Consider the following 221313-nt stretch of genomic DNA (forward strand, 5'->3'; position numbering starts at 1 on the left):
CTGCGCGCCATCGCTGGCCTGGAGGCCTTCAAGGGCCTGCTCGCGCTCGGACTGCTGACGGCGCTGGTTCGCCTGCCGGCCGCAGAACTGGGCCGGGGCATGGTGCAGATCACCGGCCTGCTGGGCCTGCATCCGGTCGACCCGACCCTGACGCCCGTCCCCTTCGTGTCGACCACGTCGCTGACGCTGCTGGTGGCTGCCTACGCCAGCATCCGCCTGCTGGAGGCCTGGGGCCTGTGGCGCGAACGACGCTGGGGCGTCTGGCTGGGCGCCACCTCCGGCGCGATCTACCTGCCGGTCGAGCTCGGCCACATCCTGCGCGGGCCGGGCTGGCTGAACGTGTCGGTGCTGACCTTCAACGTCGCGCTGGTCGGCTACCTCATGTGGCGGTTGTGGCGACAGGAACGCGCCACGCCATCGCTGCTACGAGCCGCCTGAGTAATCCCAGCCCCCGCCGTGGAGCCGGCTTCGCCGGTCCACCAGCGGGCGGCCCCCACGGGGGGTAGCGAGCGCCAGCGAGCTTGGGGGCTCACGATCACCCGCAGGCGCCGACGTAGCCGCAGCTGGTGCAGAAGTCGCAGCCGTCCTTGTGGATCATCGTGGCGTTGCCGCACTCGGGGCAGGGCTTGCCGGCGATGACCTTGCGGGCGGTCGAGCCGGTCGGCGCGGTGTCGGCATCGGCCTCGCTGGCCTGGACGGCGGCAACCGGGGCGGCCAGGACGCCCATCGCGCTGACGGGCTCGCCTTCCTCGGTCAGCACGCCCAGCATTGCGTAGCGGTGGATGACCAGGCGGGCGACGTAGGCGACCGTGCTGGGCCAGACCTGCTGGCGCTTCTGGCCGGGCACCGGGGCCATGAAGTGGCCGAGCGGCTCGCCGACGTTGAGCAGCTTGCGCAGCTTCATGCCGACCCAGGCCGGGTCGATCACGCGCATGTCCAGCGACAGCAGGCGCGCCAGGCCGTCGAGCGCGCGCGGGTAGTTGCCAGCGAAGCCGATCGCGCAGGGGCGGGTGACGTGGCTGCCGTCCGGGCCGGGCAGGGTGACTTCCTTGAGCGTGAGGGTGAACTCCTCGCCGGTGGCCGGGTTGTGGATGTCGACCGCCCAGGCCAGCGTGCCTTGCGTGCCGGTGCGCGGTTCCTCGCGGCTGAACATGGCCGCCAGGACCGGCGACGGGCCGCCTTCCTGCAGTGCGCCGAGCTGCTCGCAGCGCCAGCGGATGACGGCGGCGGTGGCGGCGACAACGCCGGGGAAGAGCTTCTTCTCGCCGGTCGGCGGGAAGGGCATCTCGAAGGCACGTTCCTCGGCGACGGTGGCCAGCGCGTCAAGCTTGAGCTTGAGCCAGCTGGCGTCATTGGCCCGCATGTCCAGCGACAAGGTCTTGGCCAGCGCGGCCAGGCCACGCGGCTGCTCGGCGCCGTTGACCCAGACCTCGAAGGGCACGTTGCGCTCGAACAGGCCGGCGTCCGGTCCGGCGGCGGCCGGGAGTTCGCCGACGAACAGCGCGAAGTCGCCGTGCGGGTGCTGGATCATGAAGCTCCAGGCCGGGTTGCCGCCGCTCATCTCGGGCCGGCTGGGCCAGCGCAGGCTGGCCATCACCGGCTGCGGCAGGCGGTCCAGGCGCAGGCGCTGGTTGGCGCCGGACGGCGTGGTCTCGGCGACGGTCAGCGGCGCCGGTGCGGCCTCGGCGGCAGGCGTGGCCGGCGCAGCGGCCGGCGTCGGCTCGACGCTCAGGACGGCACCCAGCACGCTGTTCGGGCGATAGGTCGCCAGGCCCTTCAGGCCCGACTTCCAGGCCGCCATGTAGAGGCCCTGGAAGTCCTCGTAGGGGTAGTCGGCCGGGACGTTGACGGTCTTGCTGATGGAGGTGTCGACGCAGGGGGCGACCGCCGCAACCATCATCTCGTGGGCCTCGGCGCTCATCTCCAGCGCGGTCACGAAGGCCGGGCCCATCGGCGCGTCGACGCCCTTGAGGTGGCGGTGCAGGCGCCAGGCGTGGTCCTCGACGCTGTATTCCTTGAAGCTGCCGTCGGCCTCGCGCTTGCGGCGGGTGTAGGTCCAGCTGAAGGGCGGCTCGATGCCGTTGGACGCGTTGTCGGCGAAGGCCAGGCTGATGGTGCCGGTCGGCGCGATCGACAGCAGGTGCGAGTTGCGCAGGCCGTGCGCGCGGATGCGGTCCTTGACGGCGGCCGGCAGGCGCGAGGCGAAGCTGCCGCGGCTCAGGTACAGGTCGGCGTTGAACAGCGGGAAGGCACCGCGTTCGACGGCCAGGTCGACCGAGGCGTTGTAGGCCGCGTCGCGCATGACCTCGCTGATGTGGCGCGCCATGTCGCGCGCGGCCGGCGTGTCGTAGCGCAGGCCCAGCATGATCAGCGTGTCGCCCAGGCCGGTGAAGCCCAGACCGACGCGGCGCTTGTTGGCCGCTTCCTGCTGCTGCGCCGGCAGCGGCCAGACGGTGGCGTCCAGCACGTTGTCGAGCATGCGGGTGGCGACGGCGCAGACCTCGCTGAAGCCGGCCTCGTCGAAGCCGGCGTCGGCCTCGAACGGGCGGGTCACGAAGTGGGTCAGGTCGACCGAGCCCAGGCAGCAGCAGCCATAGGACGGCAGCGGCTGTTCGGCGCAGGGGTTGGTGGCGGCGATGGTCTCGCAGTAGCCGAGGTTGTTGTCCTGGTTGATGCGGTCCAGGAACAGCACGCCCGGCTCGGCATGGTCGTAGGTCGACCGCATGATCTGGTCCCACAGGTCACGCGCGGGGACCTCGCGGTAGACCCACAGGCCGTCGGTGCGCTGGCGGGCGCCGGCCGCCTTCTGCTTCGGGCCGGGCTCGGCCTTGTGGACCAGCTCGATCGGGCCGTCGGACTCGACCGCCTGCATGAACGCATCGGTCACGCCGACCGAGATGTTGAAGTTGCGCAGGTCGCCCTGGTCCTTGGCGTGGATGAAGGTCTCGATGTCCGGGTGGTCGCAGCGCAGCACGCCCATCTGGGCGCCGCGACGGCTGCCGGCCGATTCGACCGTCTCGCAGCTGCGGTCGAACACGCGCATGTAGCTGACCGGGCCGGAGGCATGGCTCTCGGTCGAGCCGACCCAGGCACCTTGCGGGCGGATGCGCGAGAAGTCGTAGCCGACGCCGCCACCGCGCCGCATCGTCTCGGCGGCTTCGGTCAGGGCGGTGTAGATGCCCGGGAAGCCGTCCTCGGGTTCGGCGATCGAGTCGCCGACGGGCTGGACGAAGCAGTTGATCAGCGTCGCGCTGAGCGTCGTGCCGGCGGCCGAGGCGATCCGGCCGGCGGGGACGAAACCGCGTTCCTGGGCGGCCAGGAACTTCGCGGCCCAGGCCTCGCGCTGCTCGGGCGCCTCGACGGCGGCCAGCGCGGCGGCGACGCGACGGCGCACGTCGGCGATGGTCTTCTCGTCGCCCTTGGCGTACTTTTCCTGCAGCACCTCGGTGCTGATGGCCTGGGCCGGCAGGTTGGCGCGGCTGGGGGCCTCGGCGGTGCTGGCGGCGGCCCGGCGGGGGCTCGCGGCGCGGCTCGGGGAGGTCGTGGCGTCGCTGTCGAACAGCGACAGGTCCTGGCGATTCGGGTCGGACATGGAGGGGTCTCCGTGGATCAGGGGCGGAGGATAGTGCGGACGCCCGGGCTCGCCCAGACCCGGGCGAGCCGATGCGCGCTGGATCAGATCGGGCGCATTCCGGTCCCTTGACAGACGCCGCACGACCACCCCGGTTGACCCGCCTCAAGCCCCTCGGACGCGGCCGTCCGATAGTCGACCGGACCTTGATTCCTGCAGGGCAGGAGGCCCGTCATGTCGCTGTCCACCCTCGATCCCTACCCGCCGATGAGCTGCCCCTGGAGCCGCTCGACCGACGCCGCGCGCAGCCCCGACCTGCCCGCCGACGCCGACCTGCGCCTGGCCGGGCCGACGGGGCCGCTGCTGCGCGCGCTGGACGCGCTGCGCGGCGTGCGCGACCCGTTGCTCGACGCCGACATCGTCGCGCTGGGGCTGGTCGAGTCGCTGCGGATCGAGGACGGCGAGGTGCGCCTGTGCCTGGTCGGCGTCGGCCCCGACTGCCCCTTGAGCGACTTCGCCGCCGACCGGGCCCTGCGAGCGCTGCAGGCGGCGTTGCCCGACACCGACATCTACATCCAGCACGACCCCTGGCTCGAGTGGACGCCGGCGCGCGCCAGCCGATCGCTCGACGGCGCGTTGGCCGTGTGGCAACGCGGCTGAATCGGTCGACAGTCACGCCTGGACGTGCCAAGCTTGACATCACTCAAATCGGTAGGCCCCGAACGGGCGCAGCATCTCACCCATGGACACACGCGGCGGTACGACGATCTGGATCCAGGCGGTGCGCGCCCCGAATGCCGAGCTGCGGCTGGCAGGCCCGCAGGACCAGCTCGATGCGGTGCTGGCCGCCCTGCGCGAGGTGCGTGAACTGCGCGAGCCGCTCGACATCGTCAGCAGCGGCCGGGTCCAGGCGATCGAGATTGCCGACGGCGAGGCGACGCTGACGCTGCGCATGGGCCAGGGCCTGTGTGACGACGCCCACGCGCTGGCCGAACAGGCCTTCGACGCCTTGCGCGGCGCACTCCCCGACACCGACCTCTACCTGTGCCACGACCGCCCGATGGGCTGTGCCGGACGGGCATCGAGCGGCGGCTGACCCCCTGCCGGCAGCGCCTTTGGAGCAAGGTGGCGCCGATACACTGCGGCCCGTTTGTCCACCACCGGTGCCCGCCGTGTCCGATCGCCTCGCCGTCCTGCCGCAGTACCTCCTGCCGAAACAAGCCCTCACGGCACTCGCCGGACGCTTCGCCTCGGCCCGCGCCGGCGGCCTGACCACCTGGGTGATCCGGCGATTCGTGGCGCGCTACGGCGTCAACATGGCCGAGGCGGCCGACCCCGAAATCGGTCACTACGCGACCTTCAACGACTTCTTCACCCGCGCGCTGAAGCCCGGTGCGCGGCCGCTGGCCGAGGCCGACCTGATCTGCCCGGTCGACGGCGCCATCAGCCAGTTCGGCCGCCTGACGGGCGATGCCGGCGACCAGGTCTTCCAGGCCAAGGGTCACCAGTACAGCACCACCGCGCTGCTCGGCGGCGACCCGTTCCAGGCCCTGCCGTTCGCCGGCGGCCACTTCGCCACGCTCTACCTGAGCCCGCGCGACTACCACCGCATCCACATGCCCTGCGACGGTCGGCTGACGCGCATGACGCACGTGCCCGGCGCGCTGTTCTCGGTCAACCCGACGACCGCGCGCGGCGTGCCCGGCCTGTTCGCGCGCAACGAGCGCGTGGTCTGCTTCTTCGAGGGCCCGCACGGTCCGTTCGTGCTGGTGCTGGTCGGCGCGACCATCGTCGGCAGCATGGCCACGGTCTGGCACGGCATGGTCAACCCGCCGCGCCCGGGGCACATCCGCAGCTGGACCTATGGCGAGCAGCCCGGCCAGGTGGTGGTGCTGAAGAAGGGCGAGGAGATGGGCCGCTTCCTGCTCGGCTCGACCGTCGTGATGCTGTTCCCGGCCGGCCCGCTGCGCTTCAACCCCGAGTGGGCGCCGGCCCGCGCGATCCGCCTCGGCGAGGCGATGGCCAGCGTCTGAGCGTCAGGGTGTGACACGCATGGACCGACACCTTCCAGCCAGCCTTGAAGGCCCGGCCGACGACCCTCGCCCGGTCGAGCCCGAACCCCTGCCCGAAGGCGTCTGCTGCGACAGCGGCTGCGACCCTTGCGTGCAGGACACCTGGCGGGCCGACTGGCTGGCCTGGAAGGCGGCGCTGAAGGCCTGGGAAGGCCGTCAGGCGGCGCGTGTCATCCCGATCCGGCCGGACTGAGCCGGCGCCGCGTCAACGTCAGAGCGGCTTGCTGACCAGCTTGAACTCCGGATCCTCCGGGAACGGCGCGACGCTGAAGCCCAGGCCGCGCATCAGCCGCAGCATGTTGGGGTTGTTGGCCAGCACCAGGCCGTCGATCTCCGACAGCCCGCGGCTGCGCGCCACCTCGATGATGCTGAGCATCAGACGCGACCCCAGGCCCTGGCCCTTGTAGGCGTCCGACACCACCAGCGAGAACTCGCAGCTGGTCTGGTCCGGGTTGGTGATGTAGCGCGACACGCCGATGATCTGGCGCACCTCGCGCACGCCGCCCTCGACGCCGTCGTCGGGGATCTTGTCGACGTGCACCGCCACCAGCGCCATCTCGCGGTCGTAGTCGATCAGCGTGTAGCGCGCCAGCATGCGCGCCGGCAGCTCGTGCATCGCGCTGGCGAAGCGGAAGTAGCGGCTCTCCTCCGACAGGTTGCGGGTGAAGTCCTGCAGCATGTCGGCGTCGTCGGGCCGGATCGGCCGGATCGTGTAGAGGTCGCCGCCCTTCATCGGCCACTCGCGTTCCTGGCTGGCCGGGTAGGGCAGGATGGCCAGGTGGTCGTAGCCGTGCATCGCGCTGGCGGTGTGCTCGATGACGATGCGCGCGTCGACCGCGACCACGCCGTCCTCGTCGACGATCAGCGGGTTGATGTCCATCTCGCGCAGCTGCGGCAGTGCGCAGACCATCTCCGAGACCCGCAGCAGCACCTGCTCGATCGCCTCCAGCTGGACCGCCGGCAGGCCGCGCCAGGCGCCCAGCATCTCGGCGATGCGCGAGCGCTCGATCAGCCGGTGGGCCAGGAACTGGTTCAGGGGCGGCAGCTCCATCGCACGGTCGGCGATCAGCTCGATCATGGTGCCGCCGGCACCGAAGGTGATGACCGGGCCGAACGGGTCGTCGGTGGTCATGCCGATGTAGACCTCGCGGCCGTGGCGCTTGCCGCTCATCGGCTGCACCGTGACACCGTGGATGCGCGCCTGCGGCATCGCCCGGGCGACGGCCGACAGCATGTCCTGGCAGGCATCGCGCACGGCGGTGGCGCTGCGCAGGTTCAGCATCACGCCGTTGACGTCCGACTTGTGGCTGATGTCGGGCGAGTCGATCTTCAGCGCCACCGGGTAACCCAGCTGGCTGGCGATCAGCATCGCCTCGCTGGCATCGCGGGCCCGCATCGTGCGCGTCACGGGGATGTGGAAGGCCGCCAGCAGCGCCTTTGATTCCATCTCCGTCAAGACCTTGCGGCGCTCGGCCAGCACGCCCTCGATCAGCAGCCGCGCGCCTTCCGCATCGGGCACCGCCAGGTTCGACAGCGGCGGCGGCGTCTGCTGCAGCAGCTGCTGGTTCTGATAGAAGCTGGCGATGTTGTGGAAGGCGTCGACGGCCGATTCCGGCGTGCGGAAGGTCGGGATCGAGCGGGCGTTCAGCAGCAGGCGCGCGTCGCGCACGCTTTCCTCGCCCATCCAGCTCGTCAGCACCGGCTTGGCCACGCGCGAGAGCGTCTCGCAGACCACCTGCGCGATCGCGTCCGGATCGCCTTCGGGCTTGGGTGCGTAGAGCACCAGCACGCCGTTGACCGACGGTTCGCGTGCGCAGGCCAGCAGCGCGGCGCGGTAGTGCTCGGGGCCGGCGTCCTCGCTGAGGTCGATCACGCCGTCGAGCGTCGCGCCGGCCGGCAGGCCGGGTTGCAGTTCCTGGCGCAGCGGCTGGCCCAGGCTGACGACGTTCAGGCCCATCTCGTTGGCATGGTCGGCCGCCAGCACGGCCGGACCGCCGCCGTTGGTGACGATGGCCAGCCCCCGGCCGGTCGGCCGGTAGCGCGAGGCCAGGCACTTGGCGGCCGAGAACATCTGCGTGAAGGTGCGCACCCGCACGACACCGGCGCGGCGCAGCGCGGCCTCGAAGACATCGTCCGAACCGACGATGGCCGCCGAGTGCGTCAGCGCGACCTGGCTGCCGGCCGGCTTGCGGCCCGCCTTCATCACCACCACCGGCTTGGCGTAGGCCGCCGCGCGCAGCGTGCTCATGAAGCGGCGCGCGTTCTGGATGCCTTCCAGATAGACCAGGATGCTCTGGGTGGCCGCGTCATGGGCCAGGAAGTCCAGCACCTGCGGCAGGTCGACGGCGGTGTTGGCGCCCAGCGAGATCACGTTGGAGAAGCCCACGCCGTTGCGCGCGGCCCAGTCCAGCATCGACGCGGTCAGCGCGCCCGACTGCGACACCAGCGCCAGCGGCCCGGGCGCCGCCAGCCGGCCGGCCAGGCTGGCATTGAGCTTCTCGTGCGGGCGCTGGAAGCCCAGGCTGTTGGGCCCCAGCAGGTGGATGTCGTGACGCCGCGCGATCGCGTGCAGTTCCTGGCAGCCGGCCAGCGGCAGGTTGCTCGACAGCACCAGCGCGGCGCGGCAGCGGATCCGCCCGGCGATCTCCAGCGCGGCAGCGATGCGCTCGTGTGGCAGTGCGATCACCGCCAGGTCGGCGCGGGTCTCCGCCAGGTCACCGAGCGTGCCGGTCATCTCGGTGTCGAGGTGGGTCACGCGGCCTTCGAAGGCCTGCGCCTTCAGCGCCCTCAGCAGCACCCGGGCGGGGCCGTGCGCGAGCGTGTCGGGGTCTTCTCCGCCGGTGAAGACGATCAGGCTGGAGGGTTGGAACAGGGCATGCAGGAAATGACGGTCCACGGGCGAGGTCCGGACAGCAGGATGGTTTCAGGATAGGTGAGCCGCACGCTCGCCGCGAGGCGTCGGGCCATGCCGATCACGCTTTCTTGTCGCATCGCAACCTTCGCCGGAAAGCCCGCCGCAGGCGTGCCCGAAGGGCCGGAAGTTGTTCCCTGTATTCATCGGGATTTTTGAAAATTTTCAGGGTAGTAGTCGTAATAGGGGCCGACCTGTTCTGTGGACAAGCTCGAAATCCCCTTGTCGATCAACGACTTGCAGAACGTCCAAGTCTGTGGGCCGAGGCCCTGGAAGCACAGGGGCAAGGTGACAACAACTTGGCCGACCGGCGCTGGCCTGTGGATTCGTCCCGTCCTGTGCCGGACTTGCCCACAGGCTTGTGCGTGGCTGTGCGCAGGCTGTGGCCAGCGTGTGGGCAAGTGGCCTCAGGGCTTCGATGGGGCAGGGGGCGCGTCACGCAGTTCGCGCCGCAGGATCTTCCCGACGTTGGTCTTGGGCAGCGTGGTGTGGAACTCGATCACCTTGGGTCGCTTGTAGGCGGTCAGCTGCTGGCGGCACCAGGCGGCGACGTCCTCGTCGCTCAGCTTCGGGTCGCGCCGGACGATGCACAGCCGGACCGCCTCGCCGGTGCGCTCGTCGGGCATGCCGACGGCGGCGCACTCGGCCACGCCGGGCATCAGGCTGACGACCTGCTCGATCTCGGTCGGGTACACGTTGAAGCCGGACACCAGGATCATGTCCTTCTTGCGGTCGACGATGCGGACCTGGCCGGTCGGGTCCATCGTGCCGATGTCGCCGCTGCGGAACCAGCCGTCGGCGTCCAGCACCTGGGCGGTCTCGTCCGGGCGCTGCCAGTAGCCGGCCATCACCTGCGGGCCGCGGATGCAGATCTCGCCGGCGGTCCCGGACGGCAGGTCGCGGCCGTCGTCGTCGCGGATCGCGATCTCGGTCGACGGCATCGGATAGCCGATCGAGCCGGTGAACTCGTGCACGTCGACCCGGTTGGCGCAGGCCACCGGCGAGGTCTCCGACAGGCCGTAGCCCTCGACGATCGGACAGCCCGTCAGCGCCAGCCAGCGCTGCGCGGTCGCCTGCTGCACGGCCATGCCGCCGCCCATCGACAGCGCCAGCGCCGAGAAGTCGACGGTCTTGATGTCGGGGTGGTCCATCAGCGCGTTGTAGAGCGTGTTGACGGCCGGGAAGAGGTGGAAGCGCACGCTGGCCAGCGTCTTGATCGTGCCGGCGATGTCGCGCGCGTTGGGCACCAGCACCATGCGCTGGCCGAGCCGCGCGCCCAGCATGAAGCAGATCGTCAGCGCGAAGATGTGATAGAGCGGCAGGGCGCAGACGCCGGTCATCTGCTCGGTGTGCTGGCGCGTGATCGGGCTGAACCAGCTCTCGCACTGGGCGATGTTGGCGATGACGTGGCGGTGCTGCAGCATCGCGCCCTTGCTCACGCCGGTCGTGCCGCCGGTGTACTGCAGGAAGGCGAGGTCGTCCGGCCGTGGCGAGACCCGCTTGAGCGTCATCCCGGCGCCGGCCTTCAAGGCCTGCGGCCAGCGCCGCAGCGTGTGGCCGCTCCGCTCGGGCAGCGTCCACGGCGGGATCAGCTTCTTGACGTGCCGCACCACCGTGTTGACCAGCAACCGCTTGAGCGGCGGCAGCGCATCGCCGAGCTGCGTCAGCAGCACGTGGCGCACGCGGGTCTGCGCGATCACCGGGGCCAGCGTGGCGGCGAAGTTCTCCAGGATCACGATCGCCTCGGCGCCCGAATCGACCAGCTGGTGCGCCAGCTCGCGCGGCGTGTAGAGCGGGTTGACGTTGACGACCACGTAACCCGCCCGCAGCACGGCCGCCAGCGAGATCACCATCTGCGGCACGTTGGGCATCATCAGCGCCACGCGCGCGCCGGGTTCCAGCCCGAGCGACTGCAGCCACGCGCCAATCGCGCGCGACTGCGCGTCGACTTCGGCGAAGCTCAGGCCATGACCCATGAAGAGCAGATGCTCGCGGTCGGCGTAACGCCTGAAGCTGTCGTCGAGCAGGTCGACCAGGCTGGTCGCGGGCGGCGTGCCGATGTCGGGTTCGACGCCGTCCGGGTACTGGTCCAGCCAGGGGCGAGGGCGGTTCATTTCCATTGGAAATCCTTCAGGATCGTGTCACGTCGAGCATGCCAGCCCGGGCATCGCCGGCCCACCGGGATAGCCACCATGTCGGCAGGTTGAGGATGGACAGGAAGACGCACGAACACGCCGGAACGGCACCCTTCATCGAGCCCGTTACCGCGCCGTCGCCGTGGCCCCTGCGGCTGGCCTGGCTGGCCGGCGGGGCCGCGTTGCTGGCGCTGACGGCGTGGTCGGCCTGGCTGCTGCTGCTGGTGCCGGCGATGACGCTGCTGGCCTTCGGCATCGAGATGCTCGCGGTCGCCACGCAGCACCGCGACGACCCGGCGCCGCGCCCGTCGCCGTCAGCTCTTCTGAAGGCGGCCTGCCGCGAGGTCTGGCTGTCGACGCGGGTGTTCGGCTGGCGCCAGGTCTGGCGCAACCGGGCCTGGGCGGACGAGCCCGGCCAGATCGGCAAGACGGGCGGGACGGGTGTGCTGCTGGTCCACGGCTACCACTGCAACCGCGGCTTCTGGTGGCCCGAATGGCCGACCTGGCTGACCCGCCACGGCATCCCGCACGTGGCCGTCGACCTGCACCCGACATGGACCGGCATCGACACCTACGCGCCCCAGGTCGAGGCCGGCGTCCAGCGCCTGATGGAGGCGACCGGCCGCATGCCGCTGATCGTCGCCCACAGCATGGGCGGCCTGGCCGTGCGCGCCTGGTGGCGCTGGCGCGAGTCGCAACGCGCCGCCGGCATCGACCTGCCCGCCTGGCCGATGCCGCGCGTGCTGACACTCGGCACGCCACACGGCGGCACCTGGCTGACGAACCTGTCGGCCGGCTTCGCCCCACCCAACGCCCGCCAGATGGCACCCGACAGCCCTTGGCTGCAGACCCTCGCCGCCAGCGAATCACCGGCCTGGCGGGCCCGTTTCACCTGCGTCCACAGCCACTGCGACAACGTCGTCTTCCCACCCGCACGCGCCGTGCTGGACGGCGCTGGCGCTGTTCACCACTGGCCCGGACTGGCCCACCTGGAGCTGTCGCGGGATGGGCGGGTGTGGGGGCTGGTGGAAGGGTTGCGGGCCCGCTTGCAGGCCGAGCAGGACGGGGGGCGTTCCTAGCTGTCCAGCTCCCCGAGCAACGTGCGCACCGCCATCGGCGACAGGTTCAGCAGTTGCACGAGTTCCTCGATGTCGTCGGGCAGGGCGGCGTTGTCCCAGCCGGACTGGGTGTGGCGGGCGAGCTGGACCGAGAGCTTGACGAGGCGGCGCTGGGGCTGGACCAGGGCGATGCCTTCGGCGTGGTCGTCGGTCAGGCGCAGCAGGCGTTCGGGCAGGTGCCAGGCGCGCAGCAGCGACTGTTCGAGGTCGATCAGGCTGACGTTCAGCACCTCGCGTTGGGCGGCTTCCGAGCGCAGCGTCGGGTCGGCCTGCAGGCGTGCGGCGACCTCGCCGATCAGGGCCGGTGCGTGGCACCACAGCAGCATCTCGGTGACGTCGTGCAGCAGCGCGGCGACGCGCAGCAGCGTGACGTCGGGCTCCATGCGGTGGATGCCGAAACCGAGCGCGAATCGGGCGGCGCGGTGGGTCCGGCGCAGCACGGCGCGCAGGCCGTCCTGGGCGATGGGCTGGTCGGCCAGCAGGTCCTCGACCACCTGCACGTCGGCGGTCGCGCCGAAGAAGCGGCCGATGCCCAGCATCATCACGGCGGCCGTGACGGTCTCGGCCGGCGTGACCTGGCGGACGTGGCGCTGGCGGGCCGCGAGTTCGAGCACCCACAGCGTGGCCAGCGGGTCGTCGTCGATCGCGACGTCGACGCGGTGGGCGTCGACGTTGCCGCGTGCCTCCTCGGCCTCGGCCAGCACGGCCAGCGACGCGACGCTGCTGGCCAGCAGCGGGATCGGCCGGGCGCGCAGCGCGGCGGTCCAGGCCGCCAGGTCGGGCGGTGCCTTGGTCAGCGCAGGCAGGACTGATGACATGGTGAAGCTCTTTCCGCAGGGTCTTCGGCAGGCCCGCAAGGGCCACGGCCGATGATCGTCTTATCGGCGCACGGAAGCATCGTCTTGAACCCCGTCGCCCGTGCACCGGGCATGACGAAGCGCATGAAACGGCGCCGGACGCTGCACTAGGATCCCTGGATGCACGTCGACGCCATCGCCTTCCGGACCCCCATCCGCACCTTGCGGCCGCTGCAGCCGCTGACCTGGCTGGAACGGGCCTGGCACGACATCCGGCAGGCGCCGGGCATCGCGTTCTCGCATGGCCTGCTGCTGGCGCTGGCGGGCTGGTTCATCCTGGCCGTGGCGCGGCACCAGTTCTGGGTCATGGCCGGTGCGCTGTCGGGCTTCCTGATCGTCGCGCCGGTGGCCGCCACCGGGCTCTATGCGGTCAGCCGTGCGCTCGAACGCGGCGAGCCGGCGAGCTGGTCGACGGTGCTGTCGGTCTGGCTGTCGGTCGACCGCCGGCTGGTGCGCTTCGGCCTGCTGCTCGGTCTGGCCGGCACCGGCTGGGTGCTGACCTCGGCGGCGCTCATCCATGCGCTGTCGCCGGCGCCGATCGTCACGCCGATCGACTTCCTGCGGCTGGTCGTCGCCAACCGGCAGTCGTGGCTGTTCGAGCTCTGGCTGGCGCTGGGCGCGCTGCTGGCCGCGCCGGTCTATGCGTCCAGCGTGCTGGCCATTCCGATGATGCTGGACCGTCCGATCGGCGTGCTGGAGGCCGTGCTGGTGAGCTGGCGCGCGGTGATCGAGAACCCCTTGCCGATGGCGGTCTGGGCGGCCCTGCTGATGGGCTTCACGCTGCTGGGCCTGGGCTCGCTGCTGATGGGCCTGATCGCGGTGGTGCCGATGCTGGGCCATGCCAGCTGGTATGCCTATCGCGATCTGGTTCCGGCTGATCCGGCTGGCTCGGCAGCGGCCTGAAGCGGAGGGACGACACCATGTTCGGCTACTCCGAGGAACAGCTCGCCCACTTCGGCCTGACGGTCGGCGTCTCGGCCTTCATCCTCTACATGCTCTTCATCATCGCGCAGCTGGCGCGCGAGTCGAAGGCCGGCCGGTTCGGCACCTTCGTGCTGTTCCTGGTGCTGTCGTTCGGGATGCTCGGCTTCGTCGCGAAAAACATCATCGCGTGGGTGCTGGACATGTGACGCCCAGGCGCCCCAGGGTCAGAGCACGATCTTGACCATCGGGTGCCCGGACAGCGCGCGGTAGAGCGCATCGAGCTGCTCGCGGCTGGTGGCGCGGATGGTGATCGTCAGGCCGAGGTAGTTGCCACTCTTGCTCGGCCGCTGCTCGACGGTGGCGGCGTCGAAGCCGGGGTCGAACGCGCGGGCCACCGCGACGATGGCCTCCAGGTAGCCCGGGACGTGCGGGCCCATGACCTTGATCGGGAAGTCGCAGGGGTACTCGATCAGCGACTGGTCGGGCGGGATGTCGGGCATGGTGGCGCTTCAGGTCGGAAAAGGATGGGTTCGACGTGGGGCGTCAGATCGATTGTTCAAGCTTGGCCTGCTCATAGGCCTCGTGCAGCCGGGCATAGACCGGACCGGGCTTGCCGCGACCGGCGCCGTGGCCGACCGGCTCGCCGTCCAGGCGGGTCACGGGCAGCAGCTCGCGGCCGGCCGAGCTGATCAGGATCTCGTCGGCCGCGTACAGCTCGGCCTCGCCGATCGGGCGCAGGTGACAGGCGATGCCGACCTCCTCGCACAGCGACTGCAGCAGCTCCACCCGGATCCCCGCCAGCGTGTGGCCCGAAGGCGGCACGCCGATCAGCGCACCTTCCAGCACGATCCAGACGTTGCTCGACGAGCCTTCGCTGACGGTCACGCCGCCGTGCGGCATCTCGCGCAGCAGGATGGTCTCGTCGGCACCCGCGTCCATCGCCATCTGGCGCGCCATCACGTTGCCCAGCAGCGAGGTCGACTTGATGTCGCCGCGCGACCAGCGGAAGTCCGCATGGGTGATGCACGAGGCGCCGCGGTGGCGTTCCTCCGGGCCGGGCGGATGGTGCGGCGTGCTCATCATGAAGACGGTCGGCTGCAGCCCCGCCGGCATGCCGTGCGCACGCGGCGCGACGCCGCGCGTGACCTGCAGGTAGAGCAGCTGCTCGTCGCCGCCGCCGGCATCGGCGACCCGTTCGACCAGCTCGCGCATCAGCGCCAGCCAGGCGTGGCGGTCGTGCGGGTTGGGGATGCGCACGGCGGCCAGCGAGCGTTCCAGCCGGACCATGTGCTCGTCGAAGCGGAACAGGCGCCGGCGGTAGACCGGCACGACCTCGTAGATGCCGTCGCCGAACAGGAAACCGCGGTCGAGGACCGGGACCCTGGCCTCGTCCAGCGCCAGCCAGCGGCCGTCGAGGTGGCAGGGCAGTTCGCGGACGTTGACGTGACGCGCAGCGCTTGAGGGCATGACCAGCCTCCGGTCGGTTCCGGCCGGGCAGGCTGCCTCGGCCGGGTCAGGCCAGATTAGCGCGACTGGACCGGCCGCGCCATGCGCCGGCGCATGGCATCAGGACGACAGGATCAGCGCACCCACAGTCGCAGGCTGTCCCAGGCGCGGCCCAGCAGGCCGGCCAGCGGCACGTCCTGCGTCACGGTGATCGGCGTCTGCGCCAGCACCTTGCCGTTGGAGGTGATCTTCAGCGTGCCGACGTTCTGGCCGACCGTCAGCGGCGCCAGCAGCGGGTCGGTGCGGGTGATCTCGGTCTGCAGCTTGCCCAGCTCGCCGCGCGGCACGGTCACGATCAGCGGTTGCAGCAGGCCGAGCTTGGCGTCCTTGGCGGCGCCCTTCCAGACCGGTGCGGTGGTGATGGTGGCCTTGGCGTCGTAGACCTTCACGGCGTCCCAGGCGCTGTAGCCCCAGTTCAGCAGCTTCTGCGCCTCGTTCGCACGGGTCTCCTTCGAGGCCGACCCCAGCACCACGGCGACCAGGCGGCGCGGGCCGGCCGGCAGGTCGCGCCGGGCGGTGGCGATCAGGCAGTAGCCGGCGGCATCGGTGTAGCCGGTCTTGAGACCGTCGACGGTCGGGTCACGCCACAGCAGCAGGTTGCGGTTGCTCTGCTTGATCTTGTTGTAGGTGAACTCCTTGGTCGTGTAGTACTTCGCCTCGTTGGGGAAGTCCAGCAGCAGCCGCGTGGCGATCACCGACAGCTCGCGTGCGGTGCTGACATGGCCGGGCGCGGGCAGACCCTCGGGGTTGCGGAACTGCGTGACCTTCAGTCCGAAGGCCTGTGCCTGGCGGTTCATCAGCGCGACGAAGTTCTCGACCGAACCGCCGACCGCCTCGGCCAGCTGCACCGTGGCGTCGTTGCCGCTCTGGACGATCATGCCCAGGATCAGGTCCTCGACCCGCACCTGCGTGCCGACCTGGATGTACATGCGCGAGGCGTCGGTCATGCCGGTGCGCCAGGCCCGCTCGGAGACGGTCAGCTGCTGGTCCAGGCTGAGCTTGCCGTCGCGCAGCGCCTGGAAGACCAGGTAGGCGGTCATCAGCTTGGTCAGCGAGGCCGGCTCGACGGTGGCATCGGCCTCGCGTTCGGTCAGCACCTGGTTGGCGCTGGCGTCGAAGAGGATGTAGGCGCGCGCGGCGACCTCGGGCACGGCGACCTGGGCCAGCGCGGGCGTCGGCGCCAGCGACAGGCCGGCGGTCGCACCGATGGCCAGGGCGGCCGCGAAGGTCGTGGCAACGAGGCGACGGCACACGCCGGTCAGGAAGGCGGGAAGCTTGGACTGCATGGTGTGGAAGGAATCCGGTTGAGGGCCGCAGGGGGCCCGGTGCGGCGGGCTCAGTGCCAGCTGCGCACGATCAGTTGGCGCAGCTGGGTCAGCTGGCCGTGGAAGAAATGGCCGACGCCGGGCATGACGATCACCGGCAGCTGCTGCGGCCGGGCCCAGTCGAGCGTGGCCGAGAGCGGCACGACATCGTCCTGCTCGCCGTGGATGACCAGCGTGTCGGCCGGCACCGGCGCGGGCGTGGCGCGTTGTGTCGACGGGCCGACCAGCACCAGCCGCTCGGCCGCGTCGCCACCGGTCAGGCGGGCCGCTGCCAGCGTCGTGACATAGGCGCCGAACGAGAAGCCGCCGAGCACCAGCGGCAGGCCCGGACGGCGCATCGACGCGACCACCGCGAGCATGTCGTCGGACTCGCCGCGGCCCTCGTCGTGCGTGCCGGCGGTGGCGCCGACGCCGCGGAAGTTGAAGCGCACCGTCTCGTAGCCCAGCAGCACCAGCGCGCGGGCCAGGGTCTGGGCGACCTTGTTGTCCATCGTGCCGCCGAACAGCGGGTGCGGGTGCGCGACCACGGCGACGCCGCGTGGCGCTTCACCGTGCGAGGCGTCGTTCGGGCGGTCGATCGCGCATTCGATCGGGCCGACGGGGCCGTCGATCAGGCGTCGTTCGGTCTGGGCGTTCATCGCGGCGTGCTCCGGGGCCGTGCGGCTCAGCGGCCGACGTCCGGCGGCAGCACCAGACGCTCGACGACCTGGCCGTCGCGCAGGTGCGATTCGACGATCTCGTCGATGTCGGCCTGGTCGACGAAGGTGTACCAGGTGGCGTCCGGGTAGACCACCGCCACCGGCCCGCCGGCACAGCGGTCCAGGCAGCCGGCCTTGTTGACGCGGACCTGCCCGGGCCCTGCCAGGCCGAGGCTCTTCACCTTCTGCTTGCAGTGGTCGAAACCCGATTGCGCGGCGTGGTCGGCGCAGGAGCCTTCGCCGTTCGAACGCTGGTTCAGGCAGAAGAAGATGTGACGCTGGTAGTAGCTGCTGCTCATGGCCGGCGATTGTAGAAGTCGCCCTTGGCGGGCCTGTTTCAGCTCGTCAGCCGACGTCGCGGCGGCGGTTCGACTGCGCCACCTCGGCCAGCAGCCAGGCCAGCGCCGCGAAGGGCCAGATCCAGCCGACCCAGCGGGCCACGCCGTGGAAGCGGACGAACCGGCCCTGCTCCCAGCGCGCCAGGCTGGAGGCCAGGTAAGGGTCGGTGCCGGCCTGCGAGGCCAGCGCGATCAGCACCGTCAGCCCGACCAGCCCGAGCGCGGCGACGACCCGCGCCGGCAGCAGCGTCAGCAGCACGCCGGCGATGCCGGCCAGCGCCAGGCCGGGCCAGAAGGCCGGCGTCAGCCAGGTCAGCGCATGTTCGGGGCCGAAGTTCAGCGCCGTCGACAGCGTCGTCGTGGCCACCCCCATCACGGCCGCGCCCAGCAGCAGCACGAGGCGGTGGTGGCGCTGGCGGGCCACGCCGTAGGCGATCCAGCACGGCGCCAGCAGGCCCAGAGCGATGGCGATCATCTCCGGCCCCGGCGGCAGCGGCGGGGGCTCGACCGGGGTGCTGATCCAGCCCTCGAAGGCGCTGTCCTCGAGCGCCTCGTGCAGGGCTTCGGTCAGGCGCGTCAGGCCTTCGCCCAGGCCCAGCGGGACCGGTGGCGGGAACAGCAGGCCGACCGGCCAGGTCAGCAGCAGCGCCAGGCCGACGGCCCCGTGCGGCACGAACCAGCGGTCACGCCAGCGCTGCCAGGCCCGCAGCAGGCCGAGGTCGTGCGCCGTGGCCGCCAGCAGCGCGCCGACCAGCGTGCCGGCGCTGTTGAGGGCCCAGTCGATGCGCGAGGGCACGCGCACCGGCAGCAGGGTCTGGGCCCACTCCATCAGCAGCGACAGCAGCGAGCCGACCAGCAGCGCCTGCAGCACCGAACGCAGCGCCAGCCGGCCACCGCGCAGCCAGCCCATCGCCAGCAGGAAGCCGAGCGGCTGGTAGGCCAGGAAGTTGGACCACAGGTCGAAACGCGACGACGCCGGGCTGGGCAGCCACAGGCGCAGGTACCAGGGCTGGCCGGGCGGCCAGCGCCAGCCCTCGAACGGGTGCAGGCTGGCGTAGACGATCAGCAGGACCCACGCCAGCGCCAGGGGCCAGGCCGACGAGCGGTAGGCGCGCGGCGGCACGGGTCAGAACGGCTTGACGACCACCAGCACCACGACGGCCGCGAAGGCCAGCACGGCGATCTCGTTGTAGACCCGGAACCAGCGGTGGCCGCGGGTGTTGGCGCCGTTCTCGAAGCGGCGCAGGTGCGCGGCGTTGACGTGGTGGTAGCCGATCACCGCGACCACCAGCGCCAGCTTGGCATGCAGCCAGCCGTTGCCGGGACCGCGGCCGATGCCCTCGCCGAGCCAGAGCCACAGGCCGCTGGCCAGCGCGAACAGCATCAGGCCGGTGGCGAAGCGGTGCAGCTTGCGCGCCATCAGCAGCAGCCGTTCGCGTTCGGCGACGCTGTCGGGCGCGACCATCGCCAGGTTGACGAAGATCCGCGGCAGGTAGAACAGGCCGGCGAACCAGCTCGCGACCAGGATGATGTGCAGGGCCTTGACCCAGAGGTAGCTGCTCGACATGCGATCGATCATAGCCACGGGGCGCCGGATGCACCGCTTCGGTTCATGGCCGCCGCCACCATGAACAACGCCCGGGCAAGCCGGGCGTTGAGGGGCGACGTTGGCGTGCGCTTACTTGGCGGCGTCGGCCACGCACTTCTTGACGAAGCTGTTCTTGGCGGCACCCGCCAGCTTCTTCTCGGCGGCCTTGGCGTCGCAGGCGGCGGCGGCGCTGGAGCCGCCCGACTCGCGCTCGCACTTCTTGACGAAGCTGTTCTTGGCGGCACCGGCGAGCTTCTTCTCGGCGGCTTGGGCTTCGCAGTCGGCGGCCTGGGCGGCGCCGCACAGGGTGGCCAGGGTCAGGGCGATCAGGGAGATCCAGGTCTTCATGGCAGTGCTCCAGCACGGTTGCAGGGTTGACCAGCCCGCTTGGGCTAGTGGCCGGCGGGATTGAAACCCGGGCCCGTGCGGCGCACAAGAGGCGCTTGTGCCGGGATGTTGCTCAGAGGATGCGCCGCGGGTGCGCCAGCGCCTCGTGGGCGGCGTGCAGACGGCGCACCAGCACGCGGATGAAGGCCTCGTCGAACAGGTGGCGGCAGGCCGGGCTGAGCTTGCCCAGGCTGTCGGGCGAGAAGCTGATCGTGGTCGCGGTCTCGGTCACGACGATGTCGGTGCTGTGGCGGCGCAGCTCCGGACTCGGCGCCAGGTAGGCCATCTCGCCCACCGAGGTGCCCGCGCCCAGCTCGGCGACCCGCCGGCCGTCGCGGTAGACCTCAACCGCGCCTGAGGCAATGATGTGGAAGTGCCGCCCTTCCTCGCCCTTGGCGTAGAGCGCGTGGCCGACCGGGAAGCGCTGCCACTTGGCGCGGTGCACGACCTCCCAGAGCGCGACGTCGCCGAAGTTGTTGAAGAACTCCAGCGTGCGCAGCAACGTGAAACGTTCCGAGTCCAGCACGCCCTGCAGCGCGCCGCGTGGCACGTGGTGGCGGGCGATCAGCTGCGACAGCGCGTCGCCGACGGCGTCCCAGGACGGATAGCGGTGGTCGCTGCGCTTGGACAGGCAACGCTGCACGACCTGGTCCAGCGCGGGCGTGACGCCGGCGCGCAGCCCCACCAGCGAGGCCGGCTGGGCGTGGCAGATCTGGTGCATCAGGCTGGCCTGGCTGGCCGCCTCGAACGGGGCGTGGCCGGCGATCAGGTGGTAGAGCACCGCGCCGAGCGAGTAGATGTCGGCCCGCGCGTCGAGCTGGCTGCCGTCGAGCTGTTCGGGCGACATGTAGGCCAGCGAACCGACGCGGTGGACCTGGGTCGAGTCCGAGGCCAGGTTCAGCGCGCTGCCGAAGTCGGTGATCTTGACGTCCGAGACGACCCCGTTGGCCTCCAGCGCCAGGATGTTGGCCGGCTTGACGTCGCGGTGGATCAGGCCCTGCCGGTAGCAGTAGCCCAGCGCCATCGCGCACTTGAAGCCGATTTCCACGATCTGTTCGAGCGGCAGCAGGTGGCCGGGCTGGCAGTAGGCCCGCAGCGTCGTGCCGGGCACGTACTCCATCACGACGTAGGGCGCCGACGGGTCGGGCACGGCGTCGTAGATGTCGACCACGTTCGGGTGGTGAAGCAGGCCGGCGAGGGCCGCCTCGGAGGCGAAGAAGCGCGAGAAGACGTGGCCGTCCTGGGCGTCGGTCAGGACGTTCGGCCTGACCCGCTTGACCGCCACCTGACGGTCGTGGAACTCGTCATGGCAGAGGAAGACCTCGCTGGTCGTGCCTTCGCCGAGGCGTCGGATGACGCGGTACTTGCCGATGCGTTCGGGCTGTTCCGCGATGCTGAGGTCGATCATGGTCTGGGGTCGGAAAGGGACGCTTGAGTTTTTCACCCCCGGGCCCGGGCGACAAGCCGATATGAGGGTGAAGTCGGGGGCTTCTGCCACGCATTGCGCAGCGCCGGGGCGATCCGGGCCCCACCCTAGAATGACCGGATGATTCAAGCCAAAGCGGAACTGATGGCAGCGCTGGAACAGGCGCTGGCCGAGGTGGCACCGGGCCACGGCCTGGTCCCCGCCTTCGAGAACCCCAAGCAGGCCGCCCACGGCGACCTCGCGATCACCGCCGCGATGCCGCTGGCCAAGGCGCTGAAGAAGAACCCGCGCGAGCTGGGCCAGGCGCTGGTCGAGGCCCTCGGCCGCCAGCCGGCCGTGCAGCGCTGGGTTGACGCCACCGAGCTGGCCGGCCCCGGCTTCATCAACCTGCGGCTGCGCCCGGGCGCGCGCCAGCAGGTCGTCGCCCAGGTGCTGGCCGATGCCGACCGTTTCGGCGTCCAGCCGGCCAACGGCCGTCGCGTGATGGTCGAGTTCGTCTCGGCCAACCCGACCGGCCCGCTGCACGTCGGCCACGGCCGCCAGGCGGCGCTCGGCGACGCGATCTGCAACCTCTACGCGACGCAGGGCTGGCAGGTCCACCGCGAGTTCTATTACAACGACGCGGGCGTGCAGATCGGCACGCTGGCGACGTCGACCCAGTGCCGCCTGAACGGCCTGAAGCCCGGTGACGCCGGCTGGCCCGAGTCGGCCTACAACGGCGACTACATCGCCGAGATCGCCGCGAGCTTCCTCAAGCGCGAGACCGTCTCGGCCGACGACCGCTCGTTCACCGCCTCGGGCGACGCGGCCGACCTGGACGGCATCCGCCAGTTCGCCGTCGCCTACCTGCGCCACGAGCAGGACCTGGACCTGCAGGCCTTCGGCGTGCGCTTCGACCACTACTACCTCGAGTCCGGCCTGTACACCAGTGGCCGGGTCGAGCAGACCGTCGCCCGCCTGGTCGCCGCCGGCAAGACCTACGAGGACGGCGGCGCGCTGTGGCTGCGCTCGACCGACTACGGTGACGACAAGGACCGCGTGATGCGCAAGTCCGACGGCACCTACACCTACTTCCTGCCCGACGTGGCCTACCACGTGCACAAGTGGGAGCGCGGCTTCGACAAGGTCGTCAACATCCAGGGCAGCGACCACCACGGCACCATCGCCCGCGTGCGCGCCGGCCTGCAGGCGGCCGGCGTGGGCATCCCGCAGGGCTGGCCCGACTACGTGCTGCACAAGATGGTCACGGTCATGAAGGGCGGCGAGGAGGTCAAGATCTCCAAGCGCGCCGGCAGCTACGTCACGCTGCGCGACCTGATCGACTGGACCAGCCGCGACGCGGTGCGTTTCTTCCTGATCAGCCGCAAGGCCGACACCGAGTTCGTCTTCGACGTCGACCTGGCGCTCAAGGCCAACGACGAGAACCCGGTCTACTACGTGCAGTACGCCCACGCGCGGATCTGCTCGGTGCTCGACGCCTACGTGGCCGACCGTGGCGGCGACCTGGCCGCGCTGGCTGGCGTCGACCTGTCCGCGCTGACCGCGCCGACCGAGACGGCGCTGATGAACAAGCTGGCCGACTACCCCGAGATGCTCGGACGCGCCGCCGCCGACCTGGCGCCGCACGACATCGCCTTCTACCTGCGCGATGTCGCGTCCGCCTTCCACAGCTACTACGCCGCCGAGCGTTTCCTGGTCGACGACCTGGCACTGCTGCACGCCCGCATGGCGCTGCTGGCGGCGACCGCCCAGGTGCTGCGCAACGCGCTGGCCCTGCTGGGCGTGTCGGCACCGCGCAAGATGTGACCGCCCCTTTCCACGGATCGAACTGAACCCATGGCATTTCCGCAATCCGGCGCGCGCAAGGGCGCCCTCAGCAGCCAGCGCGGCGGCTTCGCGCTCGGGCTGATCGTCGGCCTGCTGATCGGCGTGGGCCTGTCGCTGGCGGTGGCGCTCTACGTCACCAAGGTGCCGGTGCCCTTCGTCGACAAGGTGCCGCAGCGCACCGCCGAGCAGGACGCCGCCGAGGCCCGCAAGAACGAGAACTGGAACCCGAACGCGCCGCTGGCCGGCAAGTCGGGCGGCTCGGCGGCCACGCCGGCTCCCGCGCCTGCGGCACCGGCCGCCAGCAGCGGCGCGGCGACGCCCGCCCCGGTCGCGCCGCCGGTGGCGGTGATCGGCGCGTCGAAGCCGGCGCCCGCCGCCGCCACGCCGGCCGCGTCGGGCACGTCAGCCCGCAGCGGCGCTGATCCGTTCCAGTACTTCGTGCAGGTCGGTGCCTACACGCGCACCGAGGAAGCCGAGCAGCAGCGCGCCAAGCTGGCCATCAACGGGCTGATCGCCAAGGTGAGCGAGCGGCCGCAGGGCAGCGGCACGATGTACCGGGTCCGGCTGGGTCCTTTCGAGGTCCGCGAGGATGCGGACCGCGCCAAGGAACAGGCCGCCGGAGCGGGCTACAGCGATGCCGCCGTGGTGCGCGTCGCCCGCTGACCGGTCGATGAATCGAAGTTCAGGAAGCAACGAGGTAACTCTGATGATGGATCGCCGTGAATGGATGCAGGGCAGTGCCGCGCTGGCGCTGCTGGGTGGCTGGGCCGGCTCGGCCTCGGCGCAGGAATTCGTCGAGGGCAAGCACTACGTGAAGCTGCAGGCCCAGGTGCCGGTGACGGCCCCGGCCGGCAAGATCGAGGTGGTCGAGTTCTTCTGGTACGGCTGCCCGCACTGCAACGCCTTCGAGCCGGCGCTGGACGCCTGGTCGAAGAAGCTGCCCGCCGACGTCGCCTTCCGCCGCGTCCACGTGGGCTTCCGCCCGAGTTTCGAGCCGCAGCAGCGCCTGTCGGCGACGCTGGAGGCGCTGGGCTGGACCGACAACTTCCAGCGCAAGATCTTCCACGCCATCCACGTGCAGCGTCAGCGTCTGGACAGGCCCGAGGAGATCATCGACTTCATCGAGAAGAACGGCGGCGACAAGGCCAAGTTCGTCGAGATGTTCAATTCCTTCGGCATGCAGGCCAAGGTGCGCCAGGGCAAGCAGCTGGCCGAGGCCTACAAGATCGACGGCGTGCCGGCGATCGGCATCCACGGTCGCTTCTACACCTCGCCGTCGCTGGCCGGCGGCGAGAACACGCCCGAGCTCGAAGGCGGCCAGCGTTGCCTGGCACTGGCCGACCAGCTGATCGCGCGCGTTCGCAAGGGCTGAGGCCCGATCGGAAGGGGTCCAGGCGGACCTCTTCCCGCCAGCCGCAGCGGGTGCGCCGTGAGGTGAACTCCCGCTTCGGTTGATGCATCAAAACCACCCGGCGGCGCAGACGTATGGCTAGAATCGTCTGCAATTTCTGTGCCGCCATGACGCCGTCCCCCACCTTCACCCCCGCCCTGCGCGCCGCCCTGACCGGGCTCGCCCTGCTGATGGCGTGCGCGCTGCCGGTCCGGGCCGAACGCGCCGATCGTGACCTGCCGCTGAGCTTCGACGCCGGCCAGCTGCGCATCGACGGCAAGCGCAAGGTGCAGGTGCTCAGCGGCGGCGTCGAGATCACCCGCGGCACGCTGGTGCTCAAGGCCGCGCTGGTCGAGCTGCGCGAGACGCCGACCGGCCAGGTCGCCGTCGCCACCGGCAGCGCCGAGCAGCCGGCGACCTTCCGGCAGAAGCGCGACGGCGTCGACGAGACGGTCGAGGGCCAGGCCCTGCGGATCGAGTACGACACCGTCACGCAGACGGTGAACTTTCAGAAGCAGGCCCAGGTGCGGCTCTGGCGCGGCGCGGTTCTGGCCGACCAGATCAGCGGCGAGACCATCGTCTATGACCATGGCCGCGACGCCTTCGAGATCCTCGGCGCAGCCCCGGCGCCCGCCGGCACGACCAGCCCCGCCGGCTCCGGCCGGGTGCGCGGCGTCGTGACGCCGCGGCCGGCCCAGCCGGGCGCGTCGGCCCCCGGTGGAGCCGGCCGTTGAGCGCGGCGAACGCCACCAGCCGACTCGAGGCCCAGGGACTGCAGAAGTCCTACGGCGCCCGCAAGGTCGTCAAGGACGTCCACCTGGCCGTCGACAGCGGCGAGGTCGTCGGCCTGCTGGGGCCCAACGGCGCGGGCAAGACCACCAGCTTCTACATGCTGGTCGGCCTGGTCCGGGCCGATGCCGGCGAGATCCGCATCGACGGCCGGCCGGTGCAGGGCCAGCCGATCCACCAGCGCGCCCGGCTCGGGCTGTCCTACCTGCCGCAGGAAGCGTCGATCTTCCGGCGCCTGACGGTCGAGGAGAACATCCGCGCCGTGCTGGAGCTGCAGCAGGACGCCAGCGGCCGGCGCGTCGACGCGGCCCACATCGAGCCGATGCTCGAATCGCTGATGGCCGACCTGTCGATCACCCGGCTGCGCCACAGCCCGGCGCCGGCGTTGTCCGGCGGCGAACGCCGGCGCGTCGAGATCGCCCGGGCGCTGGCGACCCAGCCGCGCTTCATCCTGCTGGACGAGCCGTTCGCGGGCGTCGACCCGATCGCGGTGATCGAGATCCAGCGGATCATCGGATTCCTCAAGGCGCGTGGCATCGGGGTGCTGATCACCGACCACAACGTGCGCGAGACGCTCGGCATCTGCGACCGCGCCTACATCATCAGCGAGGGCCGCGTGCTGGCCGAAGGCACGCCGGCCGAGATCGTCGAGAACCCGGATGTTCGCAAGGTCTACCTTGGCGAGCACTTCCGGATGTGACCCGCGTGTGACCCCTGGCCGACCCCCATGAAACCCTCCCTGCAGGTCCGCCTTTCCCAGCACCTGGCGCTGACGCCCCAGCTGCAGCAATCGATCCGCCTGCTGCAGCTGTCGACGCTCGAACTGCACCAGGAAGTCGAGCAGATGCTCGAACAGAACCCGTTCCTGGAAGCCGACGAGGACGCCGCTGGCGCCGATCGCCCGATGGCGCTGCCCGACGAGGGCGTGCCGGTCGCGCCGGCCGATGACGGCGGCGCTGCCGGCTCGTCCGACTACACCGCCGAGCGGGTCTCCGAAGGGCCCTCCGACAGCCCCGCCGAGTCCGCCAGCAGCGCCGCCGATGGCGACGGCGCCGGCATGGAACAGCTCGACTTCGGCGCCGCCGAGTCCACCCCCGACGACTGGGACAGCGGCCACGACCGCGAGGACTTCAACAGCCTGTCCGACAGCAGCGGCAACCGCAACGGCGCGCTCGAGGACGACGACAGCGACTGGAGCGAACGTTCCACCGCCGTGCCCAGCCTGGCCGAGCACCTGCGCGCCCAGCTGCGCGGCATGCGGCTGGCCGACGAGGACATCATGCTGGTCGAGTCGCTGATCGACTCTCTCAACGAGGACGGCTACCTGGCCGACCGGCTGGAGGAGATCGTCGAGCGGCTGGTCCAGGTCCTGAGCGGCGCGCCGCTGACCGAGGCCACCGAGGCGCAGTCGGCCTCGCTGGTCGACGACACCGTCGACGCGATCGATCCGGCGCTGCTGGCCGAACAGGCGCTGTTGCGCGAGGACCTGCTCGACCGCCTGCGCTGCGCGCTGGGCTGGCTGCAGAGCCTGGAGCCGACGGGCGTGGGCGCGCGCGACCTGGCCGAGTGCCTGGTGCTGCAGCTGCGCGAACGCGACGCGACGCCGGCGCGCGACGCCGCGATCCGCATCTGCCGCGACCACCTCGACCTGCTGGCGCGCCGCGACGTGCGCAAGCTGACCGTCGCGCTGGGCGTCGACGAGGACCTGATCCGCGATGCGCAGAGCCTGATCGTCACGCTCGAACCCAAGCCCGGCCGCCGCTTCGCCCGCGCCGAGGCCAACATCGTCGTGCCCGACGTGATCGTGCAGAAGTCGGGCCGCGGCTGGAAGGTCGTGCTGAATCCGGACGTGATGCCCAAGCTGCGCATCAACGACATGTACGCGCAGGTGCTGCGCCAGCACCGCAGCCAGCGCAACGGCGGCGGCGGCGACAACGGCGCGACGCTGTCGGCGCGGCTCCAGGAGGCGCGCTGGTTCGTCAAGAACATCCTCCAGCGCTTCGACACCATCCAGCGGGTCTCGCAGGCCATCGTCGAACGCCAGAAGGCCTTCTTCACCCACGGCGAGATCGCGATGAAGCCGCTGGTGCTGCGCGAGATCGCCGACGAGCTGGGCCTGCACGAGTCGACCATCTCGCGCGTGACGACGGCCAAGTACATGGCCACGCCGTTCGGCACCTTCGAGCTGAAGTACTTCTTCGGCAGCTCGCTCAACACCGAGGCCGGCGGCAACGCGTCGAGCACGGCGGTGCGGGCGCTGATCAAGCAGTTCGTGGCCGCCGAGGACCCGAAGAAGCCGCTGTCGGACAGCCAGCTCAGCGCGATGCTGGAAGAGCAGGGCATCCAGGTCGCCCGCCGCACGGTCGCCAAATATCGCGAAGCACTGAAGATCGCCCCCGCGAACCTGCGCAAGGACATGTGACATGTCTGGGGCGGCCCGTTGGCACCAGCCCGTCGGACACGGGGTGTCCGACCTACCGAAAGACGTCGGCCGATGGCGACGCGGCCGGGCGTCTTGAACCCGGTCCGGATTCGTTCAAACGGCAGGTCGGACACCCCGTGTCCGACGGGTTTCGTTCAACCGGTAGGTCGGACACCCCGTGTCCGACGGGCTGGTGGCTATTGCTGCTGCGCCAGCTGCTCCGCATAGCGCGTGGCCGGGCGCAGGCTCTGGTGGGCCTGGGCGCGGCTGCGGCGCAGGAAGTCTTCGGCCAGGCCGCTCAGTTCGGGGTTGCCGCTGGCGCGGCACAGGCTCATGACGGCACGGGCGTATTCGGCCGGGCCGAGCATCAGGTTGACGTCGATGTCTTCGCCGGTCTCGTGCAGCAGCAGCGCGTGGATGCGCTGGACGAGCGCGATGCGCGGGTCTTCGGTCGTGACGGTGGCGGCGGCGATGGTGGCAGTGGCGGTGATCGGCATGGTGCGTGGCTCCCTGGCCTGCTCTCCATGCAGATGACGTGCCCGTTTCGCCGGCCCAAACCGCCAAACTGAAACTGCAATCGATGCCGTGCGACAACGCACGATCCAGGTTCAGGGTAAGCACCGACCGTGTGCGCGGGCCGTGCCGCCGTTCACACCCTGGCCAACCCTCGCGGCCCGTGCCTCGGTGGCGGGCCCGACGGGCGTGTGCACCGAACTGCGGCAGCGCGGCGCCGAGCGCACCAAGGTGCGACAGCTCAGCGGTCGCCCGACAGCCAGCGATCGATCTGGTGCTTGCGGTCGTTGCCCCAGAAGGGCTCGCCGTCGACGATGAAGAAGGGCGCGCCAAACACGCCGGCGGCGATGGCGGCGTCGTTCTCGGCGCGCAGCCGATCCTTCCAGGTCGGGTCGGCGCAGACGGCGGCGGTCTGTTCCGGCGCGATGCCGAACTCGGCCGCGAGCCCTTGCAGCGCGGTCATGTCGTTGAGCGCGATGCCGCGGGCGAAGTAGCCGCGCAGGCCGGCGTGGGCCCAGGCCACCGCCCGTTGCGGATCCTGGCTGTCGAGCCACCAGAACAGCCGCGCGGCGTTGTGGCTGGCGATCGGGAAGGGCGAGGGCATGGCCATCGGCACGCCTTCCATGCGGGCCGAGCGGGCGAAGTCGCGCAGCGAGTACTCGCGCTTGATCGGGTAGGACACGGGGCTCTTCAGCTCGGCGGCCTGGAAGGTGACGCCCAGCAGGATGGCGTGCCAGCGCACCGGCCGGCCGTGGCGCGCGGCCAGCGCCGCGATCCATTCGGAGGCGATGTAGGCGTAGGGCGACGAGAAGTCGAAATAGAACTCGATCGGTGCGGGGGCGTTCATGGCGCGGACCATATGGCGCGGATGCGACAGCGTCCATCCGCAGCCGTCCGGGGTCTGCGGCGTCGGCGCGACAGCGGCGCCGACATTGCAGCGTCCTGACCACGGTTCGGGCGATCGGACCCCGCTATCTGGGGGCGCGCCGATTCTTGACCTTCCTCATGCCGGGTCCAGCGTGGCTGCCTAGCATCGGTCCATGCCCGACCTGCTGATCACGCTGGCCTGCACCGCGCTGGCGCTGGCCCTGCGCCCCTGGCGCTCCCTGTCCGGCGAAGGACCGCCGTGGCCCTGGCTGGCCTGGTGGCTGACGCTGCCGCTGTTCTGGGCCAGCGACCGGCTGGCCGGCGCGCTGATCCAGCCGATGTCGGGCGTGCCGCTGCTGGTGCTGATGACCGGTTGGCCGCTGGCCGTGCTGGCGCTGCTGCCGACCGCGCTGCTGACCGCCTGGCTGGGCGGGCTGGATCCCTGGGAGACCCTGCACCGCCTGGTCTGGCTCGGCCTGGTGCCCGCCGGCCTGACCGTGCTGCTCGGCGCGGCCGTGCGGCGCTGGCTGCCGCACCACCTGTTCGTCTACATCCTGGTGCGCGGTTTCGGCATGTCGCTGCTGGCGCTGACGATGGCCGGCCTCGGCGCGCTGGCCGTCGACGGCGTGCCCGAAGGCCTGCAGACCGGCGAGGCCGTCATTGCCCGCTGGCTCTCGGCCTGGGGCGATGCCTTCCTCACCGGCATGCTGGTGGCCATCTTCGTGGCCTTCCGGCCGACCTGGCTGGCGACCTGGTCGGACCGGCTCTACCTGCCACCGCAGCAGCGGCGCTGACCGGCGTCAGCGCCGCCCGAGATCGCTAGCGCCCGTACAGCACCTGCGGCAGCCACAGCCCGATGTCCGGGAACATGTAGAGCAGGAAGATCGCCACGACCTGGATGCCCATGAACGGCAGCATGCCCGCGAAGATCTGGTTGAGCGTCACGTGCGGCGGGCTGACGCCCTTCAGGTAGAAGGCCGCCATCGCCACCGGCGGGCTCAGGAAGGCGGTCTGCAGGTTCAGCGCCACCAGCAGGCCGAAGAACAGCGGGTCGACGCCGAAGTTGTCCAGCAGCGGCACGAAGATGGGCATGAAGATCACGATGATCTCGGTCCATTCCAGCGGCCAGCCCAGGATGAAGATGATCACCTGGCTCAGCAGCAGGAACTCGGTCTTGCTGAGGTTCATGCCCAGCACCCACTTCTCGACCAGCTCCTGCCCGCCCAGCAGCGCGAACGCGGCCGAGAAGATCGCCGAGCCGACGAACAGCCAGCAGACCATCGCGCTGGTCTTGGCGGTCAGGAAGACGCTCTCCTTGACCACGCCGAAGTTCAGCTGCTTGTAGGCCGCCGCCAGCAGCAGGCCGCCGAAGGCGCCGACGGCAGCCGCCTCGGTCGGCGTGGCCAGGCCGAAGACGATCGAGCCCAGCACCGCCAGGATCAGGATCACCAGCGGGAAGAACGAGGCCAGCAGCATCTTGAAGACCTCGAGCCGCTGGAAGCTCAGAACCGCGTAGAACGCGACCAGCGCGACGGCACCCACGCCGAGTCCGATCCAGTAGCTGGTCGGTGCCGGCACGGCTTCAGCCGCCGCCGCCGGTGCCGCTTCGGCGCCCGGTGGTTCGGCCACACCCTGCGCGGCCTTGGCGGTGGCGCCGGCACCGGCCGATGCGGACGGCTCGGCGCCCGGGGGCTCCTGCACGCCCTCGGCGCCGGGCGGTTCCTGCACGCCGCCTTCGGCCGGAGGCTCCTTCAGGCCACCCTCGTCGGACGGCGGTTCGGCCAGCCCGCTGCCGGACGTGGCAGGCTCATCGGCTGAGCCAGGGGGCGCACCGACACCACCGCCGTCCTGCTGGATCTCGACGGCGGCGTCGGCCGGGCGGGTCGCGACATCGTGACCCCACAGCGCGACGATCGCGAAGAGCAGCGCCGGCAGCAGCGTGATGCCGAGCTGGCGCAGCAGGTAGCCCGACGGCACATCAAGGTTGCGCTCGCCCTTCAGGGCCTTCAGCAGGGCCGGCAGGGCCGTGTTGGAGATGCCGGCCGAGACCCGCTGCGTCAGCGGCGGCAGCGGCACGAAGCGCTGTTCGGCCGTCAGCGGCGGGGCCAGGTGCGGCTTGAGCTTCGCCACGATGATCACGTAGACGATGTAGAGCCCCGCCAGCATGATCCCGGGGAAGAAGGCCCCGGCGTAGAGCTGCACCACCGACACGCCGGCGGTCGCGCCGTAGACGATCAGCATGACGCTGGGCGGGATCAGGATGCCCAGGCAGCCGCCGGCCGTGATGGCACCGGCCGACAGCCGCACGTCGTAGCCCGCTCGCAGCATCTGCGGCAGCGCCAGCAGGCCCATCAGCGTGACGACCGCACCGACGATGCCGGTGGCCGTGGCGAACACCGCGCAGGTGAACAGCGTGGCCACCGCCAGCGAGCCGGGCACCCGCGCCAGCGCCAGGTGCAGGCTGCGGAACAGCTTGTCGATCAGGTTGGCGCGTTCGACGAGATAGCCCATGAACACGAACAGCGGGATCGAGATCAGCACGTCGTTGCCCATCACCTTGAAGGCGCTCTGCACCATCAGCGTGAGGGTCTTGTCGGTGTCGCGCTCGTAGGCGATCCACGTGAAGATCATGCCCATGCCCATCAGCGTGAACGCCGTGGGGAAGCCCAGCATGATGGCCACGACCACCAGCGAGAGCATCAGCAAGCCGATGTGGCCGTTGGTGATCTTGTCGGCGCTGACCAGCATGGTCAGCGCGCCCAAGATGATCAGCCCCATCAGGATGAAGCCGAACCACAGTTCCTTGCGGATCTTCATGACGCGTCCTTCGGCGGCTTCACGTACTGGTCGAGGGCGATGATGTCCTCGTCCTTGACCTGCACCATCTGCTTGAGCTTGTCGACGTCGACCTCCTCGACGTCCTGCTCGCGCGAGGGCCACTCGCCGTCACGGATGCAGCGCACGCAGCGCACGATCTCGACGATGCCCTGCAGCAGCAGCATCGCCCCGGCCAGCGGGATGATGAACTTGAAGGGGTAGAGCGGCAGCGGCTCGGCCGAGAAGGTCTGCTCGCGGATCGCCAGCGACTCGTGCGCGAAGTTCCAGCCCGCCCAGGTCAGCGCGAAGATGCCCGGCAGGAAGAACAGGACGTAGAGCACCAGGTCGACCGTGGCCTGCGTGCGCGGCTGGAAGAAGCCGTAGAGCACGTCGCCGCGGACGTGGTTGTTCTTGGCCAGCGTGTAGGCGCCGCCCATCATGAACAGCGTGCCGTACAGCATGATCTGCGCGTCCAGCGCCCACGCGTGCGGGTGGTTGAAGGCGTAGCGGGAGAAGACCTCCCAGGTGATCAGTGCGGTGAGCGCGACGATGGCCCAGGCGAACAGCTGGCCCAGCCAGGTCGACAGCCGGTCGACCAGCAGAAGCAGGTTCTGCATGCGTGACATCCCTCGTTGGTCGGCCCCGTGGTGCGGGGCTCACGTTCAAGCGCCTGCACGGGGCAGGCGCTTGGGTCGGGTCCGGATCCCGGATCCTCGGGCGGACCCGGGCCGCGCCGGTCAGGCCTTCTTGGCGCCGAAGTAGCGGTTCCAGGCCATCTTGAAGTCGACCATGTAGTCGTTCTGCCATTGGCCGGCGCGCTGGGCGAAGGCCTTCTGGCTGTCGAGCACCTTCTGGAACAGCGGGTTCTCGGCGCTCTTCTTCTCGATCACCTTGTCCCAGGCGTCGAGCTGGGCCTTCAGGATCGCGTCGGGTGTCTTGTAGAACTTGATGCCCGACTTCTTCAGCTCCAGGTAGTCCTGCGAGTTGCGCTGGATCGCCTTCCAGCTCATGTCGGCGCTGGAGGCCTGCACGGCGTAGTCGACGATCGCGCGCAGCTCGGCCGGCAGGGCTTCGAGCTTGGCCTTGTTGAACAGGATCTCGAACTGCTCGCCGCTCTGGTGGAAGCTCTGCAGCATGCAGTTCTTGGTCACGTCGGGGAAGCCGAGGATGCGGTCGGACGTGGCGTTGTTGAACTCGGCCGCATCGATCAGGCCGCGGTCCAGCGCCGGCACGATCTCGCCGCCGGGCAGCGGGTTGACGGCGGTGCCCAGCTCGGTGAAGACGTCGACCGCCAGGCCGACGGTGCGGAACTTCAGGCCCTTCATGTCGGCCACCTTGGCCACCGGCTTCTTGAACCAGCCCAGCGGCTGCGTGGGCATCGGGCCGTACAGGTAGGAGACCACGTCCATGTTGATGGACTTGTAGATCTCGTCGAGCAGCGCCTTGCCGCCGCCGTAGTTGTGCCAGGCCAGCACCATGTTCGGGTCCATGCCGAAGGCCGGGCCGGAACCCCACAGCGCCAGCGCCGACTGCTTGCCGTAGTGGTAGGCGACGACGCCGTGGCCGCCGTCGAGCGTGCCCTTGTTGACGGCGTCGAGCAGCTGGAAGGCCGGCACGACCGAGCCCGAAGGCAGCACCTCGATCTTCAGCCGGCCGCCGGCCATGTCGTTCACCTTCTTGGCGAAGTCGTTGGCGTACTCGTGGAAGATGTCCTTGGCCGGCCACGTGCTCTGGAAGCGCAGCGTGGTGGTCTGGGCACGCGAGACCATCGGCGCGGCCAGCGCACCAGCCCCGAGGGCCGTGGCGGAGGCGGTGCGGAGGAAACGGCGGCGAGGTTGGGCGCTCTGGGTCATGGCAAGTCTCCTGGGGGTTCCGTTGAAGGAAAGCCCAGCCCTTGTCCCACTTCCTGTCCACGACAAGGGGCTGGCAAACCGAAGCGCGATGCTAGGTTCGACAGTTCTGAAGAGAAAGTTCAGAAATACCCTTGCGGGATCCCCCGCAGCCGCGTCAGTCTGTCGAGACCGGCTCGCCGTCGACCAGCACCCGCCGGACCGTCAGGTCGCCCGGGTCGAGCACGACCAGGTCGGCACAGGCGCCGATGGTCAGCCGGCCCAGGTCGGGGCGGCCGATCAGGTCGGCCGCATGGGTCGACACGCGCCGCGAGGCCTCTGCCAGCGGCACGCCGATCGAGACCAGGTTGCGCAGGGCCTGATCGAGCGTCAGGGCGCTGCCGGCCAGCGTGCCGTCGGCCAGGCGCACGCCGCCCTCGCACTTGCGCACGGTGTGGCGGCCGAGCCGGTAGTCGCCGTCGGGCATGCCGGTGGCGGCGGTCGCGTCGCTGACGCAGTACAGGCCCGGGATCGCGCGCCGCGCCGCATGGATCGCGCCGGGGTGGACGTGCAGCAGGTCCGGGATGATCTCGGCGTGTTCGGCATGCGCCAGCGCCGCGCCGACCAGGCCGGGCTCGCGGTGGTGCAGCGCGCTCATCGCGTTGAACAGGTGGGTGAAGCTGACCGCGCCGCAGCGCAGCGCCGCCACGCCGTCCTCGTAGCGGCCGTTGCTGTGGCCGAGCTGGACACGGTGGCCGGCCGCGCGCAGCGCCGCGATCAGGTCCAGGTGGCCGTCGACCTCGGGCGCCAGCGTGATCGTCACCAGCGGCGCGATGGCGTGCAGCTCGTGCACCTCGGCCAGCGTCAGCGCGCGGGCGTAGGGCGGTTGCGCACCGAGCCGGCCGGGGTTGATGTAGGGGCCCTCCAGGTGCACGCCCAGCACCCGCGCGCCGCCGGTCGGGCGCTGGCGCACATGCGGCGCCACGGCGCGCAGCGCGGCGCGGATCTCGTCCATCGGCGCGGTCATCGTCGTCGCCAGCAGCGCGGTGGTGCCGTGGCGGGCGTGGCAGCGCGCGACCTCGGCGGCGGCGTCCGGGTCGCGTTCGCCGTCCATCACGTCATGGCCGGCGCCGCCATGCACGTGCAGGTCGACGAAGCCGGGCAACAGCAACGGCGCGTCGCCGCCCGGGGCGTCGACCGGCTGGCCGGTGATGGCCTCGATGCGGCCGTCGCGCCAGCGGATCGTGCCGCGCAGCAGGCCCGCCGGGGTCAGGATGTCGCCGTCGAGCTGGCCGCTCCGGCGCGGGATCGGGTCGGGCGTGGTCATCGCGCGGTCTCCGACAAGGCCGTGCGGATGCGGTGCAGCGCGCCATCGCAGGCGTCGCCGGCCGCATCGACGGGCGTCTGCGGCAGGCCGTCGGCGATGCGGTCGGCCAGCGCGCGGCCCAGGCTGCCGGTGATCGCCAGCGGCAGGCGGCCGGACGGGTCCATCGCCCGCACCATCGCGCGGGCGTCGTCGATGGCCTGGGCGACCAGCGCGGCGGCCGCCGGGTCGTCGCGCTCGTGTGCCAGCACCAGCGGCGCCAGTGCCGCATAGCCGACCTGGCCCGCCGCCGCGCACCAGTCCAGCAGGCGCGCGCGGTCGTCGCCACAACGCTGCCAGACCGCGCGGGCCAGCGCACCGGCCGGCGCGCGGCCGTCCATCGCGCGCTGGGCCAGCCGCACCGCCTGCTGGCCGAACCAGGCGCCGCTGGCCTCGTCGCCGATCTGCCAGCCCCAGCCGCTGACCATGCGCCGCGTGCCGTCGGCCGCGATCGCCACGCCGACGCTGCCGGTGCCGATCGCCAGCAGCACGCCCGGCCGGCCCCCGTGGGCGCCCAGCGCGGCGGCGGCGCCGTCGCTGTCGAGCACGACGCGGCCCCAGCCCGGATCGGCGGCGAGGAACTCGCTCACCCAGCCCGGGTTCTCGGCGCCCGACAGGCCCAGGCCGAGGGCGCAGTCGCCGATCGGCGCCGGCGCCCGCCCGGCCGCCGCGAACGCCGCCGCAATGGCCTCGCCGATGTGGCGCCAGGCCTGCCCGATGCCCTGGCCCAGCGCCGAAGGCCCGGCCGCGCCGTCGCCCAGCACCTGACCGTCGACATCGCACAGGCGTGCCCGGGTGCCGGAGCCGCCGCCGTCCACGCCGATCAGGAAGAAGGAGGTCCGATGTGTCATGGCGCCGATCGTAGGCGGGTGCCCGTTGCGTTGTCGTCAGGGCGCCGCGAGACATCTGCACGACCGCCAAGCGTGGATTTGTGTCGGGTTGCAAACGATTGATCGGCGCGCCGCGCCGCGCGGCGCCGGGCTGACTACAGTGGCTTCCCGTGCGATTTGCCTGAGCCGGATCAGGTGAACCTGATCCGCCCACGCCGTGCCGCCTGTCCTGTCCGTTTCCGTCCCGCCGCGCCCTGCCGACCCGCCCGAACTGCTCGAGCTGGCGAGCTGGCGCGCGATCGTCGAGGACCAGGCCGAGGCGATCTCGCTGGCGCGCCCGGACGACTTCGTGCGCAGCTACGTCAACCCGGCCTACGCGACGCTCTACGGCCTGCCGCGCGAGGCCCTGGTCGGCCACTGCCTGCTGGAACAGGTGCCGCCGCAGGAGCGCGAGGCCGTCGCGCAGTTGCTGACCACGATCCGCGACGAGGGCCGCACCGAACGCAGCGAGAACCGCATCGTCCAGCGCGACGGCAGCGTGCGCTGGGTCTCGTGGACCAACCGGGTGCTGCGCGGCCCGGACGGCCAGGTCGAGTGGCTGCACTCGGTCGGCCGCGACATCACCGACGAAGTGGCCGGGCGCGGCGCGCTGGCGCGGCTGGCGGCGGTGGTGGAGTCCTCGGCCGACGCGATCGTCTCGAAGACGCTGGGCGGCGTCATCACCAGCTGGAACGCGGCGGCCTCCGCGCTGTTCGGCCACAGCGCCGCCGAGGCGGTCGGGCGCTCGATCCTGATGCTCGTGCCGCCCGACCGGGTCGACGAGGAAGCCGCGCTGATGGCGCGGGTGCGTGCCGGCGAGGCGGTGGTCGAGTGGGAGACCGTGCGCCAGCGCGCCGACGGCACGTTGCTGCACGTGGCGCTGACGCTCAGCCCGATCCGCGACCGCGACGGCCGCATCGTCGGTGTCTCCAATGTCGTGCGCGACATCGGCGAGCGGGTGCAGCTGCAGCAGGCGCTGGCCGAACGCGAACGGCGCTTTCGCGCGCTCTACGACCGCACGCCCGCGATGCTGCAGTCGATCGATGCCGAGGGCCGGCTGCTGAGCGTCAGCGACCTGTGGCTGCAGCACCTGGGCTACCGGCGCGAGGAGGTCATCGGCCGGCCATCGGTCGACTTCCTGACGCCGCAGTCGCGCCGCCATGCGCTCGAACACGTCCTGCCGGCCTTCTTCCGCGACGGGCGCAACGAGGGCGTGCCCTACCAGATGGTGCGGCGCGACGGCAGCGTGATCGACGTGCGGCTGTCGAGCGTGCTCGAACGCGACGCCGAGGGCCGGCCGCTGCGCTCGATGGCCGTGATCGAGGACGTGACCGAGCGGCTGCGGCTGGCGCGCGGCCTGGAGGCCGAACACGAGCGCCTGTCGGTGGCCCTGCACGCCATCGCCGATGCCGTCATCACGACCGATGCGCTGGGCCGCATCGACGACCTGAACCCGGTGGCCGAGGCGCTGACCGGCTGGTCGCGCGTCAACGCGCTGGGCCAGCCGGTCGAGCGGGTCTTCCAGCTGATCGACGAGGACAGCCGCGCGCTGATCGACAACCCCGTGCTGCGTTGCCTGGCCGATGGCCGCGCGCTGCCGCTGGTGCCGCATGGCGTGCTGCAGGCGCAGGACGGCCGCGAGTTCGGCATCGAGCACGCGGTCTCGCCGATGCGGGGCGGCGACGGCCGGCTGATCGGCGTCGTGCTGGTCTTCCGCGACGTCACCGCGCAGCGCCGCATGGCCAGCGAGATGAACTACCGCGCCACGCACGACGCGCTGACCGGGCTGGTCAACCGCGCCGAGTTCGAGGAGCGGCTGCAGCGTGCGCTCGACCAGAGCCACGACAGCGGCAGCCAGCACGTGCTGCTGTTCATCGACCTGGACGAGTTCAAGCTCGTCAACGACAGCAGCGGCCACGCTGCCGGCGACCAGCTGCTGCGCCAGGTCGCCGGCCTGCTGCAGCGGGGAGTGCGCGGCCGCGACACGCTGGCCCGGCTGGGTGGCGACGAGTTCGCGGTCATCCTCGAACACTGCCGCGTCGAGCAGGGCCTGCGGCTGGCGCAGCAGTTGTGCGAGCAGATGGACGACTTCCGCTTCATGCATGAAGGGCGGCGCTTCCGCGTCGGCGCCAGCATCGGCCTGGTCGGCATGGACGCCCGCTGGTCCGACACCGCCAGCCTGATGCAGGCGGCCGACAGCGCCTGCATGAGCGCCAAGGCGGCCGGCCGCAACCGGGTCCACGTCGCCGATGACCACGAGCAGCACCTGCAGATGCTGCGCGGCGAGGCCCAGTGGGCCAACCGCATCGACGCCGCGCTGGACGAACACGCGCTGCCCGAACACACGCTGGTGCTGCATGCGCAGTGCATCGTGCCGGTGCAGCGCCCCAGCGCCGAGGACGACGATCCGCCCGCCGGCCGCGAGCCGCTGCACGCCGAGGTGCTGCTGCGCATGGCCGACGGCCGTGGCGGCCTGATCGCGCCGGGCGCCTTCCTGCCGGCGGCCGAACGCTTCCACCGCGCCGGCCGGATCGACCGCTGGGTGCTGCGCAGCGTGCTGGACCTGCTGGCGCGGCTGCAGCCGTGGTTGCAACCGGGCGACCTGCTGGCGGTCAACCTGTCGGGCCAGTCGGTCAGCGACCGGGCCTTCCACCGGCTGGCGCTGGAGCTGATCGACGCCCATGCGGCGCTGGCCGGTCACCTGTGCCTGGAGATCACCGAGACCGCCGCGATCACCCGGCCGCACGATGCGGCGTCATTTGTGACCGAGCTGCGCCAGCGTGGCGTCAAGGTGGCGCTGGACGACTTCGGCGCCGGTGCGTCGTCGTTCGGCTACCTGAAGTCGCTGCCGGTGGACTTCCTGAAGATCGACGGCCAGTTCATCCGCGGCCTGGGCAGCGACCCGCTGGACCTGGCCGCCGTGCGCAGCTTCTGCGACGTGGCCGGCGTGATCGGCGTGCCGACCGTGGCCGAGTACGTCGAACATGCCTCGACGCTGGACGAGCTGCGCCGCCTGGGCGTGTCGCTGGCCCAGGGCCACCTGCTGCACCGGCCCGAGCCGCTGGCCGGGCTGCTGCAACGGTGGCTGGCGGTGCCCGAAGGCGCCGGCACCGACGCGCTGGCGGCCGTGCCGGCGCTGGTCCTGCCGGCGCTCAGGGCCTGACCGGCGGCGCCGTCACGCCCAGGTGATCGCCCCGGCCAGCGCCGGGTCCTGCGGGTCGTCCAGGTGGGCCACGCCGTTGAAGGTCAGCAGCCGGTGGCCGCGCGGGCTGGTCGCCAGTTCGCTGACCGCGCTGTTGCGGATGCGCAGGTTCAGCTCGATCACGCCGGCGGCCGGCACGCCCAGCACCGCGCCGACCGCCGTCGCGATCGGCCCGCCACTGCTGACCAGCAGCACCTCGCCGCCGCTGTGCTGCCGCTGCACATGGTCGAGCGCCGCGACGATGCCGGCGCGCCAGTCGGCATGGCGCGCCAGGCCGGGCGCCGCCAGCTCGCCGTCGAACCAGCGCAGCAGGGCCTCGCGCAGCAGGCGGAAGTGGTCGCGGTAGCCGTCGGGCGTGTCGGTGCGCGGCGGCGTGATCGGCCGGCCCTCGGCCGCGCGGGCGGCACCCAGCGCGGCCAGCAGCGCCTCGCTGTCGTATTCGGCCAGGCCGGGCCAGTCCTGCACCGGCAGGTCGGCCGGCGTCAGGCCCAGGCCTTCGGTGATGGCGGCGAGCGACTCGCGCTGGCGCCGCAGCGGGCCGCACAGCACCGCGTCGAAACGCAGGCCACGCGCGCGCCACCAGGCGCCCAGCCGGCGGCACTGCTGCCAGCCCAGGGGGCTCAGGCGGTCGTAGTCGTCGCTGCCGAAGCTGGCCTGGCCGTGGCGGACGAGGTGCAATCGGCCCATGTCAGCGGGGCGCGCGGGACGCGCGGTTGAGGAAGCGGGCGGTCATGTCCACAGTTTCGCCGCCCGCGTCGACCCGGGCTGTCGCCTGCCGGACGTGCCGTGTCAGACCGCTGCTTCAGACCGCCGTGAAGCCGTTGTCCACGAACAGGTGGGTCCCGTTGACGAAGCTGGCCTCGTCGCTCGCCAGGAACAGCGCGGCGGCGGCCACTTCCTCGGGCTCGCAGATGCGGCCCTGCGCGACGGCCAGCGCCGCGTCCGACACGTCGACGCCAAGCCGCTGCAGCGCCTCGACCTCGCGCAGCCCGTGCGGCGTGCGGATGAAGCCGGGGCAGACCGCGTTGCAGCGGATGCCGCGGTCGCGGTACTCGACCGCGATGGCCCGCGCGAACATGTGGCAGGCGCCCTTGGTGGTGTCGTAGAGCACCTCCATCGGCGTGCCCGCCACCGCCGAGATCGACGAGGTGCAGACGATCGCGCCCTTGCCCTGCGCCAGCATCGACGGCAGCACCGCCCGCGTGACCAGGAACATGCTCTTCACGTTGACCGCCATCAGCCGGTCCCACTCGTCCTCGGTGGTGTCGAGGAAGGGCTTCACGACGATGCTGCCGGCGTGGTTGAACAGCACGTCGATGCGGCCCCAGCGCGCCAGCACCGCGTCGACGGCGGCCTGCACCGGCGCGGCCTGCGAGACATCGGCGATGACCGCGCAGGCCTCGCCGCCGGCCTCGCGGATGGCCTGCACCGTGGCCTCGGCCTGCTCGGCGTTGATGTCCAGCACGGCGACCCGCGCGCCTTCGCGGGCGAACCGCCGCGAGGCCGCGCCGCCCACGCCGGTGGCACCGCCGGAGACCAGCGCCACCTTGTCCTTCAGTCGATCGGCCATGACGGCGTGCGCGGCGTCGGCCGGCTCAGTCGGTGACCTGCAGCGCGCGTTCGGCGGCGGCGATCTCGGCCTGCCGGCGCAGCACCTCCTCGCCGACCGGCGGGCCCTGGAAGCGGCGGCGCTCGAAGCCGAACCACACCACGGCGGTGATGGCCAGGAACACGCCGGTGATCCACAGCGCCGCGTCGTTCGGCGGTTGGACGCCGAGGTAGAAGATCGCCGCGATGGCCACGATGGCCAGCACGCCGACGACGCGGTAGGCACCCGCGCCCATGTTCCACGGGCCCATCGTCGTCCAGGTCTTGCCGATCGCGAACAGGCCGGCGATGACCGGCAGGCCATAGGACAGGAAGATGAAGATCACCGTGACCGACACGATGGTCGCGTAGGCCGGCGTGTACAGCGTGAAGGCGATCGAGATGACCGCAGCGGTCCAGATCGCCGCCACCGGCGTGCGGAAGGTCGGGTGCACCGTCTTGAGCTTCGCCGAGGCCGGCAGGCCGCCGTCACGGGCGAAGGCGTAGATCATGCGCGAGGCCGAGGTCACCGTGGCCAGGCCGCAGATCAGCTGGCAGACCAGGATCAGCAGGTAGAGCAGCTGCTTCAGCGGCCCCGGCAGGATGGCGTTGAGCGTGTCGAAGAAGACGTTCCAGCCGCTGGCCGCCGCCTTGTCCATGTCGGGGATCGCCAGCACGAAGGCGCTCAGCATCAGCCAGCCGAACAGCGACGACCAGATCACCGAGTTGATGATCCCCTTGGGCACGGCGCTCGCGGCGTTCTGCGTCTCCTCGGCGGTGTGGGCCGAGGCGTCGAAGCCGGTGATCGTGTAGATCGGCAGCAGCAGGCCCAGGCCGAACAGCAGCAGCGTGCTGTCGGTGGCCGGCCAGACGTCGCCGCCGGCCGGGCCGCTGTAGTTCTTGAAGGTCACCAGGCGCGAGAAGTCCCAGCTTGGCGCGTAGGCCAGCAGCGCGAGGGTCAGGCCGACGGCGACCGCGAAGATCAGGTAGCCCGACAGGTCGGTCAGCCGGGCCGTGGCGCGGATGCCGACGTGGTTGATCAGCGACTGCAGCACCGTGATGCCGATGACGAAGGCCGCCTGCAGGCCGAAGCTGGTCTCCAGGCCCAGCGTCGGGCCGAAGGCGCCGATGAAGTAGTTGTAGGTGCCGACGTTGATCGCGCCCAGCACCGTCACCAGGCCCAGCAGGTTGAGCCAGGCGGTCAGCCAGCCGTAGCCGCGTCCGCCCAGGATCGAACCCCAGTGGTACAGGCCGCCGGCGGTCGGGTAGGCCGAGCCGATCTGCGCCATGCCGAGCGCGAAGATCAGCGTGACGGCGCAGCCGATGATCCAGCCGATGCCGATGGCGCCGCCGCCCAGGCCGCTGATGCCCTGTCCGAGCGAGTTGATGCCGCCCGACAGGATGCAGATGATCGAGAACGAGATGGCGAAGTTCTGGAAGCCCTTCATGTTGCGCGCCAGCTCCTGGGCGTAGCCCATGCTGTGCAGCACCTTCAGGTCGTCGTCGTGGGTCGTCGATGGACTGTTCACGGGGTTCTCCGTTGCGGGCCCCCTGCCGGCGAGCGAGTACCGGCGGGTATGTGTGGATTGGTTCACGCAGCGGTCAGCCCGAACAATCCCGTTTCGGCAAGCAGGCCGCGAGATCCGTGGCACGGCCGTTGCTCGTTTCCCCGCATGGACCCGAACCTGCCCGTCACGCCCGACACCTCCGTCGCCCGGCCGACCAGCGGCTGGTCCTGCGAGAGCCACGCCGACATCGACGACCAGGCCGCCGCGCTCGACGGCTGGAACCAGCGCTACCTGCAGCTGTCGGCCGGCCGCTTCGTCGGCGAGGTCCAGCGGCTGCGGCTCGACGGCATCGGCCTGTTCATCGAGGACCTGCGCCAGTCGGTGCACCAGTCCGGCTGGGTCCGCCCGGACGTCGTCGCGCTCGGCGTGCCGCTGCAGCTCGACGGCGAGGCCCTGTTCTGCGGCCAGCCCGATGCGGTCGACGCGCTGCACGTCTTCAGCGGTGGCAACGGCTTCGAGTTCCGCTCGCCGCCGCAGCACCTGATGATCGGCATCGAGGTCGACCGGGGCCTGTTCGACACCCATGTGCGCACGCCATCGGACCGCCGCGACGCGACCGGCAACGGCCTGGCCGACAGCGCCCACCTGCGCCGCGTCGACCCGCTGGCGATGGACGCGCTGCGCGGCTTCCTGATCGACCTGTTCGGCTGCGCGGCCCGTTCCGCACGCGCCAGTTCGGGGCCGCTGCACCAGCAGGTGCGCACCCAGCTGCTCGACCGCATCGCGGCGGTGCTGACGCCGGCCCGTTCCGCAGCGGCCGAAGCCGGCGCCCGCCTCGCGCCGACCTCGCACGCGGCGCTGACGGCCCGCGCCACCGCGCTGGTCGCCGACCGGCTCGGCGAGCCGCCGTCGGTGGCCGAGCTGTGCCACGCACTGGGCGTCAGCCGGCGCACGCTGCAGAACGCCTTCCAGGCCACCTGGGGCATGGGCCCGCTGTCCTGGCTGACGACGCTGCGACTCGACGCGGTGCGGCGCGAACTCAAGCACGCCCGCTCGGTCACCGAGGCCGCGACGCAGTACGGCTTCTGGCACTTCGGCCACTTCGCCGAGGACTACCGCCGCCTGTTCGGCGAACTGCCGTCGCAGACGCTGCGCCGGCACGGCCACTGACCCGAACGGCGTTGCCGTCGGCAACGTGTCTTCATTCCCCTCCTCCGGAGGGGTGGCAGGCGCAGCCTGACGGGGTGGTTTGGTGGCAGGAAGCCAGAGCCCGAAAACCACCACCCCCCGCCTACGGCGTACCCCTCCGGAGGAGGGGAATTGGGGCGGTGACGTGCCGGCAGGACAACGGCGTTGCCTCCGGCAACGTGTCTTCATTCCCCTCCTCCGGAGGGGTGGCAGGCGTAGCCTGACGGGGTGGTTGCCGGCAGGGCGCCATTCCCCGTCGCCCTCCAGCGACGCACTTGTCGTGAGTTGACTGGCTCATCGAATGAGCCACCACAAGAACACCGATCAACACGAGGCAAGAGCCCCTCTCCCCTTGCGGGAGAGGGTAGGGTGAGGGGTTCAAGACTCGTCGCCCTCCGGCGACGCACTTGCTGAGCCCGGTCGCCAGCCCGCGCGGGCATGAAAAAAGGCGGTCGGGGAGACTGCCGACCGCCTTGCGGACGCCGCGCGGGGCGGCGTCCTTCCCGGAACCTCACATCAGGGCGCGGTTCAGCGCGCCTTGCCAGCCTTCCACGCGCTGAGCAGCGAGTCGTAGGCGATGGTCTCGCCCTTCGGCTTCTCGTTGGCCAGCTTCTTCCACGGCGCGGCCTTGTCGCTCAGCCACTTGGACGGATCGCTCTTGGGGTTCATCTTGGGCGCGCACTTGGCCATGCCGGCGCGCTCCAGACGGGTCATCACCTGGTCCATCTCGTCGGCCAGCGTGTCCATCGCACCCTGCGGGGTCTTTTCGCCGGTGACCGCCTGCGCCACGTTCTTCCACCACAGCTGCGCCAGCTTCGGGTAGTCGGGCACGTTGGTGCCGGTGGGCGACCAGGCCACGCGGGCCGGGCTGCGGTAGAACTCGACCAGGCCGCCGAGCTTGGGCGCCAGGTCGGTCATGGCCTTGCTCTGGATGTCGGACTCGCGGATCGGCGTCAGGCCGACCGTGGTCTTCTTCAGGCTGGTGGTCTTGGCGGTCACGAACTGGGCGTAGAGCCAGGCGGCGGCCGTCTTGTTGGCATCGTGGTCCTTGAAGAAGGTCCAGCTGCCCACGTCCTGATAGCCGTTCTGCATGCCCTGCTTCCAGTACGGGCCGTTCGGGCCGGGGGCCATGCGCCACTTCGGCGTGCCGTCGGCGTTGACCACCGGCAGGCCCGGCTTGGTCATGTCGGCGGTGAAGGCCGTGTACCAGAAGATCTGCTGCGCGATCTGGCCTTGCGCCGGGACCGGACCGGCCTCGCCGAAGGTCATGCCGGTGGCTTCCTTGGGCGCGTACTTCTTCATCCAGTCGACGTACTTGGTCAGCGCGTAGACGGCGGCCGGCGAGTTGGTCGCGCCGCCACGGGCGACCGATGCGCCCACCGGGGTGCACTTGTCGTCGGCCACGCGGATGCCCCACTCGTCGATCGGCAGGCCGTTGGGCGCGCCGATGTCGGCGGTGCCGGCCATCGACAGCCAGGCGTCGGTGAAGCGCCAGCCCAGCGACGGGTCCTTCTTGCCGTAGTCCATGTGGCCGTAGATGGCCTTGCCGTCGATGGTCTTCACGTCGTTGGTGAAGAACTCGGCGATGTCCTCGTAGGCGCTCCAGTTCAGCGGCACGCCCAGGTCATAGCCGTACTTGGCCTTGAACTTGTCCTTCAGGTCCTTGCGCTCGAACAGGTCGGCACGGAACCAGTACAGGTTGGCGAACTGCTGGTCGGGCAGCTGGTAGAGCTTGCCGTCCGGGGCGGTCGTGAACTTGGTGCCGATGAAGTCATTGATGTCGATGCCCGGGTTGGTGAACTCCTTGCCCGCGCCGGCCATGTAGTCGGTCAGGTTGAGGACCTTGCCGTAGCGGTAGTGCGTGCCGATCAGGTCGGAGTCGCTGATCCAGCCGTCGTAGATCGACTTGCCCGACTGCATCGAGGTCTGCAGCTTCTCGACCACGTCGCCTTCCTGGATCAGGTCGTGCTTGACGGTGATGCCGGTGATCTCGGCAAAGGCCTTGGCCAGCGTCTTGGACTCGTACTCGTGCGTCGTGATGGTCTCGGAGACCACCGAGATCTCCTTGACCCCCTTGGCCTGCAGCTTCTTGGCCGCGTCGATGAACCACTTCATCTCGGCCATCTGCTGGTCCTTGCTCAGCGTCGACGGCTGGAACTCGCTGTCGACCCACTTCTTGGCCTCGGCCTCGCCGGCCCGGGCCACCCCGCTGGCCAGCGCGGCGGCGGCGGCCAGTGCGACGGCGGTGTATCGCGTCTTCATCGTCATGGACATGGACATGGACATGGACTTGTCTCCTCGGAGCGCTTCCCCTTGATGTGATCTGGAACGGCCCCGGGGAAGCGTCGGGCCGGATCCGTCGAGACGGGCGGGTGTCGGCGCGTCAGCCGCGCCGCATGATCAGCACGAGCAGCCCCATCGAGGCGACGAAGCTGACCCAGATGCTGGGTTCCTGATCGAGGCTCAGCCAGCCGGCGACACGCCCGGCCAGGCCGATGAACACGAGGTTGAGATAGGCGGCGCTCAGCAGCCCGATGAACAGCCGGTCGCCGCGTGTCGTGGCGATCGGCAGGAACCCCTTGCGCAGGGTGGTGGGCGAGCGGATCTCCCAGACCGTCATGCCCACCAGCATCAGCGCGATGCAGATGAAGAAGACGGCCACCGGGAGCGTCCATGCCATCCAGTCGAACATGGCGATTCCTTTCAGACCCGGCCCATCGCAAAGCCTTTTGCGATGTAGTGGCGGACGAACCAGATGACGATCGCGCCGGGCACGATCGTGAGGACACCGGCGGCGGCCAGCGTGGCCCAGTCCATGCCGGAGGCGCTGACGGTGCGCGTCATCGTCGCGACGATGGGCTTGGCGTTGACGCTGGTCAGCGTGCGCGCCAGCAGCAGCTCGACCCAGCTGAACATGAAGCAGAAGAAGGCCGCCACGCCGACGCCGGCCTTGATCAGCGGCAGGAAGATGGTCACGAAGAAGCGCGGGAAGGTGTAGCCGTCGATGTAGGCCGTCTCGTCGATCTCGCGCGGGATGCCGCTCATGAAGCCTTCCAGGATCCAGACCGCCAGCGGCACGTTGAAGACCAGGTGCGCCAGCGCCACCGCCAGGTGCGTGTCCATCAGCCCGACGGTCGTGTAGAGCTGGAAGAAGGGCAGCAGGAAGACCGCCGGCGGCGTCATGCGGTTGGTCAGCAGCCAGAAGAAGACGTGCTTGTCGCCCAGGAAGCTGTAGCGGCTGAAGGCATAGGCCGCCGGCAGTGCCACGCCCACCGAGATGACCGTGTTGATCGCGACGTAGATGAGGCTGTTGATGTAGCCCGAGTACCAGGACACGTCGGTGAAGATGGTCCGGTAGTTGGCCCATGTGAAGTGCTGCGGCCAGAGCGAGAAGCTGGAGAGGATCTCCTCGTTGGTCTTGAAGGACATCGTCGTCATCCAGTAGATCGGCAGGATGGCGAAGACGATGTAGACGATCAGGAAGACCGTCCGCTTCTGGAAACGTGCCTCAGTCATGGCCGCCCTCCTTCTCGGCCTGGCCGACCCGCTGCATCCAGTTGTAGAGGATGAAGCACAGCAGCAGGATGATCAGGAAATAGATCAGCGAGAAGGCCGCCGCCGGACCGAGGTCGAACTGGCCGACCGCCTTCTGCGTCAGGTACTGGCTGAGGAAGGTGGTCGCGTTGCCCGGCCCTCCGCCGGTCAGCACGAAGGGTTCGGTGTAGATCATGAAGCTGTCCATGAAACGCAGCAGCACGGCAATCATCAGCACGCCGCGCATCTTGGGCAGCTGGATGAACCGGAACACCGCGAGCTTGCTGGCCCCGTCGATGCGGGCGGCCTGGTAGTAGGCATCGGGGATCGAGCGCAGCCCCGCGTAGCAGAGCAGCGCGACCAGCGGCGTCCAGTGCCAGACGTCCATCACCAGCACGGTGACCCAGGCGTGCGTGGCGTTGCCGGTGTAGCTGTAGTCGAAGCCGAGCGCCTGCAGCGTCGCGCCCAGCAGGCCGATGTCGGCGCGGCCGTAGATCTGCCAGATCGTGCCGACCACGTTCCAGGGGATGAGCAGCGACAGGGCCACCACCACCAGCGTGGCCGAGGCCTTCCAGCCCTGCGCCGGCATCGACAGCGCCAGCGCGATGCCCAGCGGGATCTCCACGGCCAGCACCGACAGCGAGTAGGTCAGCTGGCGCCACAGCGCGGCGTGCAGGTCCTCGTCGCGCATCACGGCGGCGAACCATTCGGTGCCGACGAACACGCGCCGCTCGGGCGAGATGATGTCCTGCACCGAGTAGTTCACGACGGTCATCAGCGGCAGCACCGCCGAGAAGGCGACGCACAGGAAGACCGGCAGGATCAGGAACCAGGCCTTCTGGTTGACGGGCTTGTTCATGCGATGAGCGCCTCGTTGTGGTTGTAGAAGCAGGTGTGCGGGCCCAGCACCTGCAGCCACAGCGAACGGCCGGCGGCCGGCACGTCGGCGTCGGCGTTCAGGCGGACCTTGACCTCGTGGCCGCCGATGCGCGCGCTGACCAGCCACCAGGTGCCGACGTCCTGCACCTTGACGACCTCGGCCGGCACGGCACCGGGCGCATCGGCCGCGCAGGGCGCCAGGTACTCGGGCCGCACGCCCAGCAGCAGCTCGCCTTCGGGCAGGTTGGCGATGCCGTCGGGCAGGCTCAGCGCGTGAGCCTCCAGCCGCAGTGAGCGGCCATCGTGCGCACAGCGGATCGGCAGGAAGTTCATGCCCGGCGAGCCGATGAAGTGGCCGACGAAGCGGTGCGCCGGGCGCTCGAACAGCGCATCGGGCGAGCCCAGCTGGACCACCCGGCCGCGGGTCATCACGACCACCTGCTCGGCGAACGTCAGGGCCTCGACCTGGTCGTGCGTGACGTAGATCAGCGTCAGCTTGAGCTCGCGGTGGATCTGCTTGAGCTTGCGCCGCAGCTGCCACTTCAGGTGGGGGTCGATGACGGTCAGCGGCTCGTCGAACAGCACCGCGCTGACGTCCGAGCGGACCAGGCCCCGGCCCAGCGAGATCTTCTGCTTCTGGTCGGCCGACAGGCCGGCCGCGCGCTGGTCGAGCTGGTGGCTCATCTCCAGCATCTCGGCGATCTGGCCGACACGCTGGCGGATCTGCGCCTCGGGCACGCGCCGGTTGCGCAGCGGGAAGGCCAGGTTCTCGGCCACGGTCATCGTGTCGTAGATGACCGGGAACTGGAACACCTGGGCGATGTTGCGCTGCTGCGGCGTGGCGCGCGTCATGTCGACACCGTCAAAGGTGACCCGGCCCTGCGAGGGCACCAGCAGCCCCGACATGATGTTGAGCATGGTCGTCTTGCCGCAGCCCGAGGGGCCGAGCAGCGCGTAGGCGCCGCCGTCCTCGAAGCTCATCTTCAGCGGCAGCAGCGCGTAGTCGCTGTCCTGCGTCGGGGTGGGGCGGTAGCTGTGCGCCAGGTCGAGGTCGATGCGGGCCATCTCAATGTCCTTGCGCGGTGCGGCGCGGCGGTGCGAGCAGCAGCTCGCCGCGACCGTCGAAGACGTGGACCTGCTGCGGCGCGAGGTGCAGCGTGATCGCGCTGCCCAGCTCGAAGTCGTGCACGCCGGTGAGCTGCGCGACCAGCTCGCCGGCCGGCGTGGCGACGTGCACGAAGGTGTCGGAGCCCGACAGCTCGGCCAGTTCCACCTGACCGGGAATGGCGATGTCGCCGGGCCGTGCCTGCAGGCGCAGCGCGCTGGCGCGCACGCCCACCGTCAGGGCGTTCCCGCCCACGTTCACGGCCGGCAGGGCCAGCGCGAGCACGGCGCCGCCGGCCAGCCGAACGCCGCCGTCGACCGCCTCGGCGGCGATCAGGTTCATCGGCGGGTCGCTGAAGGCGCGCGCCACGCGGATCGACGCGGGGGCGTGGAAGACGTCGGCGGTCGGGCCGTACTGCAGCAGCTCGCCGGCATCCATCACGGCGGTCCAGCCGCCCAGCAGCAGGGCTTCGCCGGGTTCGGTGGTGGCGTAGATGACGGTCGACTCGCCGGCCGCGAACAGCGCGCCGAGTTCCTCGCGCAGCTCCTCGCGCAGCTTGTAGTCGAGGTTGACCAGCGGCTCGTCGAGCAGCATCAGCGGCGCGTTCTTGGCCAGCGCACGGGCCAGCGCGACACGCTGCTGCTGGCCGCCCGACAGCTCGGCCGGCAGGCGCGGCAGGAAGGGTTCGATGTGCAGCCGCGCGGCGATCTCGCGCACCCGGGCGTCGATGCCCTTCTCGCCACGCAGCTTCAGCGGCGAGGCGATGTTGTCGTGGACCGTGAACGACGGGTAGTTGATGAACTGCTGGTAGACCATCGCGACATTGCGCTCGCGCACCGGCACGCCGGTCACGTCCAGGCCGTCGACCGTGACGCGGCCGGTGCTGGGCACGTCCAGCCCGGCCATGATCCGCATCAGGCTGGTCTTGCCGGCCTGGGTCGCGCCCAGCAGCACGGTGACCGCGCCGGGCTGCGGCTGCAGGTCCATCGCGTAGAGCCAATCGGCGGGGCCTACCTTGCGGGTGATGCCCTCCAGCGCCAGTTTCATCAGGCAGCCTTTCTGGATGCGGTGGTGTTCGGGGATTCGTTCAGATCGGCCGGATGCGCCGCCAGCCACTCGGCCACCGCCGCGCGCTGCGGCGCATCGAGGTGCAGGCCGAGCTTGGAGCGGCGCCACAGCACGTCGTCGGCACTGACGGCCCATTCGCTGCGTTGCAGGAAACGCAGCTCGGCCTCGTGCAGGCCGGGGGCGACCTCGGCGCCCAGGTCGGCGAGCGTGGCGGCGTGGCCGATCACCCCGTCGATGCGGCTGCCGTAGGCGCGTGCCAGGCGGTGCGCCAGCGCGGGCGGCAGCCACGGGTGGCGCTGGCGCACCGCCTGGACGAAGCGGGCGAAGTCGGTGTCCGGGCGTTGCGCCGGGCCGATCCAGCCGGACAGGTCGCCGCCGGGCAGCGGGGCGTCGCGGGTCCAGGCCGGGCGGCGTTCGCCGAGCATCCGGCCGATGTCCTCGGCGGCGTCCTCGGCCAGCTTGCGGAAGGTGGTGATCTTGCCGCCCCAGACGCTCAGCAGCGGCGCGGCCTCGTCGTTGGCTTCGAGCAGGTAGTCGCGCGTCACGGCCGAGGCGTTGCCCGATTCGTCGTCCAGCAGCGGGCGCACGCCGCTGTAGTGCCAGACCACGTCGGCCGGCGTGACCGGCTCGCGGAAGTAGTTGGTGGCCTGGGCGCACAGGTAGGCGATCTCGTCGTCGTCGATGCGCGCGCCGGCCGGATCGGTGCCGGGCAGTTCGACGTCGGTGGTGCCGATCAGCGTGTAGTCGCCCTCGTAGGGGATGGCGAAGATGATCCGCTTGTCGGGGTTCTGGAAGATGTAGGCGTGCGGTGCAGCCGGGTCATGGGCGAAGCGGCTGCGCACGATGATGTGGCTGCCCTTGACCAGCCGCAGGTGGCGCGTGGCCAGCGTCTCGCCGCCGGCCGGGCGGGCGACGCCGCGCAGGAAGGCCTCCGCCCACGGGCCGGCCGCGTTGACCAGCGCCCGGGCGCGCAGCGTGCGGCGCGTGCCGTCAGGGCCCTGCAGCGTGACGTTCCAGCCGCTGGCGTCGCGTTCGGCGCCGACGCAGCGGGTGCGGGTGTGGACCTGTGCGCCGTGCGCCTGGGCGTCCAGCGCGTTGAGCACCACCAGCCGGGCATCGTCGACCCAGCCGTCCGAGTAGATGAAGCCGCGCCGGAACTGCGGCTGCAGCGGTTCGCCGGCCAGGTGACGGCGCAGGTCGATGCCCGACGAGCCGGGCAGGACCTCGCGGCGCGCCAGGTGGTCGTACAGGAACAGCCCCAGGCGGATCAGCCAGGCCGGCCGCAGCAGGCTGCCCTCGGGCTGCAGCGGCATCACGAAACGCAGCGGCCACATGATGTGCGGGGCGCTGCGCAGCAGCACCTCGCGTTCCTGCAGCGCCTTGCGCACGAGGTTGAACTCGTAGTACTCCAGGTAGCGCAGGCCGCCGTGGATCAGCTTGGTCGACGACGACGAGGTGTGCGAGGCCAGGTCGTCGGCCTCGACCAGCGTGACGCGCCAGCCGCGCCCGGCCAGGTCGCGGGCGATGCCGCAGCCGTTGATGCCGCCGCCCACCACGAGCACGTCGCAGCCGGCGCGGTCGTCGCTGCGCGGCGTGGAGATCGTGGTGGAGGCGTGTTCGGCGGGGGCGGGCGGGCGGCTCAAGTTCAACAACTCCGTGCGGTTCGTTGGTGATCGTTTCGATTCGCTTTTTTTCTTTGTAGCTGCGCGAAAGCACCGTGTCATCACCGGAATAACCCGCAAGCGGGTTCGTTTCGGCTTGGGCTAGGCTCGCCCCCCATGAATCCGAACCCCCGTCAGGCCGAGCTGCTGGCCGAGGTGCGCGCGCGCGGGTCGGCCACCGTCGAGGCGCTGGCGGAGCGCTTCGGCGTCACGCTGCAGACCGTCCGGCGCGACGTGAAGCTGCTGGCCGAGGCCGGCCTGCTGTCGCGCTTCCACGGCGGCGTGCGCCTGCCCGGGTCGACCACCGAGAACATCGCCTACCGCCAGCGCCAGGCCCTGCACGCCGACGGCAAGCAGCGCATCGCCCGGGCGATCGCGCGCGACGTGCCGGCCGGCAGCTCGCTGTTCATGAACATCGGCACGACGGTCGAGGCGGTCGCGCTGGAACTGCTCCAGCACCGCGGGCTGCGCGTCATCACCAACAACCTGAACGTCGCGGGCATCCTGGCCGACAACCCGGACTGCGAGGTGATCGTCACCGGCGGCCTGCTGCGCCCGCGCGACCGCGGCCTGATCGGCGAGGCCACGGTCGACTTCATCCGCCAGTTCAAGGTCGACATCGCGGTGATCGGCATCTCGGGCATCGAGGCCGACGGCACGCTGCGCGACTTCGACTTCCGCGAGGTCAAGGTCTCGCAGGCCATCGTGGCGCAGTCGCGCGAGGTCTGGCTGGCGGCCGACGCGAGCAAGTTCAACCGGCCGGCGATGGTCGAGCTGGGCCGGCTGGCCGACCTCGACCGCGTCTACACCGACGCGCCGCCGCCCGAGCCCTACGCGCAGCTGCTGGCCGAGGTCGACGTGCCGCTGGTCGTCGCGGCTGGCTGAAGCCGGTCCATTCACCGAGCCCTTTCCGGAGCCTTTCCTCATGGCCTACCTGCTTGCCCTTGACCAGGGCACCTCCAGCTCGCGCAGCATCGTGTTCGACGAACACGGCCACGTCGTCGCGATGGCGCAGCGCGAGTTCCGCCAGATCTACCCGCAGCCCGGCTGGGTCGAGCACGACCCGTTCGAGATCTGGCAGAGCCAGCTCGCCACCGCCCGCGAGGCGCTGGCCAAGGCCGGCCTGGCGGCCAGCGAGATCCGCGCCATCGGCATCACCAACCAGCGCGAGACCACGCTGGTGTGGAACCGCCGCACCGGCCAGCCGGTCCACAACGCCATCGTCTGGCAGGACCGGCGCGGCGAGCCGCTGTGCGCGCAGCTGCGCGAGCAGGGCCTGGCCGACGCCTTCCTGCGCAGCACCGGGCTGAAGATCGACGCCTACTTCTCGGCCACCAAGATCCGCTGGATCCTCGACCACGTGGCCGGCGCGCGCGAGGCCGCCGAGCGCGGCGAGCTGGCTTTCGGCACGGTCGACAGCTGGCTGCTGTGGCAGCTGACCGGCGGGCGGGTCCACGCCACCGACGTCACCAACGCGTCGCGCACGATGCTCTACGACATCGGCGGCCAGCGCTGGGACCCGGCGCTGCTGGCGCACCTGGGCGTGCCCGAGAGCCTGCTGCCGCAGGTCCTGCCGTCCAGCCACGTCTACGCCGAATGTGACGCCGCGCTGCTCGGTGCGGCCCTGCCGATCGCGGGCATCGCCGGTGACCAGCAGAGCGCGCTGTTCGGCCAGGCCTGCTTCAAGGCCGGGCTGGCCAAGAACACCTACGGCACCGGCTGCTTCATGCTGATGCACACCGGCGGGCAGTTCCAGGCGTCCCGCAACGGGCTGCTGACGACCGCTGCGGCGCAGGTGGCAGGCGGGGCGCCGCAGTACGCCTTCGAGGGCAGCGTGTTCATCGGCGGGGCGGTGGTGCAGTGGCTGCGCGACGGCTTGCGCGCGATCCAGGGCAGTGGCGAGGTCCAGGCGCTGGCCGAAAGCGTGCCCGATGCCGGCGGCGTGCTGTTCGTGCCGGCCTTCACCGGCCTGGGTGCGCCCTACTGGGATGCGCAGGCGCGCGGCGCGATCGTCGGCCTGACGCGCGGCAGCACGGTGGCGCACATCGCGCGGGCGGCGCTGGAGTCGATCGCCTTCCAGAGCGCCGCGCTGCTGCAGGCGATGGACCGCGACGCGGTGGCCTCGGGCGGCTCGCCCGTCACCGAGCTGCGGGTCGACGGCGGCGCCTGCGTCAACGACCTGCTGATGCAGTTCCAGGCCGACCTGCTGGGCATCCCGGTGGTGCGGCCGCAGGTCATCGAGACGACCGCGCTGGGCGCGGCCTACCTGGCGGGTCTCGCCACCGGCGTCTGGCGCGACGCCGACGAGCTGGCCGGCCACTGGCGCGTCGAGCGCACCTTCATCCCGACGCTGCCACGCGACCAGGCGGCCGAACGCATGGCGGCCTGGGACCGCGCGGTGCGGCAGGCGACGGCCAGCTGATCGGCGACAGGGGGTCGGGTATCGGCGGTTTTCGTGTCCGGTTGCGCGTCCTGCGACCGGACAAGCGCCCGAACTTCCTGCGTTTTCTCAAGTTCACCGCGCCGCAGACGAGATCCAATGGACGGTCCCCCCATCTGGCTCGCCCTCCTGGCGCGCGGTCGGGGCCAGGTGACGTCCGATGAAGATCCTGATCGTTGAAGATCAAGCCGACCTCCGCAAGCTCATGCAGATGACGCTGGGCCTGGAGGACCATGAACTGCACGAGGCTGCCGATGCGCACGCCGGCTGGGACGCGGCGCTGGCCGTGCTGCCCGACCTGGTGCTGCTCGACATCATGATGCCCGGCACGATGGACGGTCTCGACCTGTGCCGGCGCCTCAAGTCCGACCCGCGGACCGCGCATTGCAAGGTCGTGCTGGTCACCGCCCGCGGGCATCGCAACGACATGCAGATCGGCCACGACGCCGGCGCCGACGACTACCTGCTCAAGCCTTACAGCCCGATGCGGCTGCTGGAGGTGGTGGCGGCGATGGCGAGCCGGCGTCCGGCGTGATCCCTGCACGCTTGGCGTGCCGGCCGGCGCCTGTCGGTCCTTAGACTTCCACCCACCGTTCTCCAGCCTGACCCGGAGCGACCGATGAACCCGATCCTCGCCGCCCTGCGCCGCCTCGGCGGCCGCGTGCTGTCCTCCTGCCTGACCACCTGTCTCGGTGTCCTGGGCCTGCTGGCCACGGCGCCGGCGCAAGCCCAGGAGGGCGATGTCTACCGCTTCTCGCCGGTCAACCAGTACGGCATCGCGGTGACGGCGGCCTACTGGAATCCGATCATGGCCTACGTCTCCGAGAAGAGCGGGGTCAAGCTGCAGCTCAAGATCGGCCGCACCTCGGCGGACACCACGTCCTATGTGCTGGCGCAGGAGGTCGAGTTCATCTTCAGCAACCACCTCTTCAGCCCGGAACGCGAGGCGCTCGGCTGGAAGGTGTTTGGCCGACGCCTGACGCCGCCGGTGCACAGCCAGATCCTGGTGCCGGCCGAGTCGCCGATCACCGAGCTGTCGCAGCTGGCGGGCAAGGAAGTCGCCTTCCCAGGCCCCGAGGCGCTGGTGGCCTACAAGTTCGCCGCTGCCCAGCTGATGAGCCGCAAGATCGAGTTCAAGACCGTCTTCGGCGGCAACATGGATGGCGCCTTCGGCCAGCTGTTCAGCGGCAAGGCCGCCGCCGTCGGCGCCAACTCGCAGCTGGCCGAGGGCTACACCCGCCGCGAGGGCCGCAAGTTCCGCGTGCTGTGGCAGTCGCAGCCGCTGCATGACCTGGCGCTGATGTCGGCCTCCAAGGTGCCGGACAAGGTCCAGAAGGCCGTTGCGGCCGCCTTCCTCGGCATGCATGCCGACCCGAAGGGTCGCGCGGTGCTGACCCAGGCCTCGGCCCAGGTCGGCCTGGGCGAGGAAGCGTATTTCGTCGCCTCCGACGGCAGCGAATACGCCGGCTACCGCGACTTCTACCGGACCGCGCCGCCCAGCCTGCGCTGAGCCTCCGCAGCCTTCCTGCCGCCCTGCTGCACGCTTCCGTGACGCGACTCCCGCCGCTACGCCTGCTCCCGCGCTCGCTGGTCGGGCGGGTGTTCGCGCTCTATTCGGTCACGCTGCTGGCCTTCGTCGCCGTCGGGCTGGCGCTGTTCTACCGCTACCAGCTCAGCGTCGAGCTGGAGGAGGCGCAGCTGCGTGCCGACGCGCTGAGCGCGGTGATCAAGCCGGCCATCACCGACAGCGCGGTGATCGGCGACTACGACACGATCCACCGCACGCTCGAGAGCGCGGTGCACCACCCGTCGTTCGCGCAGGCGACCTTCATCGACCTGGTCGGCGGCATCGTCAAGGCGACCCGCAATGACGCGCCCGAGGTGGCCGCGCCCGGCTGGCTGCTCGAACCGGTGCGCAACCGTCTCTATGACACCAACCTGCCGATCAGCGTGGGCGGGCGCGACTACGGCGTGCTGCGCCTGAGCTTCGCGGCCGAACGCATCGCCGGCGGCCTGTGGCAGCAGACCCGCATCGCGCTGGTGCTCGGCATGCTGGCGCTGGTTGGCGGCCTGCTGCTGATCCGCTGGCCGCTGGTGCGCTGGCTGGGCAAGCTCAGCCGGGTGCACGACTTCGACCAGGCGATGCGCTCCGACGGCGCGCCCTTGCCGATCCCGCTGGCCGAGGACGCGCCGATCGAGTTCCGCGAGACCTTCGAGGTGCTCGGCCGCGCCGCCGCCAGCGTGCGCGGCCAGCGCGAGCAGGCCGCCGTGTCGCTCGAAGCCTTGCGGCGCGTCCTGGAGGATCTGACGCCCGGCATGCCGGCAGCGGCGGCCTCGGCACCCGACGACCTGGCGGCCATCTCGCTGATGATTTCCGAGCTGGTGCGGCGGCTGCGCGAACGCGGCGCGCAGCTCGACGCGATCTTCGCGCTCAGCGCCGACGGCTTCGTCTCGTTCGACGCCTCCGGCCATGTCAACTACGTCAGCCCGGCCTTCACGCTGCTGACCGGCCAGCCCGAGACCGAACTGCTGGGCGCCGACGAGCACACCGTCGAACGCCTGATCAACGGCCTGGTCGACGCCCCGATGCGCTGGCGCGGCTTCGCGGCGATGCGCCAGGCGGGCCTGCCCGGCGCCGCACCGGAAGGGCAGGGCGATCCGGTCTCGGAAGCGCCCGCACGCGATCGCATCGAGACCCGCCGGCCGGCCCGCCGCACCTTGGAGATTGCGCTGCGCCTCGGTGACAGCCAGGTGATCTCGCAGGTGCTGTCGCTGCGCGACGTCACCTACGAGAGCCTGGTCGACCAGATGAAGAGCGAGTTCCTGTCGACCGCCGCTCACGAGCTGCGCACACCGATGGCGAGCATCTACGGCTTCGTCGAACTGCTGATCCGCCGCAAGATGTCGCCCGAGAAGCAGGCCGACGTGCTCGAGACGATCCACCGCCAGAGCTCGCGGATGATCGCCATCATCAACGAGCTGCTCGACCTCGCCCGCATCGAGGCCCGGCGCGGCCAGGACTTCGTGCTCGAGACGCTGGACCTCAACCAGCTGCTGCCCGAGGTCCTGCACGACTTCAAGCCGCCGCAGGAGCGCGAACAGCCCGGCTGCGAGTTGCAGGCCCAGCCGTCGTGGGTCCGCGTCGACCGCAACAAGCTGACGCAGGCGGTCATCAACGTGCTGTCCAACGCCTACAAGTACTCGCCCGACGGCGGTGCCGTGCAGGTGCGCCTGGTGCGCGAGACCGGGGACGGCGTCACGCCGGCCAGCATCGGCATCGAGGTTCGCGACCACGGCATCGGCATGAGCGCCGATCAGCTGGCGCGTGTCAGCGAACGGTTCTATCGCGCCGACGTGTCGGGCAACATCGCCGGCACCGGGCTGGGCATGAGCATCGTCAAGGAGATCATCGAGCTGCTCGGCGGTCGCCTGATGCTGGCCAGCGAGCCGAGCGAAGGCACGACCGTGACGCTGTGGCTGCCGCGCGCCTCCGCACCGCGTGCGCCCGGTCAGCCGGCCAGCGACTTCCTCTCCCTGGGCACCTGAGCGCGTCCTCATTCATTGCCGATCTCGACATGGCCCGCATCCTGGTGATAGAAGACGTCGCCGACATCCGTCGGCTGATCCGCTGGAGCCTCGAACCCGAAGGTCACGTGATCGTCGAGGCCTCCGACGCCCGCCGCGGCCTGATGGCGCTGCGCGACGGCGTGCCCGACGCGATCGTGCTCGACGTCATGCTGCCCGGCGACGTCGACGGCCACGCGCTGTGCCGCACGCTGCGGTCCCAGCCGCAATGGGAGGCCATCCCCGTGCTGATGCTGACCTCCCTGGCCAGCGATCGCGACCGCGCCTCCGGCGAAAAGGCCGGCGCCACCGCCTACCTCACCAAGCCCTTCGTGCCGATGGAGCTGGTCGAGGTGATCGAGGCGCTGCTGCTGCCGGCCTGAGATGTCTGCGTCGCCGGAGGGCGACGGGTATGGACCCCTCACCCTGCCCTCTCCCGCAAGGGGAGAGGGAGTCTTGCCCTGTTGTGACCGGTGTTGTTGACGGTGGCTCATTTGATGAGCCATTCACACCACGACGCCAACGCGACACCCTTGCACCGTAGTCATCCCTCTCCCCCTGCGGGAGAGGGACCGAGGGTGAGGGGTCTCTCGCCAGGCGCGCCAACCCGCCGCCCAGCAAGTGCGTCGCCGGAGGGCGACGGGAATGGACCCCTCACCCTACCCTCTCCCGCAAGGGGAGAGGGAGTCTTGCCTCGTTGTGATCGGTGTTGTTGGCGGTGGCTCAGTCGATGAGCCAGTCACGACACCACGACCCCACTTCAGCGAAACACCCTTGCAAAGCAGTCCTCCCTCTCCCCCTGCGGGAGAGGGACCGAGGGTGAGGGGTCTCTCGCCCGTCGCGCCCCGCCTCGCATCACCCCGATCCGCTCCCTCAGAGCCCGCGCCCGATCAGGATCCGCTGGACGTCGCTCGTGCCCTCGTAGATCTGGCAGACCCGCACGTCGCGGTAGATGCGCTCGACCGGGAAGTCGTTGACGTAGCCGTAGCCGCCGAAGGTCTGGATCGCGGCGGAGCAGACGCGTTCGGCCATCTCGCTGGCGAACAGCTTGGCCATCGCGGCTTCCTTCAGGCAGGGCAGGCCGGCGTCCTTCAGGCTGGCGGCGTGCCAGATCAGCTGGCGTGCGGCCTCGATCTGCGTGGCCATGTCGGCCAGGCGGAACTGGACGGCCTGGTGGTTGAAGATCGCCGTGCCGAAGGCGACGCGGTCGCGGCTGTAGGCCAGCGCGGCCTCGTAGGCGGCGCGCGCCATGCCCACGCTCTGGCTGGCGATGCCGATGCGGCCGCCTTCCAGGCCCGACAGCGCGATCTTCAGGCCCATGCCTTCCTCGCCCAGCCGGTAGGCGGCCGGGATGCGGCAGTTCTCGAACAGGATCTGGGCCGTGTCGCTGCTGTGCTGGCCCATCTTCTCCTCCAGCCGCGCGACCGTGTAGCCGGGCGTCCTGGTGGGCACGAGGAAGGCGCTGATGCCCTTCTTGCCGGCGGCCTTGTCGGTCACGGCCATGACGATCGCGACGTCGCCGTGCTGGCCGCTGGTGATGAACTGCTTGACGCCGTCGAGCACGTACTCGTCGCCCTCGCGCCGCGCGGTGGTCTTCAGGCCGCCGGCCTCGGAGCCGACGTGCGGCTCGGTCAGGCAGAAGGCGCCGAGCATCTCGCCGCGCGCCAGCGGCTTCAGGAACTGCGCCTTCTGGGCGTCGTCGCCGAAGGCCATCAGGATCGAGCAGACGGGGCAGTTGTTGACGCTGATGACGGTCGACGTGCCGCCGTCGCCGGCCGCGATCTCCTCGAGGATCACGGCCAGCGCGAGGTAGTCCAGCCCCGCGCCGTCCCACTCGGTCGGCACCGCGACGCCGTAGCAGCCCAGCCCGGCCAGGCCCTTCAGCGCCTCGGCCGGGAAGGTGTGCTCGCGGTCCCATCGCGCCGCGTGCGGGGCGATCTGGTCCTGCACGTAGGCGCGCACGGCGTCCTGCACGGCACGGTGGTCTTCGCTGAGCAGCATCGGGGTGTCTCCAGGGGGTGGTCTTGTCGGCTCACCAGGGCAGCGGGCTGCCGTCGTGGTTGCGCAGGGTGCCGTTGTCGGCGGGGGTCAGGCCGTCGAGCAGCCGGCGCAGGTCGGCGGCGCTCTCGGCCGGATCGAGCTGGCCGCCGGGGCCGCCCATGTCGGTGCGGACCCAGCCCGGGTGCGCGGCGATGCAGATGGCGCGGCCGGCCAGCGCCAGCGAGACGTCCTTCAGCACCGAGTTCAGCGCCGCCTTGGAGGCGCTGTAGAGCCAGCTGCTGGCGCCTTGCCGGCCGCCGATCGAGCCCAGCACGGAGGTCATCACCAGCAGCCGCGCACCGGGCGCGAGCGCGTCGACCAGCTGCGGGATGACCTGCATCGGGCCCAGCACGTTGACGTGCATGACCGCGTCGAAGTCGGCCACCGACGGGCTGTCGAGCGTGCGCAGGCGCGGGCCGAACACGCCAGCGTTGACGAACACGCGGTCGAAACCGGCGCCGTCGAGCTGCCAGGCCAGCGTCGCGACGCTGGCCGGCTGGGTGACGTCCAGGCGCAGCGCCCGGGCGCCGAGCGCGCCCAGCGTCATCAGCGCCTCGTCGTCGCGGGCGGTGGCGACGACCTGTTCGCCGGCCGCGACGGCCTGCTGCGCCAGCGCCAGGCCGATGCCGCGCGAAGCGCCGATCACCAGCGTGCGCAGGGCGCGGGCACCGCGTGCCGGGGAGGGGGCGGAGGAAGAAGTGGAACTGCTCATGCTCGTCAACCTTGCTGTCCGAGGATGTCGCGCAGCGCCGCGACCAATGCGTCGCACTGGGCGGGCGTGCCGATGGTGATGCGCAGCCGGTCGGCGATGCGCTCGGGCCGGCTGAAGTGCCGCACCAGGATGGCCCGCTCGCGCAATGCGCGCGCCAGCGCGGCGGCGTCGTGCTGCGGGTGGGCCGCGAAGATGAAGTTGGCCTGCGAGGGCAGCACGTCGAAGCCGAGCCCGGCCAGCTCGGCGGCCAGCTTCTCGCGGCTGTCGATGACGGCCCGCGTGGCGCGCGCGAACCAGTCGGCGTCTTCCAGCGCAGCCTGTGCGCCGACCAGCGCGAGGCGGTCCAGCGGGTAGGAGTTGAAGCTGTCCTTGACCCGCACCAGCGCCTCGATCAGCTCGGCGTGGCCGAGTGCGTAGCCCACCCGCAGGCCGGCCAGCGCCCGCGACTTCGACAGCGTGTGGACCACCAGCAGGTTCGGGTGCGTGGCGATCAGCGGCACGGCCGATTCGGCGCCGAAGTCGACATAGGCCTCGTCGACCACGACCACCGTGTCGGGCAGGGCCTTGAGAAGGCGCTCGATCCCGGCGCGCGCCACGCCGCTGCCGGTCGGTGCGTTCGGGTTCGGGAAGATCACGCCGCCCGCGTCGTGCGTACGGGCCGCCGCGATCAGGTCGTCGACCTGCAGCTGCAGGCGGCCGTCCAGCGCGACCGTCTGCGGCGTGATGCCGTAGAGCCGGCAATAGGTCGGGTAGAAGCTGTAGGTGATGTCGGGGTAGAGCAGCGGTCGGGCCGAGCCGTCGGCGCGGCGGTGGTTCAGCAGCGCCTGGAAGGCATGCGCCAGCACCTCGTCCGAGCCGTTGCCGACGAAGACCTGCGCGGCGTCCAGCCCGTGCAGCCGGGCCAGCGTGTCGCGCAGCGCCGAGGCGGTCGGATCGGGGTAGAGGCGCAGGCGCTCGCCGGCCTCGTTGCCAGGGCTGCCCGCCATTTCCGCCGCGATGGCGGCGGCCACCTTCGGGCTCGGCGGCCACGGATGCTCGTTGGTGTTGAGCTTGATCAGCTGCGCGATCTTCGGCTGCTCGCCGGGCACGTAGGGGCTCAGCGCGTGAACCAGCGGACTCCAGAAACGGCTCATCGGGACAGGGTCTCGGTCAGGAAGGACAACAGGAACAGGCCCGTCAGGGCCGCGGCGTCAGCGCCAGCCGTGCGGCCAGGCCGATGAACAGCGCGCCGGTCAGGCCGTCCAGCGCGCGCTGCACCGCGACGCCCGGCCGCCAGCGCCGCAGCGGCGCGACCGCCAGCACCAGCACGGTCAGGAAGACGGCGCTCTGAAGGACAAACCACGCGCCCAGCGCCAGGAAGGCCAGCGTCTTGTGCGGCGCATCGGCGGCGATGAACTGCGGCAGCAACGCCAGGAAGAAGATCGCCACCTTCGGGTTCAGCATGTTGGTCAGCAGGCCCTGCCGGAAGATCGCACCGGCCGTGACCGCCGGGGCGTCCACCGCCGAACCGACGTCGACCTGCGCATCGCCCGGGGCCACGGCGCGTCGCTGCAACGCCGATCGCAGCGCGCCCAGCCCCAGCCACAGCAGATAGGCCGCACCCGCCCAGCGCACCACCTCGAACGCCGCCGCCGACGTCGCCATCAGCGCCGCCAGCCCGAACGCCGCACCGACCGCATGCACCACGCAGCCGGCCGAGATCCCCGCCGCCCCGGCCATGCCGCCCCGCACGCCGTGCTGCAGCGTCCGCGTGATCGTGAAGACGAGGTCGACACCGGGCGTGGCGTTGAGCACCAGCACGGTGAGGCTGAAGAGGGTGAGGTCCTGGAGGCCGAGTGCGCTCATCGGGTCAACCCGCTCACAGCATCTCGATCGCCAGCGCCGTCGCCTCGCCACCGCCGATGCACAGGCTGGCCATGCCGCGCGTCAGGCCGCGCTTCTTCAGCGCGCCCAGCAGCGTGACGACGATGCGTGCGCCGGAGGCGCCGATCGGGTGGCCGAGGGCGCAGGCGCCGCCGTGGACGTTGACGATGTCGTGCGGCAGCTCGAAGTCGGCCATGGCGGCCATCGTGACGGCGGCGAAGGCCTCGTTGACTTCCCAGAGCTGGACGTCGGCGGCGGTCCAGCCGGCCTGGGTGAGCGCCTTGCGGATCGCGCCGGCCGGCGCGGTGCTGAACCAGGCCGGTTCCTGCGCGTGGACCGAGTGGCTCACGATGCGAGCCAGGGGCTGCAGGCCGCGGGACTGGGCGGTCGACGCGCGCATCAGCACCAGCGCGGCGCCGCCGTCGCTGATGCTGCTGGCGTTGGCGGCGGTGATGGTGCCGTCCTTCTTGAAGGCCGGGCGCAGGCTGCCGATCTTGTCGAGCCGGGCCTTGGCGGGCTGCTCGTCGTGGCGGATGACGGTGTCGCCGCTGCGGCCGGTGATCGTGACGGGGGCGATCTCCCAGTCGAAGGTGCCGTCCTCGTTGGCGGTCTTGGCGCGCTGGGTCGAAGCGACGGCGAAGGCGTCCTGCGCCTCGCGGGTGAAGCCGTAGCGTTCGACGCAGGCTTCGGCGAACACGCCCATCGCCTTGCCGCGCTCGTAGGCGTCCTCCAGACCGTCCATCGCCATGTGGTCGAACATCTGAGCGGCGCCGTACTTCACGCCCTTGCGCGCGAACATCAGGTGCGGCGCGTTGGTCATGCTCTCCATGCCGCCGGCGACGACCACGTCGGCGCTGCCGGCGGCGAGCATGTCGTGGCCGAACATCATGGCGCGCATGCCCGAGCCGCACATCTTGCTGAGCGTGACGGCACCGGCCGTCAGAGGCAGACCGGCCTTCAGCGCGGCCTGTCGCGCCGGGGCCTGGCCCTGGCCGGCCATCAGGCAGTTGCCCATCAGGACCTCGTCGACGGCCGCACCGTCGATGCCGGCGCGCTGCACGGCCGCGGCGATTGCCACGCCGCCCAGCTCGGATGCGGTCAGGCCGGCGAAGTCGCCCAGCAGGCCGCCGATGGGCGTGCGGGCGGCGGAGACGATGACGATGGGATCGGCGGTGGACATGTCGGGAACCTCGTGTGGATCGGCCTTTCCGGCCGGATGCCGGTCAGCCGGCGGGCGGCATCAGTCGGACGATCGGCCGGCCTGCGCCAGGCTGTTGGCGTTGCGCGGGGCGGTGCCGTTGCGGTGGTGGATGAAGCGCTTGTCCTGCTCGTACGGGAACACGTCGTGCACGTGGCCGGCCAGGATGCGTTCCTTGTGGCCCTGCCAGAAGGCGGCGTCGAGCAGGTCGCCGTGGTGCCTCATGAAGACGTCGCGGACCGCGTGGTTGCCGAGCAGGAAGGGGCCGAAGGTCTCGGGGAAGACGTCCTTCGGGCCGACGCGATACCAGATCTCGCCGGACATCTCGTCTTCCTCGTTGCGCGGCGCGGGCACGCGGCGGAAGTTGCAGTCGGTGATGTACTCGATCTCGTCGTAGTCGTAGAACACGACCTTGTTCTGCCGCATCACGCCGAAGTTCTTCCACAGCATGTCGCCCGGGAAGATGTTGGCCGCCACCAGGTCCTTGATCGCGTTGCCGTACTCGATCACCGCGTGTTCGAGCTGGGCCGGGTCGGCTTCCTGCAGGTAGATGTTCAGCGGCACCATGCGGCGCTCGATGTAGACGTGCTTGAGGATGACCTCCTCCTCGCCGTCGCCGTCGCGGTCGGAGATCTCCAGCTGGCTCGGCGCGAACTTCAGGATCTCGTCGATCAGCTCCTGCTCGAAGCGCGCGCGCGGGAAGGCGACGTTGCTGAACTCGAGCGTGTCGGCCATGCGCCCGACCCGGTCGTGCTGCTTCACGAGCAGGTACTTGCTCTTGATCAGCTCGCGCGTGGTGTCCTTCTGCGGCGGGTAGTAGTCCTTGATGACCTTGAACACGAACGGGTAGCTCGGCAGGTCGAACACCAGCATGACCATGCCCTTGATGCCGGGCGCGATGCGGAAGCGGTCGCTGCTGTGGCGCAGGTGGAACTGGAAGTCGCGGAAGAACAGCGTCTTGCCCTGCTTCTGCAGGCCCAGCGCGTTGTAGAGCTCGCTGCGCGGCTTGCGCGGCATCATCGAACGCAGGAACTGCACGTAGGCCGAGGGCACCTCCATCTCGACCATGAAGTAGGCCCGCGCGAAGCTGAAGAGCATCTGCAGGTCGTCCTCGCCGAGCAGCATCGCGTCGACATAGAACTCGCCATCGGCGTTGTGCAGCACTGGCAGCGCGAAGGGCGTCTCGCGGTAGCCGTTGAGGATCTTGCCGACGATGTACGCGCCCTTGTTGCGGAAGAACAGCGAGGACAGCACCTGGAACTGGAAGTTGGTGCGCAGGCGCTCGTCGCCGAGTTCCTGGCGCATCACCGCGTCGATGTGGTCGATGTCGCGGTCGAAGTCTTCCCAGCGGCCCTGCAGGTCGAAGTAGCTCACCAGCTGAGCCAGCGTGTCGCGCAGCGTCTCGCGGGTCGGGTACCAGGCCCGGAAGGTCGGCTTGGCGGCGGGCTCGTTGTTCTCGATGTATTCGGTGCTGACGGCCGGCCGCACGAAGATGAAGTCGTTGTGGAAGTAGTCGCGGTGCAGGATCTTGGTCGTGACCGAGTTGAAGAAGGTCTCGGCCAGCTCGGGCTGGTGGTGGTTGGTCAGCAGGCCGATGTAATGCAGCTTGATCTGCTGCCAGACGTCCATCGCCAGCGTGCCGGCCTTGAACTCGGTCTGCAGCCGGTCGGCCGCTTCCTGCACGCGGATGTCGTAGAACTCGATGCGTTCGCGCTGGGCGCGTTGCTGGCCGTGCCAGTCGGCGACCTCGAAGCGGGCCTTGGCCTCGGCGCTGGTCTCGCGGAACAGCCGGTAGTGGCGGTTGAAGCCTTCGAGCAGCGCGGTGGCGATGTCGAAGGCGCGGCTGTCGTTGAGCTGTTGCGGAAACATCAGTCGGCTTTCTGCGCCGCCAGGTCGGCGGCCGGGGCGGCGGTGGCGGGAGGTTCGCTGACGTAGCGGGCGGTCAGCGCGGCGAGGGCCGCAGCGTAGGCGGGCTGGATATCGCCACCCTGACGCACCGTCATGCGCAGGTCCTGCAGCAGGCCGTTGTGCAGGCCGTAGACCCAGCCGTGCACGACGACCTCCTGGCCGCGCGCCCAGGCGTCCTGCACGGCGCTGGTGTGGCAGACGTTGAGCGACTGCTCCAGCACGTTGAGCTCGACCAGCGCGTTCAGGCGCAGTTCCGGGGTGATGCGGTCGAGCAGCTCGCGGTGCAGGAAACGCACGTCCTTGACGTGGCGGATCCAGTTGTCGACGAGGCCCAGGCGCAGGTCGTTGAGCGCGGCCTTGACGCCGCCGCAGTTCGAGTGGCCGACGACGATGATGTGCTGGACCTTCAGCCCGTCGACCGCGAACTGGATCACCGACAGCGCGTTCATGTCCGAGTGGACGACCACGTTGGCGACGTTGCGGTGCACGAACAGCTCGCCGGGCAGCAGCCCGACCAGCTCGTTGGCCGGCACGCGGCTGTCGGCGCAGCCGATCCACAGGTATTGCGGCGTCTGCTGTTCCATCAGCTTCGAGAAGAAGCCGGGCCCGCGTTGTTCGATCGTGCGCGCCCAGTCGCGGTTGCTGTCGAAGAGTTCTTGCAGTTCGGTGCTCATGGGGCGGAATTGTTGCGCAGCGGCTCAGCCGCGGACGTCCTCGCGACCGCTGACGGTCATCACCGTGGCCGTCATCGTGGCGACGATCTGGGTCTGCGACGGATCGCGCGGATGCGGCTGCACGGCCTGGCCGTCGACCACGCTGATGGTCCGGCCGGCCTTGGTGACACGGCCGGTCATGCGGATCACCGGGCCGCGCGCGGGCGCCAGCAGGTTGACCTTGAACTCGATCGTCAGCACGCCCGCATCGGCCGGCATCAGGCTGGACGCCGCATAGCCGCAGGCCGAGTCGAGCGCGGTCGAGACCACGCCGGCATGCACGAAGCCGTGCTGCTGGCAGATGTGGGGGGCGTGTGGCAGCTCGATCTCGACCTCGCCCGGCCGGACGGCCACCAGTCGCGCGCCCAGGGTCGCCATGGCGGTCTGGCGGGCGAAGGATTCGGTGACACGCTCGGCGTAGGCCGGGTCGGCGGGGGTGTGCGTGGTCATGGGCGGCTCCGGTGGCGGGCTCAGTCGATCGAATCGGTCAGCTCGCCGGACTTGCCTTCGAGCATGCGCAGGCAGCGGTCTTCGTGCTGGGCGATCTCGGCCAGCGTGACCTGCAGGTCCTCCAGCTGCTGTTCGAGCTGGCTGCGGTGCTGGCGCAGGATGCCCAGGAAGGCCTGCAACTGCTGGTGCGTGTCGTCCGGCGACTCGTACATGTCGACCAGCTGCTTGATTTCCTGCAGGCTCAGGCCCAGGCGCTTGCCGCGCAGCGTCAGCTTCAGGCGGGTCCGGTCGCGGTGGGTGTAGACGCGGTTGCGGCCGTCGCGGGCCGGTTCGAGCAGGCCGACGTCCTCGTAGAACCGGATCGCGCGCGGCGTGATGTCGAACTCGGCCGACAGCTCGGTGATCGTGAAGGTGCGGCTCGACACCGCAGCGGCCGTGGCGGCAGGGGACTCGGTCATGGCGGTTCCTGACGATCGGAAGGGAACAGGCTGGTTAAACTGCCGTTGACGTAAACGTCAATTGAAGGCGCAAGTCTAACCCTGCGACCCGGCGCGTCGACCCGGTCGCCTGTCCCTGGAACCCCGATGGCCAACCCGCTCGAACACCAGCTCGACTACCCCCTGGGCGATGCCGTGCCCGAACCCGGCGAGGCGATCACGCTGGCGCCGGGCGTGCGCTGGATCCGCATGGGCCTGCCCTTCGCGCTGGACCACATCAACCTGTGGCTGCTGCGCGACCGGCTCGACGGCCGCGAGGGCTGGACGGTGGTCGACTGCGGCATCACCAACGACCCGACCCAGCGCGCCTGGGAACAGGTCTTCGCCGAGCAGATGGACGGCCTGCCGGTGCTGCGCGTGATCGTCACCCACATGCACCCGGACCACATCGGGCTGGCGCACTGGCTGTGCGAGCGCTGGTCGACGCCCGAGCAGGACTGCCGGCTCTGGATCAGCGGAACGGACTGGAACGCCGGCCGCATGGCCAGCCAGCAGACCACCGGCTACGGCGGCGAGGCGGCGGCGCGTTTCTTTGCGTCGCATGGCCTGAACGACCCGGAGCGCCAGGCCAAGGTCCGCGCCCGTGGCAACTACTACGGCTCGATGGTGCCGAAGGTGCCGCCGCAGTTCCGCCGCCTGATGGACGGCCAGGTGATCGACATCGGCGGCCAGCCGTGGCGCTGCATCGCCGGCCACGGCCATTCGCCGGAGCACATCAGCCTGCACGCGCCCGGGCTGGGCGTGATGATCTCCGGCGACATGGTGCTGCCGCGCATCTCGACCAACGTCAGCGTGATCGACCTGGAGCCCGAGGCCGACCCGCTGCGGCTCTACCTCGATTCGCTCGACCGGCTGCGTGCGTTGCCGCCAGACACGCTGGTGCTGCCGTCGCACGGCAAGCCGTTCCGCGGCCTGCACCCGCGCATCGACCAGCTGCACGCCCACCACGAGGAACGGCTGGCCGAGGTGATGGCCGCTTGCGCCGCAGCACCGCAGAGCGCGGCAGACGTGCTGCCGGTGCTGTTCAAGCGGGCGCTGGACCTGCACCAGACCACCTTCGCGATGGGCGAGTCGGTCGCCCACCTGCACCTGCTGTGGCTGTCCGGCCGGCTGGTGCGCACGCGTGGTGCGGACGGCGTCTGGCGCTTCGGCCTGCCGGGCTGAGCCCCGGGGCAGGGCCTGGTCAGAGCGTCTTGACGCGCTCGACCATCTCCTGCGCGAACTCGACGAAGGCCTGCGCGCCGCGCGAGGCCGGGTCGAACACGACGCCGGGCAGACCGTAGCTCGGCGCTTCGGCCAGGCGCACGTTGCGCGGGATCACGCTGTTGAAGACCTTGTCGCCGAAGTGCGCCTTCAGCTGCTCGCTGACCTGCTGCTGCAGCGTGATGCGCGGGTCGAACATCACCCGCAGCAGGCCGATCAGCTGCAGGTCGCGGTTGAGGTTGGCGTGGACCTGCTTGATCGTGTTGACCAGGTCGGACAGGCCTTCGAGCGCGAAGTACTCGCACTGCATCGGCACGATGACGCCGTGGGCGCAGTTCAGGCCGTTGAGCGTCAGCAGGCTGAGCGACGGCGGGCAGTCGATCAGCACGAAGTCGTAGTCCTCCAGCGCCGGCACCAGCGCAGCCTTCAGGCGGCGGTCACGCTGTTCGAGGTTGACCAGCTCGATCTCTGCGCCGGCCAGCTCGCGGTTGGCGCCCAGCACGTCGTAGCCGGCCTGCTCGCTGCGGGCGCGGGCGTCGCGCACGCTGGCGCTGCCCAGCAGTACGTCGTAGACGGTGGCCTTCAGGCCGCGCTTGTCGACGCCGGACCCCATCGTCGCGTTGCCCTGCGGGTCGAGGTCGACCACGAGCACGCGCTGCCCGATCTGCGCCAGCCCGGCGGCGAGGTTGACGGTGGTGGTCGTCTTGCCGACGCCGCCTTTCTGGTTGGCGATGCAGAAGATACGGGCCATGGGTGCGCGGTCTGGAGAACGGTGGATCGGAAAAAGCGTGGGATCGGGGCGGGCGGATCGGTCCGGCGTCAGCGCACCATGCGCAGCCCGAAGCCGATCAGGCAGATGCCGGCGCCGCGCTGCAGCAGCATCGCCAGCCGGCGATGGGCGCGCACATGGCCGGCGATGCGTTCAGCGAAGGCGCACAGCGTCAGGCACCAGATCGCGGTGATCACGGCGATGGTGACGGCCATGGCCGCGAAGGTCGGCAGGCCGAGGTGCGTGGCCGGGTCGATGAAGAGCGGGAAGAAGGCCATGTAGAACACGATGGCCTTGGGGTTCAGCAGCGTGATCAGCAGGGCCTGGCGGAAGTAGTGGCTGGGGGTGATCCGGACGGGGCTGGCGTCCTCGCCGTCCTTGGCGGTCAGCAGCTTGAAGCCGATCCAGGCCAGATAGGCCGCGCCGGACCAGCGCACGGCGTCGAACAGCCAGGGCGTCGCGGCCATCAGGGCGGCGACACCGGCGACGGCCAGCCACAGCAGGATCTGGTCGCCGAAGATCAGGCCGAACGTCGCGGCGGCGCCGGCCTTGAAGCCGCCCTGGCCGGTGGCGCCCAGCAGCGCGAACGTGCCCGGGCCGGGCAGGGCGAGGAACACGACGATGGCGGCGCAGAAGGCGCCGAAGTCCGCGATGCCGAGCATGGAAAGTCCTTCTGGGGGCGGGTCGGAAAGCCTGTCTTCAAGGCCGATCGAGCGTACCGCAGATGCCTGTCACGGCAGCCGTTCGGCGCTCGGCGCAGCCCTGTGACGGGCCATCGCGGGCGCCGACTGTTGCGTCAATCAGTCGCCGGACGCAGCCAGATCAGGCAACGCTCGGCATCGAGCTTCGGGACGCGCAGCTGTTCCACGTGAAACATCGAGACGTCGACCGGCAGCGCGTCGATCTCGGCCTGCGGGTGCTGGCCCTTCATGGCCATCCAGCAGGCACCGGGCGCGAGCAGTCCGCGCGTCAGCCGGACCAGATCGGCCAGCGACGCGAAGGCGCGGGCGGTGATGACGTCAAAGGGCGGATCCTTCAACTCCTCGACCCGGGCATGACGCGCCTGCAGGTTGGGCAGCCGCAGCTCGGCGGCGACCTGGCGGATGAACGTGGCCTTCTTGCCGACCGTGTCGACGCAGGTGACGGCGATGTCCGGCCGCAGCACGGCGACGACCACGCCCGGCAGGCCGCCGCCGGAGCCGACGTCCAGCAGCCGGATCGGGCCGGCGCCGGGTGTCCGTTCCAGACCGGCCAGATGCCGGTCCAGCGGCGCCAGCACCGACAGGCTGTCGAGCAGGTGCTGCACCAGCATCTGCTGCGGGTCGCGGATGGCGGTCAGGTTGTAGACCGCGTTCCAGCGCTGCAGCAGCGCCAGGTAGGCGAGCAGCGTGTCGGCCTGCGGTTCGGTGATCGGCGTGCCGAGCGCCTCGGCGCCGGCCTGGAGCTGGGTGCGGTCAGCCGACATCGCTGGCCGTTTCTGCGGAGGTGGCTTCGGACGGCGATGGAGCCTTGTCGCTCACCTTGTCACTGACCTTCTCGAACCCCTTGTACCGGCCCTTCTTCAGATGGACCAGCAACAGCGAGATCGCCGCTGGCGTGATGCCCGAGACGCGCGAGGCCTGGCCCAGCGTCTCCGGCCGGTGCTTGGCCAGCTTCTGCCGGACCTCGAAGGAAAGGGCGGTCACCTGGGCGTAGTCCAGTTCGGCCGGCAGGCGCAGGTGTTCGTAGTGGGCTGCGCGCTGGACCTCGTCGTTCTGCTTGTCGATGTAGCCGGCGTACTTCGTGGCGATTTCCAGCTGCTCGATGACTGCATCGGCCAGCGTCGCGCCGAGCTTGGCGGACAACGTTTCACGTGAAACACGCTCGTCCGGCGCGGTGTGCGGGCGGGCGAGGGCGGCCACTTCGGCGACGGTGTCGTAGCCGATGCCGGGGCGGCGCAGCAGGTCGGCCAGGTTGTATTCGTGCTCCAGCGCCTTGCCCAGCAGCCGTTCGGCCTGGGCTGATTCCAGGATGCCGGGGTGGACCCAGGTCGACTTGAGCCGCTCGGTCTCGCGCGCCAGCGCGTCGCGCTTGCGGTTGAAGGCGTCCCAGCGGACGTCGTCGACCAGGCCGACCTGACGGCCGATCTCGGTCAGGCGCAGGTCGGCGTTGTCCTCGCGCAGCTGCAGCCGGAACTCGGCCCGGCTGGTGAACATGCGGTAGGGCTCGGTCACGCCCTTGGTGATCAGGTCGTCGACCAGCACGCCGAGGTAGGCCTGATCGCGGCGCAGCGTCAGCGGGCCGTCGCCGCGAGCTTGCAGCGCCGCGTTCGCGCCCGCGTGCAGGCCCTGGGCAGCGGCTTCCTCGTAGCCGGTCGTGCCGTTGATCTGGCCGGCGAAGAACAGACCGCCGATCGCCTTGGACTCGAAGGTCGCGCTCAGCTCGCGCGGGTCGAAGTAGTCGTATTCGATCGCATAGCCCGGCCGCAGGATGTGGGCGTTCTCCAGGCCTGGGAGGGTGCGCACGGCGGCCAGCTGGATGTCGAAGGGCAGCGAGGTCGAGATGCCGTTCGGGTAGTACTCGTTCGTCGTCAGGCCTTCGGGCTCCAGGAAGATCTGGTGGCTGTCCTTGTCGGCGAAGCGGTTGATCTTGTCCTCGATGCTCGGGCAGTAGCGCGGGCCGACGCCCTCGATCACGCCGGTGAACATGGGGCTGCGGTCGAAGCCGGTGCGCAGGATCGCGTGGGTCTGTTCGCTGGTGTGCGTGATCCAGCACGGCACCTGGCGCGGATGCTGGTCGGCGCTGCCGAGGAAGCTGAAGACGGGCACCGGGTCCAGGTCGCCGGGCTGTTCGGTCAGGCGGCTGAAGTCGATCGAGCGGCCGTCGATGCGCGGCGGCGTGCCGGTCTTGAGCCGGCCTTGTGGCAGCTTCAGTTCCTTGAGCCGGCCCGACAGGCTGACGGCGGGCGGGTCGCCGGCGCGTCCGGCCGGGTAATTGTTCAGGCCGACGTGGATCTTGCCGTCCAGGAAGGTGCCGGCCGTCAGCACGACGGTGCGGCTGCGGAAGCGGATGCCAACCTGGGTGACGGCGCCGACGACCCGCTCGCCCGAGGCGGTCGACTCGACCATCAGGTCATCGACGGCCTGCTGGAACAGCCAGAGGTTGGGCTGGTTCTCCAGTCGGCGGCGGATCGCGGCCTTGTAGAGGATGCGGTCGGCCTGCGCCCGGGTGGCCCGCACGGCGGGGCCCTTGCTGGAATTGAGGATGCGGAACTGGATGCCCGACTCGTCCGTGGCCTGCGCCATCGCGCCGCCCAGCGCGTCGACTTCCTTGACGAGGTGGCCCTTGCCGATCCCGCCGATCGACGGGTTGCAGCTCATCTGGCCGAGCGTCTCGATGTTGTGGGTCAGCAGCAGGGTGCTGGCTCCCATGCGCGCAGCGGCCAGCGCGGCCTCGGTGCCGGCGTGGCCACCGCCGACCACGATCACGTCGAATTCCTGGGGATAGAGCATCTCGGCACCTGCTTGGACAACCCACGATTTTAGGGAGGGGCTGTGGACAAGTCACCGCGTCGCCCGTGCGGCCCTACGCTGTTCCACGTGAAACAGCGCGGCCGTCGAACCCGGCGCGATCAGCCGGCGGCCTTGTCCAGCGCGAGGGCGATCAGGTGCAGGCGCAGGTCGAACTCCAGCTGGTGGTAGTCCGGCTCCATGTGGCAGCACAGCGCGTAGAAGGCGCGGTCGTGTTCACGTTCGCGCAGGTGGGCGAGTTCGTGCACGACGATCATCTTCAGGAACTCGGGCGGCGCATCGCGGAAGAGGGCGGTGATGCGGATCTCGCGCTTGGCCTTGAGCTGCGAGCCCTGTACCCGGGCGATCGTCGTGTGGGTGCCGAGCGCGTTCTGGATCACGTCCAGCCGGGCCGCGTAGACGACCTTGGACAGCGGCGGCGCGCTTTTCAGGTACCGCGACTTGAGCGCCTGGGTGTAGTCGTACAGCGCCGCATCGGTGCGCACGGCGTGGCGTTCCGGGTAGCGGCGCGCCAGCCGCTCGGCCAGGCCGCCCGACAGCGCGAGCGTGCGGACCTGTTCACGCACCGCGTCACCGTAGCCGGCGATCAGGCGCAGCGCGTGGTCGACCTGGGCCGGCTCCATCGCGGTCGGCGACAAGGCTCAGGCGTCCGCCGAGTCGTCGCCCGGATCCGCGTCGACGACCGGATCCAGCCGGGTCGGATGCCAGTGGCGCACCAGCGCCTCAATCGCGTCGGGCACCTGGCGGCTCCACTCGTCGCGCTGGGCGGGGGTGGCGACCAGCGCGGCGTCGTCGGCCGGCAGGTCGTCGCCGCCGAGCAGCGTGATCGGGCGCAGCGCCAGCGCCACCTCGGGCACGTCCCAGTCGTGTTGCCACTGGTCGGCGCAGACCTCCAGCGCGAGCAGGAAGCCGGCACACCAGACCTGCGCGTCGACCCATTCGTCCGGGCCGGACTCGGCCACGCCGAACCAGGGCTCGAAGCGGGACATGTCGCCGCGCAGCTGGCGGTCGATGCCGGCCATCATGCGCAAGGCGAGCTGCACGACCTTCTTGGTCTGCTTGCCGCTGGGGAAGGGCGGCTCGCTGGTCTCGTCGCCGCCCCAGATGCGCGACAGCCAGACGTCGGCGTCCGGCAGGTGCGGGCTGACCAGCAGGCCGGTCAGGTAGCCGTCGAGCGATTCGACGTCCAGCACGGCATCGCCGTCGACCTTGGCGAGCAGGCTGTCGAGCTGGTCGATCTCGGCATCGCCGAGCGGCTCGTTGGGCAGGGCGGGGTTGTATTGCGGGTGCTTCATGGCGGCGGGACGTCGGGCGCGGAGGGCCGACAGTGTGGCACGCCGGGCCCGGGCCGCTGCCTATCATCCGGCGATGCCCGCCGACCCGCCGTTCACCTGCCGACCGCATTGCGGCGCCTGCTGCACGGCGCCGTCGATCAGCAGCCCGATCCCGGGCATGCCGCAGGGCAAGCCGGCGGGTGTGCCGTGCGTGCAGCTGGATGCGGATCTGCGCTGCAGGATCTTCGGTTCGCCCGATCGCCCTGCTGTCTGTGCCGGATTGCAGCCGGGGCCGGAGATGTGCGGCGCCGACCGTGTCCAGGCGATGTCCTGGCTGACCCGGCTGGAACACGCCACCCGACCCTGAAAAACGGCGGTTCGACGCGTCAGCATGTCGCCAGAGTGACCACCGATCTCGGGATCTTCCCGCGTAAATAGCCAACTATCACCAGAGGGTCTGGCGCAACGGTGAAACTTCGTCGCGTCGTACCCTCCGCCGTTGTTCCTGCTGTTGTTTCCGCTGTCCGTGCGTCGCCCGGTGAGCGTCCCTCTTGGAGTCCCGCATGTGCGAATTCTTCGTCAAGGCTGATCCGATCCTGTACGAGCAGCGGACCCGGACGATCCGCATCCACGGGGTCCTGACCAGCATCCGGCTCGAGAACATGGTGTGGGACACGCTGGCCGAGATGGCCGCCGCCGAGGACCGCACGACCAACAGCCTGATCGTGCAGCTGCACGACGAGATCGTGGCGCACCGCGGCGAGGTGCCGAACTTCGCATCCTTCCTGCGCGTGACCTGCATGCGTTTCATGCGCCGACAGATCGATGAACGCACGGGCGAGAACGACACCAGCCTGCCGCGCGTGGTGAGTCCGCCGCTGCGCATGGTGCAAGGCCTGCCGATCGCCGCGAGCGGCTGACCGGCCCGGGCGCCCGTCGACCGGCGCGCCCCTTCTCAGAACAGACGAGATCCAGGCACCCCCGACGCTGGCGGCGGGGGCGGCCGGACGGTTGCCGCGTGAACGTCGCGCCCGGCAGCCTTTCCCCGCCACGACGGACAAGACCCAGGAGACCTCCGACATGAAGCACCGTTCGCTCTTCGCCATTGGCAGCGTCGCGCTGGCCGCCCTGCTGGCCACGGCCGGCGTCTCGGCCCAGACCATCGAGAAGATGAAGCAGTTCAAGGTCGCGACAACCGACCTGAACCTGCCGGTCGTGCCGCAGGAAGGCCGCAATGCCGCCGCGATCCGCAAGAACCTGGAAAAGGTGAAGCTGCCCCCGGGCTTCAAGATCGAGCTGTTCGCGGTCGTGCCCGACGCCCGCCACATGGCCGTCGGCCCGAGCACCAACATGCTGTTCGTCGGCACCCGCAAGACGACGGTCTGGGCGGTCACCGACCGCAACAGCGACGGCGTGGCCGACGAGGTCAAGTCGTTCGCCCCGGGCCTGAACTTCAAAGTGCCCAACGGCGTGTGCTGGACCAAGGACGGCTTCCTGATCGTCGTCGAGCACAACCGCGTGCTGAACTTCCCCGCCGCCGAGTTCTTCTATGAAGGCCCGGACGTCGCGGTGATCGAGACGGTGCCGCAGGGTCAGCTGATCCCGCCGGAGCATGAGAGCTTCAACCATGGCGCACGCACCTGCCGCGTCAGCGACGACGGCAAGCTGCACATCACGCTGGGTCAGCCCTTCAACGTGCAGCCCAAGGAGAAGATCGCCGAGTTCGAGAAGCTGGGCATCGGCGGCATGATCACGCTGAACCCGTTCGACGGCTCGGGTCGCCAGGTGGTCGCCAAGGGCGTGCGCAACTCGGTCGGCATGGACATCAACCCGAAGGACAAGACCGTCTGGTTCACCGACAACCAGACCGACGGCATGGGTGACGACATCCCGCCGGGCGAGCTGAACCGCATCACCAAGACCGGTGGCGAGCACTTCGGCTACCCCTACATCCACGGCAACAACGTGCAGATCGCCGGCTCCGGCGCGGCGCCCGACCTGAAGGGCATGCAGCCGCCGGCGCAGTGGACCAAGCCGCAGGTCGAACTGCCGGCCCACCAGGCGCAGCTGGGCATGAGCTTCTACACCGGCAAGCAGTTCCCGGCGAAGTACCAGGGCGGCGTGTTCATCGCGGCGCACGGCTCGTGGAACCGCACCAAGGCGACCGGCGGTCTGGTGCAGTTCGTGCCGATCAAGGCCGACGGCACGGCCGGCGCGCTGGAGACCTTCGCCGAGGGCTTCCTCGACAGCGAGACCGGCAGCTACCGCGGCCGCCCGGTCGACGTGGCGGTCTGGAAGGACGGCTCGCTGCTGGTGTCGGACGACTACGCCGGCGCGATCTACCGCATCACCTACAGCAACTGAGGGCGAGGAAGGACCGCCGCATGAAGATGTCGCATGAAGTCCGGGGTCCGTCTGCGGCGGCCCTGATCGTGAACGGGCTGCTCGGTGCGGCCTTGCTGGTGGCGGGCGCTTCGGCGTTCGCCGCCGACCCGGCGGTCGGCCGGCAGAAGTCCGCGATGTGCGCGGCCTGCCACGGACCGATCGGCATGGGCCAGACGCCGGATGCGCCGCATCTGGCCGGCCAGCCGGAGATCTACCTGGTGTCGCAGCTGAAGCAGTTCCGCAGCGGCGCCCGGCGCCACGAGGTGATGAACGTGATGGCCAAGCCGCTCAGCGACGAGGACATCGCCCATCTCGCGGCCTGGTACGCCAGCCTGAAGATCGAGGTCGTCCGACCGCCCGAGTGACGCTGCGGCCGGTCCGCCCGGCCCACCCGTTCCCCCCAGAGGCCATCCGGTTCACGCCGGGTGGCCTTTTTCATGGACCTTCATGGGCCGTACCCGACGGCCCTGGGCCCACACAGGATCTGGCCACAGCTTCTCCACAGCCAGCCTGTGGACAGACGCGTCCGGCATGCGCTTGTCCACCGGTCATCCCGCCCCGCACACAGGCCATCCACCGCTTGTCCACGGACTTTGCAGCGGGCGGGGTCGACCGGCGGCATCCATCCACCGGATCTGCACCGGCGGACCACAGCCTGCGCACAGCTTGAACCGGGCTTCTCCACAGCCTTGCCCACAGCAGGCGTCTCGGCCGGACGACCGGATGCACAAGCCATCCCCAGGTCTTTCCACAGCTCGTCCCCAGAGTTGTGAGCCGCCCGGCACAGGGGCGCAACCCCCTTCTGCGACGCTTCTGCGCCGCTTGGGCCGGCTTCCTAGAATGGTCGATTCACTCTTGTGCAAGCAGCTCCACATGCCCGGTTCGAACGGCTCTTCCGCATCTGCTCCCGGCTCGCGCGCCGGCCTGATCCGCATCCGGGGGGCGCGACAGCACAACCTCAAGAACCTGGACCTGGACATCCGCACCGGCGAGCTGACGGTGGTGACCGGCCCGAGCGGCTCGGGCAAGTCCAGCCTGGTGTTCGACACCCTCTACGCCGAGGGCCAGCGCCGCTACGTCGAGACCTTCTCGGCCTACGCGCGCCAGTTCCTGGACCGCATGGACCGGCCCGCCGTGGACGCGGTCGAGGGGGTGCCGCCGGCCATCGCGATCGACCAGACCAACCCGGTTCGGACCAGCCGCAGCACGGTCGGCACGATGACCGAGCTGAACGACCACCTGAAGCTGCTGTTCGGCCGCGCCGCCCACCTGCACGACGCCGACACCGCCCGGCCGGTGCGCGAGGACGACCCGCAGAGCATCTGGCGTGATCTGCAGGCACGGGCCGCCGCCGCGGGCGATCCGCGTCTGGTGCTGACCTTCCCGGTCGAGCTGCCCGCCGGCACGACCACCGAGGAGATCACGCAATGGTTGTCGGCCAGCGGCTACACCCGCATCCAGGCCGAACGCGAGGTCGCCACGCCGACGGGGCCGCGCAAGCGGCTCGACGTGGTGGCCGACCGGCTGCGCATGGGCAAGGCCGAGAAGGTGCGCGTGGTCGAGGCGATCGAGTCGGCGCTGAAACGGGGCGGTGGCCGCTTCAATGTGTATGTGCTGCCGAATGAGGCAGATGGCGCCGGGGCTGCCGAAGTTGTCCCCACACCGGTTGTCCACAGCCCCCCGGCCGAACCCGAGATCTGGCGCTACAGCTCGGGCCTGCACTGCCCGGAGAGCGACCGCCGCTACAGCGCGCCGCAGCCGTCGATGTTCTCGTTCAACTCGGCCTACGGCGCCTGCGAGACCTGCCGCGGCTTCGGCCGGGTGATCGGGGTCGACTTCGGCCTGGTCATCCCGGACGTGCGCAAGACCCTGCGCGGCGGCGCCGTCAAGCCGCTGCAGACGCCGGCCTGGAAGGAATGCCAGGACGACCTGATCAAGTACGCCGGTGATGCCGGCGTGCCGCGCGACACGCCGTGGAACCAGCTGACGGCGGCACAGCGCGACTGGGTCATCGAGGGCTCGCCGAACTGGAACGGCAAGTGGAACCAGCAGTGGTACGGCATCCGGCGCTTCTTCGAGTACCTCGAGAGCAAGGCCTACAAGATGCACATCCGCGTGCTGCTGTCGAAGTACCGCAGCTACACGCCGTGTGGCGACTGCGGCGGCGCGCGGCTGAAGACCGAATCGCTGCTGTGGCGGGTCGGCACGAAGGAACAGGCCGACGCGGTGCTGCCGCCCGGCAAACGCTTCATGCCCAAGGGCGTGGCCTGGCGCCGCGAGCAACTCGAAGCGCTGCCCGGCCTGGGCCTGCACGACCTGATGATCCTGCCGATCGAACGCCTGCGCCGCTTCGCCGACGCGCTGGCCGCCGAGCCGCAGCACCTGCCCGGCGAGGGCGCCACCGATGCCGCGATGCAGCTGGTGCTCGACGAGGTCCGCACTCGGCTGCGCTACCTCTGCGACGTCGGCCTGGGCTACCTGAGCCTGGACCGCCAGAGCCGCACGCTGTCGGGCGGCGAGGTGCAGCGCATCAACCTGACGACGGCGCTGGGCACCTCGCTGGTCAACACGCTGTTCGTGCTGGACGAGCCCAGCATCGGCCTGCACCCGCGCGACATGCACCGCATCAACCAGGCGATGCTGCGGCTGCGCGATGCCGGCAACACGCTGGTGGTGGTCGAACACGATCCGGCCGTGATGCTGGCGGCCGACCGCGTCATCGACCTGGGCCCCGGCCCCGGCACGCAGGGCGGGCGCATCGTCTTCGACGGCACGCCCGAACAGCTGAAGTCGGCCGAGACGCTGACCGGCGCCTACCTGGGCGCACGCCGCAGCATCGGCCTGGGTCTGACACGGCCGGTGCTCGACAGCACGCCCCGGCTGATCCTCGAAGGCGCGCGCGAGCACAACCTGCGCGACCTGACGGTCGAGTTCCCGCTGCAGCGGCTGGTCTGCATCACCGGCGTCAGCGGCTCGGGCAAGTCCACGCTGATCCAGGACGTGCTGCACCCGGCGCTGGCGCGCCATTTCGGCCAGGCCACCGAATCGCCCGGCGAACACGACCGGCTGCTCGGCGCGGACTGGCTGTCGGACGCCGTCTTCGTCGACCAGAGCCCGATCGGCAAGACCGCGCGCTCGAACCCGGCCAGCTTCGTCGGCGCCTTCGACGCGGTGCGCGAGCTGTTCGCCGCGCTGCCCGCCGCGCAGCAGCGCAACTACACCGCCGGCCTGTTCAGCTTCAACGCCGGTGACGGCCGCTGCGCAACCTGCGGCGGCTCGGGCTTCGAACACGTCGAGATGCAGTTCCTGAGCGACGTCTACCTGCGCTGCCCGGACTGCGACGGCACCCGCTACCGGCCCGAGATCCGCGAGGTCAAGCTGACCCGCGGCAGCCGCGACCTGAGCATCTCCGACGTGCTGGAGCTGACCGTCGCCGATGCCGTGCGCCTGTTCGCCGATGACCGCGAGGTGGTGCGCGCGCTGCAGCCGCTGGCCGATGTCGGGCTGGACTACGTCAAGCTCGGCCAGCCGGTGCCGACGCTGTCGGGCGGCGAGGCGCAGCGCCTGAAGCTCGCCGGCTTCCTGGCCGAGGCCGCGCGCAACAGCACCGCCAGCCGCCAGAAGCTGGCCCGCAAGGGCACGCTGTTCCTGTTCGACGAGCCGACCACCGGCCTGCACTTCGACGACATCGCCAAGCTGATGCGGGCCTTCCGCAAGCTGCTGGAGGCCGGTCACAGCCTGCTGGTGATCGAGCACAACCTCGACGTCATCCGCGCCAGCGACTGGCTGATCGACCTGGGCCCCGAAGGCGGCGACGCCGGCGGCCTGCTGGTCGCCGAGGGCACCCCTGCCGACCTGCGCGCACACGCCACCAGCCACACCGGCCGGGCGCTGCGCGAGTACGAGGAGATGCTCGGCCACGGCGGTGTGCGCGTGGCCGAGAAGAGCACCACCTATACCTCCGTCGAGGGCGACGAAGGCCGCCCGCTGCAGTCGCTGCTGAAGGCCCGGCGCCACGAGGCGATCCAGATCGTCAACGCCCGCGAGCACAACCTGAAGGGCGTCAGCGTCGACATCCCGCGTGGCAAGTTCAGCGTCGTCACCGGCGTGTCCGGTTCGGGCAAGAGCACGCTGGCCTTCGACATCCTGTTCAACGAGGGCCAGCGGCGCTACCTCGAAAGCCTCAACGCCTACGCCCGCAGCATCGTGCAGCCGGCCGGCCGGCCCGATGTCGACGCGGTCTACGGCATCCCGCCGACCGTCGCGATCGAGCAGCGCCTGTCACGCGGCGGGCGCAAGAGCACGGTCGCCACGACGACCGAGGTCTGGCACTTCCTGCGCCTGCTCTACGTCAAGCTGGGCGTGCAGTACTGCCCCGCCTGCAGCGACTTCCACGTCCTGCCCGACAAGGCCGGCGCGGTGCCCGACGAGTGGGTCGCCGTGCAGCCGCAGACGCCCGAATCGATCGCCGCGCAGATGCTGCGCGAGTACCGCGGCCAGCACATCGGCCTGCTCGCGCCGCTGGTCGTCAACCGCAAGGGCGTCTACACGGACCTGGCCAAGTGGGCCAAGGGCAAGGGCTACACGCACCTGCGCGTCGACGGCGAGTTCCTGCCGACCGACGGCTGGGGCGGCAAGGGTGCCAAGCTCGACCGCTACAAGGAACACACCATCGAGCTGCCGGTCGCCGACCTGGTCGTCGAACCCGAGAACGAGGCGCTGCTGCGCGCCAAGCTGGCCGAGGCGCTCGAACACGGCAAGGGCGTGCTGCACCTGCTGACGCCGCTGAAGGGCCTGAAGACGGCGATGGCGGCCGGCACCTCCGGGCGCATCGGCCGGGCCAAGGTGTTCTCGATCAAGCGGGCCTGCCCGCAATGCGGCACCAGCTACCCCGAGCTGGACCCGCGCATGTTCTCGTACAACAGCAAGCATGGCTGGTGCCCCGACTGCGTCGGCACCGGGCTGACGCTGACGCGCGAGCAGCGCAAGGCGCTCGACGACAGCCTGCAGGACGACGACAACAAGGGCCGCGAGCGCACCTTCGCCGAACCCGAGATCGAGCTGGAAGAGGGCGCCGAGGCGACGCCCTGCGGCACCTGCGCCGGCGCGCGGCTCAACCCGGTGTCGCGCTCGGTGCGTTTCCGGGGCGAGTCGATCGCGGCGCTGGCCGCCCTGTCGGTCGACGACGCGGCGCGCTGGGTCACGCGCCAGAAGCTCGACGGCCGCGAGGCCGCGATCGCGCGCGACGTCGTCAGCGAGATCAAGTCGCGCCTGAGCTTCCTCGGCGAGGTCGGCCTGGGCTACCTGACGCTCGACCGCGCCGCGCCGACGCTGTCCGGCGGCGAGGCCCAGCGCATCCGCCTGGCCGCGCAGCTCGGCAGCAACCTGCAGGGCGTGTGCTACGTGCTCGACGAGCCGACCATCGGCCTGCACCCGCGCGACAACCAGGTGCTGCTGGACGCCCTGCACAAGCTCGGCGCCTCGGGCAACACGCTGGTCGTGGTCGAACACGACGAGGACACCATCCGCCGCGCCGACCACATCATCGACATCGGCCCGGGCGCCGGCAAACGCGGCGGCCGGATCATGGCCGAGGGCACCGCCGATCAGCTCAAGGCCAACGCCGACTCGATCACCGGGCGCTACCTCAACGCGCCGCTGAAGCACCCGCTCAAGCCACGTCGCCTGATCGACGCCGACACGCCGGTGCTCAAGCTGCGTGGCGCGAAGCTGCACAACCTGCGCAGCGTGGATGCGGAAGTCCCGCTGGCCCGGCTGGTGGCCGTCACCGGCGTGTCCGGATCGGGCAAGAGCACGCTGGCGCGCGACGTGCTGCTGGCCAACGTGCAGGCCGCCGTGACCGCCCGCGGCACCGGTCGCAAGGCGGCCGAGAACCCGTTGCCCAAGGTCGCCTGGACCGGCTGCGAGTCGGTCGAGGGCTGGAGCAACGTTGAGCGTGTGCTCGAGGTCGACCAGACCCCCATCGGCAAGACCCCGCGCAGCTGCCCGGCCACCTACATCGGCTTCTGGGACACGATCCGCAAGCTCTACACCGAGACGCTCGAAGCCAAGGCGCGCGGCTACGCCGCCAACCGCTTCAGCTTCAACACCGGCAACGGCCGCTGCCCGGGCTGCGAAGGCCAGGGCATGCGCACCATCGAGATGGCCTTCCTGCCCGACGTCAAGGTGCCCTGCGACCTGTGCCACGGCGCGCGCTTCAACCCCGAGACGCTGGCCGTCACCTGGCGCGGCAAGAGCATCGGCGACGTGCTGCAGATGGAGGTCGACGAGGCCGTCGAGTTCTTCGCCAGCATGCCCAGCATCGCCCACCCGCTGCGCCTGCTGCAGGACGTCGGCCTGGGCTACCTGACGCTCGGCCAGCCCTCGCCGACGCTGTCCGGCGGCGAGGCCCAGCGCATCAAGCTGGTCACCGAACTGAGCAAGGTCCGCGACGACGTCGCCCGGCGCGGCCAGACGGCGCCGCACACGCTCTACGTGCTCGACGAGCCGACCGTGGGCCTGCACATGGCCGACGTCGAGAAGCTGATCCGCGTGCTGCACCGCCTGGTCGACGCCGGCCACAGCGTGGTGGTGATCGAACACGACCTGGACGTCATCGCCGAAGCCGACTGGGTCATCGACCTCGGCCCCGAAGGCGGCACCGGCGGCGGCCAGGTCGTGATGGCCGGCTCGCCCGAGCAGGTCGTGCGCAGCAGGACGCACACGGGGGTGGCGTTGAAGGCGGTGCTGGCGAGGTAGAGTGAAGACGCGTCTTGATGCGGAGAAAACCCATGTCGACCTACCGAGATCGAATCACGCTGGAACCCGGCAAGCGCGGCGGCAAACCGTGCATCCGAGGCCTGCGCATCACGGTCCATGACGTCCTGGACTGGCTGGCCAGCGGCATGTCGATCGAAGAGATCATCGAGGACTTCCCGCAACTCACGCCGCAAGACATTCAGGCCGCACTGGCCTATGCGGCAGACCGCGAGCGTCACACGGCCTGGGTCCGCGCGGCGTGAAGCTGTTGCTGGACGAAAACCTGTCGCACCGTCTGGTGCCTGCCTTGCAGGCCGACTATCCCGGATCGACGCAAGTGACGCTCGCTGGTCTGGGCGCTGCTGACGATCGAGCTGTCTGGCGCCACGCCTTGGCGTCCGGGTTCGTGATCGTCACCAAGGACGACGATTTCCTGGACCTGGCGGCCTACCTCGGCGCGCCGCCCGTCGTGATTCGGCTGGTGCTGGGCAACTGCCGAAACGAACAAGTGCTCGCCAGCCTTCATGCTCATCGGCAAGCGATTCAGGACCTTGTCGATCGCGGTGATGTAGGGGTGATCGAACTGGGATGAGTACGCCCTGAACCACCGTCGAACTTGACGCTGCCGACGTCGAGTCGCTTGGTCGACGCCGGCTACAGCGTGGTGGCGATCGAACACGATTTGAACGTCATCACCGAAGTGGACTGGGTCATCGACCTCGGCTCTGAAGTCGGTGTTGTCGAGGTGGGGTGGCAGTAGACACCCTTGCGGCCGGCAGATTGCCTCGTATCTCAGTCGCGCGGTGGCTCGTCTTGGGAACGGCTGTGGCCCTGCCTGATCACACTGACTATCGATGTACCAGGGGACTAAAGCCGAAGATGTCACGCTCCAAGAGTTTGGAACTGATCTGAGCCCAAGTTGAAGTCGAGTAGATGTATAGCGTTCCGAAAGAGATAGTGCGCAGGTTCCCGCTGCTATCGATGTCGATATCGCCAGTGGTTTGAATTCCAACCGCGCGCAAGACGCCGACACCCGTATTCGGGTTCAGTTGCCATACGGTTCCTAGCGCCGTTGCGTACAGTGATCCGTCGGGGGCGAATGCAAGAGCGTTGGGGTTGGTAAAATTACTAACTCCTATAAGTCCGGAGCTGCCACTTGCGGAAACCTTTGATAGCTGTATGCCGGCCGGGGAGTATTGATAGATTTGCCGGGCACCAAAGGTTGTGGCCTGTGAAACGGTGACGATCGTACCGTCGCTGGCTACTGCAATTGCGGTCATCGGAGCTTCGACCGAGAAGAGGTCGCGGCAAGTCCCAGAAATCACGTCGATCTCTTGCACGATATTCGAGCTCGTCGCCGTAGCTAACACGCGACCGTTGGGCTGTATGTCTGCTGCACTGAAGCCTCGGCATGCTGTTGCTTGCGCAGTCAAGATCCCGTTGGATTCATTGACGCTATAGAACCTTCCGAAAGGGAACTCTTGCGCGAAAGTACCTGAGCCAACGGGGAGAGGCGGATTCACAAAGGAGGCGGTTACAGATACCGTTGAAGCCGAACTATCTACAGTGCCGTCATTGACAATTAGACTCGCTACATATACACCAGCTAAGTCGGCCACAAAACTGGTGCTTACGGCATTGGAACTTGTGAGCGTAGCCGAACTTCCGGTCGGCTTGGCAGTAAGCGTCCAGCGGTAAGTCAACAAATCTCCATTAGCATCTGTGCTACTGGCACCTGAGACTGTGACATTCGTACCCGTCGTAACGCTTTGCGCAGGGCCTGCATTCGCAACAGGAGTCGAATTGGCTGCGGATGCTGTGATCGACACAGTACTCGCGCTGCTGTTGAACGTTCCGTCATTCACGATGAGGTTGGCGGAATATGTGCCGGCAACATCGGCGGTAAATGTCACAGAAATTCCGGAGGCAGTCGAAAGTGTGGCATTGCTACCTGGGGGACGAGAGACGATGGCCCATGAATATGTCAGAGTGTCGCCATTTGCGTCAGTACTAGCAGATCCATTCAATATCACCGACGACCCTGTAGTGACATTTTGCGAAAGTCCGGCGTTGGCTACGGGGGCTACGTTTGCCGTGGCGACGGAGCTGGTGACGGTCGCAACAGCACTATTTAGTCGACCGTCATTCACGACCAAGTTTGCGGTATAGGTTCCGGCAAGGTCTGCCACAAATGTTGGGCGCGGCGATGTTGCATTCGACAGGGTTGCAACACTTCCGGCAGGCTTGGTCGTAAGAGTCCATGAATATGTCAAAGAGTCCCCGTCGGGATCTGTGCTGCCGGTGCCGTCAAGCTGAACGGTTGCTGCGACTTGTACACTCTGCCCCTGACCAGCGACTGCTACAGGCGGCCTATTGGTTGGCGCCGGTCCGGCGCTTCCACCTCCGCCTCCGCCACCGCAAGCCGCCAAACTGGAGATAACCATCGCGATCACAGTTTGCAATGCCAAAGTGATATGGCGGCTATTCATGGGTCATTCCTGGTTAGATGTTATGCAGTTTTTTGGTGGCCTTCATCGGGTTGGCCAAGTGCTGTTCTTGATGAAACGCCTGTCAATCCTATCGATGACTTCTCTGTTGAGTGCCTGCCAAAGTGTTGTAAACAGCCCAAATCCCACGGATACATCGAAAATCAGACAATAAGTCAATCGGGCTCAGATAAATACCATTATTGTTACTGATCTTGAAACATCATCTTCATGATGGATGCGCCGCCATCATGGATTGTGGTTAGAGGTTTGTTGGTATTCATTCGGGTTTGCATGTTGCGCGATTGCCTGTTGTCGCGCCGACTGGGCTGATGCGGTTGTTCGTCTCGCGGTCGTCATGACCGAGACCTTCGCCTGGTGTGGTCCGATACGCCCGACACAGCCTGCAACGCGCCGCCGCCGTGCGGTCCGCAGACTTCGTTCCAGCCCGGCAGTCCGGCGGGCAGGAGCGAATCAGATGGATCACAATCGGATCGACAAGTTGACGACGGCCTGGGGCGCACTCGGCACCCTGGGCATGCTGGCGGCCAGTGCCGCCTTGGCGGCGCCCGCCCAGCGTGGGGCCGAGCCGGCCCAGCCGCCGCAGGCGTCGCGGCCACCGGCCTTGCCGGCGACGGGCGACGCGCAGCTGGCGCAGTTCGTGGCCGAGGCCCGGGCGCTCTGGCCCGGCCTGTCGCCGGAGGTGCGCGCGATGGTGCTGGAACTCGTGCGCAGCCGCGCCGCGCTGGCCGATCGGGTCAGCCTGGCGGAGCCCCACCAGACGCAAGCCACGCAAGCAATCGTGACGGAGTGAACACGTCGTCAGGCACGCTGCGTTCTGGAACGCAGCCGTGTCATGACCGGATTCCGGCAAAAGACTAACCTCACTTGTGATCGTCGGTCATACCCTTGCGATTGAAACTTGATATTCCTGTTTCCAGATGGAGCCATGAATATCATGAATATCTTTCGGAAGATGTTGACCTGGATGCTGCTCGCCCTGAGTTTCACGGCGTCAGCCGTGACGCCGCCGAGCAGCTTGTTCGTGAAGCGTGCCGATGGCATGTTGATCATGCTCCAGCAGCGTGTCGAGATGGATGGGAAATACTATTTCCTGTACAGCGAACCGTTTTACTGGGGCAACGGCTTCAACAAGAGGCAGAGCATGCATTCGGTCGCCACGATCCTGGGCAAGGGCGACGCCAAGTCGATCAACCAGCTGAATCGATCGGCATTCATGCAGGAGACGACCGGCCAGGGTTATGCGGTCACGCTGCCCACCGAAGGCGAGCTGCGGGATATCTTTTCGCACTTCAAGGGGCCGCCCTATCAATGGAATCACGACAACCTGGACGGTTGCTGCGAATTCTGGTCGGCCACCCGGAACTGGAACGACCATTCGACGGTGCTGATGTGGAACAACGCCACCCAATCCCGCTGGGATACCGATGCACGGATCGTGGCGTTTCAGGTCAAGCCGATGACCCGGGAGATGTACGAATCTGAAGGCCAGCCACCGCGGGTTCTGCTGCTGCACGGCCTGTTCGGCGACGGGGATTCGATCATGGGCAGTGCCTATTTCCCGGACCTGACGGGCTGGATCACGGCCGCCACCGGCCGGGCCCCCATCATCCCGAAGATGGGCGACGCCAATCTGGACATGCAGTACGAGAGGGCCCTGGCCCGCATGAAGGGTGAATGCCCCAGCGGTTGCCGCTGGCACCTGGTCGGTCATTCCCGTGGCGGACTGGTCGCCCGGATGATCATGGAGAAGAACCCGGCCTGGGTGGCGTCGATCACCACGGTCGCCACGCCGCACCGCGGCTGTCCGTTGTGCGACCTGACGTCCGACAGCAAGGTGGTGAAGGATTTCATCGGGCTCTTCACCTCGACCGGCGCGCCCGCCCAGGTGGTCGAGATGTCGCAGGCCAAGATGGAGAAATTCAACCAGACCTACCGGGCCGGCGTGCCCGACGGCGTCAACCAGTGCAAGCAGTGGCGGGTGTCGCCGAAGGACTATTTCCACAGCCGTCTGGAAGTGGGCGGGTTTTCGATCCACGCCGCCGCGATCGTTGGAAACCGGTTCGGCAATGCTGGCGAGGAATTCGGCGCGTTCTGGAGCAACCTGCTCGACCCGACGTATTGGATGAATCACGTTGTCGGGGCGGTCGGTGCCGACGACGGGCGTTATTCCTCGGCCAACGACGGCGTCGTGCCACAGTGCTCGGCCGGTTTCGGTGCCAAGGGCAGCGAGGGCATGAATCTCGGTGCCGTCGACCACAACGACACCGTGTTCCAGCTGGCACGCATGTCGACGACCCGCGGGGTTGACGCGCTGAAGGGCCATCTGAACTGGCTTTTCGAGAATGTCCGCTGACCTGCGGGTGAGGCGACGCAACGGGCGCAGCAGGTCCCGTCCGGTCGGGCTGGCCCTGGTCGGGTTGGCCGGCCTGGGGCTGCTGATCTGGGCGACTGGCAGCGAACCTGTCCCGGAGGCCACCAGCAGTCGCGCCGACGCCATCGATGCGGCGCTGGCGGTGATCACGTCGATGGCGCCTGACGCCGACGTGGCGGCTTCAGCCGAGGCACCGCCGCCGGTCGACCGACACCGGGCCGCCGCCCGTGCCCAGATCGAGCGAGCCGCGCGGGTCCTGCCGTCGTCCTGGAGCCGCGTCATTCCGGACGATCAGGCCCGTTCCCCCGTGACGCTGAACTTCACCCGGAACGGTGAGCTGGTGATCGACGAGCGGGTGAAGGACACCTTCGCCTACTACCTGACGACCCTCGCCGCGACGGTCGGGACCGACGAAGCCACCAGCCGGCTGCTGGCCGGACTGGCGACATTTCCCGAGCCGGGCAGGACGCGGATGCGCGATCTGCTGGAGAGCTACCTCGCCGCCGAATCCGCGCTGGAGGCGCACGCCCGCGCGGCCCGATCCAGCAGCAACGGGCAGGACAGCGCGCAGGCCCTCGCCCGCCTCATGGCCGCAGGACAGACCGGTGACGACCACGCGCGCCGCCTGGCGCTGCACGAGGTTCACCGGGCCGCGCAGGCGTTCCAGGCCGAACGCGAACGGCTCATCGCGACGCATGGTGGCGAGGACGTCGTCGACCTCCACGCCGCCATGAACCAGCGTGCCCGGCAGGAACTGGCGGTTGACCTGGCACTTTCGAATCCGGGCAGCGACGCGCGCGTCCGGCTCACCGAGGCGCTCAAGGCCTACGGGCTGCGGCCCCGGCAGCCGATCGACGAACCCACCGGCGTCGTCCGGCAGGCCTATGACAGCCTGGACGCACGCGGCATCGAGTCCGACCGCTCGCTGTCGGCCGCCGAGAAGCGGCAACTGCGACGCGACTTCTTCGGTGAGGCCTATGTCGACGAGGTGGCGCGGTACGAGGGCGTCGGGCGCTGACGTCGCCCGCCCGGGCGCTCAACCCGCCGGCTGAACCTCGGTCGGACTGCCGATCCAGCGCCAGCGGCCCGGCTGCAGGTCGGCCGGCAGCACGAAGGCGCCGAAGGTGCTGCGGTGCAGCGTCTCGACCCGGTTGCCGACGGCGGCGACCATGCGCTTGACCTGGTGGTATTTGCCTTCGGTCAGCGTCAGCCGCAGGCCGTGCAAGGTGCCGTGCTGAGGATGTTCGAACGGCCCGGTCGCCTCGGCGCCGGCCGCCTTCACCGGCAGCGGGTCGTCGTGCAGCACGACGCCATGCAGCAGGTCGCGGATCGCCTTGTCGTCGACCGGGTGCTTGCAGCCGGCCTCGTAGACCTTCGGCAGATGGTGCTTCGGCGAGGTCCAGCGGTGGATCAGGTTGCCGTCGTCGGTGAACAGCAGCAGCCCGGTCGTGTCCTCGTCCAGCCGGCCGATGCTCTGCACGTCGCGGCGGCGCAGCGGCGCGGGCAGCAGGCTGTAGATGCTCGGGTGATGTTTCGGCTTCTGCGAGCACTCGTAGCCCGCCGGCTTGTTCATCACCAGCAGCGCCTTCTCCTGATAGGTCCAGGCCTGACCTTCGACGACGAAGCGCAGCCCGACCGGATCGACCTCGTGGAACGGGTCGTCGATGACGACGTCACCGATGCGCACCTCGCCCGAACAGATCAGGCCCTCGCAGGTGCGGCGCGGGCCGAAGCCTTGGGAGAAGAGGAGTTGGGAGAGCTTCACGTCAGTCCTGCGTATCCACGTCCGCCTGCCCCACCCCCGCCGCCGGCTTGCCCTCGCGCATCGAGCCGGAGACCAGGTCGAAGCGGAACAGGCGGCATTCGATCGGGCCGTTCCACATCGGGATGCGGCGGCTTTCCTTCAGGCGCATGGCGCTGGGCAGCTTGGCGTCCGGGCTGAGGACCCAGGCGGTCCAGCCGCCGTACTGGCGCTTCCAGTTCGCGGCCAGGGCCGAGAAGAAGGTGGCGGCGTTGGTGGCGCCCTCGAAGCCTTCGCGGGCACCGGCGTCGTCGCGCTGGCCCGGGCGTTCCCAGGCTTCTGCGGCTTGCCAGCGGTCGTTCTCGCGGGCGGCGCGGCCGGCCGAGCCGCTGCCCTTGGCCTCGATCCGCTCGCCGTAGGGCGGGTTCATGATCAACACGCCGCGCGCGGACGGGGCCGGGCGCTGCAGCGCGTCGGCGGTCTTGAACTGGATCGCCCGCTCGACGCCGGCCCGCTCGGCATTGCGGGTGGCGAAGTCGGTCATGCGGAAGGAGACGTCACCGGCGTGGATCGCCACGGCCGGCGCGTGCGCGGCCTCGCGCGCCTCGGCCTTCATCTGCTGCCAGGCCAGCGCCTCGGCGCGGAACGGGGCGAGCTTCTCGAAGGCGAAGCTGCGTTGCAGGCCGGGGGCGATGCCGCAGGCGATCTGGGCCGCCTCGATGGCGATGGTGCCGGCGCCGCAGCACGGGTCGAGCAGGTCGCCGTCCTCCTCGCGGCCATGCCAGCCGGCGGCGGCCAGCATCGCGGCGGCGAGCGTTTCCTTCAGCGGCGCCTCGCCCTTGGCCTCGCGCCAGCCGCGCTTGAACAGGGCCTCGCCGCTCAGGTCGATGCTGAGCGCGGCGTGGTCCTCGTGCAGGTGCAGCACCAGGCTGAGATCGGGGTGGCGCGGGTCGACGTCCGGACGCGCGCCGTGGCTGGCGCGCAGCGCGTCGCAGACGGCGTCCTTGATGCGCAGCGAGGCGAAATGCAGGCTCTGCAGCGGCGAACGGATCGCCGTGGTGTCGACGCGGATCGAGTTCTTCGGCGTGATCCAGTCGCCCCAGCGCACGCCCATCGCGAGCGCGTAGAGGTCCTGCTCGTCGCGATAGGGTCCGGCGGCGATCTGCCACAGCACGCGCTGCGCCAGCCGGCTGTGCAGGTGCAGCCGCATGGCGGTGGCGGCACTGCCGAGCAGGCCGACGCCGCCGCGTCCGGCGTTGATCGTCTCGAGCGCGCGCGGCGCGACGGGGGCCAGGATGGCGCGAACTTCGTCGGCCAGGAGGGCCTCGACGCCATTGGCGCAAGGCAGGAAGAGGGGGGTTGGATTCACCGCCGGATTGTCGCCGTGAACCCGGCCCGGGAACTCGCTCGGTATGCTGGCGCGATGGCTGACCCGATCACCGACACGATCACCGCACCGACGATCCTGCTGACCGGCCGCTGGGACCGCGGCGAGCGCGACGAGTGGCACGGCGCGCTGGCCGAGCGCCTGCCCGAGGCGCGCTGGGTGCTCGACGCGCCGGCGTCGCCCGAGGAAGCCGCCGCCGTCGACATCGCCATCGTCGCCAACCCGGCACCGGCCGTGCTGCGCGGGCTGCCCCGGCTGCGGCTGGTGCAGTCGCTCTGGGCCGGGGTGGAGAAGCTGCTGGCCGACGCCAGCGTGCCGCCCGAACTGCCGATCGCCCGCATGGTCGACCCGGCCATGAACGCCGCGATGGCCGAGACCGCGCTGTGGGCCGTGCTGATGCTGCATCGCGGCTTCCACCGCTACGCGCAGGCGCAGCGCGAGGGCCGCTGGGCGCCGCATCCGCAGCGTCGCGCCGACGAGGTCCGCGTCGCCGTGCTGGGCATGGGCCAGATGGGCCGCACGACCGCGCAGCGGCTGTGTGCGCAGGGCTACGACGTGACCGGCTGGGCGGCGACGCCACGTGCGGCCGACGACGACGGCCTGGTGACGGTGGCGGGCGCCGAGGCGCTGCGGCCGCTGCTCGCGCGCAGCGAGATCGTCGTCAACCTGCTGCCGCTGACGCCGGCCACGCGCGGCCTGATCGACGCCGCCTTCCTGGCCGCCTTGCCGCGTGGCGCGGCGGTGGTCAACCTGGCGCGGGGCGCCCACCTGGTCGAGGCCGACCTGCTGGCCGCGCTGGCCAGCGGGCAGATCGGCCATGCGGTGCTGGACGTCTTCACGACCGAGCCGCTGCCGGCCGCACACCCGTTCTGGTCGCACCCGGCCGTGACGCTGCTGCCGCACGCGGCGGCGATGACGGACGTGCGCAGCGCCGCCGATGTCGCGGTGGCGAACGTCCGGGCGGCGCTGGCGGGTGAGCCGCTCCGGCATCGGGTCGACCGCCAACGCGGCTATTGACAGCTTGTGACAGGGCGGGCGTCGAGCGGCGACAGAATCGCGCGCTTGCCGGCGCCGATGGCGGCCCGGCGTCTGATCCAGGAGCAGTCCCGATGTCCAAGTCACCGCTTTCCCCCTGTCCTTCACCCGCCTGAGCGTCACCGCGCTGGCCGGCGCGTCGCTGCTGCTGGTCGGCTGCGCCAACATGAGCGAACGCCAGAAGGGCACCGCCTCGGGCGCGGCGATCGGCGCGGTCGGCGGCGCGATCCTGTCGCAGGCCACCGGCGGCAAGGCCGGCACCGGCGCGGTGGTCGGCGGCGCGATCGGCGCGGTCGCCGGCAACCTCTGGTCCAAGCGCATGGAAGACAAGCGCCAGGCGATGGAAGCCGCCACGCGCGGCACCGGCATCGACGTGGCCCGCACGACCGACAACCAGCTCAAGGTCAACATCCCGGCCGACTTCAGCTTCGATGTCGGCCGTTCGGCGATCAAGCCGGTGATGGTCCCGGTGCTGGACAAGCTGGCCCAGGGCCTGGACGCCGACATGCAGATGCACGTCATCGGCCACACCGACGACACCGGCAGCGATGCCGTCAACAACCCCCTGTCGCTCGACCGCGCCGAAGCCGTGCGCGACTACCTCGCGCGCCACGGCGTCCCGGCCAGCCGCATCCAGGTCGAAGGCCGCGGCGAACGCGAGCCGATCGCGACCAACACGACCCCGCAAGGCCGCGCGATGAACCGCCGCGTGGAGATCTATCTGCGCGAGCCGCAGAAGGGTTGAGGGGATGGGTTGCAGGGCGGCAGGCTGATGCGTCTGGCGGGAGACCCCTCACCCTCGGTCCCTCTCCCGCAAGGGGAGATGGATGACTCGGTTGGGAGGATGTCGCGTTGATGTGGCGAGAGGACTGGCTCATTGACTGAGCCACCTCCAATAACCCCGATCAACACGAGGCGAGAACCCCTCTCCCCTTGCGGGAGAGGGTAGGGTGAGGGGTTCTGGCGCGAGGCGCCAACCCCTGCGCTTCACATCTTGGCGGTTGCCCAGAAGATGTAGTCCGCCTGGTACTTGACCATCTCCTTCTTGCCCACCTGGCCCGCATCGCACGCGCTCGACGGGGCGACGCCGCCCATCGTGGCGACGCGCTGGATGTGGGTGATGCCCGACATCGCGCCCATGCCCGTGGCCGGGTTGGCCTGCACCAGTTGCAGGGGGATGTTGCCGGCGCCGGCCGGGGCGACCGCGAGCTGCTTGCCGGTGATGGCCGAGCCGTCGTTGGCCTTCCAGGTGGCGGGCGGGCCGAAGTAGCTGCCCACGGCCTTGCCGCTGCGGTCCTTCAGCACGGCCATCGGGCCGGCGAAGACCCACTCGTGGCCGGTCATGTCGGCCTTGGCCTTGCATTCGTAGGTGATGTCGCCGCTGCCGACGGTCTCCAGGACGATCCGGTGGTCGCCAGGGACCTGCACGGCGGCGGGCAGCGTGGACGGGTCGTAGGGCTTCATCGCCATCGTGCCGGCCATCGGCTTCATCGAGCCGCAGGCGGCCAGCAGCAGCGTGGCGGAGGTGGTGGCGATCAGGGTGAGCTTGGCGTTCATGTCGGGTTCCGCAAGGGTTGAGGAGGAGCGGTCACCAGCCGGTGTCCGCCCACGCCTCTCCTTACGCAGCCCGGTCGGGATCGGATGCAGGCGCGACCTCGTCCCAGTCCCAACCCAGCAGTTCGGCCAGCCGGTGCAGGACCCAGGTCGATTCGGCAGCGTCGACCTGGCTGGTCGGGTCCGCGAGGCCGGCGCCGATGCGGGCGATGACGTCGACCTGCGCGACGCCCAGGTCGTGGTGGACGCGCTGGGCGCGCTCGACCAGCATCTGCGCCATGTCCTCGCACCATTCGTAGCGCTGGCGCAGGTCGGTCCGGGCGATGCGCAGACGTCCGCGCGGATCGGCGTGCAGGGCGATGAAGGAGGCGGGGATCTCGATCTGGTCGTCGTCGCTCATGGCGAGATCGGCGTGACGGGCGCGGCATCGCGCCGGCCCAGCGTGCCCCAGGTCAGCACCGAAGCGGCGACCGCGCAGCCGGCGATGCCGCAGACCATCGGCCAGGCGGTGCCGTCGACGAACAGCGAGACCATGCCCATCACGACCGCGCCGGTGACCATCTGGAAGGTGCCTTGCACGGCCGATGCGGTGCCGGCGATCGCGCCGTGTTCTTCCAGCGCCAGCACGGCGGTGGTCGGCACGACCAGGCCCAGGCAGCCCAGGCTCAGGAAGACCAGCACCAGCATCAGCGGCAGCGAGCCCAGGCCGGCCGCGAAGCACAGCCACAGCAGCAGGGCCATCGTGCTGAAGCCGATCACGCCGGTGCGGATCACGGCGGGCAGGCCATGCCGCGCGACCAGCCGGCCGTTGAACTGCGCCAGGCCGATGAAGGCCGCCGCGTTGATCGAGAAACACACGCTGTACTGCGCCGGGCTCAGGCCGTAGTGGTCGATCAGCACATAGGGCGAACTGCCCAGGTAGGCGAAGAAGCCGGACATGCCGAAGGCGCCGATGAAGGTCAGGCCCAGGAAGTGGCGGTCGCGCAGCAGCGTGACGTAGGCCGAGCCGGCGCCGGCCGGGCGTTCGGCCTCGCGCACCGAGGCCGGGCGGCTTTCCTCCAGCCACATCGCCATCATCACGATCGCGGCCAGCGCGATCACCGTGACGATCCAGAAGATGCCGCGCCAGCCGACCACGGCGATCGTCAGGCTGCCGGCCAGCGGCGCCAGGATCGGCGAGACGCTGAACACCAGCATCAGCAGCGAGCTGAGCCGCGTCGCCTCGACGCCGGTGTGCAGGTCACGCACGATGGCGCGCGGCACCACCGCACCGGCGCAGGCGCCCAGGCCTTCCAGGAAGCGGAAGCCGATCAGCTGGTTCACGTCGGTCGACAGCGCGCAGCCGATGCTGCCCACCACGAACAGCGCCAGACCGAAATAGAGCGGCGGCTTGCGGCCGTAGCGGTCGGACATCGGGCCATAGATCAGCTGGCACACGCCCAGCGCCAGGAAGAAGACGGTCAGGCTGTTCTGCACGGCATGCGGCTCGGCCTGCAGCGCGCGGCCGATCTCCGGCAGGGCCGGCAGGTACATGTCGATCGCGAACGGGCCGATGGCCGACAGCAGCCCCAGGATCAGGGCGTGGTGGAACAGGGAACGGTTCATCGGCGGACTTTTCTTTCGGGCAAGGGCGGGATGCTATCGGCTTGGCATGTCGAGCCGGTGCGCTCGGGTTTGCCCCGGCGGGGATGCGGCTTGCGCCCGGTCAAGGCCGGCGGACGGCGGCGGGCAGAACATGGCCTTGACGCCCGGGGCACGCCAACCACCGGCAACCCGCCGACCCGGCCCCGGACGCGACGCCTTGAGCAGGAGAGTTCCCGATGACGATGTTCCACGCCGTGGTGCTGATCGATCACCACCAGGCCCAGGTGCTGCAGTTCGACGCCGAACACGTGCAGGCCGAGAAGATCAAGGCCCGCACCCACCACACCAAGCAGCATGGCAGCGCGGTCCGCACCGAACACGAGTTCTATGCGGTCGTCTGCGACGCGCTGGCCGGCATCACCGAGGTGCTGGTGACGGGCTCGCACACCGCGCTGGCCGACTTCCGCCACTACGTCGACAAGCACCGCCCGGCGCTCTCGCCGCAGGTCGTCGGCTACGAGGCGGTCGATCACCCGAGCGACAAGCAGCTGGTCGCGCTGGCGCGGCAGTACTTCCTGAAGTACGACCGGATGGCCGGGACGCCAACGCCGATGTGAGGACCCGGTCCGGCTTGGGGCGGCCCGGAACGAGAATTCCGGTCATGCCCAAGACGACGACCCTGCACCTGCTGGACTTCGAGACCAGCGACGACGGCGAAGGCCATCACACGTTCGACGCGATGGCCTCCGTCCGCCCGGACCACCTGGCCGCCCTGCACGCCGAGGTGGTGCAGGTGCTGGCCTGGCTGCACCGCACCTTCCCGGATGGTCCCGGCCCGCTCGACGAGGGCGCGCCGTGGGACGCCGACCTGCGCGCCAGCACCGAACGCAGCACCCGCGAGCGGCTGCGCTACGAGCCGTCCGCGCGCCGCCTGGTGTCGGAGCCGGCCGGCGGCGGCGAGACGGTGCGCCACACCGTCACGCTGTCGATCGCCGCGACCGATCCGGTGGCCGCCGCGCTGGCGCAGGCGTTCGGGTGTGGTGGCGGCGACTGAGGGTCAGCCGCCCGCCTTCACCTTCAACCGCCACGCATGCAGCAGCGGCTCGGTGTAGCCGCTGGGCTGTTCCTTGCCCTTGAAGACGAGGTCCAGCGCGGCCTGGAAGGCGGCGCCTTGCGGGTGGGCGGCAAGGCTCTTGTAGGACGGGTCGCCGGCGTTCTGCTGGTCGACCTTGACGGCCATGCGCGCGAAGGTCTCGCGCACCTGGGCTTCGGTGACGACGCCGTGGTGCAGCCAGTTGCAGATGTGCTGGCTGCTGATGCGCAGCGTGGCGCGGTCTTCCATCAGGCCGACGTCGTTGATGTCGGGCACCTTGGAGCAGCCCACGCCCTGGTCGACCCAGCGCACGACGTAGCCGAGGATGCCCTGCACGTTGTTGTCGATCTCCTGCTGGCGCTCGGCGGCGCTCCAGGTGGCCTGGGCGACGACCGGGATCGTCAGCAGGTCGGTCAGCAGCTTCTCGGTGATGGCCGGGTCGCGGGCGTCGCCGCTGGCCTCGATCTGCTGCTGGACGGCGGCCACGCTGACCTGGTGGTAGTGCAGCGCGTGCAGCGTCGCGGCGGTCGGGCTCGGGACCCAGGCGGTGTTGGCGCCGGCCTTCGGGTGGCCGATCTTCTGGTCGAGCATGGCGGCCATCAGGTCGGGCATGGCCCACATGCCCTTGCCGATCTGGGCCCGGCCGCGCAGGCCGCAGGACAGGCCGATCAGCACGTTGCGGCGCTCGTAGGCAGCAATCCAGGCGCTGCCCTTGATGTCGCCCTTGCGCATCATCGGACCGGCCAGCATGGCGGTGTGCATCTCGTCGCCGGTGCGGTCGAGGAAGCCGGTGTTGATGAAGGCCACGCGCGACGACGCGGCGGCGATGCAGGCCTTGAGGTTGACGCTGGTGCGGCGCTCCTCGTCCATGATGCCCAGCTTGACGGTGCTGTCGGGCAGGCCGAGCAGCTGCTCGACACGGCCGAACAGCTCGGCGGCGAAGCCCACCTCGGCCGGGCCGTGCATCTTCGGCTTGACGATGTAGACGCTGCCGGTGCGCGAGTTGCGCAGGCCGTTCTGGCCACGGCCCTGCAGGTCGTGCAGCGCGATGGTGGTGGTGATGACGGCGTCCATGATCCCCTCGGGGATCTCGCGATCGTCAGCGCCCCACAGGACGGCCGGGTTCGTCATCAGGTGGCCGACGTTGCGCACGAACATGAGCGAGCGGCCGTGCAGGCGCACCTCGCCGCTGCCCGACGGCGCGGTGTAGAGCCGGTCGGCGTTGAGGCGGCGGGTGAAGGACTTGCCGCCCTTGCTGACCTCCTCGGTCAGCGTGCCCAGCTGGATGCCCAGCCAGTTGCGGTAGGCCAGCACCTTGTCCTCGGCGTCGACGGCGGCGACCGAGTCTTCCAGGTCGAGGATGGTCGACAGCGCCGATTCGACGATCACGTCGCTGACACCGGCCGCGTCGCTGGCGCCGATGGTCGTGCTGCGGTCGATCTGGACGTCCAGGTGCAGGCCGTTGTGACGCAGCAGCACCGAGCGCGGCGCTGCCGCGTCACCGGTGTAGCCGGCGAAGGCGCCGCTGTCCTGCAGGCCGGTGGTGGCACCGCCCTTCAGCGTCACGACCAGCGCGCCGCCGGCGACCGCGTAGCCGGTGGCATCGGCGTGGCTGCCGCTGGCCAGCGGGGCGGCCTGGTCCAGCACGCGGCGGGCGTAGGCGATGACCTTGGCGCCGCGCACCGGGTTGTAGCCGCCGGCCCGCTCGGCGCCGTCGGTCTCGGGGATCGCGTCGGTGCCGTAGAGCGCGTCGTACAGCGAGCCCCAGCGCGCGTTGGCCGCGTTCAACGCGTAGCGCGCGTTCAGGATCGGCACGACCAGCTGCGGGCCGGCCTGCGTGGCCAGTTCGGCGTCGACGTTGGCGGTGGTCGTCTGCACCGTCTCGGGCACCGGCACCAGGTAGCCGATCTGGCTCAGGAAGGCGCGGTAGGCGGCCATGTCGGCGATGGGGCCGGGGTGGGCGCGGTGCCAGCCGTCCATCTCCGTCTGGATGCGGTCACGCTCGGCCAGCAGCGCGGCGTTGCGCGGGGCCAGGTCGCGGACGATGGCGTCGAAGCCGGCCCAGAAGCGGGCGCTGTCGATGCCGCTGCCGGGCAGCACCTCGTCCTCGACGAAGCGGAACAGCTCGGTGGCGACCTTCAGGCCGTGAACGGTGGTGCGTGCGGTCATGGTGATGTCCTTCGGGGGTCTTGGTATTCGGATCGGTCGGGATCGGTCGGGAACGGGTTTCAGCGTTCAGGATTCAGGGTTCAGGTCAGCGCCGGGAAGAAATCGAGCACGTCGGCCAGGCTCGTGCCGATGCGGGTCGGTTCGGTGCCCAGCGGGTCCAGCGGCAGGCCGGCGCGGTTGACCCACAGGGTCGTGTAGCCGTGCCAGGTCGCGCCGATGGCGTCCCAGCCGTTGCTGGAGACGAACAGGATGTCGCGCGCCGGCAGGCCCAGCGCCTGCGGGCCGAGCGCGTAGGCGCGGGCGTCGGTCTTGAAGACGCGCACCGGCTCGACGCTCAGCAGCGGATCGATCAGGTGGTCCAGCCCGGCGCTGCGCACCGCGATGCCCAGCATGGCCGGGTCGCCGTTGCTCAGGATGCCGGTGCGGATGCCGCGTGCGTGCAGCGACTGCAGCACCTCGCGCACCTCGGGGAAGGCGCTCAGGTGGCGGTACTGGTTCATCAGCCGGTCCTCGGACTCGGCCGTCATCGGCAGGCCCAGGCGCTGGCCGGCGAACCGCAGCGCGGCGCGGGTGATGTCCCAGAACGGGCGGTAGCGGCTGCCGTCGGCCGCGCTCATCGTGATCAGCCGCGTGTACTCGATCTGCTTGTCGCGCCACAGCAGCGCCAGCGCCTCGCCGCGCTGCGGGAACAGCTGCTCGGCCAGCAGCCCGACGCTGTAGACGTCGAACAGGGTGCCGTAGGCATCGAACAGGACGGCGCGGACCATGTGGCGGGGCGTTGAACGCGGTTGAAGGAAGTTCGGGAAGCGTGTGCCGTCACTTTATTCGATACTTTGATCTGCATTACGCGCGCCAAAGTTCTTGGATTCGTGCATCGGATGCACGAATGAACCGTCGCCCAGAACCCTCGCCGGGAGCCCCGCCATGTCCGACCGCCTGACCCAGCTCGAAGCCTTCGTCGCCGTCGCCCAGAAGGGCAGCCTGACCGCGGCGGCGGCCGGCGAGGGCGTCGCGCCGGCCATGATCGGCCGGCGCATCGACGCGCTGGAGGCCCGCCTGGGCGTCAAGCTGATGGTGCGCACGACCCGCCGCATCACGCTGACGCACGAGGGCAGCGCCTTCCTGGAGGACTGCCACCGGCTGCTGGCCGACCTGGCCAACGCCGAGGCCAGCGTCAGCGCCGGCGGCGTCAAGGCGGCCGGCCAGCTGCGCCTGACCGCCCCGGGCGGCTTCGGCCGCCGCCACGTCGCGCCGCTGGTGCCGCGCTTCCAGGCGCTGCATCCGGACGTGCGCATCTCGCTGAACCTGGCCGACCGGGTGATCGACCTGGTCCACGAGAGCTACGACTGCGCCGTGCGGGTCGGCGACCTGCCCGATTCCAGCCTGATCAGCGTGCGGCTGGCCGACAACCGCCGCCGCTGCGTCGCCTCACCGGCCTACCTGGCGCGGGCCGGCCTGCCGCAGCACCCGGGCGACCTGATGCGCCACGAGTGCCTGACGCTCAGCTCCGAGGCCAGCCAGTCACGCGGCTGGGCCTTCACGGTCGACGGCGAGGTGACCCACCTGCGCCCGCCCGGCCGGCTCGATTGCACCGACGGCCAGGTCCTGCACGCCTGGTGCCGCGACGGCCTGGGGCTGGCCTGGCGCAGCCAGTGGGAGGTCGAGGACGACCTGCGCAGCGGCCGCCTCGTGGCCGTGCTGGACGACTACGCCGCGCCGCCCAACGGCATCTACGCGGTGTTCTCGCATGCCCGCCACCTGCCGCTGCGGGTGCGGCTGTGGATCGACTACCTCAAGCACACCTACGGCGCGCCGAGCTACTGGACCGGCGCGGCGGCGGCGGTGTCCTGAGGCACCCCGCACCGGTCAACCGGGCGGCGCGGTCAGGTGTCCTGCTGTCGCCCGATGCAGGTCGGGCAGACGCCGTCGCGCACCGGCAGCGTCAGGTGGGCCGCGCTGACCAGATCGGGCAGCTTGTCGTCCAGTTCCGACCACGGCGAGCCCGGCCCCGGCATCGCCAGTCGCAGGCACTGGCTGCAGCGCATCCAGCGGGCGGTCGCGGGGTCGTGCGGGCGCAGCGCCTGCAGGGCCAGCCGGGGCTGGCGCGGCGTCACGCTGCGGATCCGGTGCTCGACCCGCAGCGCGCCGCCGGCCAGCGGCAGCACCGTCATCTCCAGCTGACGGACCAGATCGGGCGCGTCGCAGCGGTAGGGCAGGGTGCGCGGACGGCCGGTCAGGCGGGCCGCCTCGAAGATCGCGCTGACGAACATGCGGGTCGGATCGCCGGTCAGGAACTCGGCCAGCGGCCGGCCCACCACCTGGCGGGACAGCGCGCCCGGCCCGTCGTTGGCGCGGGCGAAGCCGTCCCAGTCGGGCGATACCGCCTGCACCCGGTCCTCGGCATCGACCTCGTACCAGCTGGCGATGCCGCCGGGCGGTGCCTTGGTCATGCAGGGGTTTCGCCGGATCGCCGGGCCGCCGGGCGGGCCGCACGCAGCAGCCACGGACCGACCTGGTCGGGCATCAGCCCGGGCGCGTAGAGGAAGCCCTGGGTCAGCAGCGGCGGACTGTTCGCATCGGCGGTGGCGAAGGCATGGGCCCGCAACGCGTCACGCTGCGCCGGGGTCTCGACGCCCTCGGCAACCACGCGCAGGCCCAGCGCCCGTGCCAGGCCCAGGATCGCGGTGACGATCTCGCGGTCGTCGCGCTGGTCGGCCACGCCGTCGATGAAGCTTCGGTCGATCTTCAGCTCATGCAGCGGCAGCTGGCGCAGGTGGGCGAGCGACGAGTAGCCGGTGCCGAAGTCGTCCAGCGACAGCTGCACCTCCAGCGCCTGCAGCCGGCGCAGCAGCGGCGCCAGGTGCTCGCCCGGCTGCAGCAGCGCGCTCTCGGTCACCTCGATGATCAGCCGGTGGCCCGGCACCCGGTGGTGCATCAGGTGGTTCTGCACCCGGTCGGCGAAATGGCGGTCGCGCAGCTGGCGCGGCGAGACGTTGACCGACATCGTCAGCGAGGCGTGGCCGGCCTGACGCCACTGCGCCAGCTGGGCGCAGGCCTGGTCGATCACCCAGTCGCCGATCGTGTCGATCAGCGAGGTCTCCTCGGCGATCGGCAGGAACATCGACGGCGCGATCCACTCGCCGGCCCCCGAGCGCCAGCGCAGCAGCGCCTCGAAGCCGGTGACGTGGCCATCGGCCAGCTGCACCTGCGGCTGGTAGACCAGCATCAGCTCGCCGTTCTGCAGCGCGGTGCGCAGGCCGCTCTCGAGCTGCAGCCGGTTGCGTGCGCTCTCGCCGACCTCGGACGAGAAGAACTCGTAGCGCGCCCGGCCGGCCCGCTTGGCGCGGTACATCGCCGCATCGGCGTTGCGCATCAGCGTGGCGCCGTCCTCGCCGTCGCTCGGGAAGAAGGCGATGCCGATGCTGGCCGCTGCCGCCACGGTGCTGTCGCGCAGGATGACGTTCTCGGCCAGCGCGCGGCTCAGGCGCTCGACCGTCTGCAGGCACTCGTGGCGCGAGGTGTCCTCCAGCAGCAGCACGAACTCGTCACCGCCGATGCGCGCGACCGTGTCGGCCGCCCGCACGTGGTCGACGATCCGGCGCGCCGCCAGCCGCAGCATCTCGTCGCCGGCGGCATGGCCCAGGCTGTCGTTGATGGTCTTGAAGTTGTCCAGGTCGATGAAACACAGCGCCAGCTCGTGGCGGGCCCGGCGCGCCGCGTCGATGGCATGGTCCAGCCGGTCGCCCAGCAGGCTGCGGTTGGGCAGGCCGGTCAGCTCGTCATGGGTGGCCAGGCGCTCGATGCGCTCGCGCGAGGCGGCCAGCTGCGAGATGTCCGAGAACACGCCGACGTAGTGGGTCACCGCGCCGGACGGATCGTGCATCGCGCTGATCGACAGCCACTCCGGATAGACCTCGCCGTTCTTGCGCTTGTTCCAGATCTCGCCGCGCCAGGCGCCCTCGCGTTCGAGCTGCTGGCGCATGTCGTCGTAGAAGGTGTCGTCGTGGCGCCCGGAGGACAGCAGCCTCGGCCGCTTGCCGCGGACCTCCTCGGCGCTGTAGCCGGTGACCGTCGTGAAGGCCTTGTTGACGCGCAGGATGTGGTGCGCCGGGTCGGTGATCATGACCCCCTCGGAGGTCACGTCGAGGATGCGCGCGGCGATGCGCAGCTCCTCGTCGGCGGCATGCCAGCGGGTCAGGTCGACCGCCTGCACGCAGACCGCGACGACCGCGCCGTGCTCGTCGCGCATCGCATAGCGGCTGACCCACCAGGAGCGGCGCCGGCCGTCCAGGTCGAAGAACTCCTCGCGCTCGATGCCCTCGTGCTCGCGCAGCACCTCGATGTCGGCGTCGCGCAGCCGGCCGGCCACCTCAGCGGGCAGGCATTGCAGGTCGGTGCGGCCGGCCATCGTGCCGGGCTCCAGCTCGAAGAAGCGGCAGTAGCGGTCGTTGGCGAACTCGTAGCGGCCGGACGCGTCCTTGATCGCCACCAGCGCGCCGCCGTGGCTCATCACCGCCAGCAGGCGCTGTTCGGTGCTGCGGGTCTGGCGTTCGGCGCGGGCCAGCTGGGTGTTGTCGACCAGCGTCAGGACCATGCCGCGACGTTCGCCGCCGTGGACCTCGTGGGCCAGGTGCAGCACGAACTCGCTGCCGTCGTCGGTGCGCGGCAGGTGGACCACCAGCGGGCTGGCCGAGTGCAGCGCCTGCATCACCGGCAGGCTCAGGTCGGGCATGCCCGCCGGGCGGGTCATTGTGCCCAGCTGCAGGCCCTCGCAGCCGGCGCTCAGGTGGAACAGCCGCGCGGCGGCGTCGTTGTAGCGGCGGATCGCCAGGCTGGCGTCGATCACCAGCAGCGGCAGGTCGATGCTGTTGTGGATGCTCTGCAGCTCGTCGGACAGCTGCTGGTAGCGCCGCCACTGGTGGTTCAGCTCGGCGTTGACGGTGGCCAGCTCCTGGTTGGTGGCCTGCATCTCCTCGTTGGCCGACTGCAGTTCCTCGTTGCTGGCCTGCAGCTCCTCGTTGGTCGCCTGGGCTTCCTCGTTGAGCGCCTGCATCTCCTCGTTGCTGGCCTCGAGCTGCTCGACCAGGCTCTTCATCCGCTCGCGCGCGGTGGCGAGATCGGCCTGGGTGTCGGCCTGCGAGGCCAGGCCGTCGGGACCGCTCACCGGCCCCTCGGCGCGGCAACGCGGTCTCGGCCGCCGTTCGAACGCCAGCAGCGCCCGGCGCTGGCCGGCCGGGCCGACGTAGGGGTGCAGCACCATCCGCCACGGATCGCGCCGCCGGCCCTCGGTCAGCACCACGTCGGCATGGCGCGGCTGGCGGCTGTCGTCGAGCAGCGCGCACATCAGGCGCAGCTCGGACTCGATCGACGGCCGCGCCAGCGACAGCACGTCGAGCGACTGGCTGCCCGGCCGCAGCGCCAGGAACGGGCCGACCTCGCCGTGGACCTGCAGCACGCACAGGCGCTCGTCCAGCAGCACGCAGGGCGGCAGGTAGGCGCTGGCGGCCTGACGCAGCAGCTGGGCTTCGGTCTCCGGCATCGGCCCCCGGCGCTGGCGAAGGGCCGCCGCCGGCGGACCGGCCGGTTCCAGCGGACGTTCCGGCAGCGCGGCGCGGCGGCCGGTGCGCTCGTACAGGCGCTGTTCCTTGTCGATCGCGACGAACTGGTCCTCGTGGTGCAGCACCGATTCGCTGCGCCCCAGGAACAGCAGGCCACGCGGCTGCAGCGCGTAGTGGAAGGTGCGCATCACGCGCGACTGCGCTTCCTGCTTCAGGTAGATCAGCACGTTGCGGCAGCAGATCAGGTCCATGCGCGGGAACGGCGGATCGCGCGTCAGGTCATGGCGCGAGAACACGACCCGTTCGCGCAGCTGGCGCGAGAACTCGACCTGCGCGCCATAGGGCGTGAAGTAGCGCTTGACCAGCGCCTCGGGCACGTCCGACAGCGCGCTGGGCGGGTACAGGCCACGCCGGGCCAGCGCCAGCGCCTCCAGGTCCAGGTCGGTCGCGAAGATCTGCAGGACCCGCTCGGCCAGGTGGTCGCCCAGCGCCTCGCCGAAGGCCATCGCGACGGAATAGGCCTCTTCGCCGGTCGCGCAACCCGCCACCCAGACACGCAGCGGCTCGCTGGGCGGCTGGCGTCGCACCAGCGCGCCGATCGCCTCCGACAGGACCTGGAAGGCGGCCGGATCGCGCCAGAAGCGCGTCACCGAGATCAGCGTGTCGCGCGCCAGCAGGTCCAGCTCGCCAGGTTCGCGCTGGCACAGGCGCAGGTAGTCGCCCAGCTCGGGCGTGTCGCGGGCCTGCATGCGGCGGGCGATGCGGCGCAGCAGCGTGGCTTCCTTGTACTCGGCGAAGTCGATGCCGCAGCGCCGCCGTACCAGCCCGAGCAGCTCGCCGAACTGGTCCGGGATGAAGCCGGGCGCCAGCGTGTCGGCCGATTCGTCCATCAACCCATCGTCGGGACAGTCGAGCAGCCGGCGCTCGATCGCCGGCCCGATCGCCTCGGGCGGCAGCACCCGGTCATGGCCGACCGCGCGGATCGCCGCCTCCGGCATGCCGGTGTAGCGCGCGGTGGCCGGCTGCTGCACCAGCGTGCGGCCGCCAGCCGCGTGGATCTGGCGCAGGCCCATCGCGCCATCGGAGCCGGTGCCCGACAGGATCACGCCGACCGCGTGCGGGCCGACCCGATCGGCCAGGGACGCGAAGAACAGGTTGATCGACGGCCGTGGCAGCGACTGCGGATCGGGCTCGGTCAGGCGCAGCCGCTCGCCGTCGAACTCGATGTGCGCGTTGGGCGGCGTCACCAGCACCACGCCGCCGGTGGGGCGGTCGCCGTCGTGGACCTCGTGCACCGGCATGGTCGTGTGCGAGGCCAGGATCTCGGCCAGCAGCGAACGGTGGGTCGGCGCGAGGTGCTGCAGCACGACGTAGGTCAGGTCCGCATCGACCGGCAGGCCCGGCAGCAGCGTCTTCAGCGCCTCCAGCCCGCCCGCCGAAGCGCCGATGCCGACCAGCCTCGGCCGGTGCAGGCGCGCGCCCGCCTCCGGTTCACCCTGGACAACGGGGTCCGGCGTGGTGGCCGGCAAGCGTGGCGCGGCCGCCGATCCGGGCAGGGGCGTGGAGGGTTTTTCGGGGTCGGGCACAGACGGGATTCGGACGCGGGGACCGGGCGCGGAGGAAGACACCCGACAAGTTAGTCCAATCGCCTTGCAGCGGGCTATCGCAGGTAGATCCGGATTGACCCGCGTCAGAGTCGGGTCTTTTCTGCGACACCTTGTTCAGCAAGCGTGCACATCCAGCCTTCGCGCGTCGTTCGCCAGCGACACCGTGAGCCCGACCGCTTGCCAATGGAGCGCCTCGCCATGTGCCGGCTGAAGTTCCACCGCCAGCGGCCCGGCAATGTGGCCGGGGCAAGGGAGTGCCACGGTGCCGGCACTGCCGCCGGTGGTGACGCGGGCGCGGCGGATGCGGCCCGGCGTCCAGGCGCCGAGCGTGTCGGCACTCAGCCCGGCGACCGCGCCGAAGCGCAAGGTCACGCCCAGCGCGTGTTCGGTCTCGGCACCCTCGGCGCGCCGTTCGGCGGACGGCTCCAGCACCGCGACCGCCAACCGCAGCCGCAACGCGCCATCCTCGTCCAGCCCGATCGACGCCAGCTCGGAATCGGCCAGTTCCAGGCGCCAGTCGCCAGCGGCCTGACGCTCGGCCAGCAGGTCGACATAGGCGCGCGATTCCAGCTGTGCCGGCGCGATGCCCAACTGCGCCATCAACGCGCGCGCCTCGTCCAGCCCGGCCTCGGCCGGCTCGCCGTCGCGCATCACCACCTCCAGCTCCAGGTAGGCGCCCAGGCCCTCGACCTCGTCCAGATGTACGCGGGTGCGGCCGACGAGGTAGAGCACCCGGCGCTTGCGCACCCGCCCGGTCTGCCCATGCGCCTCCGCCAGCAGCACCCGCATGCCGTCCGCGTCCGGGCAGGCGCTGATGCGGTAGTGGCTGGCGCGCGGCCCGGCGGCATCCGCCCGCCGGTAGAAGATCAGGTCGGCCGGCGGCGTCTTCCCGTCGGCATCCGCCCCGAACGCCCGCAGCTTCAGCCGCCCGTTCGCGCAGGCGAAGAAGGTGTCGTCCTGCAGCAGCACGACCGGCCCTTCGGTGGCGACCGCCGCGACCTTCGGCTCGATCTCGGCGAGCGATGTCAGGCGAGCCTTGATCTCGATGTTGCGGGCCATGGGTGGGCAATGCGGTGTAGGGGAGCAGGACGGTAGCGCACGCCACCCGTCGCCTCCGCCAGCTCTCGTTTGACTTCGCCCGCCTCTGGGCTGCTTCCAGAGCTTGAACCTCGTCAAGTCCAGACAACGGGTCGCCGACGATGGCAAGGTCGTCACGCCGCCTTGGATGAACGAAGCCGACCCTGCGCCCTACGGCTGAATCAGCAGACGAAGCAGGGAAGAAGTGGCGCCCCAAGCCCACCCCGCGCTCCGTGATTCCACCCTCGCCACACCCCCGCCCCCTGCGGCACATTCGAGCGTTCCGCCCCGACCGGAGACCGCTCATGGCCGTTGCCTCGAATGCTGGGTTGAACGCTGGTTTGACCACTGCCTCGCCGCTGAACCGGCAGGCCCACATCGCGACCGTGATGCAGGTGGCCGACAGCGGTGTCGGGGCGCCGGCTGCCGCGCGGCATGACGCCATCATCCGGGCGAGCTGGGAGCGCTGCGTGCGGGAGCACCGGCTCGATCCGACGCGGATGCAGGAGGCGGTCATCCTGCCGCAGGCGCGGCTGCGCGAGCACCAGGACCAGATGGACGCGTTCCTGTCGATCGCGCGGCACGGGCTGGAGTCGCTCTACCACCAGGTCGCCGGGCAGGGTTATGTCGTGCTGCTGACCGATGCGCGCGGCGTCACGGTCGACTTCCTCGGCGACCTGCAGATGGAACCGCACCTGCGCCGCGCCGGGCTGTATCTGGGGGCGGACTGGAGCGAGCACCACGCCGGCACCTGCGGCGTCGGCACCTGCCTGAGCACCGGGCAGGCGCTGACGGTGCATCTGGACGACCACTTCGACGCCACCCACATCCCGCTGACCTGCACGGCCGCGCCGGTACACGACACGCTGGGGCGGCTGCAGGCGGTGCTGGACATCTCGCAGCTCAGCTCGGCGCAGCCCAAGGAGAGCCAGCACCTGGCGCTGCAGCTGGTGAAGGTCTATGCGCAGCACGTCGAGAACGCGGCCTTCCTGCAGCGTCACCGGCAGGACTGGGTGCTGCGCCTGAGCGAGGCGCCGCAGTTCCTGGACGTCAACCCGGACTACCTGCTGGCGCTGGACGAGGCCGGCCGCGTGATCGGCCACAACCGCCGCGCGCAGCTGCTGTTCGAGCCGGCGCTCGGTGGCGTCGCGCTGCCCGGACGGTCGTCCGCGCTGATCGGCCAGCCGCTGACCCGGCTGATCGACGTGCCGCTGGACCGGCTCGGCCGCTACGTGCAGGGCCGCGCGGTCGACCAGCGCGCGGTGCGCCGCAGCGATGGCCGGCAGCTGCTGTTCCTGCTGGCCTCGCCGCCGCCGGGGCGTCCGGCAGCGCATCGCCAGGCGGCCGATGCCGGGCTGATCGGCGATCTGTCCGCCGACCCGAAGGTGCCGGCGCCGCTGGCCGCGCTGTCGGCTGGCGACCCGGCGCTGGACCGCCAGATCGAACGCGCGGCGCGGCTGGTCAACAGCCCCGTCAGCCTGCTGATCACCGGCGAGACCGGCAGTGGCAAGGAGCTGTTCGCGCAGGCGATGCACGCGGCCTCGGAACGGCGCGGCGGGCCGTTCGTGGCGGTCAACTGCGCGGCGATCCCGGAGTCGCTGATCGAGAGCGAGCTGTTCGGGCATCTGGCCGGCAGCTTCTCGGGCGCCGGGCCCAAGGGCAAGCGAGGGCTGATCCAGGAGGCCGATGGCGGCACGCTGTTCCTCGACGAGATCGGCGACATGCCGCGCCCGCTGCAGGCCCGGCTGCTGCGCGTGCTGGCCGAACGCGAGGTGCTGCCGATCGGTGCGACCCGGCCGGTCAAGGTCAACCTTCGGGTGATCGCCGCGACCCACCGGCCGCTGGAGGCGCTGGTGCGCGAGGGCCGGTTCCGCGACGACCTGTACTACCGCCTCAACGGCGCGCACGTGCAACTGCCGCCGCTGCGCGAGCGGCGCGACCTCGACGGCCTGATCGACCGGATGCTGGCGCACCCTGCGCATCAGGCCCGGCCGGCCCCGGCGCTCGAAGCGGCCGCCCGCGCCGCCCTGCACGCCCACCGCTGGCCCGGCAACCTGCGCGAGCTGCGCAACGCGCTGGACTACGCCCGCACGGTCTGCGTCGGCGGCGTGATCGGCCTGGCCGACCTGCCCGATGCGGTGCTGGCACCCGCGCCGGACGAGGCCCGCGCCGCGCCACCGTCACGACGCCCGGACGCCGACGCGCTGGCGCTGCAGGGCCCGCAGGAAGCCGAGGCGCTGCGCCAGGCGCTGCAGGCCGCGCGCTGGAACGTGTCGGCCGTCGCGCGCCAGCTCGGCTGCTCGCGCATGACGCTGTACCGGCGCATGAAGCGCTGGGGCATCGCGTCGCCGCTGGACCTGTGACACCTGTCGCAGCCGGGGCGTGACAGCTGACCGGGTGTGACAGCTGCACGGGGGCCTGACGGATCGGGCCGATCGCGTCTTTCATCGATGAACACGGGGTTGTCGGGGGTTTGCAGGCCTTCGGGGCATGGCCGGAAGGCCGGGCACGGGCCTTGCGCTGAGTCCGGTTGCCAGGCCCGATCCGCCTGGTGGACCACACCACAGGAGACTCATCGATGACGACACCCACACAACGCGCCCAGGCCTGGCTGGGCCGTTTCGAGGCGGCGCTCAACAGCGGCGATGCCGATGCCGTGGCGGCGCTGTTCGAGGCCGACAGCTACTGGCGCGACCTCGTGTCCTTCACCTGGAACATCCGCACCGAGGAAGGCCGCGACCAGATCCGCGAGATGGTGGCGGCCTGTGCGGCCCGCACCCAGGCGCGCAACTTCACCGTCCGTGGCGAGGCGACCGAGGGCGGCGGCGTGACCGAGGCCTGGTTCGACTACGAGACCGCCCAGGCGCGTGGCCACGGGCTGGTCCGGCTCAAGAGTGGCGAGGCCGGCGACCAGGCCTGGACGCTGCTGACGACCATGACCGAGCTGAAGGGCCACGAGGAGAAGAAGGGCCCGAACCGCGCCAAGGGCGCCGAACACGGCGTGTTCCCGGGCCGCAAGTCATGGGCCGAACTGCGCGCCGAGGAAGAGGCGTCGCTGGGCTACACCGTGCAGCCCGACACCGTGATCATCGGCGGCGGGCAGGGCGGCATCGCGCTGGCCGCGCGGCTGCGCCGGCTGGGCGTGCCGACCATCGTCATCGAGAAGAACGCGCGGCCCGGCGACAGCTGGCGCAACCGCTACAAGAGCCTGCACCTGCACGACCCGGTCTGGTACGACCACCTGCCGTACCTGCCCTTCCCGGACGACTGGCCCGTGTTCGCCGCCAAGGACAAGATCGGCGACTGGCTGGAGCACTACACCCGCCTGATGGAGATCAACTACTGGAGCTCGACGGTGGCCGAGAAGGCCCGCTGGGACGAGGCCAGCGGGACCTGGGAGGTGCGCGTGCTGCGCGAGGGCAAGCCGGTCACGCTGCGGCCGAAGCAGCTGGTGTTCGCGCTGGGCGTGTCGGGCTATCCGAACGTGCCGAAGATCCCCGGCGCGGAGACCTTCGAGGGCGTCCAGGTGCATTCGAGCAAGCACGTCGGCTCGGACGGCTGGACCGGCAAGAAGGCGGTCGTGCTGGGCTCGAACAACTCGGCCCACGACATCTGCGCGGCCCTGTGGGAACACGGCGCGGACGTCACGATGCTGCAGCGCAGCTCGACCCACATCGCGCCGTCCGATTCGCTGATGGAGCTGGCGCTGGGCGGCCTCTACAGCGAGCAGGCGGTGGCCAACGGCATCGACCACCACAAGGCCGACCTGATCTTCGCCAGCGTGCCCTACAAGATCATGCACACCTTCCACATCCCCGTGTACGAGGAGATGAAGAAGCGCGATGCGGATCTCTACGCGCGGCTGGAGAAGGCCGGCTTCATGCTCGACTTCGGCGAGGACGGCTCGGGCCTGTTCATGAAGTACCTGCGCCGCGGCTCTGGCTACTACATCGACGTGGGCGCCAGCGAGCTGGTGGCCAACGGCAGCGTCAAGCTCAAGAGCCGCGTCAACATCGAGCGCATCAACCCGAAGTCGGTGACGCTGACCGACGGCACCGAACTGCCTTGCGACCTGCTGGTCTACGCGACCGGCTACGGCTCGATGAACGGCTGGCTGGCGGACCTGATCTCGCCCGAGGTGGCCGACCAGGTCGGCAAGTGCTGGGGCCTGGGCTCGGCCACGACCAAGGATCCGGGCCCGTGGGAAGGTGAGCTGCGCAACATGTGGAAGCCGACGCCGGTGCCCAACCTGTGGATCCACGGCGGCAACCTGCACCAGTCGCGCCACTACTCGCAGTTCCTGTCGCTGCAGCTGAAGGCCCGCCAGGCCGGGCTGGACACGCCGGTCTACAAGCCGGCGCCGTCGTTCCACGTGCGCTGAGGCGCCCGTGACGGACGGGCCGGCCCGGGGCGTCAGTCCCGGCCGGCCCGCTCGATCGCGCGGCGTCAGTCCCGACCGGCCCGCTCGATCGCGCGGGCCAGGGCGGCCGGTTCGGTGAACCAGGCCTCGTGGCTGCCGGCGCTCTCGATGTAGCGGTACAGGCCGAGGCGCTCGGACAGCCGCGGGTGCCACGGCAGGCTGGCCGGCAGGGCGGTGTCGAGCACGCAGTTGACGTAGGACTTGCCCAGCTCCAGCTCGGCCAGCGGCTTCGTGATCGACGACGGATCGGTGAAGGTCCGGTACGGATGCGGGTTGAGCCGCGCGTAGGCCGACTGCGCCAGCGCCAGATCGGCGTCGTTGATGAAGGCGTCGCGCCAGATCGGGAAGGGCAGCGTCAGCGCGTTGCCGTTGGCGCTGGCGATCACGTCGAACAGGGCCGTGAAGTGCGGCGGGATCATGTCCGTCAGGCTCTCGCCCGGCTGCGGCACGAAGGCGTTGACGTAGACCAGCCGCGCCAGCCGGGGCAGCAGCCGCTCGGCCGCGTCCGAGATCACCATGCCGCCGTAGCTGTGGCCGACCAGGCGCACCCGTTCGAGCCGGTGCGACTCGACGTGTTCGACCAGCGAGGCCACCGCATCGGCCAGGCCGATGACGCTGCGGTCATCGCCGGCGCGGTTGCCGGCCAGCGTCGGGCAGTGGACCGTGTGACCGGCGGCGCGCAGCTCGGCGGCGACCGGCTCCATCTCCTGGCCGGTGTGCCAGGCGCCGTGGACGAGGACGTAGGTGTCGGACATCGGTGTCTCCATGTCGGGTGGTGGTGCGCGACACCTTAGGCCGTCCCGGTGATGGCGGATAGCCGTGGTCTGCCAGGATGCTGGCCGCTGCCTGCCAGGCCTCGCCCGGGCGGATCAGCGCTGGCGGCGCCACTCGCCCGGCGTGCGGCCGGTGTGGCGGCGGATCACCCGCACGAAGTGCGAGGCATCTGCCAGGCCGACGCGGCGGCCGATCTCGGCGACGGTCAGGCGGTCGAAGCGGGCATCGGCCAGCAGCACCCGGGCCGCGCCGACCCGGCATTCGGCCAGCAGGCTCGCGAAGGTCAGGCCCTCGACGGCCAGCGCGCGGTGCAGGCTGCGCTCGCCGACACCCAGCCCGGCGGCGACCTGGGCGGCGGTCAGGCCGGGTTCGGCATGACGCTCGCGCAGCGCCGCGACGATGCGCCCGCGCAGGTCGACCGACGACCGCCCCGGCGCGCTCGCCGAGCCGCCGGTGGCCAGCGCGAGCAGCGCGCCGAGCTGGTCACCCAGCAGGTCGACCGGCAGCGGCGGGGCCAGCGTCAGCTCCGGTCGCAGCAGGCGGGTGTAGGCCGACAGCGCCGCGCCGAAGCCGCTGCTGCCGTCGATCCGGCGGCCGGCCTGTTCGGCCGGAGCCGGCAACCAGCGCTCGACCCAGTCGGCCGGCAGTTCGAGCGACAGGGTGTCGCAGCGTTCGGGGAAATGCAGTTCGTAGCAGTGGCGCGAATCGACCATCACCAGGTCACCTGGCAGCAGCCGCGCCTGGACGCCGTGCTGCGCGGCGACCCAGGCCGAGTCGGTCTTGCACAGCAGGTAATAGACGTGGCCGGCGCGGTCCTCGCGCCGGCCGATGCCGCGCCGGGTCCGATAGAAGTCCAGCGCACTGCCACGTCCCTGGTTGAGCTGCAGACGCCCGAGCGGCGCCGTGGCCAGCTCGGCGGCCAGCCACTGCGGCTGCGGGCAGGTGACGTCCATCTCGACGAAGTTCTCGCACACCGCGCCGATCCAGTAGTCCAGCCGCTGCGGCGCCGCGACGTCCTCGGTCGACCAGCGCTGCACGGCAGCGTCTTGCCGGACCTCGCTCAAGCCCAGTCCGACGCCGGGGCGCGCCACAGGTCGACGCCGCCTTCGCCGGCGTGCTGGTCGATCTCGGCCAGCTCCTGGGCGCTGAACGACAGGTTCTTCAGCGCGCCGACGTTCTCGCGGATCTGCGCCGCGCTGCTGGCACCGATCAGCGTGGTCGTGACACGCGGATCGCGCAGCACCCAGGCCAGCGCCATCTGCGCCAGGCTCTGGCCGCGCCGCTTGGCGATCGCGTCGAGCGCGCGCACGCGCTGCAGGTTGGCCTCGCTCAGGTGCTCGCGCATCAGCGAGCCACCGCCCGGCCGGTTGATGCGCGCGTCCGCCGGGATGCCGGCGAGGTACTTGTCCGACAGCAGGCCCTGCGCCAGCGCGGTGAACGTGATGCAGCCGGCGCCGACCTGCGCCAGCGTGTCGAGCAGGCCGTTCTCGATCCAGCGGTTCAGCAGGTTGTAGCTCGGCTGGTGGATCAGCAGTGGCACGCCTTCGGCCTTCAGCAGCGCGGCCATCTCGGCGGTCTTGCCCGGCGAATACGACGAGATGCCGATGTACAGCGCCTTGCCCTGCCGCACCGCGTGGGCCAGCGCCTGCGCGGTCTCTTCCAGCGGCGTGTCCTTGTCGAAGCGGTGCGAATAGAAGATGTCGACGTAGTCCAGACCCAGCCGCTGCAGGCTCTGGTCCAGGCTGGCCAGCACGTACTTGCGCGAGCCGCCGCCCTGGCCGTAGGGGCCCGGCCACATGTCCCAGCCGGCCTTGCTGGAGATGATCAGCTCGTCGCGGTAGGGCTTGAAGTCTTCCCGCAGCAGCCGGCCGAAGTTGATCTCGGCACTGCCGTAGGGCGGGCCGTAGTTGTTGGCCAGGTCGAAGTGCGTGATGCCCAGGTCGAACGCGGTGCGCGCCATCTCGCGCTGCACGCTCATCGGCGTGGTGTCGCCGAAGTTGTGCCACAGCCCCAGCGACAGCGCCGGCAGCTGCAAGCCACTGGCACCGCAGCGGCGATAGGGCATCGATTCGTAGCGATCGGGGGCGGCGGCGTAGCTCATCTCGTGTCTCCTCGGGGCGGGGTGTTCGGCGAGGGCGGGATGATGCCGTGATCGGGTTGGGGCGTGCAGCGTGCAAAAAAGAGAACCCGGCCACGCCGGGTTCTGAAGAGGCCCGGCGTGGCTCGCTTGCCGGGCTTCGAGGAGGCCCGTGCCGGGCCGTCATCGCTCAGGGCACGGACTCGAAGACCCGGAACGACCGGGCCGGCACCACGAGCGCGGCGGCGCCTTGTGCGTCGGTGCGCAGGGCCGCATCGCCGGCAGGCCAGCGGCTGGTCAGCGTGGCGCTGGCTGGCAGGCCCGCCACGTTCGCGGTCGCCGCACGCCGGCCATGGTTGAAGACGACCAGCGCGCGGCGCTCGCCGAGCACGCGCTGGAAACTGAAGACCAGGCCGTCGACCTGCGGCCGCACATAGGCCCCGCGCATGAGGGCGGGCGAGCTGCGGCGCAGCGCGATGACGTCACGGTAGAAGCTGCGCAGCGAGCCCGGATCGCCTCGTTGTGCCGCGACGTTCTGGCGGCTCACGTTGGCGGCCAGTGCGCGGTAGGGCTCACCGGTGGTGAAGCCGCCGCGCAGCGGATCAGCGCTCCAGCTCATCGGCGAGCGCAGTCGCGGATCGCCCTGGAGCGCGGCGGCATTGGCCATGCCGATCTCCTCGCCGTAGTAGATGAAGGGCGTGCCGGGCAGCAGCAGGTAGCTGGCGGCGGCCTGCCGGATCTCCACCAGGTCGCCTTCCAGCTGGTTCCACAGCCGGTCGCCGGCAAAGCTGTCGTGGTTGCTGGCCATCGTGGCCATCGTCGCGGGTGCCGTCGTGAAGTAGGCCGCCGCGTCGGCCAGCGAGACCTCGTCGCCTGCGGCTGCACCGATCACGTTGAAGTTCTGCGTGAACGCGAACGACGCGCCGCAGGTGTCGGCTGTCGCGTAGCGGGTCGGCGCGCCGGGCGACTCGCAGACCATGTAGCGGTTCGGGTAGCCCATGACGACGCGGCGGATGCCGTCGAGCAATGCGTCGTTCTCGGGCTGGTTCTCCCAGGCGTCCGGACCGTTCTCGATCAGGTTGCCGACGGCGTCGAAGCGGAAGCCGTCGACCCCTCGGTTGAGCCACCAGCGCAGGTTGTCGTGGTGCCAGGCGACGACCGACGGGTTGCGCAGGTTGAAGTCGGGCATCTGGTTCCAGAAGCCGGCAAAGTAGGCGCCCTGGTCGGTCTCGTACCACGGGTTCTGGCCGTAGATCTTCCAGCCCGCCGGTGCCGTGTCACGCCAGACGTACCAGTCGCGCCAGGGCGATGTGCGCGAGGCGTCTGCAGCCACGAACAACGGGTGTTCGGCCGCGCTGTGGTTGACGACGTAGTCGAGGATCACGCCGATGCCGCGCGCGTGGGCCTGTCGAAGCAGCTCGTCGAAATCGGCCAGCGTGCCGTAGGCCGGCTCGATGGCGCGGTAGTCCTTCACCGCATAGCCGTGGTCCTGGTCCTGGCTGGGCATGACGGGCAGCAGCCACAGGCCGGTGATGCCCAGCTCCTGCAGGTCATCCAGTCGCCCGATCAGCCCGCGCAGGTCACCGTTGCCGTCGCCGTCGCTGTCCTGGTAGGAGCGCACGAAGATCTGCATGAAGGCGCCGTGATGCCAGTCTGCCGACAGTGGGCTCGGCGTCGGTCGGGCCGTCACCGGGGCGACGTCGACCGGCGGCGGTGCCGTGTCTCTCGCGGGCGCGGCCATCGCGGGAGCGAGGCCGGTCAGGGCCAGCAGGGCCAGCGCGGCTGAACGGGCGGCGAGTCGAAAGAGGATCATGGCGGGCTCCCGGGCTGGATGCGCATCACCGCGAAGCTGCGCGCCGGCAGCGTGACCTGCGCACGGCCGGTGCCGTCGGCGACGACGTCGGCCGCACCGGCCGGCCAGTGGCGGACCAGCCGGGTGCTGGCGGACAGGCCGGGCACGTCCAGGGTCGCGGCGCTGTCGCCGTGGTTGACGCCGACCCAGGCACCCCCCAGGCCGGACGGATCGCCCGTCGGGTCACCACCCAGGCGCTGGAACTGCATCGCCAGGCCGGAGGAAGCGGCATGGGCGTAGCGGCCTTCCACCAGCGCCGGCAAGGCGCGGCGCAGGGCGATCACGGCGCGGTAGTGCGACAGCAGCGAGGCCGGATCGGCCTGCTGCGCCGCCACGTTTTGCGTGGCCGCATTGCCGGCCAGGGCGCGGAAGGGTGTGCCGGTGGTGAAGCCGGCACGGCCGCGTTCGCCGGTCCAGCTCATCGGCACGCGCAGCTTCGGGTCACCGTCCAACGTGGCAGCGCCGGTCATGCCGATCTCCTCGCCGTAGAAGACGAAGGCGGTGCGTGACTGCAGCAGGTAGGTGGCCGCCAGCAGCTTCTGGCGGGTGATGTCGCCGCCGAGCTGATCGGCCACGCGCTGGCCGGCAAAGCTGTCGTGGTTGCTGGCGAAGGCGGCCATGCCGTCGGGTGCCGACAGCGGGTAGGCGACCACGCGGGCCAGTGCGGCGGCGTCACCGCGCGCGGCGGCGACCAGGTCGTTCTGGTGGCCGAAGGCGAAGGCCGCGCCGCAGCTGTCGGCGGCCGCATAACGCTGCGGCAGGCTCGGTGCCTCGCAGACCAGGTAGCGCCCGCCGTAGCCGTCCAGCACGGCCCTCGTGGCGGCGAGCACGGCATGGTTGGCGTCCTGATGTTCCCAGGCCGATGGCCCGTTCTCGACCAGGTTGCCGGCCGCATCGATGCGCACGCCGTCGACGCCCCGGTTGAGCCAGAAGCGCAGGTTGTCCTGCTGCCAGGCGACGACCGCCGGGTTCTTCAGGTTGAAGTCCGGCATCTCGGTCCAGAACGGCGCGTAGTACGAGCCGTTGGTGGTACCGCGCCAGGGGTCGGCGCCGTAGACCGACCAGCCCGACGGGTGCTGGCGCTCCCAGACGTACCAGTCGCGCCAGCGGTTGTCGGCCGCGCTGCGCGACTGCTGGAACAGCGGGTGGCGCGCCGCGCTGTGGTTGATGACCCAGTCGAGGATCACGCCGATGCCCCGCGCATGGGCCTCGCGCAGCAGCGTGTCGACGTCGGCCAGCGTGCCGTACTCGGGCGCAACGGCGCGGTAGTCGCTCACCGCGTAGCCGTGGTCGCCGTCCTGGCTGGGGTGGATCGGCATCAGCCACAGGCCGGTGATGCCCAGCTGCTGCAGGTGGTCCAGCCGCTGCGTCAGGCCGCGCAGGTCGCCGATGCCGTCACCGTCGCTGTCCTGGTAGGCCCTCACGAAGACCTGCATGAACACGCCGTGATGCCAGTTGACCGGCAGCGTGCTCGGGCTGGCCGAGGCGGTGACCGCGCTGGTGTCGGGCACCGGCAGGTCGGTGCTGGATGTGCCGCCACCGCCGCAGCCGCCCAGCAGCATCCCGGCGGCCAGTGCCGCCAGCGTCGGGGTGAGGCGCATGTCAGCGCCCCGCCTCGACCGACCAGACCTGCAGCGACTGCGGCGCCAGGTCGAGCTGGACGCGCCCGCGGCGATCGACCTGGCGGTTGCCCGGCGGCTGGCCGCGCCACAGCGGTCGCAGCGTCGCGCCGGGCGGCAATGCCTCGATCCGGTCGCGCCGCTTGCGGGTGCCGAAGTTGTAGACCACCAGCGTTCGTTCGACGCCGTCGGCGACCGGTGCGGTGCGCTGGAAAGTCATCAGCCAGCCGTCCGTGCGGGCCGCTTCGTAGGCCCCTTGACGCAGCGACGGCCGGCTGTTGCGCAGGGCGATCAGCGCGCGGTAATGCGACAGCAGCGAGCTCGCGTCGTCCTGCTGGGCGGTGACGTGGTGCGTGGCTGCGTTCGTGGGCGCGGCGCGATAGGGCGTGACGGTGCTGAACCCGCCGTGCGCGCTGGCGTCCCAGCTCATGGTGGCGCGCAGCTTCGGGTCGCCCTTCAGGCCGGCGCCGCCGGCCATGCCGATCTCCTCGCCGTAGTAGATGAAGGGCGTGCCCGGCTGCAGCAGGTAGGTCGCCGCGACCAGCCGATAGGCCGCCTCGTCGCCGCGCACGCGGTCCATCAGGCGCTGGCCGGCGAAGCTGTCGTGGTTGCTGGCAAAGGTGGCCATGCCGGCGGGCATGCGCTCGAAGTAGCCGGCGACGTGTTCGAGCGGCGTCGGGCTGCCCATCGCCGCGCTGACCAGCCGGTTGTTGTGGCCGAAGGCGAATGCCGCGCCGCAGGCCCGGGCGTAGGCCACCGGATCGCCCGGCGCCTCGCAGACCAGGTAACGACGTTCGTAGCGATGCACCAGCGCAGCCACGTCGGCCATCAGCGCGACGCTCTCGGGCTGGCTCTCCCAGGCCAGCGGGCCGTTCTCGACCAGGTTGCCGACGGCGTCGAAGCGGAAGCCGTCGACGCCCCGGTTGAGCCACCAGCGCAGGTTGTCGTGGTGCCAGGCGACGACCGCCGGGTTCTTCAGGTTGAAGTCCGGCATCTCGCTCCAGAAGCCGGCGAAGTAGTGGCCGTGGTCGGTCTCGTACCAGGGGTCGTTGCCGTAGATCTGCCAGCCCGCCGGCTTGCGGTCGGACCAGACATACCAGTCACGCCACGGGCTGGCGGGCGAGGCCTCGGCGGCGCGGAACAGCGGGTGGTCGGCGGCGCTGTGGTTGATGACGTAGTCGATGATGACGCCGATGCCGCGTGCATGGGCCTGCCGCAGCAGCTCGTCGAAGTCGGCCAGCGTGCCGTAGTCGGGCTCGATGGCGCGGTAGTCCTTGACCGCGTAGCCGTGGTCGCCGTCCTGGCTCGGCTGGATGGGCATCAGCCACAGGCCGCGCACGCCCAGCGACTGCAGGTGATCGAGCCGCCGCGTCAGCCCGCGCAGGTCGCCGATGCCGTCGCCGTCGCTGTCCTGGTAGCTGCGCACGAAGACCTGCATGAACGGTCCGTCGCGCCAGTGCGCATCCAGCCGGCTGCCGGGATCGGCCATGGGCACCGGCGTGGTGTCGATGACCGGCTCGGCGGCCTGCAGCGGCGTGAGGTTCATCAGCACGAGTGTGATGGCCGCCAGCAGGCGCGACACCGGATGGCTGGATGCGGGCATGGCGGCGACTTCCGGGCTCAGGAGCAGGGCTTCTCGGCGCGCGCCTTCTGCGCGTCTTCCAGCGAGCTGTAGATCTTGCGGTCGCCGCCCAGCACCCAGATCTCGCGGGTCGTGTTGCCGTCGAACTTCATGTCGCGTCCGCCCTGCTCCTTCGTGTCGCCCTTGTGGATGATGTAGTTGACGGTGGCGGACTTGCCGAACTCGGCCAGGTCGGCCTGCCAGAACACGCCGAAGTCGCTCTTGCCGGTCGGCAGCATCGGGTTCTGCCACTCGATGCCCGGCAGCGGGATGCCGGGGTTCTTCCACAGGTGCACGCCCCAGCCGTCGTAGGCGTTGTCGCAGCGGCTGTAGTGGATGACGACCTTGCCTTCGGGCGGTGCGGCCTGGGCCGTGAGGCTGGCCAGGCCGATGACGAGAGAGCCGAGCAGGCGGGCGGTGCGGATCAGGCGCATGGGAGTCTCCTGGGTTGCGCTGGGGATGGGTGGCTCATCGAATGAGCCAGTCGGAAGTCCTGGGTGCGGTCTCGCTTGCTCAGCCCTTGATGCCGCCAGCGGTCAGGCCGGCAATCATCCATTTCTGGGCCAGCATGAAGACCACCGTGATCGGCAGGCCGGACAGGATCGCTACGGCCGCGAAGTCGCCCCACTTGAAGTTGTGTTCGGCCACGAACATCTTGGTGCCCACCGCCAGCGTGAGCATCTCCTCGCGATGCAGCAGCACCGAGGCGACCGGGTACTCGATCAGCACGCCGATGAAGGCCAGCAGGAAGACGACCACCAGGATGGGCAGCGCCATCGGCAGCAGCACCAGCCGGAAGGCCTGCCACGGCGTCGCACCATCGACCCGGGCGGCTTCCTCGACCTCGTAGGGAATCGTGTCGTAGTAGCCCTTGATGGTCCACACGTGCATCGCGATGCCACCCGAATAGGCCAGCAGCAGGGCCCAGTGGGTGTCCACGCCGAGGGCCGGGAAGACGCTGCCGATGCGGTCGAAGATCGCGTAGATCGCCGCCAGCGCCAGCACCGCCGGGAACATCTGCATCAGCATCAGGCCGCTGAGCAGCTGCGTGCGGCCGCGGAACTTCATGCGCGCCAGCGCGTAGGCACCGGTGGTCGAGAACAGCAGCGTGACCAGCGCCGACAGCGTCGCGACCTTGACCGAGTTCCACAGCCAGCGCAGCACCGGCAGCTCGGGTTCGACCATCACGCCGTCACGGCCCAGGTAGGGCAGGCCGAAGGCGTAGCGCCAGTGGTCGAGGCTGATGGCCTCCGGGATCAGGCTTCCGGTGGCGAAGTTGCCGGGCCGGAACGACACCGACAGCACCACCAGGAACGGGAAGATCACCAGCGCGCACAGCGCGATCAGGAAGACATGCGCGGCGACGACGCGCCAGCGCTGCGACTTGTCGAGGACGATGGCCATGGGGGCTTGCTCCGGCGTGCTGATCAGCGGACGGGTGACGGCTTGGCGGCTCAGCGGCTGTCCTGGGCCGCGATGCGCGTGAACCGCATCTGCACCAGGGTGATGGCCGCGACGATCAGGAAGATCACCGTCGAGATCGCGGAGGCCAGGCCGAACTGCTGGCCCGAGTCCTGGAAGGCGATCCGGAAGGTGTAGGACACCAGGATGTCGGTCGTGCCCGCAGGCACCTGGGTGTCGAGGAAGTCGGGCCGGCCGCCGGTCAACAGCGTGATCAGCACGAAGTTGTTGAAGTTGAAGGCGAACGACGAGATCAGCAGCGGCGTCAGCGGCTTGAGGATCAGCGGCAGCGTGATGCCGAAGAAGTTCGTCAGCGGGCCGGCGCCGGCCACCGCCGAGGCCTCGTAGAGGTCGGCCGGGATCGACTTGATCAGCCCCATGCAGACCACCATCATGTAGGGGAAGCCCAGCCAGGTGTTGACGATCAGCAGCATCGCCTTGGCCAGCAGCGGGTCCGAGGTCCAGGCCGGCTTGATGCCGAACAGGCCGTCGAGGATCAGGTTGATCTCGCCGAGGTTCTGGTTGAACAGGCCCTTGAAGATCAGGATCGAGATGAAGCCCGGCACGGCGTACGGCAGGAACAGCAGCATCCGGTAGACGCCCTTGAAGCGCAGGCTGTCCCAGTTCAGCAGCACCGCCAGCAGCAGCCCCAGCGAACTCGCGAACAGAACCGTCAGGCCCGAGAACGCCAGCGTCCAGCCGAAGATCCGCAGGAAGGGCTCGCTGAACTTGCGGTCGGTGAAGATGCGTTCGTAGTGGGCCAGTCCAACACCGACCTTGAAGCCCGGCTGGATGCGCGTGCCGGCCGCATCGACGTAGAAGCCGATGTCGAAGTCGGGCCGCAGCACCGCGCCGGTGTCGCGGTTGAGCAGGCTGCCATCGGCCCGGGCCTCGTACAGCGGCTGGACCGGCGCGAAGGTGCGCAGCGAGGCCATGCGCAGCCCGATGCCATCGGGCGTGCGCAGCGTCAGCGCCTTGAGCGCGGTCTGCCGTGCGATGACGTCCTTCAGCGGCAACGGGTCGGCGAGCGAACGGTCGCCCGCCTTGACCGCCGTGAGCGCGACCGGCTGGCCCGGCATCACGCCATCGAGCGCCAGCGGCGGGCTGAGGTAGACGCGCGACTCGTCCTCCTGGTCGACCAGCCGCAGCCGGTGCGTGCCGTCCTGGGCATGCAGCGTGAAGGCGTGGTTGCCGCCGGGCGCCTGGAAGGTCTCGTCGAGCAGGTACTGGCGGGCCCGGTCGTGGTCCAGCAGGTTGGTCGAGCTGAAGTTGGTGAAGCCGATGCTGACCGTGTAGACCATCGGGAAGACGACGAACACCGCCGCAGCCGCGATGCCGGGAAACAGGTAGCGCAGCGCCATCGTCCGTGCGGACGTGTAGGTCCACAGCGCCAGCGCGCTGATCAGCAGCAGCGTGCCGGCCAGCAGCGGCTCGCCGAAGGCGTAGACCACCGTGACCAGGTAGAGCGCGGCCAGCGCCAGCACGACGGCCAGGGCGTGGCCGGCATGCCGGCGCAGCGGGTGCGGGGTGTTCATCGCGGGCGTCCGGTCGGGGCTCGGCGGCTCACTTGCCCTGGATGCGCTTGGCCGCGCCGTCCATCGCTTCCTTCGGACTCTGGCGTGCCTCCATCACGTTGCCCAGCGCCGAGACCATGGCCGACCAGAAGCGACCCATCTCGGGGTTGTTGGGCATCGGCGCGCCATCCTGCGCCGAGGCCATCGTCGCCACGATGTTGGGATCGTTCTTCAGCTCGTTGTAGAAGCTCTTGCTGGCCGGCGCGCCGATCGGCTCGGCCGCGTTGAGGGTCTTCAGGCCCTTGAGGCTGAGCATGTGGTTCTCGATGAACTCGACCGCCAGGTCCTTGTTGGGCGAGGCCTTGTTGATCATCACGCCCTTGACGCCCACGAAGGGCGCGGCCTTCTTGCCGGCCACTGCCGGGATCTTCGCGACGCCGAAGTCGATCTTGGCCTTGCGCAGGTTGTCCCATGACCACGGGCCGTTGATCATCATCGCGACCTTGCCCTGGGCCATCGCGCCTTCCATCTCCGCATAGCCGCTGCCCTCGGGCATGTAGTGCTCGCGCAGCAGCTTGTTGAGCAGCTCGACGCCCTTGAGCGCGCCCTCGTTGTTGACGCCGGTGTCGCTGCCGTCATAGGTGCCGTCGGCGCGCTGCTTGAAGGCGTAACCGCCATTGGCGGCGATCAGCGGCCATGTGAAGTAGGTGTTGGTGTAGTCCCAGAGGATGGCCTTCTTGCCGCCGGCCGAGAGCTGCTTGTCCAGCGCCATGACCTCCTCGAACGTCTTGGGCGGCGTCTTCACCAGGGCCTTGTTGTAGACCAGCGAGACGGCCTCGATCGCGTACGGGTAGCCCCAGGTCTTGCCGCCGATCGTGAAGGCCTTCATCGCCAGCGGATCGATGTCCGCGGCAATCGCCTTGCCCAGCGTGACCGGCACGATCAGGCCGCCGGCGATCCACTCGCCGATGCGGTCGTGGGCCCAGATCCAGATGTCCGGGCCCTTGCCGGCGGCTGCCGCCTGCTGGAACTTGCCCGGGCCGTCTTCCGGTGCCTCGACCACCACCGGCACGCCGGTCTTCTTCGTGAACTCGTCGGCGACCTGCTGCAGCGCCTTGGTGCCGTCGGTGGTGAACCAGATCAGCAGCTTGCCGGGCTCGGCGGCGACGGCCGGCTGGCACAGCGTGGCGCCCACCAGGGCGGCGCCCAGGGCATGGAGCAGGAAGGGGCGGCGGTGCGTCGTCTGCGGTGCGTTCATCGGATGTCTCCTCGCGGTTGGGCCGGACAGGGCCGGGTGGGGTCTTGCGGATCAGGTGCGGCGGGCCAGCGTGCGGCCCTCGGCGTCGAACAGGTAGCAGCGCTGCGGTGGCAGCACCAGGTTGGCCAGTTCACCGACGGCCAGCGGGTTGTCCGGGTCGGTGCGGGCGACGAAGCTGGTGTCGCGCCCGGGTGTCTGCAGGTAGAGGTAGGTCGTGTCGCCCAGGTGTTCGGCGGCCTGTACCTGGCCTTGCAGCGTGTTGCCGGCCGGTTCGGCCACGGCGACCACGTGCTCGGGCCGCACGCCCAGCGTCAGGGGCGTGCCCGGGCTCAGGCCGGCGGCGTCTGCCTGCACGTCGATGCCGGTGCCGTCGGCCAGGGACACACGGGCCAGCCCGGCATCGGACGACACCAGCGTGGCGGGCATGAAGTTCATCGTCGGCGAGCCGATGAAGCCGGCCACGAACAGGTTGACCGGCTGGTGGTACAGCGCCATCGGCGTGCCGACCTGCTCGATGCGGCCCTGGTTGAACACGACGATGCGGCTGGCCAGCGTCATCGCCTCGACCTGGTCATGCGTGACGTAGACCATGGTCGTGCGCAGCTCGCGGTGCAGCCGCGCCAGCTCGACGCGCATCTGCACGCGCAAGGCGGCATCGAGGTTGGACAGCGGCTCGTCGAACAGGAACACGCCGGGCTTGCGCACGATCGCGCGGCCGATCGCCACGCGCTGGCGCTGGCCGCCCGACAGGTCCTTGGGCCGACGCGCCAGCAGGTGGCGGATCTGCAGGATGTCGGCGGCGCGGTCGACCGCCTCGTCGATCTCGGCGTTCGAGTAGCCCGCCAGCTTCAGGCCGAAGGCCATGTTCTTCGCCACCGACATGTGCGGGTAGAGGGCATAGCTCTGGAACACCATCGCGATGCTGCGGCGGGCCGGCGGCAGCTCGTTGACGATGGCATCGCCGATGCGCAGCTCGCCGGCGGTGATGTCCTCGAGACCGGCGATGCAACGCAGCAGCGTCGACTTGCCGCAGCCGGAAGGGCCGACGAACACGACGAACTCGCCGTCCTCGATGGACAGGTCGATGCCGTGCAGGATCTGCGCGTCGCCATACGACTTGCGCAGGCCGGTGAACTGGAGTCGGGCCATGGGTCAGTCCTCGAGGAGGGCGAGATGGATGCCGTAGCCCGGCAGCACGAGGCTCGCGCCGTCGGACTGGCCGGCTTGCGCGGCGGGCAGGCCGGGAACCGCGATGACGCTCGAACGGGCCACGGCCGGGTGCGCGAAGGTCGCCGGCTCGCGGGTGAAGTTCAGGATCAGCAGGAAGCGGTCGCCGGACGTTCCGGGCTCCGGGCTGCGGATCACCGCCAGCACCTCCGGCGCATCCGTGTCGATGAACTCGATCGCGCCGCGCAGCAGTGCCGGCTGGCGACGTCGCCAGCCCAGGAAGGCACGCATGAAGTGCAGCGGCGAGTCCGGGTCGGCCTCGTGACAGTCGACCGACAGCGGCAGATGGGCGTCGGGCACCGGCAGCCACGGGCGCTGCGAGGCCTCGGTGCCGAAGCCGGCGTGTGGCGCGTCGTGTCGCCAGGGCATGGGCGTGCGACAGCCGTCGCGGCCCTTGTATTCGGGCCAGAAGGCGATGCCGGGCGGGTCGCGCAGGTCCTCGAAGCGCAGCTCGGCTTCCGGCAGGGCCAGCTCGTCACCCTGATACCAGCAGGCGCTGCCGCGCAGGGCCAGCAGCGCCACCAGCTTGAGGCGGACGAAGTCGGCCGGTGCCGCGTCGCCGTCCCAACGCGTGCGCAGCCGGGTCGAGTCGTGGTTGCCCAGGGTCCAGCAAGGCCAGCCGCCCTGACCGGGCGCGCGCGCGCCGGCCTCGAACTGCTCGCCGTGGCGGCGCAGGTGGGCCACGCTGTGGTCACGCGAGAGCAGCGCGAAGCTGTAGGTCATGTGCAGGCGCTTGCCGCCGGAGGTGTAGGCCAGCATCTTGTCGAGCGCCTCGGCGTCGCCGACCTCGCCGACGCTGGTGGCGCCGTAGCCGTCCAGCAGACGGCGCACCCTCTCGAGGAAGATCTCCGTCTCAGGCCGGTTCTTGTCGTGCAGGTGTTCCTGGTGGTCGTACGGATTGGCCGGCAATGCCGCATCGGCGGGGCGCGCCAGCGGCGGGTTGGCGCGCAGTTCGCGGTCGTGGAACAGGTAGTTGGTGGTGTCGAGCCGGAAGCCGTCGACGCCCCGATCCAGCCAGAAGCGCAGGTCCGACATCAGCTGGCCCTGCACGTCCGGGTGGTGCAGGTTCAGGTCGGGCTGGGCGGCCAGAAAGTTGTGCAGGTAGTACTGCTTGCGACGCGTGTCCCATTGCCACGCGGGGCCGCCGAAGACGCTCAGCCAGTTGTTGGGCGGACTGCCGTCGGGCCGGGCATCGGCCCAGACGTACCAGTCGGCGCGCGGGTTGTCGCGGCTGCCCCGGCTTTCCTGGAACCACGCGTGCGTGTCGGACGTGTGCGAGAGCACCTGGTCGATGATGACCTTCAGGCCCAGGTGATGGGCATGCGCCACCAGCCGGTCGAAGTCGGCCAGCGTGCCGAACATCGGGTCGATGTCGCGGTAGTCCTCGACGTCGTAGCCGAAGTCCTTCATCGGACTGCGGAAGATCGGCGACAGCCAGACCGCGTCGACACCGAGGCTGGCGACGTAAGGGAGCCGGTCGGTGATGCCGGTCAGGTCGCCGATGCCGTCGCCGTTGCCGTCGGCGAAGCTGCGGGGATAGATCTGGTAGATCACCGCGCCGCGCCACCAGTTCAGGTCGGACGGCGGGCGGACGATGCGCGAAGGGGTCGGGCTCATGCGACGTGGGCCGGGCGAGGCCGGCGGGACATGGCGTGCGGGATCAGGCGGGGGGAAGTCCGCCGGCGCTCAAGGCCGGCAGACCGGTGCAGGGCCGGTGCGGCACGCCCGTCAGGGCATGCCGCCCGTCACATCACCACCAGGCTTCGGCCTGGACACCGAACGAGGTGCCGGCCTTCTTGTTGCCGAACACGCCGTTGGCCACGGTGCCGTTGTCGCCGTTCCAGGTCGCGTGCGTCACGAAGGCGCGCAGCACCGGACGGGCCCAGGCGCCAGCCGCCAACGCGAGTTGCGGGGCGATCGACACCTTGGTCATCGTCGGCTTGGAGGTGCCCAGCTTGCCCTGGTCACGGCCCACTTCCGCGGCGACGCTGAAGTTCTTCGAGAAGTTGTACTGCGGGCGGATCCCGTAGCTGATCCAGGTCTGCTTGTCGCCGGTGCCCGGCTTGACCTCGGCGTAGCTCGCGGTGGCCATGCCGGTGATGTTGGTGCCCTTGAAATCGAAGTACAGGTGGTCGTGGATCCGGAAGGACTTCGAGTCCGCCACGCCGCCGCCCGCATAAGTGGGCAGCCACTCGAAGCCGTTGCCACCGGCGTCCTTGCCCAGCACGACCGCGATGTGGTTGAAGCCGCCGAGCACGCCGTCCTGCGCCAGCTTCAGGAACAGCGCCTGGCCGCTGCCTGCCGGCGTGGTGCCGGCGGTGCTGCCCTTGATCGCGACCAGTTCACCTTCCAGCTTGGTCTTCTCGCCCAGGCTGATGTCGTAGAAGCGCAGCGCATAGCGCTTGGCGTTCAGGTCATTGGCGCCGTTCGCGTTGGGGCTGTTCTGCAGGTAGGCCAGCGACAGCTTGGCCGGGCCGGCCTGGATCTCCTCGATGCCGCCGCCGACGCCGTTGTTGGTCCAGTAGTAGTAGTCGCTCATGTGGATGTCGTGGCGGTTGTAGAACCGCTTGCCGACCCACACCTTGGCGTTCTCCAGCGCGCCGGGACCGAAGAAGCCGCCGGCCTCGAAGAAGTTCTCGCGATGCAGCATGTTGAAGCTGTCGCCGATCGTGTTGTCCGGCTCGCTGCCCTTGTCCTGGAGCGCCAGCGTCAGGTGGTACTTGGCCCACACGTCGTTGGTGTCGCCGAAGCCCAGGCCGATGCTGTGCTCGCTGTAGTTGTCGCACTCGTTGCCCAGGCGGTACTTTGAGCGCACCGGGTAGGCGCCCTGGAAGCACTGCAGGTTGCCGCCTTCGGTGGTGCCACCGGCCTGGACGCGGGTGTAGCCGTGGTATTCGATGCCTTCGGCACGCACGCCGGCCGAGGCCATCACGCCCGCGATGGCCAGGGCCATCGGCAGCAGGACAAATCTTTTCTGCATCTCCATGCTCCTCAGAGGTCGGGCCCGAGGCCCGAGGGGTGGGCGGTTGGCCGCCAGGGGTTGGTGTGGTGAGATCATCTGAATCGATTCAGATGACAGGGCGCGATTCTGAATCGATTCAGATCAGCGTCAAGAAGGGCGGATTGCGTGCTTACCCTGATCCGTGGCTCGGACCCGACGTCGCCTGGGCCCTACGCTCAGAGCGCGTCGAGAAGGCTCCGCCGCTTCTGGGCGTAGTCGTCGTCGCTGATGAGTCCCTGCTCGTGCAGCGCCTTCAAGCGCCGCAGGCGGGCTTCGAGCGAGGCCTCGCCTGCGGGATCGGACGCGGATGGCGACGGGGGCGGGGACGGTGTCGCCACGGCCTTGCGAGGTGCCGGCTCGGCGTCCGCCAACGGCCAGGCCAGCCAGTCCGAGCGCCGACCGGACTGGCCGTCGCGCTGCAGCTGGACGCCCGACGCCAACGCCCTTGAACCGAAGTTCAGGGCCGGCATCAGTTGCTGGGCCCGGAAGGGCGTCACGACGTTGAGCCGATCACCCTGCACCAGCAGCTGCAGCGCACCGTCCGCGACGAACACCCGGGCCGTGATGCTGAGCATCGGCGTCAACGGCCCGGATCGTCGGGCCGAACTGAGCAGGATCACGTCCTGGTTGGGCCGGGCCACCCTCAGTGCCTCGGCCAGACCCTTGGCCACCGACTCGACTTCGTCGCGCATGAAGAGCGGCTCGCGTCCGCCTTGCAGCCTGGCCTGCGAGAGCCAGCGTTCGATGCGCTCGATCGCCAGTTCCTGGGGGTGCTGGTTCGGCCCCGCTCCGGCCTCGACCGGGACGAGCCGCACGGCGCTGTACTCGGCGATGTTCCAGGCCTGAGGCCTTTCCTGACCCGCCAGATGGGTTGGCCGCGCCTGTCCCCTCAGCACATGGTCCATCGGACCGTCGGCCGCAGTCGCGGTGCTGCCCGCCATGAGTCCGGCGAGTGCCAGCAGCAGGCTCGCGCCATGCGTACGGTGAGGGTGGGCGGTGGGGGACATGCAAGGCTCCGGGCTCGCAGGGGCAGCGATACACCGGCATGATGCCCATGTCATCTGAATCGATACAGAAGGCAAACCCTGACGATGCAGGGCAAGCCTTGCCACGTCGCAGCGGGTCTGGAATCAGGTTCGACGCACCACCAGTTCGACCGGCAGATCGCTGGATGGCAGGTCGTCCAGCACGGTCTGCACCGCCAGCTCGCCCTTGCGCCGGGCGTCCTGGCGGATCGTGGTCAGACCGGCTGCCGCCGCTGCGGGCACGTCGTCGAAACCCACGACCGAGACGACCTCGATCTCCTTCCAGGTTGCCAGTTCGACCAGGGCCGCCAGCGCCATCCGATCGGTCATGGCGACGACGGCCAGACGCGTGCCGGGCGCCATCGAGCTGCGCAGGTCGGACAGCCGCGCGCCGGCCAGTTCGGGCTGCTGGTCCTCGACCTCGATCCAGTCGATGCGGCCGGCCGGCCAGCCGGCGGCCAGCGCCGCCTGGATCATCCCGGTGCGACGCTCCGCGCCGACCGACGCGCTGCGCGCCGGAGGTTTCCGGCCGGCCCGGAAGACGTCCGCCCGCTGCTGGTCGTTGAGCGTGAAGCACAGGGCCACGAGCCGGTCGGGCTGGCGCGAAAGTGCGTGGGCCATCGCCATCGCGGCGCCCTGGCGGTCTTGCACGCCGACGGCCGGAACGCCCTCGACCAGCGTGTCCACCAGCACCAGCCGCTTGCGCGCGGCCAGCACCTCCGGAACCAGCTCGGCGCCGATCTCGGCATGCACGATCAGCGCGTCGGCGCGGGTCTGGAAGGCGGCCGACAGCTCCAGGTCGCGCCCGAGCTTCGGGATCAGCTGGAGGCTCAGGCCGCGCGCATCCAGTTCAGCGCCGACGCCCTGCAGGAACTGCACGCTCAGCGGATCGTTGAGCGCGAACGCCAGCCCGTGGTGATAGACCACGGCGACCTCGCGCAGCGATTGCCGGCGAAGCGCGCGAGCTGCGGGATCCGGTCCGAAATAACCCAGCGCGCGCGAGCGGGTCAGGATCTCGTCGCGCAGGCTGGCTGAGAGCTGATCCGGCCGATTGAATGCGTTCGAGACCGTCGCGCGGCTCACACCAAGTTCGACGGCCACGTCGCTGAGCGTCAGGCGCGCACGCGCCGGAGTCGGCGTCACCGCATCGGACGTGTCCGGGGCTGTGGGCTTGGCAACAGACGGCGATTTCGGGGCGCGTGGCGGCATCGGCGGCACTCGGCAGGGCGGAAGCCGGCGATGGTAGAGGGCCGGGCATTCCGGATGCATGCGCCCCAGACGCACGAAAGCCCGGCCAGGGCCGGGCTTTCGGGGCGTTCGGTGCGGTGCCGCCGCGGGGCGGGCACCGTGGCCGATCAGCGTGGCCGATCAGCGCTTGGCGGTCGACTTCTTGACGGCGTCGGCGGCGGCCTTGGCGGTCGATTCGGCGGTGGCGCTCAGCTGCTTGAAGTTGGCTTCGGCGGCCGAGGCGGCCTGCTTGGCGGCCTTCTGGACGGTGTCGTAGGCGGCCTGGGCGTTGGAGATCGCGCTCTTGACGGCGGCGACCGCGCTTTCGCTGCCGGCCGGGGCCTGCTTGGCGGCGGCGTCGACCAGGGCCTGGAACTGCTCCTGGGCGGCCTTGACCTGGGCTTCTGCCAGCTTGGTGACTTCCGCTTGCGTGGCGGCGGCGATGTCGGCGACCTGGCGGCCGTAGGCGACGGCCTTTTCCTGGGCCGGCTGGATCAGGCTGGCCTGCAGGCCGACGAATTCCTGCGGGTCCTTGGCGCCCAGGGCGGCCTTGGCCTTCTCGGCGGTGTCGTCCAGCGAGCTGCGGGCGGCTTGCATGTTCAGCTCGACCAGCTGCTCGATGCCCTTGAAGGCTTGCTGGGTCAGCGTGACGAGGTTGTCCAGGGCGGCCTTGTTGGCGGCGGCGATCTGCTCGGGGGTGATGGTCATGGTGTGACTCCTGAAAGTGGGGTGGATCGGTGGATCGTCTGCAGTGCCGTCTTCTTTGCTGCACTGCAACATGGAATGGACTATAGGGGTCGACCCGGCACTCTGCAAGCGTTTTGCTGCGCTGCAGCAAAGTCTAGTGATGGAACTCTATTCAGCTGCCGTGCAGCAGTGGTGCGAGACTTCGCCATCAACCGAAGCGGGCGACGGCTGACCACCAGACGCCCGGAAGTGGAGGAGCCGCATGTCTGTCGATCGAAGCCTCGCCGGCGATGTGCCGCCGGCCGAGCGGGTGCCGCTGGAACAGGTCCGCGACCTGATCCAGATGGGCCATCCGCTGCCGTTCCGGGTGCTGGACGCGCAGTCCCGCCTGCTGCTCGCGCAGGGCCAGAGCGTGCTGACCGAGCGGCAGTTCGAGATGCTCAACGAGCGCGGCGCCTGGGTCGAATATGCGCAGGTGAAGAAGCTGCGCGGCGAGCGCGCCGCCGCCGCTGCCGGCCCGGGCGGCGGCAAGGTGCCGAGCGCCCGCCACCTGACGCTGTTCGATCGCTGGGAGCAGCAGGTCTGGGACTACGACGCGCTGCTGCGCCGGGTGCCGAAGTTCCAGCACATGAAGCCCGAGCTGGAGGCCTTCGCCGACGGCTGCATCGCGCTGATCGACCGCGATCCGGACGTCGCCCTCTACCTGGCCGTGCGGCGCGACGACCGCCGCTTCGCGCTGTATGCGCTGACCCACGCGCTGCACGTCGCGGCGATCTGCCTGCTGACGTCGCGCGCGCTCGGCTGGCCGGCCGAACGCCAGCGCCGGCTGGTCTGCGCGGCCTTGACGATGAACGTGTCGATGCTGGAACTGCAGGCGGTGCTGGCCGAACAGGCCGAGCCGCCGAACACGCGCCAGCGCGAGGCGATCCGGCTGCATCCGCAGCTGTCGGCCGACCTCCTGAAGCGTTGCGGCGTCGACGATGCCGAGTGGCTCGACACGGTGCTGATGCACCACGAGGAACCGGGCGGCGGCGGTTATCCGAACGCGGTGGCCGAGCCGTCCGACGCGGCCCGATTGCTGCGCGCGGCCGACGTCTACATGGCCAAGATCAGCCCGCGCGCGGTGCGTGCCGCGCTGGCGCCGCAGGTGGCCGCGCGCCAGCTCTACCAGGCCGAACAGGTCGACGCGCTGGGCAAGTCGCTGGCGCAGGCGCTGATCCGCTCGATCGGCATCTTCCCGCCGGGTGATCTGGTGACGCTCAAGAGCGGCGAGACGGCGCTGGTGACGCGCCGCGCCGCGCAAGGTCCGGCGCCCAAGGCGGCGGCGATCAGCGATGCGCGCGGCGTGCCGTCGCTCGCGACCACGCCGCGCGACACCGCGCAGCCCGAGTTCGCCATCGTCGGGCCGCTCGATCCGGCCAAGGCGGCGGCGCTGCCCAAGCTCCAGCCCGAGCGCTTCTACGGAATCATCCCGGGCTGAACAGGCGCGCCGGCCGGGCCGGCGTTGCGGGAAAGTCCGGGGAGGCATCGCCCTGTATCGGCCGGGTCTGCGGGATAGCATGGCTCGATGAACCGCCTCGATTTCCTGCGCCAGCTCGCCCGCGAGGCCGGCCAGCTCGCGCACACCGGCTTCGGCACCGCGCCGTCGTCGCTCAAGGGCCGGCACGACGTGCTGACCGAGATGGACGGCCGGGTCGAGCGCCACGTCCGTGCGGCCATCGCGGCGGCCTATCCGGACGATGCGGTGATCGGCGAGGAAGACGGCGGCGAACCGGGCGAGCGGATCTGGATCATCGACCCGATCGACGGCACCGCGAACTACGCCCGGGGCATCGCGCATTACTGCGTGTCGATCGGCTATCTCGAAGGCGGCCAGCCGGTGCTGGGTGCCATCCACGACCCCTGCCATGACCGGCTCTACCTGGCGCAGCGCGGCGCCGGGGCCTGGCTGATCGAGCCCGGCCAGCCGGATCGCCGTCTGGCGGTCAGCCCCTGCGATTCGCTCGGCGCGGCCACGGTCGAATGCGGCTGGTCGCTGCGCCGCTCGACCGAGGACTACCTGGCGATGGTCTCGCGCGTGATGCACGCCGGCTGCGCGATGCGCCGGGCTGGCTCGGGCGCGCTCGGGCTGGTCGATGTCGCCGCCGGCCGCATCGAGGCCTATGCCGAGCTGCACATCAACGCCTGGGACTGCGCGGCCGGCATCCTGCTGGTCGAGGAGGCCGGCGGTCACTGCAACGATTTCTTCACCGCCGACGGTGCCGGCCTGCGCGAGGGCAACGTGCTCGTCGCCACCAGCCACGCACTGGCCGGCCCGCTCGAACAGGTCATCGGCGTCGCGCCGCTCGTGATGGCTCGCCCGGCGTGATGCCGCGCCACGCCTGACCTTTCCTTCCCCGCACATCTGGAGTCCGCCATGAAGTCATCCCCCCTGTCGTTCCTGCCGATGCGCCGCTGGCTCGCGCTGCTGGGCGCCGCCGCCGCGCTGGCCGCGCCGTCGATCGCCTCGGCCCAGGGCGAGCTGACGGTCTACTGCACGGTCCAGGAAGAGTGGTGCCGGCCGATGGTCGCGGCCTTCGAGAAGGCCACCGGCGTCAAGGTGTCGATGACGCGCAAGAGCTCGGGCGAGTTCTACGCCCAGATCAAGGCCGAGGCCGCCAACCCGCGCGGCGACATCTGGTGGGGCGGCACCGGCGACCCGCACCTGCAGGCGGCCGAGGAAGGCCTGACCGACCCGTATGTCTCGCGCGCCAGCCTCGACAACCTGCAGGACTGGGCCGTGCGCCAGGCCCGTTCGGCGCAGTTCCGCACCGTCGGCATCTACGCCGGCGCGCTGGGCTTCAGCTACAACGCCGACGAGCTGAAGAAGCGCAAGCTGCCCGAGCCGAAGTGCTGGGCCGACCTGGTCAAGCCGATCTACAAGGACGAGATCCAGGTCGCCAACCCGAACTCGTCGGGCACCTCGTACACGATGCTGGCGACGATGGTCCAGATCATGGGCGAGGACAAGGCCTTCGCGTGGATGAAGGCGCTGCACAGGAACGTCAACCAGTACACCAAGAGCGGCGCCGCGCCGGCCCGCGCGGTGGCCACCGGCGAGTCGCTGATCGGCATCACCTTCCAGCATGACGCGGTGGTGCAGGCGCTCGGCGGTGCGCCGGTCAAGATCGTCTCGCCGTGCGAGGGCACCGGCTACGAGATCGGCAGCATGTCGATCATCAAGGGCGCCAAGAACCTGGCCAATGCGCGCAAGTGGTACGACTGGGCGCTGACGCCCGAGGCCCAGGCGATCGGCGCGACGGCCGGCGTCAGCTACCAGGTGCCGTCCAACAAGAAGTCGACCGTGCCGGCGGCGGCGCCCAAGCTCAGCGAGATCAAGCTGATCGACTACAACTTCGCCAAGTACGGCTCGTCGGCGGAGCGCAAGCGCCTGCTGGCGAAGTGGGATGCCGAGGTCGGCAACCAGCCGAAATGACGGCTGCTGACCTCGCATGATGACCGCGCTGACCCTTGCCCTGATCGTCGCCGGCGCGCTGGTGCTGGCCCAGTGGCTGGCACGGCGCGGCGCCTTCGGGGCCGACCGCACGGTGGCGACCATCGTGGTGCTGATCGCCACGTTGCTGCTGCTGTTCATCTTCTACCCGGTCGGCCGTTCGCTCGGCGCGGCGCTGTTCGACGACGACGGCCATTTCGCGCCGTGGGTCATCGCGCAGCGGCTGGCCGCGCCGGACATCTGGGGCCTGGGTTGCCTGACCGGCGGCGGCGCCCATTGCGGCGTGGCGATCAACTCGATCGTGCTGGCCAGCCTCGTCGGCCTGCTGTCGACGCTGCTCGGGCTGGTGCTGGCGCTGGCCGCCCAGCGCGGTCACCGCGACCCGGAGGCGCAGCGCCGCCAGGGCGCGCTGTTCCGGCTGATGGCGGTGCTGCCGATCGTCACGCCGCCGTTCGTCATCGCGCTGGCGCTGGTGGTGCTGTTCGGCCGCACGGGGCTGGTGACGGGCTGGCTGTCGAGCGTCTTCGAGATCCCGCGTTCGCGCTGGATCTACGGCCTGACCGGCGTCACGCTGGCGCAGCTGCTGAGCTTCACGCCGATCGCCTTCATGATGCTGCACGCCGCGCTGGCGGCGATCAGCCCGTCGCTGGAGGAAGCGGCGCAGACGCTGCGGGCCTCGCGCTGGCGCGTCATGCGCACCGTCACCTGGCCGCTGCTGCGGCCGGCGCTGGCCAACGCCTTCCTGCTCGGCTTCGTCGAGAGCATGGCCGACTTCGCCAACCCGATCGTGCTGGCCGGCAACTACGAGGTCCTGTCGACCAAGATCTTCTTCGCCGTCGCCGGTGCCCAGCACGACCCGGGCCGCGCCGCCGTGCTGGCCGCCGTGCTGCTGGCCTTCACGCTGGCGGCCTTCGCGCTGCAGCAGCGCTGGCTCGGCCGGGCGAGCTACGTCAGCGTCACCGGCAAGGGCGACAGCGGCCTGCCGGCCGTCCTGCCCGACGGCCTGCGGCGCGGCTGCGTCGGGCTGTCCTGGCTGTGGATCGGCTTCACGCTGGCCTGCTACGCGGTGATCGCGGTCGGCGGCTTCGTCAAGGACATCGGCCGTGGCGACATGACGTTGTCGCTCAAGCACCTGGGCGCCGGCTTCGGCATCGACTGGGGTCCGCACGGCCTGCTGTTCAGCGGCTCGGCCTGGGACAGCTTCTTCACCACCGTCATGGTGGCCGGCCTGTCGGCGCCGCTGACGGCGGTGGTCGGGCTGCTGTCGGCCTACGTCATCACGCGGCACCGCTTCACCGGCCGGGGCGCGTTCGAGTTCCTGACACTGGTGGCCTTCGCGGTGCCGGGCACGGTGATCGGCGTGGCCTACATCGTCGCCTTCAACGTGCCGCCGCTGGAGCTGACCGGCGGGCTGGCGATCCTGGTGATCTGCTTCGTCTTCCGCAACATGCCAGTGGGCGTGCGGGCCGGCGTGGCGGCGCTGGCGCAGATCGACCGCTCGCTCGACGAGGCCTCGTCGACGCTGCGCGCCGGCACGCCGACGACGCTGCGCCGCGTCGTGCTGCCGCTGCTGCGTCCTGCCATCGTCACGACGCTGGTCTTCAGCTTCACGCACGCGATGACGGCGGTCAGCGCGGTGATCTTCCTGGCCACGGCCAAGTACAACCTGGCGACCGTCTACATCATCGGTCGCGTCGAGGCGGGCGAATACCCGCTGGCGATCGCGTATTCGACCGTGCTGATCGTCTTCATGCTGGCGGTGCTGCTGGCCGTGCAGGCGCTGACCGGCGAGACCCGCATCGGCCGGCGCCAGCGCGACGCCGCACCGTCGGCCGGCAACCGCGACGTGCTCGTCACCGGACATTGACCACCCCATGAACCAGCCCCACACGTCGAGCGCCGCCGGCGGCGTCTCCTTCGAGCGCGTCACCAAGCGCTATGGCAGCGTGACCGCCGTCGACGCGGTCAGCTTCACGATCGCGCCGGGCGAGCTGGTCACGCTGCTGGGCCCGTCGGGCTGCGGCAAGACGACGACGCTGCGCATGGTGGCGGGCCTGGAGGCGGCCAGCGAAGGCACGATCCGCATCGGCGGCGTCGACGTCACGCGGCGTGCCGCGCACGAGCGCGACGTCAGCATGGTGTTCCAGTCCTACGCGCTGTTCCCGCATCTGAACGTGCTGGACAACGTCTGCTACGGCCCGATCGCCAGCGGCGCGAAGCCGGCGCAGGCCCGCGAGCTGGCGCAGGACAAGCTGCGCATGCTCGGTCTGGCGGGGCTGGAGCAGCGCCTGCCGTCCGAGCTGTCGGGCGGCCAGCAGCAGCGTGTCGCGGTGGCGCGTTCGCTGGTGCTGGAGCCGGCGGTGCTGCTGTTCGACGAGCCGCTGTCGAACCTCGACGCCAAGCTGCGCCGGCGCGTGCGCCAGGAGATCCGCGAGCTGCAGCAGTCGCTGTCGCTGACGGTGCTCTACGTCACGCACGACCAGAGCGAGGCGCTGGCCGTGTCGGACCGCGTGATCGTCATGAACGGCGGGCGCATCGCCCAGCAGGGCACGCCGGCCGAGCTGTACGAACGCCCGGCCAGCCGCTTCCTGGCCGACTTCATCGGCGACGCCAACCTGGTCGACGGCACCTTGCAACACGACGCCGGGCAAAGCCGGTTCGAGGCCGGCGGCGTGGCCGTGCCGATCGAGCCGGCGGCCATCGCGGCGGGGCTGCCGGACGGCCCGGCGTCGCTCGCGCTGCGGCCGCACCGCATCGGCCTGGTCGGCGCCGGCCAGGGCCGCTTCGACGCGACCTGCCGGCGCGCCGACTACCTCGGCAGCCATGTCGAGGTGCTGCTCGATTCGCCCTGGGGCGAGCTGCTCGCCTTTGCGCCGGTCGGCGCCGCGCCGCTGCGGCGTGGCGATGCCGTGGGCGTCGCCTTCGAGCCCGGCGACGCGATCGTGCTGCCGCGCGGCTGAAGCGGTTCGGCGTTGTTCGACGGACTGCCGCGCGCCGTGTTCCCACGCTGACGCACGGCCCGCCGGCCTGCGTCGGATACTGCGCGGCCGCGCCGCGCGCCGCCCCTCATCCGACCACCGGAGTCTCCGCTTGTCCTCGACCTTCCTGCACCGCCTCGGGCTCGACCTGCCCGCGCACCGCCGCGTCTTCGCCGGCTTCTTCCTCTACGCCTTCGGCTTCGGCGGCTTCTTCCCGCGTCTGGGCGAGCTGCAGGGGATGATGGGCATCACCGAGAGCCAGCTCGGCCTGGGCCTGATCGGCGCGGCGATGGGCACGCTGGTCTCGCTGACCTTCGGCAGCCGGGTGATCGAGCGCATCGGCCACCGCCGCATGCTGCTGATCGTGCCGCCCTGCCTGCCGGTCTTCTATGCCGTCGCCGCACACGCCGGCAGCGCGCTGGCGCTGTTCCTGTGCCTGTTCCCGGCGGGCCTGTTCATCGGCGCGATCGAGGTCGTCGTCAACCTGGAGGCCGACCGGGTCGAGCATCAGGAAGGGCGCCGCATCATGAACCGCGCCCATGCCTTCTGGAGCTTCGGCTTCTTCGGCGCCGGCCTGCTGGGCGCGCTGGCCGCCCGCATCGGCATCAGCCCGCAATGGCAGCTCGCCGGCATGGTGCCGCTGGCGCTGGTGCTGACGCTGCTGCTGATGGGCCGCTTCGAGGCCGCGCCGCACCGGGTCGCCGCGCCGGCCGCCGATGCCGAGGCAGCGCCGCTGTTCGCCCGGCCGACCGGCGCGATCCTGGTGCTGGTGGCGCTGTCGCTGTCGGCGCTGGTGCTGGAAGGTGCCGGCTTCGACTGGTCGGCGATCTTCATGCGCGACGTCTTCCAGACCGCCCCGTGGGTGGGCGCGGCGGCGGTCGCGACGGGTGCCTTCACGCAAGCCGTCACGCGCTACCTGGCCGATCGCCACGTCGAACGCCACAGCCCGATGAAGGTCGCCCGCCTGATGCTGACGCTGCTCGGCCTGGGCAACGTGCTGGTCGTGACGGCGCTGCATCCGGCGCAGGCGCTGCTCGGCTTCGGCCTGATGGGCGTGGGCACCAGCGTGCTGTTCCCGCTGGCGATGTCGGCGGCGGCGCAGCGCACCGACCGGCCGGCGGCGGTCAACGTCGCGGCGCTGGCGCAGATCGCCTTCGTCAGCTTCATGCTGGCGCCGCCGCTGCTCGGCTTCGTCGCCGAACACGTCGGCATCCGCTGGAGCTTCGGCTTCTGCCTGCCGCTGGTGCTGCTGAGCCTGGCCGTCACCGGCGTGCTGCGCCAGCGGCCGGCGGCCTGACGACGCCCGCCACGCGATGACGCCGGTCGAGTCCCGTTCCTACCTGCGGCCCGCCTGGGGCGTGTTCTCGCCCCGGGCCGTCACGGCGGCGGTGTTCTTCGCGTTCGCGCTGGGCATCGGCCTGTGGGCCGGCTCCATCCCGGTGCTGATGCGGCGCACCGGCCTGGGCGCCGAGGGCCTGGGCCTGGCGCTGACGCTGCACAGCGCCGCCTACATCGGCGCGATGACGCTGGCCGGGCGGATGACCCGCCGCTTCGAGCTGCGCGCGTTCATGGCCTGGCTGCTGGCCGCCCACGGCGTCGCCTTCTTCGGCATCTTCCTGGCGCCTTCGGCCGTCCTGCTGGGGCTCGCGCTGATCGTCATGGGCCTGACCGCCGGCTCGCTCGACCTGGCGATGAACACCGAGGCGACCACGCTCGAACACGAACGGGGCCAGCCGATGCTGACGCGCATGCACGCGGCGGCGTCGGGCTCGTTCGCGCTCGGGGCGATCGGCGGCAGCCTGATCTCGACCTCGATCGGCCCGCTGGCCTGCGCGCTGCTGAGCGCGGCGGTCGTGGCGCCGGTCTGGCTGGCGGTGCGCCGGCTCGGTCGACGCCGGCCGCTGGCCGATCCGCCGCCGGCGGTGCTGCGCGAGCCCGAGCTGGAAGCGGCGGGCGCGGCGGCTCTTGCGGCGTCGTCTGCGGTCGCCGGATCGGCAGCCCGCAAGCCCGATCCGGTCCTGCTGTTCGGCATCGTGCTCGGCCTGTCGACCGTGGCCGAGCTGACCGCGCAGATGTGGTCGGCCAAATTCCTGGCCGAGCAGACCGCCAGCCTGGCCGCGCTGGCGGGTGCCGGTGCAGCGCTGTACGCGGGCTGCCAGTCGCTGGTCCGGCTGGTCGGCGACCCGCTGCGCGAACGCTTCGGCGACGTGCGCGTCATCACGGTCTCGCTGCTGCTGGCGGCGGTCGGCTTCGGGGTGGTGGCGCTGGCGGACGGTTTCACGACCGGCGTGGCCGGCTTCGCGCTGGTCGGCCTGGGCACCGCCTGCGTCGTGCCGTGCTGCTTCGCCCAGATCGCCGCGGCGCTGCCCGGTCGTGGCGGACAGGCGCTGGGGACGGCGTCGCTGATCTCCGGCGTGATCCGCCTGCCCACGCCGATGCTGCTGGGTCTGGTGGCGGCGCGGCAGTCGGACGCGGTGGCCTTCCTGCTGATCGCGGCGTCGCTGCTGGTGGGCGTCGCCGGCATGCTGCTGGCGCTGCGCCATGCGGCACGGCGCTGAAACTCGCCCCGCTTGACAGCCCCCACACTTCCCCGTTAAGCGCGACTTGATGCCCGCACGCCGCCTGTGCTAGCATCGCGAGCTTTCCCGGACGAGGGGCAACCCGCGTCCATTTCAAGCGCCCGCTGTGCAGGGCGGCTTGCCGGTCCTTCCGAGGCACGGTGATCCGCACAAGCAGACGAGCACATCAGTCAGCCCGGCCAATCGTTGTCGGGCATTGGAGAAGAACCATGACTACCCCCAACCCGGGCGAACGCCTCGGTTTGCTGGGCCGCAAGGTGGGCATGATGCGCATCTTCACGGACGACGGCGATGCCGTGCCCGTGACGGTGCTCGACGTGTCCAACAACCGCGTGACCCAGGTCAAGACGGTCGAGACCGACGGCTACGTCGCCGTGCAGGTCGCGTTCGGCAGCCGCAAGGCCTCCCGCATCACCAAGCCCGAAGCAGGTCACCTGGCGAAGGCTGGCGCTGATGGCGCGGAGCTGCTGCGCGAATTCCGTGTCCCCGCCGAAGTCGCCGCCGAGCTGAAGCCGGGTGCCACGATCGCTGCCAGCCTGTTCCAGGTGGGCCAGCAGGTCGACATCCAGGGCACCTCGATCGGCAAGGGCTTCGCCGGCACGATCAAGCGCCACAACTTCGGTTCGCAGCGCGCATCGCACGGTAACTCCCGCTCGCACAACGTGCCGGGCTCGATCTCGATGGCACAGGATCCGGGCCGCGTGTTCCCGGGCAAGAAGATGTCCGGTCACCTGGGCGACGACACCGTCACCACCCAGAACCTCGACGTCGTGCGCATCGACGAAGCCCGCCAGCTGCTGCTGGTCAAGGGCGCGGTTCCTGGCGCCAAGGGTGGCTTTGTCACCGTGCGTCCGGCCGTCAAGGTCAAGCTCAAGAAAGGGGCCAACTGATGCAGCTCGAGCTCCTGAACGAGCAGGGTCAGGCCACCGCCAAGGTGGACGCGCCTGACACCGTGTTCGCCCGCGATTACAACGAAGCGCTGATCCATCAGCTCGTCGTCGCCTACCAGGCCAACGCGCGTCAGGGCACCCGTGCCCAGAAGACCCGCGCCGAAGTCCACCACTCGACGAAGAAGCCGTTCCGCCAGAAGGGCACCGGCCGCGCTCGCGCCGGTTCGACCGCCTCGCCCCTGTGGCGCAGCGGTGGCCGGATCTTCCCGAACAAGCCGGACGAGAACTTCAGCCAGAAGGTCAACAAGAAGATGTATCGCGCCGGCATGGCGTCGATCCTCTCGCAGCTGGCCCGTGAAGGTCGTCTGGCCGTCGTCGACTCGATCTCGATCGAGGCGCCGAAGACCAAGCTGCTGGCCGCCAAGCTGAAGGCGATGAACCTGGATCACGTGATGGTGATCTCGGACGCGATCGACGAGAACCTGTTCCTCGCGTCGCGCAACCTCGCCAATGTGCTGGTGGTCGAGCCGCGTTACGCCGATCCGCTGTCGCTGGTCTTCTACAAGAAGGTCCTGGTGACGAAGGCCGCCATCGAGCAGCTGCAGGAGATGTACGCATGAGCGCCGCACCCAAGTTCGACGAGGGCCGTCTGGCCCAGGTGCTGGTTGCCCCGATCATTTCGGAAAAGGCGACCCGCGTTGGCGAGAAGAACAACCAGGTGACCTTCAAGGTGCTCCAGGACGCCACCAAGAGCGAGATCAAGGCCGCAGTTGAACTGATGTTCAAGGTCGAGGTCGCCGCGGTGAACGTGCTGAACATCAAGGGCAAGACCAAGCGCTTCGGCGGCCGCATCGGCCGTCGCGACCACCTGCGCAAGGCCTACGTTTCCCTGAAGGAAGGCCAGGAACTCAACTTCTCCGGGGAGGCCGCGTAATGGCTGTCGTCAAGGTCAAACCGACTTCGCCCGGCCGCCGTGCCGTGGTGAAGGTGGTGCACAAGCACCTGCACAAGGGTGCGCCGGAAGCTTCGCTGCTGGAACCGCAAAAGCAGAACTCCGGCCGCAACAACAACGGTCACATCACCATCCGCCACAAGGGCGGCGGTCACAAGCACCACTACCGCGTGGTCGACTTCCGTCGCAACAAGGATGGGATCCCGGCCAAGGTCGAGCGCATCGAGTACGACCCGAACCGCACGGCGCACATCGCACTGGTGTGCTACGCCGACGGCGAGCGTCGTTACATCATCGCCCCGCGTGGTCTGGAAGTGGGCCAGACGGTCCTGAGCGGCGCCGAGTCGCCGATCAAGGCCGGCAACACCCTGCCGATCCGCAACATCCCCGTGGGTTCGACCATCCACTGCGTCGAGATGCTGCCTGGCAAGGGCGCCCAGATCGCCCGTTCGGCCGGCACCTCGGTGACGCTGATGGCGCGTGAAGGCACCTACGCCCAGGTCCGCCTGCGCTCGGGTGAAGTCCGCAAGATCCACGTCGACTGCCGCGCCACGCTCGGCGAGGTCTCCAACGAAGAGCACAACCTGCGCCAGTACGGCAAGGCCGGTGCGAAGCGTTGGCTGGGCATTCGTCCGACGGTCCGCGGCACGGCCATGAACCCGATCGACCACCCGCACGGTGGTGGTGAAGGTCGTACCGGCGAGGGCCAGGCTCCGGTGTCCCCGTGGAACACCCTGACCAAGGGCTACCGCACCCGCAACAACAAGCGCACGCAGACGTTCATCGTCTCGCGTCGCAAGAAGTAAGAGGGGGGCGAACACATGTCTCGTTCACTCAAGAAGGGTCCCTTCATCGACCACCACCTGCTCGCGAAGGTCGAGAAGGCTGTGGCCACGAAGGACAAGAAGCCGGTCAAGACCTGGTCGCGTCGTTCGACCATCCTGCCCGAGTTCATCGGCCTGACCATTGCCGTGCACAACGGCAAGCAGCACGTGCCCGTGTATGTGTCCGACCAGATGGTCGGCCACAAGCTGGGCGAGTTCGCGCTGACCCGTACGTTCAAGGGTCACCCGGCGGACAAGAAGGCCAAGCGCTAAGGAGTCGCAGCAATGGAAACCAAAGCAGTCGTGCGAGGCGTCCGCTTGTCCTGCGACAAGGGCCGCCTGGTGGCGGACCTGATCCGCGGCAAGAAGGTCGATCAGGCGCTCAACATCCTGAACTTCACCCAGAAGAAGGCCGCCGGCATCATCAAGAAGGCGCTCGAGAGCGCCATCGCGAATGCCGAGCACAACGATGGTGCCGACATCGATGAGCTGCGCGTCACCTCGATCTATGTCGAGCAAGGCGCCACGCTGAAGCGATTCGCTGCCCGCGCCAAGGGCCGTGGCAACCGCATCAGCAAGCCCACCGCGCACATCTACGTGACCGTCGGCAACTAAGGCAGGACGAAATCCATGGGACAGAAAATCCATCCGACCGGGTTCCGCCTGCCGGTGACGCGCAACTGGTCGTCTCGTTGGTACGCTGGCAATCGCCAGTTCGCCGCGATGCTGGCCGAAGACATCGAAGTTCGTGAGTTCCTGAAGAAGAAGCTCAAGAACGCCGCTGTCTCGCGCATCACCATCGAGCGCCCGGCCAAGAACGCCCGCATCACGATCTACTCGGCCCGTCCGGGCGTCGTGATCGGCAAGAAGGGCGAGGACATCGAGAACCTGAAGGTCGAACTGGCCAAGATGCTGGGCGTGCCGGTGGCCGTCAACATCGAGGAAGTGCGCAAGCCCGAAGTCGATGCCCAGCTGATCGCCGAATCGATCACCCAGCAGCTCGAGAAGCGCATCATGTTCCGCCGCGCCATGAAGCGCGCGATGCAGAACGCGATGCGCCTGGGCGCGCAGGGCATCAAGATCATGTCGGCCGGTCGCCTGAACGGCATCGAAATCGCTCGCACCGAGTGGTATCGCGAAGGTCGTGTGCCGCTGCACACCCTGAAGGCCGACATCGACTACGGTTTCTCGGAAGCCAAGACCACCTACGGCGTCATCGGCGTCAAGGTCTGGGTGTACCGGGGTGACCGCCTGGCCAACGGCGAAGCGCCGCAACTGCGTGGTGAGGATCGTCCGGAAGACGACCGTCGCCGCCGCGGTCCGCGCAGCGACCGTCCGGGTGATCGTCGTGGCCCGCGTGGCCCCGCTCGTGGTGACGGCCCTGCCGCCGCCCCGTCGGCGGGCCCTGCCGGTGATGCCAAGCCGGGTGCCAAGCGTGTCGTGCGCGCTGCTGCACCGGCGGCAGCCAAAGGAGAGTAAGGAATGTTGCAACCATCGCGTCGCAAGTTCCGCAAGGAACAGAAGGGCCGCAACACCGGCATCGCCACCCGTGGCGCCAACGTGTCGTTCGGCGAGTTCGGCCTGAAGGCCACCGAGCGTGGCCGCATCACCGCGCGCCAGATCGAAGCCGCCCGTCGTGCCATCTCGCGCCACATCAAGCGCGGCGGCCGCATCTTCATCCGGATCTTCCCGGACAAGCCGATTTCGCAGAAGCCGGCCGAAGTGCGTATGGGTAACGGCAAGGGCAACCCCGAGTACTACGTTGCCGAGATCCAGCCGGGCAAGGTCCTGTACGAGATCAACGGCGTGCCCGAAGAACTCGCTCGCGAGGCGTTCACGCTGGCCGCTGCGAAGCTGCCGCTGCGCACGACCTTCGTGACGCGTGGCTTTGGCGCTTGAGCGCAAGGAGAACAAAGATGAAAGCCTCTGAGCTCCGCGCCAAGGATGTCGCAGCCCTGGAGAAGGAAATCAGCGATCTGCTGAAGGCCCACTTCGGTCTGCGCATGCAAAAGGCCACGCAACAATTGAGCAACACCAACGTGCTCAAGCAGACGCGTCGCGACATCGCCCGCGCCCGCACGATCCTCGCCGAGAAGAAGAAGGGAGCTGCGTGATGAGCGAAGCCCAAACCCGCGCCAAGTCTGTCCGCACCTTCGTGGGCAAGATCGTCAGCGACAAGCGCGCCAAGACCGTGACCGTGCTGGTCGAGCGTCGTGCCAAGCACGAGCTCTACGGCAAGATCGTGGCCCGCTCGCGCAAGTACCACGCTCACGACGAGAACGGCGAATTCAAGATGGGCGACGTGGTCGAGATCACCGAGAGCCGTCCGCTGTCGAAGACCAAGAGCTGGGTCGTGACCCGCCTGGTCGAGAAGGCGCGCTCGGTCTGATGACTGCCCCGGTGCAGGCCTCGTGTCTGCACCGTCGCACCGACCCCTGGTGACCGGGTGGCTTAGCCGCTTCGGTTCACCCCGAAACCGGACTGCTGGGATACTGGCAGACCGGTTTTTTCATGCCTGCGCCGGTCTGGCGCCAGGTTCATCCCACTCGGTTCAACGACGCTGGAGACGCACATGCTGAAGGTTGGAGACAAGCTGCCCGCGGGCACGCTGCAGGAATACATCGAGGTCGAGGGCAACGGCTGCTCGCTCGGCCCGAACAGCTTCGACGTCCACAAGGAGACCGCCGGCAAGAAGGTCGCGATCTTCGCGCTGCCCGGCGCCTACACCCCGACCTGCTCGGCCAAACATGTGCCCGGCTATGTCGAGGCCGCTGCCGACCTGAAGGCCGCCGGTGTCGACGAGATCTGGTGCGTGTCGGTCAACGACGCGTTCGTGATGGGCGCCTGGGGCCGCGAACAGGGTACCGGCGGCAAGGTCCGCATGATGGGCGATGGCTCCGCGACCTTCACCCAGGCCACCGGCCTGACGCTGGACCTGACCGCGCGCGGCATGGGCCTGCGCTCGCAGCGTTATTCGATGCTGGTCGAGGACGGCGTCGTCAAGACGCTCAACATCGAGGCGCCGGGCGCCTTCGAGGTCAGCGACGCGCAGACGATGCTCAAGCAGGCTCGCGGCTGACTCACGGATAAAAGATCGCGACGGTGTAGCCCGCCACTCGCCGATCCGTGCTGGCGAACTCGAGTTGCCAGTTGCCTTCGGCCTGGGCGGCGAGTGCATCCGGCTGACGGAAGTCGGCCGGCAGCAGCACCCGGCGAATCACCAGCGCGCCGGCCGCATCGGTCAGGCTGAGTTCGACCGCCGGCGCGCGCACGACATGGTCGGCGCGGTTGTGCAGCAGCACCTGCAGACGGTAGCCCTCGACGCCGGAGAGCTTGACCATCGCGCTGTTCTCGACCGTCAGCGCATCGAGCAGGCGGGGCGGCTCCAGCTGGCAGCCCAGCCATTCGCAGGCCGTGCCCAGCACCGACGCGGCGACTGGCGACTGCGCGGCCAGCAGGTCGCGGCGCATCAGGCCGACCTGCAGCGCCAGGCCGGCGCCGGCCAGCAGGCAACCGGCGAACAACGCGGCGCGCACGACCGGACGACCCCACCAGGCGGCACGGTCGGCGTGGCGGACGAAGCTGGGCGCCGTCTGGCCGTCGGCCTCGCTCAAGGGGGCGGACCAGGGGTCGTGTCCGGCCGGCCCGTTCAGCGAGGCGGCATCGAATCCATGGTCGAGCGAGCCGAGCGCACCGGGGGTCTCGTCGTCGAAACGCTCACCGTCGGCGCGCCCGCCCTGCTGCGACGCCGCCGGGCGATCGGCGCCGGCACGTTCATCGGGCAAGACGCTGTCGAAGGCGCCCGAAGGATCGTGTGCCAGGAAGACGGTGTCGGCGTCCGAGAAGTCCAGCTGCTGGCTCGAATACCGCTGCGTTGCCAGCTCGTGGCGCTCGTGGACCGAGTCCTCGGGGGCCGGATCGTGTTGCGGTACGTCGACTGGCGGCGGCGCCAACTCGGTCGGAATGTCGGCCTGGGGATCGGGTGAGGGCGGTGGGCCACTGCGGTCCGCGAGCAGCGGATCGTCGACATCGTCCCGGCCGAATCCCGAAGGCTCGGCCAGGCCGGATGTCGCCACGGCCGAGCGCGTCGGGCCGCGCACCTCCGAGACGCTGCTTGACGCCCCGGCGGCGGCATCGGCTGCCGGCACATGGCGCTCGGCCATCGGCTGTTCCTGCAAGCCGCCGGCGCCGCTGGCCAGACCCTCGGTCGACATCGGCCGCGATTGGCCGCTGCGCGGGCGCGCACCCAGATCGAACAGGCCTTCCAGCGCATTGAAGACCGAGTGGCAGTGGCCGCAGCGGACCCAGCCTTCGGAGACCTTGAGCTGGTCCTCGATGACCTTGAAGACGGTGCCGCATGAGGGGCAGGACGTCGCGAGGGTCATGGGAAAGGTGGTGAGCGACGAGCCAGGCTCAGGCGCGACGGCCGGTCAGCAGCACCCAGCCGTCTTCCTGGTCGCCGACCTCGAGGGCGATCCAGGGCGCATAGGCGGCCTGAAGCTCTTCGGTCTGACGCGCCAGGATGCCCGCCAGCACGAGTTGCCCGCCGGGCGCGACATGGCCGCACAGCAGCGGGGCCAGCAGCTTCAGCGGCGCCGACAGGATGTTGGCCAGCACGACTGGATAGACGCCGCTGGCGCGGTCGGGCAGGCCGGGGTTCAGCGTCACGCCGTTGGCGCTCGCGTTGGACTGGGTCGACTCGACGGCGGCCGGGTCGATGTCGACCGCGTCGATGCCACGCGCGCCATGCAGCGCCGCGCCGATGGCCAGGATGCCGGAGCCGCAGCCGTAGTCCAGCACGCGGTCCCAGCCGGGCGCCTGGTCGCCGTGGCGGGCGATCCAGCGCAGGCACATCCGGGTGGTCGGGTGCGTGCCGGTGCCGAACGCGAGACCCGGATCCAGCCGCATGACCTGCCGCGCCTGGGCCGGCGGCTCATGCCAGGACGGCACGATCCAGAACTGCTCGGTGATCGGCACGGGCTCGAACTGCGATTGCGTCAGCCGGACCCAATCCTGGTCGGCGACGGTCTGCAGGGACTGGACGTGCACGCCGTCCTCGCCCGTCATGCCGTCCTGCGCCAGCAGCAGCGTCAAGGCCTCGGTGGCCGCTTCCTCGTCCTCGAACAGCGCCTTCAGCACCGAATGCTGCCAGCCGCGGATCTGCTCGGACAAGGTCGCCGGCATGCCGGGCTCGCCGAAGATCGGCGCCTCGTCGGGCGTGTCGGCATCGGCGTCCTCGACGGTGACGGCCAGCGCGTCGAGCTCCATCAGGACGTCGGAGACCTCGTCGACGCGCGAGGCCGGCAACAGCAGCAGCAGCTCGATCATCGACGCTTCCGGCGTTCCATCCAGCCTTCCAGGTAGTGGATGCTGGTGCCGCCCTCGACGAAGGCGGCGTCGACCATCAGTTCGCGGTGCAGCGGGATGTTGGTCGAGATGCCGTCGACCAGCGTCTCGCTCAGCGCGCTGCGCATGCGCGCCAGCGCCTGGTCGCGGGTGTCGCCGTGCACGATGATCTTGCCGATCATCGAGTCGTAGTTCGGCGGCACGAAGTAGTTGGTGTACGCGTGCGAATCGACCCGCACGCCCGGGCCGCCCGGCGGGTGCCACATCGTGATGCGGCCCGGCGAAGGCATGAAGGTGTAGGGATCCTCGGCGTTGACGCGGCACTCGATCGCGTGGCCGCGCAGCGGCACCTGCTTCTGCGTGATGCCCAGCGTCTCGCCGGCGGCGATGCGGATCTGCTGCTGGACGATGTCCACGCCCGTCACCAGCTCGGTCACCGGATGTTCGACCTGCACGCGCGTGTTCATCTCGATGAAGAAGAACTCGCCGTTCTCGAACAGGAACTCGAAGGTGCCGGCGCCGCGATAGCCGATCTTCTTGCAGGCCGCGGCACAGCGTTCGCCGACCTTCTCGATCACCTTGCGCGGGATGCCCGGCGCCGGGGCTTCCTCGATGATCTTCTGGTGACGGCGCTGCATCGAGCAGTCGCGCTCGCCGAGCCAGATCGCGTTGCCGTGCGTGTCGGCGAGCACCTGGATCTCGATGTGGCGCGGGTTCTCGAGGAACTTCTCCATGTAGACCGCCGGATTGCCGAAGGCCGCACCGGCCTCGGCGCGGGTGGTCTGCACCGCGTTGATCAGCGCGGCCTCGGTGTGCACCACGCGCATGCCGCGCCCGCCGCCGCCGCCGGCCGCCTTGATGATGACCGGGTAGCCGATCTGGCGGGCGATGCGGACGATCTCCTTGGGATCTTCGGGCAGTGCGCCGGGCACACCGGGCACGGTCGGCACGCCGGCCTCGACCATCGCGGCCTTGGCCGAGACCTTGTCGCCCATCAGGCGGATCGACTCGGGCGTCGGGCCGATGAAGGCGAAACCGCTCTTCTCGACACGCTCGGCGAAGTTGGCGTTCTCCGACAGGAAGCCGTAGCCGGGGTGGATCGCCTCGGCGTCGGTCACCTCGGCCGCCGCGATGATCGCGGGCATGCTGAGGTAGCTCTGTGCCGACGGCGCGGGGCCGATGCAGACGGCCTCGTCGGCCAGCTTGACGTACTTGGCGTCGCGGTCGGCCTCGGAATAGACGACCACCGCGCGGATGCCCATCTCGCGGCAGGCGCGCTGGATGCGCAGGGCGATCTCCCCGCGGTTGGCAATGAGAATTTTCTTGAACATGGTGCCTCGGCTCTGAGCCCTCGCGGGCCTTGCCCGATGTCCGGACGGACCGGCTGGCGCCGCCGTCCGGCGATTCGGCGGCACCCCGGCGTGCGGGGTGCGGCGATCAGGGTGTCGTGTACTTCATCCCGTCGTGCGGGAAGCCGGCATCACTCGATGATGAACAGCGGTTGGCCGTATTCCACCGGCTGGCCGTTCTCGACGAGCACCTTGGTGATCACGCCGGCCTTGTCGCTGTCGATCTCGTTCATGATCTTCATGGCCTCAATGATGCACAGCGCCTGGCCTTCCTTGACCTGCTGGCCGACATCGGCCAGCGGCTTCGCGCCCGGATTCGACGCGCGGTAGAAGGTGCCGACCATCGGCGACTTGACCATGTGGCCCGACACGGCGGCCGGCGCGGCGGCTTCCAGCGGCACGGCAGCGGCGACCTGCGCCGGGGTGGCCACGGCCGCCTGAGCGGGAGCGGCGGCCACGACCACCGGGGCGGCGGCGGCCTGGATCACGGTCGGCGGTGCCTTGACGATGCGCACCTTGCCCTCGGCTTCGGTGATCTCCAGTTCGGACACGTTGGATTCCGACACCAGGTCGATCAGGGTCTTGAGCTTGCGAAGGTCCATGCGAGGCGCTCCAGGATTGTTCTGCTTGGGAAGTTCGGACGCCGCTGGGGCTGTCGCGTTGCGTGACTTGCTCATGCGCGGGCGCACCATCCAGAGTGTTGTGGGTTCCCCGCCGGGACCGAATGCCGAGCGGGGCGAGGGGACTGCGGAACTGCAGGTGGCCGGTCATGCCGGCCGGGCCGTCGGACGCCGTTCCAGGCTCGGTCACCGGGGCGGTGGACCGGCCTGCCGCGAGGGTCGACACATCGACGTTCGACGCCGGAAGCGGCGGGTTTCCGAGGCGAAACCCGGACTTTACGCGCTTTTCGGACCAAAAAGCGGCTTGACAGCCTCGTGGTTCGCCCTCCCGCAAGCGCGCCGCCGGAGCGGCTTCAGAGCCCCAGCGTCTTAGCCCAGGCCGCCAGATCGGCCGCCTTGGTCTCGCCCAGCTTGCGGATCACGGGCTCGCCGGCGGCGTTGAAGACCACGGTGAAGGGCAGGCCGCCCTGCTCGTTGCCCAGCTGGCGGGCCAGCTCGGTGCCGGCGAATCCGGTCAGGCCGATCGGGAAGCTGACCGGTGTCTTCTGCAAGTATTCGCGCACCGGCGACGGGCTGTCGATGGCCAGGCCCAGCACGGTCAGGCCGTGGTCGGCGTGTTGCTTGGCCCAGGCGTCCAGCAGCGGCATCTCGCGCACGCAAGGCGGGCACCAGGTCGCCCAGAAGTTGATGACCAGCGGCTTGCCCTTCAGGCTGGAAAGCTCGATGCGGCCGCCTTCGGGGCGGTCGAAGCCCTGGCTCCAGAGATCGGTGGCGGCCGGCGCGTCGGCCGAGGCAGCGGCCGACGGCGCAGCGGCAACCGGTGACGACGCAGGTACGGCCGACTGGGGCGACGCCGATCCGGCGGGCGGCGAGCGGCGCAGCGACCAGCCGATGCCGGCGGCGAGGGCGGCGGCGGCGACGGCGCCGAGGGTGAGTTGGCGACGGTTCATGCGGTGGTTCCAGCAGGGTCGTGTTCGGGATCGGTGCCGGCCTCGATCAGGCGGCGCAGCGCCGCGAGGTCGCCGCGCTGGCTGCGGCCCCGGGCATCGGGCTTGAGGGCGCCACGCAGGTCATCGTGGTCGAGCACGCTCAGGCGGACCAGCACGTGGGCCTGCAAGGCCCGGCAGGGTAGCTCGCACAGCAGCGTGTCGATCGGCTGGCCGCGTGGCCCGGGGGCGGAAGTCACGTCGAAATCCACACCCGCGTCGAGCAAGGCGATCTCGGCGGCCTTGCTGTCCTCGCAGTACAGCTCGATGTGCAGGGTCGACTGGCGTGTCGCCGTGCCGCGCCAGACCGCCCCGCACAGGTGCGGCCGGAACTGCGGCCAGCGCGCCATCCACTGCGCGGCCAGTTCGCGCAGCGCCTGGAGTTCGGCCGGCTGGGTGTCGGCGCAGAAGATCGCCAGGTGCTCGCGCACCGCGTCCTCGAGCAGCTCGTTGTCGGGCAGCTCGGCGCCGCCGCGACGGCCACCCGTGCGCAGGCCCAGGCTGTCGGCGGCGCGGCGCTTGGCCGGGCCGTACTCCATGCCCTCGTCGACCACCAGCCGGGCGGCGACGGCGGCGATCTCGAGCGTCAGGTCGGAGGTCATGTCGGGTTCCGGAGCGCCGGCCTCGGGGCCAGGCGGTTTCAGGGCAGCACGACCGCGCCCATGCGGGCCGCGACGGTGCTGGCGCGACCGGCCACGTAGGCCGAGTCGGGACGTTTCTCGAAGCGCTTGGGCGCCGGCAGCATCACCGCCAGCCGGGCGGCCTGCATCGGCCCCAGCGCCCGCGCATCCTGCCGGAAGTAGTTGCGCGCAGCGGCCTGGGCGCCGAACAGGCCTTCGCCCCACTCGACGTTGTTCAGGTAGATCTCCAGGATCCGCCGCTTCGGCAGGAAGGCTTCCAGCATCAGCGTGATGACCAGCTCCTGGGCCTTGCGGGCGGCGGTGCGCTCGCCCGACAGGAACAGGTTCTTGGCCAGCTGCTGGCTGATGGTCGATCCGCCGACGATCTTGGGCTGCACCGGCACGCTGGCGGCGGGCGCCGCCTTGCCGCGCTGGGCCAGCTGCTGCTCGCGCTTCTGGCGCGCCTCGTTGAGCTGCTCGGCGCGGGCCTCGGCCTTCTGGTTGCGGCTCCAGGCCTTCTCGATCGCGTCCCATTCGACACCGCTGTGGTCGGCGAAGCCGGCGTCCTCGCTGGCGATCACGGCGCGCTTGAGGTGGTCGGCGATCTGGTCCTGGTCGACCCAGCGCTGGCTCCAGTCGACCCGGTGCTTCTCGACCGCCAGGCGCCAGATCTCGCTGCGCTGGAAGGCGGTCGACTCGGGTGCGACCACGCGCATCAGCGCGATCCGGCCGGCGAAGTAGAGCTGCAGGCCCAGCCCGCTCAGCAGGATCAGCAGGGCCAGGCGCAGGACATGGGTGCGCAGCGTGCGCATCGGGTTCTCCGGCGGCCCTCAGCGCGCGGCAGGGTCGGCCGCACGCTGGACGCTGGCGTCCTCGACGTTGGCGCGCAGACCTTCGTCGCGGGTGAAACGGAAGCGCGAGACGAACACCAGCTGGTCGAACTGCGTGCGCATCGCGCTGCTGAACTCGCCGTAGGGACCGGCGCCGCGAACGATGGTGAGCGCCCGCTTGTCCAGCGCGGCGTTGCCCGAGCCCTGCACGATCTCGGCCTCGGCGACGCGCCCGGCCGAGTCGACGGCCACCAGCACGGTCAGCTCGCCATACAGCTTGCGGCCGTTGACGACCGGGAAGTTGCGCGTGCCGACCTCCTCGATGCGATGGCGCAGCTGGTCGTAATACAGCGCATGCACGCCCTCCCGGGCGGCCGGGCCGACGTAGCGCCGACGCGGCCGGGTGTTCTCGACCTGGATGCGCTTCTCGATCTCGGCCAGCAGGTTCAGCAGCTGGCGGCGCCGGTCCTCGTCGGCCGGGCGCAGTTTTGGCGAACCGGCCTGGCGCTGCTCGGGTGTCGGCAGGCTGGCCAGCTCGCGCTTGACCTGCGCGAGCAGCTGCATCTGCTGCATCTGCATCTGCTCCAGATGCTTGCGCGTCTCTTCCAGCGCGTCGCCAACCTGGTTGGTCAGCATCGGCGGCAGCGGCGAGGTCGCGCGGCCCTTCTCGGCATCGCCGCCGCCGGTCAGGTTGCGCTGGGCGATCACCTGGGCGTTCTGCGGCGCGGTGGCGCTGCTGGCGTTGATCAGCACCACCTCCAGCGGCGTGTCGTCGAGCACCCGGCGCAGCGCCTCCGGATCGGCGAAGCGCACCGTCAGCAGCACCAGATGGAACAGCACCGACACCAGCAGCGCGCGCTGCAGCGTCGTCATGTCGCGCCAGGTCTGCCGGCTCAGGAGCCGACGCGGGTCGAGGCGGGGCAGGGCCAGGCGCATGGTCGACGTGGCGTGATCAGGCGGCCGGCGGCGCGGCGGGTGATTCGGCCGGCACATCGGTCGCCACATCGGCCGCTTCATCGGCATCCCCGACGTCGATCGCCAGCGCCAGCGGCGCGGCGGCCGCGCCTTCCTCGGCATCGGCCTCGTCGTCGACTGCCGCGTCGTCGGCCGGCACGTCATCCAGCCGGGCGATCACGCTGCCGCCGATGTCCAGCGTCAGCAGGTCGGGCTCGCCCAGGCGGACCCGCACGTGCGCGCCGCGCGGCAGGCTCTCGGCGCCGACCGCACGCAGCACCAGCGGCAGGTTGTCGGCGCGCACCAGGCCGTCCTTCATCGCGCTGGCCGTGATCTCGGTGGTGCCCGTCTGCTGCAGCCAGCGCAGCGTCCAGTAGCGCTCCATGCCGTTCTGGAAGCCGTTGTAGGCCGTGTAGGCGGCGTCAAAGCCGCTGATGATCGCCAGCAGCGTCGTGTCCTTGGGCTTGAACGGCGCGGCCAGCGCGGCGGTCGCGCCGTGGCGGGCGCAGGCAATGATCTGCCACTGGTTGACCAGGTCGACGTAACGCCGCAGCGGCGAGGTCGCCCAGGTGTAGTGCGCCACGCCCATGCCGGCGTGCGGCGCCGCGCGGGTCGACATGCGCACCTTGATGCCCGGCGCCATGCTCGCCTGGCTGCGGTAGATGCCCGGCACGCCCAGCGCGGCCAGCCAGCCGCCCCAGGTGTTGTTGGCCAGGATCATGGCCTCGGCCACGATCAGGTCGAGCGGCGCACCGCGGCGGCGTTCGCTGATCTGCACCGTCTCGAGGCCGGTCGGCGGCTCGCTCGGCGACTGGCCGGCGGCGTCGACCAGGCGGAAGTTGTAGTCCGGCCGGTTGAAGTTCTCGGGCTTGCCGCGCACCACCTCGCGCTGCGCCTTCAGGTGACGCGCCAGGCGGTGGGCGAAGGTCAGTTCGGTGGCGAAGTCGAAGTCGGCCGGCGCCTCGCCGGTCAGCGCCGCCTCGGTCACGACCGCGTCGAGCCTGTCGTGGCGCAGGTTGGCGACGATCGGCACGCGTTGGAGCTTCGTCTCGCTGGCCTGCACCGCCAGCGTCGCCTCGTCGAAGGTCACGTAGAGCGACACGGCAGGGCAGTCGCGGCCTTCCAGCAGCGTGTAGGCCTGCACCACCTCGTCGGGCAGCATGGTGATCTTCCAGCCCGGCATGTAGACGGTGGAATTGCGGTCGCGCGCGACCTTGTCGACGGCCGAATCCGGCGTGATCGCCAGGCCCGGCGCCGCGATGTGGATGCCCACCACGACGGTGCCCGTGCCGATGCCCTGGAACGACAGCGCGTCGTCGATCTCGGTGGTCGACGAATCGTCGATCGAGAAGGCCCGCACCGGCGCCAGCGGCAGCTCTGCGGTGATGGCCGGCGCCTGCAGGCTGGCCGGGAAGCCGGGGCCCTTCGGGAACTGGTCGAACAGGAAACGCCGCCAGTGGAACTGGTAGGGGCTGTCGATCGCGCCGGCCGCCAGCAGCAGGTCCAGCGGCGCGCGCTGGGCACGCTTGGCCGCGTCGACCACGGCCTTGTATTCCGGCGCGTTCTTGTCGGGCTTGAACAGGATCTTGTAGAGCTGCTCGCGCACCGGCTGCGGGCACTGGCCGGCCACCAGCTCGTCGACCCAGGCCGCGATCTGCGCGGCCTGCTGCGCCTTGCGCTCGATCGCCAGCAGGGCGGCCTTGACGATCTCCTCGGGCGCCTTGCGGAACTGGCCCTTGCCGGCGCGGCGGAAGTAGTGCGGCGCGCCGTGCAGGCGGAACAGCGCGGCGGCCTGCTGGGCGGTGCCGGCGCTGGCGTCGAAGTAGTCGCGGGCGAAGTCGGCGAAGCCGAAGTCCTCTTCCGGCGCGAACTCCCAGGCCAGGTCCAGGTCGATCGACTCGGCCAGCTTCTGGCCCTCGGCGACCAGCTCGGCGGGCGCCGGCTTGTCGAAGCGCAGCATCACGTTGGCGGACTTGACCTTGACCCGCTTGCCCGAGTCGAGCTCGACCTGCAGCGAGCTTTCGGCTTCGGAAAGGACACGACCGGCGAGGAACTTGCCGGCTTCATCGAACAGGGCGTAGGTCGAGGGCATAGGGCGCGGATTGTGGCAGGGGCGACATGACCGGCCGCCCGGGCCGGGTGGCCCGGAACCCCCGAAACGTCACGCTCCGGGGCGGTCGTTCAGACGGTCAGGCCGCCCGCGACCTCGATGACCGCGCCGTTGATGTAGCTGGCCTCGTCGCTGGCCAGGAAGGCATAGACGTTGGCGATCTCCTCGGGCTGGCCGAGCCGGCGCAGCGGCACTTCCTCGCGCATCTGCGTGATCAGCTTGTCGGGGATCGTCGCGAGGATCGGCGTCTCGATGAAGCCCGGCGCGACCGCGTTGACGCGGATGCCCTTCGGGCCCAGTTCGCGGCTCCAGGTCTTGGCAAAGCCGATGACGCCGAACTTGCTGGCCGCGTAGTTGGTCTGGCCGTAGTTGCCGTAGATGCCCACCACGCTGCTGGCCAGCAGGATCGCGCCCGAGCCCTGCTCGATCATGGTGTCGACGACCGCCTGCGAGCAGTGGAAGACCGCGCGCAGGTTGACGTCGATGACCGCGTCGAACTGCTCGATCGTCATCTTCTGCAGCCGCGCGTCGCGGGTGATGCCGGCGTTGTTGACCAGCACGTCGATCCGGCCGAAACGCTCGCGCACGGCGGCGACCATCGCATCGACCGACGCGCGGTCGGTCACGTTGACGGCATGGCCCACGGCCTGCGCGCCAACGGCCTGGCATTGCGCCACGGCGGCCTCGACCGCCTCGGGCTTCATGTCGACGACGACGACGATCGCGCCCTCGCGGGCGAACTTCAGCGCGGTGGCCAGGCCGATGCCCTGGGCGGCGCCGGTGATGATCGAGACCTTGTTCTGCAGACGCATGGTGGTTCGGGGTAGAGGTTTGGCGGAAGGGGAATGAGGCGGCGGGTTGTTCAGGTCGCCGGATCGAAGCCGAGGAAGCCCAGCAGGCCCGGCAGGTGATCCTCGAAGTCGCTCAGCGCGTGGTCGCTGCCCGGCACCAGCACGCCGCCGAAGCCGTCGGCGCGGGGGTAGCGGGCCGACATCTCGCGCCAGTCCAGCACCTCGTCGCCGGTGGCGATGACGGCGTGATACCGCTGCGGCCGGGTCAGCGGCACGGGCGGCTGCAGCGCGCGCAATTCGTCGATGAACTCGGCGCGGAAGAAGAACCGGTCCTGCGGGTCGTGCCAGGCGGTCTGCTCGCCGATGTACCTGGCCAGGTCACGGGCCGGCTCGACGGCGGGGTTCAGCAGCACCGCCGGCCAGCCGTGGCGTTCGGCGATCACCGTGGCGTACCAGCCGCCCAGCGAACTGCCGATCACCGCGCTGCGGTCCTTCGGCCAGTCGGCGATGCCGGCCTCGATCAGCCTGACGGCCTCGGCCGGCGACGGCGGCAGCTGCGGGCTCCAGAACGTCAGCTCGGGTTCCCGTCCGGCCGCCCAGCGCGCCATCCGCTGCGCCTTCATCGACTGCGGCGACGAGCGGAAGCCGTGCAGGTAGAGCAGGTGCGACGGCGGCACGTTGTCAGCCGCGCCGGGCCGCCAGCGCGTCCAGCAGCTTCTGGTGGATGCCGCCGAAGCCGCCGTTGCTCATGCACAGGATGTGGTCGCCCGGCCGCGCGGCCTTGACGACCGCCGCGATCAGCCGGTCGAGCTGGTCATGTACCTGCACCTGCTCGCCCAGCGGCGCCAGCGCGGCCGCCGCATCCCAGGCCAGCCCGGCGCTGTGGCAGAAGCTCAGGTCGGCTTCCTCCAGCGCCCACGGCAGCAGCGCGGCCATGGTGCCCAGCTTCATCGTGTTCGAACGTGGCTCGAACACCGCCAGGATGCGGTCCAGCCCGACCTTGCGACGCAGCCCGTTGACGGTGGTGCGGATGGCGGTCGGGTGGTGCGCGAAGTCGTCGTAGACCTGCACGCCGCCGGCCTCGCCGCGCAGCTCCAGGCGCCGCCGCACGTTCTCGAACTTCGCCAGCGCGGCGCCGGCCGCCTCGGGCGTCACGCCGACCGACTCGGCCGCCGCGATCGCCGCCAGCGCGTTCAGCTGGTTGTGCTCGCCCAGCAGCGCCCAGTCGACGCGGGCCACCTTCAGGCTGCCGCGCAGCACGTCGAAGGCATGCGGCTCGCCACGCGCCCGCAGCGCACCGGGGCTTTCCTTGCGGGCGCCGAACCACGTCACCTCCGACCAGCAACCGCGTTCCAGCACGCGCTGCAGGCTGTCCTCGCGCTGGTTCACCACCAGCCGCCCGGCCCGCGGCACCGTCCGCACGAGGTGATGGAACTGCGTCTCGATGGCCGCCAGGTCCGGGAAGATGTCGGCGTGGTCGTGCTCCAGGTTGTTCAGCACGGCGGTGCGCGGCCGGTAGTGGACGAACTTGCTGCGCTTGTCGAAGAAGGCGGTGTCGTATTCGTCCGCCTCGATGACGAAGGGTGCGCCCGCCGCCCCCAGCCTTGCCGACACCCCGAAGTTCTGCGGCACCCCACCGACCAGGAAGCCCGGCTGCAGCCCGGCCGCCTCCAGGATCCACGCCAGCATCGACGTGGTGGTCGTCTTGCCATGCGTGCCGGCAACCGCCAGCACATGCCGCCCCGCCAGCACATGGTCCGACAGCCACTGCGGCCCGCTGGTGTAGCGCGCCCCGGCGTCGAGGATGGCCTCCATCAGCGGATTGCCCCGGCTGACGACGTTCCCGACCACGTACAGGTCCGGCGCCAACGCCATCTGGGACGGGTCCCAGCCTTCGATCAGTTCAATGCCGAGCGCGCGCAGCTGGTCGCTCATCGGCGGATAGACGTTCGCATCGCAACCCGTCACGCGATGCCCCGCTTCGCGTGCCAGAGCGGCCAGCCCTCCCATGAAGGTGCCGCAGATGCCGAGGATGTGGATGTGCATCGGACGATTCTAGAAGTCGGGTGAGAAGCGTCCGGGACGAGGGCGGGGGGGCTTTCCCGTGGCTGCGGGGGTGGGGCCGGTGCAGACAGGACGGCGCGTCGACCGCACCGTCGGATCAGCTGACGGGCGATCCAATCGAGGAATCGACCGGTTTGATCGGGGCCATCCTCCGTGCCTACAGATATATGCAATGTCCGCCCGAACGTGTGTTGGCTAGGATAAATATCGTTTCCGGTCAAGCACGATTTGAATGATGGTGCCCGTCGTGAAATCGAACCAGCGGCGCTGCACCTCGTGCTCTCGCCAAAACCCTGTATATAAGGATTCGTGATGTTGAAGCAATTGATTCTTTTCCTGTGCGTCGGTGCCTTGGCTGGCTGTGCAGCAAACGATGTTTCTCCTTCCCGTTCTTCAGTGGGACGCACTGAAACATGTCGGGCGACTTCCGAACAGGAAATCGCATCGCTGTTCGATCGCTGGAACCGGGCACTCCAGACAGGAGATGCTCACCAGGTCGTTGCCAACTATGCGCAGAAATCGATTCTCCTGCCGACGGTCTCGAACAAGCCAAGGCTGACCCCGGCAGAAAAGGAGGATTATTTCCACCACTTTCTGGAGAATCGCCCATCCGGTCAGATTGACATGCGCGCCATCGACATCGGCTGCAACTCGGCCGTCGATGCGGGCCTCTATACCTTCACGTTCGCCAAGACGGGCGCAAAGGTCAGCGGGCGCTACAGCTATACCTATCGCTGGGATGGCTCCAGCTGGCTGATCACGAGCCATCATTCGTCGGTGATGCCGGAAAAAGGTTGAGAAAAAGATATTCGTGGCTTCCGATAAGGTCGAGAAGGCTAGACGGCTTCATCTCACCTGAATAGTCATGATCCTCAGCCTCCCGTCGAATCTGCCGCTCGCGTGCTGGCGACGAGGTGATGGCGTGGCCGATGAGGCCGTCCAGAAGCTGGCGCAGATCGAAGCGTCGGTTGAATCGGCAGGAGAAGGCGCCCAGATAGGCGTGGGCGCACTTGCGGAACTTGAATGCCTTGTAGGCGCCGTTGATGAGCGTCTTGAGATTGCCCAGCACGGTGTTGACCCAGGTGAACTGCGGCAACTCGCGCGGCTTGCGCTTGCCGACAACGACGTAGGAATGCACGCAGCCAGCGTCGACCACGCCATCAAGACACGGCAGGCCGTCGCTGCGCATATCGCTGCCCGGTATCAGATTGATTCGAGCCCAGGCGGTGGTCGCGGCGCTGGAGAAGGCCGACACCGGCGTCACCATCACGCGCATCGGGTGACCCGTCGAGTTGGTCGATACCGCCGCCACGACGGGCACCTTGTTGGGCGAGCCGCGACCGCTTACGCCAGGGCGCTCACCAGCGAGATAGGCGTCGTCCATTTGAATCTGCTCGTAGAGGGGCTCTTCGGCGTCGACGCGGGCCATGGTCTGCATCACCTTGTGGTGAATCAGCCAGGCGGTGCGGTAACTCGTGCCGAGTTGGCGCATCAGGGCCAGGGCAAAAAGGCCGGTCTTGGCCTGACTGAGCAGAAAGATCGCCAGAAACTAGGTCGGCAGCGGCAACTTGGTGCTGTCCATCAGGGTGCCGGCGGTCAACGAGGTCTGACGTCGACAGCCTTGGCACTGTTACATCTTGCGGGCGCTGTGACTGATCAGGTAATGCTCGTCCGCCCCGCAACTTGGGCGGCGAAAGCCGTCGGGCCAACGGTGCGAGACGAGCGTTTTCGCGCACTGGTCTTCACTGCCATAGCGCGACAGGAAGTCGGACGGCGATACGCCCTTCTGAAACTGGAACTGGACTGTTTCATGGCCATCGTCGCGTCTTCTGCTTGGGTGACGCTCACGATAGGGGTCGGGTGGCTCAGGTGATGAGCCCGGCTGAGGTTGGTGACGAATTAGGAAAAGCTTTAGCCAGATACTGTTTCGATTGATTTGCAGGGTTCGTTGGCTGCTGGCTGTTTCTGTGTTTGGGCTTTCGTCCAAATCGTTGCATGTTAGTCGATTATATTCTTCTTGGAAAACTGCTATGCATCAATATATTGCTGGTCTCGCCCTTGTCTTGTGCCATATGGTGTCTGGTGCGCAGGATGCTTCGTCGGTCTTTCAAAAGAGCCGAGAATCTATTTATGTTGTGCATGCGGATAAAGGCTCAACCGCAGTTCAAGGTTCAGCGGTGCAGTTGGATTCTCGGAATGTGGTTACCAACTGTCATGTTGTTGAGGGCGCCAAGAGTATTGTTTTGGTTGCCGGCGGGAGGCGGCTAGCTGCGACTTTGGCCTTGGTTGACCAGCAGCGTGACCTGTGTACACTTAGGGTTGAGGTCAACTTAAAAGCGATTCCGCCGCCCATTCGGTCTGTTTCGAGTCTTGTGGTTGGTGAAAGAGTATTTGCGTTGGGGGCGCCGCGAGGCTTGGAGCTTTCTCTTTCCGAAGGTATTATTTCTGCATTGCGGGAGACTGCTGAAGGGTTGTTTATTCAGACAACTGCTGCTATTTCTCCAGGGTCTAGTGGTGGGGCGTTGCTTGATGCAAATGGTCGTTTAATCGGAGTTACGACGTATCAACGCCGCGAGTCTCAGAATATTAATTTCGCCGCGCCTGCAAGTTGGATTTCTGAGTTGCATTCTCGTAATGCTCCTTTGGTTGTGCGCAGGTTGACGTCGGACGAACGGACCGTCAAGCTCATGTGCAAAGGCCTTGTAAAATCTAGTGACCCAATTTCAATTGCGGTGCGAGGCGCCCGAGAGTGGGCACATGTTGTCGAAATTGAACTGAATGTAGTTGATTTGACTGCGCGAGTAAGCAATTTTTTTCCTTCAATTATAATGAGTCGTACTGATACCGATTTTTTCTCTCTAGCTTTTATTGCGGAGGGGCCTTATAAAATGATGGAGTACGGTGATGTATTGAGACATTTTGATGTTGTGGATGAAAATACGGTTGAGCTCAATAAACGGACCTCTTTGTCAATAGAAATTAATCGCAAGACAGCTGAAGTAATCTTAGTTGAGTATCAATTGGTGGTTCAATTGAAGACCTTTAGTGTCAAGGATTGGGAAACTCGTGGTCAATATGCGTGCCAAACAGATGCTGATCGGAAGTTCTAGTTTTATAACTCCGCGGCGGGGTTTCGCTCCTCGTAGCCCTTAGGTAATGGCTAGACGGATTCATCTCATAAACCAAGCTCGTATTGGGAGTGTCGGGAGTTCGTGTTGTCAAACTGTTGGGGGTCGCTCTTGTCGCGGTCGCTTCTGGTGTGCGGTGAGCTAAGCTCACATTCCTTTCGGAATGCTCTCCTCACACCATGTTCGCCCTGCGCTGCACCAAGAAACTGCTGGACCGACTCCCGAAGGGCTCGGCGATCGAGCCCGAGCCGCCGACCACGGTGCTGGGCGACTGGTATGCCAACCTGGTCTACACCGGGTCGCAACAGCACGTCATCTGCATCTCCGAGCGGACGCTGCTGCCGGTCGTCGTCGCGGCGAAGGACGCCCCGAGCCTGCCCGCTCGCATGACGGCGGCACTGGCTGACGTTCTTGAGGCCGTTGGCGTGTCGCGGCTCGACATCGATGCGGAACTGGCGGAGATGCGGTCGACCTGTTTTGCCAAGACGGCCAACCGCCGGGTGCTGGGAACCTTGAACGACTTCGCCTTCATGTTCCAGGTCCACGGCGCCCACCACCCGAAGATGAGCCTGATGGAGCGCACCTTGAGCCTGGCTCACACCCCTTGCGGTGCCATCGACCATGCGTTTCCGGACGACGCGACGCGCGCGGCCTTCGCGACCCGTCGACTCCTGAAATCGGTGGGCGCGGCCGGCGGGGCCTGAACCGCGTCAGCTCAGCGCCACCGCCCGGTCCGGGAACGCCCTCAGCAGTTTCTTGTCGAGGGTGAACAGCCGGGTGTCCAGAGACTTGGCCAGCGCGATGAACTCGCAGTCGTAGGCGGAACAGTCGCTGTCCCGGACGAGTTCGAGGACGGCCCTGGAACCGACCTCGTGCTCGCAACCCGCCATCAGGCTTTCGGCTTCGGCCTGCAGGCTCAAGGCCTGTCCGAACGAAAGGGTGGCGCGGCGGACGTATCCCGCCAGGATGTTGCGGAACTCGCTGCGCCAGAGCACGGGCGCGCACCAGTCCGGATCCCGCTGCAGCAGCGACTCCGCTGCGGCCGTGTGCTCGCCGGGCAGGTAGAGATAGGCCAGCACGTTCGTGTCGACCACGATCATGGTCGGCCCTCGCGCTTGGCGGCGTCGATGTCTTCGGCCAGAAAACCCTGATCGGGCAGCGAGGCGCGCAACGCGCGTGCCCGGGCGAGCCGATCGCCGGTCGAAATCCGGGTCGGCAGGAGGACCGCTTCCAGGCACACGATCGCCTCGCTGTTCAGGCTGCGCCGGTTCATCTCGGCGGCAGATTTCAGGCGCGCATAGACCGCGTCGGGGATGTTCTTCAGCGTCAGGGTCGTCGGCATGTCGATGCAACCATTCGGGAACCAGAATGGTTGCATTGTTGCGCGAAGCTGTCGCCGTCGCCAGCCTCTCGCCAAGCGTCCCGCCCTGTGCGAGAAACCCGACTGGATCCACCAGACGCCGCTGCTCCCCCGGGTGACAGCGCTTCCATATGCCCAGCTCCACGCCCCCCACCCGAATCGGCGTCCTCACCGGCGGCGGCGACTGCCCCGGACTGAACGCGGTCATCCGCGCCGTCACCAAGTCGCTGATCCACCAGTGCGGGGCGGAGGTCATCGGGATCGAGGACGGTTTTCTCGGGCTGATCGAACGGCGCGTGCGGCCGCTGGACTGGCGTGGTGTCAGCGGGATCCTGGGGTTGGGCGGGACGCTGCTGGGCACCAGCAACACGGCCAGTCCGTTCAGCTTCCAGGGCCGCGACGTGTCGGGCGAGGTGCTGGCCTATGCGCGCGAGACGCTGGGGCTGCAGGCGCTGGTGGCCATCGGCGGGGACGGCACGATGACCATCGCCGGGCGGCTCAGCGCGATGGGTCTGCCGGTCGTCGGGGTGCCCAAGACGATCGACAACGACATCGCCTGCAACGAGCGCAGCTTCGGCTTCGACACCGCCGTAGCCATCGTCACCGATGCGCTGGAGCGGGTGCAGACCACCGGCCAGAGTCACGGACGGGTGATGGTGGTCGAGACGATGGGGCGCTATGCCGGCTGGATCGCGCTGGAGGCCGGCATCGCCGGGGCGGCCGACGTGATCCTGCTGCCGGAGATCGCCTACGACCCGGACCGCGTCGCGGCCTTCTGCGCCGAGCGCGCCGGGCGGCAGCGATTCACCGTGATCTGCATCGCCGAAGGCGCTTGCGCGCGCGGCGCCGGGCTGACGGTGGACAGGACGGTGGCCGACAGCCCCGACCCGCTGCGGCTGGGCGGCGTGGGCCATGTGCTGCGCGCGCAGCTGGAGTCACGGCTGGCGGCGCTGGGGGTGAAGTCCGATGTGCGCACCACCGTGCTGGGGCATGTCCAGCGCGGCGGCAGCCCGACGCCGTTCGACCGGGTGCTGGCGACGCGCTATGGCCACGCGGCCGCCCAGGCGATCCTGCGTGGCGAGTTCCACCGCATGGTCGCGCTGCAGCACGGTGAGCTGGTGACGGTGCCGCTGGCCGATGTCGCCGGGCGCAACCGCACGGTGCCGCCAGATCACCCGCTGGTGCGCTGCGCGCGCGACATCGGGGTCTGTCTGGGCGATTGAGGCTGGTCACCCGGTCGACCGTTCGCCTCAGGCCTGGACTTCGAGCGTCTGCATGCCGGCCCATTCCTCGCCGGGGGCCAGGCGGACCGGGTTGCCGATCTGGGCGGCCTCGACGCACAACATGCCGAGCCAGCCGTCATCGGGCAGGTCGGGCAGCGCGGCGCTGCGCTCGGGGCCGGGGTTCCAGACGACGGTGTCCTCGAAGGCGGTCTGGCGGATCTCGACCTTGCGGCCGACCTCGCGCAGCAGAAGCTGGCGCGGCGATTCCCAGTAGATGCGGTCCAGCTCCTGGGCGATCGTGACGACGTCGATCCACTGCTGGCGCGGCTGGTCCAGCACCTTGTCGTGGTAGTTCTGGTCGAGCAGCCCTTCGAGCTGCGCGCGGCGCACGTCGGCGCAGGCGAGGTAGGTGTGCAGGGCGGCCTGGAACTCGAACGGCGTGTCGCCGCGGTTGATCACCGCGAGTTCCATCTCGATGCGGCGGCGGTCGACGCTGATGGTCAGCTCCAGCGTGAAGGCGTGCGGCCACAGCGCGCGTGTCTCGGCGTCGTCCTGCAGCGTCAGCACGGCAAAGGCGTGCTCGCCGCGCACGGTGGCTTCCTCCAGCGTCCAGCTGCGGGTGCGCGCGAAGCCGTGGCGCTCCAGCGGCCCGCTGTCGCTGAACTGCGGGAACACCACCGGCACGCCGCCGCGCACGGCGGTGTGGCCGTCCAGCACGGTCTCGGGCGACAGGTAGAGCTGTTCCTCGTCACCGGCGGGGATCCAGGACACGACATGCGCGCCCTGAAGCAGCACGGTGGCCTGGGCGCCATCGGGCGAGCGCAGGTGGACGGCGGGCAGGCCGCCGAACTCGCAGGCGCCGGTGCGTTGCAGCGCGCGCGGCTGCTGCTGGACGTCGGGGATCGTCATCGCGATCAGGACGCGCGCAGCGCTTCGCGGGCGGCGGCGATGGTGGCGTCGATGTCGGCGTCCGTGTGGGCGGCGCTGACGAAGCCGGCTTCGTAGAGCGCCGGGGCCAGGTAGACGCCGCGGTCGAGCAGCCCGTGGAAGACGCGGTTGAAGCGGTCCTTGTCGGTGGCCATGACGGCGGTGTAGTTCTGCGGCAGCTCGGGGCCGAAGAAGAAGCCGAACATGCCGCCCTGGCAGTCGCTGGCGAACGGCACGCCGGCTTCGCGGGCACCGGCGCTCAGGCCGTCGACCAGTCGGCGGGTCTTGCGCGACAGGTCCTCGTAGAAACCGGGCTTGCTGATCTCGTGCAGCGTGGCCAGGCCGCAGGCGGTGGCGATCGGGTTGCCGCTGAGCGTGCCGGCCTGGTAGACCGGGCCGAGCGGCGCGAGCAGGCTCATGATCTTGCGCGACGCGCCGAAGGCCGCCAGCGGCATGCCGCCGCCGATGACCTTGCCGAACACGCTGATGTCGGGCTGGAAGCCGGGAATCGCCTGGGCGTACAGGCTCTGGGCGCTGCCCAGCGCGACGCGGAAGCCGGTCATCACCTCGTCGAACACGAACAGCGCGCCGTGCTGGTCGCACAGCTCGCGGATGCGCCGGACGAAGGGCACCTGCGCGCGCACAAAGTTCATGTTGCCGGCGATCGGCTCGATCATCACGCAGGCGATCTCGTCGCCGTGGGCGGCGAAGGCGGCCTCGATCTGCTCGGTGTTGTTGTATTCGAGGACCAGCGTGTGCTGCACGACCTCGGCGGGCACGCCCGCGCTGGTCGGGTGGCCGAAGGTCGCCAGGCCCGAACCGGCCTTGACCAGCAGCGCGTCGGCATGGCCGTGGTAGCAGCCCTCGAACTTGATGATCTTGCTGCGCCCGGTCGCGCCGCGCGCCAGCCGGATCGCGGTCATGCCGGCCTCGGTGCCCGAGCTGACCAGGCGGACCTGCTCGATGCTGGGCACGGCCGCGACGATGGCCTCGGCGAGTTCGACCTCGCGCTCGGTCGGCGCACCGAAGCTGAAGCCCTCGGTGGCGGCGCGCTGCACGGCCTCCAGCACGGCCGGGTGGCCGTGGCCCAGGATCATCGGACCCCAGGAGCCGATGTAGTCGATGTAGCGCTGGCCCTCGGCATCCCACATGTAGGCGCCTTGCGCCCGGGCGATGAAGCGCGGCGTGCCGCCGACGGCGCGGAAGGCGCGCACGGGCGAGTTGACGCCGCCGGGGATGGTGCGCTGGGCACGCTCGAACAGGGCGGCGTTGGTGGTGGCAACAGGGGCTGCGGCGGATGCGTTGGGGGCGGTGCTCATCGGGAACGCTTCGGGATTCAGTGGATGTTGCGCGACGGCGGCACGGTGGCGTCGCCGTCCTCGCCGGTGTCGGTGCCGTTGGCCTCGGCACCTTCCTCGTCCTCGTCCTCGGGCGGCAGGGCCCAGAAGAAGCGGTCGGGGATGACGCTGCCCATGCCGGGGCGGAAGCCGGCGTCCAGCGCCTGGTCGAGGAAGGCCAGGGCCTCGGAGACCGCCAGATGCAGCTCCTGCCCGGTCGCCAGCAGCGTGGCCAGGGCGGACGACAGCGTGTCGCCGGCGCCGACGAAGCTGGTCTCGAAGCGCTCGAACTTCTCGCCGGTGATGGCGCCCTGCGGCGAGGCCAGCACGTTGTCGACGAAGTTGTTGGGCAGCTGCACGCCGGTCACCAGCACGTGGCTGGCGCCGAGTTCACCGGCCGCGACGGCCAGTTCGCGGGCCGACGGCGGGCGTTCGGCATCCCACTCGGGCAGCAGGAAATCGGTCAGCGTCTTCTGGTTGCCGACCAGCACCTCGGTCTGCGGCAGCACCAGCTCGCGCAGCGCGTCGTGGTAGCTCTGGGCGGCGTCCTCGTCGTCGATCCACGACAGCGAGGGCACGTAGGTCACGAGCGGCACGTCGGGGTAGTCCGACAGCACTTCGGCCACCGCGCCGACGGTCTCGGCGGTGCCGAGGAAGCCGACCTTCCAGCCGCCGATCGTGAGGTCCTCGAGCACGCTGCGGGCCTGCTCGACGACGGTGTCGGGGTCGATCGGGGTGTGGTCGAAGACCTCTGCGGTGTCGCGCATCACGATCGTCGTGATGACCGGCAGCGCATGGCCGCCCATGGCCGCGACGGTGGTGATGTCGCCGGAGACACCGCCGGCGCCGCTGGCGTCGCTGGCGTTGAAGCACATGACGCAGACCGGCCCCGAGACCTGATCGTCATTCGGGTCGATGGGGGCTTCGGTGTCGGGAGGGTTCATGGCGTCCTGCGCGGGAGGTTGGGCTCGGAATCGGGCCGCGGACCCGAGGGCCGGGCTGGGCTGTTCAGCATGACCCGGGCTGCGCCGACGTGCGCTGGAAAAAGCTCCAGCACTTCCTGAGAAATGTTGTCTAGGTGCCGACAAAACCTCGTTTTTTGGACAAGTCTCATCGCTAGAATCTGATTCATTGTAGACAAGCTGATCGCACGCTGTGAGCGCAACTCGAACCTGGATGTGCCTGATCTGCGGCTGGATTTACGACGAGGCTGCAGGCGACCCTGACCACGGCATCGCGCCCGGTACCCGCTGGGAAGACGTGCCGATGAACTGGGTCTGTCCGGAGTGCGGCGCACGCAAGGAAGACTTCGAGATGGTCGAGATCTGAGATCACGCATCGGGAGGCGTTCATGGCCCTGGATTCAGCAGTCGCGCAGTTCACCTCCGATGGCACGGGCCTCGCCCGTGATCCGCTCGTCACCCGGGTGCTCGTCATCGACGACAGCAACACGATCCGGCGCAGCGCCGAGATCTTCCTGAAGCAGGGCGGCTGCGAGGTCGTGCTGGCCGAGGATGGTTTCGACGCCCTGGCCAAGGTCAGCGATCACCGCCCCGACCTGATCTTCTGCGACATCCTGATGCCTCGGCTGGACGGCTACCAGACCTGCGCCATCATCAAGCGCAACCCCGAGTTCGCCGGCGTGCCGGTGATCATGCTGTCCTCGAAGGATGGCCTGTTCGACAAGGCCCGCGGGCGCATGGTGGGCTCGCAGGACTACCTGACCAAGCCCTTCACGAAGGACCAGCTGCTGCGCGCCGTGGCCCAGCACCGCCGCGCCCCGGACTGAACCTCGACGGGCCTGCCCGGGACCGGTCCCGACCTCCGGCAGGCACGCGAACAGACGACCGTCGACCTCGAAACCACGCAAGGGACCCTGCGCCATGGCGATCCACAACATCCTCCTGGTGGACGACTCGAAGACGGAGCTGCATTTCCTGTCCGACGTCCTGACCCGTCAGGGCTTCCGCGTGCGCACCGCCGAGAGCGGCGACGAGGCGCTGCGCCGCATCGTCGAGGAAAAGCCCGACCTGATCCTGATGGACGTGGTGATGCCCGGCGTCAACGGCTTCCAGCTGACCCGCACCATCACGCGCAACCCGCAGTTCGCCGATGTGCCGGTGATCATGTGCACCAGCAAGAACCAGGAAACCGACAAGGTCTGGGGCATGCGCCAGGGCGCCCGCGACTACGTCGTCAAGCCGGTCGACCCCGACGAGCTGGTGCAGAAGATCCGCGCCTTCGGCTGATCCCCGCCCACCCGATCCCCATCTCACGACATGGCCAACAAGGAAGCGCTGCGCGAACTGCAGGGCCGTCTCGCCGAGCGGCTCCACGAGGTCAAGACCCAGGAACGGCTGCAGTCGTGGCTGGCGGTCGAGGCCGGCGGCTGCGGCTTCCTGTTCCCGCTGTCCGAGGCCGGCGAGATCTTCCAGTGCGGCGCGCTGGTGCGCGTGCCACATGCCGCGCCGTGGTTCCTGGGTGTCGCCAACCTGCGCGGCGTGCTCGCCGGCGTGGTCGACCTGGGGCGCTACCTGGGTCTGCGCCACGCGGGCGATGGCGCGGCTGCGGCCGACCTGGCCGAGCCGTCCGAATCCGACCGCGTGGTCGCCTTCAACCCGACGCTGGACGTCAACGCCGCCTTGCGCGTCGACCAGCTCGCCGGACTGCGCAACGCGTCGCAGCTGATGGTGATGCCCGACGACGGCGTGGCGCGGCCGGGCTTCGTCGGTGCGCGCTACCGCGATGCCGCCGGCCGCATCTGGGTCGAGCTGCGCCTGGCCGCGCTGGCCCGCGACGAACGTTTCCTGCGCATCGTGGGGGCCCTGTGACCGGCCACCCCGCGACGGCGACGAACAACATGAAGCGCGCAGCGCCCGCCGATCCGGCCGGGCCGCCTGCGCGGACCGACTGAGGCTGGGCATGACCTTTCTCGACAAGCTCAAGGGTGTGGGGGCCGACAAGCGCGGCCACGACAGCGAACTGGCCGACGAGGTCTCCTACGTCGACGCGCTGTCGATCGTCGACGACCCCAACGACGCGCGTGACACGGTCCAGGACATCGGCCTGCCGCACGTCATGGCCGATCCGCACGGCGGCGCGGTGATCAGCGAATCGGCGCCGTCGCCGGCCGCATCGACCTACCTCAACACCCGCATGCCCGGCGCCGATCTGGCGCCCGCCGGTCAGCGGGACACCGGCGTACGCCTGCCGCTGATCGGTCACCTCGGATCGGACCAGCAGCAGCGCCTGCTGGGCGTGCTGCTGGCGCTCGGCGTGCTGGGGCTGGTGCTGGCCTCCGTGCTGGCGGTGCGTTCGGCGGGGGGCAGCGCGGCGCAGGTCGGCGCGACCGGTCAGGCGCTGATGCAGTCGCAGCGGCTGGCCAAGTCGGTGCTGCAGGCGATGGTCGGCAACCCGGCGGCCTTCGCCGAGGTGCGGACCTCTTCCGAGGTGCTGGCGCGCAACGTCCGCGGCCTGAGCGATGGCAGTTCGATGCCCGGACTGGAGGCCGCACCGCTGACCGCCCAGCCGCTGCTGTCGCCGCTGCTGCCGCTGGTCGACAAGGCCGAGAAGAACGCCCAGGTCGTGCTGGCCCAGGAACAGGTGCTGACCCAGGTCGGCAAGGCGCTGCGGGCGATCGGCAAGCAGTCGGCCGACCTGCTCGATCCGGCCGAGGCGGTCGCGAGCGCGCGGGTCCAGGCCGGCGGTCCGGCCAACGACATCGCGGCGGCCGGCCAGCTGGTCATGCTGACCCAGCGCATCGGCCGGTCGGCCAGCGAGGCGCTGAGCCCGCAGGGCGTGTCGCCCGAGGCCGTCTTCCTGCTCGGCAAGGACCTGAACACCTTCAACGACCTGGCCCGCGGCCTGCTGGACGGCAGCCCCGAGCTGCGCCTGACCGCCTCCCGCGATGGCGCCTCGCGCGAGCGGCTGGAGGCGCTGCTGAAGGCGCACGAGCAGCTGCGTGCGCAGGCCGGCGTGATCGTCGGCAACCTGCAGGGCCTGGTGGCCGCGCGCGACGCGCAGCTGGCGATCCTGACCGACAGCGAGGCGCTGCGCGCCGGGCTGGAGGAGGTCCAGGGCTCGCTGTCCGCCGCCGGCGGCATGGGCTGGTTCAACGTCGTGCTGATCGGCCTGTCGCTGCTGCTCGGCGGTCTGGGCGGCCTGGGGCTGCTGGCCGTCTTCACGCATGACCAGCGCCAGCGCGCGTCGCTGTCGGACGCCCAGCGTGCCGAGGCCGAACGCCAGGAACGCGAGGCCAAGCGCGTCAACGACGCCAACCAGGCGGCCATTCTTCGGCTGATGAACGAGCTGCAGTCGGTGGCCGAAGGCGACCTGACCCAGCAGGCGACCGTGACCGAGGACATCACCGGCGCCATTGCCGACTCGGTCAACTACACCGTCGAGGAGCTGCGCAACCTCGTCTCGCAGGTGCAGGGCACGGCGGCCCGCGTGACCGACACGACCCAGCAGGTCGAGGCCACGTCGACCGAGCTGCTGGCCGCCTCCGACGAGCAGCTGCGCGAGATCCGCGAGACCGGCGAGGCGGTGCTGCAGATGGCCGGCCGCATCCAGCGCGTGTCCGGCCAGGCGCAGCAGTCGGCCGACGTGGCGCGCGAGTCGCTCGCGGCGGCGACCTCCGGCCTGACGGCGGTGCTCGACACCATCACCGGCATGAACACGCTGCGCGACCAGATCCAGGAGACGTCCAAGCGCATCAAGCGGCTGGGCGAGTCGTCGCAGGAGATCGGCGAGATCACCGAGCTGATCTCCGACATCACCGAGCAGACCAACGTGCTGGCGCTGAACGCCGCCATCCAGGCCGCGTCCGCCGGTGAAGCGGGCCGCGGCTTCTCGGTCGTGGCCGAGGAAGTGCAGCGGCTGGCCGAACGGTCGGCCGACGCGACCCGCCAGATCGCCGTGCTGGTCAAGACCATCCAGACCGACACCGCCGACGCGGTCGGCGCGATGGAGCGCTCGACGCAAGGCGTGGTCGAGGGCGCGCGGCTGTCGGACAACGCCGGCACTGCGCTGGCCGAGATCGACCGCATCTCGCGCCAGCTCGCCGAGCTGATCGAGGAGATCGCCTCGCAGGCCCGGCGCGAGTCGGATTCGGCCACGGTCGTGGCACAGAACATCCAGCACATCTTCGCCGTCACCGAGCAGACCGGCGAGGGCACGCGCTCGACCGCGCAGCTGGTCCGCCAGCTGTCGCGCACGGCCGAAGAGCTGCGCCAGTCGGTGGCTCGTTTCAAGATCAGCTGACGCCGGCTGACCCCGTAGATCGGTTCGGTTAATCTGATGTCGATGGATCCGCAACGCCCTGCCGCACCCGCTTCCGCGCCGGCCGACGACCTCAGCGCCCTGGCCTGGGTGCTGGAGGAACTGCGCAAGAGCCTGGAGCAGGCCCACAAGGGTTTGCGGCGCTACCTGCGCGAGGCCGAGGCCAGCGCCAGCGCCGATCTCGAGGACGTCGAACCGACGGTCCTTCGAAACGCGAGGCAACAGTTGCATGGCGCCGTGGGTGCGCTGCAGCTGGTCAACGAGGCCGAAGGCGCCCAGCTGCTGCGCGCCAGCGAGGCGGCGGTGCAGCGTTTCGTGCAGCGCCCGCAGCGTGCCGACGCCAAGGGCGTCGAGGCGATCGAGCGGGCGTCGTTCGCGTTGCTGGACTACCTGGGCCGGCGCCTGGCCGGCAAGCCCGCGCCGGCCGTCGGCCTGTTCCCGCAGCTCAAGACGCTGCTCGAACTCAACGGCGCCGAGCGCATCCACCCGGCCGACCTGTGGCCGCACGACTGGCGCTGGCGCCCGATCACGCCGGTGGGCTCGATCGGTCATCCGGTCGACGCGACGATGCTGGCCGACGTCGAGCGGCGCATGTTGGGGCTGGTCAAGGCCAATTCGGTCGAATCGGCCGCCGGTCTGTCGCGCGCCTTCGATTCGGCCGCGATCGGCGCCCGTTCGGCGCATCACCTGGCCGAAGCCACGTTGTGGTCGATCGCCGCCGGTTTCTTCGAGGCCTGGGGCCACGGGCTGATCTCGCCCGACCTGTTCGTCAAGCGCACCGGCTCGCGGGCGATGGCCGCGCTGCGGGCGAAGGTCAAGTCCAGCGAGGTCGATGCCTCCGAGCGTCTGGCGCAGGACCTGCTGTTCTTCTGCGCCCGCGCCCTGCCGGTCGACCCGGCCCGTTCGCCTTACCTGCAGGCGGTCTGGATCGGCTACCAGCTGCGCCACGAGGCCGCCGGTGACTACGCCGAGCCGCGCTACGGCCGCCATGACCCGGCGCTGATCGTGCAGGCGCGCAAGCGCATCGTCTCGGCCAAGGAAGTCTGGAACGGCGTGGCCGGTGCCGAGCCGCAGCGGCTGGCCAACCTCAACGAGGCCTTCAGCCTGGTCGGCGACTCGATGCGCCGCCTCTACCCGGGCGGCGACCAGCTGGCCGACGCGCTGACGATGGCCGCCGAACAGGCCACCTACACCGGCCGCCCGCCGGCGCCGCAGCTGGCGATGGAAGTCGCCACCAGCCTGCTCTACCTCGAAGCCGCACTGGACGACGGCGAGCTTGACCTGCCCGACCAGGGCGACCGGGCCCGCGCGCTGGCGCAGCGCATCGTCGCGGTCGCGCAGGGCCAGCCGGCCCAGCCGCTCGACCCGTGGATGGAGGAGCTGTATCGCCGCGTCTCCGACCGGCAGACGCTCGGCAGCGTGGTCCAGGAACTGCGCAACACGCTGTCGGAGATCGAACGCCAGGTCGACCAGTTCTTCCGCAGCCCCGCCGAGACCGGCCTGCTGGCAGCGGTGCCCGAACAGCTCAACGGCATGCGCGGCGTGTTCTCGGTCATGACGATCGCACCGGCGATGCAGGCCGTCGCGCGGATGCGCGGTGACGTCGAGCAGCTGCTGCACGGCGAGGCGGTCGACCCGCGAGCGCCGGTCACGCAGGCCGCCTTCCACCGGCTGGCCGGCAACCTCGGCGCGCTCGGTTTCCTGATCGACATGCTGAGCGTGCAGCCGCAGATGACCAAGCAGCTGTTCCGCTTCGACATGCTCAACGGCGTGCTGGCCCCGGTCATGGGCCGCAGCACGATGGCGCCGGACGTGATCGACCGCGCCCAGGCGATCGCCGAGGCGGTGCGCCGCCACGAGATGCCGCTGGCGCTGGTGTCGGCCGAGATCGACGAGCTGTCGCGCGACATCCAGGTCAGCGACCAGCCCGAGCTGGCCGCGACGCTGCAGTCCGCCCGCGAGGTGCTGGAGCAGGCCCACGAGGCCGGTGCCGGCCACGACACCGAGGAGGCCGCGCGCGAACACGTCGCCCAGGCGATGGACGACTTCGTCGCCACCGCGACCGCGCCGATGGGGCTGGACCCGATCGGCCTGCCGCTGATCTCGCGGCCGATGTCTCTGGGACCGGACGAGGCGCGCGCCGAGTTCGTCCCGACCGGCCTGGAAGACGACGACGAGATGCGCGGCGTGTTCCTGGAGGAATCGACCGAGGTGCTGGCCGACGCGCTGGCCGCGCTCGAGACGCTGAACCACTCGCCGTCGGACCTGTCGGCGCTGACGACGGTGCGGCGCGCCTTCCACACGCTCAAGGGCAGCTCGCGCATGGTCGGCTTCAGCGCCTTCGGCGATGCGGCCTGGGCCAGCGAGCAGCTGTTCAACCACGTGCTGGCCGAGCAGACGCCCGCCAGCGCCGACCTGCGCACCTACACCAGCGATGCGCTGACCTATTTCGCCGCCTGGGTCGAGGCCATCACCCGCCACGACGCCAGCGCGTTCGCGCCCGAACCGGTGATCGCCGCGGCCGACACGCTGCGCCTGGCCGGCGAGCTGATGCGCGTCCATCTGCCGGGATGGGCCGAGCCGAACGAGCCGGCGATCGGTGCGCTCGATCAGGTCTCCGAGCTGGTCGATCTGGAGGTGCCGATCGACGAGGCGCCCGCCCCCGTCGTCGAGACCCTGCAGGCGACCCAGCCGGTGCCGCGTCCGACGATCGAGGACCTGCCGGCCGAGCCGATGTCGTTGCCCGAGATCGACCTGGTGCTCGACTTCGACGGCGCCGACTTCGGCCTCGCCGAGCCTGCCGTTGCCACTGCTGCAGTCGCAGAACCTGTGCCGGTCGAACGGCCGTTCACGGGCGCGATGCCCGACTTCGCGCCGACCGAACCGCTGGTGACCGCGCTGACGCCGGGGCCGGACGTGGCCGCGCCGATCGACCTGTCCGGCTGGGAGCCGACCGGGCTGGTCGAGGCCGACGAGTCCGTGCCGGCCGACCCGTTGCAGGCGCTGGCGGTGCCGGACGTGATCGACCTGCCGCTGGACGGTGCGGTCGATCTGCCGCTGGATGTCGTGCTGGACGCGACGCCCGAGATGCCGGACATGCCCGAAAGCGCCAGCCTGGCGCTTGAGCCCGATGCCGGCCCGGTCGTCGAGATGTCCGACCTCGCGCCGCTGGACGAGGTCGCGGCCGAGGCGATCGCCAACTTCTCGATGGACGACACGCCCGAGCCGGTGCCTGTGGTCGAGACGATCGAGGCCGCCGCAACGCCCGAGCTCATCGACGCACCGATCGAGCCCGCCGAGACCGTGCCCGGCCTGGCCGAGACCCGCTGGGAAGACTCGCCCGCCGCGATCGACGATGAGGATCCGGCCTCGCTGCTGGTGCCGCTGGCCGAGACGCCGGCGGCCGTGCCCGACCTGCCCGACGTGCCGGTGCTGACCGAGGTGTTCGAGCTGACGACCGGCTGGGACGCCGGCCTGGTCGACCTGCCGGTCGAACCGGCGCCCGACCTGCCAGCGGCTGAGGCGCCGGCAGAAGCGTTCACCGACGTTGCAGTGCCCGACGAGGTCGCCGACCCGGTCGAGCTGGCCGAACTCGAAGCCCTGGACGCGGTGCCCGAACCGGCTCCCGCTCCGGCGCCTGCCCCGGCCGGTGCCGAGGTCATCCGGCTGGCCGATTTCCGGCCTTCCGCGCCGCTGCCGCTGGCCACGCCGCGCCACGCCGGGGGCGACGAGCCGGTCGACCTGACCGCGCTGCTGGGCCGCGACGACGACATCAAGGTGGTCGGGCCGCTGCGGCTGCAGATCCCGCTGTTCAACATCTACCTGAACGAGGCCGACGAGCTGTCGCGCCGCCTCGGCACCGAGCTGACGCTGTGGTCGCTGGAGCTGGACCGCCCGGTCGGCGCCACCGCCGTCGCGCTGGCGCATTCGCTGGCCGGCAGTTCGGCGACGGTCGGTTTCGCCGACCTGTCGCAGCTGGCCCGCGACCTCGAACACGCGCTCGACCGGGTCCAGTTCCTGGGCGCCGGCGAGGTCGACGACGCCTCGCTGTTCGTGGCCGTCAGCGACGAGATCCGCCGCCTGCTGCACCAGTTCGCCGCCGGCTTCCTGCACAGCCCGCCGCCCGAGCTGTCCAGGCGCCTGCACGACTGGATGGAAACGGCCGCCGCGCGCCAGCCGGTGCGCACGCCCGAGTCGCGCATGGGCGACTCGACGCTCGACTCGCGCGGCATGGGCGACAGCGACCTGGGCGGCCTGACCTTGCCGACCGGTTGGCAGGTCGAACCCGAGGCGGTCGCGCCGATCTCGCTCGACCTCGACCTGGAAGCACCCGAGCCCGAGCCCGCGCCGGTCCCGGCCGCCGAGGCGACGCTGGTGATCGATCCGCAGATGCTGGCCGAGTTGCCGCAGGATCCCGTCGACGAGCTGCCGCCGCCCGGCATGCCGCTGCCCGAGGCCGGCCTGGCGCCGATGTCGCTGGACGAACTGCCGTCGCTGCAAGGCCTGTCACTGGACCTGCCGGTGGATCTGCCCGTTGATTTGCCGGTGGATCTGCCGGTGGATCTGCCGGTGGACGTCCCGGTCCAGCCCGACATCGACCTGGGCGCGGATCTCGTCTCGCCGCAGGCCCCCGTGCCTGAGCCCTTGCCCGTGCCCGAGGTCGCGATCGCACCGCCGGCGCCGGCCGTGCCACACGACGATGTCGCCGCGCTGATCGAGGCCCTCGGCGAGGACATCGACCAGGTCGACCATGTCGACGCCGAGCTGTTCCCGATCTTCGACGAGGAGGCGCAGGAGCTGTTGCCGCAGCTGGCCAGCCAGGTCGGCGAGTGGCGCAGCGCGCCGTCCGACCCGAGCGCGGCGACCGCCTGCATGCGCACGCTGCACACCTTCAAGGGCAGCGCCCGTCTGGCCGGCGCGATGCGGCTGGGCGAACTGGCCCATCGCTTCGAGTCGGCGGTCGAGAAGCTGTCCGGCGTGGCCGTCAGCGCGGCCGATCTGGACGAGCTGCAACGCCGCGTCGACGTGCTCGCGGCGGTCTTCGATTCGGTCCGCCGCAACCACGGCGTCGCCCCGGCCACCAGCCTGGGCCTGCTGCAACCCGGTGGCAGCTGGACCACCCGGGCCGGCGCCTTGCCCAGCGGCACGAGCGAACTCCGCAGCACCTACGGCACCGGCGCGATGGCGCTGGGCGACGGCATGGCCGGCGCCACCGGCTTCGGCGCGGCAACCGGATTCGGTGGCACCGGCTTTGGCACGACCGGCTACCGCACCACCGGCTTCGGCTCGCTGGACGGCGGCCCGGTGCCCGGCAACGCGGCGAACGATGCGCTCGACGCGGCCGCGCTGTCGCCCGAAGGCATCGACTGGCACCGCTTCGTCGCGGCCGGCGAGCCGACGCCCGTCAGCCCGGTCGAACGCGCCCCCGTCAGCGCCCAGCCGGTGCGCGTGCGTGCGCCGCTGCTGGACCGGCTGGTGAACCTGGCCGGCGAGGTCAGCATCACGCGGGCCCGGCTGGAGTCGGAAGTCGGCTCGATGCGGGGCTCGCTGGTCGACCTCAACGAGAACCTGGACCGCCTCGGCCTGCAGCTGCGCGACCTGACCCTGCAGGCCGACACGCAGCTCGAATCGCGCATGCAGGCCGCCCGCGCCGCGTCGCAGGAGTTCGATCCGCTGGAGCTCGACCGCTACACCCGGCTGCAGGAACTGACGCGGATGATGGCCGAGTCGGTCAACGACGTCGCCACCGTGCGCAGCGCGATGCAACGCACGCTGCAGACCACCGAGGACGAGCTGGCCGTGCAGGCCCGCCTGACCCGCGAGCTGCAGGGCGACCTGTTGCGCACCCGCATGGTCGAGTTCGAGAGCCTGTCGGACCGCCTCTACCGGGTCGTGCGCATGGCGGCCAAGGAGACCGGCAAGCAGGTCCGTTTCGACATCGTCGGCGGCTCGATCGAAGTCGATCGCGGCGTGCTGGACCGCATGACCGCCGCCTTCGAGCACCTGCTGCGCAACTGCGTCTCGCACGGCATCGAGCCGGGCGACGTGCGCGCGGCGGCGGCCAAGGATCCGACCGGCAGCATCGTCATCGAGCTGCAGCAGGACGGCAACGAGGTCAGCATCGAGATCCGGGACGACGGCGCCGGGCTGGACCTGGACCGCATCCGCGAACGCGCCATCGCGATGGGCGTCATCGACGCCCAGACCGAACTGCCCGAGAAGGAACTGGCCAACCTGATCTTCGTGCCGGGGCTGTCGACCAGCACGGTCGTCACCGAGCTGTCCGGCCGGGGCGTCGGCATGGACGTGGTCCGCTCCGACGTCCACGCGATGGGCGGGCGCATCGAGACCCGCACCACGCGCGGTCGCGGCACGCGGCTGCGGCTGGTCCTGCCGCTGACGACGGTGGTCACGCAGGTCGTGATCCTGCGCGCCGGCAACCTGCAGATCGCCGTGCCGTCCAACCTGGTCGAGCTGGTCCAGCGCGCCACGCCGCTGACGCTGGAGGCCGCCTACCAGCAGGGCGCCTACGGCTACGGCGGCCTGCAGCTGCCGTTCTTCTGGCTCGGTGCGCTGCTCGACACCAGCGGTCGCGGCACCGAGACCGGCCGCACGCTGCCGGTGGTGATCGTGCGTTCGGCCCAGCAGCGTGTCGCCCTGCATGTCGACGACGTGCAAGGCAGTCATGAAGTCGTGGTCAAGAACCTCGGCCCGCAGCTGTCGCGCATGCCCGGCCTGGCCGGCATGACGCTGCTGCCGTCCGGCGGCATCGCGCTGATCTACAACCCGGTCGCGCTGGCGGCGGTCTACGGCGCCCACGCCCACCGGCTGATGCAGCTGGCGATCGCCGAACCGGCCAGCGGGCCGGCGCAGGCCGAGCCCTCGGCCGACCGTCCTGCCCCGCTGGTGCTGGTGGTCGACGACTCGCTGACCGTGCGCCGCGTCACCAAGCGCCTGCTCGAACGCGAGGGCTACCGCGTCGCGCTGGCCAAGGACGGCCTGGAGGCGCTCGATGCCCTCAGCGGCGAACGGCCGGTGGTCGTGCTGTCGGACATCGAGATGCCGCGCATGGACGGCTTCGACCTGCTGCGCAACATCCGCGGCGACGCCGAGCTGGCCTCGCTGCCGGTGATCATGATCACCTCGCGGATCGCCCGGAAGCACCGTGACCTGGCCGCCGAGCTGGGTGCGAATCACTACCTGGGCAAGCCCTACAGCGAAGAAGAGCTGCTGGGCCTGCTGCGCCAGCACGCCAGCGTGCAGCGCCGCGTCGTCGCCTGAACGCGGAGTCGACCGGTGTCATCCCCGCAGCCGGCGAGCGCAGCGAGCGCGCCCGAACCCAGCGCGCTCGACCACGTCGTCGAGCTGACCCGCTCGCGTGACCGCGGGCTGGTCGAGGAGTCGCTGATCAGCGCGCTGGTCGACCTGCTCGGCGCGACCGAGGTGTCGATCTGGCGGCTCGATGCCGATGGCCTGAACCGGCGCTGGCACCGCGTCGCCCAGCGACTGGCCGACGGGCCGGCCGGCCCGCTGGCGGTGCCCGTGCCGGAAGGCCCGAACCCGGAAGTCGAGGGACTGCCCGAGGACCAGCTGCCCGAGCACCTGACCTGCCTGCGTGAATCCCGCATGCTCAGCCGTGCCGCCGGCCAGGACGCGGGTGCCGGCGTGCACGTGCTGCTGCCGATGAACGCCGAGCTGGAGGGCGGCGGCGTGATCGAGCTGGCGCTGGCGCAGCCGCTGGACGCGCGCGACGCCCGTATCGCCACCAGCATGCTGCGCATCCACGCCAACTTCATGCACCTGCTGGACTACAGCGAACGCGACACGCTGACCGGCCTGCTCAACCGCAAGAGCTTCGACGAGACCTTCATGAAGGCGACCGTGCTGGAGGCGCGCCGCCAGTTCGCCGAGGACGGCCGCGAGCGCCGCAGCGCCGAGTCGCGCCACCAGTACCTGGGCGTCATCGACGTCGACCACTTCAAGCGCGTCAACGACGTGCACGGCCACCTGATCGGCGACGAGGTGCTGGTGCTGGTCGCCCGCATCATGCGCAGCGCGCTGCGCAGCGAGGACCGCCTCTACCGCTTCGGCGGCGAGGAGTTCGTCGTCATGCTCGACGCCAGCGACGAGGTCGGCGCCCGCAGCGCCTTCGAGCGCCTGCGCCAGGCCGTCGCAGCCTACGAGTTCCCGCGCGTCGGCCACGTCACCATCAGCGTCGGCTACTGCGACGTGCGGCCGGGCGACACCCCGCAAGCCGCCTTCTCGCGCGCCGACCAGGGCGTCTACCACGCCAAGGCCCACGGCCGCGACCAGGTCGTCGCCTACGCCGACCTGCTGGCCAGCGGTGCCGTCACGGAGAGTGATGGCGAGAACGACATCGTGTTGTTCTAGGCCCTAGTCATCCACCGCCTTCGGCACCGGCCCCTTCTTGACCACCGCATATCGCGCCAGCGTCTGCTCGCGGGCGACCGCGTGGTCGACCAGCGGGAGCGGGTAGTCGATGCCCAGGCGCAGGCCGGAGGCGGCGAGGTCGATCGGGCGGGCCTGCCAGGGCGCGTGGATGGCCGGGGCGGGCAGCTTGGCGAGCTGGGGCAGGTAGCGGCGGATGAAGCGGCCGTCCGGGTCGAAGCGCTGGCTCTGGCTGACCGGGTTGAAGATGCGGAAATAGGGTTGCGCGTCGCAGCCGGTCGAGGCTGCCCATTGCCAGCCGCCGTTGTTGGCGGCCAGGTCGTAGTCGTTGAGCTGGCGGGCGAACCATGCTTCGCCGCGGCGCCAGTCCAGCCCCAGGTCCTTGGTCAGGAAGCTCGCGACGATCATGCGCAGCCGGTTGTGCATGTAGCCGGTCTGGTTGAGCTGGTGCATCGCGGCGTCGACGATGGGGTAGCCGGTGCGGCCTTCGCACCAGGCCTCGAACCACGCATCCGCCTCGTGCCCGTGGTGCCAGCGGATGGCGTCGTATTCGGGCTTGTAGCTGTGCGTCACGACACGCGGGTGGTGCAGCAGGATCTGGTGATAGAAGTCGCGCCAGATCAGCTCGGACAGCCAGGTCGCCGCGCCCGCCGAGCCGGCCGTCATGCGTTCGTGCGCGTGCCGGGCGAGCTGGCGGATCGACACCGTGCCGAAGCGCAGGTGGGTGCTCAGGTAGCTCGGGCCCTTGATGGCGGGGAAGTCGCGGGTCTCGTCGTAGTGGTCGATGCGTTCGAGGAAATCGAGCAGCAGCGCCGCCCCGCCCGAGGCGCCCGGGTGCAGCCGCGTGGCCATGTCGGTGGCCAGGAAGTCGAGATCGCTCAGGCGCGGCAGGCCCCGGTCCAGCGCGGCAGGGGGCGCGGCCAGTGCGCCGAGGTGGCGCTCGACCGGGTAGCTGCGCAGGTAGAACGGTTCGAGCTTGCGCAGCCAGGCGTTCTTGTAGGGCGTGAAGACACCGAACGGCGAGCCGGCCTGGGTCAGGACCTCGTCGCCCTCGAAGATCACCTGGTCCTTGTGGCTGTGCAGCGCGATGCCGGCATGGGCGAGCTCGCCGCGCACGCGGGCATCGCGCTCGATCGCGGCGGGCTCGTGGTCGCGGTTGATGTGGACCGCCTGCACGTCCAGCGCCCGCGCCAGCGCGGGGATCTCGTCGAACGGGTCGCCATGACGGACCAGCAGCCCGCCGCCGTGCTGGCGCAGCGCGGCGTCCAGTTCGGCGACGCTGTGCCAGATGAACTCGACCCGGCGGTCGGCGCGCGGCAGGGCGTCGAGGATGGTGGTGTCGAACACGAACACGCACCAGACCTTGCGGGCGCTGCGCAGCGCGTGGTGCAGCGCGGCGTGGTCGTCCAGCCGCAGGTCGCGGCGCAGCCAGACCAGCGCGGCGCCGACCGGCTCGATCGGGGCGGCGGGACGGGCGTGCGCGGGGCGGCTCCAGGGGTGGGGGAAGGCGGTCGTCACGGGGCTGGGAGGCGGGTCTTGGAAGGGCCGCAGTGTGCGTGATCGGTACAATCTGCGCATGCCCGAGGCCCGCGAAATCAACCTGACCAACCAGTTCCTGATCGCGATGCCCGGCATGGCGGACGACCAGTTCGCCGGCGCGGTGGTCTACCTCTGCGAGCACTCCGACAAGGGTGCGCTGGGCCTGGTGATCAACCGGCCGATCGACATCAAGCTGAAGAACCTGTTCGAGCGCGTCGACCTGAGCCTCGACCGCGAGGACCTGGCCGACGAGCCGGTCTACTTCGGCGGACCCGTCCAGACCGAGCGTGGCTTCGTGCTGCACGAGCCGCTCGGCGAATCCGATGCCGAGGCCTACAGCTCGACGCTGAACATCCCCGGCGGTCTGGTCATGACGACCAGCCGCGACGTGCTGGAAGCGCTGTCGCACGGCGCCGGCCCGAAGCGCGTGCTGATCACGCTGGGCTACGCCGGCTGGGGCGCAGGGCAGCTGGAGGACGAGCTGGCCCGCAATGGCTGGCTGACCGTCGCGGCCGACCCCGGCATCATCTTCGAGACCCCGGTCGAGGCGCGTTACGAACGTGCGCTCGGCCTGCTCGGCATCGACCGGCTGATGCTGTCGTCGGACGCCGGCCACGCGTGAGGGCGGCCCCGTCGATGCCGGCCCGCGCCCCACAGGAGCGTTGCCGATGAGCGTACCCGGCCCTACCCCCGCCACTTCCCACGGCAAGGCCAGCCGGCCGCTGCTGCAGTTCCTGGCCTTCGACTACGGGCGCAAGCGCACGGGCGTGGCCAGCGGCAACCGCGTGCTGGGCCAGGCCACGCCGCTGACGACCGTCGCGGCCGAGGGCGATGCCCGCTTCCCGCTGATCGCCAAGCTGATCGCGCAATGGCAGCCCGACGCGCTGGTGGTCGGCATCCCGCGCCACCCCGATGGCCGGGGCCATGACAACACCCGCTTCGCGCAACGCTTCGCGCGCCAGCTGCACGGCCGCTTCAACCTGCCGGTGTTCGAGGTCGACGAGCGCTACAGCACGACCGAGGTGCTGTCGTCGCGGCCGCGTGATGCCGATGCCGCCGCCGCCGCCGTGCTGATGCAGCAGTACTTCGATGCCTGCGAGCGCGAGGCCGCCGCAGCCGCCGCCGCGACCGCCGCCAACGATGAACCCCAGGAGCCCACCCCATGAACCTGAGCCTCGATGCCGAGGACCTCTACCTCGGCCTGCGCAACGGCGTGCGCCAGCTGCTGGCCGCCGAGGAGCGCCGCGACGCGGTGCTGGTCGGCGTCTGGTCCGGCGGCGCCTGGCTGGCCGAACGCCTGCAGCGCGACCTGGGCCTGGCGACGCCGCACGGCGTCATCTCCAGCACCCTGCACCGCGACGACTTCAGCGAGCGCGGTCTGGCCAGCGGCCATGACGCGACGCACCTGCCGTTCTCGGTCGACGGCCGGCCGATCGTGCTGATCGACGACGTGCTCTACACCGGCCGCACGATCCGCGCGGTCATCAACGAGCTGTTCGACTTCGGCCGGCCGTCCAGCGTCACGCTGGCCGTGCTGGTCGATCGGGGCGGGCGGCAACTGCCGATCGAGGCGGCGGTCGCCGCCGCCCGCGTGGCCATCCCTTCGGAGCAGAAGCTGGCGCTGGCACGCGCCGGTGACGGCTCCTTCTCGTTCAAGATCGAGGAGACGCGCTGATGCTCGCGCGCCGCAACCCCCAGCTGAACTCGCACGGCGAGCTGATCCACCTGCTGTCGATCGAAGGCCTGCCCAAGGCCGTGCTGACGCAGATCCTCGACACCGCCAGCACCTTCCTGGCGGTCAACGACCGCGAGGTCAAGAAGGTCCCGCTGCTGCGCGGCAAGAGCGTCTTCAACCTGTTCTTCGAGAACAGCACGCGCACCCGCACGACCTTCGAGATCGCCGCCAAGCGCCTGTCGGCCGACGTCATCAACCTCGACATCGCGCGCAGCAGCACGGCCAAGGGCGAGAGCCTGCTCGACACCATCGCCAACCTCAGCGCGATGCACGCCGACATGTTCGTGGTCCGCCACAGCGAGAGCGGCGCGCCCTACCTGATCGCGCAGCACTGCGCCCCGCACGTCCACGTGGTCAACGCCGGCGACGGCCGCCACGCGCACCCGACGCAGGGCCTGCTCGACATGTACACGATCCGTCATTACAAGAAGGACTTCACGCAGCTGCGCGTGGCCATCGTGGGCGACATCGTGCATTCGCGGGTGGCGCGCTCGGACATCCACGCGCTGACCACGCTGGGCGTGCCCGACATCCGCGCGGTCGGCCCGAAGACGCTGGTGCCGGGCGACCTGCGCGACATGGGCGTGCGCGTCTGCCACGACATGGAAGACGGCATCCGCGATGCCGACGTGATCATCATGCTGCGGCTGCAGAACGAGCGCATGAGCGGCGCGATGCTGCCCAGCGCCGGCGAGTACTTCAAGAGCTACGGCCTGACGCCCGCCAAGCTGGCGCTGGCCGCGCCGGACTGCATCGTGATGCACCCCGGCCCGATCAACCGCGGCGTCGAGATCGACTCGGCCGTGGCCGATGGCGCGCACAGCGTCATCCTGCCGCAGGTGACCTTCGGCATCGCCGTTCGCATGGCGGTGATGTCCATCATTGCCGGGAATGACGCATGAAGATCCTGATCAAGAACGGCCGCGTGATCGACCCGGCCAGCGGCCGTGACGAACGTGCCGACGTCGCCATCGCCGCCGGCCGCATCGTGCAGATCGGCGCGGTCAACCCGGACTTCCAGGCCGCCCGCGTGATCGACGCGCAGGGCTGCGTCGTCGCGCCCGGCGTGGTCGACCTGGCCGCGCGGCTGCGCGAACCGGGCCATGAACACGAGGGCATGCTCGAGAGTGAGCTGAACGCCGCCGCCGCCGGTGGTGTCACCAGCCTGGTCTGCCCGCCCGACACCGACCCGACGCTCGACGAGCCCGGCCTGGTCGAGATGCTGAAGTTCCGCGCCCGCAAGCTCAGCCTGTGCCGGCTGTTCCCGCTCGGCGCGTTGACGCGCGGCCTGGCCGGCACGACGCTGACCGAGATGGTCGAGCTGACGGAGGCCGGCTGCGTCGGCTTCTCGCAGGCCGAGACGGCCATCACCGACACCCTCGTGCTGCAGCGTGCGCTGATGTACGCGTCGACCCACGGCTACACCGTCTGGCTGCGGCCGCAGGACCCGTGGCTCGGCAAGGGCGTGGCCGCCAGCGGTGGCGTGGCCACGCGCATGGGCCTGGCAGGCGTGCCGGTGATGGCCGAGACCATCGCGCTGCACACGCTGTTCGAGCTGGTCCGGGTGACCGGCGCACGGGTCCACCTGTGCCGCCTGTCGAGCGCCGCCGGCGTGGCGCTGCTGCGTGCGGCCAAGGCCGAAGGGCTGCCGGTGACGGCCGACGTCAGCATCAACTCGCTGCACCTGACCGATGTCGACATCGGCTACTTCAACCCGGCCATGCGCCTGAACCCGCCGCTGCGCCAGGGCCGCGACCGCGACGCGCTGCGTGCCGGTCTGGCCGACGGCACGATCGACGCGCTGGTGTCGGACCACACGCCGGTCGAGGGCGACGCCAAGCAGGTGCCCTTCGCCGAAGCCGAACCCGGCGCGACGGGGCTGGAACTGCTGCTCAGCCTGGCGCTGAAGTGGGGCCAGGACGAGGGCCTGACGCTGGCGCAGACGCTCGCCCGTGTCACCTGCGAGCCGGTCCGGGTGCTGGGCGATGCGCTCGGTTCGCTGGTCCACACGGCCGGTCGGCTGATCGAGGGCGGCGTGGCCGACGTCTGCGTGTTCGACCCCGAGTCGACCTGGGCCGTCACGCCCGACGTGCTGCGCAGCCAGGGCAAGCACACGCCGTTCGCCTTCGCCGACACCGGCATGGCGCTGCCCGGCCGCGTGCGCGCCACGCTGGTCGCCGGCACGGTGGCCTACGAGGCCCCGCGCCGCGCCGGCTGATCCGCGCGCCCCCTTGTCCTCTCGCCCCCTCGTCCTCTCGTCGACCTGATCTTCCGATGCGACAACTGATCGGCGCGTGGCGCCTGCTGCGCACGTTCGCGCACGTCCTGCATGGCACCTGGGTGGCCTGGCGCGAGTTCGGCGCGGCCAGCGAGGCGGTCCGCTGCGCCCACATCCAGTGGTGGTCGGCCAAGCTGCTGAGGGTGCTGGGCGTGACGCTGCGGCCGATCGGCCGCTTCGAGGCCGGACCGCAGCTGGTCGTGGCCAACCACATCTCGTGGCTGGACATCGCGGCGATCCACGCGGTCTGCCCGCAGGCGCGCTTCGTCTCGAAGTCGGACGTCAAGGAATGGCCGTTGCTGGGCTGGCTGATCGGCTCGGCCGGCACGCTGTTCATCGAACGCGCCAGCAAGCGCGACGCGCTGCGGGTGGTCCACCAGATGGCCGCCGCGCTGCAGGCCGGCGACACCGTGGCGGTCTTCCCCGAAGGCACGACCGGCACCGGCCACACGCTGCTGCCCTTCCATGCCAACTTGCTGCAGGCCGTGCTGCCGGGCACCACGCCGGTCCAGCCGGTGGTGCTGCGGTATGCCGAACCCGGCCATGCCGTCAGCCCGGCGGTCGCCTTCGTCGGCGACACCACGCTGGTGGCCAGCATCTGGTCGGTGGTCTGCGCCCGTGGCCTGACCGTCGACGTCGAGGTGCTGCCGCGCCAGCCGAGCGAGGGTCTGGACCGGCGCGCGGTCTCGGCGCTCGTCAGCGAGCAGATCGCCGCGAAACTGGCCCGCTGAAGCCGGGCGGGAACACAATCAGCCCATGCTCTACAAGTTCAAGTCCAAGGCCGCCAGCGACCTGATCATGACCGCGCCGGTGGGTGACCGCCTGCTGCGCCTGATGGGCCGCGAGCCCGCGCCGACCGGCATCTTCGAGGTCGCCGACATGCCCGCGCTGATGGCCGCGCTGGAAGCGGCCATCGTCACCGAGGAGGCCGCCCAGCGCGCCGCCGAGGAAATCGCCGAGGCCGAGGGCCGCACGCCGCCGCGCCGCGCCGAAGTGGGTCTGCGCCAGCGCGCCTGGCCGCTGGTGGAGATGATGAAGCGCTCGCAGTTGGCCGACGTGCCGATCGTCTGGGGCGTCTGAGCCGATGGGTCACACGCAGATCACGCGGGTCATCGCGATCCGCCACGGCGAGACCGCCTGGAACCGCGACCACCGCATCCAGGGCTTCCTCGACATCCCCCTGAATGACGCCGGCCTGGCGCAGGCGCAGCGGCTGGCCGAGGCGCTGGCCGACGAGTCGATCGACGCTGTCTACAGCTCCGACCTGCAACGTGCCCACGCCACCGCCGTGCCGCTGGCGCGCCAGCGTGGCCTTGAGGTGCTGACCGACACGGGCTTGCGCGAACGCTGCTTCGGCAACTTCGAGGGCCGCAGCTTTGCCGAGCTGGAGGCGCTCTACCCGGACGAGACGCTGCGCTGGCGCCGCCGTGATCCGGACTTCGGTCCGGTCGGGGGCGAGCGGCTGGTCGACTTCAACGAGCGCTGCATCGCCGCCATCGCCCGGCTGGCCGAGCGCCATCGCGGCGGCTGCATCGCAGTCGTCAGCCACGGCGGGGTGATGGACTGCCTCTACCGCGCCGCCACCCGCGTCAGCCTGGACGCGCCGCGCACCTGGACGGTCGCCAACGCCAGCATCAACCGCGTGCTGCACACGCCCGACGGCTTCACGCTGGTCGGCTGGGGCGACACCGGCCACCTGGACGGCACCGAACACGCGGCGCTCGACAGCCTGAGCAGCCGCCACGCGCTGACGACGGCCGCGCTGGACGAAGGCAGCGACGGCGGCCGCACGACGCCGGCCTGACCAGCCCTCGAATCAGCCCTCGAATCAGCCCTCGAACAGGTCGGCCGCCGCCGAACCCGCACCGCGCGGCGGCGTGACGCCCAGGTGCCGGTAGGCCGCCACCGTCGCGATGCGACCGCGTGGCGTGCGCTGCAGGTAGCCCTGCTGGATCAGGTAGGGCTCGATGACGTCCTCGATCGTGCCGGCGTCCTCGCCGATCGCGGCGGCGACGTTGTCCAGCCCGACCGGACCGCCGTCGAAGCGGTGCACCACCGCTTCCAGAAGCTTGCGGTCCATCACGTCGAAGCCCTTCGGGTCGACGTCCAGCATGGTCAGCGCCAGGTCGGCGATGGCCTTGACGATGCGGCCGTCGGCCTTGACCTCGGCGTAGTCGCGCACCCGGCGCAGCAGCCGGTTGGCGATGCGGGGCGTGCCGCGCGAGCGCCGCGCGATCTCGAGCGCGCCCTCGGGGTCGATCGGCGCGTTCAGCAGGCTGGCCGAGCGCGTGACGATGCGGGTCAGCTCCTCGGCCGTGTAGAACTCCAGCCGCGCGACGATGCCGAAGCGGTCGCGCAGCGGGTTGGTCAACATGCCGGCTCGGGTCGTCGCGCCGACCAGCGTGAAGGGCTGCAGGTCCAGCTTGATGCTGCGGGCGGCCGGGCCCTCGCCGATCATGATGTCGATCTGGTAGTCCTCCAGCGCCGGGTAGAGGATCTCCTCGACGACCGGCGACAGCCGGTGGATCTCGTCGATGAAGAGCACGTCGTTGCGCTCGAGGTTGGTCAGGATCGCGGCCAGGTCCTTGGGCTTCTCCAGCACCGGGCCGCTGGTCTGGCGCAGGTTGACGCCCAGCTCGGCTGCGACGATGTGGCTCAGCGTGGTCTTGCCCAGGCCGGGCGGGCCGAACAGCAGCACGTGGTCGAGCGCCTCGCCACGCTTGCGGGCCGCGCCGATGAAGATCTCCAGCTGCTCGCGGGCCTTGGCCTGGCCGATGTACTCGTCGAGCAGCTTCGGGCGCAGCGCGCGTTCGAGCGCGTCCTCATGCGGCGAGGCCGGCACGGCGCTGACGATGCGCCGGTCGGGCGGCGGCGCGCTGGCGAAGGAATCGGTCTGGATGGCCATGGCCGATTATCGGGACCGGCCGCAGCGCAGCGGCCCCCGGCTTCAGCGGGCCAGCGCCTTCAGCGCCAGCTTGATGCCGTCGCTCACGCCCACGTCGGCCGGCAGCGGCTTGATGGCCAGCGCGGCTTCCTTCTCGTTGTAGCCCAGGGCGATCAGGGCCTGGACGATGTCGCCCTGGTTGTCGCTGACGATGGCCGCGCCGGGCAGGCCCAGGTCGGCGCCGAGCTTGCCCTTGAGTTCGAGCAGCAGCCGCTCGGCCGTCTTCTTGCCGATGCCCGGCACCTTGACCAGCCGGCCGGCCTCCTGGCGCGTCACCGCCTGCGACAGCTCGGCCACGCTCAGGCCCGACAGGATCGACAGCGCGGTGCGCGCGCCGATGCCGGCGATCTTGATCAGCAGACGGAAGGTGGCGCGTTCCTCGGCGGTGAGGAAGCCGAACAGCAGCTGGGCGTCCTCGCGCACGACGAAGTGGGTCAGCAGCGTGACGCGCTCGCCCAGCGCGGGCAGGTTGTAGAACGTGCTCATCGGCACGTCGACCTCGTAGCCGACGCCTTGCACGTCGACCAGGATCTGCGGGGGGGATTTTTCGGCGAGCTGGCCGACGAGGCGTCCGATCATGGGCGCGGATCATAGGCGGGGCGGTCGGGCCGCCCTGGCTGGCCCGGCGCCTTGCCGCCGCGATCGATCAGCGCCGGAACAGCCCCAGCCGCTGCGCTTCCAAGGCCGCCTCGGCGCGCGAGCTCACGTTGAGCTTGCGGTAGATCTGCTTGACGTAGTCGGCGATGGTGTGGCGCGACAGGCCCAGCTGCGTGCCGATCTCCGGCAGCGTGAAGCCCTTGGCGACGCGCAGCAGCACCTCGCGCTCGCGTTCGGTCAGCTGCACGTTGGGCATCAGCTGGTCGCTCGACGCCGCCGGCTGCTGCGCCATCGGCCGGCTGGCCTGGGCCGAGAAGTAGGAAATCATGCGCCGCGCGATCGACGGCGACAGCGGCGGCTCGCCCTGGCTGATGCGCTGCAGGTGTTCCATCAGCTGCTCGCGCGGCTGTTCCTTCAGCAGATAGCCGTAGGCGCCGGCCTGCAGCGCGGGGAACAGGTGATCGTCGTCGTCGTGGATCGTCACGACCACCGACTGCGCATCGGGCTGCTGGTCGCGCAGCGCCTGCACCACCTTGACGCCCGAGCCGTCGGGCAGGCCGAGGTCGATCATCGCCAGGTCGAAACGGTGGGCGCCGACCTGCTGCAGCGCGTCGGCGATGCGGGCCGACTCGATGACGGTCGAGCCGGGGAAGACCTGCAGCACCAGCGCACGCAGGTAGGCGCGGATCTCGGGCAGGTCTTCAAGCAGCAGGATCTGTTTCATGGGCTCTCCGCCGGCGAGGCAAGGGGCATACGGTCGCGAATTCGAGTGTCACCCAGTATCGATGCCCGATGACGGCGCTGTCGCGTCAGGGTGACGTCCGGCGCGTGCAATCGGTTGTTTGCATCACAACGGCAGGGTCAGGCGGATCGTCGTGCCATACCCGGGCCCCGATTCGACCAGGCACTGGCCCTGCAGCTGCTTGGCGCGGCCCTTCATCGTCGACATGCCGTGGCCGCGGTCGAGCTTGCCGTCCAGCTCGGTCGGGATGCCCTTGCCGTTGTCCGCGATGGTCAGCTCGAAGTCGTTGTGGTCCTGCCGGATCGTGATCTCGCAGCGCGTCGCGCGGCTGTGCTTGAGCACGTTGCTGACGGCCTCGCGCAGGATCCGCGTGGTCTGCACGTAGGCCCGCGCGCTCATGGCGCGTTCGCTCATCAGCAGCTCGTCCGAGGCGTTCCAGACCAGTTCGACGCCGCCGTGCGAGAAGCGCGTCATCAGCTCGCTGCGCCAGTCGCCGATCGCGTCGCCGATCTGCATCGCCCGGCCGGTCAGGCCGCGCACCGACAGGCGCATCTCCTCCAGCGCCTCGCGCGCCAGCGTCGAGATGCGGTCGTTGTCGGCCGTGTGGACGATGGTCAGCAGCTTGGCGCCGAGGTCGTCGTGCAGGTCGGCGGCGATGCGCTTGCGTTCCTTGGCGGTGACCTGCTCGACCCGCAGCTCGGCCATCTGGCCGTAGTTCTGCTCCATGTCGACGGTCGCCTGCAGCAGCCGGCGTTCGGCCTGCACGCGGCCCTGTTCGGCCGCCGCGATCGCGCCCTGGAAGAGCTGGTGCATGCGCCCGACCATGCCGGCGAACATCACCAGCAGCGCGACGCTGATTGCGTGCTTGCCCGGCAGCAGCACCGCGCCCGGGCGCAGCAGCAGCTCGCTGGCCAGCGTCACCGCGAAGGCGGCCAGCGCGACCGCGCCGATCCAGAAGTCGTTGCGCGAGTAGCGCCAGGCGCGGTGCAGGAACACGCCGCCGACGCCGATGACCTCCAGCACCAGGATCGTGGTCCACGGCAGCGCGACGCTGTGGATGCGGTCCGGCGCGGCCAGGGCCAGGCTGGCCGGCACGACGATGCACTGCAGCGCCAGCGCCACCTCCAGCCAGACCACCCGCAGGCCGCAGTAGCGCAACAGGTAGAGCATCGCGGCCAGCGCCACCGGCGGCGCGAAGGCGGCGATCAGCAGCTCCGTCCAGACGCCCGGCAGCGGCAGCGCCGCGCCGGTCAGCAGGGCGGTCACCAGCGCCCAGCCCAGCGAGGCGGCGCCGAAGTAGCCGAAGTAGGGCAGCTGGCTGGACGCCCGCAGCAGCAGCGCGGCCAGGCCGACGACGGCGGCGACCGTCGCCAGCGCGTGGGTCGCCCCCAGGTTGAAGGCCAGCGTCTGGCGGTGCAGCGGGTCGAGCGCCGCGTGCGGGCCGATGCGCACCGGCGCAAGCTGCGCGGCGCGGTCACGCGCGGCCACCTGGGTCAGCGCCTGGCCGGACACGCGCACGTCCAGCCGGTTCGCGTCGGCCTTCATCAGGCTGGGCGGCAGCGGCGTCAGCGCCGGTTCGTAGCAGTCGCCCGGATGCGGGTCGGCGAGGTTGCCGCGGGCGTCGATCAGCTGGCCGTTCAGGCGCACCTCGAAGGCCGCGCAGACCTGCGGCAGGTAGGCCGCCAGCAGGGCGTCCGCGCCAAGGCGGGGTGAACGCGGGGCGGCGAAGGTCAGGCGGTACTCGTGTATGCCGCTCTCGTCGCGGGCCGGCCGTTCACGCACGTGGGGCAGGGTGACCGCGCGGGTGTCGGTCTCGATCGGCTTGCCATCGGTGCCGATGCGCACGACGGTGGCCTGGGTCAGCAGGACGCTGCCGGCCGTGCTGCCGCTGTTGGCGACCTCCAGGCTCCACAGCGCGACCAGCACCAGGGCCGTCAGCAGCAGGCCCCAGCGGGCCGGGTGCAGCGCGCGGGCGACGCCCCGCACGCCGTTGCCCAGGCGCGTGGCCAGGTCGGGACGCGGCGCTGGGCCGGGCGCCGCCGAGGGTTCGGAAGCGGGCGCATCGGGCGGCGCCATGACGACGGTCTCGGCAGCAGGATTCACGGACAGGGCGACGTTGACGGAACGATGGGGGGTGTTTCGGCGGGCAGCGCCGGATTCTGTAGGCGAGCATCGCCGACCGTGTCGGCGCGACAATCAGGTTTCCGGGCCCAGCCCGAAAGATGCACGCTTGCCTTGATCCTGCGCCACGCCTTCATCCCCCCCGACAACCGCCGACTGGCACACGTCTGCGGTTCGCTCGACCAGAACCTGCGCACCATCGAGGCGGCCCTCGAGGTCAGCATCCAGCGCCGCAACGAGTCGTTCCGGATCGACGGCCCGAAGCGAGGCGCCGAACGCGCGGTCGCGCTGCTGCAGCAGCTCTACGACCAGGCCAGCGTGCCGATCGAGCCGGCGCGGCTGCAGCTGGAGCTGATCCAGGTGATGCAGGCGCCGGGTGCCGCACCCGCCACCGCGATGCCCGAGCGGCTCGACGGGCTGGACGCCGTCGGCGCCCTCGACCGGCCGGCCGACGAGATCGTGCTGCGCACCCGCCGCAGCGATCTGGTCGGGCGGACCGTCAACCAGGTCGACTACCTGCGCAACATCCTCGGCCACGACATCACCTTCGGCATCGGCCCGGCCGGCACCGGCAAGACCTTCCTGGCGGTGGCCTGTGCGGTCGATGCGCTCGAACGCAACCAGGTCCAGCGCATCGTGCTGACGCGCCCGGCGGTCGAGGCCGGCGAACGGCTCGGCTTCCTGCCCGGCGACCTGGCGCAGAAGGTCGATCCCTACCTGCGCCCGCTCTACGACGCGCTCTACGACCTGATGGGGCTGGAGCGGGTCGGCAAAGCCTTCGAGAAGGGCCTGATCGAGATCGCGCCGCTGGCCTTCATGCGCGGGCGCACGCTGAACCACGCCTTCGTGATCCTCGACGAGGCCCAGAACACCACGCCCGAGCAGATGAAGATGTTCCTGACCCGCATCGGCTTCGGCAGCCGCGCGGTCGTCACCGGCGACATCAGCCAGATCGACCTGCCCAAGGGCAGCAAGAGCGGCCTGGTCGATGCCGCCCAGGTGCTGCGCCGGGTGCGCGGCATCGCCCACACCCGCTTCACCTCCGCCGACGTGGTGCGCCACCCGCTGGTCGCCCGCATCGTCGAGGCTTACGACGCCGTGCCCGACTCGGCCCGCCGGCTGGCCGAGGCCGAAGCCGAGGCGGCGCTCGATGCCGCCGCCCGTCCTTCCCGCCCCTCACGACCCGGAGCCCGAGAGTGAGCGCCCAACCCCCAGGCCGAAACCCGCGCCGCCCGGCCGCGCCCGGGCTGTCGCTGTCGCTGCAGTTCGCCGACCCGCGCCACCGCGCCGAGCTCAAGCGCCATCTGGTGCAACGCTGGATCCGCGCCGCGCTGGAGGCGCCGGGCGAGATCACCGTCCGCATCGTCGATGCCGACGAGGGCCTGGCGCTGAACACCGAGTACCGCGACAAGGCCTACGCCACCAACGTGCTGACCTTCGACTACGCCCAGGAACCGGTGGTCTGCGCCGACCTCGTGCTGTGCGCGCCGGTGGTCGAGTCCGAGGCCGCCGCCGCCGGCAAGCCGCTGCTGGCGCACTACGCCCACCTGCTGGTCCACGGCACCCTGCACGCGCAGGGCTACGACCACGAGGACGACGAGGCCGAGGCCGAGCACATGGAAGCGCGCGAGCGCGAGGTGCTGGCCGCCCTCGGCTTTCCCGATCCGTACGCCTGACGCCTGACCTGGCCGGCGCGGCCGCTCAGGTCGGCGCCTCCTGCGCCACCACCGCGCGGATCTGCTCGCGCAGCCACTGCTGCGCCGGATGCCGGTCCAGCCGGCGATGCCACAGCATGTGGACATGCAGGGCGGCCAACGGCAGCGGCAGCGGTCGCACCACCAGCTCGCCATGCGAGCCGGTCACCGGCAGGAAGGCCTTGGGCAGCACCGTCAGCAGGTCGGTCACGGCCACCACCCGGCCGGCGGTGAAGAACTGGTTGACCGTCAGCACCAGCCGGCGCTGGCGCTGCACGGCGGCCAGCGCCTCGTCGATCAGCCCCTGGCCGCGGCCCGAGAAGCTCACCAGCAGGTGTTGCGCGTCGCAGTAGTTGTCCAGCGTCAGCTCGACCTCGGCCAGCGGATGGCCGCGCCGCATCACGCAGACGTATTCGCTCAGGTAAAGCTCGCTGTGCAGGATCGGCGCCTGAATGCCCAGGCCCGACTGGCGCGCGACGACCTCCGGGAAGTGGCCGATCGCGATGTCGGCCTCACCCTGTTCGAGCAGACCGCTCGGGTCGCGCGTGGACAGTGGCTGGACCCGCAGCCCGGCCCGCGCCTGGCCGTCCTGCAGCTGGCGCAGCAGCGGCGGCAGGATCAGCGCGGCGGTCGCGTCGGCCATCGCCAGCAGGAAGTCGTGGTCCTGCTCCTGCGGGTCGTAGTGGCTCGGATCCAGGTTCTCGCGCAGCAGCGTCAGCGCCTGCTGCACGCTCGGCCACAGCGCCTCGGCCCTGGCGGTCGGCTTGACGCCGTAGGCGCTGCGCGTGAACAGCGTCTCGCCGACGCTGTCACGCAAGCGCCGCAGCGCGTTGCTGACCGCCGGCTGCGTCATCGCCAACTGCTCGGCGGCGCGCGTCAGGTTGCGTTCGGCCATCACCGTGTCGAACACGCGCAGCAGGTTCAGGTCGAGCGTGCGGAAGTTCATGCCGGTCTCCGGGGAGTCGCCAGATCATATGTCTTGTGAATGATGGGGATTCACAAATGCTCCTTGGCGCATAACAAGGGTTTACCCTAGACTGCGAAGCACTGGGGTAAACCCTAGATCCAAGGAGTTAGACATGACCGTGACCACCATGACCTTCCAGCACGTGACCGCCTTCGACGCCCTGATGGCGCAAGCCGGCGCCGTGGTCGGCAACGCCCTGCGTTCGGTGGCGACCCTGTTCGCGACCGACCGCGCCGAGCCGCGATCGGCCGAGGAGCTGCTCGAGTGGGCGCTCCAGTACGAAGACACCCAGCCTTCCTACGCCGCTGACCTGCGCGCCGCCGCTCAGCGCCACATCGACCGCAACGGCTGAGTCTCCGCGACCTTCGCGACTCGCCACTGCCCCCAACGTCTACAGGAGCCCGACATGACCGCTCACACGATGACCTTCCAACACGCCTCGCCGATCGACGCGCTGATCTCGCGCGTGGCAGGCTGGACCGCCCGCACCGCCACCGCCGTGGCCGACTGGCTCAACGCCGATGTCAATCGCGAACCGCGCACCGCCGAGGAGCTGCTGGCCTGGGCCGAACAGTACGAGGCGACCCAGCCGTCCTACGCGGCCGACCTGCGCGCCATCGCCAAGCGCCACATGAACTGATCGTCGACGGCCGGCGCACCACCGCCGCGCACCGTTTCCACAAACGACAAGGCCCGCCGATCCGGCGGGCCTTGTTCGTTCAGGCGAGGACGTTCAGCTCGCCAGCCGCGCCTCGATCGCCGCCTTGGTGTCGCGCAGGGCTTGCGGCAGGTGGTAGGCCAGTTGCTCGAACAGCTCGCCGTGCAGCGTCATCTCCTGCTGCCAGGCTGCGCGGTCGATGCCGATGACGCTCTGGAACTGCGCGGCGCTGAAGTCCAGGCCGGACCAGTCCAGGTCGGCGTAGTCCGGGCTGACGCCGAAGGCGTTCTCGGCGCCACCGGCGCTGCCGTCGACGCGGCCCAGCATCCACTGCAGCACGCGCATGTTGTCGCCGTAGCCGGGCCAGACGAACTTGCCGTCCGCGCCCTTGCGGAACCAGTTGACGCAGAAGATCGCCGGCAGCTTCGCGCCCTGGGCCTTCAGCTTCGCGCCCAGGTCCAGCCAGTGCTGGAAGTAGTCCGACATGTTGTAGCCCATGAAGGGCAGCATCGCGAACGGGTCGCGGCGCACGATGCCCTGCTGGCCGGCGGCGGCGGCGGTGGTCTCCGAGCCCATCGTGGCGGCCATGTAGACACCTTCGACCCAGTCACGCGCCTCGGTCACCAGCGGCACGGTGGTCGAGCGGCGGCCGCCGAAGATGAAGGCGTCGATCGCCACGCCGGCCGGGTTGTCCCACTCCGGGTCCAGCGCCGGGTTGTTCGTGGCGGCCACGGTGAAGCGCGCGTTCGGGTGCGCGGCCGGGCGCAGCTTGCCGTCGGGCAGGCGGGCGGTCTCGGGCGTCCAGTCCTGGCCTTGCCAGTCGATCAGGTGGGCCGGCGGGGTGTCGGTCATGCCTTCCCACCAGACGTCGCCGTCGTCGGTCAGCGCGACGTTGGTGAAGATGACGTCGCGGTCCAGCGAGGCCATGCAGTTCGGGTTGGTCTTGAGGTTGGTGCCCGGGGCGACGCCGAAGTAGCCGGCTTCCGGGTTGATCGCGTAGAGGCGGCCGTCGGCGCCCGGCTTGATCCAGGCGATGTCGTCGCCAATCGTGGTGACCTTCCAGTCGCCCAGCGCGGCCGGCGGGATCAGCATGGCGAAGTTGGTCTTGCCGCAGGCGCTCGGGAAGGCGGCGGCGACGTGGCTCTTCTTGCCTTCCGGCGAGGTCACGCCCAGCACCAGCATGTGCTCGGCCAGCCAGCCCTGGTCACGGCCCATCGTCGAGGCGATGCGCAGCGCGAAGCACTTCTTGCCCAGCAGCGCGTTGCCGCCGTAGCCCGAGCCGTAAGACCAGATCTCGCGGGTCTCGGGGTAGTGGACGATGTACTTGGTCTTGTTGCAGGGCCAGGAGACGTCCTGCTGACCCGGCAGCAGCGGCGCGCCGACGGTGTGCACGCAGGGCACGAACTCGCCGTCGACGCCCAGCACGTCGTGAACGGCCTTGCCCATGCGGGTCATGATGCGCATGTTGACCGCCACGTACGGGCTGTCCGACAGCTCGATGCCGATGTGCGCGATCGGCGAACCCAGCGGGCCCATCGAGAACGGCACGACGTACATCGTGCGGCCGCGCATCGAGCCGGCGAACAGCGCCGGCGTGCCGTCGGCCTGACCGGTCTGCAGCAGCGCGCGCATCTCGGCGGGGGCCATCCAGTTGTTGGTCGGGCCGGCGTGTTCCTTCTGCCCGGAGCAGATGTAGGTGCGGTCCTCGACACGCGCCACGTCGCTCGGGTCGGAGCAGGCCAGGAAGCTGTTCGGGCGCTTGACCGGATCGAGCTTGCGGAAGGTGCCGGCGTCGACCAGCTTCTGGCAGAGGCGGTCGTACTCTTCCTGGGAGCCGTCACACCAGTGGATCGCGGCCGGTTGGGTCAGCGCGGCGATCTCCGAGACCCAGGCGATCAGCTGGGCGTTCTTGACGTAGGCGGGCGCATTGACGCTCACGCCGATCATGGCGGGGTGGTTCATCGGACAGGCTCCAAGGTTGAAAAAGGCATCTCGACAACACCGCGCTGCGGCGTTCTCGGGATGCCCCCAAAACCAGTTTGAGCCGGCGGCCAGCCGATTACAAAGCGATTACATGCATTTTCAGCATGACCGGATGCGGGTGCGCCGGCCGCCGTGCGATCCGTCTCGGATCCGTGTCGGGGCGGCGTTCCGTTTCCGTGCAGCGCCGGTTCAGGACCTCGGGAAGACCCGACACCCGCTTTTGGGGGTGTTGCCAGAACGCCGCGCGGGGCTCAGGCGCCGAGTCCGGGCATGTTCCCGATGTAACCCAGCGCGGCCAGCGGCGCGGTCTCGGCACGCAGCACGCGCGGCCCGAGCGTCGTCGGCAGGACCCCGGCACGGCGCAGCGCCATTTCCTCGTCCGGGCTGAAGCCGCCTTCCGGACCGCTGTAGAGGCGCAGCGCCTGGCCCGTCGGGCCCGGCTGGGCCAGCCGTTCGGCCAGCGGGCGTGATTCGGCCAGGCTCAGCGCCAGGGTGGTGACGGTGTCGGGGCCACCGGCCGGAGCCGCGAGTGCCGCCGCCAGCGTGCGCACCGGCGCGATGCGTGGCACGCGGGTCCGGCCGCACTGTTCGGCGGCGGCCACCGCGATGGCCTGCCAGTGGGCGCGCTTCTTCTCGGCCCGCTCGGCGTTCAGGCGCAGCACCGAACGCTCGCTCATCAGCGGCTCGATCGCCGCCGCGCCCAGCTCGGTCGCCTTCTCGATCAGCCAGTCGAACCGGTCGTTGGCCGGCATGACAGCCGCGAGCGTCACCGCCAGCGGCAGCTCGCGTTCGACCGGGTCGTGCGCCCCGATGCGCACCGACACGTCGCTGCGGCCCATCCGGACGACTTCGGCCTGCCACTCGCCGCCCCGGCCGTCGAACAGCGTCAGCGCGTCGCCGGGCTGGTGGCGCAGCACCTGGACGTGGCGGGCAGGCCCGGCCGGCAGGTCGAATTCGAGGCCGGATTGCAGCGGGATGTCGACGTGGAGGCGGGCGGGCATGGCGGGCGGGTGGTTCGTGGCGGCCCGCAGTGTGCCGCAGGGATCCCGCGCCGGATCAGGCGCCCGGCAAGCCGCGCCGCAGCTGGATGGCCTCGGCGACATGGCCCAGCCCGATCGCGCCGGTGCCGTCCAGGTCGGCGAGCGTGCGGGCCACCCGCAACACGCGGTGCAGGCTGCGACCGGACCAGCCGAGCCGGGAGGCGGCGGCTTCCAGGAACTCGCGCGCACCGGGTTGCAGGCTGGCGACCTCGTCGAGCTGGCCGGCCTCGACGACCGCGTTGGTGCAACCCTGGCGCTCGATCTGGCGCCGGCGCGCCGCCGCGACCCGCGCCGAGACGCTGGCGCTGTCCTCGCCGTCGCGGCGGGCCGACAGGGCCTGGGGCGCGAGCGCCAGCACCTCGACGCGCAGGTCGATGCGGTCCAGCAGCGGCCCGGAGATCCGGCCCTGGTAGCGCCGCACCTGCTCGGGCGTGCAGCGGCAGACCGGCCGGCCGGCGCCGAGGTGGCCGCAGGGGCAGGGGTTCATCGCCGCGACCAGCAGGCAGCGGGCCGGGAATTCGGCCTGCCGGGCGGCGCGCGAGATCGTGATGCGACCGTTCTCGAGCGGCTCGCGCAGCGCTTCGAGCGCCGCACGCGGGAACTCGGGCAGCTCGTCCATGAACAGCACGCCGTGGTGCGCCAGCGAGACCTCGCCCGGGCGCGGCGGTGATCCGCCCCCGACCAGTGCAACCGACGAGGCACTGTGGTGCGGCGAACGCACCGTGCGCTGCGCCCAGCGGCTGGCGTCGAAGGAACTCGCCAGGCTCAGCACGGCGGCGGATTCGAGCGCCTCGTCCTCGCTCATCGGCGGCAGCAGGCCGGGCAGGCGCTGCGCCAGCATCGACTTGCCGGTGCCGGGCGGGCCGACGAACAGCAGGCTGTGCGCGCCGGCGGCCGCGATCTCGAGCGCCCGCCGGGCGGCGATCTGGCCGCGCACGTCGCCGAGGTCCGGCCAGCGCGGCGGCGGTTGCGGGATCGGCGCGGGCGGCTGTGCCAGCTCGGGGGCGTCGTCCTCGTCGCGCAGGGCGGCGACGACGTCGAGCAGGTGGCGGGCGCAGCGCAGCGGCAGTTCGGGGACGCGGGCGGCTTCCTGGGCGCTGGCCTCGGGCAGGACCAGGCAGCGGCCGGTCGGCGAACGCCGCATCGCCAGGGCCATCGCCAGCGCGCCGTGGACCGGCCGCAGGTCGCCGGCCAGCGAGAGTTCGCCGGCGAACTCGTGGCGTTCGAGCCGGGCCGCGTCGATCTGGCCGCTGGCCGCGAGGATGCCCAGCGCGATCGGCAGGTCGAAGCGGCAGCCCTCCTTCGGCAGGTCGGCCGGGCCGAGGTTGACGGTGATGCGCTTGTCGTGCGGGAAGGTCAGCCCGCTGTTGAGGACGGCGGCACGGACGCGCTCGCGTGATTCCTTGACCTCCGTGTCGGCCAGTCCGACCAGCGTGAAGCTGGGCAGGCCGTTGGCCAGATGCACCTCGACGGTGACTTCGGGTGCCTGCAGGCCCAGCAGGGCCCGGCTGTGGACGGTGGCAAGGGTCATCTCGGGTGGCTCCCAGGGCGCCCGGCGGGCGCGAAGGGGCCAGATTCTGGGCATCTCGTCACATCCGCTGACACCCTCCGATGGGGGTTGCACCTGGATGGTGCGTCATCGATCGGTTCCGTGCGTGGTGCATGACCCGAGGGCGGGTGCCGCGCCGGTTTGGGGCGGTGGCCGACGGACTCCCCTGCCCGTGGCCCTGGCATGGAAGCTGCAGAAAGAGGCTCAGCTGCTGCTCAGCTATCCGCTGTTTCCGCTTTCCACCGCCACATCAACCTTCCGGAGGCCGCCATGAAAATGGTCACCGCCATCATCAAACCCTTCAAGCTCGACGAGGTGCGCGAAGCCCTCAGCAACATCGGCGTGCAAGGGATCACCGTCACCGAGGTCAAGGGCTTCGGTCGTCAGAAGGGCCACACCGAGCTGTACCGGGGTGCCGAATACGTCGTCGACTTCCTGCCCAAGGTGAAGATCGAGGCCGCCGTGGACGATGCCATCGTCGACCGCGTGATCGAGGCGATCGAGGGTGCCGCGCGCACCGGAAAGATCGGCGACGGAAAGATCTTCGTCACCGCCCTCGAGCAGGTGCTGCGCATCCGGACCGGCGAGACCGGCAAGGACGCTCTCTGATCACCCTCATCCCCGAGACCAACATGAAAAAACTGCTTGCCATCCTGGCCCTCGGCCTGGCGATGCTGGGATCGACCGGCGCCGTCTGGGCCCAGGCCGCTTCCGAGCCGGCCGCCGCCGCTTCCGCTGTCGTCGAGGCAGCCTCCGCTGCCGCTGAAGCGGCTTCCGCCGCCCCGGCGCCCGTCCCGAACAAGGGCGACACCGCGTGGATGCTGCTGTCCACGCTGCTCGTCATCATGATGACCGTGCCCGGCCTGGCGCTGTTCTACGGCGGCCTGGTGCGCGCCAAGAACATGCTGTCCGTGCTGATGCAGGTGATGGTCACGTTCTCGATGATCCTGGTGCTGTGGGCCCTGTACGGCTACAGCCTGGCGTTCACCGAGGGCAACGCCTTCTTCGGCAGCTTCGACCGGCTGTTCATGAAGGGCATCTGGGACAACGTCGCCGGCACCTTCGCCCCGGCGGCCACGTTCAGCAAGGGTGTCTACATCCCCGAGATCGTGTTCGCGGCCTTCCAGGCCACGTTCGCCGGCATCACCTGCTGCCTGATCGTCGGCGCCTTCGCCGAGCGCATCAAGTTCTCGGCCGTGCTGCTGTTCACCGCCCTGTGGTTCACCTTCAGTTACATCCCGGTCGCCCACATGGTGTGGTTCTGGATGGGTCCGGACGCCTACACGGCCGCTGACGTCGTCGACGCGACGAACGCCAAGGCCGGCTACATCTGGCAGATGGGCGCGCTGGACTTCGCCGGCGGCACCGTGGTGCACATCAACGCCGCCGTCGCCGGTCTGGTCGGTGCCTTCATGGTCGGCAAGCGCGTCGGCTACGGCAAGGAAGCCTTCACGCCGCACTCGCTGACGCTGACGATGGTCGGTGCCTCGCTGCTGTGGGTGGGCTGGTTCGGCTTCAACGCCGGTTCCGCCCTGGAAGCCAACGGCTACGCCGGCCTGGCCTTCGTCAACACGCTGTTCGCCACCGCGGCGGCCGTGCTGGCCTGGTGCGTCGGTGAAGCGCTGATGAAGGGCAAGGCCTCGATGCTGGGCGCCGCGTCCGGTGCCGTCGCCGGCCTGGTCGCCATCACCCCGGCCGCCGGCAACGTCGGCATCCTGGGCGGCATCCTGATCGGCTTCATCGCCGGCTTCGCCTGCCTGTGGGGTGTCAACGGCCTGAAGAAGATGCTCGGCGCGGACGACTCGCTCGACGTGTTCGGCGTGCACGGCGTCGGCGGCATCCTGGGTGCCCTGCTGACCGGTGTCTTCAACTCGCCGAACCTGGGCGGCCCGAGCGCCGTGGCCGACTGGGTCACCGTGGGCATGGTCGCCCCGGATGCCTACTCGATCGCGTCGCAGGTGTGGATCCAGGCCAAGGCCGTGCTGCTGACCATCGTGGTCTCGGGCGTGGTCTCGGTGATCGCCTACAAGATCGTCGACCTGGTCATCGGCCTGCGCGTCACCGAAGAGGAAGAGCGCGAAGGTCTGGACATCAGCTCGCACGGCGAGACCGCGTATCACAAGTGATCTGAACCGGCTTCCGGTCTGAATCGAGGGGTCGCCGCTGGCGGCCCCTTTTCATTTGGTGCGCCGGCCCCAGATGCCTCGATCCTTAGAATCGATCCACCCCCGTCGGCTACGCCAGGACACGCGCATGGTTCCCCACCTCGTCACCGCCCTCAACGGCCCCATCAACGAACTGGAAGCCCGCATCCTGGAGTCCATGCCGGCGATCGAGCGCTGGTTCCGGCTGGAATGGATGGAGCACACGCCGCCGTTCTACTCGTCCGTCGACGTGCGCAACGCCGGCTTCAAGCTGGCGCCGGTCGACACCAATCTCTACCCGGGCGGCTGGAACAACCTGACGCCCGAGATGCTGCCGCTGGCGGTCCAGGCGGCGATGGCGGCGATCGAGAAGATCTGCCCCGAGGCCAAGAACCTGCTGCTGATCCCCGAGAAGCACACCCGCAACCCGTTCTACCTGCTGAACGTCGCGCGGCTGCAGGAGATCTTCACGCTGGCCGGCCTGAACGTGCGGCTGGGCACGCTGGATCCGGCCATCGACAAGCCCACCGCCGTGGCGCTGCCCGACGGCGGCGAACTGCTGATGGAGCCGCTGGTGCGCACCCAGCGCCGGCTCGGCCTGAAGGGCTTCGACCCTTGCACCATCCTGCTCAACAACGACCTGTCGGCGGGCATCCCGGGGATGCTGGAAGACCTGCACGAGCAGTACCTGCTGCCGCCGCTGCACGCCGGCTGGGCGGTGCGCCGCAAGACCCATCACTTCCAGTCCTACGAGGAAGTGGCCAAGAAGTTCGCCAAGCTGCTGGGCATGGACCCGTGGCTGATCAACCCGATGTACACGCAGTGCGGCAAGGTCAACTTCAGCGAGGGCGACGGCATCGAGTGCGTCAAGTCCAACGCCGAGGCGCTGATCGCCAAGATCCGCCGCAAGTACAAGGAATACGGCATCAACGAGAAGCCGTTCGTGATCGTCAAGGCCGACAACGGCACCTACGGCATGGGCATCATGACCGTGCGCGATCCGAAGGAGCTCGACGAGCTGAACCGCCGCACGCGCAACAAGATGAGCGTCGTGAAGGATGGCCAGGAGGTCTCCGAGGTCATCATCCAGGAAGGCGTGCCGACCTACGAGCGCATGAACGACGCGGTCGCCGAGCCGGTCGTCTACATGATGGATCGCTACGTGGTGGGCGGCTTCTACCGCGTCCACGCCGACCGCGGCATCGACGAGAACCTCAATGCGCCGGGCGCCCAGTTCGTCCCGCTGGCCTTTGCCGAGAGCCACCACCTGCCGCGCGTGGGTGCCAAGCCGGGCCAGAGCGCGCCGAACCGCTTCTACATGTACGGCGTCATCGCCCGCCTGGCGATGCTCGCGGCCAGCTACGAGCTGGAAGCGACCGACCCGGACGCCGAGGTCTACGACTGAGCCCTGCGCAAGACTCAAGCGGCGCAACTTCCAGGGCGGCGACTTCGAACGAAGCGCCGCCCTGATTCTTTTGTGCGATGCGTGTTGACCCGATGCTCGGGCCTCGTGCATAATCGCTGACTCTGCTGGCTTGAGCGCGTGCCTAGCCGCCCGCTGCGCAAGTCGGTTTCGCCCCCAGCTGCCGCCTGATCAAGTTCTTGAACAGGTGGCACGACGGGCCCAAGACTGACCGCGGCGGTGGCCATTCGGCTGCAGCCAGAGCGGGACAAGTTGGGGATAGACATGATCCAAATGCAATCGCGACTCGACGTCGCGGACAACACGGGTGCGAAGTCCGTCATGTGCATCAAGGTGCTTGGCGGTTCGAAGCGTCGTTACGCCAGTATTGGCGATGTGATCAAGGTCAGCATCAAGGAAGCTGCGCCGCGTGGTCGCGTCAAGAAGGGCGAGGTCTACAACGCCGTGGTCGTGCGCACCGCCAAGGGTGTGCGCCGCCAGGACGGTTCGCTCGTCAAGTTCGATGGCAACGCTGCGGTGTTGCTCAATGCCAAGCTCGAGCCGATCGGCACGCGCATCTTCGGCCCGGTCACCCGCGAACTGCGGACCGAGCGCTTCATGAAGATCGTGTCGCTCGCTCCTGAAGTGCTCTAAGCCGACGGCGAAGGACAGGCCATGAACAAGATTCGCAAGGGCGACGAGGTCATCGTGCTGACCGGTCGCGACAAGGGCAAGCGCGGACAGGTTTCCCTGCGCGTGGACGAAGACCATCTGGTCGTTGACGGCGTGAATGTCGTCAAGAAGCACGTCCGCCCGAACCCGCTCAAGGGCACGACCGGTGGCATCGTCGACAAGACCATGCCGATTCATCAATCGAATGTGGCGATCTTCAACCCCGCGACCGGCAAGGCCGACCGCGTGGGTATCAAGCTCCTGGCTGACGGCAAGAAAGTGCGCGTCTTCAAGTCCAGCGGCGACGAGATCAAGGCCTGAGGCAGGAACCTGAAATGGCTCAACAACAAGCTCGCCTGCAAGCCTTCTACAACGACACCGTCGTGCCGTCGCTGGTCGAGAAGTTCGGCTACAAGTCGGTGATGGAAGTGCCGCGTTTCCAGAAGATCACCCTGAACATGGGTGTCTCGGAAGCCGTGTCGGACAAGAAGGTCATGGACCACGCCGTCGGCGACCTGACGAAGATCGCCGGCCAGAAGCCCGTCGTCACCAAGTCGCGCAAGGCCATCGCGGGTTTCAAGATCCGCGAGAACGTGCCGATCGGCTGCATGGTCACGCTGCGTGGCGCCCGCATGTTCGAATTCCTGGACCGTTTCGTCACCATCGCGCTGCCGCGCGTTCGTGACTTCCGCGGTATCTCGGGTCGTTCGTTCGATGGTCGTGGCAACTACAACATCGGCGTCAAGGAACAGATCATCTTCCCCGAAATCGAGTACGACAAGGTGGATGCTCTGCGTGGTCTGAACATCAGCATCACGACGACGGCCAAGACCGATGACGAGTGCAAGGCGCTGCTGTCGGCCTTCCGCTTCCCGTTCAAGAACTGAGGTGCACGGTGGCAAAACTGTCTTTGATCCAGCGTGAAGAAAAGCGCGAGAAGCTGGTCGCCAAGTACGCCAAGAAGTATGCGGAACTGAAGGCGATCATCGACGACCAGGGCAAGTCGGAAGACGAGCGTTACCTGGCTCGTCTGGCGCTCCAGAAGCTGCCCCGCAACGCGAACCCCACGCGTCTGCGCAGCCGCTGCGAGATCACCGGTCGTCCGCGTGGCACCTTCCGCAAGTTCGGACTGGGCCGCACCAAGATTCGTGAACTGGCCTTCCGTGGCGACATCCCCGGTGTCGTCAAGGCGAGCTGGTAAATCGGCCCCAGGGCACGAACAGGAGTGATTCCATGAGCATGAGTGATCCGATCGCGGACATGCTGACCCGCATCCGCAACGCCCAGATGGTCGAGAAGGCCAGCGTTGTGATGCCGTCGTCCAAGCTCAAGGCTGCCATCGCGCAAGTCTTGAAGGACGAGGGTTACATCGACGGGTTCGCCGTCAAGGCAGACGGCGGCAAGGCCGAGCTGCAAATCGCGTTGAAGTACTACGCCGGTCGTCCGGTGATCGAACGCATCGAGCGCGTCAGCCGTCCTGGCCTGCGCATCTACAAGGGCCGCCATGACATCCCCCAGGTCATGAACGGTCTTGGTGTGGCCATCGTCACCACCCCGCAAGGCGTGATGACCGACCGCAAGGCGCGCGCTGCCGGTATCGGCGGCGAAGTGCTCTGCTACGTCGCTTAAGGACAGGAGCAGCAGATGTCCCGCGTTGGAAAGATGCCGATCGCCGTCCCGCAGGGCGTGGACGTGTCGATCACCCCCGAGCAGATCAGTGTGAAGGGTGCCCTGGGCACCCTGGTGCGCCCCGCGCACGGCCTGGTCGAAGTGAAGAATGATGCTGGCAAGCTGACGTTCTCGCCGACCAATGAGTCGGCCGAGGCGAATGCGATGTCGGGCACCGTGCGGGCGCTGGTCGCCAACATGGTCACCGGCGTCAGCAAGGGTTTCGAGCGCAAGCTGAACCTGGTCGGCGTGGGTTTCCGTGCCCAAGCCCAAGGTCAGAAGCTCAACCTGCAGATCGGTTACTCGCATCCTGTCGTCAAGGACATGCCGGCCGGCATCAAGGTCGAGTGCCCGACGCAGACCGAGATCCTGATCAAGGGTGCCGACCGCCAGGTCGTCGGTCAGATCGCCGCCGAGGTGCGCGCCTTCCGTCCCCCCGAGCCTTACAAGGGCAAGGGCATCCGTTATTCGGATGAGAAGGTCACGCTCAAAGAGACCAAGAAGAAGTAAGGAGCCGCACCATGTTGAACAAGAAGGAACAGCGGCTGCGTCGCTCCCGTCAGACCCGCGCCCGCATTGCACTGCAGGGCGTGGAGCGTCTGACCGTCTTCCGCAGCAACCTGCACATCTACGCCAGCGTGATTTCCGCCGACGGCGGCAAGGTGCTGGCCTCGGCCTCGACGGCCGAGAAAGACGTCCGGACCGAACTCGGTGCTGGCAAGGGCGGGAACGTGAATGCGGCCCAGCTGATCGGCAAGCGCATCGCGGAACGTGCCAAGGCCGCGGGCGTCGAGAAGGTCGCCTTCGATCGCTCGGGCTTCGCGTACCACGGCCGCGTCAAGGCCCTGGCCGAAGCTGCCCGCGAAGCGGGTCTGCAGTTCTGATCCGCGCGTCGGCAAATCAAGGAACATCAAATGGCTAAGTTTCAACCCAAGGTGGCTGACGAAGGTCGCGACGATGGGATGCGCGAGAAGATGATCCAGGTCAACCGCGTGACCAAGGTGGTCAAGGGCGGCCGGATCATGGCGTTCGCAGCACTGACCGTCGTCGGCGACGGCGACGGCCGCGTCGGCATGGGCAAGGGCAAGGCGCGTGAAGTGCCGGTGTCCGTGACCAAGGCGATGGAGCAGGCGCGTCGCAACCTCGTCAAGGTCCCGCTGCGCAACGGCACCGTGCCGCACAACGCGACCGGCGAGCATGGCGCTGCCAAGGTCCTGCTGGCGCCCGCGCCGGCCGGTACCGGCATCATCGCCGGCGGCCCGATGCGCGCGATCTTCGAAGTCATGGGCATCACCGACATCGTGGCGAAGAGCCTCGGTTCGTCGAACCCGTACAACATGGTTCGCGCCACGTTCGACGCCCTGTCGCGCATGACCACGGCTTCCGAAGTCGCTGCCAAGCGTGGTCTGTCCATCGAACAGATCTTCAACTGAGCGTCGGGAGCCCATCATGGCTGAACAAAAGACCCTCAAGGTGCAGCTGGTTCGCAGCCCGATCGGCACCAAGGAATCGCACCGCGCCACTGTTCGTGGCCTGGGCCTGCGCAAGCTGAACAGCGTGTCCGAACTGCAGGACACGCCGGCCGTGCGCGGCATGATCAACAAGATCGCCTACCTGGTGCGCGTGCTCTGAGCGGCGCGCGTCATCAAGGAAGAATGACATGGAACTGAATTCGATCAAGCCGAACGCGGGTGCGAAGCACTCGAAGCGTCGCGTGGGTCGTGGCATCGGCTCCGGCCTGGGCAAGACGGCCGGTCGCGGTCACAAGGGCCAGAAGTCGCGTGCGGGTGGCTATCACAAGGTCGGCTTCGAAGGCGGCCAGATGCCGCTGCAGCGTCGCCTGCCCAAGCGTGGCTTCAAGTCGCACCTGCTGAAGTTCAATGCCGAGATCAATCTCAGCGAACTGAGTGCACTGGGCGTCGACGAAGTCGACGTGCTGATGCTCAAGGCAGCTGGCCTGGTCGGCGAGCTGGTGCGCAACGTCAAGGTCGTGAAGTCCGGCGAGCTGACCCGCAAGGTCGTGCTCAAGGGCATCGGTGCGACGGCTGGCGCCAAGGCGGTCATCGAAGCCGCTGGCGGCTCGCTGGTCGACTGAGCGTCCGAACGCTGGCTAGCACAGGTACTCCGTGGCAACCAACGCGAATCAACTGGCCAAGAGCGGCAAGTTCGGCGACCTTCGTCGCCGGCTCGTCTTTCTTCTGCTGGCGCTGGTGGTGTACCGGATCGGGGCGCATATCCCGGTTCCGGGCATCAACCCTGATCAACTGGCCCAGCTGTTCAAGGGTCAGCAGGGCGGCATCCTGAACCTGTTCAACATGTTCTCGGGTGGCGCGCTGTCCCGCTTCACCGTCTTCGCGCTCGGCATCATGCCGTACATCTCTGCATCGATCATCATGCAGCTGATGGGCTACGTGGTGCCGACGCTGGAGGCGTTGAAGAAGGAAGGCGAGGCGGGTCGTCGCAAGATCACGCAGTACACGCGCTACGGCACGCTGGGTCTGGCGATCTTCCAGTCGCTGGGCATCGCGCTCGCACTGGAAGGGTCTGCTGGCCTGGTGATCAACCCGGGTCCGATGTTCCGGATCGGTGCGATGGCGAGTCTGACGGCCGGCACGATGTTCCTGATGTGGTTGGGTGAGCAGATCACCGAACGCGGTCTCGGCAACGGCATCTCGATCCTGATCTTCGCCGGCATCGCGGCGGGTCTGCCCAACGCAATCGGCGGGCTGCTGAATCTGGTCAACACCGGGTCGATGAGCATCATCGTCGCGCTGTTCATTGTCCTGCTGGTGGTCGGCGTGACCTACGCGGTCGTGTTCGTGGAGCGCGGCCAGCGCAAGATCCTGGTGAACTACGCTAAGCGCCAGGTCGGAAACAAGGTCTATGGCGGCCAGTCGTCGCACCTGCCGCTGAAGATCAACATGTCAGGCGTGATCCCGCCAATCTTCGCGTCGTCGATCATCCTGCTGCCGGCAACGGTCGTCGGCTGGTTCGCGACCGGTGACAAGCTGACGTGGCTGAAGGACATCTCTGCAGCCCTGTCGCCTGGACAGCCGATCTATGTCCTGCTGTACGCGGCCATGATCGTGTTCTTCTGCTTCTTCTACACGGCGCTGGTGTTCAACAGCCGTGAGACAGCAGAGAACCTGAAGAAGAGCGGTGCGTTCATTCCGGGCATTCGTCCGGGTGACCAGACCGCCCGACACATCGACAAGATCCTGGCGCGTCTGACGCTGGGTGGGGCGGTCTACATCACCTTGGTGTGTCTGCTGCCCGAGTTTCTGGTCTTGAAGTACAACGTCCCGTTCTATTTCGGTGGCACGTCGCTGCTGATCATCGTGGTCGTGACGATGGACTTCTGGGCCCAAGTGCAGTCCTATGTGATGTCACAGCAGTACGAAGCTTTGCTCAAGAAGGCGAGCTTCAAGGCTGGATGATGTTCAGGGTGTGCGATGTCCAAGGACGACGTCATCCAGATGCAAGGCGAGGTTGTTGAAAACCTCCCGAACGCGACGTTCAGGGTCAAGCTGGAAAACGGGCACGTGGTGCTCGGCCATATCTCCGGGAAGATGCGCATGCACTACATCCGCATCCTGCCTGGCGACAAGGTGACAGTGGAACTGACGCCGTACGACCTTTCCCGTGCTCGCATCGTTTTCCGGGCGAAGTGAGCGATAGCCGTAGAGTCCCGGAAGACAAAAGCGCCTAAGCCGATCAAGGAGAAGACCATGAAAGTCTCCGCATCCGTCAAGAAGATCTGCCGCAACTGCAAGATCATCCGCCGCAAGGGTGTGGTCCGTGTCATTTGCACCGACCCGCGCCACAAGCAGCGCCAGGGCTGAGCCTTCCTGGGCTGTCACCGAATAGAGGACGCACATGGCACGTATTGCTGGTATCAACATTCCGCCTCACAAGCACACCGAGATCGGCCTGACGTCGATCTACGGCGTGGGCCGCACCACGGCTCAGAAGATCTGTGAGGCTTGCAGCATCCCCTTCAACAAGAAGGTCAAGGATCTGACCGACGCCGATCTCGAGAAGATCCGCGACGAAGTCGGCCGCCTGACCATTGAAGGTGACCTGCGCCGCGAGATCTCGATCAACATCAAGCGACTGATGGACCTGGGCTGCTATCGCGGCTTCCGCCATCGTCGTGGTCTGCCGGTCCGCGGCCAGCGCACGCGCACCAACTCCCGCACCCGAAAGGGTCCGAAGAAGGGCCCGCAGGCGCTGAAGAAATAATCGAGGCGTCGCCCCGGAGAACATGATTCATGGCTAAAGCACCCGTCAACAACGCAGCCCGTCGCGTCAGCAAGAAGGTTCGCAAGAACATTGCCGACGGCGTCGCGCACGTGCACGCGTCCTTCAACAACACGATCATCACGATCACCGACCGTCAGGGCAATGCGCTGTCGTGGGCTTCGAGTGGTGGTCAGGGCTTCAAGGGCTCGCGCAAGTCGACCCCGTTCGCTGCGCAGGTCGCTGCCGAAGTCGCTGGTCGTGCTGCTCAGGAACAAGGCATCAAGAACCTCGACGTCAAGATCAAGGGCCCTGGCCCGGGTCGCGAGTCGTCGGTTCGCGCGCTGGCCTCGCTCGGCATCCGCATCGCGTCGATCTCCGACGTGACGCCCGTGCCGCACAACGGCTGCCGTCCGCAGAAGCGTCGCCGCATCTGAGGATGCGTGCCCGGTCGGGTCGTTCGACCCGACCCGCAGCCAACCGCTGCCTGCTCGGTCTATAATTTCCGGCTGTCCGGCGATGCCCAGGTGCGTCGCCGGATTTTCCATTGAGGCGTGCATCTCCCTGCCGGAGGATGTGCGGCGGCGGGATCCTCCCGTCAGTCGGAGTCGCCTCGTTGATAAGCCCACTGTCGGGCTGCCTCGCACGTCGCGCTGGTCGCGAGATTCCGTGCGTTGAGCCCGACTCGCGCGGCGCCCGCTTCGTCCGGGGCCGCGTCAGCACAGACTCAAGGACAACACTGTGGCACGTTACCTCGGCCCGAAGGCCAAACTTTCCCGCCGTGAAGGCACCGACCTGTTCCTGAAGAGCGCCCGCCGCTCGATCAGCGACAAGGCGAAGTTCGAATCGAAGCCCGGCCAGCACGGCCGCACTTCGGGTTCGCGCACCTCGGACTTCGGTCTGCAACTGCGCGAAAAGCAGAAGGTCAAGCGCATGTACGGCGTCCTCGAGCGCCAGTTCCGCCGCTACTTCGCTGAAGCCGAGCGCCGCAAGGGCAACACCGGCGCGAACCTGCTGATGATCCTGGAATCGCGCCTGGACAACGTCGTCTACCGCATGGGCTTCGGCTCGACCCGCGCTGAAGCGCGTCAGCTGGTGTCGCACAAGTCGGTGACGGTGAACGGCGAAGTCGTGAACATCCCGTCCTACCTGGTCAAGGCCGGTGACGTGGTCGCCGTCCGCGAGAAGGCCCGCAAGCAGCTGCGCATCGCCGATGCGCTCAAGCTCGCCGACTCGATCGGCCTGCCGGGCTGGGTCTCGGTCGACATCAGCAAGATGGAAGGTGTCTTCAAGAAGACTCCCGACCGCGACGAGTTCGGCGCCGACATCAACGAATCGCTGATCGTCGAACTGTATTCGCGCTGATCGGTCGATGCGGCCCCTGGCCGGACGTCGGCATCGACGTCTTGCCAGCCGGGCCGCTTCGCCGTTCTGCCTTTGCCGCGGGCCTGGCCTGGTCCGGATCCGCGGTCGGTCCCGCAGCCTTATCGGTGTAACGAGCCGAGGGTATTGACAGGAACTTTCGATGCAAACCAATCTGCTGAAGCCCAAAGCCATCAACGTCGACCCGCTCGGCGGTCACCGTGCCAAGGTGACGCTGGAGCCGTTCGAGCGTGGCTACGGGCACACGCTGGGCAACGCGCTTCGCCGCGTGCTGCTGTCGTCGATGGTCGGCTACGCGCCGACCGAAGTGACGATCGCCGGCGTGCTGCACGAGTACTCCACCGTCGACGGCGTGCAGGAAGACGTGGTCCACATCATGCTCAACCTCAAGGGCGTGGTGTTCCGTCTGCACAACCGCGACGAAGTGACGCTGGTCCTGCGCAAGGAAGGCGAAGGTCCGGTCAAGGCCAGCGACATCCAGACGCCGCATGACGTCGAGATCATCAACCCGGACCACGTGATCGCTCACCTGGCCCAGGGCGGCAAGCTCGACATGCAGATCAAGGTCGAAAAGGGCCGTGGCTACGTGCCCGGCAGCATGCGCCGCTATGCGGACGAGCCGACCAAGTCGATCGGCCGCATCGTTCTGGATGCCTCGTTCTCGCCGGTCAAGCGCGTGAGCTACGCGGTCGAGAACGCCCGCGTCGAGCAGCGCACCGACCTCGACAAGCTGGTGATGGAGATCGAGACCAACGGTTCGATCTCGCCGGAAGAGGCCATCCGCGCCTCGGCCAAGATCCTGGTCGAGCAGCTGGTGGTGTTCACGCAGATCGATCCGGGCGACATCGCCTCGATCATCGATTCGCCGCAGCCGCGCGCGCAGCACTTCGACCCGATCCTGCTGCGTCCGGTCGACGAGCTCGAGCTGACGGTCCGTTCGGCGAACTGCCTGAAGGCCGAGAACATCTACTACATCGGCGACCTGATCCAGCGGACCGAGACCGAGCTGCTGAAGACCCCGAACCTGGGTCGCAAGTCGCTCAACGAGATCAAGGAAGTGCTGGCCTCGCGTGGCCTCACCCTTGGTGCCCGTCTCGAGAACTGGCCGCCCCAGGGTCTCGACAAGCGTTGATTTTTTAAAGTGGAGTGGCGGCAACGACCGCCCTCCGGTGCACCCGGCGGTACCTGATCCGGCCGCCGGTATTCATAAGGAAAGGAAAGCACCATGCGTCACGGCAACGGCCTCCGCAAACTCAATCGCACCTCCGCCCACCGTCAGGCGATGCTGCGCAACATGGCCAACTCGCTCATCGAGCACGAGGCCATCAAGACCACCGTCCCCAAGGCCAAGGAACTGCGTCGCGTCGTCGAGCCGCTGATCACGCTGGCCAAGGAGCCGACCGTGGCCAACCGCCGTCTGGCATTCGACCGCCTGCGCAACCGCGACAGCGTCGTCAAGCTGTTCGACGTCCTCGGCCCGCGCTTCAAGGCGCGTCCGGGCGGCTACACCCGTATCCTGAAGATGGGCTTCCGCGTCGGTGACAACGCGCCGATGGCGTTCGTCGAACTGGTCGACCGCGCGGACACCACCGCTGAAGTGCCGACCGCCGCTGAATAAGCGCCTCGACACGCGATGACCCCGAAAGGGCCGGCACTGCCGGCCCTTTTTCATGGCCGATCAGGCCAGCGCGTCGACCAGCCAGGCCAGCGCATGGCGCACGGTCTGGCGCCGCACGGCCCTTCGATCACCCTCGAAGCGCTGCACCTCGACGTGGTCCCGATCCGGCAGTGACCAGCCGAACCAGACCGTGCCGACCGGCTTGGCGGCCGAACCACCCGTCGGCCCTGCGACGCCGGTGACGGCCAGCGCGACCTGTGCGCTGCTGTGCGCCCGGGCGCCGCGCGCCATCGCGGCGGCGACGGCCGCGCTGACGGCGCCGTGCGTGGCGATCAGTTCCGGCGCGACACCGATCAGCTCTGACTTGGCGGCATTGCTGTAGGTCACGAAGCCCCGCTCGAACCAGACGCTGGAGCCGGACAGCTCCGTGCAGGTCGCGGCGATCAGCCCGCCGGTGCAACTCTCGGCCGTCGCCAGCATCCAGCCACGTGCCAACAGCGACTGGCTCAACGCCTGAGCCAGTGACAACAGCGCCTCGTCGGTGACGTCGATGTCGCGCGACGCTGGCGGCTCGTGTCCGTTCATGCCACTCCCCAGGCGCCCAGCAGGCGCTCCACCACCGCGAGCACCAGCAGGCTGCAGCCGGCGGCGACGAGGTCATCGAAGAGGATGCCGAAACCGCCGCGCCAGCCGCCGCCCTTGAACACCTGGTCGGCCCAGCGCACCGGACCGGGCTTGGCCGCGTCGAAGTAGCGGAAGACGCCGAAGGCGAGCAGTTGCATCCAGGGTTCGGCCGGCGCGATCACCCACAGGATCAACCAGAAGGCGACCACCTCGTCCCAGACGATGAAGCCCGGATCGGCGATGCCGGCTGCCCGTGCCGTGACCGTGCAGGCCCACCAGCCGACCGGCAAGGACAGGCCGATCACCCAGCCCCAGTCGGACGGCGCGAGCAAGGTGCCGAGCACCAGCCACGTGACCCAGGCCCAGAGCGTGCCGAAGGTGCCCGGTGCCCGGGGCGCCAGGCCGCTGCCGAAGCCGAGTGCGATCAGGTGCGCGGGGTGCGACAGCATGAAGCGCCCGTCCACCTGCGGACGCAGCGGAACTCGCGGCTCGACGTCGATGACGTCCGGGTCACGTCGATCGGGATGGGGCGCGTTCAAGTCGAGGCTCCGTCGACGGCGGCGAAGTGGTCGTAGCCTGACCAGCGTCCGGACAACTCGCGGCCCGCGCCGTCCAGCACCCGGACGCCCGGGGTTTCGGTGATGTGGCCGATCCGATGCACGGCGACATCGGCGCGGCGCGCGGCATCGAGCACGGCGGCCTGTCGTGCGGGCGGCGCGGTGAACAGCAGTTCGTAGTCGTCGCCGCCGGCCAGCAGGCAGGACAGCACCACGTCTTCTGGCAGGCCCGACAAGGCGGGGTGCCGCGGCAGCCGGGGCACGTCGATCTCGGCGCCGAGAGCATGGCCGACACCGGCGGCCTGGCCGGATCGGTCCAGCACATGAGCGAGGTCGCCCAGCAGTCCGTCCGACAGGTCGATCGCGCTGCTCGCGACTCCGCGCAGCGCCAGACCCAGGCTGACGCGCGGCTGCGGGTATTCCATCGCCAGCCGTCCGGCCTCGAACGAGGCGCCATCCAGTCGCAGCGTGCCGCGCACGGCCTCCAGCCACAGACGGGCGCGGCCCGGCCAGCCGCTGACCCAGACCTCGTCGCCGGCCCGTGCGCCGCTGCGCAACAGCGCCTGACCCGGCGGCACCTGACCGATCACCGTGATGCCGATCGTCAGCGGGCCGGCCGTCGTGTCGCCGCCGACCAGTTCGATCGCATGCGCATCGGCCAGCGCGTGCAGTCCGCTGGCGAAGGAAGACAACCAGGCCTCGTCGGCGCGGGGCAGCGCCAATGACAGCGTGTAGGCCATCGGTTCGGCGCCGCAGGCCGCCAGGTCCGACAGGTTGACTGCCAGCGCCTTGTGGCCGAGCGCCTGCGGGGCGACGGTCGACAGAAAATGCCGGCCTTCCACCAGCAGGTCGGTCGAGACCGCGAGCTGCTGCCCAGGCTCGGGCGCGAGCAGCGCGCAGTCGTCGCCGACGCCCAGCGGCTGGCGTCGCACTGGCCGGTCGAAATGGCGTCGGATCAGGTCGAATTCACCGGAAGGCATCGCGTGTCGCGGCGAGGCCGCGTCTGCAGGAAAGCGCCGATTATCGGCAGCGCCCCAACCGCTCCCGGGCGCTGATGACGCTTCAGCCCAGCCCGTGCTCACGCAGCAGGTTGGCCAGTTCGACCGCCGACTTCACGCCCATCTTGTCGAACACGCGCGAGCGGTGGACCTCCACGGTGCGCACGCTGATGTCCAGCGCATCGGCGATCAGCTTGTTCGGCCGACCTTCGACGATCAGGCGCATCACCTCGCGCTCGCGTTCGGTCAGCTCGGCGATGTCGCGTTCGACGCTGCGCACGGCCAGACGGGCCGCCAGGTTCGCGGCGCTGCCTTGCAGTGCCTCGATGACGCGGTCGACCAGCGCGTTGTCCGAGAACGGCTTCTCGACGAAGTCGAACGCACCGCGCTTCACCGCCGACACGGCGGTACCGACGTCGGCATGGCCGGTCAGGAAGATCACCGGCATGGCCTGGATCCAGCCGCGCTCGATCAGGCGTTCGAACAACGCCATGCCGTTCATGCCGGGCATGCGGATGTCCAGCAGCAGGCAGGACGGATCATCGACGCGCACGTCGCCGGCCTCGACGGCCGCCTCGAAGGCATCGGCATTCTCGAAGCCGCGCGGCAACAGCCGCCGGCTGCGCAGCAACCAGGCGAGCGCGTCGCGCACGACCTCCTCGTCGTCGACGATGAAGACGGTGCCGGCGACGCCGGGGGCCGGGGTGTTCGGAATCATGACGTTGCTCCTGGCGTGGGGCGTGCCGGCGGATTGAACACCGCATCGGCCGCCGGCAAGGTGAAGCGGAAGACCGTGCCGCGACCGGTCGAACCGTCGTGACGCGAGGGTGCCGGGCCGAAGTCCAGCCGACCGCCATGCTGCTCGACGACGGTCCGGCACATCGACAGGCCGATGCCCATGCCCTCGGCCTTGGTGGTGAAGAACGGCGTGAACAGCTGCTGCGCGATCTCGTCCGGTATCCCCGGACCGGTGTCCTCGACGCGGAAGGCGACCCAGCGATCGTCGACGGCCGACGCACCCAGCGTCAGCACGCGCTCGACGCTGGAGGCATCGGCTTCCATCGCCTGCAGCCCGTTGCGAGCCAGGTTCAGCAGCACCTGCTCGACCATCGTGCGGTCACAGCTGACCCGCGGCGGTGGCTGGTCGACGTCGACGATGACCTGGGCATGACAGCGCCGGGCGGCCAGGCGCACCAATGGCAGCACGGCCTCGATCGGCTCGTGGGCGCGCACGTTCTCGCGCAGGCGCTCGCGCCGCCGCACGAATTGGTGGACGCTGCGGATGACCCGGCCGGCGCGGTCGGCCTGCTCGGCGACGCGGGCCAACGCCTGCCGGATCAGGCGTTGCGTCTGGGCGTCGGCGGGCGTGTCGTGGTCGCCTTCGGGCAGCATGTTCAGTGAGCCGTGGGCATAGCTGGCGATCGCGGCGAGCGGCTGGTTCAGCTCGTGGCTCAGCAGCGTGGCCATCTCGCCCATCGTCGCCAGCCGGGCCGTCGCCTGCAGCTTCTCCTGCTGCTGGCGCGACAGGTCCTCGGCCCGGCGCTGGGCGGTCAGGTCCAGCACCGAGCTCATCCAGCCGCCGCGCCGGCCGCGGCTGTCGAGCAGCGGGGCCTCGAAGATCAGGACCGGGAAACGTTCGCCGTTGCGGCGCATGAACACGGTTTCGTGACCCTCGCGCGGTGGTGCGTCGCCGGCCTGGCGTTCGGCGTGGCGGCGGCGGTAGGTCTCGCGCAGCTCGGGCGGCCAGTAGGGCGGCTCGTCGGCGCCGAGCAGATCCTCCTCGGACCAGCCGACCATCTGGCAGAAGGCCGGGTTGACGTAGGTGATGGCGCCGTCGAGCGTGCGCGCGCGCAGGCCGGTCACGAGCGCGTTCTCCATCGCCTGCCGGAACGACAGCGCGTCGGCCAGCTCGCGTTCGGCAGCGGCACGGCGGCGCACGTCGTGCGCGAGCAGCCCGATCACCAGGCACAAGGCGGCCGACAGGGCCAGCACGAGCGAGGAGCCGACATGCGACAGCAGCGACGGCCGTGTCGCGGTGCTGTCCAGCCGCAGCAGCGCGGTGAAGTTGTCGAGGTCGACCAGCCGTTCGGCCCGGAAGGCGCCCAGACCGCGCTGTGATCCGGCACGGGCGAGCCGTGTGCCGTCGCCTTCGACCAGCATGACCTCGTGGTTGCGCATCAGTTCGGCCGGCACGGCCTGTTCGAGCAGCGCCGACAGGACCATCGTGGCGACCAGCGCGCCGCGCACCTCGCCCTCGATGATCTGCGGCACGCAGAGGTCCACCACCTCGCCGCCCAGGCCGCCCTGCTGCGGCACGAAGTAGCTGCGCGAGTAGACGGGGATGCCGAAGCGCTGTGCGGTCAGGCAGGCGGCCTCTGCATCGGACTTGAGCGCCTCGCGCGGCAGCGGGCCGGCGGCGCCGCTGCGCAGCGCCGACTGCACCTGGGCCTGCAGCTCGAAGCGGGCATTGCGCCACTCGATGCGCGACAGCTCGGGGCGCCGCCGCAAGGCCTCGATCGCCTCGGCGTGGAAACGCTGCTCGGTCAGTGGCGACCACAGCAGCTGCTGCAGCGCGCCGCTGGCGTCGGCCAGGTGGCGGCGCACCTCGACGGCGGCTCGGGCGGTCGCCTGTTCGGTGGCGTCCTGCAGGCGGTTGCGTTCGTTCTGCCAGGTCAGCCACAGCAGGCTGGACTCGACCGCCAGCAGCAGCAGCCCGAGCGCCAGCCAGATCCCGGCCCGGCGGGTGTTCCCCGCCAGCCAGCGGCTGCGGCGCCCGAAGGCGCGCGAGACGGGCGTGAATCGATCCAGCATCGCGGCAGTATCCGGGCGCCTTGCGGGCCCTCGCTAAGCAGTTCCTCGCATGGCAGGCCCTGACGCGCGGCCGACACTCGCAGCTCGCATGCGTCGAACGCATGGCCGGATGCCGCAGTCCGTGGGTCGGGCTGCGTCTGCAGCGACCGGCGATTCCTAGAATCCACGCCCCGCCGTCCCCGCCACAAGGTCCGTCCATGTCGTCCTCCGAAGAAAAACGCGAACAGCTGCGTCGCAGCGCCCTCGAGTACCACGAGTTCCCGACACCCGGGAAGATCGCCATCTCGCCGACCAAGCAGCTGGTCAACCAGCGTGACCTGGCGCTGGCCTATTCGCCCGGCGTGGCCTATGCCTGCGAGGAGATCGTCGACGATCCGGCCAACGCGTTCCGCTACACCTCGCGCGGCAACCTCGTCGCCGTCGTCACCAACGGCACCGCCGTGCTGGGCCTGGGCGACATCGGCCCGCTGGCGTCCAAGCCGGTGATGGAAGGCAAGGGCGTCCTGTTCAAGAAGTTCGCCGGCATCGACGTCTTCGACCTGGAAATCGAGGAACGCAACCTCGACAAGCTGGTCGACGTGATCGCCGCGCTGGAGCCGACCTTCGGCGGCATCAACCTCGAGGACATCAAGGCGCCCGACTGCTTCTACGTCGAACGCAAGCTGCGCGAGCGCCTGCGCATCCCCGTCTTCCACGATGACCAGCACGGCACGGCGATCGTCGTCGGCGCGGCGCTGCTGAACGGCCTGAAGGTGGTCGGGAAGCCGATCGACCAGGTCAAGCTGGTGGCCTCGGGCGCCGGCGCGGCCGCGCTGGCCTGCCTGAACCTGCTGGTCAAGCTGGGCCTGCCGCGCCAGAACATCTGGGTGACCGACCTGGCCGGCGTGGTCTACGAGGGCCGCACCGAACTGATGGACCCGGACAAGGCCGAGTTCGCCCAGCCCACCGGCCTGCGCACGCTGCGCGAGGTCATGGCCGGCGCCGACATCTTCCTGGGCCTGTCGGCCGGTGGCGTGCTGAAGGCGGACATGGTGGCCAGCATGGCCGCCCACCCGATCATCTTCGCGCTCGCCAACCCGACCCCGGAAATCATGCCGGAGGAGGTCAAGGCGGTCCGCGACGACGCGATCATGGCGACCGGCCGGACCGACTATCCGAACCAGGTCAACAACGTCCTGTGTTTCCCCTACATCTTCCGCGGTGCGCTGGACTGCGGCGCGACGACGATCACCGACGAGATGGAGATCGCCGCCGTCCGCGCCATCGCCGACCTGGCCCAGGCCGAGCAGAACGACGTGGTGGCCGCCGCCTATGCCGGCGCGACGCTGAAGTTCGGCCCCGAGTACCTGATCCCCAAGCCCTTCGATCCGCGCCTGATGATGCAGATCGCGCCGGCCGTGGCGCTGGCGGCGGTTGAATCGGGCGTCGCGACGCGGCCGATCGCCAACATGGACGCCTACCGCGACAAGCTGCAGGCCTTCGTGTACGCGTCCGGCACCGTCATGAAGCCAATCTACGCGGTGGCCAAGCGCGCCAAGGCACGTCGTGTCGCCTATGCCGAAGGCGAGGACCGCCGCGTGCTGCGCGCCGTGCAGGTCGTCGTCGACGAGGGCCTGGCCTACCCGGTGCTGGTCGGTCGCGGCAGCATCATCCGCCACCGCATCGAGCAGCTCGGCCTGCGGCTGGAGGAAGGCCGCGACTTCGAGATCGTCAACATCGACGAGGACGCCCGCTACCGCGACTTCTGGCAGACCTACCACGAGCTGATGGACCGCAAGGGCGTCACCGTGCAGCTGGCCAAGATCGAGATGCGCCGGCGCATGACGCTGATCGGCTCGATGCTGCTGCACAAGGGCCATGTCGACGGGCTGATCTGCGGCACCTGGAGCAACACCGGCTATCACCTGCAGTACATCGACCCGGTGATCGGCCGGCGCGCGGGCGTCAAGACCTACGCCTGCATGAACGGCCTGGTGCTGCCCGGCCGCCAGGTCTTCCTGGTCGATACGCACGTCAACTACGACCCGACGGCCGAGCAGCTCTGCGAAATCACCGTGATGGCCGCCGAGGAGATGCTGCGCTTCGGCATCCAGCCCAAGGCGGCGCTGCTGTCGCACTCGAACTTCGGTTCGAGCAACCAGCCATCGGCGATCAAGATGCGCGAGGCGCTGGAGCTGATCCGCGAGAAGGCCCCCTGGCTGGAGGTCGACGGCGAGATGCACGGCGACACCGCGCTCGACCCGGTCTACCGCAAGGAGCTGATGCCGCGCAGCGCGCTGAGCGGCGAGGCGAACCTGCTGGTGCTGCCCAACATCGACGCCGCCAACATCAGCTACAACCTGCTGAAGACGGCAGCAGGCGGCGGCATCGCGATCGGCCCGGTCCTGCTGGGTGCGGCCAAGCCGGTGCATATCCTGACGCCCTCGGCCACCGTGCGCCGGATCGTCAACATGACGGCACTGACCGTCGCGGACGCCAACGCCGCCCGCTGAGTGCAGTGCAGCATCGGAGCCGCCGCGCGGGATGCCGGCGGCTCCGGAACACCCTTCTGATGCTGCGCTGCGGCACACCCCTCAAACGCGCAGGGCGATCGCTTGGGTGATTCAGCCTGAAGGTTTGCAGCGCAAGTTTGCGCACGCTTACAAACCGGAAAAAGACCGTAGGCATTGCTGAAAATTGAGGCAATGCCTTGAGCTTCAGTGCCCGAACGGCTACCATCCGGCCTCAGTTTTCCAGGGTGCCCTTCGTGTTTCGAGGCCGTTTCATCCAAGGTGGTGCTTGCATGCTGCGGTGGTCGAGAGTGGTGGTCAGTAGGGTGGCCAGTCGGGTGGCCCTGGCGGCAGTGGTCTCGTTGACCGGTCTGGTCGGCGCCTTGGGCGTCGGGAGCATCGGGATCGCGGCGACCCCTGTTGCGCAGGCCCGGGAAGCCGCTCCGGTGGCAGCCACGCAAGCGGCTGTCGCGCTGTCCGAGCTGCCTCCTGAAGCCCGCCAGACGCATCGCCTGATCCTTGTCGGCGGTCCGTTTCCCTACCCGAACAAGGATGGTTCGGTGTTCGGCAATCGTGAGCGACTGCTGCCCCGCGAGCCTCGAGGCTACTACCGTGAGTACACCGTGCCGACCCCCGGATCGCGAGATCGCGGAGCCCGGCGCATCGTGTGTGGCGGGAACCAACCCCGGTCTCCGGATGTCTGTTACTACACCCAGGATCACTATGCGAGCTTCAGGCGCATCGTGCAGTGATCAAGGCGAGGACTGAAAGCGCTAAGAGAACATCATGCTTCTGCAGACCGTGCGTCCCAACATCGTGCAGGCCATCCGGGCCTTCCGCGTGGACGATCTATTGGCGGCGGCCCAGGCCATGGGTCATCACTTCCTCTACGCCAACCTGTCTTCGGCACAGACCAAGCAGGACGTGCTGGAAGGCATCGCCCAGGCTTTCCTGTTCCCGGCCCACTTCGGCAAGAACCTTGATGCCTTGCACGACTGCATGACCGATCTGGTCTACAAGTCGGGCGAGCAGGCAGGCTTCGTCGTGGTGCTCGAGCAGTTGCCCGACAACCCGCGCTTCGACCGCGAGGTGCGCGAGCAGGTGCTCGACGTCTTCCGTGACACCGCCGACTTCTGGGGGGAACGAAAGATACCCTTCAGGTGCTTCTATTCTTTTCAGTAGCCCGCTCCCAGGACAACGGGCAATGGGAGCGGGCTGAAGTGGCCCCCATCGAGCAGCAGCCGGTCAAGCCGGCACCGAAGCCGACCAAGAACGCAGCGCCGACCTTCGCGCCGCACATGCCGCTGATGAGCAGCGCGTTCGACACCGCCAACTGGCTGGTCGCCGCCTGATCCGACGCGGTCAGCGTTCACTCGATGCACCGGGCGGTCGTCCACACCGCCTACCCCGACAAGGCCCGCAGACTGCGGGCCTTTTCATTTTGCGAGCCTTTTCTCTTGTCTTGCGACTGCTTCAGGCCGGCGTTGCCACGCCCAGTTCGACCGCCAGCGCGACGAACTCGGCCACCGGCACTTCCTCGGCCCGACGTTGCAGGTTGAAGTCGCTCTGGCTGCCGCGCTGTTCCAGCCAGCGGCCCAGGCTGTGGCGCAGCAGCTTGCGGCGCTGCGAGAACGCCGATGTGACCAGTTCGCCCAGCAGCTTGACGTCGATCGCCGGCGGCTGCGCCAGCGGCGTCATGCGCACCACCGCCGAGTCGACACGCGGCGGCGGATCGAACGCCTCCGGCGGCACGTCCAGCAGCGACTCGATGTCGTAGCGCCACTGCAGCATCACCGACAGCCGG

Annotated in this window: 212 protein-coding genes and 1 pseudogene (2 of these 213 running past the window's edge); 108 read left to right on the forward strand and 105 right to left on the reverse strand. The window is 69.7% G+C overall.

Annotation, left to right across the window (positions count from 1 at the left end; translation table 11 throughout):
• A protein-coding gene (locus ACWA7K_RS18265; protein WP_456162975.1) for a DUF2127 domain-containing protein crosses the window boundary here: on the forward strand, positions 1-438 show its 3' portion. Its footprint begins 21 nt before the window's first position; only the last 438 of its 459 coding nucleotides appear in the window; the start codon falls outside the window, past its left edge; it ends in the stop codon at positions 436-438.
• Positions 439-535: 97 nt separating this feature from the next.
• Here the strand turns inward: ACWA7K_RS18265 and ACWA7K_RS18270 are convergent, their stop codons facing one another.
• Positions 536-3592 carry an adenosylcobalamin-dependent ribonucleoside-diphosphate reductase gene (locus tag ACWA7K_RS18270; protein WP_456162977.1) on the reverse strand — a complete coding sequence of 1019 codons (3057 nt, stop codon included), beginning with the start codon at positions 3590-3592 and terminating at the stop codon, positions 536-538.
• Positions 3593-3805: 213 nt separating this feature from the next.
• On the opposite strand from ACWA7K_RS18270, the gene ACWA7K_RS18275 reads away from it, so the two are divergent.
• The 4 genes from ACWA7K_RS18275 to ACWA7K_RS18290 all read left to right on the forward strand — a co-directional run bounded on the left by ACWA7K_RS18275 (position 3806) and on the right by ACWA7K_RS18290 (position 5836).
• Entirely contained in the window at positions 3806-4231 is a 426-nt protein-coding gene (locus ACWA7K_RS18275; RefSeq protein WP_456162979.1) for an iron-sulfur cluster assembly protein, read from the forward strand.
• A gap of 82 nt (positions 4232-4313) precedes the next feature.
• A complete protein-coding gene (locus ACWA7K_RS18280) occupies positions 4314-4667 on the forward strand; it encodes an iron-sulfur cluster assembly protein (protein WP_456162981.1) in 354 nt (117 codons plus the stop codon).
• A 76-nt stretch (positions 4668-4743) separates the two neighbouring features.
• The gene (gene asd, locus ACWA7K_RS18285) at positions 4744-5604 is read left to right on the forward strand and encodes an archaetidylserine decarboxylase (protein WP_456162983.1); all 861 of its coding nucleotides are present in this window, start codon (positions 4744-4746) and stop codon (positions 5602-5604) included.
• A 19-nt stretch (positions 5605-5623) separates the two neighbouring features.
• Entirely contained in the window at positions 5624-5836 is a 213-nt protein-coding gene (locus tag ACWA7K_RS18290; protein ID WP_456162985.1) for an oxidoreductase-like domain-containing protein, read from the forward strand.
• Positions 5837-5854: 18 nt separating this feature from the next.
• Here the strand turns inward: ACWA7K_RS18290 and ACWA7K_RS18295 are convergent, their stop codons facing one another.
• Together ACWA7K_RS18295 and ACWA7K_RS18300 are read right to left on the reverse strand one after the other, a co-directional pair.
• Complete coding sequence (locus tag ACWA7K_RS18295) at positions 5855-8539, reverse strand: bifunctional acetate--CoA ligase family protein/GNAT family N-acetyltransferase (RefSeq protein ID WP_456162987.1); 2685 nt, start codon at positions 8537-8539, stop codon at positions 5855-5857.
• Positions 8540-8961: 422 nt separating this feature from the next.
• Positions 8962-10674: an AMP-binding protein gene (locus ACWA7K_RS18300; RefSeq protein WP_456162989.1), complete on the reverse strand. Its 1713-nt coding sequence runs from the start codon at positions 10672-10674 to the stop codon at positions 8962-8964.
• A gap of 89 nt (positions 10675-10763) precedes the next feature.
• Here ACWA7K_RS18300 and ACWA7K_RS18305 point away from each other — a divergent pair, with 89 nt between their 5' ends.
• Positions 10764-11768, forward strand: a complete 1005-nt coding sequence (locus tag ACWA7K_RS18305; RefSeq protein ID WP_456162991.1) for an esterase/lipase family protein — start codon at positions 10764-10766, stop codon at positions 11766-11768.
• Here the strand turns inward: ACWA7K_RS18305 and ACWA7K_RS18310 are convergent.
• Positions 11765-12625, reverse strand: coding sequence for an HDOD domain-containing protein (locus tag ACWA7K_RS18310; RefSeq protein WP_456162993.1), 861 nt, complete (start codon positions 12623-12625; stop codon positions 11765-11767). The genes ACWA7K_RS18305 and ACWA7K_RS18310 overlap by 4 nt on opposite strands.
• A 159-nt stretch (positions 12626-12784) precedes the next feature.
• Here ACWA7K_RS18310 and ACWA7K_RS18315 point away from each other — a divergent pair, with 159 nt between their 5' ends.
• Positions 12785-13567 (forward strand): DUF2189 domain-containing protein, encoded by a 783-nt coding sequence (locus ACWA7K_RS18315; RefSeq protein WP_456162995.1) that lies wholly within the window; start codon positions 12785-12787, stop codon positions 13565-13567.
• Positions 13568-13584: 17 nt separating this feature from the next.
• On the forward strand, positions 13585-13794 hold the full coding sequence (locus tag ACWA7K_RS18320; RefSeq protein ID WP_456162997.1) for a DUF2788 domain-containing protein: 210 nt from the start codon (positions 13585-13587) through the stop codon (positions 13792-13794).
• 18 nt (positions 13795-13812) lie between these two features.
• Here ACWA7K_RS18320 and ACWA7K_RS18325 read toward each other — a convergent pair whose 3' ends face one another.
• From ACWA7K_RS18325 to ACWA7K_RS18365, 9 genes are all read right to left on the reverse strand, one after another.
• Positions 13813-14088, reverse strand: coding sequence for a DUF493 family protein (locus ACWA7K_RS18325; RefSeq protein WP_456162999.1), 276 nt, complete (start codon positions 14086-14088; stop codon positions 13813-13815).
• Between the two features lie 43 nt (positions 14089-14131).
• The gene (locus ACWA7K_RS18330) at positions 14132-15055 is read right to left on the reverse strand and encodes a D-amino acid aminotransferase (protein WP_456163001.1); all 924 of its coding nucleotides are present in this window, start codon (positions 15053-15055) and stop codon (positions 14132-14134) included.
• A gap of 113 nt (positions 15056-15168) precedes the next feature.
• A complete protein-coding gene (locus tag ACWA7K_RS18335; RefSeq protein ID WP_456163003.1) occupies positions 15169-16380 on the reverse strand; it encodes a D-alanyl-D-alanine carboxypeptidase family protein in 1212 nt (403 codons plus the stop codon).
• Between the two features lie 50 nt (positions 16381-16430).
• Entirely contained in the window at positions 16431-17057 is a 627-nt protein-coding gene (locus ACWA7K_RS18340) for an alpha/beta hydrolase (RefSeq protein ID WP_456163005.1), read from the reverse strand.
• Positions 17058-17083: 26 nt separating this feature from the next.
• Entirely contained in the window at positions 17084-17416 is a 333-nt protein-coding gene (locus ACWA7K_RS18345; protein ID WP_456163007.1) for a (2Fe-2S) ferredoxin domain-containing protein, read from the reverse strand.
• A 46-nt stretch (positions 17417-17462) separates the two neighbouring features.
• Positions 17463-18578, reverse strand: a complete 1116-nt coding sequence (locus ACWA7K_RS18350) for a VanZ family protein (protein ID WP_456163009.1) — start codon at positions 18576-18578, stop codon at positions 17463-17465.
• 3 nt (positions 18579-18581) lie between these two features.
• Entirely contained in the window at positions 18582-19022 is a 441-nt protein-coding gene (locus tag ACWA7K_RS18355; RefSeq protein ID WP_456163011.1) for a CopD family protein, read from the reverse strand.
• 111 nt (positions 19023-19133) lie between these two features.
• Positions 19134-19391: a hypothetical protein gene (locus ACWA7K_RS18360; RefSeq protein ID WP_456163013.1), complete on the reverse strand. Its 258-nt coding sequence runs from the start codon at positions 19389-19391 to the stop codon at positions 19134-19136.
• A gap of 112 nt (positions 19392-19503) precedes the next feature.
• The gene (locus tag ACWA7K_RS18365; protein ID WP_456163015.1) at positions 19504-20838 is read right to left on the reverse strand and encodes a serine/threonine-protein kinase; all 1335 of its coding nucleotides are present in this window, start codon (positions 20836-20838) and stop codon (positions 19504-19506) included.
• Between the two features lie 138 nt (positions 20839-20976).
• On the opposite strand from ACWA7K_RS18365, the gene argS reads away from it, so the two are divergent.
• From argS to rpoN, 6 genes are all read left to right on the forward strand, one after another.
• A complete protein-coding gene (argS, locus tag ACWA7K_RS18370; protein ID WP_456163017.1) occupies positions 20977-22662 on the forward strand; it encodes an arginine--tRNA ligase in 1686 nt (561 codons plus the stop codon).
• A 30-nt stretch (positions 22663-22692) separates the two neighbouring features.
• Positions 22693-23346, forward strand: coding sequence for an SPOR domain-containing protein (locus tag ACWA7K_RS18375; RefSeq protein ID WP_456163019.1), 654 nt, complete (start codon positions 22693-22695; stop codon positions 23344-23346).
• A 43-nt stretch (positions 23347-23389) separates the two neighbouring features.
• Positions 23390-24055, forward strand: a complete 666-nt coding sequence (locus ACWA7K_RS18380; RefSeq protein ID WP_456163021.1) for a thiol:disulfide interchange protein DsbA/DsbL — start codon at positions 23390-23392, stop codon at positions 24053-24055.
• 146 nt (positions 24056-24201) lie between these two features.
• A complete protein-coding gene (lptA, locus tag ACWA7K_RS18385; RefSeq protein ID WP_456163022.1) occupies positions 24202-24807 on the forward strand; it encodes a lipopolysaccharide transport periplasmic protein LptA in 606 nt (201 codons plus the stop codon).
• Positions 24804-25562: an LPS export ABC transporter ATP-binding protein gene (gene lptB, locus ACWA7K_RS18390; protein WP_456163024.1), complete on the forward strand. Its 759-nt coding sequence runs from the start codon at positions 24804-24806 to the stop codon at positions 25560-25562. The genes lptA and lptB overlap by 4 nt, the downstream gene beginning before the upstream one ends.
• A gap of 27 nt (positions 25563-25589) precedes the next feature.
• A complete protein-coding gene (gene rpoN / locus ACWA7K_RS18395; RefSeq protein ID WP_456163026.1) occupies positions 25590-27284 on the forward strand; it encodes an RNA polymerase factor sigma-54 in 1695 nt (564 codons plus the stop codon).
• Positions 27285-27481: 197 nt separating this feature from the next.
• On the opposite strand, the gene ACWA7K_RS18400 is transcribed toward rpoN, so the two are convergent.
• Both ACWA7K_RS18400 and ACWA7K_RS18405 read right to left on the reverse strand, forming a co-directional pair.
• Positions 27482-27781, reverse strand: a complete 300-nt coding sequence (locus ACWA7K_RS18400; protein WP_456163028.1) for a hypothetical protein — start codon at positions 27779-27781, stop codon at positions 27482-27484.
• A gap of 257 nt (positions 27782-28038) precedes the next feature.
• Positions 28039-28644, reverse strand: coding sequence for a DsbA family protein (locus ACWA7K_RS18405; protein WP_456163030.1), 606 nt, complete (start codon positions 28642-28644; stop codon positions 28039-28041).
• 193 nt (positions 28645-28837) lie between these two features.
• Between ACWA7K_RS18405 and ACWA7K_RS18410 the strand changes: the two genes are divergently transcribed.
• Positions 28838-29458 (forward strand): hypothetical protein, encoded by a 621-nt coding sequence (locus tag ACWA7K_RS18410; RefSeq protein WP_456163032.1) that lies wholly within the window; start codon positions 28838-28840, stop codon positions 29456-29458.
• Positions 29459-29483: 25 nt separating this feature from the next.
• Here ACWA7K_RS18410 and ACWA7K_RS18415 read toward each other — a convergent pair whose 3' ends face one another.
• The 5 genes from ACWA7K_RS18415 to ACWA7K_RS18435 all read right to left on the reverse strand — a co-directional run bounded on the left by ACWA7K_RS18415 (position 29484) and on the right by ACWA7K_RS18435 (position 35524).
• The gene (locus tag ACWA7K_RS18415; protein WP_456163034.1) at positions 29484-31481 is read right to left on the reverse strand and encodes a TRAP transporter large permease subunit; all 1998 of its coding nucleotides are present in this window, start codon (positions 31479-31481) and stop codon (positions 29484-29486) included.
• Positions 31478-32098, reverse strand: coding sequence for a TRAP transporter small permease subunit (locus ACWA7K_RS18420; protein ID WP_456163036.1), 621 nt, complete (start codon positions 32096-32098; stop codon positions 31478-31480). The genes ACWA7K_RS18415 and ACWA7K_RS18420 overlap by 4 nt, the downstream gene beginning before the upstream one ends.
• A gap of 120 nt (positions 32099-32218) precedes the next feature.
• Positions 32219-33334 carry a TRAP transporter substrate-binding protein gene (locus tag ACWA7K_RS18425; RefSeq protein ID WP_456163038.1) on the reverse strand — a complete coding sequence of 372 codons (1116 nt, stop codon included), beginning with the start codon at positions 33332-33334 and terminating at the stop codon, positions 32219-32221.
• Between the two features lie 154 nt (positions 33335-33488).
• Positions 33489-34637: an N-acetylglucosamine-6-phosphate deacetylase gene (gene nagA, locus ACWA7K_RS18430; protein ID WP_456163040.1), complete on the reverse strand. Its 1149-nt coding sequence runs from the start codon at positions 34635-34637 to the stop codon at positions 33489-33491.
• Positions 34634-35524 carry a BadF/BadG/BcrA/BcrD ATPase family protein gene (locus tag ACWA7K_RS18435; protein WP_456163042.1) on the reverse strand — a complete coding sequence of 297 codons (891 nt, stop codon included), beginning with the start codon at positions 35522-35524 and terminating at the stop codon, positions 34634-34636. The genes nagA and ACWA7K_RS18435 overlap by 4 nt, the downstream gene beginning before the upstream one ends.
• A gap of 196 nt (positions 35525-35720) precedes the next feature.
• On the opposite strand from ACWA7K_RS18435, the gene ACWA7K_RS18440 reads away from it, so the two are divergent.
• Complete coding sequence (locus ACWA7K_RS18440; RefSeq protein ID WP_456163044.1) at positions 35721-38705, forward strand: PAS domain S-box protein; 2985 nt, start codon at positions 35721-35723, stop codon at positions 38703-38705.
• Positions 38706-38717: 12 nt separating this feature from the next.
• On the opposite strand, the gene ACWA7K_RS18445 is transcribed toward ACWA7K_RS18440, so the two are convergent.
• From ACWA7K_RS18445 to ACWA7K_RS18455, 3 genes are all read right to left on the reverse strand, one after another.
• Complete coding sequence (locus ACWA7K_RS18445; protein WP_456163046.1) at positions 38718-39431, reverse strand: histidine phosphatase family protein; 714 nt, start codon at positions 39429-39431, stop codon at positions 38718-38720.
• 115 nt (positions 39432-39546) lie between these two features.
• On the reverse strand, positions 39547-40314 hold the full coding sequence (locus tag ACWA7K_RS18450) for an SDR family NAD(P)-dependent oxidoreductase (protein ID WP_456163048.1): 768 nt from the start codon (positions 40312-40314) through the stop codon (positions 39547-39549).
• Positions 40315-40339: 25 nt separating this feature from the next.
• Positions 40340-41860, reverse strand: a complete 1521-nt coding sequence (locus ACWA7K_RS18455; RefSeq protein ID WP_456163050.1) for an amino acid permease — start codon at positions 41858-41860, stop codon at positions 40340-40342.
• Positions 41861-42004: 144 nt separating this feature from the next.
• Between ACWA7K_RS18455 and ACWA7K_RS18460 the strand changes: the two genes are divergently transcribed.
• Entirely contained in the window at positions 42005-43009 is a 1005-nt protein-coding gene (locus ACWA7K_RS18460; RefSeq protein ID WP_456163052.1) for a helix-turn-helix domain-containing protein, read from the forward strand.
• Between the two features lie 546 nt (positions 43010-43555).
• Here the strand turns inward: ACWA7K_RS18460 and ACWA7K_RS18465 are convergent.
• From ACWA7K_RS18465 to glpD, 7 genes are all read right to left on the reverse strand, one after another.
• The gene (locus ACWA7K_RS18465; RefSeq protein ID WP_456168865.1) at positions 43556-45289 is read right to left on the reverse strand and encodes an ABC transporter substrate-binding protein; all 1734 of its coding nucleotides are present in this window, start codon (positions 45287-45289) and stop codon (positions 43556-43558) included.
• Positions 45290-45410: 121 nt separating this feature from the next.
• Positions 45411-45719, reverse strand: a complete 309-nt coding sequence (locus tag ACWA7K_RS18470) for a DUF2160 domain-containing protein (RefSeq protein WP_456163054.1) — start codon at positions 45717-45719, stop codon at positions 45411-45413.
• A gap of 11 nt (positions 45720-45730) precedes the next feature.
• Complete coding sequence (locus ACWA7K_RS18475) at positions 45731-46543, reverse strand: carbohydrate ABC transporter permease (protein WP_456163056.1); 813 nt, start codon at positions 46541-46543, stop codon at positions 45731-45733.
• Positions 46536-47420, reverse strand: coding sequence for a carbohydrate ABC transporter permease (locus tag ACWA7K_RS18480; RefSeq protein ID WP_456163058.1), 885 nt, complete (start codon positions 47418-47420; stop codon positions 46536-46538). The genes ACWA7K_RS18475 and ACWA7K_RS18480 overlap by 8 nt, the downstream gene beginning before the upstream one ends.
• Positions 47417-48505: an ABC transporter ATP-binding protein gene (locus ACWA7K_RS18485; protein WP_456163060.1), complete on the reverse strand. Its 1089-nt coding sequence runs from the start codon at positions 48503-48505 to the stop codon at positions 47417-47419. The genes ACWA7K_RS18480 and ACWA7K_RS18485 overlap by 4 nt, the downstream gene beginning before the upstream one ends.
• A 1-nt stretch (position 48506) precedes the next feature.
• Positions 48507-49592, reverse strand: a complete 1086-nt coding sequence (locus tag ACWA7K_RS18490; protein WP_456163062.1) for an ABC transporter ATP-binding protein — start codon at positions 49590-49592, stop codon at positions 48507-48509.
• Positions 49592-51337 carry a glycerol-3-phosphate dehydrogenase gene (glpD, locus tag ACWA7K_RS18495; RefSeq protein ID WP_456163064.1) on the reverse strand — a complete coding sequence of 582 codons (1746 nt, stop codon included), beginning with the start codon at positions 51335-51337 and terminating at the stop codon, positions 49592-49594. The genes ACWA7K_RS18490 and glpD overlap by 1 nt, the downstream gene beginning before the upstream one ends.
• A gap of 54 nt (positions 51338-51391) precedes the next feature.
• Between glpD and ACWA7K_RS18500 the strand changes: the two genes are divergently transcribed.
• From ACWA7K_RS18500 to ACWA7K_RS18525, 6 genes are all read left to right on the forward strand, one after another.
• Complete coding sequence (locus ACWA7K_RS18500; protein WP_456163066.1) at positions 51392-52159, forward strand: DeoR/GlpR family DNA-binding transcription regulator; 768 nt, start codon at positions 51392-51394, stop codon at positions 52157-52159.
• Positions 52160-52199: 40 nt separating this feature from the next.
• Positions 52200-53696, forward strand: a complete 1497-nt coding sequence (glpK, locus tag ACWA7K_RS18505; protein WP_456163068.1) for a glycerol kinase GlpK — start codon at positions 52200-52202, stop codon at positions 53694-53696.
• 178 nt (positions 53697-53874) lie between these two features.
• Entirely contained in the window at positions 53875-54249 is a 375-nt protein-coding gene (locus tag ACWA7K_RS18510; RefSeq protein ID WP_456163070.1) for a response regulator transcription factor, read from the forward strand.
• A gap of 84 nt (positions 54250-54333) precedes the next feature.
• Positions 54334-55224 carry a phosphate/phosphite/phosphonate ABC transporter substrate-binding protein gene (locus ACWA7K_RS18515; protein ID WP_456163072.1) on the forward strand — a complete coding sequence of 297 codons (891 nt, stop codon included), beginning with the start codon at positions 54334-54336 and terminating at the stop codon, positions 55222-55224.
• 38 nt (positions 55225-55262) lie between these two features.
• Complete coding sequence (locus ACWA7K_RS18520; RefSeq protein ID WP_456163074.1) at positions 55263-57260, forward strand: sensor histidine kinase; 1998 nt, start codon at positions 55263-55265, stop codon at positions 57258-57260.
• Positions 57261-57289: 29 nt separating this feature from the next.
• Entirely contained in the window at positions 57290-57661 is a 372-nt protein-coding gene (locus ACWA7K_RS18525) for a response regulator transcription factor (RefSeq protein ID WP_456163076.1), read from the forward strand.
• 490 nt (positions 57662-58151) lie between these two features.
• Here the strand turns inward: ACWA7K_RS18525 and ACWA7K_RS18530 are convergent, their stop codons facing one another.
• From ACWA7K_RS18530 to ACWA7K_RS18570, 9 genes are read right to left on the reverse strand one after another with little or no spacing between them, the layout of a single operon-like run.
• Positions 58152-59279: an acyl-CoA dehydrogenase family protein gene (locus ACWA7K_RS18530; protein ID WP_456163078.1), complete on the reverse strand. Its 1128-nt coding sequence runs from the start codon at positions 59277-59279 to the stop codon at positions 58152-58154.
• Between the two features lie 31 nt (positions 59280-59310).
• The gene (locus ACWA7K_RS18535; protein WP_456163080.1) at positions 59311-60030 is read right to left on the reverse strand and encodes an SDR family NAD(P)-dependent oxidoreductase; all 720 of its coding nucleotides are present in this window, start codon (positions 60028-60030) and stop codon (positions 59311-59313) included.
• A gap of 5 nt (positions 60031-60035) precedes the next feature.
• On the reverse strand, positions 60036-61163 hold the full coding sequence (gene hisC, locus ACWA7K_RS18540; RefSeq protein WP_456163082.1) for a histidinol-phosphate transaminase: 1128 nt from the start codon (positions 61161-61163) through the stop codon (positions 60036-60038).
• 43 nt (positions 61164-61206) lie between these two features.
• Positions 61207-61875, reverse strand: coding sequence for a LysE family translocator (locus ACWA7K_RS18545; RefSeq protein ID WP_456163083.1), 669 nt, complete (start codon positions 61873-61875; stop codon positions 61207-61209).
• Between the two features lie 13 nt (positions 61876-61888).
• A complete protein-coding gene (locus ACWA7K_RS18550; RefSeq protein ID WP_456163085.1) occupies positions 61889-63073 on the reverse strand; it encodes an acetyl-CoA C-acyltransferase in 1185 nt (394 codons plus the stop codon).
• 60 nt (positions 63074-63133) lie between these two features.
• Positions 63134-64960 (reverse strand): bifunctional isocitrate dehydrogenase kinase/phosphatase, encoded by a 1827-nt coding sequence (aceK, locus tag ACWA7K_RS18555; protein WP_456163087.1) that lies wholly within the window; start codon positions 64958-64960, stop codon positions 63134-63136.
• Positions 64960-65673, reverse strand: coding sequence for a carbonate dehydratase (can, locus tag ACWA7K_RS18560; protein WP_456163089.1), 714 nt, complete (start codon positions 65671-65673; stop codon positions 64960-64962). Before can ends, aceK begins: the two co-directional genes overlap by 1 nt.
• 24 nt (positions 65674-65697) lie before the next feature.
• The gene (locus ACWA7K_RS18565) at positions 65698-66162 is read right to left on the reverse strand and encodes a PaaI family thioesterase (protein ID WP_456163091.1); all 465 of its coding nucleotides are present in this window, start codon (positions 66160-66162) and stop codon (positions 65698-65700) included.
• A 20-nt stretch (positions 66163-66182) separates the two neighbouring features.
• Positions 66183-66620 (reverse strand): MerR family transcriptional regulator, encoded by a 438-nt coding sequence (locus tag ACWA7K_RS18570; RefSeq protein ID WP_456163093.1) that lies wholly within the window; start codon positions 66618-66620, stop codon positions 66183-66185.
• A gap of 126 nt (positions 66621-66746) precedes the next feature.
• Here ACWA7K_RS18570 and ACWA7K_RS18575 point away from each other — a divergent pair, with 126 nt between their 5' ends.
• Complete coding sequence (locus ACWA7K_RS18575; RefSeq protein ID WP_456163095.1) at positions 66747-67823, forward strand: MBL fold metallo-hydrolase; 1077 nt, start codon at positions 66747-66749, stop codon at positions 67821-67823.
• 19 nt (positions 67824-67842) lie between these two features.
• On the opposite strand, the gene ACWA7K_RS18580 is transcribed toward ACWA7K_RS18575, so the two are convergent.
• The 6 genes from ACWA7K_RS18580 to ACWA7K_RS18605 all read right to left on the reverse strand — a co-directional run bounded on the left by ACWA7K_RS18580 (position 67843) and on the right by ACWA7K_RS18605 (position 73435).
• The gene (locus ACWA7K_RS18580) at positions 67843-68613 is read right to left on the reverse strand and encodes a ParA family protein (RefSeq protein WP_456163097.1); all 771 of its coding nucleotides are present in this window, start codon (positions 68611-68613) and stop codon (positions 67843-67845) included.
• 68 nt (positions 68614-68681) lie between these two features.
• Entirely contained in the window at positions 68682-69293 is a 612-nt protein-coding gene (locus ACWA7K_RS18585) for a LysE family transporter (RefSeq protein ID WP_456163099.1), read from the reverse strand.
• Between the two features lie 134 nt (positions 69294-69427).
• Complete coding sequence (gene rsmG / locus ACWA7K_RS18590; RefSeq protein WP_456163101.1) at positions 69428-70096, reverse strand: 16S rRNA (guanine(527)-N(7))-methyltransferase RsmG; 669 nt, start codon at positions 70094-70096, stop codon at positions 69428-69430.
• A complete protein-coding gene (gene mnmG / locus ACWA7K_RS18595; protein ID WP_456163103.1) occupies positions 70086-72122 on the reverse strand; it encodes a tRNA uridine-5-carboxymethylaminomethyl(34) synthesis enzyme MnmG in 2037 nt (678 codons plus the stop codon). Before mnmG ends, rsmG begins: the two co-directional genes overlap by 11 nt.
• 119 nt (positions 72123-72241) lie before the next feature.
• Complete coding sequence (locus ACWA7K_RS18600) at positions 72242-72763, reverse strand: M48 metallopeptidase family protein (protein WP_456168867.1); 522 nt, start codon at positions 72761-72763, stop codon at positions 72242-72244.
• Between the two features lie 18 nt (positions 72764-72781).
• Entirely contained in the window at positions 72782-73435 is a 654-nt protein-coding gene (locus ACWA7K_RS18605) for a YecA/YgfB family protein (protein WP_456163105.1), read from the reverse strand.
• Between the two features lie 73 nt (positions 73436-73508).
• Between ACWA7K_RS18605 and ACWA7K_RS18610 the strand changes: the two genes are divergently transcribed.
• The 8 genes from ACWA7K_RS18610 (at position 73509) to ACWA7K_RS18645 (ending at position 83318) form a co-directional block, all read left to right on the forward strand.
• Positions 73509-73781: a YkgJ family cysteine cluster protein gene (locus ACWA7K_RS18610; protein ID WP_456163107.1), complete on the forward strand. Its 273-nt coding sequence runs from the start codon at positions 73509-73511 to the stop codon at positions 73779-73781.
• Between the two features lie 196 nt (positions 73782-73977).
• The gene (locus ACWA7K_RS18615) at positions 73978-74334 is read left to right on the forward strand and encodes a ribbon-helix-helix domain-containing protein (protein ID WP_456163109.1); all 357 of its coding nucleotides are present in this window, start codon (positions 73978-73980) and stop codon (positions 74332-74334) included.
• Between the two features lie 160 nt (positions 74335-74494).
• Positions 74495-75778 carry a PQQ-dependent sugar dehydrogenase gene (locus ACWA7K_RS18620; RefSeq protein ID WP_456163110.1) on the forward strand — a complete coding sequence of 428 codons (1284 nt, stop codon included), beginning with the start codon at positions 74495-74497 and terminating at the stop codon, positions 75776-75778.
• A gap of 20 nt (positions 75779-75798) precedes the next feature.
• Positions 75799-76164 carry a c-type cytochrome gene (locus ACWA7K_RS18625; protein ID WP_456163112.1) on the forward strand — a complete coding sequence of 122 codons (366 nt, stop codon included), beginning with the start codon at positions 75799-75801 and terminating at the stop codon, positions 76162-76164.
• A gap of 508 nt (positions 76165-76672) precedes the next feature.
• The gene (uvrA, locus tag ACWA7K_RS18630; RefSeq protein WP_456163114.1) at positions 76673-82558 is read left to right on the forward strand and encodes an excinuclease ABC subunit UvrA; all 5886 of its coding nucleotides are present in this window, start codon (positions 76673-76675) and stop codon (positions 82556-82558) included.
• A 32-nt stretch (positions 82559-82590) separates the two neighbouring features.
• Positions 82591-82821 (forward strand): DUF433 domain-containing protein, encoded by a 231-nt coding sequence (locus ACWA7K_RS18635; protein WP_456163116.1) that lies wholly within the window; start codon positions 82591-82593, stop codon positions 82819-82821.
• On the forward strand, positions 82818-83150 hold the full coding sequence (locus ACWA7K_RS18640) for a DUF5615 family PIN-like protein (protein ID WP_456210213.1): 333 nt from the start codon (positions 82818-82820) through the stop codon (positions 83148-83150). The genes ACWA7K_RS18635 and ACWA7K_RS18640 overlap by 4 nt, the downstream gene beginning before the upstream one ends.
• Before the next feature lie 24 nt (positions 83151-83174).
• On the forward strand, positions 83175-83318 hold the full coding sequence (locus tag ACWA7K_RS18645) for a hypothetical protein (protein ID WP_456163120.1): 144 nt from the start codon (positions 83175-83177) through the stop codon (positions 83316-83318).
• Between the two features lie 88 nt (positions 83319-83406).
• Here ACWA7K_RS18645 and ACWA7K_RS18650 read toward each other — a convergent pair whose 3' ends face one another.
• Positions 83407-85047: a PKD domain-containing protein gene (locus ACWA7K_RS18650; protein ID WP_456210215.1), complete on the reverse strand. Its 1641-nt coding sequence runs from the start codon at positions 85045-85047 to the stop codon at positions 83407-83409.
• A 475-nt stretch (positions 85048-85522) separates the two neighbouring features.
• On the opposite strand from ACWA7K_RS18650, the gene ACWA7K_RS18655 reads away from it, so the two are divergent.
• The 3 genes from ACWA7K_RS18655 to ACWA7K_RS18665 all read left to right on the forward strand — a co-directional run bounded on the left by ACWA7K_RS18655 (position 85523) and on the right by ACWA7K_RS18665 (position 88457).
• Positions 85523-85858 carry a hypothetical protein gene (locus ACWA7K_RS18655; RefSeq protein WP_456163124.1) on the forward strand — a complete coding sequence of 112 codons (336 nt, stop codon included), beginning with the start codon at positions 85523-85525 and terminating at the stop codon, positions 85856-85858.
• A 135-nt stretch (positions 85859-85993) separates the two neighbouring features.
• Positions 85994-87421: an esterase/lipase family protein gene (locus tag ACWA7K_RS18660; RefSeq protein ID WP_456163126.1), complete on the forward strand. Its 1428-nt coding sequence runs from the start codon at positions 85994-85996 to the stop codon at positions 87419-87421.
• Positions 87411-88457 carry a hypothetical protein gene (locus ACWA7K_RS18665; protein ID WP_456163128.1) on the forward strand — a complete coding sequence of 349 codons (1047 nt, stop codon included), beginning with the start codon at positions 87411-87413 and terminating at the stop codon, positions 88455-88457. Before ACWA7K_RS18660 ends, ACWA7K_RS18665 begins: the two co-directional genes overlap by 11 nt.
• A gap of 18 nt (positions 88458-88475) precedes the next feature.
• Here ACWA7K_RS18665 and ACWA7K_RS18670 read toward each other — a convergent pair whose 3' ends face one another.
• Complete coding sequence (locus ACWA7K_RS18670) at positions 88476-89204, reverse strand: pseudouridine synthase (RefSeq protein ID WP_456163130.1); 729 nt, start codon at positions 89202-89204, stop codon at positions 88476-88478.
• Position 89205: 1 nt separating this feature from the next.
• Positions 89206-90549: a THUMP domain-containing class I SAM-dependent RNA methyltransferase gene (locus tag ACWA7K_RS18675; RefSeq protein WP_456163132.1), complete on the reverse strand. Its 1344-nt coding sequence runs from the start codon at positions 90547-90549 to the stop codon at positions 89206-89208.
• A gap of 54 nt (positions 90550-90603) precedes the next feature.
• Here ACWA7K_RS18675 and ACWA7K_RS18680 point away from each other — a divergent pair, with 54 nt between their 5' ends.
• Both ACWA7K_RS18680 and ACWA7K_RS18685 read left to right on the forward strand, forming a co-directional pair.
• The gene (locus tag ACWA7K_RS18680) at positions 90604-91584 is read left to right on the forward strand and encodes a 2-hydroxyacid dehydrogenase (RefSeq protein ID WP_456163134.1); all 981 of its coding nucleotides are present in this window, start codon (positions 90604-90606) and stop codon (positions 91582-91584) included.
• A 184-nt stretch (positions 91585-91768) separates the two neighbouring features.
• Positions 91769-92347 carry an OmpA family protein gene (locus tag ACWA7K_RS18685; RefSeq protein WP_456163136.1) on the forward strand — a complete coding sequence of 193 codons (579 nt, stop codon included), beginning with the start codon at positions 91769-91771 and terminating at the stop codon, positions 92345-92347.
• A 242-nt stretch (positions 92348-92589) separates the two neighbouring features.
• Here ACWA7K_RS18685 and ACWA7K_RS18690 read toward each other — a convergent pair whose 3' ends face one another.
• From ACWA7K_RS18690 to ACWA7K_RS18700, 3 genes are all read right to left on the reverse strand, one after another.
• Positions 92590-93159 (reverse strand): DUF3455 domain-containing protein, encoded by a 570-nt coding sequence (locus tag ACWA7K_RS18690; RefSeq protein WP_456163138.1) that lies wholly within the window; start codon positions 93157-93159, stop codon positions 92590-92592.
• 61 nt (positions 93160-93220) lie between these two features.
• Complete coding sequence (locus ACWA7K_RS18695; protein WP_456163140.1) at positions 93221-93556, reverse strand: hypothetical protein; 336 nt, start codon at positions 93554-93556, stop codon at positions 93221-93223.
• Positions 93553-94761, reverse strand: coding sequence for a multidrug effflux MFS transporter (locus tag ACWA7K_RS18700; protein ID WP_456163142.1), 1209 nt, complete (start codon positions 94759-94761; stop codon positions 93553-93555). Before ACWA7K_RS18700 ends, ACWA7K_RS18695 begins: the two co-directional genes overlap by 4 nt.
• 215 nt (positions 94762-94976) lie before the next feature.
• Here ACWA7K_RS18700 and ACWA7K_RS18705 point away from each other — a divergent pair, with 215 nt between their 5' ends.
• Positions 94977-95357 (forward strand): hypothetical protein, encoded by a 381-nt coding sequence (locus ACWA7K_RS18705; RefSeq protein WP_456163144.1) that lies wholly within the window; start codon positions 94977-94979, stop codon positions 95355-95357.
• A 44-nt stretch (positions 95358-95401) separates the two neighbouring features.
• Positions 95402-95794 carry a hypothetical protein gene (locus tag ACWA7K_RS18710; RefSeq protein WP_456163146.1) on the forward strand — a complete coding sequence of 131 codons (393 nt, stop codon included), beginning with the start codon at positions 95402-95404 and terminating at the stop codon, positions 95792-95794.
• 3 nt (positions 95795-95797) lie between these two features.
• Here the strand turns inward: ACWA7K_RS18710 and ACWA7K_RS18715 are convergent, their stop codons facing one another.
• Entirely contained in the window at positions 95798-98002 is a 2205-nt protein-coding gene (locus ACWA7K_RS18715) for a malate synthase G (RefSeq protein ID WP_456163148.1), read from the reverse strand.
• A gap of 80 nt (positions 98003-98082) precedes the next feature.
• On the reverse strand, positions 98083-98769 hold the full coding sequence (locus ACWA7K_RS18720; protein ID WP_456163150.1) for a haloacid dehalogenase type II: 687 nt from the start codon (positions 98767-98769) through the stop codon (positions 98083-98085).
• 157 nt (positions 98770-98926) lie between these two features.
• On the opposite strand from ACWA7K_RS18720, the gene ACWA7K_RS18725 reads away from it, so the two are divergent.
• Positions 98927-99853, forward strand: coding sequence for a LysR family transcriptional regulator (locus ACWA7K_RS18725; protein ID WP_456163152.1), 927 nt, complete (start codon positions 98927-98929; stop codon positions 99851-99853).
• A 32-nt stretch (positions 99854-99885) separates the two neighbouring features.
• Here ACWA7K_RS18725 and ACWA7K_RS18730 read toward each other — a convergent pair whose 3' ends face one another.
• The 3 genes from ACWA7K_RS18730 to ACWA7K_RS18740 all read right to left on the reverse strand — a co-directional run bounded on the left by ACWA7K_RS18730 (position 99886) and on the right by ACWA7K_RS18740 (position 106226).
• Complete coding sequence (locus ACWA7K_RS18730) at positions 99886-100452, reverse strand: hypothetical protein (protein WP_456163154.1); 567 nt, start codon at positions 100450-100452, stop codon at positions 99886-99888.
• Positions 100449-105146: an EAL domain-containing protein gene (locus ACWA7K_RS18735; protein WP_456210217.1), complete on the reverse strand. Its 4698-nt coding sequence runs from the start codon at positions 105144-105146 to the stop codon at positions 100449-100451. The genes ACWA7K_RS18730 and ACWA7K_RS18735 overlap by 4 nt, the downstream gene beginning before the upstream one ends.
• Positions 105147-105281: 135 nt before the next feature.
• Complete coding sequence (locus ACWA7K_RS18740) at positions 105282-106226, reverse strand: class IV adenylate cyclase (protein ID WP_456210219.1); 945 nt, start codon at positions 106224-106226, stop codon at positions 105282-105284.
• Positions 106227-106633: 407 nt separating this feature from the next.
• On the opposite strand from ACWA7K_RS18740, the gene ACWA7K_RS18745 reads away from it, so the two are divergent.
• Both ACWA7K_RS18745 and ACWA7K_RS18750 read left to right on the forward strand, forming a co-directional pair.
• A complete protein-coding gene (locus tag ACWA7K_RS18745; protein ID WP_456168869.1) occupies positions 106634-108607 on the forward strand; it encodes a sigma-54-dependent Fis family transcriptional regulator in 1974 nt (657 codons plus the stop codon).
• Between the two features lie 215 nt (positions 108608-108822).
• A complete protein-coding gene (locus tag ACWA7K_RS18750; protein ID WP_456163160.1) occupies positions 108823-110625 on the forward strand; it encodes an NAD(P)/FAD-dependent oxidoreductase in 1803 nt (600 codons plus the stop codon).
• A gap of 65 nt (positions 110626-110690) precedes the next feature.
• Here ACWA7K_RS18750 and ACWA7K_RS18755 read toward each other — a convergent pair whose 3' ends face one another.
• The 16 genes from ACWA7K_RS18755 to ACWA7K_RS18830 form a co-directional block, all read right to left on the reverse strand.
• Positions 110691-111419, reverse strand: a complete 729-nt coding sequence (locus ACWA7K_RS18755) for an alpha/beta hydrolase (RefSeq protein ID WP_456163162.1) — start codon at positions 111417-111419, stop codon at positions 110691-110693.
• Between the two features lie 114 nt (positions 111420-111533).
• Positions 111534-112502, reverse strand: a complete 969-nt coding sequence (locus ACWA7K_RS18760) for a helix-turn-helix domain-containing protein (protein WP_456163164.1) — start codon at positions 112500-112502, stop codon at positions 111534-111536.
• The gene (mgrA, locus tag ACWA7K_RS18765; protein WP_456163166.1) at positions 112499-113539 is read right to left on the reverse strand and encodes an L-glyceraldehyde 3-phosphate reductase; all 1041 of its coding nucleotides are present in this window, start codon (positions 113537-113539) and stop codon (positions 112499-112501) included. The genes ACWA7K_RS18760 and mgrA overlap by 4 nt, the downstream gene beginning before the upstream one ends.
• Positions 113540-113705: 166 nt before the next feature.
• A complete protein-coding gene (locus ACWA7K_RS18770; RefSeq protein WP_456163168.1) occupies positions 113706-115328 on the reverse strand; it encodes an alpha-amylase family glycosyl hydrolase in 1623 nt (540 codons plus the stop codon).
• Positions 115325-116968: an alpha-amylase family glycosyl hydrolase gene (locus ACWA7K_RS18775; RefSeq protein WP_456163170.1), complete on the reverse strand. Its 1644-nt coding sequence runs from the start codon at positions 116966-116968 to the stop codon at positions 115325-115327. The genes ACWA7K_RS18770 and ACWA7K_RS18775 overlap by 4 nt, the downstream gene beginning before the upstream one ends.
• A gap of 1 nt (position 116969) precedes the next feature.
• Positions 116970-118589: an alpha-amylase family glycosyl hydrolase gene (locus ACWA7K_RS18780; protein ID WP_456163172.1), complete on the reverse strand. Its 1620-nt coding sequence runs from the start codon at positions 118587-118589 to the stop codon at positions 116970-116972.
• Between the two features lie 17 nt (positions 118590-118606).
• The gene (locus tag ACWA7K_RS18785; protein WP_456163174.1) at positions 118607-119041 is read right to left on the reverse strand and encodes a pullulanase-associated domain-containing protein; all 435 of its coding nucleotides are present in this window, start codon (positions 119039-119041) and stop codon (positions 118607-118609) included.
• Between the two features lie 79 nt (positions 119042-119120).
• Positions 119121-120011: a maltose ABC transporter permease MalG gene (gene malG, locus ACWA7K_RS18790; RefSeq protein WP_456163176.1), complete on the reverse strand. Its 891-nt coding sequence runs from the start codon at positions 120009-120011 to the stop codon at positions 119121-119123.
• A gap of 50 nt (positions 120012-120061) precedes the next feature.
• Positions 120062-121603, reverse strand: coding sequence for a maltose ABC transporter permease MalF (malF, locus tag ACWA7K_RS18795; protein ID WP_456163178.1), 1542 nt, complete (start codon positions 121601-121603; stop codon positions 120062-120064).
• Between the two features lie 28 nt (positions 121604-121631).
• A complete protein-coding gene (gene malE / locus ACWA7K_RS18800) occupies positions 121632-122840 on the reverse strand; it encodes a maltose/maltodextrin ABC transporter substrate-binding protein MalE (RefSeq protein WP_456163180.1) in 1209 nt (402 codons plus the stop codon).
• A gap of 51 nt (positions 122841-122891) precedes the next feature.
• Positions 122892-123989, reverse strand: coding sequence for an ABC transporter ATP-binding protein (locus ACWA7K_RS18805; RefSeq protein WP_456163182.1), 1098 nt, complete (start codon positions 123987-123989; stop codon positions 122892-122894).
• 3 nt (positions 123990-123992) lie between these two features.
• Positions 123993-125684 carry an alpha-glucosidase gene (locus tag ACWA7K_RS18810; RefSeq protein ID WP_456163184.1) on the reverse strand — a complete coding sequence of 564 codons (1692 nt, stop codon included), beginning with the start codon at positions 125682-125684 and terminating at the stop codon, positions 123993-123995.
• A gap of 133 nt (positions 125685-125817) precedes the next feature.
• Positions 125818-127047 (reverse strand): carbohydrate porin, encoded by a 1230-nt coding sequence (locus ACWA7K_RS18815; protein WP_456163186.1) that lies wholly within the window; start codon positions 127045-127047, stop codon positions 125818-125820.
• Between the two features lie 197 nt (positions 127048-127244).
• Positions 127245-128075 (reverse strand): SHOCT domain-containing protein, encoded by an 831-nt coding sequence (locus ACWA7K_RS18820; protein WP_456163188.1) that lies wholly within the window; start codon positions 128073-128075, stop codon positions 127245-127247.
• A gap of 123 nt (positions 128076-128198) precedes the next feature.
• The gene (locus ACWA7K_RS18825) at positions 128199-129236 is read right to left on the reverse strand and encodes a LacI family DNA-binding transcriptional regulator (protein ID WP_456163190.1); all 1038 of its coding nucleotides are present in this window, start codon (positions 129234-129236) and stop codon (positions 128199-128201) included.
• Positions 129237-129461: 225 nt separating this feature from the next.
• Positions 129462-130028, reverse strand: a complete 567-nt coding sequence (locus ACWA7K_RS18830; RefSeq protein WP_456163192.1) for a phasin family protein — start codon at positions 130026-130028, stop codon at positions 129462-129464.
• Between the two features lie 241 nt (positions 130029-130269).
• Here ACWA7K_RS18830 and ACWA7K_RS18835 point away from each other — a divergent pair, with 241 nt between their 5' ends.
• The 18 genes from ACWA7K_RS18835 (at position 130270) to ACWA7K_RS18920 (ending at position 144802) form a co-directional block, all read left to right on the forward strand.
• Complete coding sequence (locus tag ACWA7K_RS18835; protein ID WP_456163194.1) at positions 130270-131487, forward strand: HD-GYP domain-containing protein; 1218 nt, start codon at positions 130270-130272, stop codon at positions 131485-131487.
• Positions 131488-131574: 87 nt separating this feature from the next.
• Positions 131575-132375 (forward strand): inositol monophosphatase family protein, encoded by an 801-nt coding sequence (locus ACWA7K_RS18840; RefSeq protein WP_456163196.1) that lies wholly within the window; start codon positions 131575-131577, stop codon positions 132373-132375.
• Positions 132376-132423: 48 nt separating this feature from the next.
• Positions 132424-133482, forward strand: a complete 1059-nt coding sequence (locus ACWA7K_RS18845; protein ID WP_456163198.1) for an ABC transporter substrate-binding protein — start codon at positions 132424-132426, stop codon at positions 133480-133482.
• Between the two features lie 19 nt (positions 133483-133501).
• Positions 133502-135367, forward strand: a complete 1866-nt coding sequence (locus tag ACWA7K_RS18850) for an ABC transporter permease (RefSeq protein ID WP_456210221.1) — start codon at positions 133502-133504, stop codon at positions 135365-135367.
• A 7-nt stretch (positions 135368-135374) separates the two neighbouring features.
• Positions 135375-136460, forward strand: coding sequence for an ABC transporter ATP-binding protein (locus ACWA7K_RS18855; protein ID WP_456163202.1), 1086 nt, complete (start codon positions 135375-135377; stop codon positions 136458-136460).
• A 130-nt stretch (positions 136461-136590) separates the two neighbouring features.
• Positions 136591-137775 carry an MFS transporter gene (locus ACWA7K_RS18860; protein ID WP_456163204.1) on the forward strand — a complete coding sequence of 395 codons (1185 nt, stop codon included), beginning with the start codon at positions 136591-136593 and terminating at the stop codon, positions 137773-137775.
• 16 nt (positions 137776-137791) lie between these two features.
• A complete protein-coding gene (locus ACWA7K_RS18865; RefSeq protein WP_456163206.1) occupies positions 137792-139036 on the forward strand; it encodes an MFS transporter in 1245 nt (414 codons plus the stop codon).
• A gap of 230 nt (positions 139037-139266) precedes the next feature.
• A complete protein-coding gene (rplC, locus tag ACWA7K_RS18870) occupies positions 139267-139947 on the forward strand; it encodes a 50S ribosomal protein L3 (RefSeq protein WP_456163208.1) in 681 nt (226 codons plus the stop codon).
• Positions 139947-140567, forward strand: a complete 621-nt coding sequence (gene rplD / locus ACWA7K_RS18875; RefSeq protein WP_305750262.1) for a 50S ribosomal protein L4 — start codon at positions 139947-139949, stop codon at positions 140565-140567. The genes rplC and rplD overlap by 1 nt, the downstream gene beginning before the upstream one ends.
• Positions 140564-140881, forward strand: a complete 318-nt coding sequence (rplW, locus tag ACWA7K_RS18880) for a 50S ribosomal protein L23 (RefSeq protein ID WP_456163210.1) — start codon at positions 140564-140566, stop codon at positions 140879-140881. Before rplD ends, rplW begins: the two co-directional genes overlap by 4 nt.
• The gene (gene rplB, locus ACWA7K_RS18885; protein ID WP_456163212.1) at positions 140881-141705 is read left to right on the forward strand and encodes a 50S ribosomal protein L2; all 825 of its coding nucleotides are present in this window, start codon (positions 140881-140883) and stop codon (positions 141703-141705) included. Before rplW ends, rplB begins: the two co-directional genes overlap by 1 nt.
• Positions 141706-141720: 15 nt before the next feature.
• Positions 141721-141996, forward strand: coding sequence for a 30S ribosomal protein S19 (gene rpsS, locus ACWA7K_RS18890; RefSeq protein WP_456163214.1), 276 nt, complete (start codon positions 141721-141723; stop codon positions 141994-141996).
• Positions 141997-142008: 12 nt separating this feature from the next.
• Positions 142009-142338, forward strand: coding sequence for a 50S ribosomal protein L22 (rplV, locus tag ACWA7K_RS18895; protein ID WP_456163216.1), 330 nt, complete (start codon positions 142009-142011; stop codon positions 142336-142338).
• A 15-nt stretch (positions 142339-142353) separates the two neighbouring features.
• On the forward strand, positions 142354-143202 hold the full coding sequence (gene rpsC / locus ACWA7K_RS18900; protein ID WP_456163218.1) for a 30S ribosomal protein S3: 849 nt from the start codon (positions 142354-142356) through the stop codon (positions 143200-143202).
• Between the two features lie 3 nt (positions 143203-143205).
• Positions 143206-143622: a 50S ribosomal protein L16 gene (gene rplP, locus ACWA7K_RS18905; protein WP_456163220.1), complete on the forward strand. Its 417-nt coding sequence runs from the start codon at positions 143206-143208 to the stop codon at positions 143620-143622.
• Positions 143623-143639: 17 nt separating this feature from the next.
• Positions 143640-143837, forward strand: a complete 198-nt coding sequence (rpmC, locus tag ACWA7K_RS18910) for a 50S ribosomal protein L29 (RefSeq protein WP_130482018.1) — start codon at positions 143640-143642, stop codon at positions 143835-143837.
• Positions 143837-144112 (forward strand): 30S ribosomal protein S17, encoded by a 276-nt coding sequence (rpsQ, locus tag ACWA7K_RS18915; protein ID WP_456163222.1) that lies wholly within the window; start codon positions 143837-143839, stop codon positions 144110-144112. Before rpmC ends, rpsQ begins: the two co-directional genes overlap by 1 nt.
• A gap of 183 nt (positions 144113-144295) precedes the next feature.
• Entirely contained in the window at positions 144296-144802 is a 507-nt protein-coding gene (locus ACWA7K_RS18920) for a redoxin family protein (protein WP_456163224.1), read from the forward strand.
• A 1-nt stretch (position 144803) separates the two neighbouring features.
• On the opposite strand, the gene ACWA7K_RS18925 is transcribed toward ACWA7K_RS18920, so the two are convergent.
• From ACWA7K_RS18925 to mpl, 12 genes are all read right to left on the reverse strand, one after another.
• Entirely contained in the window at positions 144804-146108 is a 1305-nt protein-coding gene (locus ACWA7K_RS18925) for a zinc-ribbon and DUF3426 domain-containing protein (protein ID WP_456163226.1), read from the reverse strand.
• Positions 146109-146136: 28 nt separating this feature from the next.
• A complete protein-coding gene (gene prmA / locus ACWA7K_RS18930) occupies positions 146137-147051 on the reverse strand; it encodes a 50S ribosomal protein L11 methyltransferase (RefSeq protein ID WP_456163228.1) in 915 nt (304 codons plus the stop codon).
• The gene (gene accC, locus ACWA7K_RS18935) at positions 147048-148400 is read right to left on the reverse strand and encodes an acetyl-CoA carboxylase biotin carboxylase subunit (RefSeq protein WP_456163230.1); all 1353 of its coding nucleotides are present in this window, start codon (positions 148398-148400) and stop codon (positions 147048-147050) included. Before accC ends, prmA begins: the two co-directional genes overlap by 4 nt.
• A 149-nt stretch (positions 148401-148549) precedes the next feature.
• Positions 148550-149020 (reverse strand): acetyl-CoA carboxylase biotin carboxyl carrier protein, encoded by a 471-nt coding sequence (gene accB, locus ACWA7K_RS18940; protein WP_456163232.1) that lies wholly within the window; start codon positions 149018-149020, stop codon positions 148550-148552.
• Positions 149021-149391: 371 nt separating this feature from the next.
• Positions 149392-149988: a TlpA disulfide reductase family protein gene (locus ACWA7K_RS18945; RefSeq protein WP_456163234.1), complete on the reverse strand. Its 597-nt coding sequence runs from the start codon at positions 149986-149988 to the stop codon at positions 149392-149394.
• Positions 149985-150626 (reverse strand): hypothetical protein, encoded by a 642-nt coding sequence (locus ACWA7K_RS18950; RefSeq protein WP_456163236.1) that lies wholly within the window; start codon positions 150624-150626, stop codon positions 149985-149987. Before ACWA7K_RS18950 ends, ACWA7K_RS18945 begins: the two co-directional genes overlap by 4 nt.
• A gap of 38 nt (positions 150627-150664) precedes the next feature.
• On the reverse strand, positions 150665-151456 hold the full coding sequence (locus tag ACWA7K_RS18955; RefSeq protein ID WP_456163238.1) for a transglycosylase domain-containing protein: 792 nt from the start codon (positions 151454-151456) through the stop codon (positions 150665-150667).
• 18 nt (positions 151457-151474) lie between these two features.
• Positions 151475-152410, reverse strand: a complete 936-nt coding sequence (locus ACWA7K_RS18960) for an energy transducer TonB (RefSeq protein ID WP_456163240.1) — start codon at positions 152408-152410, stop codon at positions 151475-151477.
• A gap of 16 nt (positions 152411-152426) precedes the next feature.
• Complete coding sequence (locus ACWA7K_RS18965) at positions 152427-154520, reverse strand: ribonuclease catalytic domain-containing protein (protein WP_456163242.1); 2094 nt, start codon at positions 154518-154520, stop codon at positions 152427-152429.
• A gap of 89 nt (positions 154521-154609) precedes the next feature.
• Positions 154610-155350: a beta-ketoacyl-ACP reductase gene (locus ACWA7K_RS18970; RefSeq protein WP_456163244.1), complete on the reverse strand. Its 741-nt coding sequence runs from the start codon at positions 155348-155350 to the stop codon at positions 154610-154612.
• Between the two features lie 50 nt (positions 155351-155400).
• Positions 155401-156006, reverse strand: coding sequence for a YqiA/YcfP family alpha/beta fold hydrolase (locus tag ACWA7K_RS18975; protein ID WP_456163246.1), 606 nt, complete (start codon positions 156004-156006; stop codon positions 155401-155403).
• 4 nt (positions 156007-156010) lie between these two features.
• A complete protein-coding gene (gene mpl / locus ACWA7K_RS18980; RefSeq protein ID WP_456163248.1) occupies positions 156011-157375 on the reverse strand; it encodes a UDP-N-acetylmuramate:L-alanyl-gamma-D-glutamyl-meso-diaminopimelate ligase in 1365 nt (454 codons plus the stop codon).
• Positions 157376-157705: 330 nt separating this feature from the next.
• Here mpl and ACWA7K_RS18985 point away from each other — a divergent pair, with 330 nt between their 5' ends.
• Positions 157706-158191 (forward strand): nuclear transport factor 2 family protein, encoded by a 486-nt coding sequence (locus ACWA7K_RS18985; RefSeq protein ID WP_456163250.1) that lies wholly within the window; start codon positions 157706-157708, stop codon positions 158189-158191.
• 73 nt (positions 158192-158264) lie between these two features.
• On the opposite strand, the pseudogene ACWA7K_RS18990 reads toward ACWA7K_RS18985, so the two are convergent.
• Positions 158265-159155, reverse strand: a pseudogene (locus ACWA7K_RS18990) (IS1595 family transposase); the annotation flags it as partial.
• 268 nt (positions 159156-159423) lie between these two features.
• Here ACWA7K_RS18990 and ACWA7K_RS18995 point away from each other — a divergent pair.
• Both ACWA7K_RS18995 and ACWA7K_RS19000 read left to right on the forward strand, forming a co-directional pair.
• Complete coding sequence (locus ACWA7K_RS18995; RefSeq protein ID WP_456163252.1) at positions 159424-160503, forward strand: S1C family serine protease; 1080 nt, start codon at positions 159424-159426, stop codon at positions 160501-160503.
• Between the two features lie 197 nt (positions 160504-160700).
• On the forward strand, positions 160701-161225 hold the full coding sequence (locus tag ACWA7K_RS19000) for a DUF6933 domain-containing protein (RefSeq protein WP_456163254.1): 525 nt from the start codon (positions 160701-160703) through the stop codon (positions 161223-161225).
• A gap of 6 nt (positions 161226-161231) precedes the next feature.
• Here ACWA7K_RS19000 and ACWA7K_RS19005 read toward each other — a convergent pair whose 3' ends face one another.
• Together ACWA7K_RS19005 and ACWA7K_RS19010 are read right to left on the reverse strand one after the other, a co-directional pair.
• Positions 161232-161621: a type II toxin-antitoxin system VapC family toxin gene (locus tag ACWA7K_RS19005; RefSeq protein WP_456163256.1), complete on the reverse strand. Its 390-nt coding sequence runs from the start codon at positions 161619-161621 to the stop codon at positions 161232-161234.
• Positions 161618-161863, reverse strand: coding sequence for a FitA-like ribbon-helix-helix domain-containing protein (locus ACWA7K_RS19010; RefSeq protein ID WP_456163258.1), 246 nt, complete (start codon positions 161861-161863; stop codon positions 161618-161620). Before ACWA7K_RS19010 ends, ACWA7K_RS19005 begins: the two co-directional genes overlap by 4 nt.
• Positions 161864-162012: 149 nt before the next feature.
• Here ACWA7K_RS19010 and ACWA7K_RS19015 point away from each other — a divergent pair, with 149 nt between their 5' ends.
• Positions 162013-163104 (forward strand): 6-phosphofructokinase, encoded by a 1092-nt coding sequence (locus tag ACWA7K_RS19015; RefSeq protein WP_456163260.1) that lies wholly within the window; start codon positions 162013-162015, stop codon positions 163102-163104.
• Positions 163105-163131: 27 nt separating this feature from the next.
• Here the strand turns inward: ACWA7K_RS19015 and ACWA7K_RS19020 are convergent, their stop codons facing one another.
• Genes ACWA7K_RS19020 through thiD form a run of 3 tightly spaced genes read right to left on the reverse strand, consistent with a single transcriptional unit; the run spans position 163132 to position 166312 of the window.
• Positions 163132-164013 carry a D-hexose-6-phosphate mutarotase gene (locus ACWA7K_RS19020; RefSeq protein WP_456163262.1) on the reverse strand — a complete coding sequence of 294 codons (882 nt, stop codon included), beginning with the start codon at positions 164011-164013 and terminating at the stop codon, positions 163132-163134.
• A gap of 5 nt (positions 164014-164018) precedes the next feature.
• Positions 164019-165350 (reverse strand): glutamate-1-semialdehyde 2,1-aminomutase, encoded by a 1332-nt coding sequence (gene hemL / locus ACWA7K_RS19025; RefSeq protein WP_456163264.1) that lies wholly within the window; start codon positions 165348-165350, stop codon positions 164019-164021.
• 17 nt (positions 165351-165367) lie between these two features.
• A complete protein-coding gene (thiD, locus tag ACWA7K_RS19030; protein ID WP_456163266.1) occupies positions 165368-166312 on the reverse strand; it encodes a bifunctional hydroxymethylpyrimidine kinase/phosphomethylpyrimidine kinase in 945 nt (314 codons plus the stop codon).
• Positions 166313-166544: 232 nt separating this feature from the next.
• On the opposite strand from thiD, the gene ACWA7K_RS19035 reads away from it, so the two are divergent.
• From ACWA7K_RS19035 to ACWA7K_RS19065, 7 genes are all read left to right on the forward strand, one after another.
• Positions 166545-166697 carry a rubredoxin gene (locus tag ACWA7K_RS19035; RefSeq protein WP_456168871.1) on the forward strand — a complete coding sequence of 51 codons (153 nt, stop codon included), beginning with the start codon at positions 166545-166547 and terminating at the stop codon, positions 166695-166697.
• Positions 166698-166719: 22 nt separating this feature from the next.
• Positions 166720-167157 carry a response regulator gene (locus tag ACWA7K_RS19040; protein ID WP_456163268.1) on the forward strand — a complete coding sequence of 146 codons (438 nt, stop codon included), beginning with the start codon at positions 166720-166722 and terminating at the stop codon, positions 167155-167157.
• Positions 167158-167251: 94 nt separating this feature from the next.
• Positions 167252-167617, forward strand: coding sequence for a response regulator (locus tag ACWA7K_RS19045; protein ID WP_130481997.1), 366 nt, complete (start codon positions 167252-167254; stop codon positions 167615-167617).
• 30 nt (positions 167618-167647) lie between these two features.
• Positions 167648-168199 (forward strand): chemotaxis protein CheW, encoded by a 552-nt coding sequence (locus ACWA7K_RS19050; protein WP_456163270.1) that lies wholly within the window; start codon positions 167648-167650, stop codon positions 168197-168199.
• A 91-nt stretch (positions 168200-168290) separates the two neighbouring features.
• Positions 168291-170630, forward strand: a complete 2340-nt coding sequence (locus ACWA7K_RS19055; RefSeq protein ID WP_456163272.1) for a methyl-accepting chemotaxis protein — start codon at positions 168291-168293, stop codon at positions 170628-170630.
• Between the two features lie 42 nt (positions 170631-170672).
• Entirely contained in the window at positions 170673-177929 is a 7257-nt protein-coding gene (locus tag ACWA7K_RS19060) for an Hpt domain-containing protein (RefSeq protein WP_456210224.1), read from the forward strand.
• Between the two features lie 15 nt (positions 177930-177944).
• Positions 177945-179039: a GGDEF domain-containing protein gene (locus tag ACWA7K_RS19065; RefSeq protein WP_456163276.1), complete on the forward strand. Its 1095-nt coding sequence runs from the start codon at positions 177945-177947 to the stop codon at positions 179037-179039.
• Positions 179040-179042: 3 nt separating this feature from the next.
• Here ACWA7K_RS19065 and ACWA7K_RS19070 read toward each other — a convergent pair whose 3' ends face one another.
• On the reverse strand, positions 179043-180635 hold the full coding sequence (locus ACWA7K_RS19070; RefSeq protein WP_456163278.1) for a cryptochrome/photolyase family protein: 1593 nt from the start codon (positions 180633-180635) through the stop codon (positions 179043-179045).
• On the opposite strand from ACWA7K_RS19070, the gene ACWA7K_RS19075 reads away from it, so the two are divergent.
• Genes ACWA7K_RS19075 through ACWA7K_RS19110 form a run of 8 tightly spaced genes read left to right on the forward strand, consistent with a single transcriptional unit; the run spans position 180634 to position 186413 of the window.
• Positions 180634-181218 (forward strand): YqgE/AlgH family protein, encoded by a 585-nt coding sequence (locus ACWA7K_RS19075; protein ID WP_456163280.1) that lies wholly within the window; start codon positions 180634-180636, stop codon positions 181216-181218. The genes ACWA7K_RS19070 and ACWA7K_RS19075 overlap by 2 nt on opposite strands.
• A gap of 46 nt (positions 181219-181264) precedes the next feature.
• A complete protein-coding gene (gene ruvX / locus ACWA7K_RS19080; RefSeq protein WP_456163282.1) occupies positions 181265-181762 on the forward strand; it encodes a Holliday junction resolvase RuvX in 498 nt (165 codons plus the stop codon).
• A complete protein-coding gene (pyrR, locus tag ACWA7K_RS19085; protein WP_456163284.1) occupies positions 181759-182271 on the forward strand; it encodes a bifunctional pyr operon transcriptional regulator/uracil phosphoribosyltransferase PyrR in 513 nt (170 codons plus the stop codon). Before ruvX ends, pyrR begins: the two co-directional genes overlap by 4 nt.
• A complete protein-coding gene (locus ACWA7K_RS19090) occupies positions 182271-183233 on the forward strand; it encodes an aspartate carbamoyltransferase catalytic subunit (protein WP_456163286.1) in 963 nt (320 codons plus the stop codon). Before pyrR ends, ACWA7K_RS19090 begins: the two co-directional genes overlap by 1 nt.
• Positions 183230-184549: a dihydroorotase gene (locus ACWA7K_RS19095; protein WP_456163288.1), complete on the forward strand. Its 1320-nt coding sequence runs from the start codon at positions 183230-183232 to the stop codon at positions 184547-184549. Before ACWA7K_RS19090 ends, ACWA7K_RS19095 begins: the two co-directional genes overlap by 4 nt.
• Before the next feature lie 56 nt (positions 184550-184605).
• On the forward strand, positions 184606-185340 hold the full coding sequence (locus ACWA7K_RS19100) for a lysophospholipid acyltransferase family protein (RefSeq protein WP_456163290.1): 735 nt from the start codon (positions 184606-184608) through the stop codon (positions 185338-185340).
• Between the two features lie 25 nt (positions 185341-185365).
• Complete coding sequence (locus tag ACWA7K_RS19105) at positions 185366-185689, forward strand: DUF1840 domain-containing protein (protein WP_456163292.1); 324 nt, start codon at positions 185366-185368, stop codon at positions 185687-185689.
• 4 nt (positions 185690-185693) lie between these two features.
• Entirely contained in the window at positions 185694-186413 is a 720-nt protein-coding gene (locus ACWA7K_RS19110) for a histidine phosphatase family protein (protein WP_456163294.1), read from the forward strand.
• 24 nt (positions 186414-186437) lie between these two features.
• On the opposite strand, the gene ruvB is transcribed toward ACWA7K_RS19110, so the two are convergent.
• From ruvB to ACWA7K_RS19130, 4 genes are all read right to left on the reverse strand, one after another.
• Complete coding sequence (gene ruvB / locus ACWA7K_RS19115) at positions 186438-187514, reverse strand: Holliday junction branch migration DNA helicase RuvB (RefSeq protein WP_456163296.1); 1077 nt, start codon at positions 187512-187514, stop codon at positions 186438-186440.
• Between the two features lie 42 nt (positions 187515-187556).
• A complete protein-coding gene (gene ruvA, locus ACWA7K_RS19120) occupies positions 187557-188132 on the reverse strand; it encodes a Holliday junction branch migration protein RuvA (protein ID WP_456163298.1) in 576 nt (191 codons plus the stop codon).
• A gap of 67 nt (positions 188133-188199) precedes the next feature.
• A complete protein-coding gene (locus ACWA7K_RS19125; protein WP_456163300.1) occupies positions 188200-188874 on the reverse strand; it encodes a response regulator in 675 nt (224 codons plus the stop codon).
• A 123-nt stretch (positions 188875-188997) separates the two neighbouring features.
• Positions 188998-190995, reverse strand: a complete 1998-nt coding sequence (locus tag ACWA7K_RS19130) for an ATP-binding protein (protein ID WP_456163302.1) — start codon at positions 190993-190995, stop codon at positions 188998-189000.
• 132 nt (positions 190996-191127) lie between these two features.
• On the opposite strand from ACWA7K_RS19130, the gene ACWA7K_RS19135 reads away from it, so the two are divergent.
• Together ACWA7K_RS19135 and ybeY are read left to right on the forward strand one after the other, a co-directional pair.
• Positions 191128-192213: a PhoH family protein gene (locus tag ACWA7K_RS19135; protein ID WP_456163304.1), complete on the forward strand. Its 1086-nt coding sequence runs from the start codon at positions 191128-191130 to the stop codon at positions 192211-192213.
• Positions 192210-192689, forward strand: a complete 480-nt coding sequence (ybeY, locus tag ACWA7K_RS19140) for an rRNA maturation RNase YbeY (protein WP_456163306.1) — start codon at positions 192210-192212, stop codon at positions 192687-192689. Before ACWA7K_RS19135 ends, ybeY begins: the two co-directional genes overlap by 4 nt.
• 25 nt (positions 192690-192714) lie before the next feature.
• On the opposite strand, the gene ACWA7K_RS19145 is transcribed toward ybeY, so the two are convergent.
• Positions 192715-193653, reverse strand: coding sequence for a LysR family transcriptional regulator (locus ACWA7K_RS19145; protein ID WP_456163308.1), 939 nt, complete (start codon positions 193651-193653; stop codon positions 192715-192717).
• A gap of 133 nt (positions 193654-193786) precedes the next feature.
• Between ACWA7K_RS19145 and ACWA7K_RS19150 the strand changes: the two genes are divergently transcribed.
• Together ACWA7K_RS19150 and ACWA7K_RS19155 are read left to right on the forward strand one after the other, a co-directional pair.
• Positions 193787-194026 carry a hypothetical protein gene (locus ACWA7K_RS19150; protein WP_456163310.1) on the forward strand — a complete coding sequence of 80 codons (240 nt, stop codon included), beginning with the start codon at positions 193787-193789 and terminating at the stop codon, positions 194024-194026.
• 54 nt (positions 194027-194080) lie between these two features.
• On the forward strand, positions 194081-194314 hold the full coding sequence (locus tag ACWA7K_RS19155; RefSeq protein WP_456163312.1) for a hypothetical protein: 234 nt from the start codon (positions 194081-194083) through the stop codon (positions 194312-194314).
• 93 nt (positions 194315-194407) lie between these two features.
• Here the strand turns inward: ACWA7K_RS19155 and ACWA7K_RS19160 are convergent, their stop codons facing one another.
• The 3 genes from ACWA7K_RS19160 to ACWA7K_RS19170 form a co-directional block, all read right to left on the reverse strand.
• Positions 194408-196294 (reverse strand): phosphoenolpyruvate carboxykinase (GTP), encoded by a 1887-nt coding sequence (locus tag ACWA7K_RS19160; protein ID WP_456163314.1) that lies wholly within the window; start codon positions 196292-196294, stop codon positions 194408-194410.
• Positions 196295-196566: 272 nt separating this feature from the next.
• Positions 196567-197316, reverse strand: coding sequence for a 16S rRNA (uracil(1498)-N(3))-methyltransferase (locus ACWA7K_RS19165; RefSeq protein ID WP_456163316.1), 750 nt, complete (start codon positions 197314-197316; stop codon positions 196567-196569).
• 55 nt (positions 197317-197371) lie between these two features.
• Positions 197372-198886, reverse strand: a complete 1515-nt coding sequence (locus ACWA7K_RS19170) for a YifB family Mg chelatase-like AAA ATPase (protein ID WP_456163318.1) — start codon at positions 198884-198886, stop codon at positions 197372-197374.
• A 288-nt stretch (positions 198887-199174) separates the two neighbouring features.
• Here ACWA7K_RS19170 and ACWA7K_RS19175 point away from each other — a divergent pair, with 288 nt between their 5' ends.
• The 21 genes from ACWA7K_RS19175 to rplQ all read left to right on the forward strand — a co-directional run bounded on the left by ACWA7K_RS19175 (position 199175) and on the right by rplQ (position 212030).
• Positions 199175-199513 carry a P-II family nitrogen regulator gene (locus ACWA7K_RS19175; protein WP_456168873.1) on the forward strand — a complete coding sequence of 113 codons (339 nt, stop codon included), beginning with the start codon at positions 199175-199177 and terminating at the stop codon, positions 199511-199513.
• A gap of 23 nt (positions 199514-199536) precedes the next feature.
• Positions 199537-201030, forward strand: a complete 1494-nt coding sequence (locus ACWA7K_RS19180) for an ammonium transporter (protein ID WP_456163320.1) — start codon at positions 199537-199539, stop codon at positions 201028-201030.
• Positions 201031-201157: 127 nt separating this feature from the next.
• Positions 201158-202453: a glutamate--cysteine ligase gene (gene gshA / locus ACWA7K_RS19185; protein WP_456163322.1), complete on the forward strand. Its 1296-nt coding sequence runs from the start codon at positions 201158-201160 to the stop codon at positions 202451-202453.
• Between the two features lie 282 nt (positions 202454-202735).
• Positions 202736-203104: a 50S ribosomal protein L14 gene (rplN, locus tag ACWA7K_RS19190; protein WP_130481970.1), complete on the forward strand. Its 369-nt coding sequence runs from the start codon at positions 202736-202738 to the stop codon at positions 203102-203104.
• Positions 203105-203125: 21 nt separating this feature from the next.
• Positions 203126-203443: a 50S ribosomal protein L24 gene (gene rplX, locus ACWA7K_RS19195; RefSeq protein ID WP_305750211.1), complete on the forward strand. Its 318-nt coding sequence runs from the start codon at positions 203126-203128 to the stop codon at positions 203441-203443.
• A gap of 14 nt (positions 203444-203457) precedes the next feature.
• A complete protein-coding gene (gene rplE / locus ACWA7K_RS19200; protein ID WP_456163324.1) occupies positions 203458-204009 on the forward strand; it encodes a 50S ribosomal protein L5 in 552 nt (183 codons plus the stop codon).
• Positions 204010-204017: 8 nt separating this feature from the next.
• A complete protein-coding gene (gene rpsN / locus ACWA7K_RS19205; RefSeq protein ID WP_456163326.1) occupies positions 204018-204323 on the forward strand; it encodes a 30S ribosomal protein S14 in 306 nt (101 codons plus the stop codon).
• A 32-nt stretch (positions 204324-204355) separates the two neighbouring features.
• Positions 204356-204751, forward strand: coding sequence for a 30S ribosomal protein S8 (gene rpsH / locus ACWA7K_RS19210; protein WP_456163328.1), 396 nt, complete (start codon positions 204356-204358; stop codon positions 204749-204751).
• A gap of 15 nt (positions 204752-204766) precedes the next feature.
• Positions 204767-205300: a 50S ribosomal protein L6 gene (gene rplF, locus ACWA7K_RS19215; protein ID WP_456163330.1), complete on the forward strand. Its 534-nt coding sequence runs from the start codon at positions 204767-204769 to the stop codon at positions 205298-205300.
• 11 nt (positions 205301-205311) lie between these two features.
• A complete protein-coding gene (gene rplR, locus ACWA7K_RS19220; RefSeq protein WP_456163332.1) occupies positions 205312-205674 on the forward strand; it encodes a 50S ribosomal protein L18 in 363 nt (120 codons plus the stop codon).
• Between the two features lie 30 nt (positions 205675-205704).
• Positions 205705-206223, forward strand: coding sequence for a 30S ribosomal protein S5 (gene rpsE, locus ACWA7K_RS19225; RefSeq protein ID WP_456163334.1), 519 nt, complete (start codon positions 205705-205707; stop codon positions 206221-206223).
• Positions 206224-206239: 16 nt separating this feature from the next.
• Positions 206240-206422, forward strand: coding sequence for a 50S ribosomal protein L30 (gene rpmD / locus ACWA7K_RS19230; protein ID WP_456163336.1), 183 nt, complete (start codon positions 206240-206242; stop codon positions 206420-206422).
• 28 nt (positions 206423-206450) lie between these two features.
• The gene (rplO, locus tag ACWA7K_RS19235; RefSeq protein WP_456163338.1) at positions 206451-206885 is read left to right on the forward strand and encodes a 50S ribosomal protein L15; all 435 of its coding nucleotides are present in this window, start codon (positions 206451-206453) and stop codon (positions 206883-206885) included.
• Positions 206886-206916: 31 nt separating this feature from the next.
• Complete coding sequence (gene secY / locus ACWA7K_RS19240) at positions 206917-208227, forward strand: preprotein translocase subunit SecY (RefSeq protein ID WP_456163340.1); 1311 nt, start codon at positions 206917-206919, stop codon at positions 208225-208227.
• Positions 208228-208242: 15 nt separating this feature from the next.
• Positions 208243-208461: a translation initiation factor IF-1 gene (gene infA, locus ACWA7K_RS19245; protein ID WP_007869286.1), complete on the forward strand. Its 219-nt coding sequence runs from the start codon at positions 208243-208245 to the stop codon at positions 208459-208461.
• 57 nt (positions 208462-208518) lie between these two features.
• Positions 208519-208632, forward strand: coding sequence for a 50S ribosomal protein L36 (rpmJ, locus tag ACWA7K_RS19250; protein WP_012348927.1), 114 nt, complete (start codon positions 208519-208521; stop codon positions 208630-208632).
• Positions 208633-208666: 34 nt separating this feature from the next.
• Positions 208667-209032: a 30S ribosomal protein S13 gene (gene rpsM / locus ACWA7K_RS19255; protein WP_130481958.1), complete on the forward strand. Its 366-nt coding sequence runs from the start codon at positions 208667-208669 to the stop codon at positions 209030-209032.
• Between the two features lie 29 nt (positions 209033-209061).
• Positions 209062-209466 carry a 30S ribosomal protein S11 gene (rpsK, locus tag ACWA7K_RS19260; RefSeq protein ID WP_012348925.1) on the forward strand — a complete coding sequence of 135 codons (405 nt, stop codon included), beginning with the start codon at positions 209062-209064 and terminating at the stop codon, positions 209464-209466.
• A gap of 304 nt (positions 209467-209770) precedes the next feature.
• Positions 209771-210394: a 30S ribosomal protein S4 gene (rpsD, locus tag ACWA7K_RS19265; RefSeq protein ID WP_456163345.1), complete on the forward strand. Its 624-nt coding sequence runs from the start codon at positions 209771-209773 to the stop codon at positions 210392-210394.
• A gap of 160 nt (positions 210395-210554) precedes the next feature.
• On the forward strand, positions 210555-211544 hold the full coding sequence (locus ACWA7K_RS19270) for a DNA-directed RNA polymerase subunit alpha (protein ID WP_305750199.1): 990 nt from the start codon (positions 210555-210557) through the stop codon (positions 211542-211544).
• Positions 211545-211637: 93 nt separating this feature from the next.
• Entirely contained in the window at positions 211638-212030 is a 393-nt protein-coding gene (gene rplQ, locus ACWA7K_RS19275) for a 50S ribosomal protein L17 (RefSeq protein ID WP_456163347.1), read from the forward strand.
• 60 nt (positions 212031-212090) lie between these two features.
• Here the strand turns inward: rplQ and ACWA7K_RS19280 are convergent, their stop codons facing one another.
• From ACWA7K_RS19280 to ACWA7K_RS19300, 5 genes are all read right to left on the reverse strand, one after another.
• The gene (locus ACWA7K_RS19280) at positions 212091-212615 is read right to left on the reverse strand and encodes a CinA family protein (RefSeq protein WP_456163349.1); all 525 of its coding nucleotides are present in this window, start codon (positions 212613-212615) and stop codon (positions 212091-212093) included.
• Entirely contained in the window at positions 212612-213103 is a 492-nt protein-coding gene (locus ACWA7K_RS19285; RefSeq protein ID WP_456168875.1) for a phosphatidylglycerophosphatase A family protein, read from the reverse strand. Before ACWA7K_RS19285 ends, ACWA7K_RS19280 begins: the two co-directional genes overlap by 4 nt.
• A gap of 86 nt (positions 213104-213189) precedes the next feature.
• Entirely contained in the window at positions 213190-214191 is a 1002-nt protein-coding gene (gene thiL, locus ACWA7K_RS19290; RefSeq protein ID WP_456163351.1) for a thiamine-phosphate kinase, read from the reverse strand.
• An 82-nt stretch (positions 214192-214273) separates the two neighbouring features.
• Positions 214274-214927 carry a response regulator transcription factor gene (locus tag ACWA7K_RS19295; RefSeq protein ID WP_456163353.1) on the reverse strand — a complete coding sequence of 218 codons (654 nt, stop codon included), beginning with the start codon at positions 214925-214927 and terminating at the stop codon, positions 214274-214276.
• Entirely contained in the window at positions 214924-217020 is a 2097-nt protein-coding gene (locus ACWA7K_RS19300) for a sensor histidine kinase (protein ID WP_456163355.1), read from the reverse strand. The genes ACWA7K_RS19295 and ACWA7K_RS19300 overlap by 4 nt, the downstream gene beginning before the upstream one ends.
• A 197-nt stretch (positions 217021-217217) precedes the next feature.
• On the opposite strand from ACWA7K_RS19300, the gene ACWA7K_RS19305 reads away from it, so the two are divergent.
• The 4 genes from ACWA7K_RS19305 (at position 217218) to ACWA7K_RS19320 (ending at position 220861) form a co-directional block, all read left to right on the forward strand.
• A complete protein-coding gene (locus ACWA7K_RS19305; RefSeq protein ID WP_456163357.1) occupies positions 217218-219512 on the forward strand; it encodes an NADP-dependent malic enzyme in 2295 nt (764 codons plus the stop codon).
• Between the two features lie 290 nt (positions 219513-219802).
• Positions 219803-220261, forward strand: a complete 459-nt coding sequence (locus ACWA7K_RS19310; RefSeq protein WP_456163359.1) for a ribonuclease domain-containing protein — start codon at positions 219803-219805, stop codon at positions 220259-220261.
• A gap of 34 nt (positions 220262-220295) precedes the next feature.
• Positions 220296-220691: a barstar family protein gene (locus ACWA7K_RS19315; protein WP_456163361.1), complete on the forward strand. Its 396-nt coding sequence runs from the start codon at positions 220296-220298 to the stop codon at positions 220689-220691.
• Between the two features lie 38 nt (positions 220692-220729).
• The gene (locus tag ACWA7K_RS19320) at positions 220730-220861 is read left to right on the forward strand and encodes a hypothetical protein (RefSeq protein ID WP_275938346.1); all 132 of its coding nucleotides are present in this window, start codon (positions 220730-220732) and stop codon (positions 220859-220861) included.
• A 121-nt stretch (positions 220862-220982) separates the two neighbouring features.
• On the opposite strand, the gene rsmA is transcribed toward ACWA7K_RS19320, so the two are convergent.
• Positions 220983-221313 carry the final stretch of a 16S rRNA (adenine(1518)-N(6)/adenine(1519)-N(6))-dimethyltransferase RsmA gene (gene rsmA / locus ACWA7K_RS19325; protein WP_456163363.1) on the reverse strand. Its footprint extends 452 nt past the window's final position, so 331 of the gene's 783 nt are visible here — the last part of the coding sequence; its start codon lies off the right edge, out of view; its stop codon occupies positions 220983-220985.

The organism is Leptothrix mechoopdaensis (SeqCode), from assembly GCF_053893855.1.

Bases quoted from the DNA above. Each gene is read 5' to 3' on its own strand.
- infA (WP_007869286.1), top strand. From the start codon at position 208,243: ATGTCCAAGGACGACGTCATCCAGATGCAAGGCGAGGTTGTTGAAAAC.
- ACWA7K_RS18620 (WP_456163110.1), top strand. From the start codon at position 74,495: ATGAAGCACCGTTCGCTCTTCGCCATTGGCAGCGTCGCGCTGGCCGCC.
- ACWA7K_RS18705 (WP_456163144.1), top strand. From the start codon at position 94,977: ATGACGATGTTCCACGCCGTGGTGCTGATCGATCACCACCAGGCCCAG.
- ACWA7K_RS18625 (WP_456163112.1), top strand. From the start codon at position 75,799: ATGAAGATGTCGCATGAAGTCCGGGGTCCGTCTGCGGCGGCCCTGATC.
- rplB (WP_456163212.1), top strand. From the start codon at position 140,881: ATGGCTGTCGTCAAGGTCAAACCGACTTCGCCCGGCCGCCGTGCCGTG.
- ACWA7K_RS18410 (WP_456163032.1), top strand. From the start codon at position 28,838: ATGCCCGACCTGCTGATCACGCTGGCCTGCACCGCGCTGGCGCTGGCC.
- gshA (WP_456163322.1), top strand. From the start codon at position 201,158: ATGGTTCCCCACCTCGTCACCGCCCTCAACGGCCCCATCAACGAACTG.
- ruvA (WP_456163298.1), bottom strand. From the start codon at position 188,132: ATGATCGGACGCCTCGTCGGCCAGCTCGCCGAAAAATCCCCCCCGCAG.
- ACWA7K_RS19315 (WP_456163361.1), top strand. From the start codon at position 220,296: ATGCTTCTGCAGACCGTGCGTCCCAACATCGTGCAGGCCATCCGGGCC.
- rpsM (WP_130481958.1), top strand. From the start codon at position 208,667: ATGGCACGTATTGCTGGTATCAACATTCCGCCTCACAAGCACACCGAG.
- ACWA7K_RS18715 (WP_456163148.1), bottom strand. From the start codon at position 98,002: ATGACCGCACGCACCACCGTTCACGGCCTGAAGGTCGCCACCGAGCTG.
- ACWA7K_RS18820 (WP_456163188.1), bottom strand. From the start codon at position 128,075: ATGTCCCCCACCGCCCACCCTCACCGTACGCATGGCGCGAGCCTGCTG.
- ACWA7K_RS18550 (WP_456163085.1), bottom strand. From the start codon at position 63,073: ATGTCCACCGCCGATCCCATCGTCATCGTCTCCGCCGCCCGCACGCCC.
- mgrA (WP_456163166.1), bottom strand. From the start codon at position 113,539: ATGAGCTACGCCGCCGCCCCCGATCGCTACGAATCGATGCCCTATCGC.
- ACWA7K_RS18730 (WP_456163154.1), bottom strand. From the start codon at position 100,452: ATGACCAAGGCACCGCCCGGCGGCATCGCCAGCTGGTACGAGGTCGAT.
- ACWA7K_RS18365 (WP_456163015.1), bottom strand. From the start codon at position 20,838: ATGATCGACCTCAGCATCGCGGAACAGCCCGAACGCATCGGCAAGTAC.
- glpD (WP_456163064.1), bottom strand. From the start codon at position 51,337: ATGACACGGTGCTTTCGCGCAGCTACAAAGAAAAAAAGCGAATCGAAA.
- ACWA7K_RS19125 (WP_456163300.1), bottom strand. From the start codon at position 188,874: ATGAAACAGATCCTGCTGCTTGAAGACCTGCCCGAGATCCGCGCCTAC.
- rplP (WP_456163220.1), top strand. From the start codon at position 143,206: ATGTTGCAACCATCGCGTCGCAAGTTCCGCAAGGAACAGAAGGGCCGC.
- ACWA7K_RS19070 (WP_456163278.1), bottom strand. From the start codon at position 180,635: ATGCGCAGATTGTACCGATCACGCACACTGCGGCCCTTCCAAGACCCG.
- thiL (WP_456163351.1), bottom strand. From the start codon at position 214,191: ATGCCTTCCGGTGAATTCGACCTGATCCGACGCCATTTCGACCGGCCA.
- thiD (WP_456163266.1), bottom strand. From the start codon at position 166,312: ATGAACCCTCCCGACACCGAAGCCCCCATCGACCCGAATGACGATCAG.
- ACWA7K_RS18490 (WP_456163062.1), bottom strand. From the start codon at position 49,592: ATGAAACTGGCGCTGGAGGGCATCACCCGCAAGGTAGGCCCCGCCGAT.
- ACWA7K_RS18780 (WP_456163172.1), bottom strand. From the start codon at position 118,589: ATGCCCGCATCCAGCCATCCGGTGTCGCGCCTGCTGGCGGCCATCACA.
- ACWA7K_RS19045 (WP_130481997.1), top strand. From the start codon at position 167,252: ATGGCGATCCACAACATCCTCCTGGTGGACGACTCGAAGACGGAGCTG.
- ACWA7K_RS18325 (WP_456162999.1), bottom strand. From the start codon at position 14,088: ATGCCCGACATCCCGCCCGACCAGTCGCTGATCGAGTACCCCTGCGAC.
- ACWA7K_RS19175 (WP_456168873.1), top strand. From the start codon at position 199,175: ATGAAAATGGTCACCGCCATCATCAAACCCTTCAAGCTCGACGAGGTG.
- ACWA7K_RS18920 (WP_456163224.1), top strand. From the start codon at position 144,296: ATGCTGAAGGTTGGAGACAAGCTGCCCGCGGGCACGCTGCAGGAATAC.
- ACWA7K_RS18985 (WP_456163250.1), top strand. From the start codon at position 157,706: ATGTTGAAGCAATTGATTCTTTTCCTGTGCGTCGGTGCCTTGGCTGGC.
- ACWA7K_RS18405 (WP_456163030.1), bottom strand. From the start codon at position 28,644: ATGAACGCCCCCGCACCGATCGAGTTCTATTTCGACTTCTCGTCGCCC.
- ACWA7K_RS19145 (WP_456163308.1), bottom strand. From the start codon at position 193,653: ATGAACTTCCGCACGCTCGACCTGAACCTGCTGCGCGTGTTCGACACG.
- ACWA7K_RS19090 (WP_456163286.1), top strand. From the start codon at position 182,271: ATGCTCGCGCGCCGCAACCCCCAGCTGAACTCGCACGGCGAGCTGATC.
- ACWA7K_RS19060 (WP_456210224.1), top strand. From the start codon at position 170,673: ATGGATCCGCAACGCCCTGCCGCACCCGCTTCCGCGCCGGCCGACGAC.
- ruvB (WP_456163296.1), bottom strand. From the start codon at position 187,514: ATGGCCATCCAGACCGATTCCTTCGCCAGCGCGCCGCCGCCCGACCGG.
- ACWA7K_RS18355 (WP_456163011.1), bottom strand. From the start codon at position 19,022: ATGTCGAGCAGCTACCTCTGGGTCAAGGCCCTGCACATCATCCTGGTC.
- rplQ (WP_456163347.1), top strand. From the start codon at position 211,638: ATGCGTCACGGCAACGGCCTCCGCAAACTCAATCGCACCTCCGCCCAC.
- ACWA7K_RS18605 (WP_456163105.1), bottom strand. From the start codon at position 73,435: ATGAAGCACCCGCAATACAACCCCGCCCTGCCCAACGAGCCGCTCGGC.
- ACWA7K_RS18530 (WP_456163078.1), bottom strand. From the start codon at position 59,279: ATGCTGCTCAGCGAAGACCACCGTGCCGTGCAGGACGCCGTGCGCGCC.
- malE (WP_456163180.1), bottom strand. From the start codon at position 122,840: ATGAACGCACCGCAGACGACGCACCGCCGCCCCTTCCTGCTCCATGCC.
- rpmJ (WP_012348927.1), top strand. From the start codon at position 208,519: ATGAAAGTCTCCGCATCCGTCAAGAAGATCTGCCGCAACTGCAAGATC.
- ACWA7K_RS19285 (WP_456168875.1), bottom strand. From the start codon at position 213,103: ATGCTGTCGCACCCCGCGCACCTGATCGCACTCGGCTTCGGCAGCGGC.
- rpmD (WP_456163336.1), top strand. From the start codon at position 206,240: ATGGCTGAACAAAAGACCCTCAAGGTGCAGCTGGTTCGCAGCCCGATC.
- ACWA7K_RS18535 (WP_456163080.1), bottom strand. From the start codon at position 60,030: ATGAGCAGTTCCACTTCTTCCTCCGCCCCCTCCCCGGCACGCGGTGCC.
- ACWA7K_RS18775 (WP_456163170.1), bottom strand. From the start codon at position 116,968: ATGCGCCTCACCCCGACGCTGGCGGCACTGGCCGCCGGGATGCTGCTG.
- ACWA7K_RS18470 (WP_456163054.1), bottom strand. From the start codon at position 45,719: ATGTTCGACTGGATGGCATGGACGCTCCCGGTGGCCGTCTTCTTCATC.
- ACWA7K_RS18755 (WP_456163162.1), bottom strand. From the start codon at position 111,419: ATGTCCGACACCTACGTCCTCGTCCACGGCGCCTGGCACACCGGCCAG.
- ACWA7K_RS18575 (WP_456163095.1), top strand. From the start codon at position 66,747: ATGGCCAACCCGCTCGAACACCAGCTCGACTACCCCCTGGGCGATGCC.
- ACWA7K_RS18270 (WP_456162977.1), bottom strand. From the start codon at position 3,592: ATGTCCGACCCGAATCGCCAGGACCTGTCGCTGTTCGACAGCGACGCC.
- glpK (WP_456163068.1), top strand. From the start codon at position 52,200: ATGGCCTACCTGCTTGCCCTTGACCAGGGCACCTCCAGCTCGCGCAGC.
- ACWA7K_RS18945 (WP_456163234.1), bottom strand. From the start codon at position 149,988: ATGAACCGTCGCCAACTCACCCTCGGCGCCGTCGCCGCCGCCGCCCTC.
- rplN (WP_130481970.1), top strand. From the start codon at position 202,736: ATGATCCAAATGCAATCGCGACTCGACGTCGCGGACAACACGGGTGCG.
- ACWA7K_RS18320 (WP_456162997.1), top strand. From the start codon at position 13,585: ATGTTCGGCTACTCCGAGGAACAGCTCGCCCACTTCGGCCTGACGGTC.
- ACWA7K_RS18600 (WP_456168867.1), bottom strand. From the start codon at position 72,763: ATGGAGCCGGCCCAGGTCGACCACGCGCTGCGCCTGATCGCCGGCTAC.
- ACWA7K_RS19095 (WP_456163288.1), top strand. From the start codon at position 183,230: ATGAAGATCCTGATCAAGAACGGCCGCGTGATCGACCCGGCCAGCGGC.
- ACWA7K_RS18400 (WP_456163028.1), bottom strand. From the start codon at position 27,781: ATGCCGATCACCGCCACTGCCACCATCGCCGCCGCCACCGTCACGACC.
- ACWA7K_RS18695 (WP_456163140.1), bottom strand. From the start codon at position 93,556: ATGAGCGACGACGACCAGATCGAGATCCCCGCCTCCTTCATCGCCCTG.
- ACWA7K_RS18745 (WP_456168869.1), top strand. From the start codon at position 106,634: ATGCAGGTGGCCGACAGCGGTGTCGGGGCGCCGGCTGCCGCGCGGCAT.
- ACWA7K_RS18720 (WP_456163150.1), bottom strand. From the start codon at position 98,769: ATGGTCCGCGCCGTCCTGTTCGATGCCTACGGCACCCTGTTCGACGTC.
- ACWA7K_RS18465 (WP_456168865.1), bottom strand. From the start codon at position 45,289: ATGAAGACGCGATACACCGCCGTCGCACTGGCCGCCGCCGCCGCGCTG.
- ACWA7K_RS19100 (WP_456163290.1), top strand. From the start codon at position 184,606: ATGCGACAACTGATCGGCGCGTGGCGCCTGCTGCGCACGTTCGCGCAC.
- ACWA7K_RS19180 (WP_456163320.1), top strand. From the start codon at position 199,537: ATGAAAAAACTGCTTGCCATCCTGGCCCTCGGCCTGGCGATGCTGGGA.
- prmA (WP_456163228.1), bottom strand. From the start codon at position 147,051: ATGATCGAGCTGCTGCTGCTGTTGCCGGCCTCGCGCGTCGACGAGGTC.
- ACWA7K_RS18580 (WP_456163097.1), bottom strand. From the start codon at position 68,613: ATGGCCCGTATCTTCTGCATCGCCAACCAGAAAGGCGGCGTCGGCAAG.
- ACWA7K_RS18610 (WP_456163107.1), top strand. From the start codon at position 73,509: ATGCCCGCCGACCCGCCGTTCACCTGCCGACCGCATTGCGGCGCCTGC.
- ACWA7K_RS18280 (WP_456162981.1), top strand. From the start codon at position 4,314: ATGGACACACGCGGCGGTACGACGATCTGGATCCAGGCGGTGCGCGCC.
- ACWA7K_RS18815 (WP_456163186.1), bottom strand. From the start codon at position 127,047: ATGCAGAAAAGATTTGTCCTGCTGCCGATGGCCCTGGCCATCGCGGGC.
- ACWA7K_RS18615 (WP_456163109.1), top strand. From the start codon at position 73,978: ATGTGCGAATTCTTCGTCAAGGCTGATCCGATCCTGTACGAGCAGCGG.
- ACWA7K_RS19270 (WP_305750199.1), top strand. From the start codon at position 210,555: ATGCAAACCAATCTGCTGAAGCCCAAAGCCATCAACGTCGACCCGCTC.
- ACWA7K_RS18500 (WP_456163066.1), top strand. From the start codon at position 51,392: ATGAATCCGAACCCCCGTCAGGCCGAGCTGCTGGCCGAGGTGCGCGCG.
- ACWA7K_RS18960 (WP_456163240.1), bottom strand. From the start codon at position 152,410: ATGCGCCTGGCCCTGCCCCGCCTCGACCCGCGTCGGCTCCTGAGCCGG.
- ACWA7K_RS19010 (WP_456163258.1), bottom strand. From the start codon at position 161,863: ATGCCGACGACCCTGACGCTGAAGAACATCCCCGACGCGGTCTATGCG.
- ACWA7K_RS19310 (WP_456163359.1), top strand. From the start codon at position 219,803: ATGCTGCGGTGGTCGAGAGTGGTGGTCAGTAGGGTGGCCAGTCGGGTG.
- ACWA7K_RS18700 (WP_456163142.1), bottom strand. From the start codon at position 94,761: ATGAACCGTTCCCTGTTCCACCACGCCCTGATCCTGGGGCTGCTGTCG.
- ACWA7K_RS19020 (WP_456163262.1), bottom strand. From the start codon at position 164,013: ATGACGATCCCCGACGTCCAGCAGCAGCCGCGCGCGCTGCAACGCACC.
- rpsQ (WP_456163222.1), top strand. From the start codon at position 143,837: ATGAGCGAAGCCCAAACCCGCGCCAAGTCTGTCCGCACCTTCGTGGGC.
- ACWA7K_RS18725 (WP_456163152.1), top strand. From the start codon at position 98,927: ATGTCCGACCGCCTGACCCAGCTCGAAGCCTTCGTCGCCGTCGCCCAG.
- nagA (WP_456163040.1), bottom strand. From the start codon at position 34,637: ATGACCACGCCCGACCCGATCCCGCGCCGGAGCGGCCAGCTCGACGGC.
- ACWA7K_RS18345 (WP_456163007.1), bottom strand. From the start codon at position 17,416: ATGAGCAGCAGCTACTACCAGCGTCACATCTTCTTCTGCCTGAACCAG.
- rplW (WP_456163210.1), top strand. From the start codon at position 140,564: ATGAGCGCCGCACCCAAGTTCGACGAGGGCCGTCTGGCCCAGGTGCTG.
- ACWA7K_RS19305 (WP_456163357.1), top strand. From the start codon at position 217,218: ATGTCGTCCTCCGAAGAAAAACGCGAACAGCTGCGTCGCAGCGCCCTC.
- rpoN (WP_456163026.1), top strand. From the start codon at position 25,590: ATGAAACCCTCCCTGCAGGTCCGCCTTTCCCAGCACCTGGCGCTGACG.
- ACWA7K_RS18750 (WP_456163160.1), top strand. From the start codon at position 108,823: ATGACGACACCCACACAACGCGCCCAGGCCTGGCTGGGCCGTTTCGAG.
- ACWA7K_RS18435 (WP_456163042.1), bottom strand. From the start codon at position 35,524: ATGACACATCGGACCTCCTTCTTCCTGATCGGCGTGGACGGCGGCGGC.
- ACWA7K_RS18450 (WP_456163048.1), bottom strand. From the start codon at position 40,314: ATGGCCGATCGACTGAAGGACAAGGTGGCGCTGGTCTCCGGCGGTGCC.
- lptA (WP_456163022.1), top strand. From the start codon at position 24,202: ATGACGCCGTCCCCCACCTTCACCCCCGCCCTGCGCGCCGCCCTGACC.
- rplO (WP_456163338.1), top strand. From the start codon at position 206,451: ATGGAACTGAATTCGATCAAGCCGAACGCGGGTGCGAAGCACTCGAAG.
- ACWA7K_RS19000 (WP_456163254.1), top strand. From the start codon at position 160,701: ATGTTCGCCCTGCGCTGCACCAAGAAACTGCTGGACCGACTCCCGAAG.
- ACWA7K_RS18300 (WP_456162989.1), bottom strand. From the start codon at position 10,674: ATGGAAATGAACCGCCCTCGCCCCTGGCTGGACCAGTACCCGGACGGC.
- ACWA7K_RS18805 (WP_456163182.1), bottom strand. From the start codon at position 123,989: ATGGCCCGACTCCAGTTCACCGGCCTGCGCAAGTCGTATGGCGACGCG.
- hisC (WP_456163082.1), bottom strand. From the start codon at position 61,163: ATGAGCCGTTTCTGGAGTCCGCTGGTTCACGCGCTGAGCCCCTACGTG.
- uvrA (WP_456163114.1), top strand. From the start codon at position 76,673: ATGCCCGGTTCGAACGGCTCTTCCGCATCTGCTCCCGGCTCGCGCGCC.
- ACWA7K_RS18785 (WP_456163174.1), bottom strand. From the start codon at position 119,041: ATGCGCCTGATCCGCACCGCCCGCCTGCTCGGCTCTCTCGTCATCGGC.
- ACWA7K_RS18475 (WP_456163056.1), bottom strand. From the start codon at position 46,543: ATGACTGAGGCACGTTTCCAGAAGCGGACGGTCTTCCTGATCGTCTAC.
- ACWA7K_RS18515 (WP_456163072.1), top strand. From the start codon at position 54,334: ATGAACCCGATCCTCGCCGCCCTGCGCCGCCTCGGCGGCCGCGTGCTG.
- accB (WP_456163232.1), bottom strand. From the start codon at position 149,020: ATGGACCTTCGCAAGCTCAAGACCCTGATCGACCTGGTGTCGGAATCC.
- ACWA7K_RS18970 (WP_456163244.1), bottom strand. From the start codon at position 155,350: ATGCGTCTGCAGAACAAGGTCTCGATCATCACCGGCGCCGCCCAGGGC.
- ACWA7K_RS19300 (WP_456163355.1), bottom strand. From the start codon at position 217,020: ATGCTGGATCGATTCACGCCCGTCTCGCGCGCCTTCGGGCGCCGCAGC.
- malF (WP_456163178.1), bottom strand. From the start codon at position 121,603: ATGAACACCCCGCACCCGCTGCGCCGGCATGCCGGCCACGCCCTGGCC.
- ACWA7K_RS18380 (WP_456163021.1), top strand. From the start codon at position 23,390: ATGATGGATCGCCGTGAATGGATGCAGGGCAGTGCCGCGCTGGCGCTG.
- rpsE (WP_456163334.1), top strand. From the start codon at position 205,705: ATGGCTAAGTTTCAACCCAAGGTGGCTGACGAAGGTCGCGACGATGGG.
- ACWA7K_RS18680 (WP_456163134.1), top strand. From the start codon at position 90,604: ATGGCTGACCCGATCACCGACACGATCACCGCACCGACGATCCTGCTG.
- ACWA7K_RS18950 (WP_456163236.1), bottom strand. From the start codon at position 150,626: ATGACCTCCGACCTGACGCTCGAGATCGCCGCCGTCGCCGCCCGGCTG.
- ACWA7K_RS18445 (WP_456163046.1), bottom strand. From the start codon at position 39,431: ATGGGCCGATTGCACCTCGTCCGCCACGGCCAGGCCAGCTTCGGCAGC.
- ACWA7K_RS19035 (WP_456168871.1), top strand. From the start codon at position 166,545: ATGTGCCTGATCTGCGGCTGGATTTACGACGAGGCTGCAGGCGACCCT.
- ACWA7K_RS18770 (WP_456163168.1), bottom strand. From the start codon at position 115,328: ATGATCCTCTTTCGACTCGCCGCCCGTTCAGCCGCGCTGGCCCTGCTG.
- hemL (WP_456163264.1), bottom strand. From the start codon at position 165,350: ATGAGCACCGCCCCCAACGCATCCGCCGCAGCCCCTGTTGCCACCACC.
- ACWA7K_RS18685 (WP_456163136.1), top strand. From the start codon at position 91,769: ATGAGCGAACGCCAGAAGGGCACCGCCTCGGGCGCGGCGATCGGCGCG.
- ACWA7K_RS18340 (WP_456163005.1), bottom strand. From the start codon at position 17,057: ATGAACGCCCAGACCGAACGACGCCTGATCGACGGCCCCGTCGGCCCG.
- malG (WP_456163176.1), bottom strand. From the start codon at position 120,011: ATGGCCATCGTCCTCGACAAGTCGCAGCGCTGGCGCGTCGTCGCCGCG.
- ACWA7K_RS18510 (WP_456163070.1), top strand. From the start codon at position 53,875: ATGAAGATCCTGATCGTTGAAGATCAAGCCGACCTCCGCAAGCTCATG.
- pyrR (WP_456163284.1), top strand. From the start codon at position 181,759: ATGAACCTGAGCCTCGATGCCGAGGACCTCTACCTCGGCCTGCGCAAC.
- ACWA7K_RS18865 (WP_456163206.1), top strand. From the start codon at position 137,792: ATGACGCCGGTCGAGTCCCGTTCCTACCTGCGGCCCGCCTGGGGCGTG.
- ACWA7K_RS18375 (WP_456163019.1), top strand. From the start codon at position 22,693: ATGGCATTTCCGCAATCCGGCGCGCGCAAGGGCGCCCTCAGCAGCCAG.
- rplE (WP_456163324.1), top strand. From the start codon at position 203,458: ATGGCTCAACAACAAGCTCGCCTGCAAGCCTTCTACAACGACACCGTC.
- rpsS (WP_456163214.1), top strand. From the start codon at position 141,721: ATGTCTCGTTCACTCAAGAAGGGTCCCTTCATCGACCACCACCTGCTC.
- ACWA7K_RS18710 (WP_456163146.1), top strand. From the start codon at position 95,402: ATGCCCAAGACGACGACCCTGCACCTGCTGGACTTCGAGACCAGCGAC.
- rplF (WP_456163330.1), top strand. From the start codon at position 204,767: ATGTCCCGCGTTGGAAAGATGCCGATCGCCGTCCCGCAGGGCGTGGAC.
- ACWA7K_RS18810 (WP_456163184.1), bottom strand. From the start codon at position 125,684: ATGAGCCCGACCCCTTCGCGCATCGTCCGCCCGCCGTCCGACCTGAAC.
- ACWA7K_RS18655 (WP_456163124.1), top strand. From the start codon at position 85,523: ATGGATCACAATCGGATCGACAAGTTGACGACGGCCTGGGGCGCACTC.
- ACWA7K_RS18995 (WP_456163252.1), top strand. From the start codon at position 159,424: ATGCATCAATATATTGCTGGTCTCGCCCTTGTCTTGTGCCATATGGTG.
- rpsK (WP_012348925.1), top strand. From the start codon at position 209,062: ATGGCTAAAGCACCCGTCAACAACGCAGCCCGTCGCGTCAGCAAGAAG.
- ACWA7K_RS19050 (WP_456163270.1), top strand. From the start codon at position 167,648: ATGGCCAACAAGGAAGCGCTGCGCGAACTGCAGGGCCGTCTCGCCGAG.
- ACWA7K_RS19005 (WP_456163256.1), bottom strand. From the start codon at position 161,621: ATGATCGTGGTCGACACGAACGTGCTGGCCTATCTCTACCTGCCCGGC.
- ACWA7K_RS18835 (WP_456163194.1), top strand. From the start codon at position 130,270: ATGTCTGTCGATCGAAGCCTCGCCGGCGATGTGCCGCCGGCCGAGCGG.
- ACWA7K_RS19155 (WP_456163312.1), top strand. From the start codon at position 194,081: ATGACCGCTCACACGATGACCTTCCAACACGCCTCGCCGATCGACGCG.
- ACWA7K_RS18290 (WP_456162985.1), top strand. From the start codon at position 5,624: ATGGACCGACACCTTCCAGCCAGCCTTGAAGGCCCGGCCGACGACCCT.
- ACWA7K_RS19170 (WP_456163318.1), bottom strand. From the start codon at position 198,886: ATGACCCTTGCCACCGTCCACAGCCGGGCCCTGCTGGGCCTGCAGGCA.
- ACWA7K_RS18335 (WP_456163003.1), bottom strand. From the start codon at position 16,380: ATGCAGTCCAAGCTTCCCGCCTTCCTGACCGGCGTGTGCCGTCGCCTC.
- ACWA7K_RS19055 (WP_456163272.1), top strand. From the start codon at position 168,291: ATGACCTTTCTCGACAAGCTCAAGGGTGTGGGGGCCGACAAGCGCGGC.
- ACWA7K_RS18545 (WP_456163083.1), bottom strand. From the start codon at position 61,875: ATGAGCGCACTCGGCCTCCAGGACCTCACCCTCTTCAGCCTCACCGTG.
- ACWA7K_RS18830 (WP_456163192.1), bottom strand. From the start codon at position 130,028: ATGACCATCACCCCCGAGCAGATCGCCGCCGCCAACAAGGCCGCCCTG.
- ACWA7K_RS18840 (WP_456163196.1), top strand. From the start codon at position 131,575: ATGAACCGCCTCGATTTCCTGCGCCAGCTCGCCCGCGAGGCCGGCCAG.
- rplX (WP_305750211.1), top strand. From the start codon at position 203,126: ATGAACAAGATTCGCAAGGGCGACGAGGTCATCGTGCTGACCGGTCGC.
- ACWA7K_RS18420 (WP_456163036.1), bottom strand. From the start codon at position 32,098: ATGCAGAACCTGCTTCTGCTGGTCGACCGGCTGTCGACCTGGCTGGGC.
- rplR (WP_456163332.1), top strand. From the start codon at position 205,312: ATGTTGAACAAGAAGGAACAGCGGCTGCGTCGCTCCCGTCAGACCCGC.
- ACWA7K_RS18565 (WP_456163091.1), bottom strand. From the start codon at position 66,162: ATGACCACGCACACCCCCGCCGACCCGGCCTACGCCGAGCGTGTCACC.
- ACWA7K_RS18585 (WP_456163099.1), bottom strand. From the start codon at position 69,293: ATGCTCGGCATCGCGGACTTCGGCGCCTTCTGCGCCGCCATCGTCGTG.
- ACWA7K_RS18690 (WP_456163138.1), bottom strand. From the start codon at position 93,159: ATGAACGCCAAGCTCACCCTGATCGCCACCACCTCCGCCACGCTGCTG.
- ACWA7K_RS18955 (WP_456163238.1), bottom strand. From the start codon at position 151,456: ATGCGCACGCTGCGCACCCATGTCCTGCGCCTGGCCCTGCTGATCCTG.
- rplD (WP_305750262.1), top strand. From the start codon at position 139,947: ATGCAGCTCGAGCTCCTGAACGAGCAGGGTCAGGCCACCGCCAAGGTG.
- ACWA7K_RS18360 (WP_456163013.1), bottom strand. From the start codon at position 19,391: ATGAAGACCTGGATCTCCCTGATCGCCCTGACCCTGGCCACCCTGTGC.
- rpmC (WP_130482018.1), top strand. From the start codon at position 143,640: ATGAAAGCCTCTGAGCTCCGCGCCAAGGATGTCGCAGCCCTGGAGAAG.
- mnmG (WP_456163103.1), bottom strand. From the start codon at position 72,122: ATGCTCTATCCCCAGGAATTCGACGTGATCGTGGTCGGCGGTGGCCAC.
- ACWA7K_RS18305 (WP_456162991.1), top strand. From the start codon at position 10,764: ATGGACAGGAAGACGCACGAACACGCCGGAACGGCACCCTTCATCGAG.
- ACWA7K_RS18415 (WP_456163034.1), bottom strand. From the start codon at position 31,481: ATGAAGATCCGCAAGGAACTGTGGTTCGGCTTCATCCTGATGGGGCTG.
- ACWA7K_RS18845 (WP_456163198.1), top strand. From the start codon at position 132,424: ATGAAGTCATCCCCCCTGTCGTTCCTGCCGATGCGCCGCTGGCTCGCG.
- ACWA7K_RS18315 (WP_456162995.1), top strand. From the start codon at position 12,785: ATGCACGTCGACGCCATCGCCTTCCGGACCCCCATCCGCACCTTGCGG.
- argS (WP_456163017.1), top strand. From the start codon at position 20,977: ATGATTCAAGCCAAAGCGGAACTGATGGCAGCGCTGGAACAGGCGCTG.
- rpsH (WP_456163328.1), top strand. From the start codon at position 204,356: ATGAGCATGAGTGATCCGATCGCGGACATGCTGACCCGCATCCGCAAC.
- ACWA7K_RS18570 (WP_456163093.1), bottom strand. From the start codon at position 66,620: ATGACCGAGTCCCCTGCCGCCACGGCCGCTGCGGTGTCGAGCCGCACC.
- ACWA7K_RS18485 (WP_456163060.1), bottom strand. From the start codon at position 48,505: ATGGCCCGCATCGACCTCGACCTGGCGCACAGCTACCGCCCCACCCCG.
- ACWA7K_RS18525 (WP_456163076.1), top strand. From the start codon at position 57,290: ATGGCCCGCATCCTGGTGATAGAAGACGTCGCCGACATCCGTCGGCTG.
- accC (WP_456163230.1), bottom strand. From the start codon at position 148,400: ATGTTCAAGAAAATTCTCATTGCCAACCGCGGGGAGATCGCCCTGCGC.
- ACWA7K_RS18480 (WP_456163058.1), bottom strand. From the start codon at position 47,420: ATGAACAAGCCCGTCAACCAGAAGGCCTGGTTCCTGATCCTGCCGGTC.
- aceK (WP_456163087.1), bottom strand. From the start codon at position 64,960: ATGTTTCCGCAACAGCTCAACGACAGCCGCGCCTTCGACATCGCCACC.
- ACWA7K_RS18310 (WP_456162993.1), bottom strand. From the start codon at position 12,625: ATGTCATCAGTCCTGCCTGCGCTGACCAAGGCACCGCCCGACCTGGCG.
- ACWA7K_RS19110 (WP_456163294.1), top strand. From the start codon at position 185,694: ATGGGTCACACGCAGATCACGCGGGTCATCGCGATCCGCCACGGCGAG.
- ACWA7K_RS19015 (WP_456163260.1), top strand. From the start codon at position 162,013: ATGCCCAGCTCCACGCCCCCCACCCGAATCGGCGTCCTCACCGGCGGC.
- ACWA7K_RS18665 (WP_456163128.1), top strand. From the start codon at position 87,411: ATGTCCGCTGACCTGCGGGTGAGGCGACGCAACGGGCGCAGCAGGTCC.
- rsmG (WP_456163101.1), bottom strand. From the start codon at position 70,096: ATGTCGGCTGACCGCACCCAGCTCCAGGCCGGCGCCGAGGCGCTCGGC.
- ACWA7K_RS19165 (WP_456163316.1), bottom strand. From the start codon at position 197,316: ATGCCCGCCCGCCTCCACGTCGACATCCCGCTGCAATCCGGCCTCGAA.
- ACWA7K_RS19280 (WP_456163349.1), bottom strand. From the start codon at position 212,615: ATGAACGGACACGAGCCGCCAGCGTCGCGCGACATCGACGTCACCGAC.
- ACWA7K_RS18925 (WP_456163226.1), bottom strand. From the start codon at position 146,108: ATGACCCTCGCGACGTCCTGCCCCTCATGCGGCACCGTCTTCAAGGTC.
- ACWA7K_RS18660 (WP_456163126.1), top strand. From the start codon at position 85,994: ATGAATATCATGAATATCTTTCGGAAGATGTTGACCTGGATGCTGCTC.
- ACWA7K_RS19160 (WP_456163314.1), bottom strand. From the start codon at position 196,294: ATGAACCACCCCGCCATGATCGGCGTGAGCGTCAATGCGCCCGCCTAC.
- rplC (WP_456163208.1), top strand. From the start codon at position 139,267: ATGACTACCCCCAACCCGGGCGAACGCCTCGGTTTGCTGGGCCGCAAG.
- ACWA7K_RS19150 (WP_456163310.1), top strand. From the start codon at position 193,787: ATGACCGTGACCACCATGACCTTCCAGCACGTGACCGCCTTCGACGCC.
- ACWA7K_RS18965 (WP_456163242.1), bottom strand. From the start codon at position 154,520: ATGCCCTCGACCTACGCCCTGTTCGATGAAGCCGGCAAGTTCCTCGCC.
- can (WP_456163089.1), bottom strand. From the start codon at position 65,673: ATGAGCACCGAACTGCAAGAACTCTTCGACAGCAACCGCGACTGGGCG.
- ACWA7K_RS19075 (WP_456163280.1), top strand. From the start codon at position 180,634: ATGCCCGAGGCCCGCGAAATCAACCTGACCAACCAGTTCCTGATCGCG.
- ruvX (WP_456163282.1), top strand. From the start codon at position 181,265: ATGAGCGTACCCGGCCCTACCCCCGCCACTTCCCACGGCAAGGCCAGC.
- mpl (WP_456163248.1), bottom strand. From the start codon at position 157,375: ATGCACATCCACATCCTCGGCATCTGCGGCACCTTCATGGGAGGGCTG.
- ACWA7K_RS18850 (WP_456210221.1), top strand. From the start codon at position 133,502: ATGACCGCGCTGACCCTTGCCCTGATCGTCGCCGGCGCGCTGGTGCTG.
- ACWA7K_RS19105 (WP_456163292.1), top strand. From the start codon at position 185,366: ATGCTCTACAAGTTCAAGTCCAAGGCCGCCAGCGACCTGATCATGACC.
- ACWA7K_RS18460 (WP_456163052.1), top strand. From the start codon at position 42,005: ATGGACCCGAACCTGCCCGTCACGCCCGACACCTCCGTCGCCCGGCCG.
- ACWA7K_RS18425 (WP_456163038.1), bottom strand. From the start codon at position 33,334: ATGACCCAGAGCGCCCAACCTCGCCGCCGTTTCCTCCGCACCGCCTCC.
- ACWA7K_RS18275 (WP_456162979.1), top strand. From the start codon at position 3,806: ATGTCGCTGTCCACCCTCGATCCCTACCCGCCGATGAGCTGCCCCTGG.
- ACWA7K_RS18740 (WP_456210219.1), bottom strand. From the start codon at position 106,226: ATGGCCCGCAACATCGAGATCAAGGCTCGCCTGACATCGCTCGCCGAG.
- ACWA7K_RS18855 (WP_456163202.1), top strand. From the start codon at position 135,375: ATGAACCAGCCCCACACGTCGAGCGCCGCCGGCGGCGTCTCCTTCGAG.
- rpsC (WP_456163218.1), top strand. From the start codon at position 142,354: ATGGGACAGAAAATCCATCCGACCGGGTTCCGCCTGCCGGTGACGCGC.
- ACWA7K_RS19295 (WP_456163353.1), bottom strand. From the start codon at position 214,927: ATGATTCCGAACACCCCGGCCCCCGGCGTCGCCGGCACCGTCTTCATC.
- ACWA7K_RS18330 (WP_456163001.1), bottom strand. From the start codon at position 15,055: ATGCCCTCAAGCGCTGCGCGTCACGTCAACGTCCGCGAACTGCCCTGC.
- ACWA7K_RS18650 (WP_456210215.1), bottom strand. From the start codon at position 85,047: ATGAATAGCCGCCATATCACTTTGGCATTGCAAACTGTGATCGCGATG.
- ACWA7K_RS18635 (WP_456163116.1), top strand. From the start codon at position 82,591: ATGTCGACCTACCGAGATCGAATCACGCTGGAACCCGGCAAGCGCGGC.
- ACWA7K_RS19040 (WP_456163268.1), top strand. From the start codon at position 166,720: ATGGCCCTGGATTCAGCAGTCGCGCAGTTCACCTCCGATGGCACGGGC.
- rplV (WP_456163216.1), top strand. From the start codon at position 142,009: ATGGAAACCAAAGCAGTCGTGCGAGGCGTCCGCTTGTCCTGCGACAAG.